This is a genomic window from Streptomyces sp. SGAir0957 (genome assembly GCF_043523415.1).
This window is the reverse complement of the sequence record NZ_CP027293.1, coordinates 7,677,542-7,902,492: the sequence shown is the minus strand read 5'-3', so window position 1 is coordinate 7,902,492 and position 224,951 is coordinate 7,677,542. Positions and strand designations below refer to the sequence as shown.

216 protein-coding genes, 2 pseudogenes and 1 riboswitch (2 of these 219 running past the window's edge) are annotated in these 224,951 nt (G+C 72.7%); of the genes and pseudogenes, 108 read left to right on the top strand and 110 right to left on the bottom strand.

The genetic code is table 11. The features are described from left to right. Together crtI and C1N81_RS41165 are read right to left on the bottom strand one after the other, a co-directional pair. Positions 1-1,251, bottom strand: the 5' portion of a protein-coding gene (gene crtI, locus C1N81_RS41170) for a phytoene desaturase family protein (RefSeq protein ID WP_394436545.1). Its footprint begins 288 nt before the window's first position; only the first 1,251 of its 1,539 coding nucleotides appear in the window; the start codon lies at positions 1,249-1,251; the stop codon falls past the left edge of the window. Continuing rightward, the gene (locus tag C1N81_RS41165) at positions 1,248-2,474 is read right to left on the bottom strand and encodes a polyprenyl synthetase family protein (protein WP_394436544.1); all 1,227 of its coding nucleotides are present in this window, start codon (positions 2,472-2,474) and stop codon (positions 1,248-1,250) included. The genes crtI and C1N81_RS41165 overlap by 4 nt, the downstream gene beginning before the upstream one ends. A gap of 221 nt (positions 2,475-2,695) precedes the next feature. On the opposite strand from C1N81_RS41165, the gene C1N81_RS41160 reads away from it, so the two are divergent. Genes C1N81_RS41160 through C1N81_RS41150 form a run of 3 tightly spaced genes read left to right on the top strand, consistent with a single transcriptional unit; the run spans position 2,696 to position 6,170 of the window. Continuing rightward, entirely contained in the window at positions 2,696-3,883 is a 1,188-nt protein-coding gene (locus tag C1N81_RS41160) for a lycopene cyclase family protein (RefSeq protein WP_394436543.1), read from the top strand. 29 nt (positions 3,884-3,912) lie between these two features. Beyond that, a complete protein-coding gene (locus C1N81_RS41155) occupies positions 3,913-4,635 on the top strand; it encodes a methyltransferase domain-containing protein (RefSeq protein ID WP_394436542.1) in 723 nt (240 codons plus the stop codon). After that, on the top strand, positions 4,632-6,170 hold the full coding sequence (locus C1N81_RS41150) for an FAD-dependent oxidoreductase (protein WP_394436541.1): 1,539 nt from the start codon (positions 4,632-4,634) through the stop codon (positions 6,168-6,170). Before C1N81_RS41155 ends, C1N81_RS41150 begins: the two co-directional genes overlap by 4 nt. 13 nt (positions 6,171-6,183) lie before the next feature. Here C1N81_RS41150 and C1N81_RS41145 read toward each other — a convergent pair whose 3' ends face one another. After that, positions 6,184-7,479 (bottom strand): MerR family transcriptional regulator, encoded by a 1,296-nt coding sequence (locus tag C1N81_RS41145; protein ID WP_394436540.1) that lies wholly within the window; start codon positions 7,477-7,479, stop codon positions 6,184-6,186. A 105-nt stretch (positions 7,480-7,584) separates the two neighbouring features. On the opposite strand from C1N81_RS41145, the gene C1N81_RS41140 reads away from it, so the two are divergent. Beyond that, on the top strand, positions 7,585-8,193 hold the full coding sequence (locus C1N81_RS41140; protein ID WP_394436539.1) for a sigma-70 family RNA polymerase sigma factor: 609 nt from the start codon (positions 7,585-7,587) through the stop codon (positions 8,191-8,193). On the opposite strand, the gene C1N81_RS41135 is transcribed toward C1N81_RS41140, so the two are convergent. Continuing rightward, positions 8,190-8,738 (bottom strand): DUF4383 domain-containing protein, encoded by a 549-nt coding sequence (locus tag C1N81_RS41135; RefSeq protein ID WP_394436538.1) that lies wholly within the window; start codon positions 8,736-8,738, stop codon positions 8,190-8,192. The two genes, C1N81_RS41140 and C1N81_RS41135, sit on opposite strands and share 4 nt — an antisense overlap. Positions 8,739-8,973: 235 nt before the next feature. Here C1N81_RS41135 and C1N81_RS41130 point away from each other — a divergent pair, with 235 nt between their 5' ends. Continuing rightward, positions 8,974-9,153, top strand: a complete 180-nt coding sequence (locus C1N81_RS41130) for a hypothetical protein (RefSeq protein WP_394436537.1) — start codon at positions 8,974-8,976, stop codon at positions 9,151-9,153. A 14-nt stretch (positions 9,154-9,167) separates the two neighbouring features. On the opposite strand, the gene C1N81_RS41125 is transcribed toward C1N81_RS41130, so the two are convergent. After that, entirely contained in the window at positions 9,168-9,527 is a 360-nt protein-coding gene (locus tag C1N81_RS41125) for an STAS domain-containing protein (RefSeq protein ID WP_394436536.1), read from the bottom strand. 183 nt (positions 9,528-9,710) lie between these two features. On the opposite strand from C1N81_RS41125, the gene C1N81_RS41120 reads away from it, so the two are divergent. The 3 genes from C1N81_RS41120 (at position 9,711) to C1N81_RS41110 (ending at position 14,707) form a co-directional block, all read left to right on the top strand. Further along, the gene (locus C1N81_RS41120) at positions 9,711-10,877 is read left to right on the top strand and encodes a winged helix DNA-binding domain-containing protein (RefSeq protein WP_394436535.1); all 1,167 of its coding nucleotides are present in this window, start codon (positions 9,711-9,713) and stop codon (positions 10,875-10,877) included. Between the two features lie 114 nt (positions 10,878-10,991). After that, positions 10,992-12,014, top strand: coding sequence for a DNA-directed RNA polymerase subunit alpha (locus tag C1N81_RS41115; protein WP_394436534.1), 1,023 nt, complete (start codon positions 10,992-10,994; stop codon positions 12,012-12,014). 221 nt (positions 12,015-12,235) lie between these two features. Next, a complete protein-coding gene (locus C1N81_RS41110) occupies positions 12,236-14,707 on the top strand; it encodes a GH92 family glycosyl hydrolase (protein ID WP_394436533.1) in 2,472 nt (823 codons plus the stop codon). A 24-nt stretch (positions 14,708-14,731) separates the two neighbouring features. Here the strand turns inward: C1N81_RS41110 and C1N81_RS41105 are convergent, their stop codons facing one another. Then, positions 14,732-15,046, bottom strand: a complete 315-nt coding sequence (locus C1N81_RS41105) for a hypothetical protein (protein ID WP_394436532.1) — start codon at positions 15,044-15,046, stop codon at positions 14,732-14,734. 98 nt (positions 15,047-15,144) lie between these two features. Between C1N81_RS41105 and C1N81_RS41100 the strand changes: the two genes are divergently transcribed. Continuing rightward, the gene (locus C1N81_RS41100) at positions 15,145-16,506 is read left to right on the top strand and encodes a phosphodiester glycosidase family protein (RefSeq protein WP_394436531.1); all 1,362 of its coding nucleotides are present in this window, start codon (positions 15,145-15,147) and stop codon (positions 16,504-16,506) included. 28 nt (positions 16,507-16,534) lie between these two features. Here the strand turns inward: C1N81_RS41100 and C1N81_RS41095 are convergent, their stop codons facing one another. Then, a complete protein-coding gene (locus C1N81_RS41095) occupies positions 16,535-17,392 on the bottom strand; it encodes an acyl-CoA thioesterase domain-containing protein (protein ID WP_394436530.1) in 858 nt (285 codons plus the stop codon). A 127-nt stretch (positions 17,393-17,519) separates the two neighbouring features. On the opposite strand from C1N81_RS41095, the gene C1N81_RS41090 reads away from it, so the two are divergent. Both C1N81_RS41090 and C1N81_RS41085 read left to right on the top strand, forming a co-directional pair. Further along, entirely contained in the window at positions 17,520-18,719 is a 1,200-nt protein-coding gene (locus C1N81_RS41090; protein WP_394436529.1) for an AAA family ATPase, read from the top strand. Between the two features lie 2 nt (positions 18,720-18,721). Beyond that, a complete protein-coding gene (locus tag C1N81_RS41085; protein ID WP_394436528.1) occupies positions 18,722-20,215 on the top strand; it encodes a VWA domain-containing protein in 1,494 nt (497 codons plus the stop codon). A gap of 64 nt (positions 20,216-20,279) precedes the next feature. Here the strand turns inward: C1N81_RS41085 and C1N81_RS41080 are convergent, their stop codons facing one another. The 5 genes from C1N81_RS41080 to C1N81_RS41060 form a co-directional block, all read right to left on the bottom strand. Beyond that, positions 20,280-20,702, bottom strand: coding sequence for a PPOX class F420-dependent oxidoreductase (locus tag C1N81_RS41080; RefSeq protein WP_394436527.1), 423 nt, complete (start codon positions 20,700-20,702; stop codon positions 20,280-20,282). A gap of 133 nt (positions 20,703-20,835) precedes the next feature. Further along, positions 20,836-21,021, bottom strand: a complete 186-nt coding sequence (locus tag C1N81_RS41075; protein ID WP_394436526.1) for a hypothetical protein — start codon at positions 21,019-21,021, stop codon at positions 20,836-20,838. Between the two features lie 190 nt (positions 21,022-21,211). Then, positions 21,212-22,282, bottom strand: coding sequence for a MerR family transcriptional regulator (locus tag C1N81_RS41070; RefSeq protein ID WP_394436525.1), 1,071 nt, complete (start codon positions 22,280-22,282; stop codon positions 21,212-21,214). A gap of 4 nt (positions 22,283-22,286) precedes the next feature. Then, positions 22,287-22,931: a HEAT repeat domain-containing protein gene (locus tag C1N81_RS41065; RefSeq protein WP_394438550.1), complete on the bottom strand. Its 645-nt coding sequence runs from the start codon at positions 22,929-22,931 to the stop codon at positions 22,287-22,289. 194 nt (positions 22,932-23,125) lie between these two features. Beyond that, a complete protein-coding gene (locus tag C1N81_RS41060) occupies positions 23,126-24,019 on the bottom strand; it encodes an NADP-dependent oxidoreductase (protein WP_394436524.1) in 894 nt (297 codons plus the stop codon). Positions 24,020-24,098: 79 nt separating this feature from the next. On the opposite strand from C1N81_RS41060, the gene C1N81_RS41055 reads away from it, so the two are divergent. Beyond that, complete coding sequence (locus tag C1N81_RS41055; RefSeq protein WP_394436523.1) at positions 24,099-24,677, top strand: TetR/AcrR family transcriptional regulator; 579 nt, start codon at positions 24,099-24,101, stop codon at positions 24,675-24,677. Between the two features lie 7 nt (positions 24,678-24,684). On the opposite strand, the gene C1N81_RS41050 is transcribed toward C1N81_RS41055, so the two are convergent. From C1N81_RS41050 to C1N81_RS41025, 6 genes are all read right to left on the bottom strand, one after another. Then, on the bottom strand, positions 24,685-25,788 hold the full coding sequence (locus C1N81_RS41050; protein ID WP_394436522.1) for a serine hydrolase domain-containing protein: 1,104 nt from the start codon (positions 25,786-25,788) through the stop codon (positions 24,685-24,687). Then, positions 25,788-26,717 carry a DUF6895 family protein gene (locus tag C1N81_RS41045; protein ID WP_394436521.1) on the bottom strand — a complete coding sequence of 310 codons (930 nt, stop codon included), beginning with the start codon at positions 26,715-26,717 and terminating at the stop codon, positions 25,788-25,790. Before C1N81_RS41045 ends, C1N81_RS41050 begins: the two co-directional genes overlap by 1 nt. Then, complete coding sequence (locus C1N81_RS41040) at positions 26,714-27,520, bottom strand: hypothetical protein (RefSeq protein WP_394436520.1); 807 nt, start codon at positions 27,518-27,520, stop codon at positions 26,714-26,716. The genes C1N81_RS41045 and C1N81_RS41040 overlap by 4 nt, the downstream gene beginning before the upstream one ends. Continuing rightward, positions 27,517-27,702, bottom strand: a complete 186-nt coding sequence (locus C1N81_RS41035) for a hypothetical protein (RefSeq protein ID WP_394436519.1) — start codon at positions 27,700-27,702, stop codon at positions 27,517-27,519. The genes C1N81_RS41040 and C1N81_RS41035 overlap by 4 nt, the downstream gene beginning before the upstream one ends. Before the next feature lie 241 nt (positions 27,703-27,943). After that, positions 27,944-28,315: an STAS domain-containing protein gene (locus C1N81_RS41030; protein ID WP_394436518.1), complete on the bottom strand. Its 372-nt coding sequence runs from the start codon at positions 28,313-28,315 to the stop codon at positions 27,944-27,946. A 138-nt stretch (positions 28,316-28,453) separates the two neighbouring features. Next, entirely contained in the window at positions 28,454-28,624 is a 171-nt protein-coding gene (locus C1N81_RS41025) for a hydrophobic protein (protein WP_223775182.1), read from the bottom strand. A gap of 208 nt (positions 28,625-28,832) precedes the next feature. Here C1N81_RS41025 and C1N81_RS41020 point away from each other — a divergent pair, with 208 nt between their 5' ends. Continuing rightward, entirely contained in the window at positions 28,833-29,006 is a 174-nt protein-coding gene (locus C1N81_RS41020; protein WP_394436517.1) for a CsbD family protein, read from the top strand. 265 nt (positions 29,007-29,271) lie between these two features. On the opposite strand, the gene C1N81_RS41015 is transcribed toward C1N81_RS41020, so the two are convergent. Beyond that, positions 29,272-29,781 carry a 2'-5' RNA ligase family protein gene (locus C1N81_RS41015; RefSeq protein WP_394436516.1) on the bottom strand — a complete coding sequence of 170 codons (510 nt, stop codon included), beginning with the start codon at positions 29,779-29,781 and terminating at the stop codon, positions 29,272-29,274. Positions 29,782-29,962: 181 nt separating this feature from the next. Between C1N81_RS41015 and C1N81_RS41010 the strand changes: the two genes are divergently transcribed. Genes C1N81_RS41010 through C1N81_RS41000 form a run of 3 tightly spaced genes read left to right on the top strand, consistent with a single transcriptional unit; the run spans position 29,963 to position 32,407 of the window. Beyond that, positions 29,963-30,280, top strand: coding sequence for a hypothetical protein (locus C1N81_RS41010; protein ID WP_394436515.1), 318 nt, complete (start codon positions 29,963-29,965; stop codon positions 30,278-30,280). An 11-nt stretch (positions 30,281-30,291) separates the two neighbouring features. After that, the gene (locus tag C1N81_RS41005) at positions 30,292-31,497 is read left to right on the top strand and encodes a cupin domain-containing protein (protein ID WP_394436514.1); all 1,206 of its coding nucleotides are present in this window, start codon (positions 30,292-30,294) and stop codon (positions 31,495-31,497) included. Between the two features lie 10 nt (positions 31,498-31,507). Next, a complete protein-coding gene (locus tag C1N81_RS41000) occupies positions 31,508-32,407 on the top strand; it encodes a sucrase ferredoxin (RefSeq protein WP_394436513.1) in 900 nt (299 codons plus the stop codon). Positions 32,408-32,449: 42 nt separating this feature from the next. On the opposite strand, the gene C1N81_RS40995 is transcribed toward C1N81_RS41000, so the two are convergent. Then, positions 32,450-32,914, bottom strand: coding sequence for a hypothetical protein (locus tag C1N81_RS40995; protein ID WP_394436512.1), 465 nt, complete (start codon positions 32,912-32,914; stop codon positions 32,450-32,452). A 303-nt stretch (positions 32,915-33,217) separates the two neighbouring features. On the opposite strand from C1N81_RS40995, the gene C1N81_RS40990 reads away from it, so the two are divergent. Next, entirely contained in the window at positions 33,218-33,646 is a 429-nt protein-coding gene (locus tag C1N81_RS40990; protein ID WP_394436511.1) for a VOC family protein, read from the top strand. On the opposite strand, the gene C1N81_RS40985 is transcribed toward C1N81_RS40990, so the two are convergent. Further along, the gene (locus C1N81_RS40985; RefSeq protein ID WP_394436510.1) at positions 33,618-34,523 is read right to left on the bottom strand and encodes a GNAT family N-acetyltransferase; all 906 of its coding nucleotides are present in this window, start codon (positions 34,521-34,523) and stop codon (positions 33,618-33,620) included. The two genes, C1N81_RS40990 and C1N81_RS40985, sit on opposite strands and share 29 nt — an antisense overlap. A 191-nt stretch (positions 34,524-34,714) precedes the next feature. Here C1N81_RS40985 and C1N81_RS40980 point away from each other — a divergent pair, with 191 nt between their 5' ends. After that, positions 34,715-35,572, top strand: coding sequence for a prephenate dehydratase (locus C1N81_RS40980; protein ID WP_394436509.1), 858 nt, complete (start codon positions 34,715-34,717; stop codon positions 35,570-35,572). Here the strand turns inward: C1N81_RS40980 and C1N81_RS40975 are convergent. After that, positions 35,569-36,597 carry a LacI family DNA-binding transcriptional regulator gene (locus tag C1N81_RS40975; protein ID WP_394436508.1) on the bottom strand — a complete coding sequence of 343 codons (1,029 nt, stop codon included), beginning with the start codon at positions 36,595-36,597 and terminating at the stop codon, positions 35,569-35,571. The two genes, C1N81_RS40980 and C1N81_RS40975, sit on opposite strands and share 4 nt — an antisense overlap. Before the next feature lie 176 nt (positions 36,598-36,773). Between C1N81_RS40975 and C1N81_RS40970 the strand changes: the two genes are divergently transcribed. From C1N81_RS40970 to C1N81_RS40955, 4 genes are all read left to right on the top strand, one after another. Next, the gene (locus C1N81_RS40970) at positions 36,774-38,102 is read left to right on the top strand and encodes an extracellular solute-binding protein (RefSeq protein ID WP_394436507.1); all 1,329 of its coding nucleotides are present in this window, start codon (positions 36,774-36,776) and stop codon (positions 38,100-38,102) included. After that, on the top strand, positions 38,099-39,088 hold the full coding sequence (locus C1N81_RS40965; protein WP_394436506.1) for a carbohydrate ABC transporter permease: 990 nt from the start codon (positions 38,099-38,101) through the stop codon (positions 39,086-39,088). Before C1N81_RS40970 ends, C1N81_RS40965 begins: the two co-directional genes overlap by 4 nt. Then, positions 39,085-39,933, top strand: a complete 849-nt coding sequence (locus C1N81_RS40960) for a carbohydrate ABC transporter permease (RefSeq protein ID WP_394436505.1) — start codon at positions 39,085-39,087, stop codon at positions 39,931-39,933. Before C1N81_RS40965 ends, C1N81_RS40960 begins: the two co-directional genes overlap by 4 nt. A gap of 125 nt (positions 39,934-40,058) precedes the next feature. Continuing rightward, the gene (locus C1N81_RS40955) at positions 40,059-41,735 is read left to right on the top strand and encodes a glycoside hydrolase family 13 protein (RefSeq protein ID WP_394436504.1); all 1,677 of its coding nucleotides are present in this window, start codon (positions 40,059-40,061) and stop codon (positions 41,733-41,735) included. 128 nt (positions 41,736-41,863) lie between these two features. On the opposite strand, the gene C1N81_RS40950 is transcribed toward C1N81_RS40955, so the two are convergent. Beyond that, positions 41,864-42,721: an ATP-dependent DNA ligase gene (locus C1N81_RS40950; protein WP_394436503.1), complete on the bottom strand. Its 858-nt coding sequence runs from the start codon at positions 42,719-42,721 to the stop codon at positions 41,864-41,866. 221 nt (positions 42,722-42,942) lie between these two features. On the opposite strand from C1N81_RS40950, the gene C1N81_RS40945 reads away from it, so the two are divergent. Beyond that, entirely contained in the window at positions 42,943-43,509 is a 567-nt protein-coding gene (locus C1N81_RS40945; RefSeq protein ID WP_394436502.1) for an EF-hand domain-containing protein, read from the top strand. A gap of 19 nt (positions 43,510-43,528) precedes the next feature. On the opposite strand, the gene C1N81_RS40940 is transcribed toward C1N81_RS40945, so the two are convergent. Beyond that, the gene (locus tag C1N81_RS40940; RefSeq protein ID WP_394436501.1) at positions 43,529-43,741 is read right to left on the bottom strand and encodes a hypothetical protein; all 213 of its coding nucleotides are present in this window, start codon (positions 43,739-43,741) and stop codon (positions 43,529-43,531) included. Between the two features lie 254 nt (positions 43,742-43,995). Between C1N81_RS40940 and C1N81_RS40935 the strand changes: the two genes are divergently transcribed. Continuing rightward, positions 43,996-44,538 (top strand): DoxX family protein, encoded by a 543-nt coding sequence (locus tag C1N81_RS40935; RefSeq protein WP_394436500.1) that lies wholly within the window; start codon positions 43,996-43,998, stop codon positions 44,536-44,538. Positions 44,539-44,550: 12 nt separating this feature from the next. On the opposite strand, the gene C1N81_RS40930 is transcribed toward C1N81_RS40935, so the two are convergent. Continuing rightward, on the bottom strand, positions 44,551-45,342 hold the full coding sequence (locus C1N81_RS40930; RefSeq protein ID WP_394436499.1) for a thioesterase family protein: 792 nt from the start codon (positions 45,340-45,342) through the stop codon (positions 44,551-44,553). A gap of 94 nt (positions 45,343-45,436) precedes the next feature. On the opposite strand from C1N81_RS40930, the gene C1N81_RS40925 reads away from it, so the two are divergent. Together C1N81_RS40925 and C1N81_RS40920 are read left to right on the top strand one after the other, a co-directional pair. Next, a complete protein-coding gene (locus C1N81_RS40925) occupies positions 45,437-46,462 on the top strand; it encodes a YdcF family protein (protein WP_394436498.1) in 1,026 nt (341 codons plus the stop codon). 58 nt (positions 46,463-46,520) lie between these two features. Continuing rightward, positions 46,521-47,051: a hypothetical protein gene (locus tag C1N81_RS40920; protein WP_394436497.1), complete on the top strand. Its 531-nt coding sequence runs from the start codon at positions 46,521-46,523 to the stop codon at positions 47,049-47,051. A 152-nt stretch (positions 47,052-47,203) separates the two neighbouring features. On the opposite strand, the gene C1N81_RS40915 is transcribed toward C1N81_RS40920, so the two are convergent. The 3 genes from C1N81_RS40915 to C1N81_RS40905 all read right to left on the bottom strand — a co-directional run bounded on the left by C1N81_RS40915 (position 47,204) and on the right by C1N81_RS40905 (position 50,880). Next, positions 47,204-47,959, bottom strand: coding sequence for an ANTAR domain-containing protein (locus C1N81_RS40915; RefSeq protein WP_394436496.1), 756 nt, complete (start codon positions 47,957-47,959; stop codon positions 47,204-47,206). Positions 47,960-48,072: 113 nt separating this feature from the next. Beyond that, on the bottom strand, positions 48,073-49,074 hold the full coding sequence (locus C1N81_RS40910) for an SDR family oxidoreductase (protein WP_394436495.1): 1,002 nt from the start codon (positions 49,072-49,074) through the stop codon (positions 48,073-48,075). A gap of 27 nt (positions 49,075-49,101) precedes the next feature. Further along, on the bottom strand, positions 49,102-50,880 hold the full coding sequence (locus C1N81_RS40905; protein WP_394436494.1) for a glycoside hydrolase family 15 protein: 1,779 nt from the start codon (positions 50,878-50,880) through the stop codon (positions 49,102-49,104). A 446-nt stretch (positions 50,881-51,326) separates the two neighbouring features. On the opposite strand from C1N81_RS40905, the gene C1N81_RS40900 reads away from it, so the two are divergent. Both C1N81_RS40900 and C1N81_RS40895 read left to right on the top strand, forming a co-directional pair. Then, positions 51,327-51,497 carry a hypothetical protein gene (locus tag C1N81_RS40900; RefSeq protein WP_394436493.1) on the top strand — a complete coding sequence of 57 codons (171 nt, stop codon included), beginning with the start codon at positions 51,327-51,329 and terminating at the stop codon, positions 51,495-51,497. A 144-nt stretch (positions 51,498-51,641) separates the two neighbouring features. Then, positions 51,642-52,595, top strand: coding sequence for a YihY/virulence factor BrkB family protein (locus C1N81_RS40895; RefSeq protein WP_394436492.1), 954 nt, complete (start codon positions 51,642-51,644; stop codon positions 52,593-52,595). Positions 52,596-52,617: 22 nt separating this feature from the next. Here C1N81_RS40895 and C1N81_RS40890 read toward each other — a convergent pair whose 3' ends face one another. Together C1N81_RS40890 and C1N81_RS40885 are read right to left on the bottom strand one after the other, a co-directional pair. Further along, complete coding sequence (locus tag C1N81_RS40890) at positions 52,618-54,045, bottom strand: sugar porter family MFS transporter (protein WP_394436491.1); 1,428 nt, start codon at positions 54,043-54,045, stop codon at positions 52,618-52,620. Next, positions 54,038-54,889, bottom strand: a complete 852-nt coding sequence (locus C1N81_RS40885) for a phytanoyl-CoA dioxygenase family protein (protein ID WP_394436490.1) — start codon at positions 54,887-54,889, stop codon at positions 54,038-54,040. Before C1N81_RS40885 ends, C1N81_RS40890 begins: the two co-directional genes overlap by 8 nt. A 125-nt stretch (positions 54,890-55,014) precedes the next feature. On the opposite strand from C1N81_RS40885, the gene C1N81_RS40880 reads away from it, so the two are divergent. Next, positions 55,015-56,019 carry a LacI family DNA-binding transcriptional regulator gene (locus tag C1N81_RS40880; RefSeq protein WP_394436489.1) on the top strand — a complete coding sequence of 335 codons (1,005 nt, stop codon included), beginning with the start codon at positions 55,015-55,017 and terminating at the stop codon, positions 56,017-56,019. A 30-nt stretch (positions 56,020-56,049) separates the two neighbouring features. On the opposite strand, the gene C1N81_RS40875 is transcribed toward C1N81_RS40880, so the two are convergent. Next, positions 56,050-56,925: a carbon-nitrogen hydrolase family protein gene (locus tag C1N81_RS40875; RefSeq protein ID WP_394436488.1), complete on the bottom strand. Its 876-nt coding sequence runs from the start codon at positions 56,923-56,925 to the stop codon at positions 56,050-56,052. Positions 56,926-57,058: 133 nt separating this feature from the next. Between C1N81_RS40875 and C1N81_RS40870 the strand changes: the two genes are divergently transcribed. The 3 genes from C1N81_RS40870 to C1N81_RS40860 all read left to right on the top strand — a co-directional run bounded on the left by C1N81_RS40870 (position 57,059) and on the right by C1N81_RS40860 (position 60,962). Further along, complete coding sequence (locus tag C1N81_RS40870) at positions 57,059-57,982, top strand: LysR family transcriptional regulator (protein WP_394436487.1); 924 nt, start codon at positions 57,059-57,061, stop codon at positions 57,980-57,982. A 66-nt stretch (positions 57,983-58,048) separates the two neighbouring features. Next, positions 58,049-59,410: a histidinol dehydrogenase gene (gene hisD / locus C1N81_RS40865; protein WP_394436486.1), complete on the top strand. Its 1,362-nt coding sequence runs from the start codon at positions 58,049-58,051 to the stop codon at positions 59,408-59,410. 127 nt (positions 59,411-59,537) lie between these two features. Continuing rightward, complete coding sequence (locus C1N81_RS40860) at positions 59,538-60,962, top strand: amino acid permease (RefSeq protein WP_394436485.1); 1,425 nt, start codon at positions 59,538-59,540, stop codon at positions 60,960-60,962. 13 nt (positions 60,963-60,975) lie between these two features. On the opposite strand, the gene C1N81_RS40855 is transcribed toward C1N81_RS40860, so the two are convergent. Then, positions 60,976-61,974 carry a LacI family DNA-binding transcriptional regulator gene (locus C1N81_RS40855; protein ID WP_394436484.1) on the bottom strand — a complete coding sequence of 333 codons (999 nt, stop codon included), beginning with the start codon at positions 61,972-61,974 and terminating at the stop codon, positions 60,976-60,978. Positions 61,975-62,157: 183 nt separating this feature from the next. Here C1N81_RS40855 and C1N81_RS40850 point away from each other — a divergent pair, with 183 nt between their 5' ends. The 10 genes from C1N81_RS40850 (at position 62,158) to C1N81_RS40805 (ending at position 71,060) form a co-directional block, all read left to right on the top strand. Beyond that, positions 62,158-63,297 (top strand): cupin domain-containing protein, encoded by a 1,140-nt coding sequence (locus tag C1N81_RS40850; RefSeq protein ID WP_394436483.1) that lies wholly within the window; start codon positions 62,158-62,160, stop codon positions 63,295-63,297. Further along, entirely contained in the window at positions 63,294-64,043 is a 750-nt protein-coding gene (locus tag C1N81_RS40845; RefSeq protein ID WP_394436482.1) for an alpha/beta fold hydrolase, read from the top strand. Before C1N81_RS40850 ends, C1N81_RS40845 begins: the two co-directional genes overlap by 4 nt. Positions 64,044-64,094: 51 nt before the next feature. Further along, positions 64,095-65,405 (top strand): histidinol dehydrogenase, encoded by a 1,311-nt coding sequence (gene hisD / locus C1N81_RS40840; protein ID WP_394436481.1) that lies wholly within the window; start codon positions 64,095-64,097, stop codon positions 65,403-65,405. Continuing rightward, the gene (locus C1N81_RS40835) at positions 65,402-66,172 is read left to right on the top strand and encodes an SDR family NAD(P)-dependent oxidoreductase (protein WP_394436480.1); all 771 of its coding nucleotides are present in this window, start codon (positions 65,402-65,404) and stop codon (positions 66,170-66,172) included. The genes hisD (C1N81_RS40840) and C1N81_RS40835 overlap by 4 nt, the downstream gene beginning before the upstream one ends. After that, a complete protein-coding gene (locus tag C1N81_RS40830; RefSeq protein ID WP_394436479.1) occupies positions 66,169-66,948 on the top strand; it encodes an HpcH/HpaI aldolase family protein in 780 nt (259 codons plus the stop codon). The genes C1N81_RS40835 and C1N81_RS40830 overlap by 4 nt, the downstream gene beginning before the upstream one ends. A gap of 115 nt (positions 66,949-67,063) precedes the next feature. Continuing rightward, positions 67,064-68,413, top strand: coding sequence for an MFS transporter (locus C1N81_RS40825; RefSeq protein WP_394436478.1), 1,350 nt, complete (start codon positions 67,064-67,066; stop codon positions 68,411-68,413). Between the two features lie 57 nt (positions 68,414-68,470). Further along, entirely contained in the window at positions 68,471-69,469 is a 999-nt protein-coding gene (locus C1N81_RS40820; RefSeq protein WP_394436477.1) for a nuclear transport factor 2 family protein, read from the top strand. 53 nt (positions 69,470-69,522) lie between these two features. Further along, positions 69,523-69,897 carry a hypothetical protein gene (locus C1N81_RS40815; protein ID WP_394436476.1) on the top strand — a complete coding sequence of 125 codons (375 nt, stop codon included), beginning with the start codon at positions 69,523-69,525 and terminating at the stop codon, positions 69,895-69,897. Positions 69,898-69,993: 96 nt separating this feature from the next. Continuing rightward, the gene (locus tag C1N81_RS40810) at positions 69,994-70,626 is read left to right on the top strand and encodes a hypothetical protein (RefSeq protein ID WP_394436475.1); all 633 of its coding nucleotides are present in this window, start codon (positions 69,994-69,996) and stop codon (positions 70,624-70,626) included. Positions 70,627-70,724: 98 nt separating this feature from the next. After that, positions 70,725-71,060: a hypothetical protein gene (locus C1N81_RS40805; protein ID WP_394436474.1), complete on the top strand. Its 336-nt coding sequence runs from the start codon at positions 70,725-70,727 to the stop codon at positions 71,058-71,060. 121 nt (positions 71,061-71,181) lie between these two features. Here C1N81_RS40805 and C1N81_RS40800 read toward each other — a convergent pair whose 3' ends face one another. After that, on the bottom strand, positions 71,182-71,448 hold the full coding sequence (locus C1N81_RS40800; protein WP_394436473.1) for a hypothetical protein: 267 nt from the start codon (positions 71,446-71,448) through the stop codon (positions 71,182-71,184). 377 nt (positions 71,449-71,825) lie between these two features. Here C1N81_RS40800 and C1N81_RS40795 point away from each other — a divergent pair, with 377 nt between their 5' ends. Further along, positions 71,826-72,248: a hypothetical protein gene (locus C1N81_RS40795; protein ID WP_394436472.1), complete on the top strand. Its 423-nt coding sequence runs from the start codon at positions 71,826-71,828 to the stop codon at positions 72,246-72,248. Between the two features lie 48 nt (positions 72,249-72,296). Here the strand turns inward: C1N81_RS40795 and C1N81_RS40790 are convergent, their stop codons facing one another. Continuing rightward, positions 72,297-74,090: an ATP-binding SpoIIE family protein phosphatase gene (locus tag C1N81_RS40790; protein WP_394436471.1), complete on the bottom strand. Its 1,794-nt coding sequence runs from the start codon at positions 74,088-74,090 to the stop codon at positions 72,297-72,299. A 254-nt stretch (positions 74,091-74,344) separates the two neighbouring features. Between C1N81_RS40790 and ctaD the strand changes: the two genes are divergently transcribed. Further along, positions 74,345-76,048 (top strand): aa3-type cytochrome oxidase subunit I, encoded by a 1,704-nt coding sequence (gene ctaD, locus C1N81_RS40785; RefSeq protein WP_394436470.1) that lies wholly within the window; start codon positions 74,345-74,347, stop codon positions 76,046-76,048. Continuing rightward, complete coding sequence (locus tag C1N81_RS40780) at positions 76,045-76,395, top strand: hypothetical protein (RefSeq protein ID WP_394436469.1); 351 nt, start codon at positions 76,045-76,047, stop codon at positions 76,393-76,395. The genes ctaD and C1N81_RS40780 overlap by 4 nt, the downstream gene beginning before the upstream one ends. 113 nt (positions 76,396-76,508) lie before the next feature. Here the strand turns inward: C1N81_RS40780 and C1N81_RS40775 are convergent, their stop codons facing one another. The 5 genes from C1N81_RS40775 to C1N81_RS40755 all read right to left on the bottom strand — a co-directional run bounded on the left by C1N81_RS40775 (position 76,509) and on the right by C1N81_RS40755 (position 81,159). Next, entirely contained in the window at positions 76,509-77,732 is a 1,224-nt protein-coding gene (locus C1N81_RS40775; RefSeq protein ID WP_394436468.1) for an MFS transporter, read from the bottom strand. A gap of 197 nt (positions 77,733-77,929) precedes the next feature. Continuing rightward, positions 77,930-78,610 (bottom strand): HhH-GDP family DNA glycosylase, encoded by a 681-nt coding sequence (locus C1N81_RS40770; protein WP_394436467.1) that lies wholly within the window; start codon positions 78,608-78,610, stop codon positions 77,930-77,932. Next, positions 78,607-79,617 carry a non-homologous end-joining DNA ligase gene (gene ligD / locus C1N81_RS40765; protein WP_394436466.1) on the bottom strand — a complete coding sequence of 337 codons (1,011 nt, stop codon included), beginning with the start codon at positions 79,615-79,617 and terminating at the stop codon, positions 78,607-78,609. Before ligD ends, C1N81_RS40770 begins: the two co-directional genes overlap by 4 nt. Further along, positions 79,614-80,342, bottom strand: a complete 729-nt coding sequence (locus C1N81_RS40760; RefSeq protein ID WP_394436465.1) for a DNA polymerase ligase N-terminal domain-containing protein — start codon at positions 80,340-80,342, stop codon at positions 79,614-79,616. The genes ligD and C1N81_RS40760 overlap by 4 nt, the downstream gene beginning before the upstream one ends. Before the next feature lie 22 nt (positions 80,343-80,364). Continuing rightward, positions 80,365-81,159 (bottom strand): SigB/SigF/SigG family RNA polymerase sigma factor, encoded by a 795-nt coding sequence (locus C1N81_RS40755; protein ID WP_394436464.1) that lies wholly within the window; start codon positions 81,157-81,159, stop codon positions 80,365-80,367. 272 nt (positions 81,160-81,431) lie between these two features. Here C1N81_RS40755 and C1N81_RS40750 point away from each other — a divergent pair, with 272 nt between their 5' ends. The 4 genes from C1N81_RS40750 to C1N81_RS40735 all read left to right on the top strand — a co-directional run bounded on the left by C1N81_RS40750 (position 81,432) and on the right by C1N81_RS40735 (position 87,830). Further along, on the top strand, positions 81,432-82,376 hold the full coding sequence (locus C1N81_RS40750; RefSeq protein WP_394436463.1) for a non-homologous end joining protein Ku: 945 nt from the start codon (positions 81,432-81,434) through the stop codon (positions 82,374-82,376). Between the two features lie 156 nt (positions 82,377-82,532). Then, positions 82,533-84,350 (top strand): thiamine pyrophosphate-requiring protein, encoded by a 1,818-nt coding sequence (locus C1N81_RS40745; RefSeq protein ID WP_394436462.1) that lies wholly within the window; start codon positions 82,533-82,535, stop codon positions 84,348-84,350. A gap of 119 nt (positions 84,351-84,469) precedes the next feature. After that, a complete protein-coding gene (locus C1N81_RS40740) occupies positions 84,470-85,789 on the top strand; it encodes an ATP-grasp domain-containing protein (protein WP_394436461.1) in 1,320 nt (439 codons plus the stop codon). Positions 85,790-85,796: 7 nt separating this feature from the next. Then, entirely contained in the window at positions 85,797-87,830 is a 2,034-nt protein-coding gene (locus tag C1N81_RS40735) for a CocE/NonD family hydrolase (RefSeq protein ID WP_394436460.1), read from the top strand. Positions 87,831-87,906: 76 nt separating this feature from the next. Here C1N81_RS40735 and C1N81_RS40730 read toward each other — a convergent pair whose 3' ends face one another. From C1N81_RS40730 to C1N81_RS40700, 7 genes and pseudogenes are all read right to left on the bottom strand, one after another. After that, positions 87,907-89,430, bottom strand: coding sequence for a catalase (locus C1N81_RS40730; RefSeq protein ID WP_394436459.1), 1,524 nt, complete (start codon positions 89,428-89,430; stop codon positions 87,907-87,909). Positions 89,431-89,515: 85 nt separating this feature from the next. Continuing rightward, the gene (locus C1N81_RS40725; protein WP_394436458.1) at positions 89,516-91,102 is read right to left on the bottom strand and encodes an FMN-binding glutamate synthase family protein; all 1,587 of its coding nucleotides are present in this window, start codon (positions 91,100-91,102) and stop codon (positions 89,516-89,518) included. A gap of 215 nt (positions 91,103-91,317) precedes the next feature. Next, a pseudogene (locus tag C1N81_RS40720) lies at positions 91,318-91,656 on the bottom strand (PRC-barrel domain-containing protein); the annotation flags it as partial. Between the two features lie 115 nt (positions 91,657-91,771). Continuing rightward, positions 91,772-93,007, bottom strand: a complete 1,236-nt coding sequence (locus C1N81_RS40715) for a Gfo/Idh/MocA family protein (RefSeq protein ID WP_394436457.1) — start codon at positions 93,005-93,007, stop codon at positions 91,772-91,774. A 254-nt stretch (positions 93,008-93,261) separates the two neighbouring features. Then, entirely contained in the window at positions 93,262-94,125 is an 864-nt protein-coding gene (locus tag C1N81_RS40710; RefSeq protein ID WP_394436456.1) for a carbohydrate ABC transporter permease, read from the bottom strand. Beyond that, positions 94,125-95,057, bottom strand: a complete 933-nt coding sequence (locus C1N81_RS40705; protein WP_394436455.1) for a carbohydrate ABC transporter permease — start codon at positions 95,055-95,057, stop codon at positions 94,125-94,127. The genes C1N81_RS40710 and C1N81_RS40705 overlap by 1 nt, the downstream gene beginning before the upstream one ends. Further along, complete coding sequence (locus C1N81_RS40700; RefSeq protein WP_394436454.1) at positions 95,054-96,307, bottom strand: ABC transporter substrate-binding protein; 1,254 nt, start codon at positions 96,305-96,307, stop codon at positions 95,054-95,056. The genes C1N81_RS40705 and C1N81_RS40700 overlap by 4 nt, the downstream gene beginning before the upstream one ends. 547 nt (positions 96,308-96,854) lie before the next feature. On the opposite strand from C1N81_RS40700, the gene C1N81_RS40695 reads away from it, so the two are divergent. Genes C1N81_RS40695 through C1N81_RS40685 form a run of 3 tightly spaced genes read left to right on the top strand, consistent with a single transcriptional unit; the run spans position 96,855 to position 100,499 of the window. After that, the gene (locus C1N81_RS40695; RefSeq protein ID WP_394436453.1) at positions 96,855-97,388 is read left to right on the top strand and encodes a 2Fe-2S iron-sulfur cluster-binding protein; all 534 of its coding nucleotides are present in this window, start codon (positions 96,855-96,857) and stop codon (positions 97,386-97,388) included. Next, complete coding sequence (locus tag C1N81_RS40690) at positions 97,385-98,374, top strand: FAD binding domain-containing protein (RefSeq protein ID WP_394436452.1); 990 nt, start codon at positions 97,385-97,387, stop codon at positions 98,372-98,374. The genes C1N81_RS40695 and C1N81_RS40690 overlap by 4 nt, the downstream gene beginning before the upstream one ends. 25 nt (positions 98,375-98,399) lie before the next feature. Then, positions 98,400-100,499 (top strand): xanthine dehydrogenase family protein molybdopterin-binding subunit, encoded by a 2,100-nt coding sequence (locus C1N81_RS40685; RefSeq protein ID WP_394436451.1) that lies wholly within the window; start codon positions 98,400-98,402, stop codon positions 100,497-100,499. Between the two features lie 8 nt (positions 100,500-100,507). Here the strand turns inward: C1N81_RS40685 and C1N81_RS40680 are convergent, their stop codons facing one another. Both C1N81_RS40680 and proP read right to left on the bottom strand, forming a co-directional pair. Further along, positions 100,508-100,918, bottom strand: a complete 411-nt coding sequence (locus tag C1N81_RS40680; RefSeq protein WP_394438547.1) for an ATP-binding protein — start codon at positions 100,916-100,918, stop codon at positions 100,508-100,510. Positions 100,919-101,014: 96 nt separating this feature from the next. Further along, positions 101,015-102,553 carry a glycine betaine/L-proline transporter ProP gene (gene proP / locus C1N81_RS40675; protein WP_394436450.1) on the bottom strand — a complete coding sequence of 513 codons (1,539 nt, stop codon included), beginning with the start codon at positions 102,551-102,553 and terminating at the stop codon, positions 101,015-101,017. A gap of 282 nt (positions 102,554-102,835) precedes the next feature. Here proP and C1N81_RS40670 point away from each other — a divergent pair, with 282 nt between their 5' ends. The 3 genes from C1N81_RS40670 (at position 102,836) to C1N81_RS40660 (ending at position 107,713) form a co-directional block, all read left to right on the top strand. Continuing rightward, entirely contained in the window at positions 102,836-103,102 is a 267-nt protein-coding gene (locus tag C1N81_RS40670; RefSeq protein ID WP_394436449.1) for a GlsB/YeaQ/YmgE family stress response membrane protein, read from the top strand. A gap of 186 nt (positions 103,103-103,288) precedes the next feature. Continuing rightward, positions 103,289-106,501 carry a discoidin domain-containing protein gene (locus C1N81_RS40665; RefSeq protein ID WP_394436448.1) on the top strand — a complete coding sequence of 1,071 codons (3,213 nt, stop codon included), beginning with the start codon at positions 103,289-103,291 and terminating at the stop codon, positions 106,499-106,501. Between the two features lie 48 nt (positions 106,502-106,549). Beyond that, positions 106,550-107,713 carry an epoxide hydrolase family protein gene (locus C1N81_RS40660; protein WP_394436447.1) on the top strand — a complete coding sequence of 388 codons (1,164 nt, stop codon included), beginning with the start codon at positions 106,550-106,552 and terminating at the stop codon, positions 107,711-107,713. Between the two features lie 17 nt (positions 107,714-107,730). Here C1N81_RS40660 and C1N81_RS40655 read toward each other — a convergent pair whose 3' ends face one another. The 5 genes from C1N81_RS40655 to C1N81_RS40635 form a co-directional block, all read right to left on the bottom strand. Beyond that, positions 107,731-108,336 carry a class F sortase gene (locus C1N81_RS40655; RefSeq protein ID WP_394436446.1) on the bottom strand — a complete coding sequence of 202 codons (606 nt, stop codon included), beginning with the start codon at positions 108,334-108,336 and terminating at the stop codon, positions 107,731-107,733. Positions 108,337-108,420: 84 nt separating this feature from the next. Next, positions 108,421-108,885, bottom strand: a complete 465-nt coding sequence (locus C1N81_RS40650; protein ID WP_394436445.1) for a hypothetical protein — start codon at positions 108,883-108,885, stop codon at positions 108,421-108,423. A gap of 138 nt (positions 108,886-109,023) precedes the next feature. Next, positions 109,024-110,988 (bottom strand): sensor histidine kinase, encoded by a 1,965-nt coding sequence (locus C1N81_RS40645; protein WP_394436444.1) that lies wholly within the window; start codon positions 110,986-110,988, stop codon positions 109,024-109,026. After that, complete coding sequence (locus tag C1N81_RS40640) at positions 110,975-111,697, bottom strand: response regulator transcription factor (RefSeq protein ID WP_394436443.1); 723 nt, start codon at positions 111,695-111,697, stop codon at positions 110,975-110,977. Before C1N81_RS40640 ends, C1N81_RS40645 begins: the two co-directional genes overlap by 14 nt. Positions 111,698-111,755: 58 nt before the next feature. Beyond that, entirely contained in the window at positions 111,756-113,144 is a 1,389-nt protein-coding gene (locus C1N81_RS40635; protein ID WP_394436442.1) for a purine-cytosine permease family protein, read from the bottom strand. Further along, positions 113,138-113,238, bottom strand: a riboswitch (TPP riboswitch). Its footprint overlaps the gene before it by 7 nt. A gap of 28 nt (positions 113,239-113,266) precedes the next feature. Between C1N81_RS40635 and C1N81_RS40630 the strand changes: the two genes are divergently transcribed. Next, positions 113,267-113,968, top strand: a complete 702-nt coding sequence (locus C1N81_RS40630; RefSeq protein ID WP_394436441.1) for an aspartate/glutamate racemase family protein — start codon at positions 113,267-113,269, stop codon at positions 113,966-113,968. 4 nt (positions 113,969-113,972) lie between these two features. Here the strand turns inward: C1N81_RS40630 and C1N81_RS40625 are convergent, their stop codons facing one another. Further along, a complete protein-coding gene (locus C1N81_RS40625) occupies positions 113,973-114,371 on the bottom strand; it encodes an STAS domain-containing protein (RefSeq protein WP_394436440.1) in 399 nt (132 codons plus the stop codon). Positions 114,372-114,537: 166 nt separating this feature from the next. Between C1N81_RS40625 and C1N81_RS40620 the strand changes: the two genes are divergently transcribed. Next, positions 114,538-115,299 carry a DUF4097 family beta strand repeat-containing protein gene (locus C1N81_RS40620; protein WP_394436439.1) on the top strand — a complete coding sequence of 254 codons (762 nt, stop codon included), beginning with the start codon at positions 114,538-114,540 and terminating at the stop codon, positions 115,297-115,299. Here the strand turns inward: C1N81_RS40620 and C1N81_RS40615 are convergent. The 4 genes from C1N81_RS40615 to C1N81_RS40600 form a co-directional block, all read right to left on the bottom strand. Then, positions 115,296-116,495, bottom strand: coding sequence for an alanine--tRNA ligase-related protein (locus C1N81_RS40615; protein ID WP_394436438.1), 1,200 nt, complete (start codon positions 116,493-116,495; stop codon positions 115,296-115,298). The genes C1N81_RS40620 and C1N81_RS40615 overlap by 4 nt on opposite strands. A gap of 262 nt (positions 116,496-116,757) precedes the next feature. Next, positions 116,758-117,333, bottom strand: coding sequence for a TerD family protein (locus C1N81_RS40610; RefSeq protein WP_394436437.1), 576 nt, complete (start codon positions 117,331-117,333; stop codon positions 116,758-116,760). A gap of 53 nt (positions 117,334-117,386) precedes the next feature. Then, on the bottom strand, positions 117,387-118,415 hold the full coding sequence (locus tag C1N81_RS40605; protein ID WP_394438544.1) for a hemolysin family protein: 1,029 nt from the start codon (positions 118,413-118,415) through the stop codon (positions 117,387-117,389). Positions 118,416-118,420: 5 nt separating this feature from the next. Further along, on the bottom strand, positions 118,421-119,782 hold the full coding sequence (locus C1N81_RS40600; protein ID WP_394436436.1) for a hemolysin family protein: 1,362 nt from the start codon (positions 119,780-119,782) through the stop codon (positions 118,421-118,423). Between the two features lie 182 nt (positions 119,783-119,964). On the opposite strand from C1N81_RS40600, the gene C1N81_RS40595 reads away from it, so the two are divergent. The 3 genes from C1N81_RS40595 (at position 119,965) to C1N81_RS40585 (ending at position 121,895) form a co-directional block, all read left to right on the top strand. Then, positions 119,965-120,942, top strand: a complete 978-nt coding sequence (locus tag C1N81_RS40595; protein ID WP_394436435.1) for a sporulation protein — start codon at positions 119,965-119,967, stop codon at positions 120,940-120,942. A gap of 123 nt (positions 120,943-121,065) precedes the next feature. Then, the gene (locus tag C1N81_RS40590; RefSeq protein ID WP_370443954.1) at positions 121,066-121,143 is read left to right on the top strand and encodes a 50S ribosomal protein bL37; all 78 of its coding nucleotides are present in this window, start codon (positions 121,066-121,068) and stop codon (positions 121,141-121,143) included. 242 nt (positions 121,144-121,385) lie between these two features. Beyond that, positions 121,386-121,895 (top strand): hypothetical protein, encoded by a 510-nt coding sequence (locus C1N81_RS40585; protein ID WP_394436434.1) that lies wholly within the window; start codon positions 121,386-121,388, stop codon positions 121,893-121,895. A gap of 13 nt (positions 121,896-121,908) precedes the next feature. Here the strand turns inward: C1N81_RS40585 and C1N81_RS40580 are convergent, their stop codons facing one another. Continuing rightward, positions 121,909-123,969, bottom strand: a complete 2,061-nt coding sequence (locus C1N81_RS40580) for a SpoIIE family protein phosphatase (RefSeq protein WP_394436433.1) — start codon at positions 123,967-123,969, stop codon at positions 121,909-121,911. 201 nt (positions 123,970-124,170) lie between these two features. On the opposite strand from C1N81_RS40580, the gene C1N81_RS40575 reads away from it, so the two are divergent. Beyond that, the gene (locus C1N81_RS40575; protein WP_394436432.1) at positions 124,171-124,926 is read left to right on the top strand and encodes a hypothetical protein; all 756 of its coding nucleotides are present in this window, start codon (positions 124,171-124,173) and stop codon (positions 124,924-124,926) included. A 29-nt stretch (positions 124,927-124,955) separates the two neighbouring features. Then, positions 124,956-125,393 carry an SRPBCC family protein gene (locus tag C1N81_RS40570; RefSeq protein ID WP_394436431.1) on the top strand — a complete coding sequence of 146 codons (438 nt, stop codon included), beginning with the start codon at positions 124,956-124,958 and terminating at the stop codon, positions 125,391-125,393. A gap of 66 nt (positions 125,394-125,459) precedes the next feature. On the opposite strand, the gene C1N81_RS40565 is transcribed toward C1N81_RS40570, so the two are convergent. From C1N81_RS40565 to C1N81_RS40555, 3 genes are all read right to left on the bottom strand, one after another. Further along, complete coding sequence (locus C1N81_RS40565) at positions 125,460-125,777, bottom strand: hypothetical protein (protein ID WP_394436430.1); 318 nt, start codon at positions 125,775-125,777, stop codon at positions 125,460-125,462. A gap of 37 nt (positions 125,778-125,814) precedes the next feature. Further along, on the bottom strand, positions 125,815-126,369 hold the full coding sequence (locus C1N81_RS40560; protein WP_394436429.1) for a DoxX family protein: 555 nt from the start codon (positions 126,367-126,369) through the stop codon (positions 125,815-125,817). Positions 126,370-126,435: 66 nt separating this feature from the next. Then, on the bottom strand, positions 126,436-126,633 hold the full coding sequence (locus C1N81_RS40555; protein WP_394436428.1) for a hypothetical protein: 198 nt from the start codon (positions 126,631-126,633) through the stop codon (positions 126,436-126,438). A 267-nt stretch (positions 126,634-126,900) separates the two neighbouring features. Between C1N81_RS40555 and C1N81_RS40550 the strand changes: the two genes are divergently transcribed. Next, positions 126,901-127,725: an aldo/keto reductase gene (locus tag C1N81_RS40550; RefSeq protein ID WP_394436427.1), complete on the top strand. Its 825-nt coding sequence runs from the start codon at positions 126,901-126,903 to the stop codon at positions 127,723-127,725. 41 nt (positions 127,726-127,766) lie between these two features. Next, positions 127,767-128,780: an aldo/keto reductase gene (locus tag C1N81_RS40545; protein ID WP_394436426.1), complete on the top strand. Its 1,014-nt coding sequence runs from the start codon at positions 127,767-127,769 to the stop codon at positions 128,778-128,780. A gap of 40 nt (positions 128,781-128,820) precedes the next feature. Here the strand turns inward: C1N81_RS40545 and C1N81_RS40540 are convergent, their stop codons facing one another. Beyond that, on the bottom strand, positions 128,821-129,576 hold the full coding sequence (locus C1N81_RS40540) for an SDR family NAD(P)-dependent oxidoreductase (RefSeq protein WP_394436425.1): 756 nt from the start codon (positions 129,574-129,576) through the stop codon (positions 128,821-128,823). A 16-nt stretch (positions 129,577-129,592) separates the two neighbouring features. Then, positions 129,593-130,249, bottom strand: a complete 657-nt coding sequence (locus C1N81_RS40535; RefSeq protein WP_394436424.1) for a maleylpyruvate isomerase N-terminal domain-containing protein — start codon at positions 130,247-130,249, stop codon at positions 129,593-129,595. Between the two features lie 194 nt (positions 130,250-130,443). On the opposite strand from C1N81_RS40535, the gene C1N81_RS40530 reads away from it, so the two are divergent. Then, positions 130,444-131,808 (top strand): FAD-dependent oxidoreductase, encoded by a 1,365-nt coding sequence (locus C1N81_RS40530; RefSeq protein ID WP_394436423.1) that lies wholly within the window; start codon positions 130,444-130,446, stop codon positions 131,806-131,808. Positions 131,809-131,909: 101 nt separating this feature from the next. Here the strand turns inward: C1N81_RS40530 and C1N81_RS40525 are convergent, their stop codons facing one another. The 11 genes from C1N81_RS40525 to C1N81_RS40475 form a co-directional block, all read right to left on the bottom strand. Continuing rightward, positions 131,910-132,320 (bottom strand): hypothetical protein, encoded by a 411-nt coding sequence (locus C1N81_RS40525; protein WP_394436422.1) that lies wholly within the window; start codon positions 132,318-132,320, stop codon positions 131,910-131,912. A gap of 64 nt (positions 132,321-132,384) precedes the next feature. Next, entirely contained in the window at positions 132,385-132,906 is a 522-nt protein-coding gene (gene msrA / locus C1N81_RS40520) for a peptide-methionine (S)-S-oxide reductase MsrA (RefSeq protein ID WP_394436421.1), read from the bottom strand. 77 nt (positions 132,907-132,983) lie between these two features. Then, complete coding sequence (locus C1N81_RS40515; protein ID WP_394436420.1) at positions 132,984-133,589, bottom strand: bifunctional 4-hydroxy-2-oxoglutarate aldolase/2-dehydro-3-deoxy-phosphogluconate aldolase; 606 nt, start codon at positions 133,587-133,589, stop codon at positions 132,984-132,986. Then, positions 133,586-133,849 (bottom strand): HPr family phosphocarrier protein, encoded by a 264-nt coding sequence (locus tag C1N81_RS40510; protein WP_394436419.1) that lies wholly within the window; start codon positions 133,847-133,849, stop codon positions 133,586-133,588. Before C1N81_RS40510 ends, C1N81_RS40515 begins: the two co-directional genes overlap by 4 nt. After that, positions 133,846-134,964 carry a DgaE family pyridoxal phosphate-dependent ammonia lyase gene (locus C1N81_RS40505; protein WP_394436418.1) on the bottom strand — a complete coding sequence of 373 codons (1,119 nt, stop codon included), beginning with the start codon at positions 134,962-134,964 and terminating at the stop codon, positions 133,846-133,848. Before C1N81_RS40505 ends, C1N81_RS40510 begins: the two co-directional genes overlap by 4 nt. Before the next feature lie 37 nt (positions 134,965-135,001). After that, positions 135,002-135,745 (bottom strand): DUF4310 family protein, encoded by a 744-nt coding sequence (locus C1N81_RS40500; protein ID WP_394436417.1) that lies wholly within the window; start codon positions 135,743-135,745, stop codon positions 135,002-135,004. Positions 135,746-135,758: 13 nt separating this feature from the next. Continuing rightward, complete coding sequence (locus C1N81_RS40495; RefSeq protein WP_394436416.1) at positions 135,759-136,547, bottom strand: DUF4311 domain-containing protein; 789 nt, start codon at positions 136,545-136,547, stop codon at positions 135,759-135,761. A gap of 4 nt (positions 136,548-136,551) precedes the next feature. Further along, on the bottom strand, positions 136,552-136,887 hold the full coding sequence (locus tag C1N81_RS40490) for a DUF4312 family protein (protein ID WP_394436414.1): 336 nt from the start codon (positions 136,885-136,887) through the stop codon (positions 136,552-136,554). Then, positions 136,884-137,252: an SFCGS family glycine-rich protein gene (locus tag C1N81_RS40485; protein WP_394436412.1), complete on the bottom strand. Its 369-nt coding sequence runs from the start codon at positions 137,250-137,252 to the stop codon at positions 136,884-136,886. Before C1N81_RS40485 ends, C1N81_RS40490 begins: the two co-directional genes overlap by 4 nt. Before the next feature lie 23 nt (positions 137,253-137,275). Beyond that, complete coding sequence (locus C1N81_RS40480) at positions 137,276-137,671, bottom strand: hypothetical protein (RefSeq protein WP_394436411.1); 396 nt, start codon at positions 137,669-137,671, stop codon at positions 137,276-137,278. Positions 137,672-137,718: 47 nt separating this feature from the next. Next, positions 137,719-138,849: an amidohydrolase/deacetylase family metallohydrolase gene (locus C1N81_RS40475; RefSeq protein ID WP_394436410.1), complete on the bottom strand. Its 1,131-nt coding sequence runs from the start codon at positions 138,847-138,849 to the stop codon at positions 137,719-137,721. 191 nt (positions 138,850-139,040) lie between these two features. Here C1N81_RS40475 and C1N81_RS40470 point away from each other — a divergent pair, with 191 nt between their 5' ends. Next, on the top strand, positions 139,041-139,787 hold the full coding sequence (locus C1N81_RS40470; protein WP_394436409.1) for an IclR family transcriptional regulator: 747 nt from the start codon (positions 139,041-139,043) through the stop codon (positions 139,785-139,787). A 107-nt stretch (positions 139,788-139,894) separates the two neighbouring features. Next, on the top strand, positions 139,895-140,122 hold the full coding sequence (locus tag C1N81_RS40465; protein ID WP_394436408.1) for a hypothetical protein: 228 nt from the start codon (positions 139,895-139,897) through the stop codon (positions 140,120-140,122). 35 nt (positions 140,123-140,157) lie between these two features. On the opposite strand, the gene C1N81_RS40460 is transcribed toward C1N81_RS40465, so the two are convergent. Then, positions 140,158-140,355 carry a hypothetical protein gene (locus C1N81_RS40460; protein WP_394436407.1) on the bottom strand — a complete coding sequence of 66 codons (198 nt, stop codon included), beginning with the start codon at positions 140,353-140,355 and terminating at the stop codon, positions 140,158-140,160. 71 nt (positions 140,356-140,426) lie between these two features. Here C1N81_RS40460 and C1N81_RS40455 point away from each other — a divergent pair, with 71 nt between their 5' ends. Further along, positions 140,427-140,903: a peroxiredoxin gene (locus C1N81_RS40455; RefSeq protein ID WP_394436406.1), complete on the top strand. Its 477-nt coding sequence runs from the start codon at positions 140,427-140,429 to the stop codon at positions 140,901-140,903. Between the two features lie 5 nt (positions 140,904-140,908). Here C1N81_RS40455 and C1N81_RS40450 read toward each other — a convergent pair whose 3' ends face one another. From C1N81_RS40450 to C1N81_RS40440, 3 genes are read right to left on the bottom strand one after another with little or no spacing between them, the layout of a single operon-like run. Continuing rightward, the gene (locus C1N81_RS40450; protein WP_394436405.1) at positions 140,909-142,975 is read right to left on the bottom strand and encodes an iron ABC transporter permease; all 2,067 of its coding nucleotides are present in this window, start codon (positions 142,973-142,975) and stop codon (positions 140,909-140,911) included. Between the two features lie 3 nt (positions 142,976-142,978). Then, positions 142,979-143,953, bottom strand: coding sequence for an ABC transporter substrate-binding protein (locus tag C1N81_RS40445; protein ID WP_394436404.1), 975 nt, complete (start codon positions 143,951-143,953; stop codon positions 142,979-142,981). Further along, complete coding sequence (locus tag C1N81_RS40440) at positions 143,950-144,822, bottom strand: ABC transporter ATP-binding protein (RefSeq protein ID WP_394436403.1); 873 nt, start codon at positions 144,820-144,822, stop codon at positions 143,950-143,952. The genes C1N81_RS40445 and C1N81_RS40440 overlap by 4 nt, the downstream gene beginning before the upstream one ends. 304 nt (positions 144,823-145,126) lie before the next feature. On the opposite strand from C1N81_RS40440, the gene abc-f reads away from it, so the two are divergent. The 5 genes from abc-f (at position 145,127) to C1N81_RS40415 (ending at position 151,135) form a co-directional block, all read left to right on the top strand. Continuing rightward, positions 145,127-146,773 (top strand): ribosomal protection-like ABC-F family protein, encoded by a 1,647-nt coding sequence (abc-f, locus tag C1N81_RS40435; RefSeq protein ID WP_394436402.1) that lies wholly within the window; start codon positions 145,127-145,129, stop codon positions 146,771-146,773. Beyond that, complete coding sequence (locus C1N81_RS40430) at positions 146,766-148,427, top strand: ABC-F family ATP-binding cassette domain-containing protein (RefSeq protein ID WP_394436401.1); 1,662 nt, start codon at positions 146,766-146,768, stop codon at positions 148,425-148,427. Before abc-f ends, C1N81_RS40430 begins: the two co-directional genes overlap by 8 nt. A 196-nt stretch (positions 148,428-148,623) precedes the next feature. Beyond that, a complete protein-coding gene (locus C1N81_RS40425) occupies positions 148,624-148,971 on the top strand; it encodes a hypothetical protein (RefSeq protein ID WP_394436400.1) in 348 nt (115 codons plus the stop codon). Positions 148,972-149,045: 74 nt separating this feature from the next. Further along, entirely contained in the window at positions 149,046-149,624 is a 579-nt protein-coding gene (locus C1N81_RS40420; RefSeq protein ID WP_394436399.1) for a carbonic anhydrase, read from the top strand. Next, positions 149,621-151,135: a SulP family inorganic anion transporter gene (locus C1N81_RS40415; protein ID WP_394436398.1), complete on the top strand. Its 1,515-nt coding sequence runs from the start codon at positions 149,621-149,623 to the stop codon at positions 151,133-151,135. Before C1N81_RS40420 ends, C1N81_RS40415 begins: the two co-directional genes overlap by 4 nt. 7 nt (positions 151,136-151,142) lie before the next feature. On the opposite strand, the gene C1N81_RS40410 is transcribed toward C1N81_RS40415, so the two are convergent. From C1N81_RS40410 to C1N81_RS40390, 5 genes are all read right to left on the bottom strand, one after another. Further along, positions 151,143-151,553 carry a RidA family protein gene (locus tag C1N81_RS40410; RefSeq protein WP_394436397.1) on the bottom strand — a complete coding sequence of 137 codons (411 nt, stop codon included), beginning with the start codon at positions 151,551-151,553 and terminating at the stop codon, positions 151,143-151,145. Positions 151,554-151,618: 65 nt separating this feature from the next. Continuing rightward, entirely contained in the window at positions 151,619-152,947 is a 1,329-nt protein-coding gene (locus C1N81_RS40405; protein WP_394436396.1) for a lipase family protein, read from the bottom strand. A gap of 205 nt (positions 152,948-153,152) precedes the next feature. Next, positions 153,153-153,956 carry an NPP1 family protein gene (locus tag C1N81_RS40400; RefSeq protein ID WP_394436395.1) on the bottom strand — a complete coding sequence of 268 codons (804 nt, stop codon included), beginning with the start codon at positions 153,954-153,956 and terminating at the stop codon, positions 153,153-153,155. A 37-nt stretch (positions 153,957-153,993) separates the two neighbouring features. Then, positions 153,994-155,148 carry an alpha-lytic protease prodomain-containing protein gene (locus C1N81_RS40395; RefSeq protein WP_394436394.1) on the bottom strand — a complete coding sequence of 385 codons (1,155 nt, stop codon included), beginning with the start codon at positions 155,146-155,148 and terminating at the stop codon, positions 153,994-153,996. 357 nt (positions 155,149-155,505) lie between these two features. Further along, a complete protein-coding gene (locus C1N81_RS40390) occupies positions 155,506-155,988 on the bottom strand; it encodes an HIT family protein (RefSeq protein ID WP_394436393.1) in 483 nt (160 codons plus the stop codon). A 40-nt stretch (positions 155,989-156,028) separates the two neighbouring features. Between C1N81_RS40390 and C1N81_RS40385 the strand changes: the two genes are divergently transcribed. Continuing rightward, complete coding sequence (locus tag C1N81_RS40385; RefSeq protein WP_394436392.1) at positions 156,029-156,550, top strand: hypothetical protein; 522 nt, start codon at positions 156,029-156,031, stop codon at positions 156,548-156,550. Between the two features lie 23 nt (positions 156,551-156,573). Here C1N81_RS40385 and C1N81_RS40380 read toward each other — a convergent pair whose 3' ends face one another. The 4 genes from C1N81_RS40380 to C1N81_RS40365 form a co-directional block, all read right to left on the bottom strand. Further along, the gene (locus tag C1N81_RS40380) at positions 156,574-157,398 is read right to left on the bottom strand and encodes a Cof-type HAD-IIB family hydrolase (RefSeq protein ID WP_394436391.1); all 825 of its coding nucleotides are present in this window, start codon (positions 157,396-157,398) and stop codon (positions 156,574-156,576) included. Between the two features lie 145 nt (positions 157,399-157,543). Then, positions 157,544-159,076: an MFS transporter gene (locus tag C1N81_RS40375; protein WP_394436390.1), complete on the bottom strand. Its 1,533-nt coding sequence runs from the start codon at positions 159,074-159,076 to the stop codon at positions 157,544-157,546. A 65-nt stretch (positions 159,077-159,141) separates the two neighbouring features. Continuing rightward, positions 159,142-159,666, bottom strand: a complete 525-nt coding sequence (locus tag C1N81_RS40370; RefSeq protein ID WP_394436389.1) for a GNAT family N-acetyltransferase — start codon at positions 159,664-159,666, stop codon at positions 159,142-159,144. A gap of 31 nt (positions 159,667-159,697) precedes the next feature. Next, on the bottom strand, positions 159,698-159,907 hold the full coding sequence (locus tag C1N81_RS40365) for a hypothetical protein (RefSeq protein ID WP_394436388.1): 210 nt from the start codon (positions 159,905-159,907) through the stop codon (positions 159,698-159,700). 315 nt (positions 159,908-160,222) lie between these two features. Between C1N81_RS40365 and C1N81_RS40360 the strand changes: the two genes are divergently transcribed. Both C1N81_RS40360 and C1N81_RS40355 read left to right on the top strand, forming a co-directional pair. Continuing rightward, the gene (locus C1N81_RS40360; protein WP_394436387.1) at positions 160,223-160,384 is read left to right on the top strand and encodes a hypothetical protein; all 162 of its coding nucleotides are present in this window, start codon (positions 160,223-160,225) and stop codon (positions 160,382-160,384) included. 166 nt (positions 160,385-160,550) lie between these two features. Continuing rightward, the gene (locus tag C1N81_RS40355; RefSeq protein ID WP_394436386.1) at positions 160,551-161,423 is read left to right on the top strand and encodes an SGNH/GDSL hydrolase family protein; all 873 of its coding nucleotides are present in this window, start codon (positions 160,551-160,553) and stop codon (positions 161,421-161,423) included. A 9-nt stretch (positions 161,424-161,432) separates the two neighbouring features. Here C1N81_RS40355 and C1N81_RS40350 read toward each other — a convergent pair whose 3' ends face one another. After that, the gene (locus C1N81_RS40350; RefSeq protein ID WP_394436385.1) at positions 161,433-162,680 is read right to left on the bottom strand and encodes an alpha/beta hydrolase family protein; all 1,248 of its coding nucleotides are present in this window, start codon (positions 162,678-162,680) and stop codon (positions 161,433-161,435) included. 183 nt (positions 162,681-162,863) lie between these two features. Between C1N81_RS40350 and C1N81_RS40345 the strand changes: the two genes are divergently transcribed. Beyond that, positions 162,864-164,486 carry a penicillin-binding transpeptidase domain-containing protein gene (locus C1N81_RS40345; protein ID WP_394436384.1) on the top strand — a complete coding sequence of 541 codons (1,623 nt, stop codon included), beginning with the start codon at positions 162,864-162,866 and terminating at the stop codon, positions 164,484-164,486. Between the two features lie 242 nt (positions 164,487-164,728). Continuing rightward, positions 164,729-166,912 (top strand): FUSC family protein, encoded by a 2,184-nt coding sequence (locus C1N81_RS40340; RefSeq protein WP_394438541.1) that lies wholly within the window; start codon positions 164,729-164,731, stop codon positions 166,910-166,912. A 6-nt stretch (positions 166,913-166,918) separates the two neighbouring features. Here C1N81_RS40340 and C1N81_RS40335 read toward each other — a convergent pair whose 3' ends face one another. Then, positions 166,919-168,262, bottom strand: coding sequence for a S28 family serine protease (locus C1N81_RS40335; RefSeq protein ID WP_394436383.1), 1,344 nt, complete (start codon positions 168,260-168,262; stop codon positions 166,919-166,921). Between the two features lie 164 nt (positions 168,263-168,426). After that, entirely contained in the window at positions 168,427-168,924 is a 498-nt protein-coding gene (locus tag C1N81_RS40330; protein ID WP_394436382.1) for a peptidylprolyl isomerase, read from the bottom strand. A gap of 219 nt (positions 168,925-169,143) precedes the next feature. Between C1N81_RS40330 and C1N81_RS40325 the strand changes: the two genes are divergently transcribed. From C1N81_RS40325 to C1N81_RS40300, 6 genes and pseudogenes are all read left to right on the top strand, one after another. Further along, positions 169,144-169,425 (top strand): zinc-ribbon domain-containing protein, encoded by a 282-nt coding sequence (locus tag C1N81_RS40325; RefSeq protein WP_394436381.1) that lies wholly within the window; start codon positions 169,144-169,146, stop codon positions 169,423-169,425. A gap of 600 nt (positions 169,426-170,025) precedes the next feature. Beyond that, entirely contained in the window at positions 170,026-171,711 is a 1,686-nt protein-coding gene (locus C1N81_RS40320) for a sensor histidine kinase (RefSeq protein WP_394436380.1), read from the top strand. Between the two features lie 101 nt (positions 171,712-171,812). After that, positions 171,813-172,232, top strand: a complete 420-nt coding sequence (locus C1N81_RS40315; RefSeq protein WP_394436379.1) for a roadblock/LC7 domain-containing protein — start codon at positions 171,813-171,815, stop codon at positions 172,230-172,232. Next, positions 172,229-172,588 (top strand): DUF742 domain-containing protein, encoded by a 360-nt coding sequence (locus C1N81_RS40310; RefSeq protein ID WP_394436378.1) that lies wholly within the window; start codon positions 172,229-172,231, stop codon positions 172,586-172,588. Before C1N81_RS40315 ends, C1N81_RS40310 begins: the two co-directional genes overlap by 4 nt. Continuing rightward, a pseudogene (locus C1N81_RS40305) lies at positions 172,569-173,184 on the top strand (ATP/GTP-binding protein). Before C1N81_RS40310 ends, C1N81_RS40305 begins: the two are co-directional and overlap by 20 nt. Continuing rightward, on the top strand, positions 173,181-174,455 hold the full coding sequence (locus C1N81_RS40300; protein ID WP_394436377.1) for a cytochrome P450: 1,275 nt from the start codon (positions 173,181-173,183) through the stop codon (positions 174,453-174,455). Before C1N81_RS40305 ends, C1N81_RS40300 begins: the two are co-directional and overlap by 4 nt. 21 nt (positions 174,456-174,476) lie before the next feature. Here C1N81_RS40300 and trpS read toward each other — a convergent pair whose 3' ends face one another. From trpS to C1N81_RS40285, 3 genes are all read right to left on the bottom strand, one after another. Continuing rightward, positions 174,477-175,499, bottom strand: coding sequence for a tryptophan--tRNA ligase (trpS, locus tag C1N81_RS40295; protein ID WP_394436376.1), 1,023 nt, complete (start codon positions 175,497-175,499; stop codon positions 174,477-174,479). A gap of 186 nt (positions 175,500-175,685) precedes the next feature. After that, a complete protein-coding gene (locus tag C1N81_RS40290) occupies positions 175,686-176,909 on the bottom strand; it encodes a cytochrome P450 (protein ID WP_394436375.1) in 1,224 nt (407 codons plus the stop codon). Between the two features lie 138 nt (positions 176,910-177,047). Continuing rightward, the gene (locus C1N81_RS40285) at positions 177,048-178,088 is read right to left on the bottom strand and encodes an NAD(P)-dependent alcohol dehydrogenase (RefSeq protein WP_394436374.1); all 1,041 of its coding nucleotides are present in this window, start codon (positions 178,086-178,088) and stop codon (positions 177,048-177,050) included. 726 nt (positions 178,089-178,814) lie between these two features. Between C1N81_RS40285 and C1N81_RS40280 the strand changes: the two genes are divergently transcribed. After that, the gene (locus C1N81_RS40280; protein ID WP_394436373.1) at positions 178,815-180,053 is read left to right on the top strand and encodes a cytochrome P450; all 1,239 of its coding nucleotides are present in this window, start codon (positions 178,815-178,817) and stop codon (positions 180,051-180,053) included. Between the two features lie 5 nt (positions 180,054-180,058). Continuing rightward, complete coding sequence (locus tag C1N81_RS40275) at positions 180,059-180,256, top strand: ferredoxin (protein WP_394436372.1); 198 nt, start codon at positions 180,059-180,061, stop codon at positions 180,254-180,256. Between the two features lie 6 nt (positions 180,257-180,262). Here the strand turns inward: C1N81_RS40275 and C1N81_RS40270 are convergent, their stop codons facing one another. The 3 genes from C1N81_RS40270 to C1N81_RS40260 all read right to left on the bottom strand — a co-directional run bounded on the left by C1N81_RS40270 (position 180,263) and on the right by C1N81_RS40260 (position 184,153). Next, complete coding sequence (locus tag C1N81_RS40270; protein ID WP_394436371.1) at positions 180,263-181,138, bottom strand: universal stress protein; 876 nt, start codon at positions 181,136-181,138, stop codon at positions 180,263-180,265. 65 nt (positions 181,139-181,203) lie between these two features. Continuing rightward, positions 181,204-182,514 carry a polysaccharide deacetylase family protein gene (locus C1N81_RS40265; protein WP_394436370.1) on the bottom strand — a complete coding sequence of 437 codons (1,311 nt, stop codon included), beginning with the start codon at positions 182,512-182,514 and terminating at the stop codon, positions 181,204-181,206. A gap of 208 nt (positions 182,515-182,722) precedes the next feature. Next, complete coding sequence (locus C1N81_RS40260; RefSeq protein WP_394436369.1) at positions 182,723-184,153, bottom strand: FAD-binding oxidoreductase; 1,431 nt, start codon at positions 184,151-184,153, stop codon at positions 182,723-182,725. Positions 184,154-184,250: 97 nt separating this feature from the next. On the opposite strand from C1N81_RS40260, the gene C1N81_RS40255 reads away from it, so the two are divergent. Beyond that, entirely contained in the window at positions 184,251-185,090 is an 840-nt protein-coding gene (locus tag C1N81_RS40255) for a SigB/SigF/SigG family RNA polymerase sigma factor (protein ID WP_394438538.1), read from the top strand. Positions 185,091-185,117: 27 nt separating this feature from the next. Here C1N81_RS40255 and C1N81_RS40250 read toward each other — a convergent pair whose 3' ends face one another. Then, entirely contained in the window at positions 185,118-185,567 is a 450-nt protein-coding gene (locus C1N81_RS40250; protein ID WP_394436368.1) for an ATP-binding protein, read from the bottom strand. Between the two features lie 506 nt (positions 185,568-186,073). Here C1N81_RS40250 and C1N81_RS40245 point away from each other — a divergent pair. Continuing rightward, positions 186,074-187,447, top strand: a complete 1,374-nt coding sequence (locus tag C1N81_RS40245) for a cryptochrome/photolyase family protein (RefSeq protein WP_394436367.1) — start codon at positions 186,074-186,076, stop codon at positions 187,445-187,447. On the opposite strand, the gene C1N81_RS40240 is transcribed toward C1N81_RS40245, so the two are convergent. Further along, a complete protein-coding gene (locus C1N81_RS40240; protein ID WP_394436366.1) occupies positions 187,422-188,441 on the bottom strand; it encodes a MerR family transcriptional regulator in 1,020 nt (339 codons plus the stop codon). The genes C1N81_RS40245 and C1N81_RS40240 overlap by 26 nt on opposite strands. A 266-nt stretch (positions 188,442-188,707) precedes the next feature. On the opposite strand from C1N81_RS40240, the gene C1N81_RS40235 reads away from it, so the two are divergent. Then, positions 188,708-189,940, top strand: coding sequence for a GNAT family N-acetyltransferase (locus tag C1N81_RS40235; RefSeq protein ID WP_394436365.1), 1,233 nt, complete (start codon positions 188,708-188,710; stop codon positions 189,938-189,940). A gap of 62 nt (positions 189,941-190,002) precedes the next feature. Here the strand turns inward: C1N81_RS40235 and C1N81_RS40230 are convergent, their stop codons facing one another. After that, on the bottom strand, positions 190,003-190,416 hold the full coding sequence (locus C1N81_RS40230; protein WP_394436364.1) for a hypothetical protein: 414 nt from the start codon (positions 190,414-190,416) through the stop codon (positions 190,003-190,005). A 256-nt stretch (positions 190,417-190,672) separates the two neighbouring features. Between C1N81_RS40230 and C1N81_RS40225 the strand changes: the two genes are divergently transcribed. The 4 genes from C1N81_RS40225 to C1N81_RS40210 all read left to right on the top strand — a co-directional run bounded on the left by C1N81_RS40225 (position 190,673) and on the right by C1N81_RS40210 (position 194,877). Beyond that, the gene (locus C1N81_RS40225) at positions 190,673-191,173 is read left to right on the top strand and encodes a mycothiol transferase (RefSeq protein ID WP_394436363.1); all 501 of its coding nucleotides are present in this window, start codon (positions 190,673-190,675) and stop codon (positions 191,171-191,173) included. Between the two features lie 199 nt (positions 191,174-191,372). Then, positions 191,373-193,082: a chitinase gene (locus C1N81_RS40220; RefSeq protein WP_394436362.1), complete on the top strand. Its 1,710-nt coding sequence runs from the start codon at positions 191,373-191,375 to the stop codon at positions 193,080-193,082. A gap of 164 nt (positions 193,083-193,246) precedes the next feature. Next, positions 193,247-193,894: an HD domain-containing protein gene (locus C1N81_RS40215; RefSeq protein WP_394436361.1), complete on the top strand. Its 648-nt coding sequence runs from the start codon at positions 193,247-193,249 to the stop codon at positions 193,892-193,894. Continuing rightward, a complete protein-coding gene (locus C1N81_RS40210; protein WP_394436360.1) occupies positions 193,891-194,877 on the top strand; it encodes a GlxA family transcriptional regulator in 987 nt (328 codons plus the stop codon). The genes C1N81_RS40215 and C1N81_RS40210 overlap by 4 nt, the downstream gene beginning before the upstream one ends. 40 nt (positions 194,878-194,917) lie before the next feature. Here the strand turns inward: C1N81_RS40210 and C1N81_RS40205 are convergent, their stop codons facing one another. Further along, the gene (locus tag C1N81_RS40205) at positions 194,918-195,358 is read right to left on the bottom strand and encodes an OsmC family protein (protein ID WP_394436359.1); all 441 of its coding nucleotides are present in this window, start codon (positions 195,356-195,358) and stop codon (positions 194,918-194,920) included. A 19-nt stretch (positions 195,359-195,377) separates the two neighbouring features. Next, positions 195,378-196,247, bottom strand: coding sequence for a GntR family transcriptional regulator (locus tag C1N81_RS40200; protein WP_394436358.1), 870 nt, complete (start codon positions 196,245-196,247; stop codon positions 195,378-195,380). Positions 196,248-196,442: 195 nt separating this feature from the next. On the opposite strand from C1N81_RS40200, the gene C1N81_RS40195 reads away from it, so the two are divergent. The 5 genes from C1N81_RS40195 to C1N81_RS40175 are packed head-to-tail and all read left to right on the top strand — an operon-like array spanning position 196,443 to position 202,593. Further along, positions 196,443-197,714 (top strand): extracellular solute-binding protein, encoded by a 1,272-nt coding sequence (locus C1N81_RS40195; protein WP_394436357.1) that lies wholly within the window; start codon positions 196,443-196,445, stop codon positions 197,712-197,714. A gap of 38 nt (positions 197,715-197,752) precedes the next feature. After that, entirely contained in the window at positions 197,753-198,721 is a 969-nt protein-coding gene (locus C1N81_RS40190) for a carbohydrate ABC transporter permease (RefSeq protein ID WP_394436356.1), read from the top strand. Next, positions 198,718-199,557 carry a carbohydrate ABC transporter permease gene (locus C1N81_RS40185; RefSeq protein WP_394436355.1) on the top strand — a complete coding sequence of 280 codons (840 nt, stop codon included), beginning with the start codon at positions 198,718-198,720 and terminating at the stop codon, positions 199,555-199,557. The genes C1N81_RS40190 and C1N81_RS40185 overlap by 4 nt, the downstream gene beginning before the upstream one ends. Before the next feature lie 40 nt (positions 199,558-199,597). Further along, positions 199,598-201,163: a beta-N-acetylhexosaminidase gene (locus tag C1N81_RS40180; RefSeq protein ID WP_394436354.1), complete on the top strand. Its 1,566-nt coding sequence runs from the start codon at positions 199,598-199,600 to the stop codon at positions 201,161-201,163. After that, a complete protein-coding gene (locus C1N81_RS40175; protein WP_394436353.1) occupies positions 201,160-202,593 on the top strand; it encodes a cellulose binding domain-containing protein in 1,434 nt (477 codons plus the stop codon). Before C1N81_RS40180 ends, C1N81_RS40175 begins: the two co-directional genes overlap by 4 nt. Positions 202,594-202,869: 276 nt before the next feature. On the opposite strand, the gene C1N81_RS40170 is transcribed toward C1N81_RS40175, so the two are convergent. Together C1N81_RS40170 and C1N81_RS40165 are read right to left on the bottom strand one after the other, a co-directional pair. After that, complete coding sequence (locus C1N81_RS40170) at positions 202,870-203,367, bottom strand: cupin domain-containing protein (protein WP_394436352.1); 498 nt, start codon at positions 203,365-203,367, stop codon at positions 202,870-202,872. Positions 203,368-203,412: 45 nt separating this feature from the next. After that, complete coding sequence (locus C1N81_RS40165) at positions 203,413-204,210, bottom strand: alpha/beta fold hydrolase (protein ID WP_394436351.1); 798 nt, start codon at positions 204,208-204,210, stop codon at positions 203,413-203,415. A gap of 120 nt (positions 204,211-204,330) precedes the next feature. Here C1N81_RS40165 and C1N81_RS40160 point away from each other — a divergent pair, with 120 nt between their 5' ends. From C1N81_RS40160 to pgm, 4 genes are all read left to right on the top strand, one after another. Beyond that, positions 204,331-208,638 carry a discoidin domain-containing protein gene (locus tag C1N81_RS40160; RefSeq protein WP_394436350.1) on the top strand — a complete coding sequence of 1,436 codons (4,308 nt, stop codon included), beginning with the start codon at positions 204,331-204,333 and terminating at the stop codon, positions 208,636-208,638. 123 nt (positions 208,639-208,761) lie between these two features. After that, a complete protein-coding gene (locus C1N81_RS40155; RefSeq protein WP_394436349.1) occupies positions 208,762-209,796 on the top strand; it encodes an aldo/keto reductase in 1,035 nt (344 codons plus the stop codon). 63 nt (positions 209,797-209,859) lie between these two features. After that, a complete protein-coding gene (locus C1N81_RS40150; protein WP_394436348.1) occupies positions 209,860-210,630 on the top strand; it encodes a Clp protease N-terminal domain-containing protein in 771 nt (256 codons plus the stop codon). A 119-nt stretch (positions 210,631-210,749) separates the two neighbouring features. Beyond that, on the top strand, positions 210,750-212,372 hold the full coding sequence (gene pgm, locus C1N81_RS40145; RefSeq protein ID WP_394436347.1) for a phosphoglucomutase (alpha-D-glucose-1,6-bisphosphate-dependent): 1,623 nt from the start codon (positions 210,750-210,752) through the stop codon (positions 212,370-212,372). 12 nt (positions 212,373-212,384) lie between these two features. Here pgm and C1N81_RS40140 read toward each other — a convergent pair whose 3' ends face one another. Together C1N81_RS40140 and C1N81_RS40135 are read right to left on the bottom strand one after the other, a co-directional pair. Continuing rightward, positions 212,385-213,068, bottom strand: a complete 684-nt coding sequence (locus tag C1N81_RS40140; protein ID WP_394436346.1) for a phosphonatase-like hydrolase — start codon at positions 213,066-213,068, stop codon at positions 212,385-212,387. After that, positions 213,065-213,862, bottom strand: a complete 798-nt coding sequence (locus C1N81_RS40135; RefSeq protein WP_394436345.1) for a GntR family transcriptional regulator — start codon at positions 213,860-213,862, stop codon at positions 213,065-213,067. Before C1N81_RS40135 ends, C1N81_RS40140 begins: the two co-directional genes overlap by 4 nt. Positions 213,863-213,989: 127 nt before the next feature. Here C1N81_RS40135 and C1N81_RS40130 point away from each other — a divergent pair, with 127 nt between their 5' ends. Next, a complete protein-coding gene (locus C1N81_RS40130) occupies positions 213,990-215,165 on the top strand; it encodes a TIGR03364 family FAD-dependent oxidoreductase (protein ID WP_394436344.1) in 1,176 nt (391 codons plus the stop codon). Positions 215,166-215,186: 21 nt separating this feature from the next. Here C1N81_RS40130 and C1N81_RS40125 read toward each other — a convergent pair whose 3' ends face one another. After that, on the bottom strand, positions 215,187-215,648 hold the full coding sequence (locus C1N81_RS40125) for a phosphotransferase family protein (protein WP_394436343.1): 462 nt from the start codon (positions 215,646-215,648) through the stop codon (positions 215,187-215,189). A 263-nt stretch (positions 215,649-215,911) separates the two neighbouring features. Here C1N81_RS40125 and asnB point away from each other — a divergent pair, with 263 nt between their 5' ends. Together asnB and C1N81_RS40115 are read left to right on the top strand one after the other, a co-directional pair. Then, on the top strand, positions 215,912-217,753 hold the full coding sequence (gene asnB / locus C1N81_RS40120) for an asparagine synthase (glutamine-hydrolyzing) (RefSeq protein WP_394436342.1): 1,842 nt from the start codon (positions 215,912-215,914) through the stop codon (positions 217,751-217,753). 128 nt (positions 217,754-217,881) lie between these two features. Next, positions 217,882-218,271, top strand: coding sequence for a VOC family protein (locus C1N81_RS40115; RefSeq protein WP_394436341.1), 390 nt, complete (start codon positions 217,882-217,884; stop codon positions 218,269-218,271). Positions 218,272-218,332: 61 nt separating this feature from the next. On the opposite strand, the gene C1N81_RS40110 is transcribed toward C1N81_RS40115, so the two are convergent. Both C1N81_RS40110 and C1N81_RS40105 read right to left on the bottom strand, forming a co-directional pair. Further along, the gene (locus C1N81_RS40110) at positions 218,333-218,569 is read right to left on the bottom strand and encodes a hypothetical protein (protein ID WP_394436340.1); all 237 of its coding nucleotides are present in this window, start codon (positions 218,567-218,569) and stop codon (positions 218,333-218,335) included. Positions 218,570-218,642: 73 nt separating this feature from the next. Then, the gene (locus C1N81_RS40105) at positions 218,643-221,798 is read right to left on the bottom strand and encodes a cytochrome P450 (RefSeq protein WP_394436339.1); all 3,156 of its coding nucleotides are present in this window, start codon (positions 221,796-221,798) and stop codon (positions 218,643-218,645) included. A 208-nt stretch (positions 221,799-222,006) separates the two neighbouring features. Here C1N81_RS40105 and C1N81_RS40100 point away from each other — a divergent pair, with 208 nt between their 5' ends. The 3 genes from C1N81_RS40100 (at position 222,007) to C1N81_RS40090 (ending at position 224,896) form a co-directional block, all read left to right on the top strand. Continuing rightward, on the top strand, positions 222,007-222,636 hold the full coding sequence (locus C1N81_RS40100; protein ID WP_394436338.1) for a PAS domain-containing protein: 630 nt from the start codon (positions 222,007-222,009) through the stop codon (positions 222,634-222,636). A 92-nt stretch (positions 222,637-222,728) separates the two neighbouring features. Next, positions 222,729-223,700 carry a glutathione S-transferase family protein gene (locus C1N81_RS40095; protein ID WP_394436337.1) on the top strand — a complete coding sequence of 324 codons (972 nt, stop codon included), beginning with the start codon at positions 222,729-222,731 and terminating at the stop codon, positions 223,698-223,700. A 38-nt stretch (positions 223,701-223,738) separates the two neighbouring features. After that, positions 223,739-224,896: a dihydrofolate reductase family protein gene (locus C1N81_RS40090; protein ID WP_394436336.1), complete on the top strand. Its 1,158-nt coding sequence runs from the start codon at positions 223,739-223,741 to the stop codon at positions 224,894-224,896. Here the strand turns inward: C1N81_RS40090 and C1N81_RS40085 are convergent. After that, positions 224,887-224,951, bottom strand: partial view of a DMT family transporter gene (locus C1N81_RS40085; protein WP_394436335.1) — the 3' portion only. 859 nt of this gene lie beyond the right edge of the window; only the last 65 of its 924 coding nucleotides appear in the window; the start codon falls outside the window, past its right edge — the gene reads right to left on this strand; the stop codon is at positions 224,887-224,889. The two genes, C1N81_RS40090 and C1N81_RS40085, sit on opposite strands and share 10 nt — an antisense overlap.

The following is a 224,951-nucleotide window of genomic DNA, read 5'->3' as shown; positions in this document are numbered from 1 at the left end:
GTCGATGGCGTCGCCGATGCCGTCCAGGCCGCGGCGCTCCAGCTCGGCGAGGAGCTCGCCGCGGTAACGGGGCGCCAGATCGCCCCAGTGCGCGGCGCTCGGCCCGATGTCGGTATTGGGACAGGGCGCCAGGATGTAGTGCAGGTGCTTGCCGGGCGGTGCGAGCCCGGGGTCGGTGGCGGTGGGCCGGGTGATGAGCAGCGAGGGGTCGCTCATGAGGCGGCCGTGCCGGGTCAGCTCGTCGAAGGTGCCGTGCCAGGCGGCCCCGAACGACAGCGTGTGGTGCGCCAGTTGGGGCCAGGTGCGGTCGGTCCCGGCGTGCAGGATGACGGCCGACGGGGCATGGCGCAGCAGCACGGTGCGGCGGGGGGTATGGCCGAGCAGGCGGTAGGTGACGGGCAGGTCGGGGGTGAGGACGACGGCGTCGCAGGGGATCCGCTCGCTGTCGGTGACGACGGCGGTGACGCGGTCGCCGCTGCGTTCCAGGCGCTCGACGCGGCGCCCGTAGCGCAGCTCGGCGCCTGCCGCCGCGGCGGCGTCCGCCATGGCCTGCGGCAGGGCGTGCATACCGCCGCGCGGGAAGTACACGCCCGCGACGGTGTCCATGTAGGCGATGACGGCGTAGGCGGCCAGGGCGCGGGCGGGCGGGACTCCGGCGTACAGCGCCTGGAAGGAGAAGACGCGGCGCAGCCGCTCGTCCTTGATGAACCGGCTGATCCGGGCGTCCATGCGGCCGAAGCCGCCGAGCGCGGCGAGCCGGGCCAGGTCGGGGGTGAGCAGTTGCAGCGGGGAGTCGAAGTTGGTGTCGATGAAGTGCCGCATCTGCGCCTGGTAGAGGCGGTGCAGCCATGCGCGCAGGCGCGCGTACCCGGCCGCCTCCCGGGGTCCCGCGAACTCCCGCACGGCCTCGTGCATGGCGGCGGCGTCGGTGTGCACGTCGAGGGTGCTGCCGTCGGCGAAGGAGGCCCGGTAGGCGGGGTGGAGGGGGACGAGTTCGACGCGGTCGCGCAGCCGCTCCCCCACGGCGGCGAAGGGTTCGTCGGCGAGGTCGGGCATGGTGAGCACGGTCGGTCCCGTGTCGATCCGGTACCCGCCGCGCGTCAGCCGCCCGGCCCGGCCGCCGGGCAGGTCCTCCCGCTCCACGACGGTGACCCGGCGCCCGGCGCCGAGCAGGTGGAGCGCGGCCGCGAGCCCGGACAGGCCCGCGCCCACGACGACGACATGGTCCGTCTTGCCGCGTACGGTCCTCATTCGACCGCTCCCTGGGCCACGGTGACCGCCGCGGTGCGGGCGCCGGCCGCCCGGTGCATCAGGGTCCGCAGCCGGGTACGGGCCGCCGGGTCGAGCGGGGCGGTGTCCAGGTGGCGGGTGCTGCGGGCGATCAGGCTGCTGATCTTGTCCTCGACGTTGTGGCGGGCGCCGGTGCGTTCGAGGACGTCGCGGATCTCGTCCAGGTCGCTCTCGGTCAGATCCGGGCGGCCCAGGCAGTGGTCGAGGACGCGCAAGGCGTGCCGGTCGCCGTCCGCCTCGGCACGCGCGTGGGCGAGGGCGACCAGGTAGGTGGGCTTCCCGGCGCGCAGGTCGCCGCCCGCGGGCTCGGAGCGCCCGGTGCTGTCGGCGAACACGTCGTCCAGGTCGTTGCGCAGCTGGAAGGCGAGACCGGCGCCGCGCCCCGCCGCGCCGAGCGCGTGCAGAGTCGTTTCGTCGGCGTCGGCCAGGAGCGCGCCGAGCTGGAGGGGCCGCTCCACCGTGTACAGGGCGGTCTTGAGGCAGGCGGCGCTCAGGGCGCGCCTGAGGGACCTGCTCCGGGTCAGTTCGCCCCGCAGGTCCAGATACTGTCCGGCGACCATCTCCGTCCGCATCCGGGACCAGGTGTCGCGGACGCGGGCCGCGCGCCGCTCGGGCAGGGGCACGGCGGCGGCCTCGTCGTCGGCCCAGGCGAGGGCGAGGTCCCCGGCGAGGATCGCGGCGGACTCGCCGAACCGGTCCCGGCCGGGGTGCGCGGACGGCTCGTGGTCCGCGGCCAGGTCGACGTGGAGCGCGGGGCCGTCGCGCCGCGTGGAGGCGCGGTCCATGACGTCGTCGTGGACCAGGGCGCAGGTCTGGATGAGTTCGAGCGCGGCGCCGAGCCGGACGGCGGCCTCGGTCTGCTCGTCGTCGGGCAGGCCGCACACGCGCAGGCCCCACCACAGGAACTGCGGGCGAAGGCGTCGTCCGCCGTCGAGCGTGAAGCGTGCGACGCGCCCGGCGACGTCGGTGCCGAAGGCCGCGTCGGCGGCCGTGGCCTGCGCGACGCGGGGCGCGAGCAACTGGCCCAGGCGGCGTTCGACCGTCCGCGCTACGTCGGCGTCGATCTGCCGCACGCGCGCGGGCACGGGCGGACGGCCGCCGTGCGGGGAAGGACCGTGGTCCGCCCGGCCCGCCGCGTCCGGCGCGACAGTCGTGGTGGCGCCTGTCGCCTCGTCGGGAGGCATGTCGGCTCCTTCGTGGTGGCTTCGCATGGGCAGGTGATCAAAGGTGTTGCAGGGCATTCCCTGCCACCCACGTGATCGGATGCGCCGTACTGCGGCAACCGGAGCAACTTCGGCCGCCGCCCGCATCCCGTTCCGCCGGATCCGCGCAATCGCGCATCCATGAGGGGGACAGCGGCGGAAAACATGTCCGGAGCGGGCGGTCGTCGGGGCAGGAGGTATGTGTGCGGTCGGACGTGGTCATCATCGGCGCGGGAGCCGCCGGGCTCTCCCTGGCGGAACGGTTGTGCACCGCCACGGGCCGCGCCGCCCTGACGGTGCGCCTGGTGGAGCCGCCCCCCGGCCCCTTGCGCCCACCGCCCCGCACCTGGTGCTTCTGGGAGAGCGGCGCCGGCCGCTACGACGAGGCCGTCACCGCCGCCTGGAGCCGGATGCGGGTGCGCGGCACCGACGGGCGCCTCGTGGACACCCGTACCGGTGGGCTGCGGTACAAGATGATCCGCTCCCCCGACTTCGAGGCGGCCGTCGGGCGGCGCCTCACGTCGCACCCCGCGCTGACCCGCACCGAGGGCGTCGTCGAGGGCATCGAGGGGACCGCGCGCGGCGCGCAAGTGCTGCTGCGAACGGCCCAAGGACGCCACGACACCCTGTCCGCCCGCTGGGTCTTCGACTCCCGGCCCCTCGGCAGCCTGCCCCCGGCGCGGACGACGCTGCTCCAGCACTTCCGCGGCTGGTTCGTACGCACCGCGCGGCCCGTCTTCGACCCGGACTCCGTCGAGCTGATGGACTTCCGCACCCCGCAGCCGGAGCGCGGCCTCGCCTTCAGCTACGTGCTGCCCACCAGCCCGCACACCGCGCTGGTGGAGTACACCCAGTTCTCGCCGTCGGTGCTGCCCTCCGAGGAGTACGACCACGCCCTGCGCGCCTACCTGGACACGGTCCTCGCGGTCGGCGCCTACGACGTCGAGGCGCGGGAGGAGGGCGTCATCCCCATGACGGACGCCCGGTTCGCGCGCCAGAGCGGCCCCTCCGTCTTCCGGATCGGCGCGGCGGGCGGCGCCACCCGCCCCTCGACGGGGTACACCTTCGCCGCCATCCAGCGCCAGACGGCGGCCATCGCCGCCGCCCTGCACGCGGGCCGGCGGCCGGTGCCGCCCGCGCCGCACTCGCTGCGCTCCCGCGCCATGGACGCGATCCTGCTGCACGCCCTGGCGAGCGGCCGCCTCGACGGGGCGGCCTTCTTCACCCGCCTGTTCTCCCGCGTCCCCACCCCGCGCCTGCTGCGCTTCCTCGACGGCGCCACCACCGTCTACGAGGACCTCGCCATCGGCCTGCACAGCCCGGTCCTGCCCCTGCTGCGCAGCGCCGCGACGCTCCCCGCCCAGCCCCTGCGCCCCTTCCCAGGCCCCTGACCCCCCGCCGGGTCCCGTCAAGGAGAACCATGCCGACGCTGCACGACGCCACCCTCGCCGGGGCGTTCGACCACGCCGCCCGCAGCTACGACGCGCTCGTGCGGGCCAACCCCGGGTACCACGCCCATCTGCGGCGCTCGGCGCGCCGCCTCGGTCTTCCCGCGCACGGACGGCCGCCGCGCGTCCTCGACCTGGGGTGCGGCACGGGCGCGTCGACCGCCGCCCTGCTCTCGGCGCTGCCGCACGCGGAGATCACCGCGGTGGACGCGTCGGCCGGAATGCTGGAGCGGGCCGCCGCCAAACGCTGGCCGAGCGGCGTCACCTTCGTGCACAGCCCGGCGGAGAACCTGTCCGGCGCCGGGATCGGTGGCGGGTTCGACGCGGTCTTCGCCGCCTACCTGTTCCGCAACACGGCCGAGCCCGGCCGGGTCCTGTCCGCCGTGCGCGACGTGCTGCGCCCCGGCGGCCGCCTCGCCGTGCACGACTACACGCTGAGCGGGGCGCGCAGGCACCGCGCCGTGTGGTCGGCGGTCTGCGCGGGGCTGCTGCCCGTCACCACGGCCCTGGGCGACGGGGCGCTGTACCGGCATCTGTGGCGCAGCGTCGTCGAGTTCGACACCGCCGACCAGTTCGCGGGGCGGCTCACGGGCGCGGGGTTCGCGCGGGTCCGGGTGCTGCCGCTGCCCGGCTGGCAGACCGGCATCACGCACACCGTCGTCGGCCAGGTGCCGCAGGGCGGGACGGCCGCATGAGGCGCGGGACCGACCTGCCGCCGGGGGCACGGGACCGGCTGGCCGGCCGCCTGCCGGCCGCTCCGGGCGCGCCGTCCGCGACCGGCACCCCTCCGTCGGCCGCCGTCGTGGGAGGCGGCATCGCCGGACTCGCCGCCGCCGTCGGCCTCGCCGAACGCGGCGTGCGCGTCACCCTCTTCGAACGCGAGGACACCCTCGGCGGACGCCTTGCCGGCTGGAGCACCCGCCTCACGGACGGCTCACGGGCCACCATGAGCCGCGGCTTCCACGCCTTCTTCCGGCAGTACTACAACCTGCGCGCCCTGCTGCGGCGCACGGACCCGCACCTGGAGCGCCTGACCCGGCTGCCGGACTACCCGCTGTGGCACGCGGACGGCGCGCGGGACAGCTTCGAGCACGTGCCGCGGACCCCTCCGTGGAGCGCCATGGGCTTCGCCCTGACCAGCCCCACGTTCACCTTGCGCGACCTGCCCCGGATGAACGCGCGGGCCGCCCTGCCACTCATGGACGTCCGCGTCCCGGAGGTCTACGAGCGTCTCGACGCGGTCAGCGCGCACGACTTCCTGGCCACCATCCGCTTCCCCGAGGCCGCCCACCACCTGGCCTTCGAGGTGTTCTCACGGAGCTTCTTCGCCGATCCGCGCGAACTGTCGGCGGCCGAGATGGCGCTGATGTTCCACATCTACTTCCTGGGCTCGGCCGAGGGGCTCCTGTTCGACGTGCCCAACGAGCCGTTCCCGGCGGCCCTGTGGGACCCGCTGAGCCGCTACCTGGAGACGCTGGGCGTCGACATCCGGGTCTCCACCCCCGTCGACCGCGTCGCCTCGGCCCCCGACGGCGGTTTCGCCCTGGAGGCGGGCGCGCGCGGCGAGGCGTACGACGCGTGCGTGCTCGCGCTCGACACCCGCGGCCTGCAGTCGCTGGCCGAGCGCAGCCCCGGCCTCGCCGACGACGGCTGGTACGCCCGGGTCGCCCGGCTGCGCACGGCGCCCGCCTTCCTCGTCTCCCGGCTGTGGCTCGACCGGCCGGTCGCCGCCGACCGCGCGGGCTTCCTCGGCACCAGCGGCTACGGCGGCCTCGACAATGTGAGCGTCCTCGAACGCTGGGAGCACGAGGCGCGGGACTGGTCGCGCCGGGCGGGCGGTTCGGTCGTCGAACTGCACGCCTACGCGGTCGGTGACGATGTCGACCGGAAAGCCGAACAGGACCATCTCGTCGACCAGTTGCACCGCGTCTACCCCGAGACGCGGGACGCGCGCCTCGTCGACGCCCGGCACGAGTGGCGGGACGACTGCCCGCTGTTCGAGGTCGGCGGCTACGCGGACCGCCCCACCGTACGCACGTCCCACCCGTCCCTCATGGTCGCCGGTGACCTGGTGCGTACGGACCTGCCGGTGGCGCTGATGGAACGGGCGGCGACCAGCGGCCTGCTCGCGGCCGACGCGCTGCTGCGGCGGTGGCGGCTGCGGGGGCACGAGGTGTGGACGGTGCCGACGCGCGGCCGCAACGCCGTCCTGCGCCGCCTGGCCCGCTGAAGCGCCTCGGCCGTCAGCCGCGGGCCGCGGGTTCCAGCAGGGCGATGGCTTCCCGCAGCCCCTGCGGGTGCAGGGCGCCCTCTATCGACGTGCCCCGCCAGCCGGGGCCCGCCAGGTACAGGGCGGGCTTCTGACGCGCGCCCTTGGGGCCCCAGGTCGTCCGCAGCAGGTGGGTCGCGAGCGGGGTGTCCGCCAGGGAGCGGGTCTGCGCCCAGAGCATGACACCGGCGGGCCCGGTGCGGCGTACAGCGGTGATCAGCGCCTCGGCCGGGACCGCCGCGCCCAGCATCCGCACGGGCCGCCCGACGCGCAGGAGCGCCGCGTTGGCGGCCTCCAGCGGCAGGGTGTGCTGCTCGCCGGGGACACAGGCCAGGAGCACCGAGGCGTCGTCCCTGGGGGCGGGCGGGGGCCCGAGCAGGAACCGGGCGTTGCGCAGGGCGGTGGAGACGTGCCAGGCCAGGAGGTGTTCGACCTCGATGTAGCGGTCGCCGGAGGACTCCCAGGTGCGCCCGATCGCGTGCAGCGCGGGCAGCATGAGCTCCTCCCACGCGGTGATCACTCCGTGGCGGCGGACGAAGGTGTCCAGTTGCTCCTGGAGGGCGGCCGCGTCGAGACGGAAGGCGGCCCGTGCGAGGCCGCGGCACTCGGCCCGGACCGCGCCGAGCGGCGGCAGGGGCGGCGCGGCGGCGGACCCGTTCCCGGCCCCTGCGGACCCGCTCCCCGCGCCTGCGGACCCGTTCCCGGCCCCTGCGGACCCGGCGCCGGACCTCTTCCCGGCGACAGCGGCGGACGCGCTTCCGGGGACGGCCGCGGGCACCTTTCCAGACCCCGCGGACCCGGTGGTGGTGAGGGACGTCTCCGCTGGCGCGGCGGTCGTGGCGGCGGCGCCGTTCCCCTCGCCGCCCGGCGCGCTCCGGTCGTCCTGCGCGCTCCCGTCGTCCTGCGCGCTCCCATTGCCCTGCCCGCTCCCGTCGCCCTGCCCGCTCCCGTCGCCCTGCGGGAAGGTTTCCTCCTGCCGCGCCGCGCCCGCGCGCTCCTTGGCCACGCGCGCCGCTTCGGCGGGCGGGATCCCGGCGGCCGTCAGCCGGCACATGTCCTCGAGCATGGCGACGTCGCGGGGCGACCAGCGGCGGTGGCGGCCGTGGCCGCGTCCGGCCGGGCCGAGGTCGTAGCGCTGGTCCCACGAGCGCAGCGTCGTGGGCGAGACGCCCAGGCGGCGCGCGAGCGAGCCCGAGGTGATTCCGGCGCCGTCGCCGGTCGAACGCTGCAGAACCGATGCGGCCTGCGAAGAGGGCGAAGAAGAAGACACTGCGGAGTCCTTCGGAAAGCGATGCACATTCGATGCGAGTCGAAATGAGCGGCCGCGCTGGCCATGGTGAAGATCACTGGTTCGGCGACGGGAGGGCACGGGCCCATGCGCGCTCAAGGCATCACGCGGACTCTTCGGGGCGGTCGCTGGACCCCGGCCGAGGAGTCACTGCCGGATGACGAGCTCGCCGCGGGCCTCAGACATGGCCAGGAGGCGTGCCTCGAAGCCGCCTACCGCCGCTGGGGGACGCTCGTCCACACCCTCGCCTATCGCTCCCTGGGCGATCCGCGCGAGGCCGAGGACGTGACCCAGCAGGTGTTCCTCGCGGTGTGGCGGGGCCGCACGGGATACAACCCGGAGCGGGGCGCGGTCGCGGCGTGGATCGTCGGCATCGCGCGCCGCAAGATCGCCGACGCGCTGAGCGCGCGGACCCGCCGCGCCGTCCTCGCGTCCGCCGCGGAGTCGATGCTGAGCGTCGCGTCGCCGGTCGTGGAGGACGCGGCGCACATCGCCCTCGACCGTGTCGTGGTCCGCCACGAACTGGCGCTGCTGCCCGCGCCGCAGCGGCGCGTTCTGGAGCTGGCCTTCTTCGGCGACCTCACGCACAGCCAGATCGTGCAGGTGACGGGCTGGCCCCTCGGCACGGTGAAGAGCCACTCCCGGCGCGGTCTGACCCGCCTCCGTCTCCGTCTCGTCGCCGGCGAACACGGTTAACGCCTGCCCGTCTGGGTGGGCGCCGCGATCGGCACCGGGGTGGGCTCCGGTGCCGTGCGGCGCTCCTCCGCCTCCCTGGCCGCCTCCGCGGGGTGGCGGCGCTGCCAGTACGGGTTGTCGTGCGACAGGCGGCTGGACACCCGCCCGTACATGCCGAACGTGACGATGATCAGGCCCATCACGAAGCTGAAGACGACGTTGGTCATACCGAAGTCCAGCACGTTCCCGGGTTTGTCCAGGAGGAAGATGTGGACGAAACCGCTCAGCAGGAAGAGGATCCCGACGGTCATGTTGACCGTGGAGGCGATGTTGCCGCCGATGGCGGCGCCGGCGATCAGGACGATCCCGACGACGACCGAGACCAGGCTCAGGACGCCGTTCGTACTCATCCCCGCCAGGTGGGCGCCCGCGGTGTCGAAGGGGCTGAGGCTGTCCGCGAAACCCAGACAGCCGAAGACCAGCAGGACGACGCCGCAGAACGCGGCGCCCCACCGGTAGACCCGTGCCAGCTTGTGATCAAGGGGAAGTTCGTCTCTGAGCTCCATGTTGCGGGCGCCTCTCTGGTCGTCTGCCGCGCCGTACCCCCTCTCATCCATTCCCGCCCACCTCCCTGAACGGTTGCAGCATCCGCCGATCCGCACCATTCGGGGTCCGCTCAGGGCCGCTTCGTTCGATGGACAGGCGTGGCCGGCGGGTGTTCGCTGCCGGTGTTGCGGTCCGTCGGGGGCCGGGCCGACGCTCGGAGCGACGGAACGAAGATCGCGGGAAGGTTCGGTGCGCGTGGTGGACCCGGCACGGATGGGGTACTTGCGGGAACGTGCCACGGTGGCACGGGCGGTCGCCGCCGAACTGCGCCGCCAGAGCCGGGAGTTGATCGAGGCGAGCCGCTCGCTGCGGCACGGCCGGACGGTGGACGATACCGGGACGGCACCGTCGGACGGGCCCGCGGGGAACGGCTGAACGTCGTCGGCGACTCAGCCGCCGTCGGTGACCGGGTTCGCGGCGAACGCCTCGTCCTGGCTGTCGTAGACGGCGAAGATCCCCTCGGAGGCGGTCAGGGCGAGCAGCCGGCTGACCGTGGGGTGCGGCGAGACGAGGACGAAGCGGCTGCCGGCCGCCAGGGCGCGGCGGTGCAGGCGCAGCAGCGCGTTGTACCCCGAGGAGTCGCAGAAGGTGACGTGCGACAGGTCGAGGAAGGCCGCGGGGTGGTCGTCGAGCAGTCCGCCGAGGAGGGCGTAGAGGTCGGTCGCCGTGTGCAGGTCAAGTTCGCCCTCGGCGCGCACCACGACGCGGGGGTTCTGCGACGCGTCGGTGGTCAGTGTCAGATCGCTCATGCGGCGGTGCTCCCGTGCTGCTGGCCGAGTGCGAAGTACCCGAATGGTGCCTCTTTGGCATCGTATATGCCGCTTTCATCACTTTGTCACGCGGGCCGGTCTCCGCCGACGGCCCGGAACCGCCGGGGGGCGTCGCGGGCATGGCGGACAGCCTCCGGCCTAGATGCGCCTTAACGTCGCGCCATGCCGACGACGACGCCTTTCGTGCCCTGGTCCGCCGCGAACGCCCGCCGCATGAGGCGCCAGGGTCTGCTCGCACCGGTCCCCCGCTCCCCGACGGCGGTACCCGGTCTCGCGGCGACCATGCTCGGCGTCCACGCCCAGGTACTGTCCGCGGCCGAGCTGTCCCTCGGGCTGCGTATCGAAGGGGCGACGCGCGCCGACGTGCGCGACGCCCTGTGGCGGGAGCGGTCGCTGGTCAAGACGTACGGGCCGCGCGGCACCGTCCATCTCCTGGCCGCCGCCGACGCGCCGATGTGGACCGGCGCGCTCTCCGCGATCCCCGGCGTCGGAGAGCCGGCCAGGGACGTCGGACTCACGGCGGCGCGGACGGACGCCGTCGTCGCGGCCGTCGGGGACGCCCTGACCGGCGCGGAGCTGACCGCCGACGAGCTGACGGAGGCGGTCGTGGCGCGGACGGGGCCCTGGGCCGGCGATCTCGTCATGCCCGCGTTCCAGGGCATGTGGCCGCGCTGGCGGCAGGCGATGCACACCGCTGCCCACCGGGGTGTGCTCGCCTTCGGTCCGAACCGGGGCCGTCAGGTCACGTACACGAACCCCTGCGTGACGCCGATGGAGCGGGACGCCGCGCTGGCCGCGCTCGTCCGCCGCTACCTCCACGCCTACGGCCCGGCCACCCCGCGCCATGTCGCCAGGTGGCTGGCGGCCCCCCAGGGCTGGGTGAGCGCGCTCCTCGCCGAGCTGGCCGGGGACGGGCGGATCGAGCCGGTGGAGTTCGAGGGCGTCGGCCCGGCGTGGGTGGCGGCCGGTGACAGCGCGTTCCCCGAGCCGGAAGCGGAAGGAGGGGAGGTGCGGCTTCTGCCCTACTTCGATGCGTTCGCAATCGCCTCGCACCCCCGCGAGCGGCTCTTCCCGGGCCGGGCCTTCGAGCGCGCGCTCGCCCGCGGTCAGGCGGGGAACTATCCGCTGCTCCTCGTGGGCGGGGTGGTGGCGGGCGTCTGGCACCAGCGCCGCTCGGGCCGGCGCGTCACCGTCACGGTCGAAACTTTGAGCCACCTCACAGCCGGACAGCTCGAAGAATTGACGCGCGAAGTCGACCGGATCGGTGAAGTCGCCGAAGCCACAGCCCAGTTGGTACGGGGACCGGTCACCGTGGGGCCGCACGCGTAGAGCGCGCAAGGGCCACTTTCGGGCGGGCCGGATCTTGCGGGGCCGTTTCGCCCGTTACCCTCGCAGTGTCTAGGGCGCCAGATAGCGGGCGCCGAACACTGGAGGCAACACTTCATGCTGATCGCTCAGCGTCCTTCGTTGACCGAAGAGGTCGTCGACGAATTCCGTTCCCGGTTCGTGATCGAGCCGCTGGAGCCGGGCTTCGGCTACACCCTCGGCAACTCACTTCGCCGGACCCTTCTCTCGTCCATCCCGGGCGCTGCTGTCACGAGCATCCGTATCGACGGGGTCCTGCACGAGTTCACCACCGTGCCGGGCGTCAAGGAAGACGTCACCGACCTCATCCTCAACATCAAGCAGCTGGTCGTCTCCTCGGAGCACGACGAGCCCGTCGTGATGTACCTGCGCAAGCAGGGCCCGGGTCTGGTCACCGGCGCCGACATCGCGCCCCCGGCCGGTGTCGAGGTGCACAACCCCGACCTCGTCCTCGCCACGCTCAACGGCAAGGGCAAGCTGGAGATGGAGCTGACCGTCGAGCGCGGTCGCGGCTACGTCTCCGCCGTGCAGAACAAGCAGGTCGGTCAGGAGATCGGGCGCATCCCGGTCGACTCGATCTACTCGCCGGTTCTCAAGGTCACCTACAAGGTCGAGGCCACGCGTGTCGAGCAGCGCACCGACTTCGACAAGCTGATCGTCGACGTCGAGACCAAGCAGGCCATGCGTCCCCGTGACGCCATGGCGTCCGCCGGCAAGACGCTGGTGGAGCTGTTCGGTCTGGCCCGCGAGCTCAACGTCGACGCCGAGGGCATCGACATGGGCCCGTCCCCGACGGACGCCGCGCTCGCCGCCGACCTGGTGCTGCCGATCGAGGACCTCGACCTCACGGTCCGGTCGTACAACTGCCTCAAGCGCGAGGGCATCCACTCCGTGGGTGAGCTCGTGGCCCGTTCCGAGGCGGACCTGCTCGACATCCGCAACTTCGGTGCGAAGTCGATCGATGAGATCAAGGCGAAGCTGGCCGGTATGGGCCTCGCGCTCCGCGACAGCCCGCCCGGATTCGACCCGACCACCGCGGCCGACACGTTCGCCGCGACCGATGACTCGGACGCCGGGTTCATCGAGACCGAGCAGTACTGAACCACGTAGTACCGCACGGCAGCAGCCGGGCCCCGGAGTGACCGCCGTCACTCCGGGGCCCGGCCTCGTTGTGTGGATCGGTCTCGTTCCGGTGGATCGATCCCGCCCTCTTGACACCTCCGATCTTGGTCGGAAACATCGCCCGCGTTCTTTGACATCGTTATCAAGCCCTCCCCCCATGGCCTGTGACACGTGTGCGACAGGCGTAAGAAGGCGACTGCATGACGACACATCCCCCCACCCGCGGAGCGCTGCTCGCCGGGGCGCTGGCCACCGTTCTGGCCGGCGGACTGCTCACCGCCGTGGCGGCGCCCGCGCAGGCGGCGCCCGTCTCCCGGGCCCCGGCCCTCGTGAGCGATCCGGTCCGCGAGGTCGACCCGCTCATCGGCACCAGCAACGCGGGCAACACCTATCCCGGCGCGGTCCGCCCGTACGGCATGCTCTCCTGGAGCCCGCAGACCTCCACCGGCACCCAGACGAAGAACCCCGCCCCGGGCGGCTACCGCTACGACGCGACGCGGATCCGCGGCTTCTCGCTCACCCACCTCAGCGGGGTCGGCTGCTCCGGCGCCGCGGGCGACATCCCGATCATGCCGCACGTCGGCGAGGTGACCGGCTCACCGACCGCGGACACCGGCGACACCACGTACGCCTCGACCTTCGGCCACGACCACGAGAAGGCCACCGCCGGGCGCTACCAGGTCGCCCTCGACAGCGGTGCGACCGCAGACCTGACCGCCACCACCCGCACGGGCACGGGCCGCTTCGGCTTCCCCGAGGGCAAGGCGGGCTCGCTGCTGTTCCGCACCTCGAACTCCGAGAGCGGCAGCACCGACGCGCACGTACGGGTCGACGCGGCCCACCGCACCGTCACCGGCTCCGTCGACGCGGGCAACTTCTGCGGACCGCAGAGCGAGAACAACCGGCACCAGCTCTACACCCTGCATTTCACTGCCCACTTCGACACCCCGTTCGCCGCCACCGGCACCTGGCACGACGGCGACCTGCGCCCCGGCACCACCGAGGCCTCCGGCGGCACCGGCTACGACGAGAACGGAAACCCGCGGGCGGGCAAGGGCTCCGGCGCGTACGTCACCTTCGCCAAGGACGTACGGCGGATACAGCTGAAGGTCGGCATCTCCTATGTGAGCGCCGAGGGCGCCGAGGCGAACCTGCGCCAGGAGAACCCGGCCTCGGCGTCCTTCGCCGACACCGCCGCGGGCGCCGCCGCGCAGTGGCGCACCGAACTGCGCAAGATCGGCGTCGGCGGCGGCACCGAGGCGCAGCGGCGCACCTTCTACACCGCGCTGTACCACTCGATGCTGGAGCCGACCGTCGCCAACGACGTGGACGGCCGCTACGCGGGCGCCGACGGCCGCGCCCACCGCCTCGCCAAGGGGCAGCGCGCCCAGTACGGCACCTTCTCGGGCTGGGACCAGTACCGGGCGCAGGTCCAGCTGATGGCGTGGCTGTCGCCGAAGGCGGCGAGCGACTACGCGCAGTCCCTCTACGCGTACGCCGGCCAGCGCGGCGGCGAATGGGACCGCTGGCTGCTCCAGCAGGGCAAGACCAGCGTCATGTCGGGCGACCCGTCGGCCGTGGCGCTCGCGGGCATGTACGCGTTCGGGGCCCGGGACTTCGACGTGCGCGGGGCGGTCGACTCCCTCGTCCACGCGGCGACCGTGCCCACGGCCAACGACTCCTCCGACGCGGGCTGCCAGGTCGAGTGCGTGGGCCAGCGCCCGTCGCTCGACTTCTACCTCGACCACGGTTACGTGCCCTCGGACGACTGCCACTGCTGGGGCGGCGCCGCCGAGACCCTGGAGGACGCCGCCGCGGACTACGGCCTCTCGGAGCTGACCGGCGCGCTCGGCGACCGCGGCCGCCAGGCCGACTTCCTGCGCCGCTCCGGCGCGTGGAGCAACGTGTTCGACCCGGACGCCACCCCGGAGGCCGGCTGGATGCGCGACCGCAACCGCGACGGCACCTGGGCCGGTGACACCTTCGACCCGGGTACGGGCGACGGCTTCGTCGAGGGCAGCAGCGCCCGGTACACGTGGATGGTCTACTCCGACGTGGCGGGGCTCGCGGAGGCGATGGGCGGCCGGGACAAGGCCGTCGAGCGCCTGGACTCCTTCTTCCGCGCGCCGGACGGCACGTTCGACTTCTCCGCGAAGGACGACACGCGCTACGACCCCACCAACGAGCCGGACATCAACGCGCCCTACCTGTACGACTACCTGGGGCAGCCGTCCCGTACACAGGAGACCGTCCGCGCCGAGCTGGACCAGCTGTGGACCGACACGCCCGGCGGCATCCCGGGCAACGACGACGCGGGCACCATGTCCGCCTGGTACGTCTTCTCGGCCCTCGGCGTCTACCCGCAGGTGCCCGCCCGCGCGGACCTGGTCCTGACCTCGCCGCTGTTCCCGCGCGCCGAGGTGCACGGCGGGTCCGGCCGGACCCTGCGCGTCGAGGCACCGGGCGCGGGCGCGTCGGCCCCGTACATCCAGGGCGTCCGCGTCGACGGCAAGGCGTCCGACCAGACCTGGGTCCCCGCCTCGACGGTGCTGCGCGGCGGCACCCTGAGGTTCGCGCTCGGGGCGACGCCGGACGAGGCATGGGGCACGGCCCCGCAGGACGCGCCGCCGTCGTTCCCGGCGGGCGGCCGTCAGCGCCAGGGCCTGTCGTAGGGGTGAGGGAGGCGCGGGTTCGGGTCACTCGTCCCTGAGCCGCTCGAGCCCCGTCTCCCACCTCTTCCTGCGCTCCTCCTGCGACTGCTCCCACCAGGCGGGGCCCCGTTCGCCGAGGGCGGTCTTCGCGACCTGGACCCGGGCGCGGGCCCGGCGCTCGGCCTCGGGGTCCTCCTGGCGGAGAGCGTCGCGGACCGCGCGGCGGGCCGCCATCAGGTGCTTGCGGAGCTCCGCCGCGGTCTCCTCCGGCAGTGCGGGGTCGGTGGCCCGCCACTTCCTTCCGTCGATGACGACGTGGTGGCCGTCGTCGGTCGGCTCGGCCCTGCGTTTCTTCTCCACACGGGAAGTGTGCCCCTCCGCCCCGGTACAGGCCGGTAACTCACACGTGTGGCCCTGCTCCGATGGCAGGGTGTCGGCACCGCTCATACGTTTCCGCCATGCCCGAAAAGCGTGTGTTCCGCCGCTGCCTGACCCGACGTCACCTCGTCCCCGCGGGTGGCGTCGCGGCCACCCTGACGTGTACCGGATTCACGGCCGCGCCCGTGAGCGCGCACGACTTCGACCGGCCCGCCGGGATCGCCCTCGTCGTCCTGGCCGGGCTGACGCTCCCCCTCGTCCTCCTGCGCGGGCGGCGCCGACACAAGCCCGACGGGGCCGCGCCCGGGCCGGCCCCGAAGAAGCCCGGGGTGCTGCGGCGGCACCCGTTGGCCGCCCGCGCCGTGCTCGCCACCGCCGTCCTCGCCGTCAGCACGCTCGGCTGGTCGGTGTCCGGCGCGCTCACCTACCCCGGCGACGACAGCACCGCGGCGCGCCTCGCCGGCTGGGCCCGCGAGCACCACATGGGCTCCGTCGTCGACCAGTTGGAGAACGCGAAGTACAAGATGGACCCGCCCAAGGTCGGCGGAGAGCTGCCGAAGTCCGCCGCGGACCGGATGAAGGACGTGCCCGCCGCCGCCGCACCCGCCGCCGGTGACGTGCAGCCGCGCCCGCCCATGAAGCCGCTCGTCTCCCCCGCCCTGAAGGGTGAGGGGGTGTGGCGGACCCTGGCGAGCGACCACGGCCGGCCGCTCGTCCAGGGCACCTACGTGCGCCCCGACAGCGAGCACACCTCGTACCAGGCCGCCGTCGCCTGGATCAGCTCGAAACACACCCGCTTCCGGCTCCACCCGGGCCTGCGCGAACCCGGAGACACGTTTCGCACACCTCCGACCATCCCCGCCGGGTCCCGCACCGGACTGCTCGCCACCTGGAACGGCGGCTTCAAGATCACCGACGGCGGTTCCCGCGGCGGTTTCCACCTCGACGGCAAGACCGTCGGCGAACTGCGCGACGGCACCGCGTCCGAGGTCTTCCACCGCGACGGCTCCATCGAGATCGGCGTGTGGGGCCGGGACGTACGGATGACGCCCGACGTGGTCGGCGTGCGCCAGTGCCTGGAGCTGATGGTCGACGACGGGAAGGTGGTGAGCGACATCGACGACGACAGCAAGTGGGGCGCCACCGACCAGTCCCGCATGTTCGTGGAGCGCTCGGGTGTCGGCGTCACCGCACAGGGCGACGTCATCATGGTCGTCGGCCAGGCGCTCTCCGCGCCCACGCTCGCCCACCTCATGCAGCGGGCGGGGGCGGTGCGGGCGATGCCGCTCGACATGAACCGCGCCTGGCCCTCCTTCATGAGCTACGACGGCCGCCGCACCCCGCACAACCCGGTCCCCACCAACATCCTCGACTTCGAGAACCCGCCCACCCGCTACTACCACCAGGCCACGCGCGACTTCGTCGCGGTCTACGCCCGCTGAGCCCCGTCCGGCGCGCCGGCACCGCTCGTCAGCGGGGGTCGTTGGCCACGGCGGTGGTGACGCAGTAGCCGATCGGGCCCGCCGCGTCGTACAGGGTGCAGTGGCCGACGGCGATGCCGTCCTCGGCCGTGTGGCCGGTCGCCTCCAGGCCGATCGCGTCGCTCAGCGGGAGCCGGCTGAGCGTCAGGGTGTAGTCGGCGTTGATGTAGCGCAGTCCCTCGTCGCTCGCGTGGGCCATCGGGCTGGCCGCGTCGGCGGCGAGCGTGACCCGTACGAGCGGGGAGACCGACTCCCCTGCGACGAGCGGCCGCGACTCGCGCAGCCATGCCCGGCGCCGCTGGTCGCCGTGCCATGCGCGGACCGGGCGGAGGTCCTCGTCGAACCGCCAGAACGTGCGCGCCGTGTCGGCGGCGGGCAGCGCGTCCGGCGGCGGCGCGTCCCACGGCCCGGTGGCGCGGACGTGCCCCGGCGGCGGTGCGCTCGTGCGCAGCAGGACCGCACTCACCCGCGCCAGCGGCACACCGTCACCCTGCTCGCCGACGCCGTGCACACCCTCGCCCTGCTCGCCGACCTTGTGCACACCCTCGCCCTGCTCACCGGCGCCGTACACGACCGCGTCGGCGACCCGTATCCGCCGCCCGTCCCGCACCCGCTTGGTCCGTACGCGGACGGGGGCCAGGGGCGCGCTGCGGAACAGGTCGACGGTGAGCCGGGCCACGTGCATCCCCTCGGCCCCGTGCTCCCGTTCGAGCACCCGCGCGGCGAGCCCGGCCAGCAACCGCCCGTGCACCGTCCCGGGCGCCCACCACCCCCGCGCCTGCTCCCCGGGCACGAACACGCCTCCGTCGAGACGGAAGTAGGCCGCCTCGCCCTCGGTCTGGGCCACGCGGGCTCCCCTCTCTCCTCGGCCTGCGGTGATCCGGTCCTCCGGATGTCTCCATGATGACCGGACGGCAAGACGCCGGTCGACGGACGCCGGTTTCCTGAGAACATCGCACGGGAGGTACAGACACATGACAGCGCAGGACGCGCAGGACACGGCCGTTCGACTCCGTGCCGTGTGCGGGGAGTTGGCGGAGCGGTTCTACGAGCGGGACGACGTGGTGCGGACGCTGGTGGTGGCGTTGCTCGCCGGGCAGCACTCCTTGGTGCTCGGCCCGCCCGGGACCGCAAAGTCCGAGATGGCCCGGGAGCTGACGAGCCGCGTCGAGGGCGCGTCGTACTGGGAGATCCTTCTCTCCAAGTTCACCGCGCCGACCCGGATGTTCGGCCCGGTCGACGTCGCCGCGCTGGCGCGGGGCGAGTACCGGCAGATCTACGACGGCCGCGCCACGACCGCGCACATCGCCTTCATCGACGAGATATTCAAATGCTCCACGGCGGCGCTGAACGAGACCCTCGGCTACCTCAACGAGCGCATCTACCACCCCGAGAGCGGCGGCGAACCCATCCGCTGCCCGCTGATCGGCGCCATCACGGCGAGCAACGAACTGCCCACCGGCGAGGACACCGCCGCGATCTACGACCGGCTCCTCGTCCGCATCGAGGTCGGCTACCTCACCGACCCGTCGAACTTCGCCGCGCTCGTCCGCTCCGCGGTCGGCCGCCCGGCGCCGCCCGCCCGGACCACCGTCGACCTGGCCGCGCTGCGGTGCGCGGTGGCCGAGGCGGTCCCCGCCGTACAGGTTCCGGACGCGATCGTGGACGCCCTGTGCACCCTGCGGGCCGCACTGCGCCGCAAAGAGCTGATCGCCTCCGACCGCCGCTGGCGGCAGGCGGTGAGCCTGTTGCAGGCGTCCGCGTACCTGGACGGCCGTCCGGAGGTCGCCGCGACGGATCTCTCCGTGCTGACCCACGTCCTGTGGGACTCGCCCGCGCAGCGCCCCACCGTCGAACGCGAGGTGCTCCACCTGGTCAACCCCGACGCCAAGGAGACGCTCGACCTCGCGGACGTCCTCGACGAGCTGGAGACCCAGCTCGACGCCATGGCCGGGCAGTCGCGCGAGGCGCTGAGCGACTGGGTCATCAAGAACGCCCACCACAAGCTGGCCACGGCGGGCAGGCGGCTGGAACAACTGCACGCGCAGGCCGCCGCGGCCGGACGCTCCACGGCCACCATCGACCGTGTGACGAACCGTCAGCGGGCCGTCCGGGCCCGCGTGCTCACCGAGGCGCTCGGCATGGACACGAGCATGGTGCGGGGGCAGCTCTGACGATGAGTGAGACACCCGGCACACCCGCCGCGACCGAGCACGCCTGTGTGATCCCCGACCGCTTCGACCGCTTCGACCGCTTCGCCTGGCGCGACACCTACGCCCAGTCGGAGGGGTTGCGGGACCTGGCCGGCGAGCTGACCGCGCTGCACCACGGCGCCGCCGACCTGCTGACGGACGTGTTCCTGGCCGCGTACAAGGCCGCGCCGCGCCTGCGTGAGCGTGCGCGCATGCATCCGTCCCGGCTGCTCAACCACCACGTCCTCACCTCGCTCATGGAGCCGCCGGACTTCACGGAACTGCGCCGCACGACGGCCGGGGACGCCTATGCCGCCGCGATGGCCGTCCTCGCCATGGCCCCGGCGCTGCGCCGGATGCTGAGGTCCGCCCCGGACGAGGGGGAGGCAGCAACCCCGTCCGACACACACGAGACACCCGAGACACCCGAGACACCGTCCGACACACCTTCCGGCACACGGCCCGACGCGGCGGCCGAGGGCGCGGCGGAGCAGGCCGCGCAGGCCCTCGCCGCCACCGGGTCCGCCCTGCGCGCCGCCGCGCACGCCGCGTCGGCGCGCGCGGCCAGGGCCGCACGGCAGGAGGCCGCGATGGTGCGCGCCTGGGGTGTCGCACCCGGTGAGACGGAGCGGATGCCGTTCGGCGAACGCCTGCGCCTGGCCGAGCGGTTGGGCGGCAGCAGGCTGGCACGGTGGGCCGACCTGATCGGCCGCTTCCGGCAGATGGCCGCCGCCGAGCGGGCCCACAAGGTGGAGAACACGGCCGGGGAACTCGTCGGCGTCACGCTCGGCGACGACCTTTCCCGCATCGTCCCCTCCGAGTTGGCCACCCTCGGACTGCCCCCGCTGCGCGCGGTGTTCGCCGCGCGGTACGCCGCCCGGGAGCTGATGGTCTACGACCAGCAGGGCGAGCGGAGCACCGGCCGGGGCGCCGTCGTCGCCTGCGTCGACACCTCGCACTCCATGTACGAGGAGGGGCCGGGCGGCATCACCCGGGAGGCGTGGGCGAAGGCGTGCGCGCTCGCCCTCCTCGACCAGGCCCGCGCCGCCGGACGCGATTTCGTCGGGGTCCTGTTCTCCGCGGCCGACAAGGTCCAGGTGTTCCGGTTCCCGGCGGCCGAGAACGCGGAGGTCACCCGGGTCCTGGAGTTCGCGGAGACGTTCCTCGGGGGCGGCACCAGCTATCAGCGGCCGCTCTCGGTGGCCGCGGGTGTGCTGGAGGAGGAGTTCGCCGACGCCGCCCGCGCCCGGGGCGACATCGTGATGATCACCGACGACGACTGCGGCGTCACCGAGGAGTGGATGCGCGGCTGGAAGGAGGCCAGGCACCGGCTGGGCTTCCGGGTCTTCGGCGTGGCCGTCGGCGCCCCGCGCGTCGCCGCGGCCGACTCGGTCCTGGACGCCCTGTGCGACAACCTGCGCGCCGTCGACGACTTCACGGACGTCCACGCGGCGGCGGACCTCTTCCGCGTCATCTGAGACCCTGTCCGCAAACCCCCGCCTGCGCCCCGGAGCGCGCACCCGCGCGTGCCCGGCCAGGAGGTCAGGTGCTCGCCTGGTCGCTGTCCCGGTGTGCGCCCCAGCCGTGCCAGCGGTCGATCTCGATGACGGCGCTGACGCGGCGCCGGACCTGGTCCGGGTAGGCGTTGCCGGTGTAGTGCGTGGAGATGCGGTCGATGTCGGCCAGGCCCTCGTCGTCGTGTGTCTCGACGACCCGCCCGATGAGGGTGACGTGGGTGTACCAGTCGTCACTGTCGAGGACGGTGAGGGAGACGCGCGGGTCCCGCTGGATGTGCTTCAGGCGGACCCGCCCCTCGTCGAGGCTGAGAAGTACGCGGCCGTCCTCCCACAGGTACCAGGTGGGGGTGGAGACGGGGGTGCCGTCGGAGCGCAGGGTGGCCATGACCGCGGGGTTGGGGCGGCGCAGCATCTCCACGGCCTCGGGCGGCAGGGGCGGCTTGGACATACGTGTTCCTGTTCCTCACTTCAGGTTTCTCCCGGTGTTTCGGGATCTCCCGACACTACAGACCCCCTGGCGCCGCGACAGCGCCCAGGGGCGGGGCGCGGCGCCAGGGGGTGCAGAGAGCCTGCTGTGCCGGTCAGTCGGAGACGAGGTCGCCGAACTGCACCACGGCCGGGGTGCTGTTGCTGACGCTGATGCCGTTCTCGTTGAACCCGTCGCCGTGCCCGAGGCCGAATCCGTCGTCGGCGGCGGCGAGGCCCGAGCCGCCGAGGACGGCGATGGCGGCCAGAACCGTGGCGGTGACAGCTGTACGCAAGCGCATGTGGCAGTCCTTTGCTTCGAGGGGGTGGAAAGATCAATCGAAGCTTTAACCGGTACGGCCACGGCTCACACGGGCACGCGCCGACTCCACTCGTCCGTGTGTTCCCTTCGGCCGATACGCGCAGCGCGCGCGTGCGAAGGGAGGCGGGGCGGGGAAGGGGCCGGAGCCATTCGGCGGCGGCCCGAACAGCTCAACCCCGCTCGCCGTCCTCCCCGTCAGCCTTGTCCTCCCCGTCCTCCCCGACCCCTCCGCCCTTGCCGTCCTCGCCGCGCAGTCGCAGCAGATACGTGGCCGTCACCGCGACGGCGCGGTCCTCGTCGCGCGCAAGGTCCACGAGCGCACGCGAGGTCGCCCGGCCCGGGACCCCGGCGAGTGCCTGCGTGAGGCGTCCGCGCGCGGGTGCGCTCGTGGCCGGGGCGGCGAGGCGGTCGACGAGCAGGGCCGCGATCCGGTCCGCCATCGCGGCGTCGCCCGCGAGCACGCTCAGCGCGTCGGCCGCGTCGGTGTCGTTCCGCCCGTCCACGATCATGTCGACGAGTGTCGGGACCGCCTCCGTCGCGCCGCGGGCGCCCAGCGCGAGCGCGGCGTGCCCGCGGACCACGTCGTCCGGGTGGCGGAGCGCCCGGCGCAGCTCCCCGGCCGCCGCGTCGCCCGACAGCTTGGCCAGGGACCGGGCGGCCCGTTCCCGTACGGCGGCCACGGGCGAGGCGAGCCCCTCCGCGAGGAGCGCCGGCCCCCCGTCTCCGGCGCGCGCGAGCGCCCACCGCAGGGCTCCGGCGACGACCGGGTCCGCCTCGCCGAGCGCCGCCTCGACCAGCGCTTCCACCGGCACCGGGACCTCGTCGCCCGAGGAGAGCGCGGCCCGCTGGCGCGCGTCGGGGTTCTTGGACCCGAGCGCCTGGAGCAGCGCGACGACCTGGAGGACGTCCTCCCAGCCCGCGGGGTCCGCCGCGTCGATACGGCGCAGCCGCGCCAGCAGCTCCGTCTCGGCGGCGATGCGTGCGCGGGTCTGTTCGATGAGGTCGCCGACGAGCGCCGACGGTGTGAAGCCGGGGTCGTCGAGGGCGCGGCCGATCTCCCGCAGGGACAGGCCGAGCGAGCGCAGGCTCTCGATGTGGAAGATCCGCCGGACATCGTCGCCGGAGTACTCCCGGTAGCCGGAGCCCGTCCGGCCCGACGGGCCCACCAGGCCGAGCGACTCGTAATGCCGCAGCATGCGGGCGCTCACCCCGGACCGTCGCGCCACCTCACCGATCAACACGCCCCTATCGTCCCGCTTGTGGTGCCGGGCTCCGCCCACCGAGGGCCACGACGCGCTTGGCCTCCTCGATCGCGAACCCGAATCCGGTCTCTGGGTCGTCGAGCAGCCGTTGTGTGGCGAGCGCGTGGGCGTGCACGCGCGCCTTCGTGCCCGTCGTCGCGGCGCGCAGCGGTGCCTCGGCGGCCTCGCCGAGGTCGACGAGCGCCCTGCTGAGACTCAGCTGTGTGTCCCTCTCCCCGCGCCCGAGCTGGGAGGCCAGCACCTCGGCGAGCGCGGATTCCTCCCCGTGCGGTACGAGCACGACCGCGGTCCGCCAGGCACTGCGGGCCACTTCGACCTCGGGGTCGGTCAGCAGCGCCTTCGTGAGCGCGGGCCAGGCCCGCCGGTCGCCGATCTTGGACAGGGTGTGCAGCGCCTGGCTGCGCGCCTGCGCCTGCTCCGAGCGGGTCTCGCGGACCAGTGCGGGGAGTGTCATGTCGACCGGGTGGCGGGTGAGCGCCCAGGTCAGCATGTCGCGGACGAAGAACTCCGGCTCGACGGCGCTCCGTTCGACGAGCGCGGCGACGAAGCGGGGGTGGGGCTCCGTGCCCACCGCCATGGCGGCCCGCAGCCGTACCGAGGAACGGTCGTCCTCCAGCCCCCGGAGCAACTGTTCCTGCGCGGGCTGCCCTTGCTCCCGCGCGGGCTCCGGCTCCCCCTCCGGCCGGCCCCCGGGCTCATTCCCCTGGGTCCGTCGTGTTCGGCTCTGTCCCGCACCTGTGATCGTCACTGAGACCACCTCCTCGGCCGCAGTGAAGACCTTGTCACCGTGTCAAGGTCAAACGACGGCCGGGGAAGGTGCCGTCACACGACGATGACACGGCGTCCGCGTGTGTGTCCGGCCTTGCTGTCGAGGTGTGCCGCCGCGGCCTCGCCGAGTGTGTACGTCCGCGCGACGGGGATGTGCAGCTTCCCGCGCGCGATGAGGGCCGCGGCCTCGGCGAGCGCGGCCGGCACGCTCCCGGCCACGCCGGAGAAGCGGACGCCGAACGCGGGCGCGCCGAGATCCGCGATGGTGACGACCTTGCGCGGGTCCCCGGCCAGCTCGACCAGTTCGGGGACGACGCCCGAGCCGGACACGTCCAGGGCGGCGTCGACGGGGCCGAGCCGCCGCACCCGCTCCGTCCAGCCGTCGCCGTACGTCGTGGCGAGGGCGCCGAGGTCGCGCAGGTAGTCCTGGTTCGCGGCGCTCGCCGTGCCGATCACCTTGATGCCGCGGTCGCGGGCGATCTGCAGCACCGCCGAGCCGACTCCCCCGGCCGCGCCGCTCACCAGCAGGGTCTGCCCCGGCTCCACGCCGACCTCGCGGATGATGCGCAGGGCCGTCTCCACCACGGACGGATACCCGGCCGCCTCCTCGAAGGTCAGGCCTTCGGGCATCCGGGCCCAGGCGCCGAGCACGGCGAACTCGGCATAGGTGTCCGCGCCTTCGCCGAACACATGGTCTCCGATCCGGACACCCTCGACACCCGCGCCCACCTCGTCCACGACCCCGGCGGCATCGATGCCCACCCCCGCGGGCAGCACGGTGGGGTGTGCTCCCAGGACCTGGCCTTCGCGGATGCGCCAGTCGACGGGGTTCACACCTGCCGCCCGTACGGCGATACGTATGCGGCCGGGGCCCGGGTGGGGCTCCTCGGCGTCGATGAGGCGGAGGACGTCCGGGCCGCCGAAGTCGGCGAAGCTCACTTTCTTCATGCGGCCGACCGTAACACTAACGGTTAGTGTTTTGGAGCTGTTAGGTTTTCGTACTCGATGGCGCTGATAGCGTGGGCGCATGACCGTGCCCACCGGCCGCCGCGAGCGCAAGAAGGCCGCGACCCGCCAGAAGATCGCCGACGCGGCCCTGCGGCTGTTCCTGGAGCGCGGATACGACGCGGTGGGCATCCGCGATGTCGCCGCCGAGGCCGACGTCGCCGTGACCACGCTCTTCTCCCACTTCGCCTCGAAGGAGGCGCTGGTCTTCGAGCAGGACGACGACTTCAGGGAGCGCCTCGTGCGGGCGGTCACGGACCGGGGACCGCGGGAACCGCTCATGCCCGCGCTGCGCCGTGAGGTCCATGCGATGGTCCGCCACTGTGCGGCGGAGGGGGCCGCCCCGATCTGGCGCATGATCGACGCGTCGCCCGCCCTGCGCACGTACGAGGAGTCCATGCGGCTGCGGCACGCGGACGCGCTGGCGACCGCCATCGCCGCCGAGTTCGCCCTGCCGGAGCCGACGACGGCGTGCCGCACGATCGCGCGGTTCGTGCTCGACGCGTACGCGCTGGGCCGTGAGGCGGCCGAGCCAAAAGCGGCGGTGGACGAGGTGTTCCGCATGGTCGAGGCGGCCTGGGAGGTCGCCCGGCCGCGCTGAGGCGGGGTCAGCCGCCGAGTCGCAGCAGCGTGTCGTAGGCCTGCTGGATGAGGTGGTTGCCGCCGCCCGGGGCGCAGTTGGCCAGGGCGACGACGGCGGCGCGCCGTCGGAGGTCGAAGCCCGCGAAGACGGTGCAGCCGCGGGTGCCGCCCGAGTGGTGGTGGACGCGGGATCCGTCGTGGCGCGGGCGGACGTTCCAGACGAGCGCGAGCTGCCGGGCGCCGTTCCGGACGGCGATCCGGGGCCGGACCGTGTCGCGCAGGGCCGCGCGCAGGGGGTCCGGCAGGACCGTCGCCCGTACGGGGCGGTCGGGGTCGAGCAGCGCTTCGGTGAACGTCAGCAGGTCGCGCGCGCTGGAGCGGACGGCGCCCGCCGCCGGCATCCCGGGGATGCGGAACGGTGGTCTGGGGCGCCGGTGCCAGTAGCCGGTGACGTCGCCGCCGCGCACCGCCTCGTCGTCCGGCGGTGCGGCCACGCAGTCGGTGTCGTGCAGGCCGAGCGGGCGCAGGACGCGGGCGGTCAGGAGGGACGCGTAGTCCGGTGCGCGCGCCGCGCCGCTCAGGGCGTGCCCGAGCAGGCCGGCGCCGAAGTTCGAGTAGTGCAGGCGGGTGCCGGGACGGGAGCGCAGGCGGGTGCGCGACAGGGCGTCCAGCGTGTCGGCCGCGGTGAACGCCTCGTAGGGGTTGGCGAACAGGTGCGGGAGCGCCGTGCGGAGCAGCCCCGGCGGCAGGCGGGGCAGGCCGGAGGTGTGGGTGGCGAGGTGGAGCAGGCGGATGCCGGCGCCGCCGGGCGGGGGGCGGGTGCCCGGCGGCAGGTGGCGCAGGACCGGGTCGTGGAGGCTCAGGGCGCCGCACGCGGCCTGTTCGGCGAGGAGCAGCGCCGTGAAGGTCTTCGTCACGGAGCCGATCTCGAACCGGGTCGCCCCGTCCGCCTGCGCTCCGTCGTGGTGCGCGGTCGTCCCGTGGGCGACGACGGTACGGCGCCCGTCGTGGTGCAGGCCGACCGCGACCGCGCTGGCCGCCGGGGCCGCGGCGAGCAGCGCGGGAAGGTGACGCGCGGCGGCGGGCCACGGCGCGGTGTCCGGGGTGCGGGAGGCGGGCCGGGGCTCCATCAGCCGGGGTGGGGGTTCTCCAGCGCGCGGGCGAGCGCCAGGTTGCCGGCGATCACGGCGACGATGGTGGGGTGCTGGTGGTCCTCGAACCGCTGGGCCGGGTCGTCGTCGACGGGCTGGTCGTCGCGGGGCACCATGCCGTCCTCGTGCTGGATCTCGGCGAGGCGCCGCCAGTCCTCGGGGTCGGCCTGGGGATCCGGTCGGCACATCTCGACGATCATCAGCTCCGCCATGAGGTCCCAGTGCCCGGTCTCGGCCCAGATGTCGGTCCACACCGGGAGCCAGTCGCCCAGGTAGCCGGAGAGGTCGTCGGGCAGTCCGGAGGGCAGCCATCCCCAGTCCGTCAGGTGGTAGACGGTGTGGGTGACGGCGTAGGCGGTGAGCCAGTCGATGTGCCAGGGCTCGGGTGTGCTGCCGAGCCAGGTGGCGCGGGTGAGCGTTTCCCAGTGAGGTGTGCCGGAGCCGTGGTCCAGGCCGGTGACGCGGATGGCGTTGGCGACACCGAGCCGCCGGTTCGGCACATGTTCCGCGGCGTGTGTGGAGGTGAGGCCGACGGTGTGCGCGAGGAGTTCGTCGAGTTCGGGCAGGCGGAAACCGCCGCGCGTGAAGTGGGCGTACGTCTCCAGCGGGTCGGTCCTCAGCGGGTTGCGCAACAGCCGTTCGTACAGCAGCGAACCGTTGGCCGTCTGCTCCCAGCAGTACGTCAACAGGTCACGGGCGACAGCGAGTTCGGTCGTTCCCGCGGCGCCGCCGCGCAGAACGAGGGAGGCCGCGAGGGCGGTCTCGCCGAGCGCCTTGTAGGCGCCGCTGTCGGCGTTCAGGTCGGCTTCGGGAAGGGCGGACAGGGCGCCGTACTCGCGGTTGGCGTGCAGCCAGTGCAGCGCCCGTGAGCTGACGGCGTGGGCGAGTTGGGTGGGTGGGTGGCTCATACGTGCCTCGCGTGCCTCGGGCCGAGCAGGTGGCGGGCGATGGCGATGTCCAGGGCGAGGCGGCCGCCCCCGCCGAGCAGGGCGATGTGCTCGGCCAGCGGAACCGGGTCGAGGGGCAGCGGAACGCCTTCGGCGTGCGTCCATGCCAGCCAGCGGGTGAGGCGCGCCGCCGTGGGGAAGTCGCGGCGCAGGAGGGCGCGGGTGGCACCGCGCGCCAGGCCCGCCGCCCCGGACCGTGCGGCCTCGTGCACCGGACCGTCGAGGCCGGGCAGGGCGAGGGAGGACAGCTGACTCATCCGTACCGACCAGGGCACCCAGCCCTCGTACGCCGGTCCGTCCCCGGTCGCGGTCGGCGGGCGCCGGCGCTCCGGGCCCGGATCGCACCGCGGCGGCGCCTGCGGTACGGGTGCGGCCGGGTTGTCCGGCGCGGGGTCGAGCAGTGTCAGCACGCTGACGGTGGACCAGTCGATCCATGCCCTGAGCCACGGCTGCTCGGGCCCCTCGGGCGGCGCCGCGGGGGCCGGCCGGGCCGGGGGCAGGGCGTCGAGCGCGAGGGTGACGGCGGCGCCCTCCTCGGGCGGCGGGGTGCGACCGGTCAGGACGTGGGGGGCGAGGATGTCGGCGCCCAGCATGCGCACCGCGGCCACCGCCACGCTCTGCTCGCTCGGCGGGAGCGACACGACGGACTCGAGGTGGGCGGCGGCAGGCGCCGTGGGCCCGACGTCCCGGAGGGCGTCGAGCACACGACGAGCAAGACGCTCAGCCGACCCGTTGTGGGCGGTGCGTGAGCGTTCGCTGATCACCGGCCCTTCGGCTCCTTCGGCTCCTTGGGGGAGAGCAGGAGGCCGAGCAGGAGGGCGCCGACTCCGCCGCCTTCCGGTGAGGGGATCGGAGCGTCACTCACCGGCGCTTCCGACGGGACCATCAACCCTTCGACGGCTTCTTTGTCGAGCACGAGGCTCGTGGACTGAAGAGTGAGCATCATCGCTGCTCCTCTGCCTAGATGACGGCACTGTCGCAGTGCCCCAACCACTTCACCAAAACACCCGAAATCGCCACGCGGCAACCCGAGTTGTCATGGCGGTACGGGGGTGAGGCGCGCCGCCGGTCGGCGGGGCACGGGATCGACCGCGGTCGGGCGGAGCGCCCCGATTAGGCCAAACGGGTGAACGCTCTCCGGCCGCCCGCCACAGCGCCCAGGACGGGTCGCCGCCCGGCCACGGCGCCTAGGTCGGGTCGGCCATGCGCAGGCGCAGCAGCGCGTCCCGCCGGTCGGTGGCGAGCGGGAGGACCGTGTCCGTGCCGGTGAGTTCGAGCAGGCGCCGGAGAGAGGCGTGCAGCGGTCCGCACACGGTCAGGGGGCGGCCCTTCACCCCGTGACCGGTGTAGGTGACCAGGAGCTGGTTGAGGAAGACGCTGTCGGCGAAGGTCACGCCGGACAGGTCGATCAGCGTCGCGTCCGTCGCGGCGTCGGAGAGTGCCTGTGCGAAACCGTCGACCACCTCGGTCAGGTCATGCAGGTCCATCTCTCCGCTCACGGTGACAACTGCCACCCGTTCTTGCTGGTCAAAGCGTACTTTTCCGCTGCCGGACGTCATGTGGAGCACCCTCGCACACACTCGGTCCCGCGAACAAAAGCGGGTGGGCCCGGCCGTCCCAGGCCGGGCCCACCCTTCGGCGCGCACTCACCACCGCCCGTGGCGTCGCGCCGGTCCACGGAACGTCTCAGTCGCTCATCACCATCGGTACCAGCGACCCTTGCGGCCGCCACTCGCCGCGGGCCGGATCACGAAGCCGAGCAGCCACACCACGAGGACGATGACGGCGATCCACCACAGTGCCTTCAGGGCGAAGCCCGCGCCGAAGAGGATCAGAGCCAGAAGAAGAACCAGAAGCAGGGGAACCATTGTTATTACCTCCTGGCCACCGTTTGCTCTTAACCCTCCCCTACAAACACACAAAACCTGCGTTTCTTTCACGTAGTGCAGGGCAGGTGAGCGCGTTTCGATCCACCCGTGCCCGGCATCGACGTGCAACGCACATGTTTGACGGCCGGTTTCCAGGCCAGGCGGATGTCGAGCACATGATGTCGATGCCAAGGGAGCGTGAGCGGACATGACCGCCAACGAGAAGGCCAAGGCGAAGACCGAGCAGGCCACGGGCGCCGCGAAGGCGGCCGCGGGGCGGGCCGTGGGCAACGAGCGCCTCACCGCGGAGGGCCGCGCCCAGCAGATGAAGGGCGACGCCCGCCAGGCCAAGGAGAAGACCAAGGACATCGGCAAGCACTGACGGCACCGTCCTGGTTGGGTGAGGGGCGGCTTCCCCGCGGGGAAGCCGCCCCTCACACGTGTGCGTGTACGCCGGGGACGTTTGTGTACGCGTGCCCAGGGCACTCGTCCGCTGCGCAGGCTCGCGCCACGCCCCCCGTTCGCGGGTCTGCCGGTGGCCAGGGCGGGCGGTGTCTGTTCGGTGGTCCAGCGGCCGCCCGCCCCGCCACTTTCCCCCCACGCGCCCCGCCCCACCCCACCCCATGCCCGGCAAGCAGGCAGGCAGGTCAGGGCGTCAGCGGCAGCTCCGCCCGCATCTGCCAGCCGTCGGGCGCGAGGGCGACCACGTACAACGCGGCGATCTCGCTGCGGAGAGGCAGGAGGGCACCGGCCCGGCGGGCGATCTCCTCGGCGGTGTCCGGCCGCGCGTCCAGGGCCACCGTGACGTGCACGGGCGGGTCCGCGCCGAACCGGCCCCCGTACGGGGCCTGCGCCGGGAACGCGGTACGCACGGCCGTCGCCGCGCCGCGCAGCCCGGGCACGGGGACGCCGACGAAACCGCCGCTCCGCTCGACCGTGGTCAGACGGGCCGTGACCGGTCCTGACGGGAGCGCGGCCCGCAGCCGGTCGAGTTCCTGCCCGCCGACGCGGTCGGCGGGCAGCCACGGGTAGAGCAGCGCGGCATGTGCGGGGACGCCAACCCGTACCGCTCGCGGATCGACCTCGGCGGCCAGCTCAAGCAGGGGATCGGCGGCCGGCACCAGAGCGAGGACCGCCGTCGTACCCGGGCTCGCCATGCGCCTCTCCCTCTCCTCCGCGTACGGCCGCCGGCCGGTCCGCGGCTCGTCCGGCAGCATGTCATGCCCGGTCGTCTCCGGTTGCCGGTGCGGACGGGGTGAGCGAGTTTGTAAAGCGTCGAGGGGGCGCGGAACAGGCGCCGCCCGCTCGCTCCCAGCCGTTCGCCTTCCAGGAGGAACCATGAGCAACCCCGAGCAGGACTCGAACCCGAACGAGGGCCCCGCGGACGGTGGCGCGGCCGGTACGCCGGGCGTCCACGACGGCGGCGCCGACGGCGGTGCCGAGGGCCCTGCGGACGGCGGCGCGGCGGGCACCCCCGGTGTCCACGACGGTGGCGCGGACGGCGGCGCCGAAGGCCCCGCCGACGGCGGTGCGGCCGGTACGCCGGGCGTGCACGACGGTGGCGCGGACGGTGGCGCCGAAGGCCCGGCCGACGGTGGTGCGTCGGGTACCCCGGGCGTGCACGACGGTGGCGCCGACGGCAGCGCCGACAAGTAGGGCGGCGGCATTTGAGCACGCCTCCCGTCGAACTCGGGGAGGCCGGCGCCGACACGGGCACCGGCCTCCTCGAAGCGCGGTTGACCGGTCTGCGCCGGGAGGAGTTCGCGCGTGACGTGTGGGGGCGCGCGCCCCTGCTGCACCGCTCCGCGAGCGACTTCTCCGACCTGTTCTCCGCGTCCGCCGTCGACGAGCTGATCTCGCGGCGCGGGCTGCGCACGCCTTTCCTGCGCGTCGCCAAGGACGGTGCCACGCTGCCGGAGGCCTCGTTCACCTCGTCCGGCGGTGTCGGCGCGACGGTCGGGGACCAGCTCGACGACACCGCGCTGTGGCGCCACTTCGCGGACGGGGCGACCCTCGTCCTCCAGGCGCTGCACCGCACCTGGGAACCGGTCGCGGACCTCAGCTCACGGCTCGGCACCGAACTGGGCCACCCCGTGCAGGCCAACGCCTATGTCACGCCGCCGCAGAACCGCGGATTCGACGCCCACTACGACGTCCACGACGTGTTCGTGCTCCAGATCGCCGGGTCCAAGCGGTGGACGATCCACCCGCCCGTCCACCCCGATCCGCTGCGCGACCAGCCCTGGACCGAGCACCGTACGGCGGTGGCCGAGGCGGCCGGGGGCGAGCCGTTCCTCGACACCGTCCTCGCACCGGGCGACGTCCTCTATCTGCCGCGGGGCTGGCTGCACGCCGCGCAGGCGCAGGGCGCCGTCTCGATCCATCTGACGCTCGGGGTGCACACTTGGACGCGGCACGCGCTGGCCGAACACCTCACGCGATCCGCGCTCGCGCTCCTGCGCGACGACCCGCGCATGCGCGCCTCCCTGCCGCTGGGCTCGGAGGAATCAGGCGCCGACCTGGAGTTCGTCCGCGAACACCTCGCCGCCGCGCTCGCGCGGGCCGATCCCGCGCCTCTCTTCCACCGCGCCCGGCGCGGCCGGGCCCGGCCCGCGCCGCTGGGTCCGCTGACCCAGCTCGCGGCCGTCGACGCCCTCGCGCCCGACTCGCCGGTGCGGCTCCGCGCGGCGCTGGAGGCGCGCCTCGACGGGCGGCGCCTGTCCACCCGCGTCGGCTGGCTCGACCTCGCCGAGGAGGACCTGCCGTCCGTCGCCCGCCTCCTCGACGGCGCCGTCCACAGCGCGGACAGCCTGGGGCTCACCCTCGTCGAAAGACTCCTGCGCGCGGGCGTCCTGGTGCCCGCCGAACAGTGACCGGGCCACGGTGACCGCTGCCCCGCGCTTCTTCTGCGCCGACGCCGCCCTGGAGCGCGGCGACGCGCTCGCGGGCACCGCGCCGTACGGCTCGGTGTGGGTCCTCGTCGAGTACCGGGGCGGCTGGCCGCCCAACGGCTTCGACGGTCTCGACCTGGCGCCGGAGATCAAGGGGATCGTGTTCGGCGCGGCCCGGAACGTACGCGCCCGCATTCTCCTCATCAGGCGGCACGGCCGTCTCCTGCCCGGCGACGGCCCCCGGCGCTGGGCCGTGCTGCGCCGCGGCGGCGACGGCACGGAGCGGCAGGTGTGGGGCACCTGGAGCCGCGACCAGGACCTCACCGGGATCGTCCATGCCCTCGACGCACCCGGCGAGCCGGGGCATCCGCCGGTCGTGCTCGTCTGCGCGCACGGACTGCACGACGTCTGCTGCGCCGTGCGCGGTCGTCCCGTCGGGCGCGTACTGAGCGAGCGGTGGCCGCACCTGGTCTGGGAGTGCACGCACGTGGGCGGGGACCGGTTCGCCGCCAACGTCGTCGTCCTGCCCGACGGCGTCTACTACGGCGGGCTCGGCCCGAGCTCCGCCGTCACCACCGTCGGGGAACACCTGGCGGACCGGGTCCACGCCACCCATCTGCGCGGATACACGGACCTCTTCCCGCCTCAGCAGGCCGCGCTCGCGGCCGTCCTGCGGCACGCGGGTCCGGCCGGCCGGCACGCGTACGCCGTCACGTCGACGGACCGCGACGACGACCTCTGGCGGATCCGCCTGACCGGCCGGCCGCCCCTCGCGTCGGTCTTCGACGTCGAGGTGCGCTCGCGCCGCACGCCGCCGTACCGGCTCACCTGCCACGGCAAGTCACCGAGCTCGGCGATGACGTACGAGGTCACGTCCGTGCGCGCGCTCTGACCATCCGGGTGTCCACGTCGCGGCGGCGCTGGTCCGGATGTCTCAGTGCGCGGTGCCGGGGTGCGTGGTGCCGGGGTGTGCCGTGTGGTCCGCATGTCCCTTCGTGCGGCGGGCCTCCTTCATCTCCGCCTCGTACAGGTGCGTACGCCCCGGGGTGAGGTCGTCGCGCAGCTCGCGCTCCATGTCCTTGTACGGGGCGTAGAAACCGGCGTCGTACTCCTCGACGACCTGGAAGGTCCACCGGCCCTCCAGCACATTGCGCCCGACCAGCTCCCGGTCGATCCGCTCGGCCCACTTCTCGTGCCCCGCGGCGCGCAACAGGCCGACGGCGCGGCCCAGTTCGAGGTCGGCGGTGCCGGTCAGCTGGTGGAAGGCGTACAGGTGGCCGCGGGCCTGCTCCACCGTCTCGAGGGCCTTCGACACCGACCCCAGAGCTTCCACGGTCGCGTCACTGACACCTTCGGGCCGCCGGTGCGCGCGGGCGGGCTCATCGTGTTTCTCGGTCATGGCCCTCGACTGCCCCTTGAGCACGTCGTCCTATCGCGGGGTGTGCCAGGTGACGCCGAAGGTGTGAGACGTTGCTCCGCCCCGTGCGGGGCCGTTAGGGTCGGCCGGGTGACTGCCGGGTCGGCCTTGGGCCACGCACGAGTGAGGGTCCCGGCCTCGGCGTGAGCGCGAGGCGGGCGAGGGGCCCGCCGCCGTCTCCGTGTCCTTCATCGCGTCCTTCATCGCGTCCTTCATCGCGTCCTTCTTCGGTGCCGACCCCGGCACCGCTCCCTGAAGCGCTCACAGACCCGGAGCCACACACGTATGTCACACATTCAGCAGAACGCACACTCCCCCGGCGGGGCGGCGCACGCCGTCGAGTTGAACCACACCGCCGTCTACGCGAGCGACCGCTCCTTGTCGGCGGAGTTCCTCGCCGCCGTCCTCGGCATCGAGGTCGGCGCGCCGTTCGGCCCGTTCCTGCCGGTCGACCTCGGCAACGGCGTGACGCTCGACTACTACGAGAAGCGCGACGAGCCGATCCAGTCGCAGCACTACGCGTTCCTCGTGCCCGAGGCGCGTTTCGACGGCATGATCGACCGCCTGGAGGCGCTCGGGACCACCTACTACGCCGACCCCGGCCACACCGAACCGGGCAGGGTGAACACCTTGTTCGGCGGTCGCGGCGCGTACTTCCCGGACCCGGACGGGCACAACATGGAGATCATGACCCGGCCGTACCTCCGTCCGTGACCGCGGCCGCGCTCCGGTACCGGTCCCTGGTCGGGGGGAGTTCCCGGAAGCCGGCGGACCGGTAGGTGGCGACGGCGGCGACGTTGGCGCTCGGGGTGGAGACCAGCGCGCTCGACGCGCCGAGTGCGCGCAGGGCGGCCGCCGCGGCGACGTTGACCGCCCTGCCGTGGCCGTGACCGCGGTGGTCCGGGTGGACGCCCATGGGTTCGAGGAGCCCGGGGCGGCCGTTCCCCGCCGACCACACGGTCACCGCCGCGACCGCGTCGCCCCGGCGGTCGTACGCGACGAGGCAGCGCGCGTCGGCGTACGCCGGCCCGGCCGCCATCGTGCGCCAGCGTTCGTCCGTGAACGTCGGCCTGCCGAACGCCGCCCGCTGCACCGCCGTGCGGACGTGGGCCCGTTCGGGTCCTGTCACCTCGATCCGCAGGTCCGGGCCCGGATCCGGCACCGGGTCCGTGAGGTCGCGCAGGAGCGGCGTCCACGGTTCGTCGAGGTCCCAGCCGGCGTCGGCGAGCAGGTCCCGGACGAGGGCTCCGCCGGGTGCGTCGACGGCGGCCCGCCCCTCGCCCAGGACCCCGCGCTCCGGCAGCGTCACGTCCGCCACCAGGCGCTCCGCAAGCTCCGGGTCGCGCCGGACGTCCGGCGCGACGGTCAGCCGCAGCAGGTCCGGCGCGTCGAGGAGCCCGACGGCGAGGATCCTGCCGTCCCTGTGCCATGTCCGCAGCGCCGCCGCCGTCGCCCGCGCGCCGAACCGCCAGAACCAGCCCACGTCCCCCGGATGGAGCTGCACCGGCGCCTCGTCGTCCTGCCACCCCCGCAGCGCCTCCACGATCTCGCCCAGTCGGTCGGTCCCCGGTACGCGCAGCACGGTCGGCATGAGGGTGATCCCACACCATCGCGCCACCGCTCCGCATCCGATTTCGGGTCCGGCCGGGGCCGCCGCGGTCTCTCGTGGTGGACAGCGTCACGGCCGCACCCCGGCCGGAGGCTACGGTGGCTCTTCCATCACCCGCGTGAAAAATGGGCTTCATCCGAACGGGCCGGTCTCCGGCTGAGAGGTGTCTGACAGTGACGACCGTCGCTTACCAGGGCGAATTCGGCTCCAACTCGGCGGCCGCCACCCAAGCGCTGTTCCCCGGCAGCGCCGAGCTGCCCTGCTCCAACTTCGAGCAGGCGCTCGACGCCGTGACCCTCGGCGCCGCCGACCTGGCCGTCATCCCGGTGGACAACTCCGCGGCGGGCCGCGTCGCCGACGTCCACCACCTGCTGCCGGAGTCGGGCCTGTTCGTCATCGGCGAGTACTTCCTCGCGATCCACTTCGACCTGGTGGGCGTCGCCGGGGCCGGTCTCGACCGGGTCGAGTGCGTCCGCAGCCATGTGCACGCGCTGGGCCAGTGCCGCAAGGTCCTGCGCGAGGGCGGCTGGCGCACGCTCGTCAGCGACGACACGGCCGGCGCCGCCCGCGAGGTGGCCGAACTGGGCGATCCGCGCCACGCGGCGCTCGCCCCGCCCGCCGCCGCCGCGCACTACGGGCTCGACGTGCTGCGCGCGGGGGTCGAGGACGACCCGGACAACACCACCCGGTTCGTGGTCCTCTCCCGGGACGCCGTCTTCGCGCCGCTCGACGCGGGGCCGACGATGACGAGCCTGTTCTTCGCCGTGCGGAACATCCCGAGCGCCCTCTACAAGGCGCTCGGCGGGTTCGCCAGCAACGCGGTGAACCTCACCAAGATCGAGAGCTACCAGATGGGCGCCGGGCTCAACCCGAGCTGCTTCTACGTCGAGGTCGAGGGCCACCCGGACGAGCCGCGCGTCGCCCTCGCCCTCCAGGAGCTGCGCTTCTTCTCCTCCGAGGTACGCGTCCTCGGCGTGTACCCGGCCCACCCGCACCGCCGTCGGGAACCCGCGGCCCAGGGCAGGCCCTAGGCGGTCCCCGGCGCGGGGCCCGTGCTGCCGCGCGGGATGAGTTCCACCGGCAGCACCACATGGCGCTCCCGGCTGTCGTCCGGGTCCTGGATGACCGCGTGGGCCAGCTCGGCGGCGGCGCGGCCCAGTCGGCGTACCGGCTGCGCCATGGTGGAGAGGTCCCAGGCGGCGGCCATCGCGTGGTCGTCGAAGCCGAGGACGGAGACGCGGGCGGGGACCGGGACGTTGGCGCCGCGCAAGACCGTGAGCAGCCGGAAGGCGATGTCGTCCGTCTCGGCGAAGATCGCGGTGGGCGGCTGCGGGAGGCTCAGGAGCCGCCCCACGGCGGCGTCGAGGACCGGCCCCTGCCAGCCGGCGACCTGCCGGACCAGTTCCTCGTCGTGCTCGACGCCCGCCTCCGCGAGCGCCGCGCGGTAGCCGTCGAGGCGGGCCCTGCTGCTCCAGGCGAAGCCGGAGGCGTCGGCGGGCTCCAGGTAGGCGATGCGGCGGTGGCCGAGGTGGAGCAGGTGCCGGGTGCCGCGCAGGGCGGCCTCGGCGTCGTCCACGTACACACTGGCCCGGTGCTCCTCGTGCTGGCTGACGAAGATCAGTGGCAGGCCGAGGTCGTCGAGGCGCTCCCGCTCCGCCGGGGAGAGGGCGAAGCTGACGACGAGCAGCGCGTCGGCGTTGCGGCGCGCGGGCAGCCGGTCGAAGAAGTGGGCGCGCTCCTCGGGCGTGGTGACGCTGTAGACCAGCATGTCCATGCCCGCCTCGGCGAGGGCGGGTGCCATGCCGGCGAGCGCGGCGCCCAGGAACCAGGACTCCAGGTTCGGTACGAGCACGGCGACGCGGCCGGTGCGCCCCGTGACCAGGCTGGACGCGCTGCGCGAGATCGAGAACGACAGCTCGCGCGCCGCCTGTTCGACCCGTGCCCGGGTCGCGGGCGACACCGTCGACAGGCCGCGCATCGTGCGCGAGACGGTCGAGGGGGACACTCCGGCCCGCTGCGCGACATCCGCGAGCGTGGCGCCATTCTCACCGGCCATGCCGGGGACGCTAACACAGCGCCGACCCTCGCCATGACAGCGCTGTCACCGAATGCTTCATCCGGTCAGCCCATCCGACCTGAACAATCAGCCACTCCCCCATTGACAGCGCGAAAACGAGGTTCGTACCGTGCTAGCGCTGTCATCGGGCGGCACTCAAAGGTGAGGAGCGTGCCATGGCCCTGAAACGCAGAGCCCTGCTGGCGGGCGGCGCGAGCGCCATCGCGGCGGGTCTGCTGTCCGGTTGCGGGGGCAAGAACCTCGACGACCTGCTCACGCAGGCGGCGGCCCGGCCGACGCCGGGGGCACGGCTGACCTGGTGGGTCTCCGAGATCCCCTCGCGCCGCGGCGCCGTCGTCGCCGATCTGATCATCCGGGCCTTCGAGCGCCGCCACCCCGGCATCCGCGTCACGAAGATCAACGCGCTGTCCACCAGCGACGGCAACCGCAGCGCCATCGCCACCCAATTGGCCGGCGGCTCCCCGCAGCCCGACGTGTACCTCGGCGACACGACCTGGCCCGCGCAGTTCGGCCACTCCTCGCTCGCGCTGCCCGTCGAGACACTGCTCCCGGACGGCTTCTGGGACGCCTATCCGGCGGCGCTGCGCCGCAGTTCCACGTATGAGGGCAAGGTCTACGCGGTGCCGTTCTTCACGGACAGCACCTACCTCTTCTACCGCAAGGACCTCCTGGCCAAGCACGGTCTGCGGGTACCGAGGAGCTGGGAGGAACTGCTCCACACCTCCCGTACAGTGCAGCGCGCCGGGGACGTCTCCGCCGGGTTCCTCTGGCAGGCCGCGGTGACCGAGGCGCTGACCGCCAACGTCGCCGAGTTCCTCGCGGACGCGGGCGCGCCGATCCTCGACAGCCGTGGCAGGGCGGCGCTCGGCGGCGAGGCGGCCGAGCGGGCGTTCTCGCTCATGGCCGAGTTCACGTCCAGCGGCGTCACGCCGCGCACCGTGACGACGTACGAGGAGTCGGACTCCCAGGACGCGTTCGTCGGCGGCCGGGGGCTCTTCCTGCGCAACTGGTCCTACGCGTGGGTCAACGCGAACACCCCGAAGGTCTCCGGCGTCGCCGGGAAGGTCGGCGTCACGCTGCGCCCCGGCTTCGAGGGCACCGGCCGCTCCGGCATCTCCTGCGCGGGTGGCTGGAGCAACTTCGTCAACCCCAGCTCCCAGGCGCTGGGCGCCGCGATGGAGTTCGCCACGTTCTGCGCCGGGGACGAGGTGCAGCGCCTCCTCGCCCGGGAGGCGGGCGTCGTGCCCGCGCTGACCTCGGCGCTGCGCAGCGAGGAGGCGCGCGAGGCGGACGATCCGACCGTGCTGCGCGCCGCCGACCTGCGCCTCGTCGACCGGCCCGTGCAGACCCCGTACTACCCGCAGGTCAGCAAGGCGCTCTACACACCCGTCAACGGCGTGGTCGGGGGCGACCTCTCCCCCGCCGCCGGAGTACGTGCCGCGCGCGAAGGGCTGCGCAAGGCGCTGGAAGGGAAGGCCCAGTGAACCTCGCACCGCGGGCGAAGACCCCGCCCGCTCCCGATCCGGCGCCGAGAGCCGACCCGGCACCGCGCGCGTCGGACACGGCCGCTCGGCGCACCGGGAAAACCGTCCGGCGCGGCCGCGCCGGCTGGCTGTTCGCCTCCCCCGCGCTCCTGGTCGTGGCCGCGGTGACGGTCTTCCCCGTCGTCTTCTCGCTGATCCTCTCCTTCTGCGAGGTCAAGCTCGACTACGGCGGCCTGCGCCTCGGCTCGCCGACGCTCGGGCACTACGAGGCGCTGCTGACGAGCCCCGAGTGGTATCAGGCGCTGGCCTTCACCCTGGGCTTCACCATCGTCTCCGTCTCCCTCGAACTGGTCCTCGGCACGGTCGTCGCGCTCGTCCTCGAACGGCTCGGCGCCGCCCGCGGCTGGATCCTCGCGCTGCTCCTGCTGCCCTGGGCGCTCATCAACGTCGTCGCCGCCCAGCTCTGGTCGTACCTCTTCAACAGCACGTACGGCGCGGTCAGCTGGCTCTGCGGCCAGCTCTTCGGCGGGCAGCCGGACATCCTCGGCGAGCCGGTGCCCGCGATGGCCGCGATGGTGGCCGTCGACGTGTGGAAGACGACGCCGTTCGTCGCGATCGTCGTCCTCGCGGGGCTCATGCTGATCCCCGGCGACGTCTACGAGGCCGCCGAGATCGACGGCGCGAGCACCTGGACGACGTTCTGGAAGGTGACGCTGCCGCAGTTGCGGCCCATCGTCGCCATCGCGGTCCTCTTCCGCATCCTCCAGGCGTTCGGCATCTTCGACCTGCCGTTCGTCCTCACCCAGGGCGGACCGGGGACCGCCACGCAATCGGTGGCGATCCTCGGCTACCGCATCCTCTTCCAGAACCTCGACTTCGGGGGCGGCGCCGCCGTCGCCGTCCTCACCGCCGCCATCGTCATGGGCTGCTGCCTGCTGTCGCTGCGCGTCTTTCGCACCCAGGTCGACGAAGGAGGCCGGGCATGAGCCGCCGCACCCCGCGCTCAGGTGTCCGCAGGTACGTCAATCTCGTCAACCTCGGCGGGCTGCTCATCGTCGTCTGCACGACGCTGCCGCTGCTCTGGATGGTCTCCGCGTCGCTGAAGGGACCGGGCGAGATCAGCGCGACGCCGCCCTCGCTCGTCCCCGACGACCCCACACTCGGCAACTACGACATCGCCTTCAACCGCAACGGCATCGGCCGCTACTTCCTGAACAGCGTCGTCGTCGCCTCCGCGTCGACCGTGCTGATCCTCTCCCTGGCCTTCCTCGCCGGGTACGCCCTCGCCCGGCTCCCCCTGCGCGGGCGCGGCGCCATCATGACGGCGCTGCTCATGCTGTCGGTGTTCCCGCCGATCGCCATGCTCGTCCCACTGTTCCTGATGGAACGTCAGGCGGGCCTGCTCAACAGCTACCCCGGCCTGATCATCCCGTACGTGGCCCTGAACCTGCCGTTCGCCATCTGGATCCTCCGCAACTACCTCAGCGGCATCCCGCGCGAACTGGAGGAGGCCGCGACCGTCGACGGCGCGGGCCCGCTGCGCACGGCGCTGACCGTCATCCTGCCGCTCGCGCGGCCCGGCCTGTTCACCGCCGGAGTCTTCTCCTTCACCGCCACCTGGTCGGAGTTCCTGCTCGCCCTGACCTTCAACGGCGCCGACGACCGGCGCACCGTCCCCGTCGGCATCGCTCTCTTCACCAGCCAGTACCAGGTCCCGTACGGGGTGATCTTCGCCGGCGCGATGGTCGCCACCGTGCCGATCGCGGTCCTGGTTCTGATCTTCCGCCGGTCGATCGTGTCCGGCATGACCACGGGAGCGGTGAAGGGCTGACGCCCGCCGCCTCCCCGCCCGGCGCTTCCCCGCCCGGCGCCTCCCCGCTCCGGCACTTCCGCGCTCCGCCGCCTCCCCGCTCCGCCGACTCCTCGCCCCGCCCCGCACCATCCGAAAGGCCCCGCATGACCCAGCACCACGCCCCCGCCGGACCGTCGAACGACGCGGACTGGTGGCGGCAGGCCGTCGTCTACCAGGTCTATCCGCGCAGCTTCGCCGACTCCGACGGCGACGGCGTCGGGGACATCGCCGGTGTCACCTCCCGCCTGACCCACCTCGCGGACCTCGGCGTCGACGCGGTCTGGCTGAGCCCGTTCTACCCCTCCGAGCTGGCGGACGGCGGCTACGACGTCGCCGACTACCGCGCCGTCGACCCCCGGCTCGGCACCCTCGACGACTTCGACGCGATGGTCGCCGAGGCCGACCGGCTCGGCCTGCGGATCATGGTCGACATCGTGCCCAACCACTCCTCCGACCAGCACCGCTGGTTCCAGGAGGCGCTCGCCGCCGGACCCGGCTCCGCCGCGCGCGAGCGCTACGTGTTCCGCGACGGCAAGGGCGCGCACGGCGAACTCCCGCCCACCGACTGGCCGTCCTCCTTCGGCGGCCCCGCCTGGACCCGCGTCCCCGACGGCCAGTGGTACCTGCACCTCTACGCGCCGCAGCAGCCCGACTTCAACTGGGACCACCCCGAGGTGCGCGAGGACTTCCACGACACGCTGCGCTTCTGGTCGGACCGGGGCGTCGCGGGCTTTCGCATCGACGTCGCCCACGGCCTCGCCAAGGACCTCGCCGAACCGCTGCGCGACCTCGGCGACGGAGCCGACTACCAGCCCGGCACCCTGCCCGACGACGGCAGCCACCCCCTGTGGGACCGCGACGCGGTGCACGAGATCTACCGGGGCTGGCGCAAGGTCTTCGACGCCTACGACCCGCCGCGCTTCGCCGTCGCCGAGGCCTGGGTCCGCGCCTCCCGGCGCGCCGCGTACGCCTCCCCCGACGGGCTCGGCCAGGCGTTCAACTTCGACTTCCTCTACGCGCAGCTGCGCGCCGCCGAACTGCGCGCCACCATCGACACCGCGCTCGCCGACGCCCGCGGCGCGGGGACGACCACCACCTGGGTGCTCTCCAACCACGACGTGGTCCGCCACCCGTCCCGCTACGCCCTGCCCGACGGCTCCGCCAAGGCGGACATCGAGGCATGGCTGCTCACCGACGGGCGGCGCCCCGCCCCCGACCGGGAGTCCGGGCTGCGCAAGGCCCGCGCCGCCGCCCTCCTGATGCTGGCACTGCCCGGCTCCGCCTACGTGTACCAGGGCGAGGAGCTGGGCCTTCCCGAGGTCGCCGACCTGGCCCGGGACGACCTGCGCGACCCGATGTGGGTGCGCAGCGGAGGGCGCGTCAAGGGGCGCGACGGGTGCCGGGTACCGCTGCCCTGGACCGCAGAGGGCCCGAGCTTCGGCTTCGGCACCGGCGGCTCCTGGCTGCCGCAGCCCGCGGACTGGGGCCGGTACGCGGCCGAGGTCCAGCGCGGCGACGAGGGGTCGGTCCTGGAGCTGTACCGCGCGGCCCTGCGCCTTCGCCGGGCGCTCGTACGGGGCGAGGAGCTGGCGTGGGTGAGTACGGACGAGGAGACCGGGCGCGGGCTGCTGCACTTCGCCCGCGCGGACGGCTGGCACATCGTCAGCAATCTCTCCGGCACACCCGTGCCGCTCCCGGCGGGCGAGGTCCTGCTGGCCTCGACCCCGCCGTCGGACGGTCAGCTGCCGCCGTGGACGACGGCGTGGCTGCGGACGTCCTGACGGCCTGACAGCCTGGCGATCCGAAGTCTGGCGGCCCGGGGTCTGGCGGCCCGGCGGTCCGGCGGTCCGGCGGCTCGGGCCTGCCCAGGTCACCCCGGGTGCGGCGCGTGACCTGAGCGCCCGGTCGGTCACCGCACCCGGGTCACCGTCGCGTGCCGGGTCGTCCCGGCCACGACCTCCACCATCAGGCCGCGCCCGGTCGTCGTGTACGTCTCCCCGTCGTCGGTCCGCGCCCGGCGGCCGGGGCCCGAGTCCGTGATGTGGCGGGCCATGTCCGCGGCGACCTGGGCGATCATCGTCTGCGACAGCAGGTGCCGCCCGTCCGGCAGCCGCACGACGACCCGCAGCGGCTGGACCGCGGGCCCGACGTAACCGACGACCTCCGCGTCGACGGTCTCGCTGTGCCGGGCCGTCCGCCAGACCCGGTCAGGACGGTAGGGCGAGCCCGCGCGCTTCGCGACGACCCCCTCGACGCCCTGCGCCTGGAGCTGCTCGAACCAGACGCGCGCCACCTCCGCGTCGTCCGTCGCGGGCACCGGCCGGATCGGCGGCTTCGCGTCGGCCAGGAGGTCGAGCAGGGCCGCGCGCCGCTCCCGGTAGGGGCGGTCGCGCAGGTCGACGCCGTCCAGGGCGAGGCAGTCCCACACGGCGTAGTAGGCGGGGTACTCCGCGGCGAGCGCGGACGCCCGGCGGGGCGTCGCGTTCCCGCGGGCCTCCGCGGCGGCGAGGTCGAGGCGGCCGTCGATCCACACGACGGCCTCGCCGTCGAGGACGGTCCCGGGGCGCAGCGCGCTCTGCGCGGCGGCCGCGAGGTCCATCCACGCGGTGGTGACGGTGCGCCCGGAACGCGCGTGGCACTTCACCCCCTCCTCGGTGCGGTGCAGGACGAGCCGCTGGCCGTCGAACTTGGGCTCGTACCACCAGTCGGCTCCGGTGGGCAGCGTGGGCACGGACTCGGCGAGCGCGACAGCGACAGGAAACTCCACAGGACAAGGCTTGCCGAGGTGCGCGGAAACCGCAGTCCCGGCTAGGCCGTTCGTTCGTCAGGCCCGGCTGACGCGCGTGTCGCCGCGGGGGCCCGCCGCGTCACCGGGTCGGGAGACCCGTACGGCGGGAGCGGCCCCGCGGGCGCCGGGACCTGAAGCATGGGGCACTCCGCCCGCGCGCCGCGCGGGCGTCCGGGGGAACGACGAGAGGACCGCCCGTCATGCTTTCCGACGACTTCCTGACCGCGAAGGTGCGGCACGCCTTCGACCTGCTCGACACCGACGGCGACGGCGTACTGACCGAGGCGGACCACGTCCTCATGGGCCGCCGCTCGGCGGAGGAGCTGCACAGGACACCGGACCCGTCGCAGGTGGAGGCGATGGTGGCCGCCTACCGCAACGCCTGGCAGCAGGCACATCAGCACCACGCGGACAGCGAGGGCAGGCTCCTGCGGGGCGTCTTCGTCGACTCGGTGCAGGCGCTCTTCGCCGACGCGGCGCTCGCCGACGAGGTCTGCGAGGGGATCCTCCGGTCGGTGCTGAGCGTCGCGGACCTCGAAGGCACCGGAGAGATCGCCCCGGACGCGTACCGGGCCTTCGTCCTGGGGCAGACGCCGCGCCTTCCGCGCGAGGAGATCGAGGAGAGCTTCCGCCGGATCGACCGGGACGGCAACGGCGTCATCTCGAAGGACGAGCTGAAGCAGGCCGTGGTGGAGTACTTCACGAGCGACGATCCCGAGGCGCCGGGGAACTGGCTCTTCGGACGTCCACCGGCGGCGGCCGTCTGACCTCGCGGGACGGGGCTCCTCAGGCCGCCTCGTAGTGGTGGGCGCGGCCACCGCGCCACTTCACCCAGGCCGGGTCGTCGAGGAGCCCTTCGGCGTCCGCGAGCCCGGCGCGCCGGAGGAACTCCACGACGTCGTCGTCCGAGTGCGCGAGGCCGAGAATCCGGCCGCGCGCCGTCACCCGCCGGCCGCCCGTGCGCGACGGCGGGTGCACGATGATCGGGGCACTCGTCATGGCTCCAGGGTCGCCGGTCACCGCCCCTTCCGCGACTTCATGAACCAGGCCACGGCCAGGACGACGAGGATGACGATGATCAGTAGCTTCATGTCGTCCCTGTGCCCGGGACCGGCCCGGTTCAGTCCGCCCTCCTCCGACGCGTCGTTGTTTAAGTTTCACGCATCGGTTAGGCTCGCCCATGATCTTGAAAGTTCAAGTTGTACAGCGAGACGTCGCCCACGCGACCGCCGACCCGCCGGAAGGACCCCCACATGACCTCCGTCCTGACCCGCCCCGCCGCCTCGGACACCGCCCCCGGCAGCACGTCCCCGCACGCCTACGACATCGGCCTGCTGGTCCTGCGTCTGGCGCTCGGGCTGACCATCGCCGCGCACGGCACGCAGAAGCTCTTCGGCTGGTTCGGGGGCGGTGGCATCGACGGCACCGGCCAGTTCTTCGCGCAGAGCGGCTACCCGTCGGGGAAGGCCATGGCGGTCGTCGCCGGGCTCAGCGAGACCCTCGGCGGGCTCGGGCTGATCCTCGGCGTCCTGACGCCGCTCGCCGGCGCGGCCGTGCTCGGCACCATGATCAACGCGCTGGCCGTCAAGTGGGGCGGCGGCTTCTTCGCGCCCGCCGGCGTCGAGTACGAGCTGCTCCTCGCCGCCGGCGCCGCCGGGCTCGCCCTCACCGGGCCGGGCCGGATCGCCGTGGACCGCTTCCTGCCCGGCCTGCGCGCGCACCGCCTGCGCTACGGCGTCGCCGCCGTGCTGCTCGCCCTGGTGCTCGCGGCCCTGGTGCTGCTCATCCGCAAGTAGCGCGGCCCCGCATCACGCCTGCTGCGGGCGGACGGTGAGGATCTGCTCCGCGTAGCCGACCGGGCCGTGCACGTCGTGCAGGACCGTGCTGGTCACGCCGTGCCCTGCCGGGCCGAACGTCACCGTGGTGTCCAGGCCCGTCCAGCGGCCCTCCGGCTGCCGGTGCAGATGGACCGTGAGGTCGACGTTCGGGAACATCCACTCGGCCGGCGACTGCCGCACGGCGATGCCGTTCGCGGTGTCGACCAGGGCGACGAAGGACGCGAGCGCGCTGCTCGGCTGCCCGGCCACGAGCTCAAGCGGCGTGGAGACCCAGGCGGTCGTGCGGCCGGGGCGCGGCGGCGCGGTCGGGCGGACGTCGACCGAGGCAATGTACCCGCCCGGCCACTCGGCGTGCAGCGGCCAGGACGCGAGCCCCTCCGGCGGCGTCAGCGGGTCCGGGCCGCCGCCCGCGATCCGCGCGGTGTCGCCCGGCGCGAGCAGCCAGGCGCGGGCGCGCACCACGGCCCGGCCCGCGATGACCACGACGGCTTCGAGCAGTTCGATGGTGCGGCCGGGCCGTACCGTCTCCACCTGTATCTCGCACTCCTCCAGGCCGAGCCGCCCGAGGATGTCGAAGCTGATCCGCGCGAGCACCAGACCGCCCGGCTCCGGGCGCGCCGCCAGGTGGCGGTCGATGGCGTGCACGACGAGGCCGCCGAGCGGGCTGAAGTGCTGCTCGTCCGGGTCCCAGGCGCCGCTCGCGTGCGAGGTCGGCTTGTAGCGGTGGGTGTCGATCGGCTCGTAGTAGCTGTCGGTGCTCAACGGGCGTGTTCCTTCCGGGCGGTGCGGGACGATCAACGTATCCGAGCGGCCGTCCCGCGCCGGACACGGCACCGCACGTCAGTAGCATGGCCGCATGTTGGCCTACGCTCCGGCGCTCGTGTGTTTCCTCGTGTTCTGCTTCATGGTGCTGCGTGAACGGCGCCGGGTCAGCAACGCCGTGTTCCTCGGTCTGGCGATCGTCTTCGCGGCGACCGCGCTGTTCCTGCGACTGGCGGCGCGGAGACCGCAGTTGGGCAGCGACGTGGCCGTCGCCCTGCTGGTGCTCGCGGCGCTCGGTGTCGTCGCCCTGGCCTGGTTCCTGCTCGCCAACGGCGTCACGATGGTGCGCAAAGAGGGCAGGAGCCCGGCCAACCTGCTGTCCCTGGGCGCGGGCCTCACCCTGGTCGCGCTGCTCGGCCTGCTCGTCACGGCGCTGGTCCTGCACACCCGCACCCTCCTCGTGGCGGCGGCGACCGCCGTCGTGCTCACCGGACTCGTCGTCTTCCTGTTCGCCTGCTTCCTCCTCTACGCGCAGCTCTACGAGCGGCTGCGCATCCGGCGCAGGGCCGACTACGTGGTGGTCCTCGGCTCGGGGCTGATCGGCGGCGACACCGTCCCGCCCCTGCTGGCGAGCCGCCTCGACCGGGCCCGCGAGGAGCACGCCAGGCTGTCGCGGAGGGGGCGGCGGCCCATTCTCCTGACCTCGGGAGGGCAGGGGCCCGACGAGAAACTGCCCGAGTCGCACGCGATGGCCGACTACCTGACGTCGCGCGGCTTCCCTGAGGACCTCATCGAGCGCGAGGACCGGTCGACGACCACCGAGGAGAACCTGCGGTTCAGCAAAGCCCTGATGCAGAAGGCCGATCCGGACTACCGGTGCGTGATCGTCACGAACAACTACCACGTGTTCCGCGCCGCGGTGACGGCCCGCCGCACCGGCGTCCGCGGCCATGTCATCGGCGCCCGCACCGCCTCGTACTTCTGGCCGAGCGCCATGATCCGGGAGTTCGTCGCGCTGCTGCTCACCTACCGCAGGACCAACGCCGCGATCTTCCTCCTCCTCGTCCTCGGCGGCCTGGCGATCTGGTGGCTGGGCTGGTCGCCCGCCGGAACCATCTGAATTCAGCCGGAGTTCCGGTCCGCCTGACGCGTCCGGTGATGCGGCGTACCGTCAACGCATGGACGGCGAGACGTGGTTGGCGTCATGCCACCCTGATCCTGTGGAGGCGCAGCGGCAATGGGACCGGCCCCCGCACGTGGCCCGGATCCCCACCGGGCGCCGCTTCGACGCGCTGCGGCTGACCCAGCCGCTCGGCCTGACCGTGCTGTGGGAGCTCGGCGGCCTCGCCGAGAAGGTGCCGGTCCTTGAGCAGCACAACGAGCCGCGCCCGGTCTTCTACATCCTCGCCCACCCAGCCGACGCCGACGACGACACCGGTGACGCCGACGGCTGGCCGCCGCAACCGCACTCCTCGACCGTCCTGACGACCGGCGAGAGCATCACCGTCCCCTCGCCGAACGCCGACGCCCTCACCGGAGTGCAGCGCCACGCCCTGCTGTGGCGCACCGCCCCGGACGGCAGCGGACACCTGGCCGACCCCGACGCGCTGCGCGCCGCCCTCGCGCGGGCCCGCGACACCGACCGGCAGAGCGCCCGCATCCGCGCGGCACGCTCCGCCTTCTACGGGGCCAAACACCGACGCGCCTAGCTACCGGGGACAGTGCGCCGCGCGCCCCCGGGTCCGTCGGAGCGCCCTGGTGGCGCGGGGGCGGACCGGGAACACTACGGAGGTCGCCCCCGGGCGGCCGCCGGCTCCGCCGCCCCGTATCCCCGTGTCGGCGGAGCCGGCCGATGTCCGGCTCAGTCCGCGTACGGTTCGCCGGGCACGACCGGCGGGGCGCCGTCCGCCGTCTCCGCCACGATCCGCGCGCACAGCTCCGGCAGCGCCATGTGCCGGGCCCGGGCGTCGGAGCGCAGGCGGAGGAGGGCGGCGTCCGGGCTGATGCCGAGGCGGGCCGCGAGCGCTCCCTTCGCCTGCTCGACGGCGATGCGATGGTGCAGCTCCGTCCGCAGCCGGTCGGCGCGGCCGGCCAGCTCCCGGCGGAAGCGGCGGTGCACGATCCCGATGGTGGTGGCGTCGGCGAGCGCCTGGGCCACGCGGAGTTCGGCCGGGCGCAGCCGGCCGGGCGCGGCGGCGAACACCTGGACGGCGCCGACGGCCTCCTCGCGCAGCCGCATCGGCAGGGCGGCGACGGCGCCGAATCCGGCCGCGCGGGCGGCCCCCGTGAAGCGCGGCCAGCGTGCGGCGGCGGCGCGCGTGCCGAGGTCCACCGGGCCGACGGCGCCGTGCGCGGCGCAGCAGTCGCGGCCCGGCCCCTCGTCGAACTCGGCCTCGGCGGCGCCCAGTCGGCGGACCGCGCCGGTGGTGGCGGTGACGGCGACAAGGCGGGCCCGGTCGTCGACCAGGACGACGCCGGACGCGGGCACGTCGAGCAGCTCCACCACGTACGCGGCCATGACGCTCAGGACGTCGACGAGGTGGACGTCGTCCGTGGCCGTGGCCGTCAGTTCCAGCACGGCGCGGGCCAGGCGCTCGTCCCGCTCCGGCTGCTCCATGTGTCGTCCCCCGCGAGACGCGGCCGAGCGCGGTTCCTGGGTGAACCGCGTGACCCTGCCACCATTCTGGCGCCCGCGGCGACGTCGGGGAACGGTTTCGGCACACGTCCTGTTCAGCGCCGGGCGCGCCGGCCGAGCCAGGCCGTGGCGGCGGCGACGGACGCCAGCGCCGACAGGCCCGCGAGGGGGTGTCGGGAGACGGCGGCCTGGAGGGAGCGGCCGTGGGACACGTCGTCGAAGACGCCGTGGGCGCCGTGCACGCCGTCCTGCGTGCGGTCGACGGGTTCGAGGAGGTTGCTCCTGCCGGTCGCTGGGAGCTGGTCGGTCTGCTGGGAGTCGATGCCGGTCCGGGCCAGATAGCGGTCGAGCAGCGCGGGGGCCAGCCGGTTGCCCCAGAGGGTCGCCACCGTGGCGGCGCCGATGTAGTACTGCTTGCGGCGCGGATGGTCCGCCGCGTGCAGGATGCCGCGGGCCGCGACCTCGGGCTGGTAGAGGGGCGCGACCGGCCGCGGATGCCGGGGCAGTCTGGAGGAGACCCACGAGAACTGCGGGGTGTTGAGGGCGGGCATCTGCACGACGGTGACGTGCACGTTGCTCTTCCTGTGCAGGAGTTCGGTGCGCAGGGCCGACGTGAAGCCGTTGACGGCGTGCTTGGCGCCGCAGTACGCCGTCTGCAGCGGAATGGACCGCTCCCCGAGCGCCGAGCCGACCTGCACGATGGTGCCGCGGTCGCGGGGCAGCATCCGCCCCAGCGCGGTGCGGGTGCCGTTGACGAAGCCCAGGTACGTGACCCGGGTCGCCCGGTCGAACTCCTCGGCGGTGATCTCGTCGAAGGGCCCGAAGACGGTGCTGAAGGCGCAGTTGACCCATACGTCGATGGGTCCGAACGCCTGCTCGGCGGCGTCGGCGGCGCTCTCCAGCTGCGCCGCGTCGGCGACGTCGGCGACCTGGACGAGGGGCCGCCCGCCGAGCGACGCCACGTCCTCGGCGGCCGATTCGAGTCCGGCCCGGCCACGGGCGATCAGGACGACGTCGGCTCCGCGCTTCGCGAACGCGCGGGCCGTGGCGCGGCCGATCCCGGCGCTGGCACCGGTGATGACGACGGTCTGGGGCATGGCTCGGGTCAGCTCCTCGCTCAGTGATCAGGGGTCCGTGGTCCGTGCCGTGGGCCCCGGGGCCTCGGCGAGACGGACGGTCGTCTCCAGCAGGAGGGCGTGGACGAAGGCCTGCGGCAGGTTGCCGCGCAGTTGGCGCTGGGCGAGGTCGAACTCCTCGGCGTACAAGCCTGAGGCGCCGCACGCGCCGCGGTTGCGTTCGAACCAGCGGTGCGCCTCGACCTCGTGGCCCTGCTGGTGCTCGGCGAGCGCCATGACGAACCCGCACAGCAGGAACGCGCCCTCGGCGTCGGCGAGGGGCCGGTCGTCGTGGCGGAAGCGGTACATGAAGTGGTCCTGCGCGAGCTGCTCGCGGCAGACGGCGAGCGTGGCGCGCGTCCGGGGGTCGTCGGCGGGCCGGGCGCCCCGCACGGCGGGCAGCAGCAGGGCGGCGTCGACGGCGGGGTCGTCAGGCGCGCGCTGCCAGTGCCCGTCCGGGTGTACGGAGGTGGCCGCCGTCGCGGCGAAGAGGGTGCCGGCGAGCGCGGTGCAGGCGGGGGCGAGCGGATGGCGGGGGGCGGCGTCGGCGAGGGCGCGCAGTCCGGCGACGCAGACGAGGCGGCTGTGCGTCCACACCCGGTCGTCCAGCTCCCAGATGCCCGCGTCGGGCTCGCGCCACCGCTCGCCGATCGCCCGGACCGCGGCGTCGGCGGCCTTCCATCCGTCGGAGCCGAGACGGTCGAGGCGCTGGGCGGCGGCGAACAGGAGCAGCGCCTCGCCGAAGCAGTCCAGCTGGAACTGTTCGCGGACGTGGTTGCCGACGTGGGCATGACCGCCGGGGTAGCCGGGCAGGTCGAGACGCTCCTGGCCGGGGACGGGGTCGCCGTGGACCGTGTAGGCCGGGGTGAGCCGCGCGCCGTCGGCGAGCAGCCGGTCCCCGGTGAAGCGGACCGCCGCGTCGAGCAGGTCGTGGGCGCCCGCGGCGGCCGCGGCCTGCCCCGCGTAGCTCTGGTCGCGGATCCACACGTAGCGGTAGTCGTAGTTGCGCCCGGCCTCCGCGCGTTCGGGCAGGCTGGTGGTGGCCGCGGCGACCATGCCGCCGCCGCGCGTGGTCAGGCCGCGCAGCAGGGTGTAGGCGCGTCGGGCGTCGGTGGCGGCGACGGTGCGGGTCAGGGCGGGTTGCGTGTCGTGCCAGGCGCGCTCGGTCCGCGCCCATTCCCGCTCGGCGCGGGGAAGTGCGGTGGGCAGCGGCAGGTCGGAGCATTCCAGTACGAGGTCGCGTCGTTCGCCGGGCCGGAGCACGAGGTCGGCGACGAGCCCGTCGGCCCCGGCGCGCGCGTCGGGGAGGCCCTGCCAGCGCAGCCGGTGCTCACCGGTCCGCAGCTGCCAGACGCCCCGGTCGTCGCGGTGGGTGTCGGCGAGCGGGGCGCGGCCGTGGTCGGCGCGCGGGTCCAGGACGACGCGCAGGTGGGCGGCGCCCTCGACGGCGTACACCTGCCGGAGCAGGACGAGGCGCCGCTCGTCGCCGGGGAAGGCGAGGGTGTCGCGGCACTCGACGACGCCGCCCGTGGTGATCCAGCGGTTGCGCCAGATCAGGGTGGACGCCTCGTAGTAGCCGCCGGGCACCCAGCGCCCGTGCGGGGTCACGGCGTAGACGCCTCCGCCGCCGATGAGCGAGGCGAACACGGCGTCGTCGTGCCAGGCGGGCGCGCACAGCCAGTTCAGCGCTCCGTCCGGTCCGACCAGCGCGCCCCGCTCACCGTCGGCGAGCAGCGCGTAGTCGTGCAGCGCGTGCGGCGGGAACGCGGTGGAGGGGGCGGTGCTCACGGGTTCGGCCTCCTGGAGCGGGGCTCATGGGCGCCGCGACTGCCCCGACGGGCGGGCCTCGCCGCCCTGCTGGACGCTCGGCGTGTCGGCCGCGGCCACGGGTCCGCCCGTGGACCGCGGGGCGGATACCCAGCTTCGCACCGCGCGGGGCGCCTCGCACCGGGCGGAGGCAGGATCGCGGGGCACGGGGCCGGGTCCGTCGGCGTCCGTTCCGCCGGTTCCGGCGGTGCCGGGCCGGGCCGAGGACGCCCGGGGCCACCACCGCGATCAGCGCCCACAGGGGCGTGCGGTGCTGCCCCGGCCCGGCCGACGACACGTGCGCCCAGTCGGGTGGTCGCCACCGCCCCGGCGTGCGCGCGACCGGCGACCGGCTCACCGTGGGTCGTGTTCCACCCGCACACACATTCCCTCCACACAGATCCACTCGCACCGACGAAGGAGCCGTCATGGCCGATCGCAGCAACCTCGAGGACCCGGCGTTCGACCCGTTCGACCCGCAGGACGATCGGGGCCGTCAGGAGCCGGGCCGGGACCGTCAGGACCGGGAGCGCCGGCGCCGCGAGGACGACACGCAGCCGCTGCTTCCCGAGGACGGCCGGGAGGACGGCTACCGCTGACCCACGGGCAGCGGCGATGTGACGGCGGCGCCCCCGGACCGAGTACCGCTCGGTCCGGGGGCGCCGCTCTCGATTGCGCGCCCTGATCGGGGGCAGAGAAGTGCGCGGAACACAGCGGGACGCGCGACTGGGCGAGGGGGAGCGATGGGTACGGCGACCAAGGTCCCCGAGACCCGCGACATGCGGGGCGACGAGCTGTCCGGCGACGAGGCGTACGAGGCGCTGCGCCGTTACGGCGGCCGCCAGTTGCTGCGGGACGCCTTCGTCCGGTTCCGGTACGCGGACGGGTTCAGCCACGCCCGCGCGCTGGCGCTGCAGACGGTGCTCTCGCTGATCCCCCTCGCGATCGTCTTCGTCGGTCTGTCGACGACGCTGCACACCGAGAGCGTCGGACGGTTCGCGGAGGAGACGATCCACCGCATAGCGGCCGGGCCGAGCGCGGAGGTCGTCGACGACGCGCTCGCCAGGAGCCGCCGGACGGCGGGCGAGGGCACTCAGGTGGCCCTCTGGTTCGCGCTCGCGTTCTCGCTGTCCAACATCACGACCGCGATGTGCCAGGTCGAGCGCGGCGCCAACCGCATCTACGGCAACGAACGGGACCGGCCCTTCCTGCGCAAGTACGCGCGCGGCCTCGTCATGGCCGTCAGCGCCGGGCTTCCGCTGGGCCTCGGCTTCGTCATGATGGTGGCGGGCGGCGACCTGGGCGCGGCGGCCGTCTCCGTCTACGACCTGGGCGATGGTGCCCGCGCCGCCTGGGACGCCCTGCGCTGGCCCCTCGGCCTGCTGCTCGCGCTGCTCTCGGCGAGCGCGATCTTCCGGCGCTCGCCGCGCCGCCGCCAACCGGGTTACACCTGGCTGGCGTTCGGCGCCGCCGTGTATCTGGTGCTGTGGTCGCTGCTGACGTGGGCGCTGAGTCTGTATCTCTCGCTCAGCGGCTCCTTCGACACCGTCTACGGGCCGCTCAGCGCGTTCATGTCGCTGCTCCTGTGGGCCTATCTGACCTCCGTCGCGCTCTTCCTCGGGCTGTCGTTCGCGGCCCAGCTCGAAGCGGCCCGCGCCCTGCGGCCGGGCCCCGCGGAGCCCGACCCGGGCGTGTGAGAGGACGGCCCCGCCGGGCGTCTCACTCCCTGTCGAGGGCCTTGCGGAAGGGCCCCGGGCCGCGCAGGGCGCGCTCGATGCTCTCCAGGCTGCGGCCCTTCGTCTCCGGCACCTTCGCGACGACGAAGACGATGCAGGCGACGTTCATCAGCGCGTAGAAGAGGAAGGTGCCCGAGCGGCCGACGGTGTTGATGGCCGTCAGGGCCGTTATGGCGATGAGGAGGTCGAAGCCCCACACCGACAAGGTGGCGAGGCTGGTGGCCGGGGAGCGCACGCTGAGCGGCAGGATCTCCGGGCCGATCAGCCAGACGACGGCCTGCATCCCGACGCCGTTGAACAGGATGTACGCGAACAGCGCGATGATCACCGTCCAGCGTTGCGCGGCCGAGCCCGAGGACGTGGTGAAGGCGAGCGCGAGCACCGCCATGGCCAGCGCCGAACCGGGCAGGAACCACAGCATCGTGCGGCGCCGCCCCGCCTTGTCGACCGCGATGGCGCCCACGACACCGGCGACGACCAGCATCGCGCCGATCCCGACGCCGGTGAGCAGGGCCACCGAGTCGCCGAAACCCGCGTCGTCGAGGATCGTCGGCGCGTAGTAGACGATCGCGTTGACGCCGGTGAGCTGCGAGAAGGCCGCGATGCCGACGGCGATGAGGAGCGCCGGGCGCAGCCACCGCTGCCGCAGCAGCCGCCAACCGCCGCCGCCGGACGGGGCGCCGGCGGTGACCGTGGTGATCTCGGCGACCTCGGCCGCCACGTCCGCCCCGGCGGGCCGCAGCCTGCGCAGCGTCGTCACGGCGTCGTCGTGGCGGTTCCGCTCGATGAGCCAGCGCGGACTCTCCGGCAGGAACAGCATGCCGACGGCGAGGGCCACGGCAGGGATGACGGCGAGGGCGAACATGACGCGCCAGCCGCCGCTGCCGGACAGCGCCCAGCCGCACAGGTAGGCGATGAGCTGGCCGATGGCGACCATGAGCTGGAAGAGCACCATGAGCCGGCCGCGTACGGCGGCGGGTGCCAGCTCCGCGATGTAGACGGGCACCATGTTGGAGGCGCCGCCGACCGCGAGGCCGAGCACGAAGCGCGCGGCGATCAGCGTGCCCACGTCGGGGGCGACGGCCGCGGCGACCGCGCCGGCACCGAAGATCACCGCGACCGCCGCCACCACCTTGCGCCGGCCGTGCCGCACGGCCGTGCGGCCCGAGACGAGGGCGCCGGCCATGGCGCCGAGCAGGATGACGCTGACGACGATCTCCTGTTCGCGCGAGGAGAGGCCGAGGTCGTCACGGAGGTGGAGCAGGGCGCCGGAGATGATGCCCGTGTCGTAGCCGAAGAGCAGGCCGCCGAGCGCCGAGACGGCAGCGACCGCGTACACGAGGAGCGGCGGACGGTCCGTACCCGGCGGCGGGGCCGGGGTGCGGGCGGCCGTCGTGGTCGCCTCAGGCATCGCCCATGACCAGGCCCTCGATGGTGTGCTTCTGCGTGATGGGCGTCAGCTCCTCGACGACCGGGCAGTCCAGGTGACGGCGGACCCGCTCGGGCAGCGCCTCCCAGAACGGCCGGGTGACGGCGGTGTCGTGGCGGTCGGCGTTGGTCGCCTCCGGGCCGTCGAGACCGAGGACGAGGACGGGCCGCGCCTTCGCCGACTCGTTCTTCGTGCCGCGGTGGATGGTCAGCGCGGTACGGGCCGAGATGTCGCCGCGCTGCGGGTACTTGCGCACGGCGCGCTCCTCGTAGCGGCCGTAGCGCTCGCGGGGCGGGAACATGCCGTGTTCGAAGTCGGGTGCGTCGTCCCACTGGGTGCCGGGCGCGATCTCGAAGGGGCCCATGTCCTCGGCGGTGTCGACCGCGGTGACGTTGAACGCCAGGGAGGTCAGACGGCGTTCGGCGCGCGTCTCGTCGGGGATCGGGAAGTCGCGGTGCCAGGGCTGGTTGACCGCGCCCTCCAGCGGGACGTCGAAGCCGAGTTCGACGATGCGGTAGTCGGGGCCGAGCACGGCGGTGGCGACGGAGCGGACCCACGGGTGGTCGACGAGGTCGACGAAGCCGCGCAGCTGCTCGGGGTGGATCTCCACGTAGTAGCGGTTCGGGCCGCGGCCCACCGCGCCGTCGGGCCGGGCGCGCGCCTCCTCGTAGGCGGTCTCGATGTCCTCGCGCAGCCGGTCGGCCCACTCCTTGGTGAAGGCGCCCTTGCGCGCGGTGATGCCGTCCTCGTACAGGTTCGCCACGTCGGCGGTCACGTCGACGTCCAGCGTGTCGGGACGGACTCCGGGAAATGCGGGCACAGTCATCCTTGCCTCCTTGCGAGCAGAGCGGTCGGGTGGGCTCGCGCCCTACATTGCATCGTTGAATGCAACGTTGCAATACCCCCTGGTGCACTGGTTTCGTGAAGGCGGGGGCATGAAAAGATGGAGCGGTGAGCAGTCGCCTGAAAGATGTCGCCGCACGGGCCGGGGTCTCCGTGCGCACCGTGTCCAACGTCGTCAGCGGTTCCGCCGCGGTGGCGCCCGAGACCCGGCAGCGCGTCCAGGAGGCGATCGACGCACTCGGCTATCAACCCAACCTGGCCGCCCGCAGCCTGCGCGCGGGGCGCACCGGGATCATCGGCCTGGCCATCCCCGAACTGCACTCCCCCTACTTCGGCGCACTGGCCGGGCTGCTCGTCGACGAGGCGCAGCGCCGCTCCTGGACCGTGATCATCGATCAGACGCGGGGCGACGCCGACGCCGAACGCCGCCTGCTCACCCAGGGTGGCGGCCGCGTCGTCGACGGCCTCATCATCAGCCCCTGGGCGCTCGACCCGGCCGAACTCGCCGCCACCGCACCGGCCGTGCCGCTCGTCCTGCTCGGCGAGCGCAGCCCGCACGGGGCCGCGGACCGCGTGGCCGTCGACAACGTCACCGCCGCCGACGAGGCGACCAGCCACCTCATCGGCCTCGGCCGGCGGCGGATCGCCGCGATCGGGCTCCAGCCCCACCTGCACAACGGGACCGCACTGCTGCGCGCCGAGGGCTACACCCGCGCGCTCGCACGCGCGGGACTGCCCCGACTCCCCGACGCGCAGCGCCCGGTGGCCGCGCTGCACCGCGCGGACGGCGCCCGCGCCATGACCGAACTCCTCGAAGGACCGGCCGCGCCCGACGCCGTCTTCGCCTTCAGCGACGAACTCGCCCTCGGCGCCCTGCACGTGGCCCACCATCGGGGCCTGCGCGTCCCCGGGGACATCGCCATCGTCGGCTTCGACGACATCGAGGACGGCCGCTACAGCCACCCCGCGCTGACCACCATCGCCCCGGACAAGCAGCAGATCGCCGAGCGGTCCCTGCAATGCCTGGCGGACCGCATATACAGCCCCGGCAACGACGTCCCGCCGCAGGAGCTGATCGTGCCGCACCGTCTGATCAGGCGCGGCACGGCCTGAGGAGCGCGGCGCGGCACTCCCCGCGGCGCGTCACTCCCCCAGGCCCGCACGCCACCGCGCGGGGTCCATCCGGCCCTCGTACAGCGGGAGTTCGAGGGGCGTCTGCCCCTGTGCGAAGGGGTCCCAGACGCGGGTGAGCCCGGCGGTGCCGTACGCGCGGACCCTGCGGGCCTCCGCCAGGTCGACGACGTCCGTCAGGACCAGCTCCGGCTCGGGTCCGGCCTCGGCGCGCACCCGGCCCTCCGGGTCGACGAGCACGCTGCGGCCGATGCCGTCCGGCGGTGCCGCGTTGACGCTGGCCATGAAGGTCTGGTTGACGATCGCGTTGGCGCGGGCGAGCACCAGCTCCTGCGCCCGGTCCACGGTCGGCGTCCGTACGAGGTTCAGGACGAGGTCCGCGCCCTGCCAGGCCAGGTGCCGGGTGACCTCGGGGAACCAGGCGTCGTAGCAGATGGACAGGCCGACGCGCCCGTACCCCTCCATGTCGAAGACGACGAACTCGGTGCCCGACGCCGTGGTCTCGTGCGGGCGCCACGGGAAGATCTTCCGGTACGCCGCGACCCGCCTGCCGTGCGGCGCGTACACGGCGGCCGTGTTGTAGATCCGTCCGTCCTCGCCCCGCTCGTAGACGCTGCCGGGGACGAGCCAGATGCCGAGGTCGCCCGCGAGAGCGGCCAGGGCCTTGTCGCGCGGCCCGTCGAGGGGCTCGGCCGCCGCGGCCATGACCTCCTCGGGGTCCTCGTCCGGTGTGTGCCCGCACAGGTGCAGCTCCGGGTACGCGAGGAGCCCGACACCGGGGTACGTCCTGGTGTACCGGCCCACCTCGGCCGCGAAGGAGTCCAGGTCGGGTGCGCTGTGGTGGCGGGCCGCGGCCTGGACCAGGCCGATCGACAGGGGCTGGGACATGGGCCTTCACTTTCCGATGGCGGGTGGCGCGGCCGCTTCCGACGGCGGGTGGCGCGGCCGAGCCAATCACCCGGCCCGGCGCAGGACAAGCCCGCCGAGCCCTGTGCGAGCCACAGGACGAACCTGTGCTTGCATGGCGGCCATGACCCTCAACCAGCTGAGGGCCTTCGTCGAGGCGGAGCGGCTCGGATCGTTCACCGCCGCCGCGCAGGCCCTCGACATGGCCCAGGCCTCCGCCTCCGAACTCGTCCGCCGTCTGGAGACCGAGCTGGACGCCGAGCTGTTCGTGCGCGGCAGCCGCACCCTCACCCTGACGTCGGCCGGGCAGGAGCTGCTGCCGTACGCCCAGCAATCGGTCGAGGCCGCCGACCACGGCACGCGGGCGGTGCGCTCCCTCGGCTCGCTCGGCGGCGGCACCGCCACCTTCGGGGTGCTGCGCAACGCCGACTACTACCTGCTGTCCAACCTCGTCCAGCTCTTCCACGCCCGCTATCCGTCGGTCCGGGTGCGGCTCGTCGGGCAGAACTCGGCGGAGACCGCGGCCGCCGTCGCCGCCGGGCGCATCGAGGCGGGCCTGGTCGTCCTGCCGATCGACGACGAGGGGCTGACCGTGACCCCGCTCCTGCGCGACGAGGTGTTCTACGTCAGCGCCGACGAGGAACGCACCCGTACGCCGGTGACGATCGAGGCGTTCTCGCGGGCGCCGCTCGTGCTCTACGACGCGCACTACGGCTGGCAGGACCCGACGCGGCGGCAGATCGCGGAGCGGGCCCAGCTCGCCGGGGTCGGCGTCGACCCGCTGATCGAGCTCGAACACGTCGAGGCGGCGCTGAAGCTCGTGGCGGCCGGGGTGGGGGACACGATCGCCAGCCGGGCGGTGGTGGCGGGCCCGACCTTCCCCGCGGGGCTGCACACCGCCTCCTTCGACGAGCCGCTGTACGACACCATCGCGCTCGTCCGGCGCCGCGGGCATCCCCTCTCGCGCGCGACCCGGGAGCTGGCCCGGATCGCCGAGGACACCCTGCGGGAGATCGGCACGGAACTGACCTACAGGTGAACCCTGTGGTTCGGACAGGAACCGCCCCTCTAGTCCTGTGTCAGCGGAGCGCCTAGCGTCCTCGCCATGCAGATCACGCACGACGAAGCCCAGGCCCTCCCCCCTCTGAACTGGCTCAAGAAGCCGTCCGTCGACGGTCCCCCCGCCCAGCGCGACCCGAAGGTCGTCGAGCGGGTGTCGCAGATGCTGTCGGAGATCGAGCGCAAGGGTATGGACGCGGTCCGCGCCTACGCCAAGGAGCTGGACGGCTGGTCCGGCGACCTGGAGATCGGCGCCGCCGAGCTCAAGAAGTCCGGGGACGCGCTGCCCCCGGACGTCCGTACCGCCCTGGAGATGGGCTACGAGCGCACCCACCGGTTCGCCGCCGCCCAGCGCGAGCACCTGACCGACTTCGAGATCGAGCTCGCCCCGGGCGTCGCGGGCGGCCAGCGCTACGTGCCGGTCTCCCGCGTCGGCGCCTACCTCCCGGCCGGCCGCTTCCCGCTCCTCGCCAGCGCCTTCATGACCGTCAACGTGGCCAAGACGGCGGGCGTGCCCACCGTCCTCGCCTGCACTCCCCCGTCGGGCGAGCACGGCGCGCACCCCGCCGTCCTCTACGGCGCCCACCTCTCCCGCGCCGACCGCGTCTTCGCCCTCGGCGGCGTCCAGGCGCTCGGCGCGATGGCGTTCGGCCTGCTGGGCGAGGCCCCGGTCGACATGCTCGTCGGCGCCGGGAACGCGTTCGTCACCGAGGCGAAGCGGCAGCTGTTCGGCCAGGTCGGCATCGACCTGCTGGCCGGCCCCTCCGAGGTCGCGGTCATCGCCGACGACAGCGCGAACCCGGTGTGGGTCGCGGCGGACCTGCTCGGCCAGGCCGAGCACGGCCCCAACTCCCCCGCCGCCCTGATCACCACGTCCGAGGAGACCGGGCGCGCCGTCATCGCGGAGATCGAGCGCCAGCTCTCGACGCTGTCCACCCGCGACATCGCGGGACCGGCCTGGCGCGACTTCGGCTCGGTCATCGTGGTGGGCGACAAGGCCGACGCGGTCGCCGTCGCCGACGTCCTCGGCCCGGAGCACCTGGAGATCCAGACCGAGGACGACGACTACTACCTGTCCAACCTGACCTGCTACGGCTCCCTGTTCATCGGGCCCTGGTCCACGGTCGCCTACTCCGACAAGGGCATCGCGGGCACCAACCACGTCCTGCCGACCGGCAAGACCGCCCGCTACAACGCCGGGCTCTCCGTCTCCCGCTTCCTGAAGCCGCTGACCTACCAGCGCGCCGTCAAGGAAGGCACGGCGGCGCTCGCCCCGGCGGTCGAGCGGATCTCCGCGTTCGAGGGGCTCGCCGCCCACGGCGCGACGGCCACCCTGCGCATCGACGAGATCGGCCGCAAGGACGAGATGTTCGACGCCGTGCCGACGGCGCTGCGCGAGCAGCTCTGACCCGTCCCCCGTCTCCCGGGTCCGCGCCGCCGTTCCCACCCGTGCGGCGGCGCGGACCCGGGGCACCACCCCGCCCCCTCCCCCGTCAGGTTTGCCCGCGCCCCCACGCCCATCCGAGGATCACCGCATGCCGCACCATCCGCCCGAGCCACCACCGGCCGCCCCCGGGGACGCCGCTCTCACCCAGGGCCTCAAGGGCCGCCAGATCACCATGATCTCCATCGGCGGGGTGATCGGCGCGGGTCTCTTCGTCGGCTCGTCCACCGCGGTGGCCGCCGCGGGACCGGCCGTCCTGATCTCGTTCCTGCTGGCCGCCGCTCTGGTGGTGCTCGTCATGCAGATGCTCGGCGAGATGGCCGTCGCCCAGCCCGACACCGGGTCCTTCTCCACGTACGCGGACCGTGCGCTCGGCCGCTGGGCGGGGTTCTCCATCGGGTGGCTGTACTGGTGGTTCTACATCCTCGTCATCCCCATCGAGGCGATCGCGGCGGGCGAGGTCATCGCCTCCCTCACCTCGCTGCCGAGCTGGCTCCCGGCGCTCGCGATGATCGCGCTCCTGGCGGGCAGCAACCTGCTCGCGGTGCGCAACTACGGGGAGTTCGAGTACTGGTTCGCCCTGTTGAAGGTCGTCGCGATCGTGGCGTTCCTCGTCCTCGGCGTGCTCGCCGTCCTCGGACTGCTGCCCGGCTCCGACACGCACGGCATCTCCCATCTGTGGAGCGACGGTGGCTTCGCCCCCAAGGGCGGTGTCGCGATCCTCGCGGGGCTGCTCACCGCGATGTTCAGCTTCCAGGGCAGCGAGATCGTCACCATCGCCGCCGCCGAGTCCGAGGAGCCGAAGAAGAACATCAAGAAGGCCGTCCGCGCGGTCGTCTGGCGCCTCGGCCTCTTCTACATCGGCTCGATCCTCGTCGTCGTCTGTCTCGTGCCGTGGAACTCCCCCGACCTGGCGGCGTCCGGTTCCTACCAGGCCGTCCTGGAGCTGATGAACATCCCGGGCGCGGGCCGCATCATGGACGTCGTCCTGGTCGTCGCCGTCAGCAGCTGCCTCAACTCCGCCGTCTACACGGCGTCCCGCATGGTCTTCTCGCTGGCCAAGCGCGGCGACGCGCCGGCCGCCTTCGCCCGCACCTCGCGCCAGGGGGTGCCGCGCAACGCGGTCGTGGCCTCCACCGTCATCGGCGTCGCCGCCGTGATCGCCAACTATCTGCTGCCGAGCGTCTTCACCTACCTGATCGCCTCCAGCGGCGCGATCGCGCTCATGATGTACCTGGTCATCGCGCTCACCCAGTACGCCTCGCGGCGCAAGGGCGACCGGCCCGCCGAGGTGCGCATGTGGGCGTTCCCCTACCTCACGCTCGCCACGATCGCGTTCATCGCCGGGGTCCTCGTCCTGATGGCGGTCCTGCCCGGACACCGGCTCGAACTCTGGCTCTCGCTCGGTCTCGCGGCGGTCCTCGTCGCCGTGGGGGTCGTGCGCCAGCGCCGGCTGCGGACCGGCGGCGGCCCCGACGCGGGCGACACCGCCGAGCCGGCCCCCGCCCGGCTGTGAAGCGCCGGTCCGGTCAGGACACGCGCGCGTGCGTCGCCCTCGGCACGAACTCGGTCGGCAGCACCAGGCGTTCACCGGCCGCGTCGACCTCGCCGCCGATGCGCCGGATGAGGAGCCGGGCCGCCTGCCGGGACAGTTCACCCAGGTCGTGGCGGACGGTGGTCAGCCGGAACACCTCCCAGGCCGCCATCGGGAGGTCGTCGAAGCCGATGACGGTGAGGTCGTCGGGCACGCGGACCCCCGCCGCGAGGGCGGCGTTCAGGACGCCGATGGCCACCACGTCGTTGCCGCAGAAGACGGCGGTCGGCGGCTCGGCGGCCGAGAGCAGCTCGGGCAGCGCCCCGTACCCGGTGTCGAACTCGAAGGCGCCGCGCACCACGCGGTCCTCGGCGAGCCCGATGCCCGCCTCGGCCAGGGCGAGCCGGAAGCCGAGTTCGCGGTCGCGTCCGGTGGTGGTGTTGGCCGAGCCGAAGACGCCCGCGATGCGCCGGTGGCCCAGGGCGACGAGTTCGCGGGCGACGAGGCGGCCACCGCCCTCGTTGTCGACGACCGACGCGTAGTCGTCCGGGCGGCCGGTGTCGCGGTTGAGGAAGACGTACGGCATACCGCGCCGCTCCAGCTGGGCCGGGAGGCGGGAGTCCGTGGTCGCCGTCGCGAGGACGACCCCGTCGAGCGACTGGTCGAGGAGCTTCTCCTCGGCGACCGCCTCGTCGGAGCGCTCGGTGATCAGCATCATCCGGTAGCCGAGGCCGCGCAGCTCGTCGTGGAGCGGGGCGATCACATGCGGGTAGAACGGGTTGGTCAGGTCGGTCACGATGACGCCGACGCGCCGGGTCGAGCGCGTGGACAGGGTGCGCCCCGCCTCGCTCGGCACGTAGTTCAGCGCCTGCGCGGCCCGCTTGACCTTCTCCCGGGTCGCCCGCGACACCCGGGGGTCGTCGCGCAGCGCCCGCGAGACCGTGGGCTGCGAGACACCGGCCAGCCTGGCCACGTCGTGACTGGTGATCCCCATCGCTCGCCCCTCGTCGGCCGCCACCGCGCCGCCACCCCGGCGGGCATCCGGATCAGTATACGTATGCCCGATCCGGCCCTACCCCTTGACACAGCCTCAGCTCAACGCCTGTCATGGAAATGCATACGTATTCCACCAGGACATCCGCAGGTCGGATGCCCGTGCAGCAAGGAGCGGTCCGTCATGCCCGACGTCGTCGTCACCCCGGACGAACTCGCGGAGCGCACCGTGCGCCGCAGCGACTTCGTCTCCTGCAACCAGGCCTTCATCGACTGCCGCACGCCCGGCTCGGACCGGAAGGAGAACTACGCGATGATCGGTCCGGGCGTCTCCCAGGCGGCCGGCCAGTTCGTCAACCTCCGCCTGCCGCACGGCTACAACATCGGCGCCGCCGCCATGCCGAACGGCATCACCAACAACCTGCACCTGCACTACACCGCCGAGGTGTTCATCTGCACCGAGGGCGAGTACCTGCTGCGCTGGGGCGCCGACGGCACCGAGGGCGAGCTGACGCTGCGCGCCGGTGACATCGCCTCCGTCCCCACCTGGATCTTCCGCGGCTTCACCAACACGGGCCCGGACGACGGCTGGATGTTCACCGTCCTCGGCATGGACCACACCGGCGGCATCATCTGGGGCCCCTCCGTGCTGCGCGAGGCGGAGGGCCACGGCCTCTACCTCAGCGCCGACAACCAGCTCGTCGACACCGTCGCCGGAGACGCCCTGCCGCCGGAGAGCGAGCGCGTCACGCCGATGGCCCAGGAGCAGATCGACCGGCTGCGCCACTACAGCGTCGACGAGATGAGGCGCCGCGTCGCCGCCTCCCGCGACCTGGTCTGGTCGGACCACCCCTTCCTCGACAGCTCGCTTCCCGGCGGCGGCGCCCGCCTCGCCTGCGTCATCGGCTACGGCATGACCGAGGACCCGCACCAGGAGCCGCGCATCTTCAACCCGCACGGGCACAACGCCGCCTGGCTGCGCGCCGAGCCGGGCCAGGGCGTCTCCTACCACCGCCAGCACGAGACGCAGACGCTGATCGTGCAGAGCGGCGAGTGGGAGGTCACGCTCAACCGCACCGACCCGGTGACCGTGCGCCTCACCGCGCGCGACATGCTCTCCGTCCCGCAGGACGCCTGGCGGACCCTGCGCAATGTCGGCGACACCGAGGGCGACCTCCTCGTGGTCAACTCCGGCGACGGCCGGGTCCGCCTCCAGTGGGACGAGGAGGTCTCCAAGGCCGCCGCCGACGCGGGCCTCGGCATCGACCACAACGGTTACGTCGCCCCGTACGCGCTGCTGCCGCGCTCCGCCCGGCGCTGGTGACCGCCGTGCGCCAGGGCGGCGGCCGGCTCCGCGCGCTGCCGGTCGTCATGGTCCCCGGGATGCTCTGCGACCCCGGCCTCTGGGCGGACGTGGAGCTGCCCGGCGACCGTGAGGTCCGGCACGTCGCGCTGACGAAGCCGGACATCGGGGCGCTCGCGGACGACGTGCTCGCCTCGGTGCCGGGCCCGTTCGTCCTGGTCGGCCTGAGCCTCGGCGCCATCGTCGGCTTCGAGGCGCTGCGCCGGGCCCCCGAGCGGATCGCGGGCCTGTGCCTGATGTCGACCAACGCGCGGGCGCCGCGCCCCGAGCAGTACGCGGCCTGGCGCGCGATGAGCGGGGCGGTCGACGCCGGGCGCTTCGCCGACGTCGTCGAACAGACCCTGCCCGACATGTTTCCCGGCCACGCGTTCACACCCGAACAGGCCCGGCACTACCGGGACATGGCGCACCGCGTCGGCCCGGACGCCGCCCGCGCCCAGCTCGCCGCGCAGGCCACCCGCACCGACGCGGCCGACGCCCTGCGCTCCGCGCGCTGCCCGGCCCTCGTCCTGAGCGGCGCGCGGGACACCCTGTGCCCGCCGGCGTTCCACCGCGCGATCGCCGACGCCGTGCCGGGCGCCCGGCTGCGGGAGCTGCCCGGCGCGGGGCATCTGCTGCCCTGGCAGCGGCCGGACGCCGTCGCCGACGCGGTGCGCGCGGTCGTGGAGGCCGCCGAGCGCGGCGCGCCGTCGGCCGCCCCGATCTGATCCACCCACGCCCCCCTCCCCGTCACACACCCCGCAAGGAAAGAGCCGTTCATGCCCCGTCACCTGAAATCCCCCGTGCCCGCCGCGCAGGTCACCGCCGGCCGCGCCGACGTCGCCGACCGCGTCCGCGCGATCCTCGCCGACATCCGCGAGCGCGGTGACGACGCCGTCCGTGAGTACTCCGAGAAGTTCGACGGCTGGAGCCCCGAGTCCTTCCGGCTCTCGCCCGACGACATCAAGCGCATCGTCTCCGGGGTCCCGGAGACCGTCCTCGACGACATCCGGTTCGTGCAGGAGCAGGTGCGGACGTTCGCGCAGGCGCAGCGCGACTCGATGCGCGACGTCGAGATCGAGACCCTGCCCGGCGTCCGCCTCGGCCACCACCATGTGCCGGTGTCCGGCGCCGGCGCGTACGTGCCGGGCGGGCGCTACCCGCTGACGGCCTCCGCGCACATGACCATCGTGACCGCCAAGGTCGCGGGCGTCCCCCGGGTCGCCGCCTGCACCCCGCCGATCCGGGGCGAGATCCCCGCCGCCACCGTCGCCGCGATGCACCTCGCGGGCGCCGACGAGATCTACCTCCTGGGCGGCGTCCAGGCCGTCGCAGCGCTCGCCCTCGGCACGGAGACGATCGGGCGCGTCCCGATGATCGCCGGTCCGGGCAACGCGTACGTCGCCGAGGCCAAACGGCAGCTGTTCGGCGAGGTCGGCATCGACCTGTTCGCCGGGCCGACGGAGATCCTGGTGATCGCCGACGAGCACGCGGACCCGTTCGTCGTCGCCGTCGACCTGCTCTCCCAGGCGGAGCACGGCCCGGACTCCCCCGCCGTCCTCGTCACCACCTCCGAGGAGCTGGGCCGCCAGGTCGCCGCGCACGTCGAGCGGCTGCTGCCCGGGATGCCGACCAAGGACTTCGCCGGGCCCGCATGGCGCGACCACGGCGAGATCGTCGTCGCCGACACCCTCGACGAGGCCTTCGAGGTCGCCGACTCCTACGCCAGTGAACACGTCGAGGTCCTCACCGAGAACCCGCGCCAGGCCCTGGAGAAGATGCACGACTACGGCGCCCTCTTCCTCGGCGAGGGCACCTGCGTGTCCTACGGGGACAAGGTCATCGGCACCAACCACGTCCTGCCCACCAGGGGCGCCGCCCGCTACACGGGTGGTCTGTGGGTCGGCAAGTACCTCAAGACGGTGACGTACCAGGAGGTCACCGACACCGCTTCGTCGGCGCTGCTCGGTGAGGTGTGCGGCCGCGCCGCGCGCGTCGAGCTGTTCGAGGGCCACGCCCGCTCCGGCGACGTCCGCGCGGCCAAGTACGGCAAGGGCACCCTGCCGTGGAACGACGAGGCCACGGCGTGAGCGCCGCCGAGCCGCTGGCCGGCCGGACCGCGCTCGTCACCGGAGGAGGCAGCGGGCTCGGCGCCGCCATCGCCCGCTCCCTCCTCGCCGACGGCGCCCGCGTGGTGATCACGGGGCGCAACGAGACCGCGCTGAAGGAGACGGTCGCCGCGCTCGGTCCGCGCGCCGGGCACCGCGTGTGCGACGTGTCGCAGCCGGACCAGGTCGCCGAACTCGCCGCGGGTCTCGCGGGCGAGGAGATCTCGGTCCTGGTCAACAACGCCGGTATCGCCGGACCCGTCGCCCCGCTGACCGAGATCGACCCGGCGGAGTGGGACGAGGTCTTCGACGTGAACGTGCGCGGCGTGTTCCTCATGTGCCGCGCTTTCCTGCCCGCCATGACCGGGCGCGGCGCCGGTGACGTCATCAACATCGCCTCGGTGTCCGGCAAACGGCCGCTCCTGCGGCGTACGCCGTACTGCGCCTCGAAGATGGCGGTCATCGGCCTGACGACGACCCTGGCGGGCGAGGTCGGGCCGCTCGGGGTGACGGTCAACTCGCTCTCCCCCGGCCCCGTCTCGGGACCGCGCATGGAGCGCAACTTCCGCCTGGAGGCCGAGCGCACGGGCAGCAGCTACGCCGAGGCGGAGGAGGCGTTCGTGTCGCGCTCCGCCCTCGGGCGCATGGTCACCGAGGAAGAGGTGGGTGACGCCGTCACCGCGATGCTGCGCATGCGCGGCCTGTGCGGCGCCGACATCGACCTGTCGGCCGGGATGGTGGCACGGTGACCGCGCGCCGGAGTCTCAAGGCACGGCTCGCGGCGGGTGAGCGCCTGCGGGGCGCGCTGCTGCGGCTGCCCTCGGAGACGCTCGTGGAAATGGCGGGCGTCGCGGGCCTGGACTACGTGGTCATCGACTGCGAGCACGGGCCCGCCGACACCGCGCTGCTCCAGCACCATCTCACCGCCGCCGCGGCCCAGGGCATCGACGTCCTGGTCCGCGTGGGCACGGCCGAGCCCCTGCTCGCCCTGCGCGCCCTCGACCTCGGCGCCGCCGGACTGATCCACCCGCATGTGGACAGCGCCGACGACGCCCGCCGGGCGGTGGCCGCGAGCCACTATCCGCCGCTGGGCGAGCGGGGGTTCGCGACCTACAGCAGAGCAGGCCGGTTCGGTACCGTCGGCGCCGCTGAGCATGTGGCCGCCGCCGAGAACACGCTGGTCGTGGCGATGATCGAGACGGAGCGGGCCTGCGCCGCCGCCGACGGGATCGCCGCCACGCCGGGCGTGGACGCCGTCCTGGTCGGCCCGGCCGACCTCGCGGCGGACCTCGGCTTCCCGGGCCAGGAGACCGTCGACGCCCTGATCGCCGGTGCGCACGGCGCCGCTCGCGCCCAAGGGCGCGCGGTCATGACCATCGTGCCCGGTCGGGAGCGTGCCAGGGCCGCCGAGGAGGCCGGTTCGCAGCTGATCCTCTTCAACATGGCGCACGTCCTGATGGACACGTTCCGCACCCTCGCAAAACCGACGGTCACGGGCACCACTTCTCCCCCCGCAACCTCTTGACGCCCTCTGACCGGCCCTTTAGCGTTCACTCCGAGTTCATACGTATGCATTACTTGCATCCCCGGTGCTCAGCGCACCTCCCGCACCCCTCTCCCCCTGCGCGATCGGAGAAGCCATGTCCGCCGCAGCGCCTCCCACCACACTCCCCGACGCGCCGCCGTCCGATCCGGTCCGGCGCCGTGCGATCCGCCGGGCCATCGGCGCGGGCAGCATCGGCAACTTCGTAGAGCAGTTCGACTACGGCCTCTACGGCTACATGGCCCCGATCATGGCCCCCGCCTTCTTCCCGGAGAGCGACCGGACCGTGGCGGTCCTCGGCACCTACGCGATCATCGCCGTGGCCTGTCTGTTCCGGCCGCTCGGCGGCACCCTGGTGGGCCGCTGGGGCGACCGGGCCGGGCGCAAGAAGACCCTGCTGTGGACCATCGTGTTCATGGGCGTGGCGACCGCGCTGATCGGCGCCCTGCCCACGTACCACCAGGTCGGCATCCTCGCGCCGGTCCTCCTGCTCGTGCTCCGCGTCGTCCAGGGCACGGTCTCCGGCGGCGAGTACGTCGGCGCGGTCGCCTTCATCGTCGAGTGGGCCGAGCCCAACCGGCGGGCGTACTACACCTCGTACGCCTCCAACAGCTGTTTCGTCGGCACCCTCGCGGGCGCCGGTACGGCCGCGCTGACCAGCTGGGTCTTCGACGGGGACGCGCTCGACTCGTACGGCTGGCGCATCCCGTTCCTGCTCGCGATCCCGCTCAGCCTGGTCGGGATCTGGCTGCGCCGGCACATCGAGGAGACCCCCGAGTTCGTCCGGGCCACCGCCGACGGGACGCAGGTCCTGAAGTCGCCGGTGCGCGAGGCGCTCCGCACCCAGCTGCGGCCCATCCTGGTCTACTGCGGCATCGCGATCATGTGCGCGATCCTCTCCTACACCTGGGTCACGTTCTATCCGCAGTACCTGACGGACACGCTCGGCCTCCCGCGCTGGATGGGTCTCGCCTCGAACGCCATCTCCATCGCGGTCCTCATCCCGATGCTGCCCCTGGCGGGCATGCTGTCGGACCGGATCGGGCGCCGGCCCATGCTGATGATGGGCGCCGCCGCCTGCATCGTCCTCGTACCGGTCGCCTTCTGGGTCGGTGAGGCCGGCACCTTCGGCGCCGCGATCGCCAGCCAACTCATCTATCTGGTACCGGAGTTCTTCCTCACCGGCATCATCACGGTCTGCGCCGCGGAGCTGTTCGCCACCCGCACCCGGTTCAGCGCGAGCGCCATCGCGTACAACAGCTCGTTCTCCATCTTCATGGGGATCACGCCGTTCGTCGCCACGCTGCTCGTCAGCACCTTCGACACGATCTACGCCGTCTGGGTCTACTTGGCCGTGGCCGCGCTCCTCGCCCTGGTCACCGTGAGCAGGTTCATGACGGAGACGTACCGGAGCCAGCTCGGCGCGGACAAGTTCGCGAAGTCCTGAGCCACAACTGCATACGCATACACACCCCCGCACCCGCCCTACGAACGGAGCCACCCCATGCCCCTCGACCCCGTCGCCTACCTTCCCTACAAGGACCCGGACGACTTCATCCGCGAGGTCACCGACCGCATCTGGGTCGACCGCGACATCGCCCACATCGTCGAGAACTACGAGCCCGACTCGATCGTCCACACCAGTCTGGGCACCGTCGTCGGCCGTGACGGCGTCATCGAGGGCACCACGATGCGCATCGGCAGCACGCCCGGCCACATCGGCCAGGCCGAGGACGTGGTGTGGGAGGCCCGCGGGGACGACGCGTTCCTCAGCTCGCACCTGGTCTTCTCCGCGGACGAGCACCTCGTCGACGGGCGCAACGTCCGGGTCCGCAAGCGCACCGTGGCCAACTGCCTCTACCGGCGCGGCCGCATGGTCGAGGAGTGGGTGGTCCGCGACGAGCTGGCGGACTGTCTGCAGCTCGGCATCGACCCCGCCGAGGCCGCCCGCGCGCTGCGGTTCCAGGGGTACACCGGCTCGATGACCGAGGAGCCGCCCGCCGACGTCCTCGCCCGCGGCGTCAGCGGGCCGCGCCCGGACGACTTCCGCCCCGAGTGCGAGATGGTCCTGGAGTTCATCGACCAGGTGTGGTCGAAGCGCCACCTGAACAAGATCAAGGACTACATGGTCCGCGACCTGTTCCTGCACACCGTCGGCGACCGCACCGTCATCCGCCCGGAGCGCTACCAGGCCGACCTCCTGTCGCTGGTCGGCGCCTTCCCCGACGCCACGTTCGCCGTCCGCGACGTGCAGACCCACCACGACCCGCGGTACGCGGGCCTGCGCGTCGCCGTCCTGTGGACCATGCACGGCAGCTACCGGGGCACGCCGGACTTCGGTCCGCTGACCGGGCAGCCCGTCACCATGCTGGGCGTCTCGCAGTTCCTGGTGCAGGACGGCCGGATCGTCAAGGAGTTCCGCGTCTACGACGAGATCTCGCTCCGCGCGCAGATCAACGCGGCCCGGGGCGACGGCTCCGAGGTCGAGGTCAACATCTACTGACGATGCGGGGGTGACCCGGTCACGGGGGGCCGGGTCACATAGAATCTGCGGCCATGTCGAAGCCTGACGAACTGCTCACCGTGCTCGCGGCCACCGTGGAGTCGGAACAGAGCACTCAGATGTCCCTGACAGTGGTCACCGGCGGCACTGTCATCACCGGCCGGCTCGCGCCGGAAGCGGTCTGGCGGCAGCGGGTGTCGGAGGTCCTGAAGGACTCGGACCAGCTCGGCCCGTTCGCGACCGCCTTCACCTCCCTGGAGGCGGACGCGACGCCGACGCCGACCGGGACCCCCACCCATCTGCACTTCCACGTCGCGCGCATCCTCCAGGGCACCATGGGCATCCCCGAGACCGGCGGGATGTACCGGGTGGCCCTCTCGGACGTCAACGCCTGGACGGTCGGAGACTTCAGCTACTCCGATCACTGAGGCTCGCCCGCGCTCCCGTTATCCCTCGACCCCCGAGTGGCATACACCCCGCAAGAAGATCGTTCGCCCTTCCTCTTGCTACGGGAGTGCTGTGTGATGCATATCCGCAGACAACTGCTGTTCGCCGCGGTCACGCCACTGCTCATCGGCGTGACCGCGGCGGCCGCCGGCGCCGACCCCCGGCCGCCCGCGGCCTCGCCCCACCGGATGGCCGACGCCCCGCGCACGGCCACGGTCGTCACCGAACTGAGCGCCCGGGAGACCGCCGCCGGCTCCGGCGCGACGCTGCGGGTCACAGGGCGGCTCGTCGAGGGCGACACCATGCTGTTCCCCCTGGCCCGGCTCGCGGTGTCCGTGGAGGTCAGCGGTGACGCCCGGACCACGCCGCAGAAGTGCAACACCACCACGACCCGCGAGGGCCGGTTCACCTGCACGTTCCATGTCACGCCCGGTCAGATGAGCGCGGCGACCGTCACGTTCGGCGGCAACGCCCTGTTCGCGCCGCAGAAGGCCACCACCACCGTTCCGTCGGCAGCGTCGGCGTCGGCGTCGTCGCGGCCGCCGGCGCCCCCGGCCCCGGCGGCCTCCGCCTCACCCACGCCGACCGCAGGTCACGCCACGCCGACCGCAGGTCACGTCGCGACGACCCCGCAGACCGCCTCGAAGGCACCGGCGAGCGCCACTACGCGCCCGCGCCCACTGCCCGCCGCCACGGCCTTCGGCCACTAGCCCGACCGCAGTCGGACAATGACACCAACGGGTGGCGGCGACCGGCTCGTGCCGGTGCGTCGCCGCCCCCGCCCGTACCGGGCGGGCACGGTCGGGTCATGTCGATCCTGCCTCCGGTACGCCGCCCCGCGCCGCGTCCGACCGTTCTGACCCTCGCCCTCGCCGCCGGGCTCTGCCTGGCCGCGCCGGGGGTCGCCGCCGCGGCGGAACCTCCCTCCCCGAACGACACCAGGATGCCCACGGCCGAGGCGCCGTTCAGCCCCGGCGGCCCCGCGTTCGACCAGGAGACGGTCGACTTCAGCGGCGGCCGCGTCGTCTACACCACCACCGCGTCCGGCTTCGACGACTCGGGCACCGCCTACTTCGAGAAGACGGTCATGACGGTCGGCGGCCCCGCCGGGCCGAGCTGGACGACGATCCGCACCCACTCCTGACGGCTGATCAGAGAGCCCAGGACCGCCGTGTGCCCCCACACAGCCGTGTGCCCCGAAGTCTGCAGACTTCGGGGCACACGGGCCGGCCCGGCTCAGCGGCCGGACCGCACCGGGGGTCGCGTCAGGAGTGCGAGCCCACCGTGTTGCCGGAAGCACCCGAGGGGCCGGCCACCTTGTTCGTGGTCACGAAGTAGGCCTTGCCGTCGGGGCCGAAGCCGCTGAACGTGGCGGAGGTGCGGCCACCGTTCACGCCCGCGGAGTTCGACGCCTTCCCGTAACCCGGACCGTCGTGGCCCGGACCGTCGTGGGCCGACGCCAGGCCGGCGCTGCCGATGACGAGGGGGGTGACGAGGGCGCCGACAGCGACGTACTTGGCAATCTTGCGCATCTGATGCGGTCCTTTCAGAGTTCGCCGGCCCAAGGCGAGCCCCCGGCATCATTGCCGGGGCCTGGCGGAACGGGCCACCTTCCGCCGCGTTCGACGTTGCCGCGTCCGCGCACGCCCCGCATCCGCAGTCCTCACTGTCCGTGAGAGCCGAGGACGCGCATCCTCACCCCGTGCAACCCGTCTGACCTGGCCGTATATCGGAATTCACGATGTTCGCGCGCCCGGCGGGATTCCCCCGTACGGCGGCGCCCACCCATGAACGGGGCCCGGCGGCATCCCTTTGCGCGGCCCCGGCTGCGCGCTCCCGGCGGGCGTCACAGACTCGAACCGGCCGGGCCGCACGGCCCGCTGACCCGTCCCCAGCTGCCGGAGGATCCATGTCCCGCACCCGCAGAGGCCTCGCGCAGACCGCGACCGTCCTCGCCCTGACCACGGCCGCCGCCGCGTTCACCGCCTCGTCCGCCACGGCCGCCGACCGGATCGACATCGTCTCGGCGACCGCGAAGAACGACCGCGTCGCGGTCACCGTCCGCTACCGGTGCGACCCCCTCATGGGCGCCGACACACTGCACGTCGCCCTCGCCGACACCACGAGGGGCGGCATCTACGCCGCCTCCACCACGCCCTCCTGCGACGGCAAGCAGCACCGGGCGACCGTCCACACGACCCGCGACGCCGGTCCCGCGACCGCGCCCCGCACCGAGGCCGTCATCACCGCCTCCCTCGGCATGAGCCCCGACCCGCAGTTGTTCCCGACCGCCTCGGACGAGGTCCGCATGGCTCTGCACGGGCGCGACTGAGACCGCGCGCAGCCCCGGTACGCGCCCTGACCCGGCGGGTACCGGGGCTCAGGGCTCTTCCGGGCCGTCCTCGTCGAGGATGAACCAGACGGTCTTGCCCTCCGGTTCGGGGCGCACGTTCCACTGGTGCGCGAGCAGGTCGAGCAGGACGAGGCCGCGCCCGGAGGAGGAGAGCTCGCCGGGGGCGCGCCGGTGCGGGACGTCGTCGCTGCGGTCGGTGACCTCCACGCGCAGCCGCCGCCGGCCCGGGGTGCCGCTGATGTCGGCGCTCAGGACCGCGGCGTGCTCGGTGTGGACCAGGACGTTGCCGAGCAGTTCGGAGGCGAGCAGCACGGCGGTGTCGATCTGTTCGGGGCGCGCCCAGTCGTGGAGCAGGCCCTGGAACTCGATCCGTGCCTCGCTGAGCGCCTCCGCCTGGTCCTGTTCGAGGGTGAGGCGCAGCCTTCGCACGGGCGGGCCCGAGTGCGGCGCGGAGGGGTCGCGGCGCAGCAGGAGCAGCGCGATGTCGTCCTCGGTGACGGAGGCGGGCTGTTCGGAGGAGCGCGGGTCGCCGGGCGCGACGACGGCGTTGAGCAGCCGGTCCGCCATGGCGTCGAGGTCGTCGGGGGTGCCGGGCGAGAGGGCGCTGCGCACCCGGAGCCAGCCGGAGTACATGTCGTGGCCGCCTGCCTCGATCAGGCCGTCGGTGCACAGCATGAGGACCTCGTTCTCGCGCAGGCTGAGAACGTTGACCGGGTAGTTGTCCTCGGTCAGGTCCAGGCCGAGGGGCAGTCCGCCGCTGACGTGCTTGAGCAGGCAGGTGCCGTCGGGGAGGCGCAGGACGGGGTGCGGGTGGCCGGCGCGGGCGATGCGCACGGTGCCGGTGGCGGGGTCGGCCTCCATGTAGATGCAGGTCGCGAAGCGGTCCTCGTCGAGCGCGGCGAGGAAGTGGGAGGCACGGGTCAGGACGGCGTCGGGGCCGTGGCCCTCGATGGCGTAGGCGTGGATGGCGGTGCGCAGCTGCGACATGAGCCCGGCGGCGTGCATGTCGTGGCCCTGGACGTCGCCGATGACGAGGCCGAGGCGGCCGCCGGGCAGGGAGAGGCAGTCGAACCAGTCGCCGCCGACCATGAGCCCGCCGCCGGTCGGCAGGTAGCGGGCGGCGGTGGTGAGTCCCTCGATGTCGGCGGCGGCCCCGGACATGCTGCTGCGCAGGCTCTGGGAGAGCGCGCGGTCGGCCTCGCCGCTGTAGGTGTGTTCGACGCTCTGGCTGAGCAGCCGGGCGAGGGCGACGAGGGCGGCGCGCACGCCGTCGGTCATCTGCACCGGGGCGTCGTACGCGGTCATCCAGACGCCGGTGACCTGCCCGTAGGTGGTCAGCGGCAGGAACGCCCACGCCTTGTGGCCCTCCCGGTCGGAGAGTTCGAAGGTGGCGGGCGAGCGGCGGCGGTACTCCTCGGGGGAGGCGAGGAAGACGGGGCGGCCGGTCTTCGCGACCTGCGCCCCGGGGTAGTCGCTGTCCAGCGGCACCCGGAAGACGGGGTCCTCGCAGCCGGGGAAGCCCAAGTGGCCGACGCAGTGCAGGACTTCGCGGTCCGCCCGGAAGACCGCCTGGCCGCACAGGGGCAGGACGGGGTCGTGCAGCCGGGAGATCACGGCGAGGGCGTCGCCGAGGGACTCCGTGCGCGCCAGCGCGTGCCCGGTGACGAGCAGGTCGGCGGCGCGGTGCTGGACGCGCTCGCCGGGATCGCCGGGCCCGTCGGAGGCCGGGCCCTCCATCCGGTTCAACGCCTCGACCTGGCGCACCTCGGCGGCGTACTCCGCGGAACGGCCGTGCTCGCGCCCACCACCCACCTGTGCCACTCCCGTCTGCTCTCACCGGCCCGTGCCTCGTGCGGCGCCTCCGGCCCGTTTCACCCCATGTTCCGCCGGTTCGCCGGGATGCGCCCGCTCGCCGCGGCGCGGGCGGGCCGGCAACCCCGGAAGTGGTGCATTCGGGGGAACCACGCGCGCGCGGGAGCGCGCGTCCCGGGCCCGGCGGCGAGCCTGGGCTAGTCGTGGTCGTATCCCCCGCTGCGCGTATCCCTCGCCGGCACCGACGAAGAGAGCCACACCTGATGACGTCCTTGGAGAGCGCGGAGGCCGCGCCCGACGCACCCAACTCGGAGAGTGCCCACGCGCGGCGCCCCGGCGCGGTCGTGGTGAAGTGGCTCACCACCACCGATCACAAGACGATCGGGACGATGTATCTGACGACGTCGTTCGCGTTCTTCCTGATCGGCGGCGTCATGGCGCTCTTCATGCGCGCGGAGCTGGCCAGGCCGGGGAACCAGATCCTGTCGAACGAGCAGTTCAACCAGGCGTTCACCATGCACGGCACCGTCATGCTGCTGATGTTCGCCACGCCGCTGTTCGTCGGTTTCGCCAACTGGATCATGCCGTTGCAGATCGGCGCGCCCGACGTGGCGTTCCCGCGCCTGAACATGTTCGCCTACTGGATGTACCTGTTCGGCTCGCTGATCGCGATGGGCAGCTTCCTCACGCCGCAGGGCGCGGCCGACTTCGGCTGGTTCGCCTACAGCCCGCTGTCGGACGCCGTGCACTCCCCCGGCATCGGCGGCGACATGTGGGTCATGGGCCTCGCCTTCCAGGGCTTCGGCACGATCCTCGGCTCGGTCAACTTCATCACCACCATCATCTGCATGCGCGCCCCGGGCATGACCGTGTTCCGTATGCCGATCTTCACCTGGAACGTGCTGCTCACCGGCGTCCTCGTGCTGCTGGCCTTCCCGGTGCTCGCCGCGGCGCTGCTCGCCCTGGAGGCGGACCGCAAGTTCGGGGCGCACGTCTTCGACGCGGCGAACGGCGGCCCGCTGCTGTGGCAGCACCTGTTCTGGTTCTTCGGCCATCCAGAGGTGTACATCATCGCGTTGCCGTTCTTCGGCATCGTCTCCGAGGTCATCCCGGTCTTCTCCCGCAAGCCGATCTTCGGCTACTCCGGTCTGGTCGGCGCGACCATCGCCATCGCCGGTCTGTCGGCGACCGTGTGGGCGCACCACATGTACGTCACCGGCGGCGTGATGCTCCCGTTCTTCTCCTTCATGACGTTCCTGATCGCGGTGCCGACCGGGGTGAAGTTCTTCAACTGGATCGGCACGATGTGGAAGGGCTCGCTGTCGTTCGAGACCCCGATGCTGTGGTCGGTGGGCTTCCTGGTGACCTTCCTCTTCGGCGGTCTGACCGGCGTCATCCTGGCGGCGCCGCCGCTGGACTTCCACGTGTCGGACTCGTACTTCGTGGTGGCTCACTTCCACTACGTCGTCTTCGGCACGGTCGTCTTCGCGATGTTCGCCGGGTTCCACTTCTGGTGGCCGAAGTTCACCGGCAAGATGCTCGACGAGCGGCTCGGGAAGATCACGTTCTGGACGCTGTTCGTCGGCTTCCACGGCACGTTCCTCGTCCAGCACTGGCTGGGTGTGGAGGGGATGCCGCGCCGCTACGCGGACTACCTGGCGGCCGACGGCTTCACCGCGCTCAACACCGTCTCGACCATCTCGTCGTTCCTGCTCGGCCTCTCGCTCCTGCCGTTCCTCTACAACGTCTGGAAGACCGCCAAGTACGGCAAGCCGGTCCTGGTGGACGACCCGTGGGGGTACGGCCGCTCCCTGGAGTGGGCGACGTCCTGCCCGCCGCCGCGCCACAACTTCTGCACCCTGCCGCGGGTCCGCTCCGAGTCCCCCGCCTTCGACCTGCACCACCCGGGCGTCGCGGCCCTGGACTCGACCCAGAACCGGCACCGCAACGAGACCCACTCCGAATGAGCGCCGACCGCGACGTCGAGTCGGGCCTGCAGCAGATGGAGGGGTTTCTGCTGTGGTCGTCGAAGGTGGCGGAGACCCGGGCGCAGGCCGAGGACTTCACCCGGCGGCTGCCCTGGCTCACCACCGCGCAGCGCGAGGAGGTGGAGCGGGTCTTCACCGAGGAGCGCCTCGCGTTCCACAAGGCGGCGCTCGCGCAGATCGCGGCCCGCGCGCATGAGCTGCGCGGCGAGTACGACGAGCGCTACGCCGGGCTGAAGGCGCGCTGTCTGGGATGGTGCCTGGGCGGTGTCGGCACGGCCGCCGGCCTGTGGGCGTACGTGTCGTTGTCCTACGTCGCCGAGAAGTGAACCGCTGAGAAGCGGACCGGGGCCGTACACCTGCCGGAAGTTGCGCGGCGGGTGTACGGCCCCGGTCCGTGGCATACGGCGGAGTACGGCGGTGTACGGCGGTGTACGGCGTCTCAGGGCGCGGGGGTGGCCTCGCCCGCGGACTCTTCGGCCGGGGTCTTCGCGAGGGACGAGCTGATCACCTCGGAGCGGCGGGTGCCCCGGTCCATGACGCCGCCGGTGAAGGCGAGGCCGAGGCCCGCCACGGCGAGCACCGCGCCGACGAGGTTGGGCGAGGCCCAGCCCCAGCCCGCCGAGATGGCGAGACCGCCGAGCCAGGCGCCGCCCGCGTTGGCGAGGTTGAAGGCGGAGTGGTTGGAGGCCGCCGCCATGGTCGGCGCCTTCTCCGCCTTGGCCATGAGCAGCATCTGCACGGGCGTGGTGATGAGGGAGCCCATCGCGCCGATGACGGTGATCGTGACGAGCGCGGGGATCGTGCTGTGGACGGTGAAGTAGAACGTCACGAGGGCCACCGCGAGCAGCGCGAGACCGCCGTAGAGCGTCGGGCGCAGGGCGCGGTCGGTGAGCGGGCCCGCGAGCAGGGTGCCGAGCGTCATGCCGACGCCGTAGAGCGCGAGGACCAGCGTCGTCGAGGTGTCGGAGATGCCGGTGACGTGCGTCAGCATCGGCACCAGATAGCTGTAGACGGCGAAGAACCCGCCGAATCCGACGACGGCGGTCGCGAGGCCGATCACGACCTGCTTGTTGCCCATGGCGCGCAGCTCGTGCCGGATGCCGGACTGCTGTCCGCGCGGCTGGTGCGGGACGAACAGCGCGAGGGCGATCAGGGCGAGGACGCCGATGACGGCGACGGCCCAGTAGGCGGCGCGCCAGCCCAGGTGCTGGCCGAGCGCCGTGCCCGCCGGCACACCGACGATGTTGGCGACGGTGAGCCCCAGGAACATCTTCGACACGGCGCGCGCGGCCCGCTCGGGCGCGACGAGCCGGGAGGCGACGACGGCGCCGACGCCGAACAGGGCGCCGTGCGGCAGACCGGCCAGGAAGCGGGCGGCGAACAGGGTTCCGAAGCTGGGGGCGAGCGCGGACGCGACATTGCCGACGACGAACAGGCCGGACAGGAGCAGCAGCAGCCGCTTGTGCGGGATGCGCGCGCCGATGCCGGTCAGGACGGGTGCGCCGACGACGACACCGAGGGCGTAGGCCGAGACGAGGTTGCCGGCGTGCGGCACGGAGACGTCCACCCCGTCGGCGATCTGGGGCAGCAGCCCCATGGTGGCGAACTCGGTCGTGCCGATGCCGAACGCGACAACAGCCAGGGCCAGCAGGGCCAGCGGCATGGTGCAGGAGACCTTTCGAAGTACAGCGGTCCACGGACAGGGGGTCCCGAGCCCCATTGCCCGGCGCGACCGCGCGGAGAGACGCCCCGCGCGGTCCAAGCCCACCAGCATGGCAGCAGTGTGGGGGGACGTGCACATTCCAAGATCGATGCATCGGCCTGCGTGAGCTACGTCACCTGGGGTGGCGCCGCTGCCTCTCAGGCGTCCCGCGCGCGCGTGCGGGCGTCCTCCACGACGCCCTTGTCGAGCGCGGCCCGGACGAGCGCGGCGGCGACCTCCGCGCGCGGGGTGCCGTCGCCCGCGAGGCGGAGCAGCGCGTCGGGATCCTTCGGCAGGCCGAGCCGTTCGGCGCCTTGCAGCGTCTTGGCGTCCAGGAAGGGCGCGTACTCCGGCCAGACGTCCTGGACCTCGCGCAGGAAGATGTCGGCGCCGGTCGGTCCGATGCCGGGGATCCCGCACAGCTCGGCGCGCAGGGCGTCGGCGTCGCCGTCGGCCCGCTCGCGCACCGTGCGCAGGTCACCGCCCCATGCGTCGAGGACGAGGCGGGCGCCGTCGCCGAGTTGCGTGGCGGTGCGCTCGTCGTAGCGGCGGTAGTGGCCCTTGCCCAGGGCGTCGACGCGCTGCTGCCAGGTGGCGTCGAGCATGCGGCGCGGGTCGCGCAGCCCGTCGTCGTAGAGGGCCCGCGCGGCGGCCACCGCCACGGAGGCCCGGATGCGGGCGCTGAGCAGGAGTGCGAGAACGAGCGTCCGGTACAGGGGCTGCGGGGTGTTCTTCAGGGTGATGCCCGCCTCGGCGGCGTAGGTCTGCCCGTGGCCGCGCAGCAGCTCCCGCATCAGCGCCTTCTGGCCGGCCTTGGACTCGGTCTTCTTCTCGCTCATGTCTTCGGGTGCTCCCTGACGACGTCGGCCGGGTCCTTGTCGTCCCGCAGACCCTGGTAGCGGGGGTGGCGCAGCAGGCCGTCGCGGGTCCACTCCGAGAAGTCGATCTGCGCGACGAGTTCGGGGCGGACCCAGTGCGCGCCGCGCTGCGCGATCCGGCCCGCGAACGGCGACGCGTCCTCCTCGATGGCGTCGAGGCGCCGTCGCAGGTCGAGCAGGGTCTTGCGGTCGAACCCGGTGCCGACCTTGCCCGCGTACCGCAGCGTGCCGCCGTCGTAGTGGCCGATGAGGAGGGCGCCGAGGCCCTCGCGGCTGCCCGCGGGGTCGGTGAAGCCGCCGATGACGAACTCCTGGCCGAAGCTGCACTTCAGCTTGAGCCAGTCGTCCGAGCGGCGGGTCTGGTAGGTGCTGTCGGCCCGCTTGGCGATGAGCCCCTCCCAGCCGCGCCCGCAGGCGTCGGCGAGGAGGTCGGGGCCGCCCTCGTTGCGGTGGGTGGTGTAGCGCAGCGGCGCCCGGAACGTCAGCGCGCGGCGCAGCAGGGACTTGCGGGTGCGCAGCGGAAGGCGCCGTACGTCGACGCCGTCGAGGCGCAGCAGGTCGAAGACGTAGTAGGTGACGGCGACGGTGCTCCGTTCGACGTCGGCGCGGCGGGTGAGGCCCATGCGCTGCTGGAGCCGGGAGAAGTCGGTGCGCCCGTGCGCGTACGCGACGATCTCGCCGTCGAGGGTGAAGTCGGCGCGGTCCTGCGCGGCGAGCGCCTCGACGATCTCGGGGTACGTGGCGTCGATCCTGCGCCCCGAGCGGGACCGGAGCGTCACCTCGCCCCGCTCCCGCACGGCGAGGACCCGGATGCCGTCCAGCTTCCGCTCGAAGACCCAGCCGGTGGGGAAGTCGCGGCGGTCGCTGAGCGTGGCGAGCATCGGGCTCGCGGCGAGTTCGACACCGGGCGCGGCCGGGCGCGTACGGCCGTGGAGGCCGGGCGGCAGCGTGTCGAGGAGGCCGGTCATGCCGTGTCCCCGTGGTGTGCCTTCGCGCGGTCGGACTCCCAGGTCGGCGCGTCGGGGGCGTCGGCGACCTGGCGGAGAGTGCGGCCCGAGCGGGCCGAGCGGGCGCGGCGCGGGTCGGGGGTGCCGGTGCCCGAGCCCTCCCCCGACGTGGAGCCCTTGCGCACGAGCAGCCAGGTCGGCTTCTTCGCCGAGCCGCCCTCCCGCTCCTCGCGGCCGTGGAAGCGGGTGAGCGCGTACTGTCCGCGCAGCTTCTCGCCGTGCAGCTCGAAGGTGGCGTGCCCGTTCTCCAGGGACCGGGCGAAGTCCACCGGGCGGTGGCGCTTGTCGTGGCTCATCGGACGGTACGTGCCCTGATCCCAGACGATCACCGTGCCGCCGCCGTACTCGCCCCGCGGGATCGTCCCCTCGAAGGTGCGGTACTCCATCGGGTGGTCCTCGGTGGGGATGGCGAGCCGCTTGTCGTGCGGGTCGGTCGACGGGCCCTTCGGGACCGACCAGGACTTGAGCACGCCGTCGACCTCCAGGCGGAAGTCGAAGTGCATCGTGCTGGCGTCGTGGATCTGCACCACGAAGACGGGCTCGTCGGAGCCGGGGCCGGAGCTCGGATCGGGGCCGGAGTCCGGGTCGGACGGCGCGGCTCGCCGGCCGTGCTCGCCGCTCGGCTCGCTCGTCCGGTCGAAGTGCCGCTTCCCGCGATAGGTCCGCAGTCCGTCCTTGTCGCTCACGACGGCTCCTCTCTCTGGTGGGTCAGGCGGCCTGCCCGTGCCGGGAGGGCCGGGCCGCGTGCTCGCGGACGGTGGCGCAGCTGCGGCTGATGAGGCGGGAGACGTGCATCTGGGAGATGCCGACCACCTCGGCGATCCGGGCCTGCGTCATGTCCTCGAAGAAGCGGAGGTACAAGATGGTGCGTTCGCGCTCGGGCAGGTCGCGCAGGCCCTCCTTGGCGGCCTCCCGGTCGGCGATCAGGTCATAGCCCGCGTCGGACTCGCCGAGGGTGTCGGCCAGGCTGAACCCGTCGTCCGCCGCGCCCGTCTCCGCGTCCAGGGACAGGGCGCTGTAGCTCTCCAGGGCTTCGAGCCCGTCCCGTACGTCGCCGCAGCTCAGGTCCGTGTGCCCGGCGATCTCCTCGACGCTCGGCTCGCCGTCGCGGCCGGGGGCCTCCAGGAGTTCACGGCGTGCGACACGGACCTTGTTGCGCAGGTCCTGCACGCGGCGGGGCACCCGTACGTCCCAAGTGTGGTCGCGGAAGTGGCGGCGCAGTTCGCCGGTGATCGTGGGGACGGCGTACGCCTCGAACGCGCCGCGTCCGGCGTCGTAGCGCTCGACGGCCTTGACCAGACCCATCGCGGCGACCTGTTGGAGGTCCTGTATGTTCTCGCCCTTGTTGCGGAACCGCCGGGCGAGACGGTTCGCCATCGGCAGCCAGGCCTCGACCAGTTCCTCGAACAGGACGTCGTGTTCACGGCCCGCCGGGCTGTCGGCCATCAGGGCGAAAGTGTGCTCGGTGTCGGGCGCATCGTCGTGCGAATGCTGAGTGGCCATGGAGAACTCGCTCCTCAACGCTGTGAAACGAAAGAACGCGAGAAGCAGAGACCAGACTGCATCCGGGTACGAAGCTCCCCGCGGACGCGCCTGTGGTCTCAAGCACTCACACCGCCTGCCCGTCGTCCCCTGGGACAAACAGCGGACACTGATCACGCTACGCGCGGCGGGTGCGGGTCGCACGCGGAGAGGTCCGGGCGTCCCTGCGGCCCGGCCGGATGCCCGGCCCCGGCCTAGACTGGCGTTCTCGGGGCCGACCAGGGAGGTTCGTCATGCCCCGCCCCGTGTGGACCGGCGCCATCTCGTTCGGGCTCGTCACCATCCCGATCCGGGTGATGACCGCCACCGAGGACCACAGCATCCGGTTCCACCAGTACCACCTGGAGGACATGGGGCGGGTCCGCAGCCGCAAGGTGTGCGAACTGGAGGACCGCGAGGTCACCCAGGACGAGATCGGCAAGGGGTACGAGATCGCTCCCGGGCAGGTCGTAGCCGTCTCGGACGAGGAGCTGCGCGAGATCCCGCTGCCCACCGCGAAGGCGATCGAGATCGTGGCCTTCGTGCCCTACGAGACGATCGACCCGATCCAGATCGGCGAGGGGTACTACCTGGAGGCCGGCGGGCAGGCCGCCACGAAGCCGTACGTGCTGCTGCGCAAGGCGCTCGAGCGCAACGCGAAAGCGGCGATCGCCAAGTTCGCGTGGCACGGGCGGGAGCGGCTCGGACTGCTCCGGGCCAAGGAGTCCGTCATCGCGCTGCACGCCCTCAAGTGGCCGGACGAGGTCCGCTCCCCCGGGGAACTGGCCCCGGCCCCGGTCGACATCACCGGCGACGAGGTCGACGAGGCGCTGCTCCTCATCGACTCCATGACCCGGGACGAGCCGCTGGAGGAGGCCGAGTGGGCCGCCGACCGCTACACGGCCGCCCTGGAGGAGGTCATCCACGCCAAGGCCGACGGCAGGCAGCCGCCCGCCGCGGCGCCCGAGGAACCCGCGTCCGGTCGCGTCCTCGACCTCATGGCGGCTCTGGAGCAGTCGGTGCAGCAGGCGCGGAGCTCGCGTGGCTCCGGCGACGACGCGCACGCGACGGTGCACGAGATGCCGAAGAAGAAGGCCGCCGCCAAGAAGACGACGAAGAAGACCGCGGCGGCGAAGAAGACGGCCAAGCAGCCGGCGAAGAAGACGACCCCGCCGAAGCGGACGCGCCGCTCGGCGTGACCGGAGCGCGTGGGCGGCCCCGGACGACGGCGGTGCCGACGCGCCACTCCACACACACCACCCCGCCCGATTCGACACGCACCTCTGTCGCACGCATGTGTGCCCGGATGCCGGACACCCGGAATCCGACATCTCGGAGCAGAGCGAGCGACCACCATGACCAGGAAGGGATCCACCGTGTCGAAGAAGGTCTCCGACCACATCCTCGAGCGCCTGCGCGACTGGGAGGTCGAGCATGTCTTCGCCTACGCGGGCGACGGCATCAACGGCCTTCTCGCGGCGTGGGGCCGTGCCGACAACAAGCCCGAGTTCATCCAGGCCCGCCACGAGGAGATGGCCGCGTTCGAGGCGGTCGGCTACGCGAAGTTCAGTGGCAAGGCGGGCGTCTGCGCCGCGACGTCCGGGCCCGGCGCGATCCACCTCCTCAACGGCCTGTACGACGCCAAACTGGACCACGTACCGGTCGTCGCCATCGTCGGGCAGACCAACCGCAGCGCCATGGGCGGCTCCTACCAGCAGGAGGTCGACCTGCTGAGCCTCTTCAAGGACGTGGCCTCCGACTTCTGCGAGATGGTGACCGTCCCCGAGCAGTTGCCCGCCGTCATCGACCGCGCCTTCCGGACCGCCTACGCGCGCCGCACCGTCACGGCGATCATCGTCCCGGCCGACGTGCAGGAGCTGGACTACTCGCCGCCGACGCACGCCTTCAAGATGGTGCCGTCCAGCCTCGGCATGTCGTCGTACGCGCCCGTCCCCGACGACGAGGACCTGCTGAAGGCGGCGGAGATCCTGAACGCGGGCGAGAAGGTCGCCGTCCTCGTCGGCCAGGGCGCGCGCGGCGCCCGCGCCGAGGTCGAGCAGGTCGCGGACCTCCTCGGCGCCGGTGTCGCGAAGGCGCTGCTCGGCAAGGACGCGCTGCCGGACACCCTGCCCTACGTCACCGGTTCCATCGGACTGCTCGGCACCCGGCCCTCGTACGAGCTGATGCAGGAGTGCGACACCCTGCTGGTGATCGGCTCCAGCTTCCCGTACAGCCAGTTCCTGCCGGAGTACGGGCAGGCGCGGGCGGTGCAGATCGACATCGATCCGCACATGATCGGGCTGCGCTACCCCTTCGAGCTGAACCTGGTCGGTGACGCGCAGAAGACGCTGTCCCGGCTCCTGCCCCATCTGCGCAAGAAGTCCCACGGCAAGTGGCGCAAGAAGATCGAGAAGGATGTCGCGCGCTGGTGGGAGGTGATGGAGCGGCGCGCCGCCGTGGAGGCCGACCCGATCAACCCCGAGCACGTCGTGCACACCCTGGACGACCTGCTGCCGGACGACGCGATCCTCGCCGCGGACTCCGGCTCCGCCGCCAACTGGTACGCGCGCCACCTGCGCTTTCGCGGGTCGATGCGGGGCTCCCTGTCGGGCACGCTCGCCACGATGGGGCCGGGTGTCCCGTACGTCATCGGCGCGAAGTTCGCGCATCCCGACCGGCCGGCGATCGCGCTCGTCGGTGACGGCGCGATGCAGATGAACGGCATGGCCGAGCTGATCACGGCCGCGAAGTACTGGAAGGAATGGTCGAACCCGCAGCTCGTCGTCGCCGTCCTGAACAACCTGGACCTCAACCAGGTCACCTGGGAGATGCGGGCGATGTCGGGCGCGCCGCAGTTCCTCGCGTCGCAGGCGCTGCCGGACGTCGCGTACGCGGACTTCGCCCGCTCCATCGGCCTGAACGGCGTACGGGTGGAGAAGCCGGGCGAGGTGGAGGGCGCGTGGCGGCAGGCGCTCGCCTCCGACCGGCCGTTCGTGCTCGACTTCCGCACCGATCCGGCCGTGCCGCCGATCCCGCCGCACGCCACGCTGGACCAGATCGAGGCGGCGGCGACGGCGATCCTCAAGGGTGACCCGGACACCGCCGGCGTGGTGAAGCAGGGGTTCAAGGCGAAGGTGCAGGAGATGTTGCCGGGCGGCAAGCACGACAAGTAGACACCCGGCTGCCGTCACCTTCTGCGCAGGTGGCGGCAGTCGACACGGGTGACGCACGATGTGTGTGCGGGTGCGGTCGTCGGGTACCCAGGGCGGGTCACCAACGTAAGGAGCCGCTCGTGACGCAGCGCCGCCAGAACGTGTTCGTACTCGGTCTCGACGACGCGAACCTGCCCACCCTGCAAGCCGTTCCGCGCGCCGACACCCTGGCCTTCCACCCGCTCCTGACCATCGAGGAGCTGCAGGGTGGCGAGGTCAGCGTCCCCGATCTCATCGACCGCGCGTGCGAGGTGCTCGACGCCTTCGACGGGCCGGTCGACGCGATCGTCGGCTACTGGGACTTCCCGGTCAGCACCTTGGTGCCGATCCTCGGCGAGCGGTACGGCACACGGGCCACGAGCCTGGAATCCATCGTCAAGTGCGAGCACAAGTACTGGAGCCGCCTCGTGCAGGCGGAGGTGGTCTCGGAGCACCCGAACTTCGGCCGCGTCGACCTGAGCGCCGACGACCCGCGGCCGCCGGAGGGTGTCTCCTTCCCGATGTGGATCAAGCCCGCCCTGTCGTACTCCTCCGAGCTCGCCTACGGCGTCAAGGACCTGGACGAGTTCCAGGAGGCCGTCGGGCACGTCCGGGACGGCATCGCCCGGGTCGGCCGCCCCTTCGAGTACATCCTCGACCAGCTGGAACTGCCGCCGGAGATGGCGGGCGTGGGCGGTCAGGTGTGCCTGGCCGAGGAGGCGCTCGAAGGGCTCCAGGTCGCGGTCGAGGGGTACGTCCACGACGGCGAGGTCACCGTCTACGGCGTGCTCGACTCGATCAACTACCCGCACTCCACCAGCTTCCTGCGGCACCAGTACCCCTCCGCGCTGCCCGCCCCCGTGCAGCAGCGGCTTCGGGAGGTCTCCGCGCGCGTCATGCGGCGGATCGGCATGGACGGGGCGACGTTCAGCATCGAGTTCTTCTACGACCCGCACACCGACACGGTGGCGATCCTGGAGATCAACCCGCGCCACTCGCAGTCGTACGCCGAACTCTTCGAGTACGTCGACGGCGTCCCCAACCACCACGCCATGCTGGCGCTCGCCCTCGGCGAGGACCCCGCGCTGCCGCACCGCGAGGGCCCGTACGCGCTGGCCGCCAAGTGGTACTACCGCTGGTTCACCGACGGTGTGGTCCGCAGGACGCCGTCCGACGACGAGATCAGGAGGATCGAGAAGAGCGTCCCCGGCGTCCGGATCGACGTCGTGCCCGAGGAGGCGCAGCACCTGTCCGAGATCGGGCAGCAGGACAGCTACAGCTACGAAGTGGCACACATCTTCACCGGAGGTGACAGTGAGGAGGAGCTGCGTGAGAAGTACGACCGGTGCGTGGCGGCGCTGCGCCTGACGTTCGACACCCCGTCGGACTCCACCCCGACCGACTCCACCCCGTCGTCCTGAGAGAGCCATGCGATACGTCGAGAACCTCCCGCACGCCACGAAGGAAGAGGAGAACGTCAGGATCCCGATGTCGGACGGCATCCACCTGTCGGCCCGGATCTGGCGTCCGGTCTCCTCCGACACGGCCCCGGTCCCCGCCGTCCTGGAGTACATCCCCTACCGCAAGCGGGACCTGAGCTCGGTCCGCGACTCGATCCACCACCCGTACATCGCCGGGCACGGCTACGCGTGCGTCCGCGTAGACCTGCGCGGCACCGGCGACTCCGAGGGCGTCCTCACCGACGAGTACCTGGAGCGCGAGCAGGCCGACGCCGAGGACATCCTCGCCTGGCTGGCCGAGCAGCCCTGGTGCGACGGCGGCACCGGGATGATGGGCATTTCGTGGGGCGCGTTCGCCGCGCTTCAGGTCGCCGCGCGCCGCCCGCCGAGCCTCAAGGCGATCGTCATCTCGTCGTTCACGGACGACCGGTACGCCGACGACATGCACTACATGGGCGGAGCACTGCTCTCCGACAACCTCGGCGAGGCGGGCACGATGTTCGCCTACTCCACCTGCCCGCCCGACCCCGCGACGGTCGGCGACGCCTGGCGGGACATGTGGCGCGAGCGCCTGGAGGCCGTCGAGCCGTGGGTGCTCAACTGGCTGCGCCACCAGCGCCGCGACGCCTACTGGCGGCACGCCTCGGTGTGCGAGGACTACACGGCGGTCCGCACCCCCGTGCTCGCCTCCAGCGGCTGGGCCGACGGCTACTCGAACGCGGTGACGCGCCTGCTGAGCCGCCTCGACGTGCCCCGCAAGGGCCTCGTCGGCCCCTGGTCGCACAAGTACCCGCACCTGGGCGAGCCGGGGCCCGCGATCGGCTACCTCCAGGAGGTCGTGCGCTGGTTCGACCACTGGCTCAAGGGCGCGGACAACGGGGCGACGGACGGCCCGATGCTGCGGGCCTGGATGCAGGAGAGCGTGCCGCCGTCCACGTCCTACGAGGAGCGGCCCGGACGCTGGGTCGGCGAGAACCTGCCCTCGGAGCGCATCGAGGAGACGGCGTACCAGCTGGGCTCGGGGCGGCTCGCGTCCCCGGCCGAGAAGGCGCCGGTCACGAAGCGGACCAGCATCCAATCACCGCTGTCCGTCGGCCAGTTCGCGGGGAAGTGGGCCTCGTACAACGCCCCGCCGGACCTCCCCTACGACCAGCGCGAGGAGGACGGCGGCTCCCTGGTCTACGAGACGGAGCCGCTCACCGAGCGCGTGGAGGTCCTCGGTTCGCCGCGCGTCGAGCTGGAGGTGAGCGCGGACCGGCCGGTCGCGATGGTAGCGGCGCGAATCTCCGACGTGGCGCCCGACGGCCGCGCGACGCGGGTCACCTACGGCATCCTCAACCTGACGCGGCGCGACGGCACGGACGAACCGGTGCCGGTCGAGCCCGGACAGCCGTACCGGGTCGCGTTCGAGCTCAACGGTGTGGCCCAGGCGTTCCCGCCCGGCCACCGGATCCGGCTCTCCCTGTCGACGTCGTACTGGCCGCTCGCCTGGCCGCCGCCGCGCCCGACGTCCCTGACGGTGGACGAGGAGCCGTGCCGTCTGGTCCTTCCGGTGCGGCCCGCGGGGAGCGACGACGATCCCGCGACGGCGCCGGCCCCGTTCGAGGCACCCGAGGGCACCCGGCCGCTCACCACCCGGGCCGTCACCCAGCCCGAGGAGCGCTGGGAGGTCACCCGTGACCTGGTGGACTACGGCTCGACCCTGCGGATCGTGAAGGACCGGGGCATCGTGCACTTCGACGCGATCGACCTGGACGTGGGGCTGCGGGCGGTGGAGAAGTACACCTCCACCGCCGACGACTTCACCTCACCGGCGGGCGAGACCACGTGGACGATGCGGTTCCGGCGGGGCGAGGACTGGGACGTCAAGGTGGTCACCAGCACGACGCTGCGCTGCGACGCGACCTCGTTCCAGGTCGACGCGACGCTGGACGCGTTCGAGTCCGACCGCCGCGTCTTCTCGCGGACCTGGAACGAGACACTCCCCCGGGACGCCCTGTAGGCACCTTTTCCCGCCCGCACACACATGTCTGCCGCTGCCCCTCGGAGGGGCAGCGGCAGACATGTGTGTGCAGGGCTCAGGCCTTGCGCTGCATGCTTTCGCGGGCCGGGTTGGCCTGCTCCGCGGCCTTCGGGTCCTTCTCGTCCGCCTTCGCCCGCACACCTTCCTTGATGCGCTCGCCGAGGGACTTGTCGATGTTGGACCAGTACTGGAAGGCGCGCTCGAGCACCGGCTCGGTCACCCCGTTGAGCAGGTGGCCGACGACGTTGTCGACGAGGCGGTCGCGCGCGGCGTCGTCGAGGACCTCGCGCACCATCGTGCCCGCCTGGCCCCAGTCGTCGTCCTCGGCGTGGTCGACGTAGGCGGCGCGGGTGATGTCGCCGTCCGCGTACCAGCTGGGCGGCGTGCCGTAGCGCTCCGTGTCGGCGGCCGGGCCGCCCTTGGAGTTCGGCGCGTACACCGGGTCCTGGCGCTTGTGGTACGCCATGGCGCCGTCCTTGGAGTACGTGTGCACGGGCACGACCGGCGCGTTGACCGGGAGCTGCTGGTAGTTGCCGCCGATGCGGTGGCGGTGCGCGTCGGCGTAGGAGAACAGCCGCGCGAGCAGCATCCGGTCGGGGCTCGGGCCGATGCCGGGGACGAGGTTGTTCGGCTGGAAGGCCGCCTGCTCGATCTCGGCGTGGTTGTCCGTGGGGTTGCGGTCCAGGGTCATCCGGCCGACCTCGTGCAGCGGGTAGTCCCCGTGCGGCCAGACCTTGGTGAGGTCGAAGGGGTTGAAGCGGTAGGTGGCCGCGTCCTCGTACGGCATGATCTGCACGTACAGCGTCCAGCTGGGGTACTCGCCGTCGCGGATGTGCTCGAAGAGGTCACGGGTGTGGTAGTCCGTGTCCGCCGCGGCCATCTGGTCGGCCTCGTGCTGGGTGAAGCACTCGATGCCCTGGTCGGTCTTGAAGTGGTACTTCACCCAGAACCGCTCGCCCTGGGCGTTGATCCACATGTAGGTGTGCGACGTGTAGCCGTTCATGTGGCGCCAGGTGCGCGGGATGCCGCGGTCACCCATCAGCCAGGTGACCTGGTGCGCGGACTCGGGCGAGAGCGTCCAGAAGTCCCACTGCATGTCGTGGTCGCGCAGGTTGTTGTCGGCACGGCGCTTCTGGGACCGGATGAAGTGCTGGAACTTCATCGGGTCCTTCACGAAGAAGACCGGGGTGTTGTTCCCCACCATGTCGTAGTTGCCCTCGGTGGTGTAGAACTTCACCGCGAAACCGCGCGGGTCGCGCCAGGTGTCCGGGCTCCCGCGCTCGCCGGCGACGGTGGAGAACCTGGCGACCAGCTCCGTACGGGTGCCGGGCTGGAAGAGCGCGGCCTTCGTGTAGGCGCTGACATCCGCGGTGACCTCGAAGTGGCCGAAGGCGCCGCTGCCCTTGGCGTGCGGCTGCCGCTCGGGGATGCGCTCCCGGTTGAACTGCGCCATCTGCTCGATCAGATAGGAGTCCTGGAGGAGGATCGGTCCACCGGGGCCCACCGTGAGCGAGTGTTCGTCGCTCTCGACCGGGGCCCCGGAGTCAGTGGTCGTCGCTTTGCCTGTGACGTCACTCATGGGTTGTGGGTGCCTTTCCATGTGTGCTGTTTCCTACGCGCCATGACTCGTATACCCCGATTCACGGCTTGTGCACCGATATGTATCACCGCATGGCGAAGGTGTCCGGGCTCGCCGCCTTCCAGTCCGCCGCCCAGCTCTCGGGCGGCGCCGCGAGCAGCTCGCCGGGGGCGAGCCACGCGTACAGCTCGGAGTAGGAGCGGAATCCGCCGTGGTCCTCCCTTCGGCGCAGCAGGTGCGGGCCGAGGTCCCTGAGGTCGCTGACGCCCATCGCGGCCATGATCTGCAGCGCGCTCTTCACCGTCGCCTCCTGGAAGCGGGCGACGCGCGCGGACTTGTCCGTGACGTCGAGGGCGCGGGCTCGGCGCGGGTCCTGGGTGGTCACACCGGTCGGGCAGCGGTTGGTGTGACAGCGCTGCGCCTGGATGCAGCCGACGGCGAACATCATGGCCCGCGCGGCATTGGTGTAGTCGGCGCCGAGGGCGAGCCGCTTGACGATGTCGGCGCCCGTCGCCACCTTGCCGCTGGCGCCGATCCGGACGCGGTCCCGCAGCCCCGCCCCGGTCAGGGCCGCGTGCACGGTGAAGAGCCCCTCGGTGAGCGGCATCCCGAGGTGGTCGGCGAACTCCAGGGGGGCCGCGCCCGTGCCGCCCTCGGCGCCGTCCACCACGATGAAGTCGGGGGTGACGCCCTCCGCCCGCATGGCCTTGCAGACCGCGAGGAACTGGGTGCGCGAGCCGGGGCACAGTTTGAACCCGACCGGCTTGCCGTGGGCCAGCTCACGCATCCGCGCGAGGAAGGCGACGAGTTCGCGCGGGGTGGAGAAGACCTGGTGGTACGGGGGTGAGATGACCGTCTCGCCCTGCGGAACCCCGCGCACGGACGCGATCTCGGCGTTGACCTTGCCGCCGGGGAGCACTCCCCCGATCCCCGGCTTGGCGCCCTGGGACAGCTTGAGCGACACACAGCGCACGGACGGGTGCGCGGCCTTCTCGGCGAACTGCTCCGCGTCGAATCCGCCGTCGCGGGTGCGGCAGCCGAAGTAGCCGGTGCCGATCTCCCAGACGAGGTCGCCGCCGGGCCCCAGGTGGTACTCGGAGAGGCCGCCCTCGCCGGTGTCGTGCGCGAACCCGCCGCGGGCCGCGCCCGTGTTCAGCGCCAGGACGGCGTTGGCGGAGAGCGAGCCGAAGCTCATCGCGGAGACGTTGAGCAGGGCCATGTCGTACGGTGCGGCGCAGTCGGGCCCACCGATCCGGACCCGGGGCGGCTCCTTCGCCACGTCGACCGGTGCCATGGACGGGACGAGGAACTCGTAGCCGCGCTCGTGCATGTCGCGCTCGCTGCCGAACGGCTCCTCGGCGTCGACGCCCTTGGCCCGTTCGTAGACGAGGGAGCGGGTGTCACGGTCATAGGGCCTGCCGTCGTAGTTGCGCTCGACGAAGTACTGCTGAAGCTCCGGGCGCAGGGCCTCCATCAGGAACCGCAGGTGGCCGAGGACCGGGTAGTTGCGCAGCACGGAGTGGCGGCGCTGAGCGAGGTCGTACACGCCGGTCAGCGCCACGGCCACGAGCGGTCCCGCCGCCGCCCACCACCACGGGGAGGCGAGCAGGGCGAGCAGCACCCCGCCGGCCGCGCACACCGTCAGCAGACCTACGGTCGCGAAACGCGTCATGTTCCTCGTCTCACCTGTATCTCCAGCGGGGCATACGTGTGAGCGGGCCGGGTCACGTACGGCGACCCGGCCCGCTGACCTGCTTCACACATGTGCGTACGTCAGATCACCGGCCGGCCGCCGGCCGACGTGCCCCCGCCCGGGGTGCGCGGTGTGCCCGGCGTGTCGGAGACACCCGGGGTGCCCGGGGTGCCGGGGGTGCGGGTGACGCCGGTGGTGCCGTAGTACGAGCCGAGCGACTCGTGGTACCCGGCGTCGCCGAGGTGCTTGTCCTTGTCGAACTCGGGCGCGTGCTTGATCTCGTCCTTGGTGCGCGCCACCTGGATCGTCTTCGCCTCGGCGTCGATGCCCGTGATGGTGCCGGCGGGCAGCAGGACCTCCTTGCCGAAGATCCACACGCCGGTGTCGACGACGATGTACTGCGAGCCGACGTCGCCCGAGTGCTTGTCCACCTTGCCGATGTGGCCGTCGGTGGCCTCGACCTTGTAGCCCGTCAGGTCGGCGTTCGGAGTGTGACCAGCACTGGCCGGGTAGTTCCAGATGTTCTCGGTCATAGTGCTTCCCTCCGTCCTTGTGTCGCTGCTGGAGAGGCGGTGCGGGGCCGCACCGTGCGTCCTGTCCGGCGACTCCACCCGACTATCCGGCTCCCCCGCTGCTAAACGGACCGCGTCATTGTTGGCCGTCGCCGAACCATCGCGCGAGCTCCGGGTCGACGCGGGTGACGGTGACCGGGCGGCCGTCGGCGCGCAGGGACTCCGTCGCGGCGACGCCCGCCGCGACGGCCTCGCGGGCCGCGACCGGGCTGGTGTCGGTGGCGCCGCCGCCGCGGACGAAGCGCAGGAACTCGGCGACGAGCATCGGGTCGGAGCCGCCGTGCCCGCCCTCGCCCGGCGAGGGCATGGGGACGACGAGGTCGGCGTCGGCCCGGTAGCCGCTGCGCCGCTTCCAGACCCGTACCTCGGCGGTGTCGCCGTGGTCGCCGAAGTTCTCCAGGCGGCCCTCGGTGCCGATGACGGTGTAGTTGCGCCAGTAGTCGGGCGTGTAGTGGCACTGCTGGTAGCTGGCGTGGACGCCGCCTTCGAGCCGCATGACCATCATCGACAGGTCCTCGACGTCGACGACCGGGTTGAGCCCGGTCAGGGAGAGCGGCGGCCAGTTGTTATCGGGGTCGTACCAGTCCGGCATGGTGGCGCCCGCCGCCTGTCCCGAGCGGTCGGCGATGTCCCCGTAGACGGTGAGGCCGCCGAGGGCGCTGACCCGCTCGGTGTAGGCGCCGGCCAGCCAGTGGATGACGTCGAGGTCGTGGGCGCCCTTCTGCAGGAGCAGGCTCGTGGTGTTGCGGCGGTCGGCGTGCCAGTCCTTGAAGTAGAAGTCGCCGCCGTGGCCGACGAAGTGGCGGCACCAGACCGCCTTGACCTCGCCGATCTCACCGCGCCTGATGAGGTCGCGCATGACGCGGACCACCGGCATGTGGCGCATGTTGTGGCCGACGTACAGCCGGGCCCCGCTCTCGCGCGCGGCTTCGAGTACGCGGTCGCAGCCCTCGGTGGTGATGGCGAGCGGCTTCTCCACGAAGACGGCGACGCCGGCCCGCAGCAGGTCGACGGCGAGCGCCTCGTGGGTGTGGTCGGGGGTGATGACGAAGACGGCGTCGAGGTCCTCGGCGGCGAGCATCTCCTGGTGGCCCGCGTAGGTGTGGACGTCCGCGCCGAACCAGGAGCGGGCCCGGTCGAACATCGCGGGCGCGGTGTCGGCGACGGCCACCACGGCGGAGCCCTCGCCGGGGTGGTGGGCCTCCTGCGCGAGGGTGGCGCGCAGGCCGAGGCCGATGACGCCGAGGCGCAGGTCCCGGGTGTGCGTACCGCCGCCGGACGGTGCGGTGGAGAGGGAGGAGGTGTCGGTCACGCGTGCTCAGCCCTTCATGCCGGAGAAAGCGATGCGGGTATGCGGTCAGTCGGGCGCCCCGGAGCGCGGCGGGCCCCGCCGCCCGCGTCGTGGCGGCGGCCGCGCGGAGGGGCGTCTGCGCACGCGGGGCCTTCCGGAGTCGGACGGGACCGGAACACCCCGACGCTATTTGCTTGAAGTTGACGCGTCAATGATGGTTCAACGCAACTTCGCGCACTCGATGTCGACCGGTGCGACCGGTGGCGGTGCGGTGATCAGTCGATGCCCGAGCGCTCCACCCCCGCCACGATCCACCGCTGGAACAGCAGGAACACCACGAGCAGCGGCACGATCGACACCGCCGCCGCGATGAACAGCTCGTGCAGGCGCACCACTTGGGACGTGCTGAACGAGGACAGCGCCACCTGCACCGTCCAGGCATTGCGGTCCTGCCCGATCACGAGCGGCCACAGGAACGCGTTCCACGCCCCGATGAAGACGATGGTGCCGACGGCCGCGAAGACCGGCCGGGCGTTCGGCACCACCACGAGCCAGTACGTGCGCCAGGGGCCGAGCCCGTCGACACGGGCCGCGTCCTCCAGCTCCTCGGGGAAGCCCAGGAAGTACTGGCGGAAGATGAAGCAGGCGAACGCGGAGAACAGCGTCGGCACGACGAGCCCGCGCAGCGTCGAGACCCAGCCGAGCGACGACACCAGGACGAACGTCGGCACGAACGTCACCGCCGCCGGGACCATGAGCGTGCCCAGGATGGCGTAGAACACCTTGTTCGCGTGGCGGTACGGGATGCGGGCGAGCCCGTATCCGGCGAGCGAGGCGAGCAGCAGCGTGCCCAGGGTCGTCGCGACGGCGATGAGCGCCGAGTTGAGCAGCGAGCGCGCGAAGGGGACCGAGGTGTCGTCGAACAGTTCGCGCAGGTTGCCCCACCGCACGTCCGAGGGAAAGAACGTCCAGTCGGGCGAGGTGATGTCCTGCTCGGTGGCGAGGCCATTGCGGACCAGCAGGTAAAAGGGGATGAGGAAGAGCACGGCGAGCGCGATGAGAAGGACGAGACGCAGGGCGCGCCCCGCGCGGACCAGGGCGTCCCCCTCCCGGATGTGGCCGTTCCGCGGGGACGTCATCAGTCCGCCTCCTTCCTGCCGAGCCCGAACCAGCGGGCCTGCCCGACCGTCACCACCGCGATGATCAGCGCCAGCAGCACGGCGCCCGCACTGCCGAGGCCGAGGTTCTGCCCCTGTCCGAGAGCCGTGTAATAGAGGTAGACGAGCGGCGGGCGCGCGTAGGGCGGATAACCGCGGGCGTCGGAGAGCAGGTTGTAGAACTCGTCGAACGCCTGGAAAGCGTTGATGACGAGCAACAGCACGACCGCCACCGACGTGGCGCGCAGCTGCGGGAACGTGATGTGCCGGAACACCTGCCAGCCGGGCCGGGCCCCGTCGACGGCGGCGGCCTCGTAGAGCGTCGGGCTGATCCGCTGGAGGCCCGCCAGGAAGAGGATCATGTAGAACCCGGCCTGCAGCCACAGCCGTACGGTGACGATGACCAGCCAGTACCAGGGCGGGTCCGTGGTGGACAGCCAGGCGACCGGATCCGAACCGGCGTACCCCAGCAGAGTGTTGGCGAGCCCGAAGCGCACGCCGTTGAAGAGCGACATCTTCCAGATCAGCGCGGCGACCACGTAGCTGCAGGCCGCCGGGAGGAAGAAGACCGAACGGAAGAACGCCTGGGCGCGCCTCAGCCGGTTCACCATGAGGGCGAGGGCGAGCGAGGCGGCGTAGGTCGTCGGCACGATGAAGAGGGTGAAGACGCAGAACGTCCACAGGCTGGAGCGGAACGCCTCGTCGCGCAGGAGCGCCGTGTAGTTGTCGAGGCCGACGAACCGGTCAGGGGTGACGGTGTTGTGGGCGTCGAAGAAGCTCAGCCACACGCTCCAGCCGAGCGGGACGTAGGTGAACAGGCCGAGGCCGATGACGAACGGGCCGACGAAGACCCAGAACCAGCCCGCCCGGTTGCGGGCGATCCGCTTCGCCGTCCCCGGCTGTGCGGCGCTCACTCGGCGTTCACGCGGGCCAGCTCCGCGGAGACCTTGCGCACGACCTGCTTCAGCTCGCTCTCCGGGTTCGCGCCGTCCTTGATGATCCGGTTGAGGGCGTCCTGGTACGCGGTCTGGGAGGCCGGGGTCCACAGCAGCGGCTGCGCGTAACCGTGGTCGGTGGTGAAACGGACGGCGTCCGCCGCGGCGCCGTCCCTGAGCTTGTCCGCCTTCTTGGCGAGGGAGATCCGGGCGGGGATGTGAAAGCCGTAGCCGAGCGCGAAGTCCTCCTGGTAGTCGGTCCGGTCGATCCACAACCACTTCAGGAAGTCCTTACCGGCCTGCTGGTGCCTGCTGCGGGTGGAGACGGCCGCCGCGTACGCGCCGACCGGCACGGACGGGGCGCCGCCCGTGCCGTCCTTCGGGAACGGCAGCACGCCGAAGTCGTCGCCGAGCGCCTTCTGCACGGCGGGCAGCGCCCAGAGCCCCGACCACTGCATGGCCGTGAGCCCCTGCGTGAACGCCGACGGGTCCGACCAGTCCGCGGGGGCGCCGAGCAGCAGGGACTTGTCGGCGTAGAGGCGGTGCAGTTTGCCGAGGGCGCGGGCGGCCGCCGGGTCGTCGAAACCGACCTTGCCGTCCTCGGTGACGAGGGAGAGGCCGGCGGCGTAGAGCGGGGTGCCGCCGAGGACGCCGGCGCCCGCGTCGTTGCCGAGGAAGAGTCCCTTGACCTTCTTGTCGGTCAACTCGGCCGCTGCGTCCACGAGTTCATCGAGCGTGCCGGGCGGCCGTACACCCGCGTCAGCCAGCATGCTCTTGCGGTAGAAGAGCATCTGCATGTCGATGACCTGCGGGATGCCCCAGATCTTGCCGTCGTACGTCTTCGGGGCGAGCACGGCCGGGTTGAAGTCGTCCTTCACGCCCTCGAAGAGATCGGTGAGGTCGGCCACCTGCTTGCCCTGGATCTGGTCCAGGGACGGCCCGTTGACCTCGAAGACGTCCGGGCCCGACGTGGTGAGCAGCGCGGCGGCGGTCTGCTGGTCGTAGTTGCCGGGCCGCCACTGGACGTCGACCCGCGCCTTCTTGTACGCGGCGGCGTACTTCTTCACGGCCTGTTCGGTGCCATGCTCGCCGTACTGGTGGTACCACTGCGACAGGCGCGGCCCGTTGCCGGACCCGTCCCCCTCGTCGCGGCCGGTGTTGGACCCGCAAGCGGTGAGCAGCCCGAAGGCGGCGCCGGTGGCGAGCAGTCCCCTGCGGCTGATGGTCATGACACGTGTCCCCAGTCTCGGTCGTCGGTGTGCGGTGCGCGGGTGCGCGGGTGCGCGGTGCGAACCTGGTGTGCTTTTCCAGGGCGCCCAACGATCAACCCTGCACGGGGTTTTCGACGAGGGGACGACGAGCGTGTGTCAGCCTCCGCGACCCGCTCCGCGCACTACTGGCGCCGGCCGATCACGAGTTCCGCCACGACAGTGACTCCGTCAGAGAACCGCAGGCCGATACCCACAGGGACGGGGCCATGGGGGCTCCGGGTGACGGGGGTGGCGGGCTGGAGGGGGCGAGGGGTGCCCCTCGCGGTCATCCCAACAGCCCCCTGGACCGTGCGCACGGCGCTCCGCCTTCGCCCTCGACGCTCCCGCCTCCCGCCTCCCGCCTCCCGCCTCCCGCGCACGCACCCGCCTCCCACGCACGCACCCGCTCGCCCGAACAGCGGACCCCCTCGACATGCCGCGCGGCCGCGCTTGGCACAGGCTGGGTGGGCGCCATGTGTGTCCAGGTAGGTTCCAGCCGACGCGTCACCCTGAGGAGCAGGCCACCATGCCCACCGACGCCTTCCGTTCGGACGTGTCCCTGACGGTCAACGGCAGCCCGCACTGCCTCTCGCTCGACCACCGCACGACCGTGCTCGACGCCCTGCGCGAGCACCTCGGGCTCGTCGGCGCCAAGAAGGGCTGCGACCACGGCCAGTGCGGGGCGTGCACGGTCCTGGTCGACGGGCGGCGCGCGAACAGCTGTCTGTTGCTGGCGGTCGCCCACGACGGCGCGGAGATCACGACCGTGGAGGGGCTGCGCGGCGCCGCCGAGAACGAGCGGCATCCGCTCCAGGACGCGTTCATGGAGCGGGACGCCTTCCAGTGCGGTTACTGCACGCCGGGCCAGCTGTGCTCCGCCGTCGGCGCCCTCGCGGAGGCCGCGGCCGGCCACCCCTCCCATGTCACCGCGCCCGGCGCCGCGACCGGCGCCCCCGTGGCGCTGACCAGGGAAGAGATTCGGGAGCGGCTCAGTGGCAACCTGTGCCGGTGCGGCGCCTACCCGCACATCGTCGAAGCCGTCGAGGACGTGATCCGGTGAAACCCTTCGCGTATGTACGCGCCCGCACGGTCGAGGAGGCCACCGCGGCCCACGCGGGCCGGTCCGACACCCGCTATCTGGGCGGCGGCACCAACCTCGTCGACCTGATGAAGCTCGGCGTCGAGCAGCCGCACCACCTCGTCTCCGTCGGCGACCTGCCGCTCGACTTCGTCGAGGAGCTGTCCGACGGTTCGCTGCGCGTCGGCGCGACCGTGCCCAACAGCGATCTGGCCGCGCATCCGCTGGTCCGCGACCGTTTCCCGCTGCTGTCGCAGGCCCTGCTCGCGGGCGCGTCGGGCCAGCTGCGCAACATGGCGACGACCGGCGGCAATCTGCTCCAGCGCACCCGCTGCCCGTACTTCCAGGACACGGCGAAGCCGTGCAACAAGCGGGAACCGGGGTCGGGGTGCGGGGCGCGCGACGGTGTCCACCGCGACCACGCCGTCCTCGGACACTCGGCGCAGTGCATCGCGACGCACCCCTCCGACATGGCGGTGGCGCTGGCCGCGCTCGACGCCCGGGTGGAGCTGCGCGGCGGCGCGGGGCCGCGCTCGGTGCCGATGACGGAGTTCCACCGGCTGCCCGGCGACCGGCCGGAGCGCGACACGGAGATCGAGCCGGGCGAGCTGATCACGGGTGTGCTGCTGCCCGCGGAGGCCGCCGGACTGCCCTCCCTGTACCGCAAGGCCCGCGACCGGGCCTCGTACGCCTTCGCCCTCGCCTCCGTGGCGGCGGCGCTCGACGTGCGGGACGCGGTGGTCCACGACGTGCGGCTCGCGTTCGGCGGCCTCGCGCACCGGCCCTGGCGCGCGCTGCGCGCGGAGGAGGCGCTGCGGGGCGGGCCCGCGACGGACGAGGCGTTCCGCCGCGCGGTCGGCCTCGAACTCGACGCCGCGCAGCCGCTGCGCGACAACGCCTTCAAGGTGCCGCTCGCCCGCAATCTCGCCTGCGACGTGCTGCGCCGCCTGGCCGGCAACGCCGCCTGAACAGGACTGGACGGAGTAAGAGATCATGCCGGACACGGTCAGCGCCCTCGGTTCACCCGCCGCGCGCAGGGAGGGCCCCGCCAAGGTGACGGGCACCGCCCGCTACGCCGCGGAACACACGCCCCCGGGCTGCGCCTACGCCTGGCCCGTCCCCGCCACGGTGGCGCGCGGCACGGTCACGGGGATCGACAGCGCGGCGGCGCTCGCGCTCCCCGGCGTCGTCGCCGTCCTCACCCACGAGAACGCGCCGCGCCTGACCGAGCCGGAGGACGCGACGCTCGGCGTGCTCCAGGACGCGCGGGTCCCGCACTGGGGATGGTTCGTGGCGCTGGTCGTCGCCGACACCCTGGAGGCGGCGCGGGAGGCGGCCGCCGCCGTCCGGGTCTCCTACGCCGAGGAGCCCCACGACGTGGAGCTGCGCGCCGACCACCCGGACGCGTACGTCCCGGAGGACACGGACGGCACGTCGGGCGAGCACTTGCGCGGCGAGGCGGACAACGCGTTCGCCGCCGCGCCGTTCCGCGTCGACGTGGCGTACCGGGTGCCGCCGCTGCACAACCACCCGATGGAGCCGCACGCCGCGACCGCCGTCTGGCAGGACGGGCGGCTGACCGTGCACGACTCCAGCCAGGGCTCCACCAAGGTGCGCGACACCCTCGGCGACCTGTTCGACCTGGACAAGGACCGGATCACGGTGATCTCCGACCATGTCGGGGGCGGCTTCGGCTCCAAGGGGACGCCCCGGCCGCAGGCGGTGCTCGCCGCCATGGCGGCGAAGGTGACCGGACGGCCCGTCAAGCTCGTGCTGCACAGGCGGCATCTGCCCACCGTGGTCGGCCACCGCTCCCCCACCCTGCACCAGGTGCGGCTCGCGGCGGAGGCCGACGGCACACTGACCTCCGTGGTGCACGAGGTGACCTCCCACACCTCCCGCATCAAGGAGTTCCCCGAGACGGCCACCGCCCCGACCCGGGTCATCTACCCCTCGCCGCACGCCAGGACCACCCAGCGTGTGGTGGCCCTGGACGTGCCGAGCCCGTCCTGGATGCGCGCCCCGGGCGAGGCGCCCGGCATGTACGCCCTCGAGTCCGCGATGGACGAACTCGCGTCGGCGCTCGGCATGGACCCGGTCGAGCTGCGGCTGCGCAACGACACGGACACCGAGCCGGACAGCGGGAAGCCCTTCAGCAGCCGCCACCTGGCCGAGTGCCTGCGCGAGGGCGCCCGCCGCTTCGACTGGGCGCGGCGCGATCCGCGGCCCCGCTCGCGGCGTGAAGGGAACCTGCTCATCGGTACGGGAATGGCCGCCGCGACGTATCCGGCGATGGCGTCCCCGAGCCGCGCGAGCGCGCACGCCCACCCGGACGGCGGCTACGACATCAAGGTCAACGCCACCGACATCGGCACCGGCGCCCGCACGGTGCTCGCGCAGGTGGCGGCCGACGCGCTGGGGGTCGGCCCGGAGCGGGTCCGTATCGCGATCGGCGACAGCGACCTGCCGGACGCGCCGCTCGCGGGCGGCTCCTCGGGCACGGCGTCCTGGGGCTGGGCCGTCCACGAGGCGGGCAGGCGACTGGCGGAGACGCTGGCCCGGCGCCAGGGCGAACCGCTGCCGCCGGAGGGCGTGGGCGTCACGGTCGACACCAAGGGCACGGCGGACGCGGACAGCGACTACGCCCGGCACTCCTTCGGCGCCCACTTCGCCGAGGTCTCCGTCGACACGGTCACCGGCGAGGTCCGGGCGCGCCGCCTGCTCGGCGTGTACGCGACCGGGCGCATCCTCAACCCGCTCACCGCACGCTCGCAGTTCATCGGCGCCATGGTGATGGGCCTGGGCATGGCGCTGACCGAGCACAGCACCATGGACCCGGCGTTCGGCGACTTCACCGAGTGCGACCTGGCCTCGTACCACGTGGCCGCGCACGCGGACGTCCCCGCGATCGAGGCGTACTGGGTGGACGAGGACGACCCGCACGTCAATCCGATGGGCAGCAAGGGGATCGGCGAGATCGGCATCGTGGGCACGGCGGCGGCCGTCGGCAACGCCGTCCACCACGCCACCGGGGTCCGCCACCGGGAACTGCCCCTGACCCCGGACCGCATCCTGACCGGCGAGGAGGCGTAGTACGGGCCTCAGGCCACGAAGTCGGGCCGGAAGCAGGCCGTGACGTCCTTGCCGCGCGGGCAGGGATGCGCCTCCCAGGTCTCCGCGAGCGCGTCGATCAGCAGCATGCCCCGGCCGCCGAGGGCGTCCTCGTCCGGGGTGCGCGGCTTGGGCGGGCTCGGCGAGGAGTCGTGGACGGTGACGTGCAGGCAGTCGCCGTCCCAGGTCAGGACCAGCAGCGCGGTGCTCTTGGCGTGCACGTGCGCGTTGGTGACCAGCTCCGAGACGGCGAGCAGGACCGCGTCGACCGTGTCCGGCGCGTCGTCCAGCCAGCCGAGCGCGCGCAGATGGTCACGGGTCCAGTCCCTGGCCGCCTTCACACCGCTGTTCAGCGGCAGGGAGCGGGCCCACCCCACCGCGCGCAGGGAGGAATCGTCCATCGTCATGGCTCCTAGGGTTTTCGAGGGTCCCCCTCGTGTGCCCCCGAAAAGCCGGATGAGACGGGCCGTTCCCGACAGCCGTACCGTGGCGGGCCCTCAGTCCTTGCGGTCGGACCTCTTGCCGCGGCCCCGGCCGCCGAGCGGATGCCGTACGCGCAGCCAGACGTCGCGGGCGTGCCGCCCGGCCTCGGTGCGGCTGCGGGCCACGAGCGCGCGGGCCTCGTCGGCCGTCTCGACCATCGGCCCGGAGCCGCGCAGCGGCCGGCCCGCCGTCTCGTGCAGGAAGAACGTGGAGACGAGCCCGATCGCTCCGGCCACCATCAGGTAGTACGCGGGGACCAGCGTGTTGCCGGTCGTGTCCACCAGGAACGAGGCGAACAGCGGGGTGGTGCCGCCGAACACGGAGACCGAGATGTTGAAGGCGATGGACAGGGCGCCGTAGCGCAACCGGGTCGGGAACAGTGCGGGGAGGGTGGACGCCGAGGTTCCGGCGAAGACGACCAGGAGCAGCCCGAGGAGCACGCAGCCGAAGGCGGGCGAGAGGATGCCGCCCTCCCGGATCAGGATGAACGCGGGAACGGCGAGGACGATCATGGCGATGGAGCCGCCCATGAACATGGGGCGCCTGCCCCACCGGTCGGAACTGCGGCCGACGACGGTGATGGTGAGCACCACGAGCAGCATGGTGCCGAGCACGAGGAGCTGCGCGGTGGTGTCGCTCTCGCCGAGCGTCACGGTCATGTAGGTCGGCAGATAGGACGTCACCATGTAGTTCGTGACGTTGTAGAGCAGCACGAGGCCCATGCAGATGAGCACGGCCTGCCAGTGCTGGGTGAAGATCTCCTTGAGCCGGCCCTTTCCGGACTGCCGGGCCTCCTCGACGGGGTCGTCGGCCCCGCCGTCGCCGTCCTCCTGGTCGCCCCCCGCGTTCGCCACCTCCTGCTTGAACGCGGGGGTCTCCTCCAGCTTCAGGCGCATGTAGAGGCCGATGAGACCGAGCGGCCCCGCGATGAAGAAGGGGATGCGCCAGCCCCAGCTCTCCAGGCCGTCGGAGCCCAGGGTCAGGGTCAGGACGGTGACCAGGCCCGAGCCGAGGGAGTAACCCACGAAGGTGCCGAAGTCGAGCCAGCTGCCGAGGAAGCCGCGGCGCTGGTCGGGCGCGTACTCGGCGATGTAGGTGGTGGCGCCCGCGTATTCGCCGCCGGTGGAGAAGCCCTGCACGAGACGGCAGACGAGGAGCAGCAGCGGGGCGGCGAAGCCGACCGAGGCGTAGGTCGGCAGACAGCCGACGGCGAAGGTGCTGATCGCCATCATGATCATGGTGGCGGCGAGGACACGCTGCCGTCCGATGCGGTCGCCGAGCGGTCCGAAGACGAGGCCGCCGAGCGGCCGGACGAGAAATGCCGCCGCGAACGTGGCGAACGTGGAGACCACCTGGGCGCCGGGCGAACTTGAGGGGAAGAAGACTTTGCCGATGGTGCCCGCCAAATAGGCGTAGACCCCGAAATCGAACCACTCCATGGTGTTGCCGAGCGCGGCCGCCGTCACCGCGCGCCGCACCGCGGGACGGTCCGAGACGGTCACGTCCTCGGCGCTCAGCGCTTTTTTACGGCGCCGCAGAACGGTGCGCACCATGCGGTCCGTCGCAGCGCTGGACCTGCGTGTTTCGTGCGGAGAGCCTTTCACCATCAGGCTTTGTCTCCCTGTGCCGGGTGCCGCTTTTGGCCGTCGGCCCTGAAAGTCGTCTCGGCGCAAAATTATGTCGCCCTTAATGGACCGGCAACCGGGCGGGACTTTCGTCCTGTGTGAGACGAGCTGAACGGGACATAAGAACGGATGCCGGAGCCGATCGGCCGGGAGGACAGCCCCCGGGCGGCTTTCGCATCGACGACTCGAACGACACGGAAGGACCAACTCGTGGGCATCATCGCCTGGATCCTCATCGGGCTCATCGCAGGAGCGATCGCCAAGGCCCTCATGCCGGGCAAGGACCCCGGCGGCTGCCTCGTCACCATCCTGATCGGCATCGTGGGCGGACTCCTCGGCGGCTGGCTGGGCAAGGTCATCTTCGGGGTGCACTCCATCAACGGCTTCTTCCATCTCTCGACATGGATCGCGGCGATCGTCGGATCGGTGATCGTGCTGCTGATCTACCGCCTGGTGACGGGTCGAACGGCTCGCTGACCTCGCCGCCCCACCTGGCCGACCGCGCGCCGGGCTGCTCATGACGAGCAGCCCGGCGCGGTCCGTTTCCGGGCGCGTCCGCCCATGTCACACCCGTTGACGCGGATCGCTCCCGCGACGAAGAATGTGCGGCGCTCCCCTTGTGACAACGTTGTCCGTGCTTGTTGAGGCAGAGAGGCCGTGCACGTGCCGCACATCCCCCGCCAGGTCGAACGCCGACGGTTCCTCCAGTTCATCGGCGCCGCCACCGGCACCGCGACCGCCCTGCCCGCGGTGCTCGGCACCCCGGCGGCCGCGGCGTCCACCACCTCGGCGTCCACGACCTCGGCGTCCGGCGCCGACGGCCGGGCCGAGACCCCGCCCGACGCCGTGGCGGCCACCTACCACCGCGTGCTGCTCACCCACACCCGCTGGTCCGAGACCCAGTGGGACGAGGCCAAGGGCTACTACACGGACAAGGACTTCGGCTTCGCCGTCGTGCTCGGCAACGCCGTCCTGCTCACCCACGGCACCTACGACAGCGACCGCGCCGGTATCGACCGCGACACGCTCAAGCGGCGTACCCTCGCGACCCTGCGCCACTTCGCCGCGTCGAACCGGCTCACCGGCGGCACCCAGTGGGGCCGCAGACTCTTCTTCGACACCACGTTCCAGTCGTACTTCGTCCTCGCCGCCCGTCTGCTGTGGGACGACCTCGACGCCGCGACCCGCGACGCCGTCGACACGATCACCCGCGAACAGGCCGCCTACACGGTGTCGCTCGGCACCGGCGACGACCCCGACTCCGGGGACTGGACGCCGAACGGTCTTTCGGGCGGCCATGTCGGCGACACCAAGCTCGAGGAGATGGGCCTGTACGCGCAGACGCTCGCGCCCGCCCTCGCCTGGGCCCCCGACGACCGGCGCCGCGCCGACTGGTCCGCCGCCTACGGCACCTGGTCGCGCAACGAGGCCGGACTGCCGCCCGCCGACCTCGCCAACCCCGCGCGCGTGGACGGCGTCCCCGTCTCCCGCAACACGGCCCGCAACCTGTACGACACGTTCATCGTCGAGAACCACGGCTCCTTCGGCCCGCACTACCAGGAGGAGCTGTGGCGCACGTCCGGCCGCAACGCGGCGCACTTCCTCGCGGCCGGGCAGCCGCTGCCCGAGGTCCTGAGCAGGCAGCCCAACGCCGCGCCGCTCTGGCAGACCCTCCTCGGCGTCATGAGTGACGCGGGCGAACCGCTGATGCCGATGGTCGACGACCGCGAGCACCTCTACGGCCGGGACGTCATCCCGCTGGCGTTCCTCGCCCGGGTGACCGGGGACCGGGCGGCGGCCCGAGCGGAGGAAGAGCTGGCCGCGCGCCTGGAGGCATACCAGAAGTACCCGCCGGAGTACCGCCTCGCGAAGTTCTCCGGCGAGCCCAAGTACGAGCCCGAGGCGCGCGCCGAACTCGCCATCAGCTACCTCCTGCACGTGTGGGCCGCCGCCGCGGGCCGCGAGGTACGGCCCCTCTCCCGCACCGAACTCTTCGAACGGGCCGCGGGCGTCACCGACTTCGGCACCGGGCCCGGCCTCGTCTCGCACCAGACCCGCGCGGCCTGGGCGGGCGCGGTCACCAAGCCCGGCTTCGTGAAGTTCGCCTGGCAGCCCGCCCACGACGACTGGCTGTTCCGGCTCAGCGGCGCCACCCCGATGTTCCTCCCGGCGACGAACGCGAAGGTCGCCTCCCGCTCGGTGCGCCTCTACGAGTCCCTCCGCGACGGCTTCGACGGCAGCGCGACCCTGCTGCGCCTCGCGACCGGTTTCGCCGGGTACACGACGCTGCCGACGGGCGCGGTCGTCTACGCGACGGACGGCACCGCCCCGGGCGAGGGCCACCTGGAGATCCACAACCTCACGATGCCGGGCGTCGCGGGTCTCGACGGCTCCCGCACCTACCGCTACGAGGAGGGGCAGGTCACCGTGGAGGCGCAGGACGCCAAGGCCGCCGCGCCCGCCGCCTCGTCCGGCCGCGTCGACGAACTGACCTTCCCCGCCACCGAGGTACGCCACGTCCGCATGCTCGGCGTGCGCCCCGACCCGGCGTACGGCTACTCGCTGTACGCCGTCGAGGTCCGCCACGGCTCGGACGGCGGCGACCTGGCACGCGGCCGCACGGCGAGCGCCTCCTCCGCCGACTCCGGCAAGGGCGCCGCGCTCGCGGTGGACGGCGACGCGGTGAGCCGCTGGGCCGTCGCCAAGGCCGACCGCTCCCGCGCCGACAGCTGGTGGGCCGTCGACCTCGGCGCCGCCCAGGAGATCGACCGCGCCACCCTGCGCTGGGAGGCCGCCGCCGGCCGCGCCTACCGCCTCCAGGGCTCGCTCGACGGCGAGCAGTGGGACGACCTCGTGTCCTGGCCGACCCCCACCGTGAGCAGCCGCGGCGGCTGGCTCGACGTCGACGGCCGGGCCGGTCTCGTCGTACGCGGCGGTGAACTCCCCCTCTCCGTCTACGACGACACGATCGTCCTGGCCGACGGTCCCGCGGCGCCGCTCCTGGTCGAGGGTTTCCCCGACGCCTCCCCCGGCAGGCTGCGCGCCCTGGCCCGTACGGCGGCGCCCACGACGGACACGGAGGCGGTGCGCGCCGCGCTCACCGACGACCACCTGAGCCTGTTCAACCTGTCGGACGAGCCCGTGACGACACGGGTCGCACTCGTGCGGGGCGGTGCGCGCGGGGCCGTCTTCGAGGGCGTGGCCGTCTTCGAGGGCGTGGTCGTCTTCGAGGGCGTACAGGAGACGACGCGCGACGGCCTCGCGTACGAGACCCGGCTCGACGCCGCGTCGGCGTGCCTGCTGCCGCCGCGCTTCACCCTGTCGCCGCTGACGGGGCGGGCGTTGCCCGCGGGGCTGCGGGTGGAGGTCGTCGACGGCGCGACCCTGCGGCTGTCCGGCGCCTCCTGCCGCGTGCGCGTGGAGGGCCAGGGCCGGCGCGCCGTGGCGACGGTGCGGCCGGGCCGGACGACGACGGTCACCCTGCGCGGCGCCGCCGCCCACCCGCACGACGATCTTGCCCTCGGCCGGACCACCTTCCCGACGAGCCCCCTTCCCCCGTCCATGACGGACCCGGCGGCGGCCGTCGACGGCGACCCGCACACCGCGTGGACCCCGGGCGCGGACGGCCGCCTCGTCGTCGACCTCGGGGCGGAGCGGGCGGTGCGGACGGTCGAGGCCGAGTGGACCACCGGCAACGCGCCGGCCGCGCAGGTCGAATGGAGCCGCGACGGCATCGCCTACCAGCGCGCGGGCACCCTCACCGGCCACGGCCGCACCCGCCACCTCTCCACGCCGGGCACGGCGCGCTACGTGGCACTCAAGGTGACGGGGGAGGTTCGGCACGGGGCACGGCTCGTGCGGCTGACGGTGCGCTGAGAAGTACGGCCGACCGGGGCTCCCGGGGCGCGCGTTAGCATGCCTCCCATGTCGTCGGAGTCCCCGTCCCGTCCGGAATTCTTCACGCCCGAGGCCGATCCCGGCGCCCTCGATGATCTTCGGGCGCGGCTGCGTGCCACGCGGTGGCCGGACGCGCCCGAAGAGGCTGGATGGTCGCTCGGCACCGACCTCGGTTACCTCCGTGAACTGGTCGCCTACTGGGCCGACGGCTTCGACTGGCGGGCCCAGGAACAAGCCCTCGCACGGCTGCCTCGTTATCGCGTACGCCTGGGCGGGCTCGGCATCCACTACGTGCACGCGCGGGCCGTCACCTCCGGCCGTCCCGCCCTCCCCCTGATCCTCAGCCACGGCTGGCCGGACTCCTTCTGGCGCTACGCGAAGGTCGTCCCGCTGCTCACCGACCCGGGGGCGCACGGCGCCGACCCCGCCGACGCGTTCGACGTGATCGTGCCCGACAACCCGGGCTTCGGTTACTCCGACCGCCCGTCAGGGGCCCCGCTCGACACGATCGCGGTCGCGGGGCTGTGGGCCGAGCTCATGTCCGTACTGGGCTACGAGCGTTTCGGCGCGGGCGGCGGCGACCTGGGCAGCCATGTCAGCCGCTACCTCGCGCTGGACCACCCCGACCGGGTCGTCGCCGTCCACCGCACGGACGGCGGGCTCCCCGTCCTCACCGGTGACCCGGCCGGGCTGACGCCCGAAGAGCGCGCCTGGTTCGACGAGGTCAAGGTGTGGGGCGCCCGCGAGGGCGCCTACGGCGCCATGCACAGCACCAAGCCGCAGACCGCCGCCTTCGGGCTCACCGACTCCCCCGCCGGGCTCGCCGCCTGGATCGTCGAGAAGATGCGGGCGTGGAGCGGGGGCGGCGGCGACATCGAACGCGCCTTCACCAGGGACGAGATCCTGACGAACGTCACGCTGTACTGGCTGACGGGCACGATCGGTTCGTCGATGCGGATGTACCACGCCAATGCCGCCATCGACACCGCGCAGCGCACCCGCAGGGTCGATGTGCCGTCCGGTTTCTCGATCTTCCGGGGCGACGTCGTCCGGCCGCCGCGCGCCTGGCTGGAGCGCACCACGAACCTCGTGCGCTTCACCGAACCGGAACGCGGCGGCCACTTCGCGGCGTTCGAGGAGCCCGAGCTGTACGCGGAGGAACTCCGGGCGTTCTTCCGGCCGTTCCGCTGATCGGCCGTTCTGGTGCCCTACGCCCCGGGCTCCAGCTCGGCGTACACGATCAGGTTGTCCACCGGATGCCCCTGCGCGTCGAAGGCCCCGTCGCAGGTGATCAGGCGCAGGGCGCGGCTGTTGGTGGCGCCGTAGACCTTCCGCGTCGGGAACGTCCTCTTGCTGACGGTCTCGGTGGCCGTGACGGTGAAGTGGGCCGTCTTGTCGGCGGAGTTGCGGACGGTGATGTCCGCGCCCTTGCGGAGCTTGCGCAGGTCGTGGAAGACGGCCTTGCCGAACCGCGTGTCGTTGTGCCCGATGATCACCGCGGGGCCGCGCTCGCCCGGCGCGGGTCCGCCCGTGTACCAGCCGGCGGTCATGCCCTGGTCGGCGGGCGGCACCTCGACCGTGCCGTCCCCGTTCAGGCCGAGCGGCAGCAGGGCGCTGTCGATGCCGAGGGAGGGGACGGTCACCCGGGTGGGGGTGGCGGGGGTCCCGGACGCGGGGGCCCGCCCGGAGGGCGTCGCGACGGTACGGGCGTCGCCGCTGATCCGCGTGCCGGTGCCGGATTCGCACGCCGTCAGCAGGGCGAGCAGGACGGTCAGCGGCAGGGCGACGGCCACGCGCCGCGTCGGCTGGTGCACAGGTGACTCCTGAGGGGCGGGGAGCGGGGAGCAAGGCGGCGCCGCCTCCGTACGGGCCGGCGGCGGCGCCACGTGGAGGGCTCGTCAGCGCTGGTGCGACGCGCGGCGGCGGAGCGCCACCGTGCCCGCGCCCGCGAGCAGCGCCGCGGCGGAGAGCGATGTGACGAGGCCGGTGGAGCCGGTGCCGCCGTCGGAGACGGGGCGTTCGCCCGCGGCGACTCCGCCGCGCGGCGCGGCGGCGGCGGCCGCGCGCTTGCGCGCCTCGTCGCTGCCCGGCGCCGCGGGGACGGGGCTCGCCTTGTCGGCGCGCTCCGCCTTCTCCGCGGCGGCCCGCTTGCGGGCGACCTCCTCCTCGCGCGTCGCCGGGGCGGGGGACGCCTTGTCGGCCTTCTCCGCGGCGGCGGCCTCGCTCGCCACCGGCTTCGGCGTCGTGTCGGAGGCGAGGGCGGCGCCGGCCGGGGCGAGCACCCCGGCGGTCACGGCCGCCGCGACGGCGGCGGTGCGCACGACGGAGCGGCGGGGCCGCCGGTGGGAACCTCGGTGGGACATGGTGTGCACTCCAATACCTGGACGCGGGCGGCCGGTCGGCCGCGCCGTGCCGACCGCCGGGCGGCGTCCGCCCTTGATCGACAGGCCCAGGCTCGCGTGGAGTTGTGAAGAAGCTGTCAGACCGCTGTGGTCATCGCATCAGGGCGTCCCGGCGGAGTGCGCCGCGGGCGCCGGGCCCGCGATTGGCAGCCGCAGCGTGAACACCGAACCCTCGCCCTCCGTACTGGCCGCCGTCGCCGAACCCCCGTGCGCCTGCGCCAGTTTGCGCACGATCGACAGGCCGAGCCCGCTGCCGCCGGTGCGCCGGTTGCGGGACTTGTCCGCACGCCAGAACCGGTCGAAGACGTAGGGCAGGTCCGCCGCGGAGATGCCGCTGCCGGTGTCGGCGACCTCGACGACGATCTCGTCCCCGGTGTCGGTCGCGCGGGCCCGCAGGGTGACCGTGCCGCCGGGGCCGGTGTGGCGGATCGCGTTGGACACCAGGTTGGCGACGGCCTGGCGCAGCCGTACGGGGTCGGCCCGCAACTCGGGCAGCGGCGCGGCCGGTTGGTCCACCGACACCGACAGGGTCACGGCGGCCGTCTCCGCCCGCACCTGGTGCGCCGTGGCGACCTGGCCGAGCAGTTCCTCCACCCGCACCGGGCGCGGGTGCAGCCGCAGCGCGTCCGCGTCGGCCGCCGCCAGGTCCTGTAGGTCGTCGATGAGGTGCTGGAGTTGCACGGCCTCTTCGAGGAGCGAGTCAATGAACGCCGGGTCGGGGTCGGCGACGCCGTCCTGTGCCGCTTCCAGCCAGCCCCGGATGGTGCTGAGCGGGGTGCGCAGTTCGTGGGCGACGTCGCTGACCATCGCCTTGCGCTGCTCCTCCAGGCGGGTGCGGTGGGCCGACATGTCGTTGAACGCGGCGGCGAGCCGGCCGATCTCGTTGTCCGTCGTCACGGGCACCGGCTGGGTCTCCTGGCCGTCCTTGAGCCGCTGGGCGGCGCCGGTCAGCGCGTACAGCGGGCGGACGAGGCGGGTGCCCGCGAGGACGGACGCGCCGACGGTCAGGGCGAGGACGAGCGCGGCGACGCCCGCGATCTTCGCCGTGTTCCGGGGCGAGAGGTCGAAGCCGGGGACGGTGGCGCCGCCCTGGTCGCCGATGAAGAGGAGCACGGGCGCGGCGACGTACGAGGTGAGCTGTTCGCGCCGGGCCGTGCCGACGCAGGTGGCGACGGTGCGGTCGTCCTGCGCGGTCTCGGCCGGGGCGGGCGCCGGGACCGGGACCGGGGCCGTCCGGGCCGCGGCCTCGGCGGCCCGCCTCTTGGCGGCCACCGCGCGTGGTCCTTGCTGCCAGGTGAGGTCGAGGGCGAGATCCACGCGGTCGTGCCCCTGCCGCTTGAGGCAGGAGTTGGTGAGCCGGGTCAACGCGCTGAGCGCCTTGCCCTCGGTTCTGGTCGGTTCGTCGAGCGCGCCCGTCCCGCACTTGTAGTAGCCCGGGTCCTCCGCGCCCGGACCGACCGGTTCGACCGTGGGCCGTCCGCTCGGGCCCACGACGACGTCGGCGGCGATGCCGAGCGAGCGCAGGCACGCCTTGTTCCGCTCGGCGAAGTCGCGCAGCGTCGTCCGCTCGGCGCCGGGCAGCTTGAACGGGCCGACCGCGCGCGCGTCGATGCGGTCCGTCGCCGCGTCCTGGCTCCCGGTGCGGGCGGAGGCGAGCGCCGTGTCGACGGAGAGCGGGTCGACGGTCGCGGACGCCTGCGCGGGCAGGGTCCCGGCCGGCTTGCGCCCGGCCGAGTCGGCGAGGGGCGCGCGTCCTTGCGTGGTGAGGGTGATGTGGCGGCCGGTGGAGTCGGCCAGTTCGCGGACGACCTGGTCGACGCCGTCCCAGCGGGGGTGCGTGGCGGCGTAGCCGAGGAGGGTGTCGTAGATCCTCGTGTCGTCGGCGAGGTTCTGGCCCTGTTCCTGCTTGATGGCGCCGGACGTGGTCTGCACGGCGAGCCAGGCCGTCGCCGCCACGGAGCAGGTGGCGACCAGGACGGAGACGCCGAGGAGCCGCCCGCGCAGGCTCTTGCGCAGCGGCGGCCGGTCCGTCCCGCCGCCTTCGGCGGTCCTACGCCGACGCATCGCGGGCGCCCTTCGCCGGGTCCGTCAGCTTGTAGCCGACGCCGAAGACGGTGAGCAGCCGGACGGGGCGGCGCGGCTGCGGCTCGATCTTCTTGCGGAGGTTCATGACGTGCACGTCGACCGTGCGGTTGCTGATGTACCGGTCGAAGCCGTGCAGTTCGGCGAGGAGCATCTCCCGGCTGAAGACCCGGCCCGGCTCGGCCGCCATCGCCGCGAGCAGCCGGAACTCCCCCGGCGTGCACTCGACGGGCGCCCCGTCCACGGCCACCTCGTGCCGGTCGGGGTCGACGACGAGCGAGCCGACGACCAGTCGCGCGGACGCCGGGCCCGTCGCGCCGCCCCTGCGCGTGCGGCGCAGCAGGGTCCGTACCCGCGCCATCAGCTCGCGCGGGCTGTACGGCTTGGTCATGTAGTCGTCGGCCCCGAGGTCGAGGCCGAGCAGCAGGTCGTCCTCGGTGCTGCGCGCGGTCAGCATCAGGACCGGGGCCTCCCGCGCCTCGGCGCGCAGCACCCGTACGACGTCGAGGCCGTCGGTCCGCGGCATCATCACGTCGAGGACGAGGAGGTCGGGCTCCCTGAGCCGGACCTCCTCGATGGCCTGCCGCCCGTCCCGTACGACGGTGACGGTGTGGCCCTCACGCTCCAGGTAGCGGCGGACCAGCTCGGCCTGTTTCTCGTCGTCTTCGGCGACCATGACGTTTGCGCACACCCCGCAGATCGTAGGCGAGGCGCGGGAACAGGTGTCCGGTCGGTGCACAGCCAGGATCTCAGCCCCGGCGCAGCCTGAACGGGGCGTACACGAGCAGCGCCGTCCCGAACGCGACGTAGTAGCCGAGGTCCGCGCCGTGCAGCGCCTCGGCCACCGGGCCTACGTACAGCGAGGTGTTCATGAACGGGACCGTGGCGGCGAACGCGGCGAGGAACGCGGCCAGGGCGGGCAGGAGCGGCTGCCGCTCCGCCTCCTCCGCCGCGAGGTCGACGGGGGCGCCGCCCCGCGCGCGGGCGCGGGCGCGCCAGTCGACGAGGACGACCGCGACGAAGCCGGGGATCCAGTAGCCCACGAACAGCAGGACGTTCTGGAAGCGGGCGGCGGTGTCGGCGGCGTGCATCCACAGCACCAGCGGAAAGCCGAGCAGCGCGGCGAGCGCGGCGGCGAGCGGCCGGGGCAGCCGGGCGCCGATGGTCTGGAGGGCGAGCGAGCCGCTGTAGTCGTTCATGGCGTTGCTGCACAGCGCGGCGAGCGCCACGGCCAGGAGTCCGACCGAGCCGAGGACACCGCCGCCGAGCAGGGTGTCGACGCCCTGCGCCGTCTGGTCGGTGAAGACGGAGGCGCCCCAGAGCCCGAGCGCCTGCACGGCCGTGAAGGAGACGACGACCCCGGCGAGCGTGCACCAGAACATGCGGGCCGGGGACGTGGTGCGCGGCAGGTAGCGGCTGAAGTCACTGGCGTACGGGGCCCACGAGAGGGCGAGGCTCAGCGCGATGGTGGTGGTCAGCGCGAACGCGCCCGCGCGGTCGGCGCCGCTCACGCCCCCGTGGCCGGACGGGGTGACCCCGGTGTGCGCCAGACGCAGCGCGAGGGCGCAGAAGGCGACCGCGAGAACCGCCGTCATCCACTGCTGGAGGCGGTGGATCGCCTCATAGCCCAGCGCGCCGAACGCGCCCTGGGCGGCCATCATCACGAGCGCCCCGAGCCAGAACGGCCAGCCGCAGAGCCGGGCGAGCGCGTCGCCGCCGAACAGGCCGATCAGCGCGTCCCAGGCGATGGAGGACAGCCACTGCAGCGCGCCAGGGACGACGACGCCCCGGCCGAACGCGAGCCGTGCGAGCGGGAGTTGACCGGCGCCGGTGGCGCTGCCCCAGGTGCCGAGGTAGGCGGTCGGCACGGCGCCGAGCACCGTGCCGAGGACCACGGCGGCGAGCGCGGTGGCGAAGTCCAGGCCGAGCGCGATGCCGACGGTGCCGGTGAAGACGCCGCTCATCGTCAGGTTGGGCGCGAACCACACGGTGAAGAGGCGTCCGGCGCCGCCGTACCGGTGGCTCGCGGGAACGGGTGCGATGCCCCGTGCCTCGGGCCGCCAGTCACCGGGCGCGGTGGGCATACGCCCGTCGAAGGCGGCCTCGCGGGGCCGTGGGGAAGCGTGCGGCATCGACATCTCGCTGACATCCCTCCGCCAGTGTTAACTGGTTCAGGTTCTACGGGTGTGATCTCAGCCCCGTCATCAGCGCGGGGCACCCCGTGTCGGGCAGTACCGCAGCGCACCCTACCCTGTCGTCCATGAGGACCATCGGCCTGATCGGCGGCATGAGCTGGGAGTCCACGGCCGAGTACTACCGGCTGCTCAACGAGCTGACGCGGGAGCGGCTCGGCGGGCTGCACTCGGCGCGGATCGTGCTGCACTCCGTGGACTTCGCGGAGATCGAGCGGTTGCAGGTCGCGGGCGACTGGGACGAGGCGGGGCGCGTCCTGGGCGCGGCGGCCAGGAGCCTGGAGGCGGCCGGCGCCGACCTGCTGCTGATCTGCACGAACACGATGCACAAGGTCGCGGACCAGGTGCAGGCGGCCACCTCGGTGCCGCTGCTGCATCTCGCCGACGCGACGGCGGACGCGGTCCGCGCGGCGGGCGCCCGGCGCGTCGGCCTGCTCGGCACCGCGTTCACGATGGAGCAGGACTTCTACCGCGGCCGCCTGGCGGGCCACGGCCTGGACGTGCTGGTCCCGGACGAGGCGGGCCGGGCGCTCGTGCACCGCGTGATCTACGAGGAGCTGTGCCTCGGCGTCGTCCGGGACTCCTCGCGCGCCGCGTACCAGGAGGTCATCGCCGACCTCGTGGACGCGGGCGCGGAGGGCGTCGTCCTCGGCTGTACGGAGATCGAGCTGCTGATCGGCGCGCAGGACAGCCCGGTCCCCGTCTTCCCGACGGCGCGGCTGCACGCCGAGGCGGCCGTGCGCGAGGCCCTGCGCGACGCCACGGTCTGAGACCTCAGGACGCCGGTTCCCCCAGCTCCTCGGGGGCCGCCGGGTGGAGGGCCTTGACGGCGTTCGTGACGGTGGCGTGGATGCCGCCCGTGAGCCGGTCCGCTCCGGCGGCGCGCAGCGCGGAGCGCGCGGCGGTGCCCGCGACGAGCGCGACGGAGCCGCCGTCCGGCTCCCCCTCCGTCTCCAGGCCCGTCTTGACGAACTGCCGCACCGCGCCGGAGGTGCAGCGCTCGACGCCCAGGAAGTTCACCGCGAAGAGCCGCTGCCCGGTGCGTGCCATCCGCTTGAGCAGGCCGCACAGTGCGGCCGCCACCGCGTCGTCGAACGTACCGCTGTCGTCGAACGCCCCGGCGACGTCGACGACCAGGACGTCACCGGCGGCCCAACGCGCCGGGAAGGTCACCCGCGCTCGCTCCATCTCGGTCCCTCGGTCCTCGGGCCGCGCATCGGCGGCGGCTCGTGTGCGGGGCGCCTACCCCGGCCCGCACGGCGCACGCCCCCCATCATGCGGCGCACCGGACGCTGCGGGACAGGCGCTTGCGGTGCCCGGCGCGGGGCAAGCGGCCGGAATGAAGGCAGCGACGAAGTTCTCCGCCCGGCGCCTGGCGGCCGCGGCGACCGGCCTGGCGATGGTCCCCGCCCTGGTGGGGTGCGGTGGTGGCGACGGGGACGGTCATGGCGCGGTGCACGGCGCCGAGTTGGCCGCGTCCGGCCTGCGGCTGACGATCACCACGGACAACGGGGTGCGGCTGCGGCCCACCGACGGTGACACGGTCGGCGTCGACGAGGCCGTCACCCACCGCTGGTCGCGCCACGACGACGCCCGTGTCCTCGATCTGTCCTGCCGCACCCCGGAGGGCTCCGGCCGGCCGTGTCCGCGTATGCCGGAGGTCGACGTCCCCGCAGGCACCGCCGTGACCGTCACCGCCCGCAATGCCGGGATCGACGCCGCGGGCCTGACCGGCCCCCTCGACCTGACCACCGTCAACGGGGATGTCACCGTGGCCGATTCCGGCGCGGGCGACGCGTCGCTGCGCCTCGTCACCCGGAACGGCTCCGTCCGCACCACCTCCGTACGCGCCTCGGCCCTGGGCGTGCGGACGGTCAACGGCGATGTCACCCTCGACTGCGCCACCGCCCCGCGCCGGGTGTCGGCGCGGACCGTGAACGGGTCGGTGGACGTCGCCGTGCCGCACGACGCCCCCGGCTACCGGGTGGACGCCACGACGGACAACGGGCACCCCGCGATCACCCTCCCGGCCGCCGACGGCTCCTCGCGCACCATGACGCTGGCGACCGTCAACGGCGACGTGCGGGCCGACCGCCTCTAGCTCTCGCGCGGCTCCCCCGGCCGCAGGCTCAGGACGAGGTCGCGCGGGAGGCCGTGCGTGTCGTGCAGATAGTGCAGGTCGTCCTCGTCGAGCGGGCCCTGGAAGCGGGGCCGGGCCAGCACCTGGCGTCCGCGGGACAGCAACTGCCCGAAGCGGCGCTCCTCGTCCAGGAGCACCCGCCGCACCTCGTCCGGGTCCACCGGCTGCCGGAAGTGGTCGAGGGTGTGGCACACCAACTGCCGCGGAAAGTCACCCAGTTCGCGTGTGGAGTCGTCGCGCCACAGCACGGTGAGGGCGCGGCGCAGCAGGCGGCGCAGCACGTAGCCGTGGCCGGTGTTGCCCGGTCGCACCCCGTCCCCGACGACCACGACGGCCGACCGCAGATGGTCGGTGACCAGGCGCCAGGAGGGCTCGTCAAGGCGCCACACGGGCGGCAGTTCGCGGCGCCAGGGGTCGAACACGTCGCACTCGTAGACGGAGTGCCTGCCCTGGAGGAGGGAGACGAGGCGTTCCAGGCCGAGGCCGGTGTCGACGTTGCGCTGCGGGAGTGGCACGAGGGAGCCGTCGGGCAGGCGGCGGTGGCGCATCATGACGTGGTTCCACACCTCGACCCAGCGTTCGTCCCGGGTGGGTGTCGAGCGCGGCGGGGTGTCGCCGGTCCAGAGGAAGATCTCCGAGTCGGGTCCGCACGGTCCTGTGGGTCCGTTGGACCACCAGTTGTCCTCGGCGGTGAACTCCACCGGAACCCCGCGCTCCTGCCAGACGCGCAGGGATCCCGTGTCCTGTTCCACCTGGTCGTCGCCGCCGAAGACGGTGGCGTGCAGCAGCCCCGGGTCGACGCCGAGCCCCTCGGTGAGCAGGTCGTATCCCCAGGTGAGGCTCTGCGGTCCCGCGTAGTCGCCGAGCGACCAGGTGCCGAGCATCTCGAAGACCGTCAGGTGGGTGGGGTCGCCGATCTCGTCCACGTCGGTGGTGCGCAGGCACCGCTGCACGTTGACCAGGCGCCGCCCCTGGGGGTGTGGTCGCCCTTCCAGGTACGGGGTGAGGGGGTGCATGCCCGAGGTGGTGAAGAGCACGGGGTCGCCGGGCGGCGGGAGCAGGGTGGAGCCGGTGATGCGCCGGTGGCCGCGGTCCTCGTAGAACTCGGTGAACGTCCGGATGACGTCTTCGGTGGTGAGGGTGGGCTGCGTGGTCATGGGGGTGACTCCTTCGCGGATGAGCGAAAGGCACCGGACACGAGTCCGCACGATCGGGCGGGTACCGGCATCGGAACCGGGAAACCATCGGCGGGCCGTCTCCGGTCGCCGATGGTCGGGAAAACGTCAGGCGGCGGCAACCGGCGAGCTGGTCGCTCGCGCGGTTGCCGCGGTGGTGCACAGGCCCATGACGTTCATGTGCGCCACGGTAACGCGGTGCCGCCCGGATCGCCCATGATTTACGCTCCGCCCGGGACGCGCCCTAGACGTTGACGCCGTAGTCGAGAGCGATGCCGCGCAGCCCGGACGCGTAGCCCTGGCCGACGGCGCGGAACTTCCACTCGGCGCCGTGCCGGTACAGCTCGCCGAAGACCATGGCGGTCTCGGTGGAGGCGTCCTCGGAGAGGTCGTAGCGGGCGATCTCCTGGTTGTCGGCCTGGTTCACGACGCGGATGAAGGCGTTGCGCACCTGGCCGAAGCTCTGGCCGCGGGTCTCCGCGTCGTGGATGGAGACCGGGAAGACGATCTTGTCGACGTGGGCGGGCACGGCCGCCAGGTTGACCTTGACCGACTCGTCGTCGCCCTCGCCCTCACCGGTGAGGTTGTCGCCGGTGTGCTCGACGGAGCCGTCGGGGCTCTTGAGGTTGTTGTAGAAGACGAAGTCGCTGTCGGACAGGACCCGGCCGTCCGCGCCGCACAGCAGCGCCGAGGCGTCGAGGTCGTAGTCGGCTCCGGTCGTGGTGCGCACGTCCCAGCCGAGGCCGACGAGGACGGCGGTCAGGCCGGGTGCCTGCTTACTGAGGGAAACATTGCCACCCTTGGCCAGGGAAAGACCCACGGAACTTCCTCCAATACGTCATTTACTTACTTGCGCAATAGCTGAAGCATACGTCACGACCCGACCGGTGCCGCGGGGCCCACCAGCTCCGTCAGGACGTCCTCCATCGTCACGAAGCCGATGACCGTCCCCTTGTCGCCCGTGACGGCCGCGAGGTGGCTGCCCTGGGCGCGCAGCGCGGTGAGCGTGTCGTCGAGCGGGGTGTCGATGCGGACCCGGGTCAGCGGGTGCAGGGCCGCGCGCGGGAAGGGCAGGTCGCGGTCGGCGCGGCCGAGGGTGTCCTTGATGTGCAGGTAGCCGAGGAGCGCCGTGCCGTCCTGGCCGGTGACGGGGAAGCGGGAGAAGCCGGCCCCCGCCGCGATCCGCTCCAGGCCCGCGGGGGTGATGTCGGCCGGCACGGTGCGCATGCGCTGCGCGGGCACGACGATCTCGCCGACCGGCCGCGTCCCCAGCTCCAGGGCGTCCCGCAGCCGCTCGCCGTCGGCCGCGGAGAGCAGCCCGGCCTCGCTGGAGTCGAGCACCATCCGCGCGAGCTGGTCGTCGGTGAAGACGGCGTCGACCTCGTCCTTCGGCTCCACCTTCAGCAGGCGAAGCAGGCTGTTGGCGAAGGAGTTGATGCCGAAGACGACCGGCTTCACGAGGCGGGTGACGGCGACCAGGGGCGGCGCCAGGAGCAGCGCGGTGCGCACGGGCGCGGCGAGCGCGATGTTCTTGGGGACCATCTCGCCGAACAGCATGTGCGCGTAGGTCGCCACGGTCAGGGCGATGACGAACGAGATCGGGTGCACGGCGGCGTGCGGCACGTGCACCGCCTCGAAGGCGGGTTCGAGCATATGGGCGATGGCGGGCTCGGCGACCGCACCGAGGACGAGGGACGAGACGGTGATGCCGAGCTGGGCCGTCGCCAGCATCGCGGAGATGTGCTCAAGGGCCCACAGCGTGGAGCGGGCCCGCTTCTCGCCCTCCTGGGCACGGGGTTCGATCTGGTCGCGCCGCACGGAGATCAGCGAGAACTCGGCGCCGACGAAGAACGCGTTGGTGAGCAGGGTGAGCGCGCCGATGGCGAGCTGCAGGACGGACATCGTGGTCATCGGGCCTCTCCCGTCAACTGCGCGCCGGTGTCGGCGGTGGCCGGGTCGGGTCCGGTGATCCGGACGCATTCGGCTCGGTGGTGGTCGATGGCGAGGACGGTCAGCTCCCAGGCGTCGACGGTGAGCGTGTCGCCCTCGACGGGGATGCGGGCCAGCCGGGTCGCGACGAGCCCGGCCACGGTCTCGTACGGTCCCTCGGGCGCGGCGAAGCCGATCGCGGCGAGTTCGTCGATGCGGACGCCGCCGTCGGCCTCCCAGACGGCGCGGCCGTCCGTGCGCGCCTCGGCGGGCCGCAGCCCTGGCGCCTCCGCCGGGTCGTGCTCGTCGCGCACCTCGCCGACGACCTCCTCGACGATGTCCTCGACCGTGGCGACCCCGGCCGTGCCCCCGTACTCGTCGATGACGACGGCCATGGTGCGGCTCTCCCGCAGCCGCTGGAGCAGCCGGTCCGCGGGCAGGCTGTCGGGCACGAGCAGCGGCGGTGTGGCCAGTTCGGTGACCGGGGTGAGCTGCCGCTTCTCCGGTTCCAGGGCGAGGGCGTCGCGGATGTGGACGGTGCCGATGACGTCGTCGAGGCTGTCGCGGTAGACCGGGAAGCGGGACAGGCCCGTGGCGTGGGCGAGGTTGGCGGCGTCGGCGGCCGTGGCGTGCGCCTCCAGGGCCTGGACGTCGACGCGCGGCGTCATCACGTTCTCCGCGCTCAGCTCGCCCAGGTGCAGGGTGCGGACGAACAGTTCGGCCGAGTCGGCCTCCAGGGCGCCCGCGGCGGCGGAGTGCCGGGCGAGGGCGACCAGTTCCTGCGGGGAGCGGGCGGAGGCCAGCTCCTCGGCGGGCTCCAGGCCGAAGCGGCGCACGAACCGGTTCGCCGTGTTGTTCAGGTGCCGGATGAACGGGCCGAAGGCCGCGGTGAAGCCGCGCTGCGGCCCCGCCACGACCTTGGCGACGGCGACCGGGCGGGCGATCGCCCAGTTCTTCGGCACCAGCTCGCCGATGACCATGAGGAGCACGGTGGACAGGGCGACGCCGAGCACGGAGGCGACCGAGGAGGCGGCGCCGCCCAGCCCCGCCGCCTCCAGCGGGCCGCGCAGCAGCGCGGCGAGGGAGGGCTCGGCGAGCATGCCGATCACCAAGGAGGTGACGGTGATGCCGAGTTGGGCGCCGGACAGCTGGAACGTCAGGCGGCGCACCGCTTTCAGGGCTCCGCTCGCACCCCGCTCCCCCGCCTGCGCCGCGCGCTCCAGATCGGCGCGTTCGACGGTCGTCAGGGAGAACTCGGCCGCCACGAAGAGGGCGCAGGCGAGTGTGAGGGCCAAGGCGAGCACCAGGAGCAGGACTTGGCCGAGGAGAGGCGCACCCATCGCGGGCTGTGACTCCTTGTCGTTCGGGGGATCTCGGACGGCTTTCGCGCGCGGTGCTGTCCGCGCACGGTAGTTTCTACGTGCCTGTAGAAATACTTGCAGGACTTGCAGAACGAAGGGAACGCCACCCGTGTTCCCGATCCCTCTCGCACAACCCCGCAGACAAGGAAGTGAACGCTTCGATGGTGTTCAAACGACTGCTCGGCTCGCTCGGCGTGGGCGGCCCCACCGTCGACACCGTCCTCGCCCCGGGGCCCACGGTCCCCGGCGGCAGCCTCTCAGGACACGTCCATCTCCAGGGCGGCAGCGGCGACTTCACCATCGAGCAGATCACGCTCGAGCTCGTCGCCCGCGTCGAGGCCGAGCACGAGGAGGGGGAGAGCGAGGGGGTCGTCGTCTTCGACCGGTTCGTGGTCGGCGGCGGGTTCCGGCTCGCCGAGGGCGCCGAGCACAGCGTCCCGTTCAGCGTGGCCCTGCCGTGGGAGACGCCGGTCACCGAGTTGTACGGGCAGCAGCTCGGCATCGTCCTCGGCGTGCGCACGGAGCTGTCCGTCGCCGGCGCGAAGGACCGGGGCGACCTCGACCAGCTCGCCGTGGGCCCGCTCGCCGTGCAGGAGGCCGTCCTGGAGGCGTTCGGACAGCTCGGCTTCGGCTTCCGCTCGGCGGACCTGGAGTACGGGCACATCGGCGGCACCGGCCAGAGCCTGCCGTTCTACCAGGAGATCGAGCTGACCCCGGCGCCCCGGTACGCGCATGAGGTGAACGAGATCGAGGTGACGTTCCTCGCCACGCCCGGCGGCATGGAGGTCGTCCTGGAGGCGGACAAGCGCGGCGGGCTGTTCTCGTCCGGCCATGACGCCGTCACCCGGTTCACCGTCGGCCACGACGACGTCCACCACCAGGACTGGAACACGCTCGTCGACGGCTGGGTACGGCAGGTGATCGAGCACCGGTCCGCCTACGGCACGCACGCCGCGTACGGGCAGGAGCACGGCGGCTTCCACGAGGAGCGGCACCGCTCCGGGCCCGGCATCGGGACGGCGGTCGCGGTCGGCGCGGCCGGGCTCGCCGTCGGTGTCGTCGGCGGCATGGTCGCTGCCGAGGTCGTCGACGAGGTCGGGGACTTCTTCGAGGGCGACGACGACGAGGGCGAGGAGTGACGGAAAGCACCGATGAGTGACGGGGGTCACATCATGAGGCGGGTGTGACGGGGTAGGCGGGCACGTGCTCGCCTGGACAGGTCCAGGGAGATCCACAAGAAGCACCGACCCTGGGAGGTAGCGATGTCCTCGAAGCGACGCCGCAAGAAGAAGGCCCGCCGCAAGAACGGCGCCAACCACGGCAGCCGCCCCCAGTCCTGAGGGCGCGACCGAGAAGAGAGGAGGGGCGGCACCGCGTGTGCCGCCCCTCCTTTTTTTGGCCGCCCGCCCCCGGACACCTTTGCCGAGTCTTTCCTTTTCGGCGTACAACCATTTCACCGCGCCGCCCGGCAGTTATTCCGGCGGAATTTCTCGGCAATTCCTGGAACTGTCGCCGGGGAATTCGCCATCTTCCCCTGTGACCGAGCACGAACCAGAGCACGTACACGGGGAAGGCACCACCGATGCGCAAGACCCTTCGCACCCGCTTCATCGCCGCGGGCGGCGTCGCCGCCGTTCTGACCCTTGCGGCCGTCACCCCCGCCCTGGCGGGCCCGTCCCCGGCCGCCGGCACGCGCACCGCGACCTCGGCCGCGGCCCCCGCCCCGCAGGGCGACCCGCGCACCGCCACGACGCGCGTGGCCAATTTCTACGGCGCCTACATCGACGCCATCTGGGACAACGAGGACCCGGGATCGGCCGCACAGGCGAAAGCGCTGCGCGCTTTCTATCTCTCCCCCGCCCTGCAGAAGAAGGTGGCCGCTTACGAGGAGCGGGAACACGCGGACGGAATTCTGTTCGCGCAGAACGTTCCGGTGAAGTGGACGGTGTCGTACACCGGTTCAGGGGCCGGCCATTCCACGGCGCTGGTGACGCTCACCTGGAACGACGGGGCGAACCCGGACGTCACGAAGATCAAGGTGCAGTCGGACCTGCGGACCCTGAAGATCACGGACCTGGCCCCGGCCGGCTGAGCCGCACCGGCCGTCAGCCCTCCGCGCGGAAGTCGCACCACACCGCCTTGCCCTCGCCGCGCGGCTCCACCCCCCAGGCCGACGCGACCGCCTCCACCAGGAGCAGGCCGCGCCCGCTGGTGGCCGTCTCACCGGGAGACCTGCGGCGCGGGCGGGAGCTGGAGCGGTCCTTGACCCAGAGGCGGACGCGGCGGGGCGGCCCCGTGAGCACCTCCAGGGTGAGGATGGCGCCGCCCTCCGTGTGGACCAGGGCGTTCACGAGGAGTTCGCCGGCCGCGAGTTCGACGTCGTCGGCGACCTCCCGCAGGCCCCAGGAGGCGAGGTGGTCGCGGAGCGCCGCCCGGGTGTCGGCGAGCCCCTCGGGGTCGGCCTGGTGGACGTAGCGGTGGATGCGCGGCTCCTGGGGCGTGCCGGGGTCGGGGAGGCGGCGCAGCACGAGAAGCGCCACGTCGTCGCTGCTGCCCCAGCGCTCCCACAGGGCGCGCGAGAGGTGGTCCGCGAGCTCCTCGGCCGATTCGGGGCCGCCGCGCAGCACCTCGGCGAGGTTGTTCAGGCCGGTGTCGAGGTCGAGCCGCGCGTCCTCCACGAGCCCGTCGGTGCACAGCACCAGCGTCTCGCCGGGCACGAGGTCGATCCGCACCTCCGGGTAGTCCTCCATGCCGAACTCGCTGGCGAGGCCGAGGGGCAGCCCGCCCCGTACGCGGGGGACGCCGACCTGGCCGTCGACGTGCCGGACCAGCGGCGGCAGATGTCCGGCCCGCACGGCGCGGACGATGCCGGTGGCGGGGTCGAACTGGGCGTAGGTGCAGGTCGCGAACCGGTCGGTGTCCAGCTCGGCCAGGAACCGTGAGGTGCGGGAGAGGACGGTCGCGGGCGAGTGGCCCTCCCCCGCGAACGCCCGCAGGGCGATGCGCAACTGGCCCATGATGGCGGCGGCGTGGGTGTCGTGCCCCTGGACGTCGCCGACGACGACACCGATGCGGCCCCGGGGCAGGGCGATCACGTCGTAGAAGTCGCCGCCGACGTCCCGGCCGCCCCAGGCGGCGTGGTAGCGCACGGCGACCTCGGTGTCGGCGACCTCGGGGACGCCGCGCGGCAGCATGGTGGCCTGGAGGCTCTTGGCGATGTCGCGTTCCTCGTCGAAGAGCATGGCGCGCTGCAGCGACTGGGCGACGATGCCGGAGAGGCCGATGCAGAGATTGCGGTCCGCGTCGGTGAACTCCTTGCGGCCCCGGTAGAACAGGGCGAGCCCGCCGATGGCGCGGTCCTGTGCGACGAGCGGCAGGAACGCGGCCGAGTCCAGTTGCATCTGCTCGATGTAGGGCCCGAGCCGGGTGTACACGCGCCCGGGGCCCGACAGGGAGTTCATGAAGCGGGGCCGGCGCGTCGTGACGGCCTGGGCGAGCGGCAGCGACTCGTCGACCTTGTGCAGTTTGAGCTCGTCGAGGGCCTGCATCGTCTGGCCGACGAGGGTGATCATCCTCAGGTGGTCTCCCTCGACGAGGCCGAGGACGAGGCCGTCGGCGGCGAACCGGTCGAGGCCGCTCGCGCCGGACAGCACGGCCACCACGTCGTCGACGGTGACGGCACGGGAGAGGGCGTCGGTGGTGCCCTGCACCATGAGGGCGATGCCCTGACGGCGCTCCTCCCTCGGGTCGACGGCGGCCAGCTCCACCCCGTCCCCGGAAGCGGGCCGGAGCACGCCGACGACACGGACGGGCCGGCCGTCCTTGCCGCGCAGGACGCGTCCGCGCGCGTGGACGAGGTGCACGGCTCCGTCGCGGCGGTGGGCGCGGTAGTAGACCCCGTAGCAGTCGGCGCCGGAGGTGATGGCCTCGGTGACCGCGAACGTGACCCGGACGATCTCCTCCGACGACAGGCGCTGGTGCAGGGAGGCCACCGTGCCGCCGAACTCGTCCGGGGTCAGGTCGAGCAGGTCCAGGGCGCTCACGTCGAGGCTCAGCTCGCCGTTCTCCAGATCCCATTCGAAGGTTCCCGTGCCGGTCAGGGACATGCGCTGTTCCAGACCGATGGGGGTCTTCCTCGGCTTCCCTGAATTCCTGGCTGAGGTCATCGCTGTCTCCGGTCTGCCGCTCGTTCACCGTAAGCGCGCGGTGGGCGATGCGCGCGGGCACGGTGCGCGGAAAGTGGAAAGCGGCGTTCCGGTGATCCTCCGGGCACTCGGGGTAAAGGGGGCGTTCCGCGGCCCCGACGGCCGCGGGGCGGACGGGGGCCGCGGGTGTCCTCGGGTGTCCTTGGGAAGGGAGCGCAACACATGAAGGTCGGCACGAGGATCGGCAGAGCGATGACGGCGGCGTTCGCGGGGGCCGCCCTGGCCGCACTGGCCGGGTGCGGGAGCGACAGCGGCGACGACAAGCCCTTCGCGGGCAAGAGCGCCGACGACATCGCGGCGGACGCGGTCGAGGCCACCAAGCAGGCCGACTCGCTGCACATGAAGGGCACCGTCCGGCAGTCCTCCGGGGCCACGGTCACCGTCGACCTGTCGGTGGACCAGGAGAAGAACTGCGAGGGCACGATCCGCTCCGGCGGCTCGAACGCGGACGTGCGCCACACGAACGCGACGCTGTTCCTGCGCGGCGACGAGAAGTACTGGCAGAACGCGCTCAAGAGCCAGCCGGGCGGCGACAAAGTCGTGCCGAAGGTTGCCGACAAGTGGGTGAAGGCGCCCGCCGACGACTCGATGACCCAGGGCCTGTGCGACAAGCAGGGGCTCGTCTCGTCCATGGACGAGAACAAGTCGGAGCGCCAGGGGATGGAGAAGGGCGGCACGACCACCGTCGACGGCGCCGAGGCGATCAAGCTGACGAAGAAGGCGTCGGGCGGCGAGACCCTCACCCTGTACGTGGCCACCGAGGGGAAGCCGTACATCCTGCGTACGACGACGAGCGGCGGCAAGGAGCCCAATACGGCCACGTTCAGCGACTACGGCAAGCCGGTGCGCCCGCAGGCGCCCGACGCCGGCGAGACCGTCGACCTGAAGGAACTGGCCGCGTCCGGGCAGAATGCCTGACCCCGGCGAACGAACAGAAAGAGGTAACCATGTCCGCGTCCCTGCTCGAGTCCGTCGACCTCGACGCCCCCGTCTCCGTCGCCTGGGAGCTGTGGAGCGACGTGTCCCGCTGGCCCGCCTTCCTCAGCCACGTACGCCTCGTCGAACCGCTCGACGGGCGGCGGTTCGCGTGGCAGCTGGAGCTGCCCGGGGCCGACAAGAACTTCGTCGCCGAACTCACCGAGGTGGTGGCGGAGGACCGGATCGCCTGGCGCACCGTCGAGGGGGTCGACCACGCCGGGGTGGTGACCTTCCACCGGCTGAGCGACACGACGAGCCGGGTGACGCTGCAGATCGAGTACGACCCGAAGGGGTTCGTGGAGCGCCTGGGCGCGCTCACCAACCTCGACTCGACGCTCGCCAATTACGACCTGGGCGAGTTCCAGAAGCTCGCCGAGACGGCCGCCCGCGAGCGCGGGCACGCCTGAGACCGGCCGCGCACGGCAAAGGCGCCCGCCCCTTCCGGGGGCGGGCGCCTCGCGCGTGCGGCGCCTTCAGGCGGGGTTGTCGATGCCGGTGACGGCGGGCGGGCCGAGCGGGGCGTCCTCCGCGGAGAAGCCCGCGGCGCGCAGCGCCTCGGCGGCGGTCCACTCGGCCTTGTGCTGGGCCTCCTCGCCGGCGCCCGCGGTCACCTCCAGGCGCATGCTGAAGGTGTTGTCGTCGTTGACGGTGAGCAGGTCGAGGTCCTCCTCGCGGCCCAGCTCCGTCTGGTTCGGGTCGACGGGCCGCAGGCGTTCGGCGATGTCGGCCCGGGCGCGGGCATCCGCGTCCCGCAGGAAGGTCCCCGGGATGGTGATGACAAATGTGGTCACGAGAGGGTTCTCCGTTTCTGGGCGCTTCGGCGCCGCCTCACAGATGGTCGGCGACGGCCTTCCGGGCGTGGGAGGGGAGTACGCGTACGGCGTCGGACGCTCCCCGCAGGGTTCCGGCGGCGTCCCGGCCCGCGCGCCGCGCGCTCTTGCGGCCGCTCGCGACGGCGCCCCGCGTGCGGTAGGCCACCGACGGCTTCCCGTGCGTGTCGGCGGCGGCGATGAGCAGTCCGCCGAGCAGGGAGAGGTTCTTCATGAACTGCGTCCGCTGCTGGGCGCGCCGCTCGGGATCCTTCTCCTTCCACCAGGCGTGCCCCGCGAGCGTCGTCGGGACCAGCGACCCGGCGAGCGCCAGCGAGGCGACGCGCGGCAGTTTGCCGGTCGCGAGCAGCAGTCCTGCGCCGACCTGCACCGCCGCGTTGATCCTGACGAGCTGCTCCGGATCCTCGGGCAGGCGTGGGACGCACTCGGCCACGGGCATCGCCACCGGTTCGGCGGCGGGCGCGACCCGGGACGGGTCGCGCAGCGTGCTCACTCCGCCGGTGACGAAGACCGAAGCGAGCATCGGACGTGCGGCTTTCCTCAGAACGGTCATGCCCGCACGTCTTCCCCGGCTCGCCGTGCTCAGTCCGCGACCGTACCCGTCAGGAGCAACGCGCGGTCAGGCCGCGCGGGCGTGCTGCTCGGGTGCGGGCGTTCGGTGACGGCTCGCGCGCCGTCCCCCGGGAACGAGGCGCAGGTGGCGGACGCGCCGGGCGGTCGCCGGGCGCGCCTCCTCGTTCAGCAGATCCTCGATCCGGTCCATGGCGATCATCAGGAGCCCCATGACCGGCAAGAGCAAAAGAGCGACAACCAGCATCGGCAGCGACCTCCTCACGGCGTCCTTTCCGCTTGCCCGTGGGTGACGTGCTCAGCGTCCCGGCGATGTGAAGACTCCGCAACGCCCAATTCACGGCATTTGCTCCGACCAGTCACCTCTCGGCCACTCGATCGGTCCGCACCCGGACGCCACTACCCGCGTTTGCAATTAACCCGCGCACGCAACTATTGTTGCCGCTCGTAAGGCGCTGGCGCATCATCCTCGCGCGGCGCGCACCGCACGGCACGTAAGGCAAGGGACGCGCACATGTCCACCATCCCCACCGTCACCCTCAACAACGGCGTCACCATGCCGCGGCTCGGCTTCGGCGTCTTCCAGGTGCCCGACGAGGAGACCACCGCCGCCGTAGCCAGCGCCCTGGCCGCCGGCTACCGCTCCATCGACACCGCCGCGATCTACGGCAACGAGCGCGGCGTCGGCCGGGCCCTCGCCGACTCCGGCATCGCCCGCGACGAGCTGTTCGTCACCACCAAGCTGTGGAACGCCGACCAGGGCCACGACGCCACCCTCGCCGCCTTCGACGCCTCCCTGGACAAGCTCGGCCTCGACCACGTCGACCTGTACCTGATCCACTGGCCGACCCCGGCCCGCGACCTGTACGCCGACACCTGGCGCGCCCTGGAGAAGCTGTACGCCGACGGCCGCGCCCGCGCCATCGGTGTCTCCAACTTCCAGCCCGCGCACCTGGAGCGCCTCCTCGCCGAGGGCTCGGTCGTCCCGGCCGTCAACCAGATCGAGCTGCACCCGGGCCTTCAGCAGCGCGAACTGCGCCACTTCCACGCCAAGCACGGCATCGTCACCGAGGCGTGGAGCCCGCTCGCCCAGGGCGCCGTCCTCAAGGACGAGGCGGTCACCACGATCGCCGCGCGCCACGGCAGGAGCCCGGCCCAGGTCGTCCTGCGCTGGCACCTCCAGATCGGCAACGTGGTCATCCCGAAGTCCGTCACCGAGACCCGCATCCGCGAGAACCTCGACGTCTTCGACTTCGAGCTGTCCGCCGACGAACTGGCCGCGCTCGCCGCCACCGACCGCGGCCTGCGCACGGGCCCGGACCCGGACACCCTGAACTGACAGCGCACCCACCCCCACGCAGTACTGATTGAGGCACCCCCATGAGCATCCGCACGCTCCTTCCGGGCCGCATCGGCTTCGGCACCGCACCGCTCGGCAACATGTTCCGCGCCATTCCCGACGAAGAGGCCGCCGCGACCGTGCAGGCGGCCTGGGACCAGGGCATCCGCTACTTCGACACCGCGCCCCTGTACGGCGCCGGCCTCGCCGAACTGCGCCTCGGCGAGGTCCTCGCCCAGCAGCCGCGCGAGGAGTACGTCCTGTCGACCAAGGTCGGCCGGGTCATCCTCGACGAGGTGGAGAACCCCACCGGCCGTGAACTCGGCGAGAAGGGCGCCCTGTTCGAGCACGGCCGCCCCAACAAGATCGTCAACGACTACAGCGCCGACGCGACGCTCCGCTCCGTCGAGGACAGCCTGAAGCGCCTCAGGACGGACCGCCTCGACATCGTCTGGGTGCACGACATCGCCCAGGACTTCTACGGGGACGACTGGGTCGCCATGTACGAGGCGGCCCGCACCGGCGCGTTCCGCGCGCTGACCCGGCTGCGCGACGAGGGCGTCATCAAGGCGTGGGGCATCGGCGTCAACAAGGTCGAGCCGCTGGAGATGACCCTCGACCTGGACGAGCCGCGCCCCGACGCGTTCCTGCTCGCCGGGCGCTACACCCTGCTCGACCACGAGCGCGCCCTGCAGCGCCTGCTGCCCGCCGCCGCCGAGCGGGACGTCGACATCGTGGTCGGCGGGCCCTACAGCTCCGGCATCCTCGCGGGCGGCAGCCACTTCGAGTACGGCGAGGCCCCGGCCCACATCGTCGAGAAGGTGGGCGTGATCAAGGCGCTCGCGCAGGAGCACGGCATCGGCATCAAGTCCGCCGCGCTCCAGTTCGTCCTGGCCCACCCGGCGGTCGCGGCCGTCATCCCCGGCGCGACCCGGCCCGCCCGCATCGCCGAGGACCTGGCCGCGCTCGCCGAGGAGGTCCCGTACGCCTTCTGGAAGGCGCTGCGCGAGCGCGGGATCGTCGCGCACCAGGCGCCGGTGCCGGTGCGCGGCTAGCCGCGCGCCTCCGACCGCCCGGCCGAGCGCGGGTGACCGCCTAGCCGAGGGCGTGGCCGCCGTTGACCCGGATGCGCTCGCCCGTGACGAAGGCCGCCTGCGGGGAAGCCAGGTAGGAGACGGCGGCGGCCACGTCGTCCGGGTCTCCCATGCGGCGCAGCGGGACGTCGGCGGCGTAGGCGGCCAGCGCGTCGGCCGGGGCGCCCGCGTGCCGCTCGACCGGGATCCAGCCCGGCGCGACGGTGTTGACGGTGACCCCGTCGGGGCCGAGCGCGCGGGCCCACAGCTCGGTGAGGCTGTGCTGGGCGGCCTTGGCGGCCGTGTACGCGGACATCTCGGGCAGCACGCGTTCGAGGACGTCGGAGCCGATCTGGACGATGCTGCCGCCGCCGCGCTCCCGCATCCCGGGCAGCACCGCCTGCATCAGGAGGGTGGGGCTCTTGACGAAGAAGGTGAGCTGGTCCAGGTGGTCCTGCCAGGTCACGGCCGTCGGGTCGACCTCGGGCTGCGGCCCGGTGGCGTTGACGACGAGGGTGGTGACGGGGCCGAGCCGGTCGGCGACGGCGGCCACGAGGTCCGTCACCGCGGCCTCGTCCGTCACGTCGGCGGCGAACGCCTCGGCGGTCCCGCCCTTCGCGCGGATGTCGGCGACGACCGTCTCCGCCGCCTGCGCGCCGGAGCGGTAGACGACGGCGACCGGGTATCCGTCGTCCGCGAGGCGGCGGGCGATCACGGCTCCGAGGCCGCGCGACGAGCCGGTGACCAGGGCTGTGCCAGGGCGTGTTGCGTGTGTCATGGCGTCAACGTACGGGTCAGCCGAGAACGAGGGGAAGCCGTCCGGCGAAGTCGCCGAGGGCGGCCGTCCCGGCGGCGCCCGGCGCCCGGCGCCCCGTCCCGACCAGCAGCGCGTCCGCGTCCGTGAACGAGGCCGGGAACGCGGTCCCGGCGATCGTCTCCAGGGCGGCGCGCGCCACCGCGAGCGTCCCGGCGGGCGGCCGCCGGGCCGAGGGCAGTGAGGCGACCAGGTCCAGATGGTGCAGGGTCCACTCAAGGACGTACGCCGACAGGTAGTCGCCGACGGTCAGCACCTTGTCCTGGGTGGCGACCAGGGCGGCCGGGTCCGCCAGCTCGGCGGCGCGCCCCGCGGCGGAGCCGACGTCGTCGAGGTGGAACGCGAGCAGGCGCGGGTCGCCGTACGCGGCGGCGAGGCGCGGGATCAGCGCGTCCAGCGGATCGTCACCGGACGGCGGCTCCGCGCGGACCTCCCAGTACCCGGCGGCGTCGACGGTCGCCTCCTTGTCGGCGGGGGTGACCAGGGTGATCAGCACGTCCTGGGCGTCGATGACGAGGTGGCACACCAGGTCGCGTACGAGCCACCCGGCGCAGCCGGACGGCTGCTCGTAGTCCTCGTCGGCGAGGTCGGCGACGGCGGCGCGCAGGGCCGACCACGACTGCGTGAAGGCGTTCACGGGGGGGCACGCTAGGCGCCGGGCGGTACCGCCACAAGCCCCGTTCCAGCGGGTCGCACGGATCCCAAAGCGGGTCTATGACCACCCATAAATCATGCTTATGAGCCCATAGACCGGACCCGCCTGCCAACTAAGGCTAGCCTTACTTTAAGATCAGAGGGAGTACTCCGCTTTCCTTCGAAGGGAACCTGAACATGCCTCGCCCCCTGCGGGTCGCCATTGTCGGAGCGGGCCCCGCCGGCATCTACGCCGCCGACGCTCTGCTGAAGTCCGCAGTGGCCACCGAACCCGGCGTGTCCATCGACCTGTTCGAGCGCATGCCCGCCCCCTTCGGCCTGATCCGCTACGGCGTGGCGCCCGACCACCCGCGCATCAAGGGCATCGTCACCGCCCTGCACCAGGTCCTCGACAAGCCGCAGATCCGCCTCTTCGGCAACGTCGACTACCCGCGCGACATCGACCTCGACGACCTGCGCAGCTTCTACGACGCGGTCGTCTTCTCGACCGGCGCCACCGCCGACCGCCACCTCGACATCCCGGGCACCGACCTCGACGGCTCCTACGGCGCGGCGGACTTCGTGTCCTGGTACGACGGCCACCCGGACGTGCCCCGCACCTGGCCGCTGGAGGCGGAGAAGGTCGCCGTCCTCGGCGTCGGCAACGTCGCCCTGGACGTCGCCCGCATCCTCGCCAAGACCGCCGAGGAACTCCTGCCGACCGAGATCCCGCCGAACGTGCACGAGGGCCTGAAGGCCAACAAGGCGCGCGAGATCCACGTGTTCGGCCGCCGCGGCCCCGCCCAGGCCAAGTTCAGCCCCATGGAACTGCGCGAGCTGGACCACTCGCCCACCATCGAGGTCATCGTCAACCCCGAGGACATCGACTACGACGAGGGCTCGATCGCCACGCGCCGCGCCAACAAACAGGCCGACATGGTCGCCAAGACCCTGGAGAACTGGGCGATCCGCGACGTCGGCGAGCGCCCGCACAAGCTGTTCCTGCACTTCTTCGAGTCGCCCACCGAGATCCTCGGCGAGGACGGCAAGGTCACCGCGCTGCGCACGGAGCGCACCGAGCTGGACGGCACCGGAGGCGTCAAGGGCACCGGCACCTTCACCGACTGGGACGTCACCGCCGTCTACCGCGCGGTCGGCTACCTCTCCGACGAACTGCCCAAGCTCCCCTGGGACGTCGCCACCGGCACCGTCCCCGACGAGGGCGGCCGCGTGATCGAGGAATCCGGCGAGCACCTCCGGTCCACGTACGTCACCGGGTGGATCCGGCGCGGCCCGATCGGCCTGATCGGCCACACCAAGGGCGACGCCAACGAGACCGTCGCGAACCTCCTCGACGACTTCGCGAACGGCCGGCTGCACACCCCCGCCTCCCCCGGCCCGGAGGCCGTCGAGGCGTACCTGGGCGAGCGCGGGGTCCGCTACACGACGTGGGACGGCTGGTACAAGCTCGACGCCGCCGAGAAGGCGCTCGGCGGACCGCAGTCCCGCGAGCGCGTGAAGATCGTCGAGCGCGACGCGATGCTCGACGCCAGCGGCGCCTGACCCCGCCCGCCGCACGAGCCGCACCACAAAGAGGCCCCTGCCGCGCATCGAGATGATGCGCGGCGGGGGCCTCTCAGGTTCTCGGGTGCCCGGTCGTCGGGTCAGGCCGTCTCGTCGAACGGTGTCACCCGGTGGTACGCGGCCCGCGCGTGCAGCACCCGGCCCGCGACGGTTCCGACGACCGCCGCCGCGAGCAGGCACGCCATCCAGCCCGGATCGCGGTGCCCGGCCCAGGACAGCTCGCCGGCCGGCTCCGTGCCGAGCACGTTGAGACACGTCCAGCAGAGCAGCGCCGTGCCGGGGGCCGCGATGAAGCGGCCCCGCAGACCGAGCAGCGCCGCGAGCAGCATCAGCACGAGCAGCGCGAGGCCCGTGCGGTCGAGGAAGCCGAGCACGTCGAGGAGGGCGACGAGCCCGAAGGCGCCCAGGTAGGCGGCGGTCCATATGAGCGGGGTCGCCCACGGTTCCGGAACCTGCCGGACGCCCCGTCCGATCGGTCTCCACTCCACCATCGCCGGCTCCCTCCCACACGCCCCGTCCACCGCAGCACGCTACCGCCCGCCGCGGCGCCCGACGTCAGCCGGTGGCCGACTCCGCGCGCTTCGGCAGCTTCCAGTTCGGGCGCGGGAAGTGGCAGGTGTAGCCGTTCGGATAGCGCACCAGGTAGTCCTGGTGCTCCGGCTCGGCCTCCCAGAAGTCGCCCAGCGGCGCCACCTCGGTGACCACCTTGCCGGGCCACAGGCCGCTCGCGTCGACGTCGGCGATGGTGTCCTCGGCGACGGCGCGCTGCGCCTCGTCGGCGTAGAAGATGGCCGAACGGTAGCTGCGCCCGATGTCGTTGCCCTGGCGGTCCCGGGTCGACGGGTCGTGGATCTGGAAGAAGAACTCCAGCACGTCCCGGTAGCTCGTGACCGACGGGTCGTAGACAATCTCGATCGACTCGGCGTGGTCGCCGTGGTTGCGGTAGGTGGCGTTGGGGGTGTCACCGCCGCTGTAGCCCACGCGCGTGGAGAGCACTCCGGGCTGCTTGCGGATCAAGTCCTCCATGCCCCAGAAGCAGCCTCCGGCCAGCACAGCCTTCTCGGTTCCCACGGTCATGCGAAACTCCTGCCCAGATCGGTGGTGACGGCCCATTCTCGCTGTTCGGACCGCATGGGCTGTAACGCACGACGAGGTCAGCCGATTCCCTTCAGGAGCCGCTCCACGTTGCCCGCCACGTCCCCCTTGGTCAGGTCGCCGCCGATGCTGACGAGGAAGGCCCCCGCCGCCAGCCACTCGGCCGCGTTGTCGACCGTGACGCCCCCGGTCGCCGCGATCCGGGCGCCCGGCAGGACCGAGAGCACCGACTTCAGGTAGGCGACCCCGCCGACATGCGCAGGGAACAGTTTCGCGACGCCCCGGGCGGCCGCCGTACGGAGTTCGCTCGGGGTGAGGCCGCCCTCGACCAGGAGCCGTCCGGCGGCGTCCGCGACAGGGCGCACCTCCGGCACCTGGAACGGGCTGACGAGGAACTGCGCCCCGGCCGCGAGCGCGCGTTCGGCGATCTCCGGCGAGGTGACGGTGCCGAGCCCCAGCGTGAGGTGCGGCGCCTTTCGCGACCAGCTCGCGACGAGTTCCTCCCAGCCGGGGGTGGTGGCGGTGAACTCGAACGCGGTGATGCCGCTGTCGACGAGCGTACGGGCGACCCGGTCGGCGGTCTCGGCGTCGGCCTCGCGCACGGTGGGCGTGACCCGGGCGACGCGCAGCCGCTCGATGACCTCGGTGGCGGCGGGGCCCGTCATGCCGGGTCCGCGATGGCGGCGAGGGCGTCCAGGACGGACTCGGCGTCGGCGCCGCTGGCGCGCAGCACGATGGCGTCGCCGCGGCGGATGTTGAGCGTCATCAGCGACAGGACGGAGCGGGCGGGAACCTCGCGGCCGTCCTCCCGGGCGACCGTGACCTCGGCCTCGCTGCGGGCGGCGGTCTGGGCGAACGCGGCGGCCGGGCGGGCGTGCAGTCCGGCCTCCTCGGTGACGACCAGACGGCGTTCTACGACGGTCAACGTCCTTCTCCTTCTGCAGAGCTGTTTCCTGTGAGCAGTGCGGTCAGCCGGTCCACGAGGCGCTCCTCCTCGTCCGGCCGCAAGGGGCGCGGATCGATGTACAGGCGGCCGGTGCTCGCCTGGTGGTCGCGCAGGTGGATGCCGTGGGCGGCGAGTTCGGCGGTGAGGCGGGCCGCGTCGCGTCCGGCGCCCGCGGGGTCCACGGTGAGTTCGGTGCGGTGGATGGCGCGGCCGGCCTCGTCGGTGGTGACCCGGGTGGTGAGGCCGGGCAGTGCGGCGAGGCGTGCGGCGAGCTTCTCCATCCGCGCGCGGTGGTTGGCCGGGGCGGCGTCCCCGTAGGCGCGGAGCGCCTGGACCAGGCCGAACAGGGTTTCCTTGCCGACCTTCATCGGGCGGGCGATGCCCTGGTACTGGGCCCGGCAGGCGGCCATGCGGGCGGCGCTGCCGCAGATCAGGCCGGAGGTGGGGCCGCCGACGGCCTTGCCGCCGCTGTAGACGACGAGGTCGGCGCCGGTGGCGGGCCAGCGCCGCAGATCCTCCTCGGCGGCGGCGTCGACGATGACGGGGACACCGTGGCGGCGGCCGACCTCGACGGTCTCCGCGAGCGTGACGGTGCCCTTCTGCACGGCGTGGTGCGACTGCACGTAGAGGAGTGCGGCCGTACGGGGGCCGATCGCGCCGGACAGGTGCGCGGCGGTGACCTTGTTGACGGAACCGACCTCGACGGGCCTGCCGCCGCCCAGGGCGATCATCTGCCGGACCGGCGCGCCGAAGTGGACGGCGTGCCCGCGCGCCAGGATCACCTCGCACGGTGCGTCACCGGCGTCCGGCAGTGCTTCGATACGGGACAGGTCGGTGCCCGCGACGACTGCGGCGACCGCGATGGCGACCCCGGCGGCGGCGCCCGTGGTCGGGCAGCCGTCCTCGGTGCCGGTGGCGCGGGCGATCTCGCGGCCGGCGGCGGCGATCAGGTCGTCCATGACGACGTGCCGGCGGGCCGCCTCGCCCATGGCGGCGATGACGTCCTCGCCGAGGACGCTGCCCCCGAGCGCCGTCATCCTGCCGCTGGCGTTGATCGCGGGCGGGACGCCGAGATCCTGGTGGAGTGTGCTCACGTGATGTCCTTGCGGTCGGAGCGGGTGGTGGGGGCGCTCACTTGCCGGGGATGGGGAAGAAGAACCCGGCGACCATCGCGCCGATGATCGCGCCGCCGGTCAGCGGCTTCTTCCAGGCGTAGAAGAGCGCGGCGCCGATGGTGGAGCCGAGGCCGACCGGGAGGGAGGCGGTCGCGGCGGAGATGATGACGAGCGGGCCGAGGTAGCGGCCCGCGGAGTTTCCGGCGCCCATCATCACGTCGGCGCCGAAGGTGGAGGTGCCGCCCGTGGAGTTCACGGTGGCGCGGCGGATGACGAGGATGGCGATGCCGATGAGCGCGCCGAGCAGGGCGCCGACGGGGATCGCGAGCCAGAAGTGCTGGAGCGGCGCGGTGAACCCGGCGGCGAGCAGCATGGCGGGGATGCCGATGCCGACGCCGGTCTGCAGGGAGCCGCCGATGTCGAGGATGCCGACCATGGGGCCCTCGATGATGCGGGCGAAGAGGAAGCCCGCGCCGAACGCGGCGGCGGCGCCGTAACTGCCGCCCTCCATCCCGGCCTTGAGCATGGAGGCGACGGCGACCTCGTTGAACACGCCGGTGTCGTAGACGTAGTAGAGGTGTGTGCCGGTGAAGATGCCCGCGGCGAGGCAGGCGACGAAGACGGGGAAGGCCCATTCGGAGAGCCAGAAGCTGCCTTCGCCGGGCACCTTGCCGAGGAAGCCGCCCTTGGCCGCCCCGGACCCCGGGCTCTGTTCGGGTATGCCGCCCGTGGCGGGCGCGGTGGTGGATGAGTCGGTCATGTCGCTGCCTGCCTCACTGGGGCTTGGTGCCGGTGGCGTCGTGGAACTGCAGGAGCCAGTGCGGGATGTCGACCTTCATCTGGGTGAGGAGGGTGAGGTCGGTGCCGCGCAGGAAGGCGCTGGCGGCGAACAGCACGATCACCGCGGTGGCCAGGGACTTGGTGACCTTGGTCCAGCCGAGGTCGTCGACGCCCTTGCCGATGACGATGCCGAGGACGATGCCGGGCACGGCGTTGCCCATGACGAGGTGGCCGAGGCCGCCGAGGACGGTGCCCCAGGCGCCGGTGCGGCGGCCCGCGTCGACGGCGGCCATCCAGAAGATGATCGGCATGACGGGGTTGATCAGCCACTCCGATGCCGGTCCGAGCACCTTGGCGGCGACATCCTGAAGGGAGTGCGGGATGGAGGCGGCGGTCGTGTTGAGCAGCGTGATCAGGAGCATGCCGACGACGGTGCCGGTGAGGGCCATGCGCCGGGGATTGTGCAGCGTCTCCGCGAGGTTGCGGTTCTTGATCATCGCGGCGGACGCGGTCCAGTGCGGCACGATGCGGTGGTCCACGTCGCCGGTGAGGGCGCCGGTGCCGACCGCCGTCGACCAGGCGTTGAAGAGGAAGCCGAGGCCGAAGGAGAAGTGGGCGACGGGATCGTTCTGGCAGGCGTTGAGTTCGCCGAGGGTGCGGAAGGCGCCCATGCCCTGGACCTTCGGGGCGTGGAACATCCGGGCCACGCCCGCGCTCGCGCCGAAGCCGATCAGGCCGCCGATCACCAGCGATTCGAGGAGGACGGTCAGCGTGTGGTTCATCGGGTCACCTCATGCGCAGCGCGTGCTGGAGCGGTGTGAGCCGCTCCTCGCGCACCGTGAAGTCGAGGGCGTCCAGGTCGAGTGAGGTCACCTGGACCTCGATGCGCAGCGTGATCTCGAAGCGCTGCCGGGTGCGGGGGAAGAAGAGCCCGAGGAACCGTTCGGTCCAGCGGTGCTCCACCGCGCTCACGACGTCGAGGTCCAGGGGCTCGACGCGGAAGGAGACGCCGTCGGTGCGCTTGCCGACGGCGGACTGCACCTGGCCGATGGCGGTGGCGAACGCCTTCTCGCGGGTGGGGCCGGAGCCGCTGAGACGCAGCGTGTGCCGCTCCCGCTTCACGACGCCTCCTTGCCGAGCTTCTTCAGGAGCGCCTCGGTGACCTTGAAGCCCAGCTCCTCGCTGTCGAGGAACCCGAACCCGAGGACGGTGCGGCCCTGCTCGACGGCGGTGACCCCGGCCTGCGCCGACCGCATCCCGAACTCGATCTCGTGCCCGTACTTGGCCTTGGCGGTGACGGCGCCCGCGCCGCCGCTGCCGCAGAACGAGATGCCGAGGTCGGCGCCCTCCGCGGCCATCACGTCGCCCACCTTCATGTCGGCGCCGGGCCCGGGGATGAGGACGGGCTCGCCGCCCGCGGCGCGGATGCCCTCGGCGACGGCGTGGCCCTTGCCGAGCCGGTGTCCGATCACGATCTTGACTGTCATGGCGGTGCTCCCTGAGGGGTCGGTCATGCCTGCGCGGTGGGCTGGTGCTGAAGCTGTGCGGCCGCCTCGAAGTGCAGGGCGAGCAGCAGGACTTCGGTGTCCCGCGCGGCGAAAGCGCGCGGGGTGCAGTAGGTGTCGATGAGCGTGCGGACGGCGGCCATGCGGCCCGGGGCGACCTCGGCGGCGAGCTGGTCGTCGAGCGCGTCGAGGTGTTCCGCGTCGCGGACCCGGCGGACGAAGGCGAGGGCGTGGACGGCGAGCGCGAGGCCCCGTGTCTCGTCGAAGGCGATGCCGCACGTCTCCGCGTAGACCTGGGCGAGCGGGAGGAACGCCGTCAGGTCGGCCCGGTCCTCGTCGGCGACGGGGCGCGCGGTGTCCTGCACGGTCGCGGCGAGCCGCTCGATCAGGGGGGTGGTCATGCACGGGCCTTTCGGTGGTTCGGTTCGGTGGGGCGAACGTCGTGCGGCTACGGGGCCGGGAGGGCCCGCGCGTCTCCGGCGCGCACCACGGCGACGGCCTGGAGCCGGCGCGTCCCGGTACGGGTGGCGCCGTCGGCGTCGGTCAGCGTCGTGGGCTCGTCGGTGAGCCGCAGCAGCGTGAGATCGGCGGCGGAGCCGGGCCGCAGGGAGCCGAACTCGTCGGCGAGGCCGATGACCTGTGCGGCGTGCAGGGTGGAGCAGCGGATCACCTGCTGCGGGGTCAGGCCGAGCGCGAGCAGTTTGGTGAGGGTGGTGACTAGGGAGTGCACGGGCCCGTCGACGTTGCGGTTGTGCAGGTCGGTGCTGATGGTGTGCGGGGGGAATCCGGCGGCGATGGCCCGCTCCGCGACGGCGAAGTCGAGGCTGGCGCTGCCGTGCCCGACGTCGAGCCGTACGCCCCGCGCGAGGGCGGCGCGGGCCTGCGGTGCGCTGCCGAAGAGACCGCCGGGCTTGCCATGGAAGGCGTGGGTGACGACATCGCCCCCGCCGAGCAGGTCGAGGACGTCGCCGAGGTACGGGGGCTCGTTGCCGACGTGGACCATGACGGGTACGCCCACGCGTGTGGCCACGCGCTTCGCCGCCTTCAGGGGCGCGAGTCCGCTGTCGCCGAGGACCGACGCACTCATCCGGATCTTGATGCCGCGGATCCGGTCGGGGTGTGCGCGCAGCAGCTTCTCGGTGGCGGCCTCGTCGATGTCGTCGGGGCCGCGCGAGAGTTCCTTGCGGCCGTGGGCGAGGCCGTGCCGGGAGATGTTGAGCCAGCTGAGGACGCGGGTGGCGGCGGGCCGGACAACGTTATCGGCGAAGTCGTCCCAGTGGTCGCTGCCGCAGCTGCCCGCGTCCACGACGGTGGTGACGCCCTGGTCGACGCCGATCACGTCGGCCGGAACGCCGAGGTCGGTGCCGGGGTCGTAGACGTGGGTGTGCAGGTCGATCAGGCCCGGCGCGACGAGCAGCCCGGTGGCGTCGAGGCGCTCGGCGCCGTCGAGGGTGCCCGGGGCGCCGACGGCCGCGATCCTCCCGTCCCGGACGGCGAGATCGCCCGGCTCGGGCTCCGGCCGCAGTGGATCGGCGAGGAGTCCGCCCGCCACGACGAGATCGAATCGTTGCGGGCGCACGGAAGAACTTCCGTGTACAGCCATGGACGGCCGCCTTTCCCGAGCGTGAGAGTGGTGCCCGCGCACCGGCCGGGGGGAGGGACGGCCGGGCTCGCACCTGGAGGAGAATCCCGAGTCTGTTCCGTACAGTAGAATGACGTTCCGTTGTACGGATCGATTGGCAACATAGCCCGCTTCTCCCCGGAGGGTCAATGGAACCGAGCAAGCCCGCGAATTCCGTCGTCAAGGCGCTACGGGTGCTCCACGCGGTGGCCCGCGCCGACGGGCCGCACCGGCTCGGCGACATCGCGGAGCGCTCCGGCGTCTCCAAGGCATCCACCCACCGGGTCCTGGCCACGCTCGTGGAAGAGGGCTACGCGGCGCCCGACGGCGAGGGCCGGTACGGCAGCGGGGTCCAACTGCGCGCGCTGGCGGCGCAGGTCCTCGCCGACGACGCGGTCGGCATCGACGCGGTGCTGCGCGCGCTGCAACAGCGGCTCGGGCAGGCGGTCCACCTCGCGGTGCTCAGCGGCGACCACGCGACGTACACGCACAAGGTCGACCCGGGTCACGCGTACCGGATCGCCACCGACGTCGGCACCCCGCTCCCCCTGCACGCGACAGCGGCGGGCAAGGCACTGCTCGCGCACCTGCCGCCACAGGAGGCGGCGGAGATCCTGGGCCGCACGGGCCTCCCGGCGCGCACCCCGCGCACCCACACGGACCGTGCCGCCCTGACGCAGGAGCTGGCGGCGATCCGCGAGGCCGGATACGCCACCGACTACGAGGAGGCGGACGCGTCGATCTGCTCCCTGGCCGCCCCGGTGCTCGACGCCGACGGCACCGCGGTCGGGGCCGTCTCGGTCTCGTCCCTCACGTTCCTGGTCACGGAGGAGCAGCTGGCGGCGTTCGCGCCCGCGGTGCGGCAGGCGGCGGAGGACGTGTCGCGCAGACTCTGACCCGCACTCCGGGTCCGTGGTGCAAATGTGGTGCGTTTCTGATTCGCCTATGGTTCACTCGGGGAGTCAGCAGCCCAACCGAGCCTTACCGATGAGGAGGCCCCTCCATGGCGGCGCACCCGGAACACCCGCCCAGCGAACGCTTCTCGGTCACGCTCGCGCCGCCCGCCGTCGTCGCGGTCAACGAACTGTCCGAGACCGGCGGCGTCAGCAAGGCGGACGTCATCAACCGCGCCGTGCTGCTGCTCGGCTTCGTCGAGCGGGAGCGGGCCGCGGGCCACGAGCTGATGATCCGCAGGACGGACGGCGAGCTGGAGCGCATCCACATCCTTTAGTACGGGGTCGCACGGGCCCCTGCTCGTACGGGCCCCTACTCGTCCGCGCCGGGCAGCCGGGTGTCCCCGTCCGACCAGTGGTTGATCCAGCCGCACGCACCGCAGGCGTAGCGGCCGTTGATGCCCGCGACCACGGTGCCGCAGCCTCCGCACTGCTTCTCCGTGACCTGCTGCCCGGCCAGGAACTCGGCGGCCGCGGCCGCCGTCTGCACGTTCTGATCATGCGAGTTCATGGCGCCCCCCTACCCAGCGGAGCGCCCCTCAACAAACCTCGTCCGCCATTCGCGCCCCTCAGGAGCCCCCCGTGCCCGCGTCCCCCCGTATCCACGTCGGATCCGTCGTCGACGACTTCACCCTGCCCGACGAGACGGGCACCCCCACGTCCCTGTCCTCGCTGCTGCGCGAGGGGCCGGTGGTGCTGTTCTTCTACCCGGCCGCGATGACCGCCGGCTGCACCGCCGAGGCCTGCCACTTCCGGGACCTCGCCGCCGAGTTCGCCGCGGTCGGCGCCCGCCCGGTCGGGGTCAGCTCGGACCCCGTGGAGCGGCAGCAGGAGTTCGCGGGGCGCAACACGCTCGGCTTCCCGCTGCTCTCGGACCCGGAGGGCGACGTGCGCGGGCGGTTCGGCGTGGCCCGCGGCTTCGGCCCGCTGCCGACCAAGCGGGCCACGTTCGTCATCGGCACCGACCGCCGCGTCCTGGAGATCGTCCGCAGCGAGTTCCGGATGAGCGCGCACGCGGACCGGGCGCTGGCCGCCCTGCGCGCGGCCGGCGCCCGGTAACCGCGCTAACGGCGGCTGCGGACCAGCAGGTACACGAAGTACGGCGTCCCGATGACCGCCGTCATCAGGCCCGCGCCGAGCTGCGCCGGCGCGATCACCGTGCGGCCGAGCAGATCGGAGGCGCACACCAGGATCGCGCCGAGCAGCATCGCGACGGGCACGACCCGTACGTGCCTGCGGCCCACGAGGGCGCGTGCCGCGTGCGGGGCGATGAGGCCGACGAAGCCGATCGTGCCCGCCGCGGCCACGGCCGTGGCGCTGAGCAGCACGCTCAGGACGAGGAAGCCGAAGCGGCCGCGCGCGAGGTCGAGGCCGAGCAGGCGCGGGGTGTCCTCGTCGAGGGAGACGAGGTCGAGTTCCCTGCGCCGGACGACCGTGACGGCGGTGGCGATCAGGAGCACCGCCGCCACCGGCAGGACGTCGGTCCCCGTGCGCCCGTACGTCGAACCCGACAGCCAGATCAGGGCCTTGGTGGCGCTGAACCGGTCGGTGAGCACGATCAGCAGGCTGATCAGCGCGGTCGCGCCGGTGGCGACGCCCATGCCGATCAGGACGAGCCTGCTCTGCTGGAACCCGCCCTTCGCGGCGAGCCCGAACACGAGCGAGGAGCTGAGCGCGGCGCCCGCGAGCGCCGCGCCCGCGATGGCCCACGCCCCGGCCCCCGGCGCGGTGGTGACGAGCAGGACGGCGCCGAGCCCCGCGCCGCCGGAGACGCCGAGGGTGCCGGGTTCGGCGAGCGGGTTGCGGCTGACGGACTGGACGAGGGTGCCGGAGAGGGCGAGCGCCGCGCCCGCGGTGAGGGCGGCCAGGACGCGCGGCACCCGGGTGTCGAGGACGAAGCTGACGGCCTGCCCGGCCCGCCCGGTCAGCCAGTTGGTGACGTCGCCGAGGAGCAGCGTGTTGTCGCCGACGAGGACCCCGGCGACGGTCGCGCCGATCAGGACGGCCACGAGGACGACCACGGTGAGCGTGAACGCGGCCCGGCTCGGGATGCGCAGGTGCTCCTGCGCGGCGGCGGCGTCGCCGTCCCGCATCCGTACGGCCATGACGACGAGGAAGACGGCGCCGACGACGCTGGTGACGACGCCGGTCGGCACGGTCACCGCGGTCTCGGCCGAGGTCACGGTGCGCAGCAGCACGTCGGCGCCGAGCACGAGCGCCGCGCCGACGAGCCCGGCGACGGGGATCCGCAGCCGGTGCCGTACGAGGGGACGGATCCGGCGCGCGAGCGGCCGCACGAGGGCCGGTGCGCACAGACCGACGAAGCCGATGGGCCCGGCGAGCGTCACCGACGCGGCCGACAGGAGCGCGGCGAGGACGACCGCGAGGACGCGGGTGGAGCGGACGGAGACGCCCAGGCCGCGCGCCGCTTCGTCGCCGAGGGCGAGGGCGTCGACGCGCCGGGCGAGGAAGCCGAGCGCGATCAGGGCGGCGAGCACGACCGGCGCCATGCGGACGATGCCGCCGAAGCCGTTCTGGCTGATGCTGCCCTGGGCCCACTGGTAGATGCCGTCGGTGGACTCGGGGAACAACAGGAGCAGCGCCTCGACGACGGCGTTGAGGCCGAGGGTCAGCGCGCTGCCCGCGAGAACGAGGCGCACCGATCCGGCCCCGCGTCCGGCGAGGCCGAGGACGACGGCGGCCGCCGCGAGGCCCCCGGCGAACGCCACCGAGGACGAGGCGAGCAGCGGCAGGCTGACCCCGGTCACGGTGAGCACGCTCAGGGCGAGGTACGAACCGGCGTTGACCGCGAGGGTGTCGGGCGCGGCGAGCACATTGCGGCTGACGGCCTGGAGGACGGCGCCGGCCGCGCCGAGCGCGACGCCGACGAGGATCCCGGCGACCATGCGGGGCAGCCGGGAGGCGACGACCACGGAGGCGTCGCCCTCGTCGGCGCGCCCGGTGAGCGCCTTCCACACCTGGCCCGCGCCGACGGACGCGGTGCCCTGGGTGATGTCGACGACGGCCAGGGCGAGAACGAGAAGGAGGAGCCCGACCGTCACCGCGACCGCGCCCGAGAGGGACCGGGTCGTGCGCTCGGGCATGGCGGCGGGGGTTGCGGTGACGGTCATGGCCTACTTCGTGAGAGTGCTGACGACCGCGTCGATGTACTTCTCCATCGACTTCGGTCCACCGAACATCCAGATGCCATCGTCGAGGCGGTGCACGTCACCGGCCTTGACGAAGGGCAGCGACTTCCAGACGGAGTTTCCGGCGAGGTCCTTGGTGAAGACGTCGGTCTCGGCCTTGTTGCCGATGTAGAGGAACCGGGTGTCCTTGCCGAGCCCGGTCAGCCCTTCCACGTCGGTGGTGGCGAGGCCGTAGTCCTTGTCGCCCTTGAGCTTCCAGGCGTTCTTCAGGCCGAGCGCCTCGTTGACGGTGCCGACCTGGGAGGCGCTGGTGTAGGCGCGCACGGAGACCTGGTTGGAGGCGGAGTAGCCGTCGGCGAAGGCGATCTCCTTCCCGGCGAGGCCCGCGTCCTTCAGCGCCTTGCGGCCCGCGGCGACCTTGGCCTCGTACTCCGTCTTGGCGGCCTTGGCCTCGGTCTCCTTGCCGGTCGCCTTGGCGATGGTGTCGAGCGTGGCGTTCATCTGCCCGATCTGGTCGGCGCCGTTGGCGGCCTTGACCTGGAGAACGGGGGCGATCTTCTTCATCTGCTTGATCGCGGACGCCGACAGGTCGGTGGTGGCGACGATGAGATCGGGGGCGAGGCCCGCGATGGTGTCCATGCTGGGCTCGCCGCGGGTGCCGATGTCCTTGGGCGAGCCGGTCAGCGGGGCGGCCTTGTCCCACGCCGTGTAGCCCTTGACGTCGGCGACGCCCACGGGGTCGACGCCGAGGGTGACGAGGGACTCGACGACGTTCCACTCGGTGCCGACGACCTTGGTGGCCGCGTGGTCGAGCGTCACCTTGGCACCGTTGGCGTCGGTGACGGTGATCTTCTCGCTCTTGCTGTCGGCCGAGGCCTTGGCGGGCTCGGACGAACCGCAGCCGGACAGGGCGAGGGCTGCCGCGGTGGCGGCGGCCGCGGTGATCAGGAGTCGTCTCATGGCGTGCTGTGGAGCCTTTCGCTTCTGCTGTGGTGCCGGCCCATCGCGCGGGTGCGCAGCCGGCCGGTGAGGGGGTCGGTGTCGACGTCGATGCGGATGCCGTACGTCTCGGAGAGCCGCTCGGGCCGGAGGACGTCCTCCGGTGTGCCGTCGGCGATGATGCGTCCCGCGCTGAGCAGGGCGATCCGGTCGGCGACGGCCGCGGCCTGGTCGAGGTCGTGCAGGACGACGCCGACGGCGATGCCGTCGTCGTCCGCGAGGTCCCGCATCAGATCGAGGAGTTCGACCTGGTAGCGCAGGTCGAGGTAGGTGGTGGGCTCGTCGAGCAGGAGCACGCCGGTCTGCTGCGCGAGGCAGCCCGCGAGCCACACCCGCTGCAACTGGCCGCCGGAGAGCTGGTCGACGCCGCGCTCGGCGAGTCCGGCGACCCCGGTCATGGCGAGCACGCGCTCGACCACCTCGGCGCCGTCGGGGTCGGTGCGCCCCCAGCGGCCCCGGTAGGGATAGCGGCCGAACTCGACCACATCGCGGACGGTGAGCCCGGCGGGCGTGGGGCGGCTCTGCGTCAACAGGGCGACCCTGCGCGCGAACTGACGGGTCGTGAGGCCGAATCCGTCCGTCGCGTCGGTGGTCCCGGGGTCGAGGGTCAGCGTGCCCGTGCGGGCGCCCTGGAGCCGGGCGATCGTGCGCAGCAAGGTCGACTTGCCGCTGCCGTTGGGGCCGACCAGGGCGGTCACTTCGCCGGGCCGCAGGACGAGGGCCGCGTCGTGCACGACGTCGACGCCGTCGTACGACACGGTCACCTGCGCGGCCGACAGCTCGTGACCGCGCGGACGTGGGGCGCTGCCTGCGCGTTCACCAGATCTCACGAATCGAAGGTTAGCCTAACCTTATCTGGCGCGAAACCACCCCTCACCTGTGCACACGCGAACCGGCTCCCCGCTGCGTGACAGCAGGGGCGGGTGGTAATGTTCTCGGACCTTTCGCATGAGTCGAGGAGCCGAACATGGTGGGTGACGACGACATCTCCGGATGAGATCCGGATCTGACAGGCCATCGGCCGGTGCCACGTACGCCGTGGAGCATCGCACGCCGTCATGGCCTCACAGTCGTCCCCTTTTCCATGTCCGGGTGGCCCTTTGCCGGCCCCCGCCCTCTCCGTGAGGTCTCCCCATGCCCGACATGTCCGTCATCTGCTCGAACCTGTCCTTCTCCTGGCCGGACGACACCCCCGTGCTCGACTCCCTGTCGTTCACCGTGCCCACCGGCCGCACCGGCCTCGTGGCGCCCAACGGCTCCGGCAAGAGCACGCTGCTGCGGCTCATCGCCGGTGAACTGACCCCGACCAGGGGCTCGGTCACCGTCCACGGCACCCTCGGCCACCTCCCGCAGACCCTCCCGCTCAGCGGCGGCCTCACCGTGGCCGAGGTCCTCGGCGTCGACGCCGTGATCCGCGCCCTCGACGCCGTCGAGTCCGGCGACGTGGACGAGGAGCACTTCACCGTCATCGGCGACGACTGGGACATCGAGGAGCGCACCCGCGCCCAGCTCGACGCGCTCGGCCTCGGCGGGATCGCCCTCGACCGCCCCCTCGCCACCCTCAGCGGCGGCCAGGCCGTCTCGCTCGGCCTCGCCGCACAGCTCCTGAAGCGCCCGGACGTCCTCCTCCTGGACGAGCCCACCAACAACCTCGACCTCGACGCCCGCCACCACCTCTACGACGTCCTGGAGCAGTGGCACGGCACGCTCCTCCTGGTCAGCCACGACCGCGCGCTCCTCGACCGCATGGACCGCATCGCCGAACTCCACGCCGGTGAACTCCGCCTCTTCGGCGGCAACTTCACCGCCTACGAGGAAGCCGTACGGGCCGAGCAGGAGGTCGCCGAGAAGAACGTCCGCAACGCCGAGCAAGAGGTGAAACGGGAGAAGCGCGAGCTCCAGCAGGCCCGCGAACGCGCCGACCGGCGCGCCTCCAACGCCGCCCGCAACCTGAAGAACGCCGGGCTCCCCCGCATCTTCGCCGGGAACATGAAGCGCGGCGCCCAGGAGGCGGCGGGCAGGGCCGGACAGACGCACGCCCACCGGGTCGGCGAGGCTCAGGCGCGGCTCGACGCGGCCGAGCGCGCCGTGCGCGACGAGCCCACCCTCGCCCTCGACCTGCCGGACACCCGCGTGCCCGCCGGACGCACCGTCTTCCACGGCGAGGGGCTGCGTCTCAAGCGCGGCGACCGGGAGCTGTTCGCGGGCGAGGGCGTCGACCTCACCGTGCGCGGGCCCGAGCGCATCGCGCTGACCGGTCCCAACGGCACGGGCAAGACCTCGTTGCTGCGGCTGATCAGCGGTGACCTCGCGCCCGACGAGGGCACGGTCAGGCGCGCCGACGGCCGCGTCGCCTACCTCTCCCAGCGCCTCGATCTGCTCGATCCGGACCGTACGGTCGCCGAGAACTTCGCCGGGTTCGCGCCGGAACGGCCCGAGGCCGAGCGCATGAACCTGCTTGCCCGCTTCCTCTTCCGCGGGCCGCGCGCCCAGCTGCCCGTCGGCGTGCTCTCCGGCGGCGAACTCCTGCGCGCGACCCTGGCCTGCGTCCTGTGCGCCGAACCCGCGCCGCAGCTCCTCCTCCTGGACGAGCCGACGAACAACCTGGACCTGGCCGGTGTCGCCCGCCTGGAGAGCGCGCTCACCGCCTACAAGGGCGCGTTCCTCGTGGTCAGCCATGACGAGCGGTTCCTCGCCACGATCGGCGTCGACCGTGCGCTGCGCCTCGCCGACGGCCGCCTCACCGAGACCGCCGTGCGGGAGGTGGGCGACGATGCCTGAACCGGCCCTGCTCGCCCACGACCTCGTCCGCACCCTGGGCACCCGGCGCGTCCTGGACGGCGTCTCCCTCACCGCCTCCCCCGGCCACCGCATCGGCCTCATCGGCGAGAACGGTGTCGGCAAATCGACACTGCTGCGGCTGCTCGCCGGAGCGGACACCCCCGACGCCGGAACCGTCGAACGCCCCCGCGACCTCGGCTTCCTTCACCAGGAGATGCCGTACGACGCCGGGACGACCCTCGCCGACGTCCTGGCCGACGCGCTGCGCGAGGCCCGCGACGACCTCGCCGAGCTGGAACGCCTCGGCGACCTCCTCGCCCGCACCCCCGAGGACGACGCCTCCTGCCCGGAGCTGCTCGACTCCTACGGGCGGCGGCTCGAAAGCGCCCAGGAGCGCGAGGTCTGGGACGCCGACCGGCGCGCCGCCCTCACCCTGACCGGGCTCGGCCTCGACGCGCTCCCGCACACCCGGACCCTCGGGTCTTTGTCGGGCGGACAGCGCGGCCGCCTCGCTCTCGCGGCGCTCCTCGTACGGCGGCCCTCCGCGCTGCTCCTGGACGAGCCGACGAACCACCTCGACGACGGCGCGGCCCGCTTCCTGGAGGAGCAACTGCGGGCGCTGCCCGGCGCGGTGGTCCTGGCCAGCCACGACCGCGCCTTCCTCGACGCCGTCTGCACGGATCTCATCGACCTCGATCCGGCCGTCGACGGACCCGTGCGCTACGGCGGGAACTACAGCGCCTACCTGGCGCAGAAGCGGGCCGAGCGCGAGCGGTGGGAGCGGCGGTACGCCGAGGAGCAGGAGGAGTTGGAGCGGCTGCGGACCTCGGCCGGGGTCACCGCGCACCGGGTCGCCCCCGACCGGGGCATGCGCGACAACGAGAAGATGGGGTACGGCGTCCGGGCGAACCGGGTGCAGAGCCAGATCGCCCGGCGCGTGCGCAACGCGGGCCGCCGCCTCGACGAGCTGGAGCGCCGCCAGGTCGGGGAGCCGCCGCGCCCGCTGCGGTTCCGGCCGGTATCGCTCGGCGGAGCCGACGGGGCCGACGGGGCCGACGGGGCCGACGGGGCCGACGGGGCCGACGAGCCCCTGGTGGCGCTGCGGCACGCGCGCGTGGCGGGCCGGCTGTACCTGGACCGGCTCGATGTGTCCCCCACCGAGCGGCTGTTGGTGACCGGGGTGAACGGCAGCGGCAAGTCGACCCTGCTCGCCGTGCTGGCGGGACGACTGCCCGTCGAGGGCGAGGTGCGCCGCAGGGAGGGCGCGAGCGTGGGGCTGCTCGCGCAGGACTCCGTGTTCGCCCGGCCCGAGCGGACGGCACGCGAGACCTACACGCGCGTGCTCGGCTTCGAGCGGGCCGACGCGGTGCCGCTGCGCTCCCTCGGGCTGCTGCCCGAGAGCGACCTCGACAAGCAGGTCGGGCAGCTCTCGGTCGGGCAGCGGCGGCGGCTCGCGCTCGCCCTGCTCATGGCGGCCCCGCCCGCACTCCTGCTCCTGGACGAGCCGACGAACCATCTGTCCCCGCGCCTGTGCGACGAGTTGGAGGACGCGCTGGGCGCGGGCCCCGGCGCGCTCGTGGTCGCCAGCCACGACCGGTGGCTGCGCGGCCGGTGGCAAGGGCGGGAGCTACGGCTCGACGCGCACGCGCAGTGATCACCGTGCTCATTTTTCGCCAATAGACCGCACTTTTCACGCTTCCTCATGCTCGCAACGTGCTGTTAACCCGGCGATCACCATTGCACAGCTAATCTTCCTCTTGACCATTGGTTGACCAACCATTGGTTTCTGCTTGAAGTTTGAAACCCGTGGGAGGAGGCACGCGTTGCGAGGTCGGAGGGGCCGAACCTGGGTGACACTGGCCGTCGCGGCCGTGCTCACCCTGTCGTCCTTCGCTTTCGCACGTGCGTTCACTCCCGCACATGAGCCGCGGCCGTGGACGGTGGCGGCCGCCGCCGAGCGGATTCCGGTTGCCGCACCCGGGCAGCCGCGCGCCCACGACCCGGTCGAGGCGCTCCGCGCCAGGGACCGGCACCGGGCCGCCGCCCGCGGCGCCCAGTCCCCCGGCCCCGCCCCGCTGCCCGCGGGGCGGCGGCACCCGGCGTTCGCCCCGTTTCTCCCGGTCACGGACGTGCGCGCCCGCCCGTGCCGCTCCGTGCCGGACCTCACCCCCGCCGCGCTGCAGGTCTTCCTCTGCTGACAGGGGGCTGCCACCCCCCACCGTCCTGTCAGTCCGACGCGCCCCCACGGCGCGCCAGGAGGAAACGTCACGTCATGCAGCCCCTCATCGACCACGCCCGTACGTTCGGACAGCGCCCCGAGGAGTTCGCCGGGCTCGCCGAAGGGCAGTCCCCCCAGGCCCTGTTCATCACCTGCTCCGACTCGCGGGTCGTGCCCGCGCTGATCACCGGCGCCCGCCCCGGGGAGCTCTTCGAGCTGCGCACCGCGGGCAACATCGTGCCCGACCCGGCCGGCGGCCCCTGCGGCGAGGCCGCGACCATCGAGTACGCCGTCGAGGTGCTCGGCGTCCAGGACATCGTCGTGTGCGGGCACTCGCACTGCGGCGCCGTCGGCGCGCTGGTGCGCGGCGACGACCTCACGGCCGTCCCCCAGGTCCGCGACTGGCTCGCGCACGCGGCGACAGGGCCCACCGGCAAGGACCCCTCGGACCCGACGGTCGAGGCGGCCGTGCAGCAGCACGTCGTGACCCAGCTGGAGCGGCTGCGCACGTACCCGTGCGTGCAGCGGCGGCTCGCGGACGGCCGCGTGCGCCTGCACGGCTGGTACTACGAGGTGCACACCGGCCGCGTCCGGACGCACCGCGCCGGGACCGACGCCTTCGAGGCGCTGTGAGCGCCCCCGAGCGCGCGGCCACGCGCAAGTACCCCCATCTGCGGGCCGACTTCACCGCCTCCCTCGTCGTCTTCCTCGTCGCGCTGCCGCTGTGCGTGGGCGTCGCGGTCGCCTCGGGCGTCCCGGCCGAACTCGGCCTGGTCACCGGCATCGTCGGCGGCATCGTCACCGGGCTCATGCGCGGCAGCAGCCTCCAGGTGTCGGGCCCGGCGGCCGGGCTCACCGTCCTCGTGTACGAGGCCGTGGACGAGTTCGGTCTGCCGGTGCTCGGCGTCATCGTCCTGGCGACCGGGCTGCTCCAGATCGGCATGGGCGCCCTGAGGATCGGCCGCTGGTTCCGGGCCATCTCGGTGTCGGTGGTCGAGGGGATGCTCGCCGGGATCGGGCTGGTCCTCATCGCGGGCCAGCTCTACACCGTCCTGGACGCGAAGGCGCCGGAGTCGGGGCTCGGCAAGATAGCCGGGCTGCCGGAGGCGCTCGTCGGCGTCGCGAGCAGTACCGCGGGGCTCGCCTCGCTCGCGCTCGGCGCGGGCACCGTCGCGGTCCTGGTGCTGTGGAAGCACCTGCCCGCGCGCGTGCGGGTGGTTCCCGGGCCGCTCGCCGCGGTCGGCCTCGCGACGGCGGCCTCGGTCGTCTTCTCCGCGCCCGTGACCACCGTCGAGGTCAACGGGCTTCTCGGGTCGATCCAGCCGCCGTCCATGGACGCCTTCGGCGAACTCGCGGGCATCGGGCTGATCGGCACCATCGTGGCGTTCACGCTCATCGCGTCCGCCGAGTCCCTGTTCAGCGCGGCGGCCGTGGACCGGATGCACGACGGGCCCCGGACCGCGTACGACAAGGAGCTGATGGCGCAGGGCGCGGGCAACGCGGTGTGCGGTGTGCTCGGCGCGCTGCCGATGACCGCGGTGATCGTGCGCAGCTCGGCCAACGTGCAGGCGGGCGCCCGCACCAAGGCGTCCCGCGTCCTGCACGGCGTCTGGCTGCTGCTGTTCGCGGCCCTGCTGCCGGGCGTCCTCGCCTACATCCCGCTCCCGGCGCTCGCGGGCGTCCTGGTGCACGCGGGGGCCAAACTGATCCCGGCCCGCTCGCTCGTGACGTTGTGGCGCGAGCACCGGGGCGAGGCGCTGATCCTGGTCGTCACCGCGGTGTCGATCGTCGCGGTCAGCATGTTCGAGGGCGTCCTCGTCGGCATCGCTCTGTCCGTCGCCAAGACGGCCTGGGACGCCTCGCACGTGAAGCTGGAGGTCTTCGACAAGGGGGCGGGCCCCGTCCAGGCGTACCTGACGGGCAACGCGACGTTCCTGCGGCTGCCGAAGATCCTCGACAGCCTGGAGGCGTTGCCGCAGAACCGGCCCGTCGAGCTGCATCTGTCCGGGGTGCACCACCTCGACCACGCGTGCAGGACGGCCCTGGAGAACTGGGCGGAGCGGCACAGTTCCGCCGAGACGGAACCGGTGAAGGTCACCACCGAGGCCACCACCAAGGTCACCACCAAGGTCACCACCACCTGACCCGCCGTCAGTCGTCGAGCACGGCGGCGACCGCCTCGATCTCCACGAGCTGGTCGTGGTAGCCGAGCACCGTGACCCCCATCAGGGTGCTCGGCACGTCGTGCTCGCCGAACGCGTCGCGGACCACTTCCCAGGCCGTCACCAGGTCCGGCTGCCGGGCCGACGCGACGAGTACACGGGTGCTGATGACGTCCTGGAGGTCCGCGCCCGCCGCGGCGAGCGCGGTCCGCAGGTTCTCGACGCAGCGGGCCGCCTGGCCCGCGTAGTCACCGACGGCGACGGTCGCGCCGTCCTCGTCCAGCGGGCAGGACCCGGCGAGGAAGATCAGCCGCGCGCCGGCCGGCGCGGTCGCCGCGTACGCGTACTCGGCGACGTCGGATAGCGCGGCCGAGCGGATGAGGGTGACGGCACGGACCATGGGGGGCATCCCTTCTGACAGTGGCGCCGCGCCCGGGTCCGGCCCGGTCGCGGCGCCCCATCAGATCACGGCTGCCAGCGCATGGTCGCGCAGTTGTTGCCCGCCGCCTTGCCGTCGAGACGGTCCGTCAGCCAGTCGATGGCGCTGCCCTGGTCGGTCAGGAGCGGCGCGAAGTGGTTGAGCAGGGCGCGCCCCACGTTCGGCAGGATCACCGGCTTGTACGTGACCTGGGCGCCGCGCCCGCACCAGTCGACGGCCATCTGCCGCGCCTGGCCGTGCGGCACGAGGTTGTCGCTGACACCGGTGGCCACCCGGACCGGACCGGCCGGCTTCATCGTGCCGATCCGCTGCTCGGCGAGGAACGCCTGGAGCTTCGGCTCGGACGCGATGATCTCCGCGAGGGACTTTCCGTCGCTGGTCCAGTCCGCGCTGCGGGCCGAGTTGTAGCGGAAGATGGTGTCGCCCACGCACATCGTCGACAGGTCGTCGAGCGCGGCCCGGCCCTTGTCGTTGAGGTGCGCCTCGGCGATCGGCCGCAGCTCCGGGTCGGACTGCAGGAACCCGTTGAGGGACCAGCCGAGGGCGCCCGCGAGATCGGTGCCGTCGATGCCCTTCGTCGTCTCCAGCAGATCGGCGGGCGGCGCCCCCGCGTACGTACCGGCGAGGGTGATCTCGGGCGCGTACGAGGGCTGGAGTTCGGCGGCGGCCGCGGTGGCGCCGCCGCCCTGGCTGTAGCCGAACAGGCCGACGCGGGAGGCGGCGGTGACCGTCGCGCCCTGGAGCGCGCGGGCGGCACGGACCGCGTCGAGCACGGCGTGGCCCCCGTCGAGCCGGTTGACGTAGGTGTGCAGCCGGTCGGTGGCGCCCAGGCCGACGTAGTCGGTGACGACGACCGCGACGCCCTGCGCGAGCAGCCGGTAGATCGACAGGTCCTCGTAACCGACCGACACCGTCTCGCCGTTGAGGCTCAGCGGGTGCTCCAGGCCGAGCGAGGCCGCGCACTGGTCGCCCTGGCCCATGGTGCCGGGCGCCACGGCGACGAGCGGGCGCGGCCCCGTGCCGCGCCACTTCGCGGTCGGCTCGATGTAGGCGCCGGTGACCGCGGCGGGGCCGCCGGTCGAGTCGGTCGTGCGGTACATGATGCGGGTCGCCTTGCCGGGCAGCGGGCCGTGCAGCGTCGGCAGGCTCAGGGCCAGCTTGAGAGGCTCGCTGCGGATGAGCGCGCCGTTGGCGTCGGGCAGTTCGGCGGGCGGGTTGTAGAACTCGGGGATGGTGACGCCGCGCGAGACCACGTTCTGCGCGCCGGTCGCCGCGGCGGCGGCGGGCAGGGCCTGCGCGCCGACACAGGCGGCGACGGTGACGGCGGCGGCCAGCAGGCGGGCGGGAGCGGGCATGGCAAACCTCCAGAGTGCAGGCGGAGTTGGGGCTCCGGACCTGGCGGAGTCGGCCGGGGCGGGGCAGGCCGACGGTGCGTGCGGCCCGGTCGTCCCACCGTCCCCACGCATTCGCGGGGACGGTATCCAGGACGGCGTTACCGCGGGTAGCACTCGGAGGGTTACGTTTCAGTAACTTACTTGCGCGTAGAAAAGCACGCGCCGCTTACGCGTTGACGTCGAACGGCACGCCCGAGGGCAGCGCACCCGCGAGATGACTGGCGAAACTGCTGTCCTTCAGGCCGAAGTTGGCGCTCCCGAAGTCGTACGCGCTCAGCTTGTCGCGCAGCCCGGCCGGATAGCCGTTCCAGCCGACGAGCGTCGGGAACTGCCAGGTGCCCTTGTGGTTCTCCGGCGGTTCGTCGTTCGCGGACGCCGGACGGAAGCAGTGCGTGCCGATGCCGTCCTTGTGATAGACGATCTTGGGATGGGTGCCGTCCCAGCGGATCTGGTCGCGGGGGTAGACGTGGAACCCGCCGTGGGCGGAGGTCGAGACGTAGGCGGCCTGCCCGTCGTGCACCCAGACGACCACGTGCTCCCAGTCGTTGCGGTGCCCGCCGAGCCCGCTGCCCGCGACCGCCTGGTCCTTCTCGAAGTAGAGCCCGTACAGGATGGCGCACCAGCCGTTGTTGCACTTGGTGCGGGAGTAGCCGTTGGTGTTGTCGAGGTCGGAGGCGTCGCGGCACTGCCCGTTGAGCGCGCCGCTCGGCTTGAGTCCGCCGTTGACCGTGCCGTCGGGCCCGATGGCGGGGGTGGGATAGCAGCCGTCGGTGTCGTAGTCGTAGGCGGGCTGGTAGGTCTGCTCGGTCGCGTCGGCGTTGCCGGGCAGCGCCATCGGCGGCGCGGCGAGGGCGCTGCCCGCGAAGCCGATGACGAGGGCGAGGGCGCCGCCGGTGGCGAGAGCGGCGCGGCGGATGGTGCGGGAGGGGTTCACGGCGTCTCCTGCGCGCGTCGGCGCGGGGCACGGCATGACGCTCGGATCATGCCGTGCCCCGCGTTCCCAGTGGTCAGGCTGTGTGCAGGGTCAGTCCGTAGCGGCCCAGGATCTCGTTGATGGGCTGGTACCAGGTCTCACCGCCGCTGCTGCAGTTGCCCCAGCCGCCGGAGGTGACGCCCTGGGCCTGGTCGCCGCTGATGAACGAGCCGCCGGAGTCGCCGCCTTCGGCGCACACGCTCGTCTTCGTCATCTGGTGGACGGCGCCCTGGCTGTAGTTGACGGTCTCGTTCTTGGCGAGGACCGTGCCGCAGTGCCAGTGCGTGGTGGAGCCGGAGCGGCAGATGGAGGCGCCGACCGGAGCCTCGTTCGAGCCGCGCACGAGCTGGTCGGAGACCGTGCCCCAGCCGAGGACGACCGGGACGGTCCACCAGCCGCTGCCGACGTTGACCCAGGCGTAGTCGTTGTCGGGGAACGACGAGCCCTGGAAGTTGCCGACGTACGAGCCGTCCCAGCCGCTCACGCTCTGCCCGGCGCCGCCGCAGTGGCCGGCCGTGACGAAGCCGCCGTGGACGGAGAAGCCGATGGAACAGCGGACGTTGCCCGTGTAGTACGGGTCGCCGCCGACCGTGCCCGCGGCGAAGGTGCTCGGGGCGTGCTCGGTGGCACGGACCGTCAGCGGGCCCGCCTTGCCCGCGCGGGCGAGGAACGCCTTGACATCGTTGTCGTCCCGCTTGGCGTCGAGCACCTCGACGACGACGCGGTTGGACTGCCAGTCGACGCGCCAGCTGCTCACGCCGGCCGGGGCGTCGAGCGCGTCGATGCGCTTCTTGGCGGCGTCGAGCTGGGCCGCGCTGTGGCCGACGAGCTTGACGGTGGCTCCCGTGGCCCGTACCGCGGCGGCCTTGGCGCGGTCGGTGACGGCGACGGTCAGCTCCTGGTCCGTGGGGGTCAACCAGGAACCGGCGTAGGCGGATCCGGCGGCGCTCCGGGCCTTCTTCTCGGTGGCGGTCGCCTGCTTCTCGGCCGCGAGTCGCGCCTTGGCCTGCGGCGCGGTGAGGCCGAAGTCGCGCTGCATTGCGGTGAGGAGGCCCTCGGAGGCGGCGGGGCGCTCGGCCCGGGGGGTGTCCGCGCCGGCCGCCTGGGCCGGGAGGAACCCGGCGGTGGCGCAGGCTCCGGAGACCAGGAGAGCGGTCAGGACGGCGCGTATGGGTCTGGTACGTCGCATGGGTCGGCCCTTCGTCGTTTCCCGTGTGGTGTGGGGTTGGCACAGGGGTGGAACGGCACGCGGGGTGCGCTCGTGCGGCAACGTCGTTGCGGTTCTGTGCAGTTCAGTGGAGTTCCGTGCGGTTCACTGGGGAGCGTAGCGAGTGATCATGAGCAGGTCCATGCCAATGGAGCGATGTGTTCCGGGCATTGTCCCGGCCGGGGCCGAGCGGGCCGGTGCGACGGTGAACTGCGGTTTCGCAGGCGGGGGTTGCGGGAAGCGCGCGGGGTGCGGGCCGGGCGCGGGTGTCTTGATCACGCCGTCGGACGGGCCGGGGGCGCGCGTTTCAGGCCAGGGCGTCGTCCAGGCGGGCGGGGGTCATTCGGCGGAGCGAGCCAGCCCGGCGCGCAGCCTCTCCGCCAGGGCGTCGGCCTCGGCCGGGGACATTTGCTCCTCCTCGGGGCGGCCGAGGTAGCCGAAGACGCGTGGCCCGCGCCGGTCCGCCGGGAGGTCCGCGCTGCGCGGGACCACGTGGAAGTGGACGTGCGCGAAGCCCTCCGCCTCCGCGAACTGGACGACGTACGTCTTCGCGCACCCGGTCACCTCGCGCAGGGCCCGGGAGAGACGGACCTGCCAGGTGCCGAGCGTGGCGGCCTCCGCGTCGCTCAGGTCGTGCACGGCGGTGACATGGCGCCGGGGCAGGAGCACCAGCCAGCCCGGGAGCGCGGTGCCGAAGGCGTGGGCGGCGCGCCAGTGCGGGTCGGAGGCGATGTGCTCGCGGGGCGGCAGCCGGTCGGCGTCCGCCTCGGCGGCGCAGGCGTGGCAGGTGGCGGCGGACGACGGTGCGACGAGCGGTGTCATGCGGTCACTCTGCCCCGGGGCGCGCGCCTAGGCTGCGGCCATGACGGAAAGCATGTCGCCGAGTGCGGTGGCGCAGGAGCACGCGGATCTGTTGCGGGAGCGGCTCAAGGAGCGGATCTACGCCTCGCTCACCCTGCTGGCCGTCCTGGTGGGGCAGGCGCAGAGCGGGCATCCGCGGCACGCGGGCGCGGCGGTGTCGGTCGCGGTGACGGCGCTCGGGCTGTGGCTGGCGACGATCGTCGCGGACCTCCAGGCGCACCCGGTGGCGCACGGGCGGATGCCCAGGCTGCCGGAGATCCGGCACACGGTGTTCACCAGCAGCCCGTTGCTGACCAGCGCGATCGGTCCGCTCCTGGTGATCGCGCTGTCGGCGGTGGGCGTCGTGGAGCTGACCACGGCGCTGTGGATCGCGGTGGGCAGCGAGGTCGCGGCGCTGGCCGCCTGGGGTGTCACCGGCGGCCGGCGGGTCGGCGCGGGCCGTATCGGCGCGCTGGTGACGGGCGCGCTCAACGCCGTGATCGGCATCGGGGTCGTCGCGGTGAAGCTGATCGCGGGGCATTGAGGCCCGCCCCGCGGCTCCCGTCGTCAGTCCAGGTCCAGGACCTGCCGGACCGTGCGGACCACCCCGTTCTCCGTGTGGGGCGGGGCCTGGTGGCGGGCGCGGCGGTGGACCTCCGGGTGGGCGTTGGCCATGGCGTAGGACCAGTCGGCGGCGTCGAGCATCTCCAGGTCGTTGAGGTAGTCGCCGAAGACCATGGTCTGGGCGGGGGTGACGCCGAGCGCCCGCTGGAGGCCGCGGACGGCCTCGCCCTTGTTGGCGCGGGGGTTCATGACGTCGACCCAGTGCTCGCTGGAGACGACGACCTGGTGGGAGTCGGCGAGCACGGCGAGGGCGGGGGCGGTGGTCTCCTCGGCGCGGCCGAAGTCGAACAGCGCGACCTTGATCACCTCGTCGTCGACGGCGGTGGCGTCCTCGACGATCTCGTGCCGGTGGTAGTACTTGCGGACCTCGGTCATGAACGCCTCGTCGGACCGCTCCACGTACGCGGACCGTTTGCCGCAGACGACGACGCCCGCGTCGACCCCCTGCTCGGTGAGCTGCCGTACCACCTTGACCAGCCAGGAGGCGGTCTCGGGGTCGAGCGGGTCGGAGCTGAGTTCGACGCCGCCGCGGACCACATAGGTCCCGTTCTCCGCGATGTAGACCATGGAGCCGTCGTCCACGGCGGCGAACTGGTCGGCGAGGGTCGCGTACTGGCGGCCGCTCGCGGGGCAGAAGACGATGCCGCGCCGGTCCAGTTCGGCGAGGAGCGGCCAGAGGTCGTCGGGTATGTGTCCGTCGGCGTCCAGGAGGGTGCCGTCCATGTCGGTGACGACGAGGCGGATGTCCGGGTGGCGGTGCGTGTTCACAAGTGTTCCTCAGTACGGGTACCCACCCAGTCTAAGGAAGCGTCCGGGCTGGTCGCGCCCTTGATCGGGGCGGGCGGCCCGGCCTGCCGCGCGGCCCGCCCCGGGGACCGGTCACCGGCGCCGGGACCGCGGGGCCGCGGCGGCGTCACGCCGGGTCCGCGACGACGGCGGCGGGCAGGGGCGCCGCGTCGCGCTCGGCCCGGCGCAGGAGCGTCGCCGCGACGAGACCGCCGGTCAACACGGCCGCGGCGCCCACGAGTTGACCCGTTTCGAGGGCCGAGCCGAACGCCCGCGTCACCGTGCGGCGTTCCTCGGCCGAGCCGGCCGCGGCCAGAGCCGCCGGGAGGGAGGCCGCCGCCACCGGGACGAGCGCGGCGAAGCGGGAGCTGAGAACCGCGCCGAGGACGGCGACGCCGAGGCCGCTGCCGAACTCGGTGACGGTGCCCTCGATGCCCGCGCCCGCGCCCGCCTTCTCGCGGGGCATGGAGCCGAGGACGGCGACCGCCATCGCCGGGTTGGCGAACGCGCAGCCGACGCCCATGAGGACGAGCCCGGTGAGCAGCCCGCCGTACCCGTCCACGACCCGCCCGGCGAGGGCGACGGCGGCGAGGCCGCAGGCGAGGAGCGTCATGCCGAGGGCGACGGAGCCCGGGATGCCGAGCCGGGTGCCGAAGCGGGCGGAGACGCCGGTGAAGTTGAGCAGGACGACGGTCAGGGCGAAGGGCGCGGTGCGCAGCCCCGCCTCGAGGGGGCCGTAGCCGAGCACGAACTGGAGCTGCTGCGTGAGCAGGAAGAGCGCGCCGCCGCTGCCGAAGGTGATGAGCAGCGCGCCGAACACGGCGCCGGTGAACGTGCGGTCGCGGAAGAAACTCATGTCCAGCATCGGGTGCGGGACGCGGCGCTCCCAGAGGACGAAGGCGGCCAGGGCCGAGGCGCCGACGGCCGCGCCCAGGAGGACGTGGGGCGAGGACCAGCCGTGCTCGGGGCCGCGGACGACGGCGTAGACGAGTGCGGTCATGGCGACGATCGAGAGCAGGGCGCCGGGCAGGTCGGGGCGGTGGCTCTGGTCGGCCTTGCTCTCGGGGACGAGGAAGGTGACGGCGGCGAGGCCGAGGACGACCACGGGCAGGTTGACGAGGAAGAGGGCGCCCCACCAGAAGTGGTCGAGGAGGACGCCGCCGACGAGCGGTCCGGCGGCGAAGCCGAGGGCGTTGACGGCGGCCCAGATGCCGATGGCGCGGACCCGCTCGTCCTCGTCGAAGGTCTGGACGGCGACGGCGAGGGTGGTGGTGAGGAGCAGGGCGCCGCCGATGCCCATGCCCGCGCGGGCGGCGATCAGCTGGCCGGTGCTGTGCGCGAGTCCGGCGGCGAGGGACCCGGCGCCGAAGACGACGAGCCCGGCGAGGAGGAGGCGCTTGCGTCCGTAGCGGTCGGCGGCGGCGCCCGCGGTGAGCAGCAGGCCGGCCTGGACGAGCACATACGCGTTGATGATCCACTGGATGCCCGCCGTACCCGCGCCGAGGTCGTCGGTGAGGGTGGGGACGGCGACGTTGAGGATCGTGTTGTCGAGGATGACGACGAGTTGCGCGAGGCAGATCACGCCGAGGACGAGCCAGCGGCGCGGGTCCCGGGCCCCGGGTGCGGGCTGCTGGATCTCGGCGGCGGTCGTCGCCGTCATGCGGGCTCCTTCGGGGCGGGCGCGGGGTCCTGCGGACGGCGCCCGTGGTCCGGGAAGCCGACTGGTTAGGTAACCCTAACCCGCGGGGCGTCTCCCGGGTAACCGCTCTGGAGGCGGCGGTGCATGACGTGCAGGCCGACGCGGCCGTGGCGCGGATGCTCGTACGCCTCGGGCACGGTGCCGAGGACGGTGAAGCCGAGCGAACGCCACAGGGCGACGGCCGGGTTGGTCTCGACGACGGCGTTGAAGACCATGGCGTGGAAGCCGTCCGCCGCGGCCTCGGCCAGGACGTGTTCGGCGAGGGCGCGGCCGTAGCCGTGGCCGGACCGTTCGGGGTCGACCATGAATCCGGCGTTGGCGACGCCCGCGGCGGGTCCGCCGTAGTTGGCCTTGAGGTAGGCGCTGGCGACGATCTCACCGTCGTCGTCGGTGACGACGAACACGCGGCGTCCGGGCCCCGTCCACAGGGCGCGGGCCTCGGGCTCGGTGGTCTCCGGGTCCCAGGTGTAGGTCTCCCCGGCGCGGACGATCCGCCGCCAGAACGGCCAGACGTGCTCCCAGTCGCCGTCCCGGGCGTCTCTGATCTTCATGCGCCCGAGTCTGGCACGCGGCGGTGCCGGGCTAGTTGCCGAGCGAGGTGAGCGCGTTCGAGAGCTCGCCCATCATCTCCGTGATCCCCTGCCCCAGCGCGGTCGGGGCGATGAGGACGCCGAGGACGAGAACGATCAGCATCACCAGGAACGTGTCGCCCCGCTTCCTCGGGGCGACCGGTCGGCGCAGCAGCAGGATGGCGACGATCGCCAGGATCACTGCGACATCGATGGTGACCACGTCTCGGCCCTCCCCGGTCCAGCGCGCTCCCCCACTTCTGTGTAGCCGCCCCCCGCTCCCGCCGTCCCGGACTTGCCCGCACTTGGCCCGAACCCGACCGGAATGCGCGGCCTGCCCCGACATCGACGCACTCGCCCGCCACTCCGCTGCCCCCGCGCCCCGGCTCTCCGGGCACCGCCGCGCCTTTCGGCCAGACCGTCCGGGGACCTGGACGCACCCCGCCCGACCGGTGCCGGAAGCGGACGCGTAGGGTCCCCTTTTGTTTTGAACCAGCAGGTGGCAGCCCTTGCCGCCGGAAGATCAGGAGCTTCGTCCGTGCCCGCACCGTCCAGCGCCCCGGCGCCCATCTACGACCGTCTCGTCGACGAGCAGGGCGACGTGCTCGCCGATGTCCGCGAAGCGGCGCAGCAGACCGAGCGCACCGCGGAGGATGTCCTCGACTTCGACATCCCCCAGGACGCCGCGCAGAACAACTGAGCGCGCGCCGGCGCCTTCCCGTGACCCCGTCCGCCCCGGGGCACGACTGCGTGCACGCCTATTGACGCAAATTCGAACTCGTCGGTAGCTTCAATCAACAGCGCTGAAATCCCCTGTCTCATCCGGAACTTGGCCTTGGGCCGAGCGGGTTTCGAAGGAGCAACAGATGGCGATTCGCGCGTTCGCGAAGCACTGCGCCACCCTGGCCGCCGCGGCGACCGTGGCGGGCCTCGGCCTCACCGTCCCGGCGCAGGCGGCACCGCAGCCCCTGCCGTACGTCGCGCTCGGCGACAGCTACAGCGCCGCGTCCGGCGTCCTCCCGCTCGACCCGTCGGCCAGCCCCCTCTGCGCCCGCTCCAGCGCCAACTACCCGCACGTCCTGGCCCAGCGCACCGGCGCCACGCTCAAGGACGTGACCTGCGGCGCGGCCCAGACGAAGGACTACACGGCCGCGCAGTACCCCGGCGTCCCCCCGCAGCTGGACGCCCTCGGCGCCGACACCCGCCTCGTCACCATGACGATCGGCGGCAACGACAACAACACGTTCATCAGCACGATCCTGGCCTGCGCCTCCGCGGGCATCGCCACGGCCGGGCAGGGGCATCCGTGCGCGACCCTGTACGGGGACACGTTCGCCGACGACATCGACACCAAGACGTACCCGGCGGTGAAGGCGGCCCTCCGGGCGACCGTGAACAAGGCGCCGCAGGCGCGCGTCGCGATCCTCGGCTATCCGTGGATCATGCCGCCCACGGCGAAGGCGGGCTGTTTCGTGAAGATGCCGATCGCCTCCGGCGACGTGCCGTACGTGCGCGACATCCAGACGCACCTGAACGACGCGGTGCGGCGCGCCGCCGCCGAGACCGGCGCGACCTACGTGGACCTGTCCGGGGCGTCGGAGGGCCACGACGCCTGCCAGGCGGCCGGCACGCGCTGGGTGGAGCCCGCCCTGTTCGGCACGAACTTCGTGCCCGTGCACCCGAACGCGCGGGGCGAGGCGGCGATGGCGGACCTCGTGATCGACGCCCTCGGCCTGTAGGAGCGACGGCTACACGAAGTCCACCTCGGGGAAGCGTGCCGACGGGCCGTCGAGGAGGCCGCGGTCCCTGCCCCGTAGATGACGGTCGAAGAAGGCGGTCACGTACGCGCGCTGGGCCGCGACCGCGCGGTGCGGCGGGAGCGTGCCGACCCAGCCGGTCAGCGTCTCCCGGTCGAGGCCGAGCGACGCGGCGATCCGCGGGAGCAGGGTCGCCGCGTCGGTGTACGTCGCGTGCCGGGAGCCCCGGAGGGTGAGGTCGCGGCGCCATCCGGTGCTGTGCCGCCACAGTTCGCGCCAGGAGGGCACGGTGGTGCGGTCGTTGCCGTCGCTGCCCATGAGGAGCAGCGGGCGGTCCGTGCCCTCGGCCGCCACGGTGGACCAGTGGCCATCCTCGTGGTCGTCGCCGACGTAGGCGAGGACGCCGTCCAGGTTGCCCGCGGCGGCGAGCCGCCGGTCGTCGTGGAGGGCCTGGAGAGCGGCGAAGCCGCCGGCGGACTGGCCGAACGCGCCGACGGGCGCCCGGCGCAGCCTCCCGTCGGCGAAGGCGCGCTCCACCGTGTCCACGACGAAGCGCAGGTCGGCGACGCGGACCGCGGTGGTCCTCTCCATGAGGGCGGTCACCGCGGCCGGGCCCGCTTCCTGCGCGGCGGCGAACTCCCGCGGAAGGACGCTCGTCGCCACGCGCCCGTCAGGGAACTCGACCGCCGACACGTCGTAGGGATGGTCGATCGCGACGACCACGTACCCGTGCGAGGCGAGTTCGTCGGTCAGGGTGGTGCCGAACGTGCGCGGGTCGAGGACGCCGGGCGAGTACAGCACCACCGGATGCGGCACCGTGCGGTCCAGCGGCGCGGCGCGGTGGGCGAAGGTGCGGGTCGCGGCCCAGTCGACGCGGCCCGCGGGCAGTCCTCCGAAGTTGTTGAGCCGGTCGAAGCCCGCCGCCTCCCGCGCCGTCATCTGCGCGGCGCGGGGGTGCCCCGCCACGGAGCGGGCCGGGTAGCGCACGTCCGCCATCAGCTCGCGCGCCGGGGCTCCGGTCCACGGGTCGCGCCGGGCCCTGTCCACGAGGTGCAGGCGTGTCGTGCCCACGGCGTACGGGCCCGTCGGCGCGGGCAGCCGCAGTCGCACACGCCGCGTCGCGGGGGCCCGGGTGACGGCGGCCGCCGGGGTGGCGCCGAGCGCCGGCAGTGCGGCGCAGGCGGTGAGTACGGAGCGGCGGGCGGGCCGGAAGGGTGCGGTGGTCGCGTGATCGTCCATGGCACCAGACTCGCCGCGCGGAGGCGGCCCGCACCATCCGGCTGCCCCGCCACGGCAACTGGGGGGCAGCCCCCAGGATCGCCGCGCGCACGCCCCTGAACGGCGCATTCCGACAGGGAGCGGCCCGGTCGCCCGCCCTACGGTGAGAGCTCCCGGACATTCCAGGCGGCAGGGCGGAGACCCGTGAGCGGCGAGCGCAGGAGACGGCACCTCTGGACCGCGGGCGCTGCGGCGCTCGGCCTGGCCGGGGCGGGGTACTGCGCCTGGGCCGTGCTCGGCGGGCAGGACACCGCCCCGCGGTCCGGGCCCCTGTCGGCGGCGGAGGTCCGCTCGGCGGCGCACGGCTTCCTCGACGCCTGGGCCGGCGGCGACACGGCCGCGGCGGCGGACCGCACGGACGACGCGCGGGCGGCCGGGGCGGCGCTCCGCGACTACCGCGACGGCGCCCACCTCGTGGCGCGCGACCTGCGCCCGGGTACGGCGGCGGGCGCGCGCGTCCCGTTCTCGGTGGAGTCCGAGTTCGCGTACGAGGGTGCCCGCGCGCCCCTCACGTACACCACGGCGCTGACCGTCGTGCGGCGTGCCGGGGACGGGAAGGCCGTCGTGCGCTGGGAGCCGCGGGTGCTGCATCCGGGGCTAGGGCAGGGCCGCCGCCTCGTGGCGCGGCAGGCCGGGGAGGCGCCGGTCCGCGCCCTCGACCGGGCCGGGCACCCCCTCGACACCCGGGCCATGCCCTCGCTCGGCCCGCTCGTGGACGGGCTGCGGCGGACGTACGGGAAGACGGCGGGCGGCACGCCGGGCGTCGAGCTGCGGCTCGCGGCGGCGGGCGCGGCCGGCGCGCACGCGAAGCGGCCGGGCGGCACGGCGCTGCTCTCCGTCCCGGAGGGCCGGCCCGGACGGGTGCGGACGACGCTCGACGCGCGCGTGCAGAAGGTGGCGGAGCGGGAGGTCGCCCGGCGCGCCGACGCCTCGATCGTGGTGCTCAAGCCGTCGACCGGGGAGATCCTCGCCGTCGCCGACTCGGGCGGGGACGCGCGGAACAGGGCCCTCGAAGGGCGGCTCGCGCCCGGCTCGACCATGAAGATGATCACCGGCTCGCTGCTCCTGGAGAAGGGGATCGCCGACCCGGACAAGCCGCATCCGTGCCCGAGGACCGCCTCGTACGGCGGCTGGCGGTTCCACAACGTCGACGACTTCGACATCAGCGGCGGCACCTTCCGCGACAGCTTCGCCGCGTCGTGCAACACCGCCTTCGTCTCGCAGGCGGGCAAGCTCGCGGACGACGACCTGTCCCGGCAGGCGCGGGACGTCTTCGGGATCGGCGCGGGCTGGTCGGTCGGCGTCGGCGCGTTCGACGGGGCGGTGCCGGTCGAGCACGCCGCGTCCAAGGCGGCCTCCCTCATCGGGCAGGCGCGGGTGCGGATGAACCCGCTGACCATGGCGTCGGTCGTCTCGACGGCCCGGACCGGGCGGTTCCGGCAGCCCTTCCTCGTCGCCCCGTCCGTCGATCACCGCAAGCTCGCCACGGCGCGCCGGGCCCTGGTGCCGCGCGCGCACGACCAGCTGCGGGACCTGCTGCACACGACGGCGACGTCCGGTTCGGCGGCGGGCGCCATGGCGGGCCTGCGCGGGGACATCGGCGCGAAGACCGGCTCCGCCGAGGTGACCGGGCAGGAGAAGCCCAACGGCTGGTTCGCGGCCTGGCGCGGTGACCTCGCCGCGGCGGCCGTGATGGTGCGCGGCGGCCGGGGCGGCGCGTCCTCGGGCCCGCTCGTGGCGGCCGTGCTGACGTCGGCCGGTGGCTGACGCGGCGCGGCGCGCCGGTTCAGCTCCGTGAACATCGCACAGCCCCACGGATGACAGCCGCGCCCGGCGCGAAAGCCCAGGCCATGCTCACGCCAACGCCGCGTTCGCTCCCTCGTATGCTCGGGGGCACGAACGTCGGATCGATCTTGGAGTGAGCACAGGTGACCCTGGTGGCACAACGGCCCCGCCGGGCCGGGACGTGGGACCGCTTCGTGGCGTCCGACCCCGGACTCCTGCGGTTGATGGCCGGGCTGCGGACGGTCGCCGCGATCGGCCTGGCCCTCGCGGTGCTCGGGCTGGCCGGGACCCAGGTCACGCACATGGTCGCGGGCGCGATGACGGCGATGGTCGGCACCTTCGCCATCCGCGAGAAGACGGTGCGCGGGCAGGCGGTGACGCTCGCGCTCGGCCTGCCGATGGCGCTCGTGGCGATGTCGCTCGGGGCGCTCCTGCACAGCCACGTCGTCGCCGGTGATCTGTTCTTCGTCGCGCTGATCTTCGCCGCGGTTTACAGTCGCAGATTCGGCGACCGGGGCACCGCGCTCGGCCTCATCGGCTTCCAGGTCTACTTCGTGTCCCTGTTCGTGAACGCGACGGTGAGCCAACTGCCCACCCTCTACGGCACGTTGGCGATCGCCTTCGCGTGCAGCGCGGTGGCCCGTTTCGTCCTCGTCCCCGAGACACCCCAGCGCGTCCTCGGACGGCTTCGCGAGGCGTTCCGGGCCCGGCTCGGCCAGCTCGTCACCGCACAGACCCGGCTCCTCGACGCGCCTCCCGGCGAACTCGACGACGTCCTCGACGATCTGCGCCGCCACACCGCCCGGCTGCACGAGGCCGCGCTGATGATCCAGGCCCGCCTGGAGGACGGCGCCCGCGACGACGCCACCGCCGCGCTGATCCAGCGCCGCGTCGCCGACGCCGAGGTCGCCGCCGAACGCCTCGGCATGCTGCTCCTGAACGCCCGCAGCGCCGAGCGCGCCGACACCCTGACCCTGCACCTGCCGGGCGCCCCGGTCCCGGCGGCGGGTTCGCTGCTGCCCCGTGAGGACGAGGCGACGGCCACGCTCCGCCGCGACCTGGCCGCGCTGTACCTCCTTGCGTCGCGCCCCGCCGACGCCAACCGGGGCACCGCCGTCGCCCACGTCCGCAACCGCCTGCTCGGCTACCGCGACGAGGAGGCCATCCCGCCGGGCGCCACGCTCGCCGCGCAGGACGTGTTCCGCGGTATCGGTGAGACGGCCCGCGCCGTCCTGGGTCTGCGCCTCGCGCTCGACGGGCCGCAGGACGAGTCCGACGACTCCCCCGCCACGACGCGTTCGCGCGAGGAGTTCGACGCGGAGGACGTGTCGATAACGGCGGAGAAGGAGGCGCCCGCCGCCGCCACGGAGGACGAGGAGCCGAAGGGGCTCCGGCGGCCGACCACCCGCGCCGCCTTCCAGGTCGCCGTCGGCTCGGCGCTCGCCATCGTCGGCGGCGAGTTCCTCTCCACCCAGCGCTGGTACTGGGCCGTCCTGACGTGCTGGGTCGTCTTCCTCAACACGGCGTCGACCGGCGAGATCGTCGTCAAGGGCTACCGCCGCCTGCTCGGCACGGTCCTCGGCGTCGTCGCCGGTGTCGTCCTCGCCGGGGCCGTCGGCAACCACACCTGGCTCGCGTTCGTCCTCGTCCTGCTCTGCGTCTTCGCGATGTTCTTCACCGCGCCGCTGTCGTACGCGCTGATGTCGTTCTTCGTGACGGCGATGCTCGGCCTGCTCTACACCCTGCTGAACACCTACAGCTTCGACGTGCTGATCCTGCGCATCGAGGAGACCGCCCTCGGCGCGGCGTGCGGCATCATCGCGGCCGTCCTCGTCCTCCCGGTGAAGACCGACAGCCGCACCGACGAGCTGCTCGCCACCGTCCTCGAACGCCTCGGCGACGTCGTGGCGGGCGCGGTGAGCCAGCTCAGCGGCGGCCCGGCGGCCGACCTCCTGGACAAGGCCAGGGATCTGGACACCGCCCTCGACGACCTGCGCGGCTCCACCCGGCCCCTGACCCACCCGATCACGCCGCTGCGGGAGCGCCGCCAGACCGTCCGCTATCTGGTGGCGCTCCTGGAGACCTCGGCGTACCACGCGCGTTCCCTCGCGGCCACCGCCGAACTGGTCCCGTACAGCAAGCGGGTCGGCGCCGACCCGCGCCTCGGCCGGGCCGCGCGCCGCATCGCCCACAACATCGACGTGCTCGTCGCGCACGTCGACGAGACGGACACGACGGGCAGCGTCGAGTCGGGGGCGAGCATCGCCGCGATGCTGGAGACCGACGGCCTCGGCGTCCCGGCGGCGAACACCGTCACCTTCCGCGTCCTGCGTCACCTGCAACGCCTCGACGAGGGCATCACGGGTCTGGCCAGGCCGCTCGGTGTGCCGGTGGGACCGCGCAAGTAGCGGCGGTTACTGCCCCGCCCACCGCTTGATGGTCGCGGTGGCCGCGTCCCGCTGGTCGGCGGGGAGCGCGGAGATCCGCGCGTTGTGGTTGGAGTTCGGCACGATGTACTTGTACGAGTCGCGCTTGCCGGGCGTGAACTGCTCGGCGCTCCACGGGTCGTTCTGGCCGTACACGAACAGCATCCGCTGCGACTGCGTCCGCACCCACTTGTCGACGCCCTTGATGACCGTGCCGTCGTAGCTGGTGCGCATGTCGGCGGGGAGCACCGAGTTCGGCTGGTAGATGTCCGGGTAGTGGCGCACGCCCTTGAGGTGCTTGAAGGCGAGGTCGGCCCAGCCGAGCTGGGCGGCGGCCTGGCGGTAGTAGGGGCCGGAGCTGTTGGCGCCGAGGGTGGAGTCCTCGTAGATGGACAGGCCGTGGTCGAGGGACCACTGGTAGAGGGCGTCGTCGGAGACGGTCCTCGCGTCGGGCACGGTCGGGCAGTCGGCGACGGTGCCGGACTGCCAGAAGTTCCACACCTGGTCCAGGACGGCGAACTCGTAGGCGCGGTCGGTGGTGCCGAGCGTGTTGCTGAAGGTGTACCCGGCGTCCTTCGCGGTCTTCTCGAACTTCGGCAGGAGCGCGTCGCGGCGGACGAGCATCTCGCGCTGCACGGCGTCGAGCGCGGTGCGGCACTCCTTCGTCCCGACCGTCCTGAAGAAGCGGTCGTACGTGGAGTCGTCTCTGTTGTTGGCGTCGTTCGGGGCGACGTAGGCGACGACGCCGTCGTAGTCGCGCGGGTAGAAGCGGTAGTGATAGGTGGCGGTCATGCCGCCCTTGCTGCCGCCGGTGGCGAGCCACTTCGAGGACTTCTCGTACAGCGGGCGGATCGCGCGGACGATGGCGTGCTCGTCGGCGGCCTCCTGCTGCACGGTCATCTTCTTCCACGGGGTGCCCCCGGCCGGGACGGACGGGCCGAAGAAGCGGTGCTCGACGCTGAGCTGGTTGGCGTCGAGGAGCGTCGTGGGCTCGCGGGTGGTCGAGGAGAGGCCGTAGCCGCCGGTGTAGAAGACGACGGGCTTCGCGGCCGACTTGTGCCAGAGCGTGAAGCGCTGCTGGAAGGTGCCCGCGCGGGGGTGGTCGTGGTCGATCGGCTGGGTTATCGACAGGGAGTAGAGCGGAAAGCCCTCCTTCTCCGTGACACCGGTGACGGTGACGCCGGGTATCGCGCGCAGCTGGTCCTCGAAGGACGCGCTCGCGCGGCTCTGGGCGGTGGCCGGTGCCGCGGTGGCCGGTGCCGCGGTGGCGGCGAGCGCGCCCGCGGTGAGAGCGGCGGAAAGGAGCAGCGTGGGCAGGGTGCGCAGACGCACGAAGACCTCCCGGGTCGGGGAACGTGGAGTGGATCTCTGGTGCGGTGACCGAGACCTTAACCCGAGCCGCGCGGCAGGCAGTTGGGGTCGCAGGGAAAAGCCCGGAGCCGGGGCCCGCCTCTGTGGCGGGGCCCCGGCTCCGGGCGTCGTTCAGCGGCGGCCGGTCAGAGCTGACCGGACGCGGCGATGGTGATCTTTGCCGAGGTGGCGCCGGAGCGGGAGCCGAGGGCCTCGATCTTCTTCACGAGCTCCATGGACGACTCGTCCGCGACCTCGCCGAAGACGACGTGCTTGCCGTCGAGCCAGTCGGTGACGATCGTCGTGATGAAGAACTGCGAGCCGTTGGTGTTCGGGCCGGCGTTGGCCATCGAGAGCAGGCCCGGCTTGGTGTGCTTGAGCTGGAAGTTCTCGTCGGCGAACTTCTCGCCGTAGATGCTCTTGCCGCCCGTGCCGTTGCCGGCGGTGAAGTCGCCGCCCTGGAGCATGAACTGCGGGATGACGCGGTGGAAGGAGGAGCCGGCGTAGCCGAAGCCCTTCTCACCCGTGGACAGGGCGCGGAAGTTCTCCGCGGTCTTCGGGACGATGTCCTCGAAGAGGTTGAACGTGATCCGCCCGGCGGGCTCGTCGTTGATCGTGATGTCGAAGTAGGTCTTGATTGCCATGCCGCAATCCTTGCATCACGACCCCCGGATTGCCGATTCGCCCCGGCATCCCGGCCCGGTTCGTACGCTGTGTGACGCAATACTCACGCGGCGCTAGCGCGGCGCTCGCGCGAAGGCCGGCCGCGGCGTCACGGCTTGTGGGAGCGGCGGGCCCGCTGCCTACGATGACGTCCTGGCCCCGGCCGCCCGGCGGTGGCCACGGAACGGGAGGGACCAGAAATGATCATCTTCGGGACGCGAGGCTACGTCTTCCAGCTCGCGATACTCACCTTCGTATGCGGCAGCTGCGGCAACCCCACGGCGCACACGCTGCGCAAGTACGTCACGAAGTTCACCCTGTTCTTCATCCCGCTGTTCCCGGTGTCGACGAAGTTCCGCACGCAGTGCACGTTCTGCGGCGTCGAGCACCAGATCGGCAAGGAGCAGGCGGAGGCGATGCTCGCGCAGCCCGCCGCGCCGCAGGGCTACGGGGCGCAGCAGCCCCATCACCACCAGGGCTGACACCGGTCCCCCCGCCGCGCATGAGAAGGCCCCGTCGCCTCACAGGGGGGAGAGGAGGAGACGGGGCCACAGACTCGAGCGCCCGGGGGGTAGGGGTGCTGGAGCCGCTCACCCTGCGGGTGCCCTCGTTGGGCCGGGACATGCGCGCCTGCCGCCGAATTTTTCGCGCGCACTCTTGGCGGGTGCGCGGCCACGCGCCCGCGGGGCCCCACCGAGCCCCGGCGGGAGGGCGCCGAGCGCGTCAACGATGGCTGAAAAGCTTCGGTCACGACTGGGTCACGGCACCCGTCGGCCGCATATGCCGCGTGCACCAAGCGGACGGCGCCGCCGCGCACGGCCCGGTTTTTCGGTGTTTCCGAGGCCGAATCGGGCGGACCCGGTGAGTAGCACGCCCCCGCCGTTCGACGGCGACTTCACGACGAAGTCACCGGTGAGGCGGACTATCCGGCTTGTCCGGTCTGTTCGGCCCGCTCCATGACTAGCATGAGCGCCGTACGGTCCGGAAGATCGGCGTCCCTTTCGACGCCCGCTGGCCGGATCCGCAGCCGACTCGACCGGTCGGCTCGTCGCTTCCCACTCAAGGACCGAGGGACCCGCGGAATGTCAGTGCCTGCACCCCCCAGCCCGCACGCGATGGCCAAGGCGGAACGCTCCCCGCTCGGCCCGGCGCTCGCCGTGCTCGTGGTGGCGGCGGCCGCCGCCGGCGCCGCCGCGGCCCTCGCCCCGTCGGCCGCCCGCACCTGGGCGCTGTGGACGGCCGCGGTCGCCTGGGTGTGCCTGGCCGTCGCCGTCGTCGTGGGCACCGTCCTGCTCGGCCGCGCCCGCCGTTCGGGCGCGCGGGCGCGGGCCGAACTGGCCCAGGCGCAGGGCCGGTTGACCCAGCAGGCGGCCGAGGCGGCACAGCTCGTGAACGTGACGCTGCCCGGTGTCCTGCGGCAGCTGCGCGAGACGGCGGCGGCGGGCCCGGTCACGGCCCCCTCCGACCCTCAACTGCGGCGCCTGCTCGACGAGTTCACGGCCGCCGTCGAGACCTCCGTACGGGAGGCCGTGCACGCGGCGGCGGAGCGTGACGCCGCCCGCGGTGAACTGGAGGGCGCGGCACGGGAGTTGGAGCGGCTCACCGGGGAAACGTTTCCCGCGGCCGTCGCCCGGCTGCGCGAGGGCTCCTCGGCCGAGACGGTGCTCGCGGAGCTCGACTGGCCCAGGAGCCCGCTCCTGCGCGTGCCCGCCGAGGCGTTCCTGCGCGAACTCGCCCTCAGCGAGCGCGGTTCGGCCGCCGCGCAGGCGGCCTCGGCCAAGGCGCTCAGCCGCGTCCAGGCGAAGTCCGTCAGTATGCTCGCCGACCTGCGCTCCATGCAGGAGCGCCACGGCGAGGAGGTCTTCGGCGACCTGCTGCGCCTGGACCACGCCACGTCCCAGCTCGGCCTGCTCACCGACCGGCTCGCCCTGCTCATGGGCGGCCGCTCCAGCCGCGCCTGGAACAAGCCGATCGTGATGGAGAGCGTGCTGCGCGGCGCCGTCGGCCGGATCGCCGCCTACCAGCGGGTGCGGCTGCACTGCGCCACGGACGCGGCGATCGCCGGGTTCGCCGCCGAGGGCGTCATGCACCTCCTCGCCGAGCTGATGGACAACGCGGCCAACTTCTCGCCGCCCATCGACGAGGTCCACGTCTACGTGGAGGAACGCTCCGCCGGGCTCGTCGTGACCATCGAGGACAGCGGCCTGAAGATGGCCGACGCGGCGATGCGCCGCGCCGAGCAGGCGGTGTCCGGGCAGCTCACCGACCTCGCCTCGCTGCAGGGCACCCGGCTCGGGCTCGCCGTCGTCGGCCGGCTCGCGGCGAAGTACCGCATCGACGTCAACTACCGGCCGTCCTCGCGCGGCGGCACCGGCGTCGTCGTCCTGCTGCCGCCCCAGCTCCTGGCCCAGCAGCGCGACCTCGTGCACTCCCCCGGCCTGCCCGCGCCGCGCCCGGCCCCCGCGGAGACGCACGAGCGCGCCGAGCAGCCCGCGTCCGCCGAGCCCGCCGGGGTGGGCGAACCCCGCCCCGCCGCCGAACCCGCCGGGACGGGCGAACCCCGCCCCGCCAAGCCCGCGTCGGCGACCCCGAACGGGCTGCCGGTCCGGCCGCCGGGCCGCACCATGGCCGCCGCCGAGCAGGAGCGCGGGCGGCAGTCCGCCCGGCCCGCCGCCGACCGGGCCACCCCGCCGGGCCGGGACGCGGGCGCCCGCTTCGGCGCCTTCCACCGCGGCCGCAAGGGCCAGGACACCGAACGCCCCGAGTAGGCCGCGCCCCCCGACATCTCGTAACCCCCCGCTCGACACCGTGAGATTGGAGGCACGGGCGGTGTCCGGCCCCGCCGGACGCAGCGCCGCCCGACCCCGCCATGCAGACCACTGACACCAGCCTGACCTGGCTCCTGGAGAGCCTGCTCCAGCGCACCCCCGGCACCCGGCACGCCCTCGTCCTGTCCCGTGACGGGCTCAAGCTCTGCTGGAGCGAGCACCTCACCCTCGACCAGGCCGACCAGCTCGCGGCGATCTGCTCCGGCATCCAGGCGCTCGCGCAGGGCGCCTCGGTGGAGTTCGGCGACGGGAGCGGCGGCGTGCGGCACTCGATGACCGAGTTCCACGGCGGCCTGCTGTTCATCGTGGACGCGGGCGAGGGCGCGCACCTGGCGGTCATCGCCGACGAGGACGCCGACCCGGGCGTGGTCGGGCACCAGATGACGGAGCTGGTCGAGCAGATCGGCGAGCACCTGCGGGCCGAGCCGCGTCAGTCGGCTCCCGGGGGCGGCGCCTCATGACGCGGCGGCCGGTGGACACCGGCGACCCGGACCGGCTCTACACGGTCACGGGGGGCCGCAGCCGCGTCGACGACGAGTCGTTCGACCTGGTGACGCTCGTGGTCAGCGAGTGCGAGCCGGTCGCGGGGATGCAGTCGGAGCACGTCCGCATCCTGGAGATGTGCCGGCGGCCGGCCGCCGTCGTGGAGATCGCGGCCGAGCTGAAGCTGCCGATCACGGTCGTCCGGATCCTGCTCGGCGACCTGCTCGCCGGCGGCAAGGTCACCGCCCGGCATCCGCGCGCGGCCGCCACCGTCGCCTCGCTCCCCGATTCCGACCTTCTCAAGGAGGTGCTCCATGGGCTCCGCAACCTCTGAACTGCCCGCACGCACGCCGCTCGGCGCCCTCGCGGACACCGGCCTGAAGATCGTCGTGGTCGGCGGGTTCGGCGTGGGCAAGACGACGCTGGTCCGCTCCGTCAGCGAGATCCGGCCGCTCAACACCGAAGAGGTGATGACGCAGGCCGGGGTCGGTGTCGACGAGACGACCGGCGTGGCGTCGAAGACCACGACCACCGTCGCCTTCGACTTCGGCCGCATCAGCCTCAACGACCGCATGGTCCTCTACTTGTTCGGCGCGCCCGGCCAGGAGCGGTTCTGGTTCCTGTGGGACCGGCTGTTCTCGGGGACGCTCGGCGCGGTCGTCCTCGTCGACACCCGCCGCATGGACGACTCCTGGTACGCGATCGACCGCCTGGAGCACCATGGCACGCCGTTCGTGGTCGCGGTCAACCGGTTCGACGACGAACCCGTGCGCCACTCCCTCGACGAGATAAGGCAGGCCCTCGCGCTGCCCGAGCACGTGCCGATGATCGACTGCGACGCCCCGCGTCCGCTCGTCGGGCAAGGACGTGCTCATCACCCTCGTCGACCACCTCTACGCACTGGCCATGGCCCAGGAGACGACACCGTGACCGAGCAGAGCCCGCTCCCCCCGCTCGACTCGCCCGGCGGACCGCCCCCGGGCTGCCCCGCGCACGCGGGCGCGGTCCCGCTCAGCGGCCTGGAGTACCAGCAGACGCCGTCCCAGCTGTACCGCGCGCTGCGGCGCGAGCACGGCCCGGTCGCGCCGGTGCTGCTCGACGGGGACGTGCCCGCGTGGCTGGTCCTCGGCTACTCCGAGGTGAGCTACGTGACCGCGCACGACGAGCTGTTCGCGCGGGACTCGCGGCGCTGGAACCAGTGGGACCGCATTCCCGCGGACTGGCCGCTGCTCCCGTTCGTCGGCTACCAGCCCTCGGTGCTCTTCACGGAGGGCGCGGAGCACCGGCGGCGCGCGGGGGTGATCACGCACGCGCTGGAACAGGTCGACCAGTTCGAGCTGGCCCGGGAGTGCGGGCTCATCGCCGACCGGCTGATCTCCGGGTTCGCGGGCAGCGGGCAGGCCGAGCTGATGGACGCGTTCGCGCACGCGCTCGCGATGCTCGCGGCGGTGCGGATGTGCGGGATGCCGCTCTCGGGCACCGATACCCAGGACCTCGTGGACGACCTGAAGATCTCCCTCGACGCGGCCGAGGGCGACGACCCCGTGGCCGCGTACGTCCGCGTCGGCGAGCGCATCCAGCGGCTGGTCAAGGAGAAGCGGGAGCGGCCGGGCGCCGACGTCACCTCGCGGATGATCCAGGACCCGGCGGGCCTGACCGACGAGGAGATCGTGCAGGACCTGATCTCGGTGATCGCGGCGGCCCAGAACCCGACGGCGAACTGGATCTGCAACACCCTGCGCCTGCTCCTCACGGACGAGCGGTTCGCCCTGAACGTGTCGGGCGGGCGGCTCAGCGTCGGCGAGGCGCTCAACGAGGTGCTGTGGCTGGACACGCCGACGCAGAACTTCATCGGGCGCTGGGCGGTGCGCGACACACAGCTCGGCGGGCGGCAGATCCGCGCGGGCGACTGCCTGGTCCTCGGCCTCGCGGCGGCCAACACCGACCCGCAGATCTGGCCGGAGTCCCATGTGGGCGCGGAGAACGCGGCGCACCTGTCGTTCAGCAACGGCGAGCACCGCTGCCCGTACCCGGCTCCCCTGCTCGCGGACGTGATCGCCCGTACGGCCGTGGAGACGCTCCTGGACCGGCTGCCGGACCTCGTCCTGGCGGTGGACCCGGCGGAGCTGCGGTGGCGGCCGTCGATCTGGATGCGGGGGCTCACCGAGCTGCCGGTCAGTTTCACGCCGGTCGTCCAGTGAGCCGGGGTGCGGGCCGCGGCGTCAGTAGTCGGCGCGCATAGCGGCACGCACCTCCTTCAGGGTCGCGTCGGCGATGGCGTTCGCCCGCTCGTTCCCGGCCCTGAGCACCTCCCTGACGTAGCGGCGGTCCTCGGCGTAGGCGGCGCGGCGGGCCCGGATCGGGGCGAGGCGGCCGTTGACGGCGTCGGTGACGCGGCGCTTCAGCGCGGCTCCTCCGCCGGCACCGATCTCCTCGGCGACCCGGTGCGGGTCGGCGTCCTCGCACAGCGCGGCGAGCAGGACGAGGGAGGAGACCTCGGGCCGCGCGTCGGGGTCGTAGGTGATGTGGCGTCCGGCGTCCGTCCTGGCCCCGCGGATGAGGCGGGCGGTCTCGTCGGCGTCGGCGGACAGGGCGACGGCGTTGCCGCGGCTCTTGCTCATCTTCGTGCCGTCGGTGCCGAGCAGCAGCGGCGCGGTGGACAGCAGCGCCTCGGGCAGCGGGAAGATCTGCTCACCGTGGCCGTAGCGCTCGTTGAAGCGGCGGGCGACGGTGCGGGTGATCTCCAGGTGGGGCAGCTGGTCCTGGCCGACGGGCACGACGTTCGCCTTGCAGAAGAGGATGTCGGCGGCCTGGTGCACGGGGTACGTGAACATGAGGCCGCTGACGGCCGCCTGCCGGGAGTGCGCGATCTCGTCCTTGACCGTGGGGTTGCGGCTCAGTTCGGCGACGGAGACGAGGCTGAGGAACGGCAGCAGGAGCTGGTTGAGCGCGGGCACGGCGCTGTGGGTGAAGATCGTGGAGCGGTCCGGGTCGATGCCGATGGCCAGATGGTCGAGGATCAGCTCCTCCACGTACTCGCTGAGGTTCTCGGCCACGTCGCGGTCGGTGAGGACCTGGTAGTCGGCGACGAGGACGAAGGTCTCGACGCCGAGGTCCTGGAGTCTGACGCGGTTGTGCAGGGTGCCGAAGTAGTGGCCGAGGTGGAGGCGTCCGGTGGGGCGGTCGCCGGTGAGGACGCGGTGGCGGCCGGGCTCCTCGCGGATCAGTTCTTCGGTGCCGGTCATGGTGGTCTCCCTCTGGTCGCGGGCGCCCTCGGGACGGCGGCATGACCTTCTGGGGAGAAGAAAAGGGCCGTCCGGGGACGGCCCTTGGGTTCGTGCGTGGCTGTGGCCGCCTCTAAGCGAGGCGCCACCAGCACAGACACGAGAAGTCGGACATACGACGAGCCTAACACCCGTCGGGCGGGGTTCTCAGGACGCCTGCGGCGTGAACCGCACCGGCAGCGACTGCGGGCCGCGGGTGAACACGCCCTGCTCGGCCGGGTCGAAGCCGTCGGCGAGGCGGACGTCGGGCATGGCGTCGAGGAGCTGGTTCACGCCGATCTCCACCTCCGCCTTGGCGAGCAGCGCGCCGACGCAGAAGTGCCGGCCGAGCGCGAAGGCGAGGTGGTCGGCGGCGGCCGAGAACGCGGTCGTGGCGGTCAGGTCGGTGCGGAAGAGGTCGAAGCGGTCCGGGTCCGCGTAGCGGTCCTCGTCGCGGTTGGCGGCGCCGATGAGGCAGGTGACGGTGGCCCCGGCGGGGATCGTGCCGCCCGACACCTCCACGTCGACCGCCGACTGACGCATGATCATGTGGACGGGCGGGGTGAACCGCAGCGTCTCGGCGAAGGCGCGCTCGATGAGGGAGCGGTCCTCGCGGACGGCGGCCAACTGCTCCGGGTTGACGAGGAGGTTGGCGAAGATGCTGGCGATGGCCTTGTCGGTGGTCTCGCCTCCGGCGGCGAGTAGCAGGCTGCAGAACGCCTTGATGTCCTCGTCGCTCATCCTGACACCGTCGACCTCGGCGGCGCACAGCGCGGAGAGCAGGTCGTCGCCGAGGTTCTCGCGGCGCGCCCGGATGATCGGGATCATGTACTCGGCGAACTCGACGCGGGTGCGCTCCCCCGCCGCCGTGACGTCGGCGTCGCCCGACAGGTTGCCGAGGAAGGCGATGACGGCGGTGTACCAGCCGTGGAAGCGGGCGTGATCGGCCTTGTCGAGGCCGAGCATGTCGGCGATGACGTTGACCGGGAACCGGGTGGCGTAGTCGTGGACGAGGTCGGCTGAGCCCGTGTGGCGGAACTGGTCTATCAGGGCGCGGGAGTTGGCCTCTATGACGGGGAGGAACTTCTCCTGGAGATCGCTGCCGCGGAAGGCGGGGGCGACGAGCGCGCGGCGCACGGCGTGCTCGCGCCCGCTGAGCTGGAGGATCGTCTTGCCGTGGACGGGTTCCAGCTGCCAGTCGTAGTTGTCGGTGGTGAACTGGCCCGCCTTGTCCTTGAAGACGCGTTCCACGTCGGCGTACCGCGAGACGATCCAGCTCTGCGTGGGCTCGTGCCAGAAGAGGGGCGCGTTCGCGCGCATCTCGCGGTACGCGGGGTAGGGGTTCTCTGCGAACTCCGGCGAGAGGATGTCGGGGACCTGCGCGGTGGACATGGAGCTCCCTGAGTGGGTGAACGGACGATCCGCCGCCAAGGCTAGGGATCGCCCGCCACCCGGAACAGCCCTCTCCGCGCCGTCAGTTGACGACTACACGAATTTCGTGGCCGAAAACGGACGCCGTGGCGGCCGATGTCAGCCGTTGGGCAGGATCACCGCGCGCCCGTTGATCTTGCCGTCGTGCAGCCGCTCGTAGGCGAGGGGCGCGTCGTCCAGCGAGTACGTCTCGGTGTGCACGGAGACGGCGCCGGCCCGCGCGAGGTCGAGCACCTCGATGAGTTCGCCGCGGCTGCCCCAGTACGGCGCGGTGACGCTGACCTCGAAGTTGGTCGCCCCGAAGCCGACGGGCAGGGTGCCGCCGCCGATGCCGACGATGGTGACGTCGCCCTCGATGGCGGCGACGGCGCCCGCCAGCTCGACGGTGGGCTGTACGCCGACGAAGTCGAAGACGGCCTCGGCGCCGATGCCGCCGGTCATCTCCTTGAGCTTTCCGGCCGCCTCGCCGTTCGACAGGATCGCCTCGTGCGCGCCGACCTTGCGGGCGAGTTCGAGCTTGTCCTCGGAGACGTCGAGGGCGATGACGCGCGTGGCGGACATGGCGCGGAGCAACTGGATGGCGACGTGGCCGAGGCCGCCGGTGCCGATGACCACGGCGGTCGAGCCGGGGACCAGCTTGGGCAGCGAGCGCTTGATCGCGTGGTACGGGGTGAGGCCCGCGTCGGTCAGCGGGACGGTGGCGACGGGGTCGAGGCCGTTGATCGGCACGAGGTGGCGCGCGTCGTCGACCAGCATGTACTCGGCCATGGAGCCGGGGGCGCCCAGGCCGGGCGGGCGGATGCCCAGCTCGTCGGCGCGCAGACAGTAGTTCTCCTTGCCCTGCGCGCATGGGGCGCAGGTGCCGCAGCCCCAGGGGCCGTAGACGGCGACGGAGTCACCCTCCTCCAGGCCGCCGACGCCCGCGCCGAGCGCGGCGACGGTGCCGACGCCCTCATGGCCGAGGGTGAGCGGCAGCTCGTACGGGAAGCCCTCCGCGGGCCAGCTCATGACCGCGATGTCGGAGTGGCAGACACCGGCGGCGGTGACCTTCAGGAGGACCTGCCCGGGGCCGGGCTCCGGGTCGGGAACGGTGACGACCTCGGGCGCTGCCCCTACGGTCCGGTACTGAAGTGCCTTCATGGCTCGACTCCTTCGTCGCTCTCGCGGACCCCCGCCCCTCCACCGTAACTCCTTCGCGTCCCAATGGGACACATGTCTCGGTGGGACTTCCGTCTCGACGGGACTTTTGCGTCGATGGGACTTTTGTGTCGACGGGGATGCGGTGCGGTTCGACGCGAGAGGGCCGGAGGAGCGCAGCGTACGAGGAGGGGCGCTCGGCGCCTCGGCGAACTGCGGCACGCCACGGAAGGAGTCCGGTCAATGGAGCAGCGGACTGGGCCGGCCGGGCAAAAAAAGGGACCCCGACCGTACGGGGGAGAACGGTCGGGGCCTCGCTCATAAGTTTAACAGCGAACCAACGAGGTCCGGTACACAGGAGCAGGGTGTGCCGCGTGAGGTCGGACACACAGGACCAACGACCGCATTTCGCTCACCGGGCGACCCGGTCCTGCCCCGCGGACGCACGGGCGGCCCGCACGGACGGCATGATTCCGGTCGGTATGCGGAGGGAATCGAGCCGCTCGCACGCCAGACGCCGACCCCTCCCGACGCCGGGCGCACCGCCCCGAGCTGAGGGAACGCCCCCGCCGATCGAACGCGTGCGAACGGCACCGGCCAGATCCCCCGTCCGGCGGAACTGGCCGGTCTTCCCGTCGACCAAGTAGATGCCTGAGGCATCCAATGGAGGTGGAACGCGGAACGACCAGCTCCGCGCGCACGGACGAGCACTGCGAGGCGATCCGATCCATGACGGAATCCACGACGGAACCGGCCCGCCAGGACCTGCACCCCCCGATCACCGCGGCCCAGGTGTCCTTCCCACAGGACCGGGGCTGCCCCTACCAGCCACCCGCCGCGTACGCGCCGCTGCGCGAGACGGCCCCCCTGGGCCGCATCACCCTCTTCGACGGCACCACGGCCCATGTCGTCACCGGGCACACCCTGGCCCGCCGGCTCCTGGCCGACCCCCGGCTCTCCAGCGACCGGACGCGGGACGACTTCCCGGCGACCACGGAACGGCTCGCGCGGACGAGGGCGCGCCGGGTGGCGCTGCTCGGCGTCGACGACCCCGAGCACAACGCCCAGCGCCGCCTGCTGATCCCCAGCTTCTCGGTGAAGCGGATCGCCGCCCTGCGCCCGCGCATCCAGGAGACCGTGGACCGGCTGCTCGACGCGATGGAGCGGCAGGGGCCGCCGGCCGAGCTGGTCGGGGCGTTCGCCCTGCCGGTGCCGTCGATGGTGATCTGCTCGCTGCTCGGCGTGCCCTACGCCGACCACGAGTTCTTCGAGGAGCGCTCCCGGCGCCTCCTGCGCGGACCGGCCGCGGACGACGTGGAGACGGCGCGGGTCGAGCTGGAGGGCTACCTCGGCGATCTGATCGACCGCAAACGGCGCGAGCCCGGCGACGGACTGCTCGACGAACTGATCCACCGGGACGGACCGGAAGGACCGCCCGACCGCGACCAGCTCATCGCCTACGCGGTGATCCTGCTCATCGCCGGGCACGAGACGACGGCGAACATGATCTCCCTCGGTACGTTCACGCTGCTGCGCCACCCCGAGCAGCTCGCCGCGCTCCGGTCCGGGGAGACCTCCACCGCCGTCGTCGTGGAGGAGCTGCTGCGCTACCTGTCGATCGCGGACGGGCTGCTGCGCGTCGCCCGCGAGGACATGGAGGTCGAGGGGCGGACGATCCGGGCCGGCGAGGGCGTCGTCTTCTCCACGTCCCTCATCAACCGGGACGAGGGGGCGTTCCCGGGGGCCGACAGCCTCGACTGGGACCGCTCGGCCCGCCACCACCTCGCGTTCGGCTTCGGCATCCACCAGTGCCTGGGCCAGAACCTCGCCCGCGCCGAGCTGGACATCGCCCTGCGCACCCTCTTCGAGAGGCTGCCCGGGCTCCGGCTCGCGGCGCCCGCCGAGGAGATCCCGTTCAAACCCGGCGACACGATCCAGGGCATGCTCGAACTGCCCGTGGCATGGTGAGCGCCATGCGGATCGAGGTCGACAAGGAGCGCTGCGTCGGCGCGGGCATGTGCGCGCTGACCGCGCCGGACGTGTTCACCCAGGACGACGACGGCGTCAGCGAAGTGCTCCCCGGCGGCGCCGAACGCGCCGGGGACCACCCGATGGTCAAGGAGGCGGCACGGGCCTGCCCGGTCGGGGCGGTGACCGTCACCGACACCTGAGCGTCTCTAGACGTGCGGCACCACGGCCACCGGGCACGGCGCGTGGTGCAGCACCGCGTGGGCGACCGAGCCGATCCGGGCGCCGACGGCGGTGCGGCGGGCGCGGCGCCCCACCACCAGGAGCTGCGCGCGGGGCGCCACCGAGAGCAGCACCTGCCCGGCGCTGCCGATCTCCACGTGCTCGACGACGGGCACGTCGGGGAAGCGCTCCCGCCACGGGGCGAGGGCCGCGCCGAGCGCCTTCTTCTCGTACGGCTCCATGCCGCCCGCCTCGTCGAGCAGTTCGAGCGAGGCGGCGCTGTAGGCGAAGACCGGCGGCAGGCTCCAGGCCCGCACGGCCCGGACGCTCGCGCCCCGGGCCGCCGCGGTGCGGAAGGCGAACTCCAGGGCCTCGGCGCTGTCCTGCGGTTCGCCCTCCTGCCCGACGACCACCTCGTGCCCGGCCGCCTCGGTGAAGGCGCGGTCGTCCGCGCGGACCAGGACCACGGGCCGCTCGGTGCGGGCGATGACCTGCTGGCCGACCGAGCCGAGCAGGAAGCCGACGAGGGGGCCGTGCCCGCGCGAGCCGAGCGCGAGCAGCTCCGCGTCCCGGGCCACGGCGAGCAACGCGTCGGCGGCCCCGTCCGCGTCGAGGACGTCGGTGGTGACGGCGAGGCCGCGGTGCCGCTCCGCGATCTGCTGCTCGGCCTCCTCCAGCAGGTCACGGGCCCAGCGCGCCTGCGCGTCCGCGTCGGCGGCGAGCGCGAGCGGCTCGGGTGCGGGCGTGCCGACGTGCACCAGGCGCAGCGGTGTCCCGCGCCGCACCGCCTCGCGCGCCGCCCAGGCCGCCGCGGCCTCGCTCTCGGGTGATCCGTCCACTCCCGCGGTGATCGGCCGGGTCATCGTGGGGCCTCCTGTCAGGTCCGTGGCCGCGCCGTGCGGCTGCCGCCGTCACCGCCGATCCTGCCCTACGTGGCCACGGGGGCGCCGGTGGCCCCGGCATTCTCCCCGGGCTTGCGGGCGTCGTCGGCCTTACGGGGTTTGTCGGGCCGCAGGAAGCCGTTCCAGCCTCCCGGCGGCCGCTCCCCCACGTCCAGGCCGCGCAGCTTGGCGAGGATCGCGGGGTCCTGCGCGTCCAGCCAGTCGACGAACTGCCGGAAGGAGACGAGCCGTACGTCCTTGTGGCCCGCGACCTGTTTGAGCGTCTCCGCGACGGCGTCCATGTAGATGCCGCCGTTCCACTCCTCGAAGTGGTTGCCGATGAAGAACGGGGCGCGGTTCGTCTCGTAGGCCCGCCGGAAGCCGGCGAGGTAGGCCTGCGTGGCCTGGGTGCGCCAGCCCGGGTAGTTGGCGGACGGGGCGCGGGTGGAGTTCTTCGACTGGTTGGCGAGGATGTTGTAGTCCATCGAGAGGACCTCGAAGCGGTGGCCCGGGAACGGGACGGCCTGCAGCGGCAGGTCCCACACCCCGTGCTTCTTGTCGGGCCAGCGCTGTTCGCCGCCGGGCGAGGAGGCGTCGTAGCGCCAGCCGAGTTCGCGGGCGACCGGCAGCAGGTTCTCCTGGCCGAGCAGGCAGGGGGTGCGGCCGCCGATCAGCTCCTGGTCGTAGTCGAAGGGCAGCGACGGGTGCTCGTGCCAGCCCGTGTTGCTGCGCCAGGTCTTGACGAACGCCTGGGCCTGCTCGATCTCGCTGCGCCAGTGCGCCGCGCTCCAGTTGCCGACGGATCCGGCGCCGCCGCAGAAGTGCCCGTTGAAGTGCGTGCCGATCTCGTGGCCCTCCTGCCACGCCTGATGGACGTACTTCAGGGTCTCCTTGACGTGATCGTTGGTCAGGTAGCCGATGTCGGAGGCGCCGACCGGGTTGTTCGGCGGCCGGTAGAGCCGCTTCTTCTCCTCGGGCAGGAGGTAGAGGCCCGAGAGGAAGAAGGTCATGTGCGCGTCGTGCTCGCGGGCCAGCTCCAGGAAGCGCGGGAAGAGGCCGTTGCCGACCTCGCCCGCGCCGTCCCAGGAGAAGACGACGAACTGCGGGGGCCGCTCGCCCGCCTCCAGGGGGACGGCCGCGGCGGGCTGGCGCGGCTGCTTGCCGGTGTACGAGGTCGAACCGTCGCCGATCAGCCGCGGCGCGACCTTCTTCGGCGCCCCCTCCTCCCGCTGTCCCGGGCCCGCCGGGGGCCGGTCCCCGGACGCGCCGTGGCCGCATCCGGCGAGGGCCGTGGCCGCGGCGCCGAGACCCATCCCGAGCCCCAGGCGTGCTACTCCTCTGCGGCTGATTCCACTCATGCACATCCCCATCCGCGCCGGGCGAGGGCGCGTTGTGTGTCCCCCATTGACATCGACCTTCGCACCGTAAATCCGATAAACGGACGAAACGGATTTTTGGTGCGACGCGCCGGGCGAACGGGTGACGGGATGTGCCAATGGGTGACGGGAAGTCCAATGGGTGACGGGAAGTCCAATGCGTGACGACGGACGCGGGGACGAGCCGGCGTCAGTCCTCGCCGACGACCTTGCCGGGGTTGAACAGGTCGAGCGGGTCGAGCGTGCGCTTCACGGCGCGCTGCATCGCGCAGACCCCGGGGCCCAGTTCGGCGCGCATCCCGCCGCGCTTGAGCAGACCCACGCCGTGCTCGCCGGTCACCGTGCCGCCGACGGCGATCGCCGCCTGGAGCAGCTCCTCGAACGCGGCCTGCGCGGCGACACGGGCCGCCTCGTCACCGGGCTCGGTGATCAGCAGGGGGTGCAGGTTGCCGTCCCCCGCGTGCGCGATGGTGGCGATGCGGACGCCGTGCCGACGGCCGATCTCCTCGATCGTGGCCAGCATGCCGGGCACGGCCGAGCGGGGCACGCAGAGGTCCTCGGTGAGGACGGGGCCGAGCCGTTCGAGCGCGGGATAGGCGAGGCGTCGTACGTCGAACAGGGCCTCGGCCTCGACGGCGTCGGTGGACTGCTCGGCCCACAGCGCCCCGGCCTCCTGGAAGGCGTCGGCCACCGCGGCGGCCTCGGCGGCGCCCGCGTCGCCCGCCGCGTCGATCCGGGCGAGCAGCATGGCCTCGGCGCCCGGCTCGATGCCCAGGTGCTTCCAGTCCTCGACGGCCTCCATGCAGGCGCGGTCGAGGAGTTCGAGGGCGGCGGGGGCGAGCCCGCGGCGGGTGACGAGGGCGACCGCGGCACCGGCCGCGACCAGGCTGTCGAAGGCGCCGACGACCGTGCGCGGCTCGGCGGCGGGCGCGGGCCGCAGGCGCAGGGTGATCTCGGTGATGACGCCGAAGGTGCCCTCGGAGCCGACGAACAGGCTCGTCAGGTCGTAGCCGCTGACGCCCTTGGTGGTGCGCCGGCCGAGTTGGACGCGGCTGCCGTACTCCCCCGCCGGGCCGCCCATGACGACTTCGAGGCCGAGGACGTAGTCGCGGGTGACGCCGTACTTGAGGCAGCACAGGCCGCCCGCGTTCGTCGAGACGTTGCCGCCGATCGTCGACCAGGGGGCGCTGGCCGGGTCCGGCGGGTACCACAGGCCGTGCTCGGCGACGGCGGCCTTCAGGTCGTTGTTGACGACGCCGGGCTGGACGACGGCGAGCAGGTTCTCGGTGTCGATCTCCAGGATGCGGTTCATCCTGGAGACGTCGAGGACGACGCAGCCGTCGACCGCGTTGGCGCCGCCCGACAGGCCGGTGCCCGCGCCGCGCGTGACGACGGGTATCCGCCGCTCGGCGCAGGCCCGCACCACCGCCCGCACCTCCTCGGTGGAGGTGGCGCGGACCGCCGCGAGCGGGCGGCCCACCGGTGCCCACTCGGCGTCGTCGCGGCCGAGCGTCGCGAGGACGTCCGCGTCGGTGACGAGGGTGGAGCCGGGCAGCGCGTCCACGAGTTCGCGCACCGTGCCTGCTGTTTCTGCCGTGTTGATGTCGTACCTCCAGAACATGTCCGCATGACCGGCGGATCGCCGGGTAACCCCCGGACACCATGATGGGACAGCGCTTCGCGCCGCCGAACGGCCGGGAGGGACGATGGGCTCCACCATGAGGGGGACGCACGCCACGCACGCCGGGACCGCGCTCCCCCACGTCCCGGACCCCACGCGCGTGACACCGCAGGACGCGCGGGAACTCTCGCGCCTCTTCTTCCGCCGTCTCGCGGAGCTGGAGGAGGGCACGCGCGCGTACCAGTACACGCGCAACACGCTGATCGAGATGAACATGTCGCTCGTCCGCTTCGCGGCGGGGCGCTACCGCCACCGGGGCGACGACATGGAGGACGTCGTCCAGGTCGGCATGATCGGGCTGATCAAGGCCATCGACCGGTTCGACCTCTCTCGTGAGGTCGAGTTCACCTCGTTCGTGCTGCCGTACATCAGCGGCGAGATCAAGCGCTTCTTCCGCGACACGACCTGGGCCGTGCACGTGCCCCGGCGTCTCCAGGAGCTGCGCCTCGAACTGTCGAAGGCCCGCGAGGAGCTGCGCACCCGCCTGGACCGCGAACCCACCACCGCCGAGCTGGCCACACTCATGAACCTGCCGGAGGCCGAGATCCGCGAGGCGCGGCTGGCCTCGAACGGCTACACGTCGGCCTCTCTCGACGCGGCGCTCGGCGGCGACGGCGACGAGGACAGCGAGTCGGTGCTCGCCGACTTCATCGGCGCGGAGGACACCGCGATGGAGCTGGTGGAGGACGTCCACACGCTCGCCCCGCTCCTGGCCCTGCTGTCCGAGCGCGACCGCAGGCTGCTCCATCTGCGGTTCGTGGAGGAGCTGACCCAGGCGGAGATCGGCGAGCGGCTGGGCTGTTCCCAGATGCACGTCTCACGCCTGATCACGCGGCTCATCGCCCGGCTGAGGTCCGGGATGCTCGCACAGGTCTGAGGCGCGGGCGCGAAGGCCCGACCGCCCTCACTCCGCAAGCGTCAGTACGGCCTTCACGCGCTTGCCGACCGGCACCCGCTCGACGGTGACGTCGGCGAGCATGCCCACGATCTCCAGACCGTGGCCGCCGATGCGCCCCGGGTCCCGTGGAAAGCGCCGCGGGACGGTGTCACTGCTGTCGTACACGGCGATGGTGATCTGCCGCGCGGTGCCCTCGAGCTCCAGCATGTACGGGCCGTGGGCGTGCCGGTCCGCGTTGGTGACCAGCTCGCTGACGACGAGGAGGACATCGCCCGCCATGCGGCGGTCGACGTCGACACACCATTCCTGGGTCAGCTGCGCCAGAAACGTCTCCGCGAAGCTCCGGGCTTGCGCTATGCAGCCCGGCTCCCCGGAGTAGTGGCTCATCCGCCGCAGCGGTTCGACAGGCGTGTCGAAGCCAATTGGGATCACTGCCCCGTCCAAATACTCGGTCATTCGCGTCTCTCTCACCCGGGCCTGAGGTGGTCAGGCCCCCGCAGCCATGCTGATACCCCGAGTGGGGCGGTGCAGTCCTGCGGGTTGCGATGTGACGGACAGCACTGAGCCCCGCCACCCGGGGCGGGGCCCAGCAAAGGCTCGCCGGCGCCTCGCGCTGCCCTGGCGCGGACCGGCGGCCGGGTCAGCCGGGAACCTCGCTCTCCCCGCTGACCACCAGGAACGCATCCGAATCCAGGTCCATCACCACCGTCACGGACCGTCCCTGAGCACGTAGCTGGGCGGCGTACTCCTCCGCCGGCCAGGAACCGCGGGGCGCCCCCGCGGGAAATCGCCGCAACACCGTCGTCCGCATAGCGCCGACACCTCCACGCCCGTCTCCACCGTACGGACGGTCCTCGTTCGGTGACCGTCCGTCCTCCCTGTAGTGCGCTTGCCCGCTTCCAGGGCGGACATGCAGTACCTGTTGGACCCAGCAATGTCACCGCCCAGCAGGGAGCCGCTCCGTGCGTGTTCATGTCGTCCTCTTCACCGCCGACCTGCGGGTCCACGACCATCCACCGCTGCGGGCCGCCCTCAAGGCAGCCGACGCGGTCGTGCCCCTGTTCGTCCGGGACACGGGGATCGCCGCCGCCGGTTTCCCGGCGCCGAACCGCGAGGCGTTCCTCGCCGACTGCCTGCGCGACCTCGACGCGAACCTGCGCGAGCGCGGCGGGCGGCTCGTCGTCCGCTCCGGCGCGGTGGCGGAGGAGGTCGCGAAGGTCGTCGCGGAGAGCGGCGCGAGCGCCGTCCACCTGGCGGGCGACGTGAGCGGTTACGCCCGGCGCCGCGAGGACCGGCTGCGCGCCGCGCTCGACGGCACCGGCTGCGAGACGGTCGTCCACGACGCGGTGGTGACCTGTGTGGCGCCGGGCGCGGTCACCCCGGCGGGCAAGGATCACTTCGCCGTCTTCACCCCCTACCACCGGCAGTGGGCGAAGCAGCACACGCGGGAGGTCGGCGGGGCGCCGCGCAAGGTCACCGTGCCGGACGAGGTGGGCTCGGAGCGGCTGCCCGGGCGCGGCACCGTCAAGGGCGTGTCACCCGACCTCGCCGAGGGCGGCGAACGGGCCGGACGGGCCCGCCTGGCCGCCTGGCTGCGCTCGGGCATCGGCCAGTACGAGGACCAGCACGACGACATGGCGGGCGACGCCACCTCACGGCTCTCCCCCGATCTGCACTTCGGCACGATCAGCCCGGCGGAGGCGGTGCGGCGGGCGACGAAGGCGAGCGGTCCCGGCGCCGAGGCGTTCGTACGGCAGCTCGCCTGGCGGGACTTCCACCGCCAGGTCCTCGCCGCACGGCCCGCCGCCGCGCACGACGACTACCGCACCAAGAACGACCGCTGGCGCTCGGAACGCTCCGCGCGCGAGGAGATCGAGGCGTGGCAGGAGGGGCGCACCGGCTATCCGGTGGTCGACGCGGGGATGCGGCAGCTGCGCCACGAGGGGTGGATGCACAACCGGGCCCGGCTGCTCACGGCGAGCTTCCTCGCCAAGACGCTGTACGTCGACTGGCGGATCGGCGCCCGTCACTTCCTCAGCCTGCTCGTGGACGGGGACATCGCCAACAACCAGATGAACTGGCAGTGGATGGCGGGCACGGGCACGGACAGCCGGCCCAACCGGGTGCTCAACCCGGTGACGCAGGGCAAGCGGTACGACCCGTCCGGCGCGTACGTGCGCCGGTGGGTGCCGGAGCTGGCCGGGATCACCGGGTCCGCCGTGCACGAGCCGTGGAAGCTGAAGGCCAAGGAACGGGCCGCGTACGACTATCCGGAGCCGCTGCTCGAACTGCCCGACGGGCTCGCCCGGTTCAAGCGCGCCCGGGGCGTGCGCTGAACCCGGGGACGCCGAACTCCGGGTAGAGCCGCTCGATGACGGACATCGCCTCGGGCAGTGTCGAGGGGCGCAGCGCGCCGCGCACCGTGCGCCCCGCCCAGCCGGGGCCGCCGAGCACGACGGCGGGTCCGCCGCGGGCGCCGCGCACGCCCCACCGGCTGTCGGCGAGCTGTCTGGCCAGCGGGAGGTTGGCGGTGGAGCGGGCCTGCGCCCACAGGACGACGGCGCGCGGACCCGTCCGGCGCACGGCGGCGGTGACCGCCTCGACGGGCACGGCCGCCCCGAACATCCGCTGCGGCAGGCCCATCTCGTCGAGGGCCGCGCTCAGCGCTTCGAGAGGCAGCGAGTGCTGTTCGGCGGGGACGCAGGCCAGGACGACGGGCGGCACGGCCAGGGTGGCGGACGCGACCGGGCCGCGGTGCAACATGCCGGAGACGTGCCAGGACAGGAAGTGCTCGACCTCCACGTAGCGGTCGCCCGCCTCCTCCCACTTGCGGCCGATCGCGTGCAGGACCGGCACCATGACGTCCTGCCAGGCGTGGACCAGGCCGTGCCGGTCCACCGCCTCGGTCAGCAGGGACCGCACGCCGGGCGCGTCGAGCCGGGTGGCCGCGCGGGACAGGCCGCGGTGTTGGCGTTCGAGGGTGGCCCGCGAGGGACGCTGCGGCGTGCGCCGCTGGAGCGGGACCGCGGCCGGCACGAGGCCGGTGCCGCGGCGCGAGACGGCCTGGTGGGCGGCGTCGGCGGGGGCGAGGCCCGTCGCGGTGAGGCGGCACATCTCCTCGACGACCGCGACGTCCTCCGCGGACCAGCGCCGGTGGTGGCCGTCGGCGCGTTGAGCGGGTCCGAGCCCGTAGCGCCGGTCCCAGGTGCGCAGGGTCGTCGGCGCGACCCCGAGGCGCCGGGCGAGGGCGCCGGTGGTGACCCCCGGTATCGTCGGCACGGTCAGTACCGCGCTGTTGCCGCCCCGCTGGTCGTGCCGTTCCTGGTCCATCGGCCCACGATACGACGCACAAACGATGCGAGTTGGGGTTCGACCGCGAGTATGCAGAAGATGACCGCTCCGCGGACGGGGACGGGGCCGATCCGCCCGGTTGCCTCTGGTTCGGCGCTGGTTCCGTCCGCTTCCGTTCGCCTCCGCGCGTCCTCGACGACGTCGGCGTCGCCGAGGGCCGTCGCCGTGGACGGTGCCTCGCCGGGCGCCGTCCACGGCGACACCCCGCGGGCGCGCGGCGTGCCCCGCGGTTAGGCTCTGTGATCATGAATGCCCGATCCGTCCAGATCCGTGAGCTGCCCGAGTCCGACATCGAGCGCGCCCTCGCCCTCGCCTACCTGGTCTTCCACGAGTCACCGGAGGACGACCGGCGGAGGCACCACCGCGAGACGCTGGCCGGCTTCCTGCGCATCGGTGCCTACGACGGCGCGGAGCTGGTCGGCTTCGCGGCCGCGCACCCGTTCTCCCTGTCCGTGCCCGGCGGCGGTGAACTGTCCTGCCCCGGCCTGACGTTCGTGTCGGTGGCGCCCACCCACCGGCGCCGCGGCGTGCTCTCCGGGATGATCGGCGAGCTGTTCGCCCGCTGCGCGCGCGAGGGCGCCCCGCTCGTCGCGCTGTGGGCGTCGGAGGCGTCCATCTACGGCCGGTTCGGCTTCGGCCCCGGCACGTACGGGGCGAGCGTCCAGATCGACTCGCGGCGCCCCCTCGCGCTGCGGATCGCGCCCGATTCCCGTCCGCTGCGCCTGGTCGACCCGGCGGAGGCGCCCGCGCTGCTCGGCCCGTACTACGAGCGGTCCCGTGCGCGTCGGGCGGGGCGCCCGGCCCGTACGGAGGCGTGGTGGCGCGAGGAGTGGCTCGTCGAGAAGGACGAGGACGACGACGACCTGTCGCCGCCGCGCGTCGTCGCGCTCGGCGATCCGCTCGCCGGGTACGCGGTCTACCGCACCAAGTCGGGGGACGAGGAGGCCCGTACGCCGGGTCTGGTACGGGTGGACGACCTGGAGGCGGACACCCCCGAGGCGGCCGCCGCGCTGTGGAGCTATCTGACCGCCATCGACCTGACCGGCACCGTACGGTCCTGGGGCCGGCCGGTCGACGATCCGCTGCCGCTGTTCGCGGCCGACCCCGACCAGGTGCGGGTGACGGAGACGTTCCCCGCGCTGTGGGTGCGCCTGGCCGACGTACGGGCCGCCCTCGCGGCACGGACCTGGGCCGCGCCCGTGGACGTGGTGCTCGACGTCCGCGACACACACGTGTCGGCGAACGCGGGCAGGTTCCGGCTGATCGCGTCGCCGGACGGGTTCTCCTACACGCCGACCGGGGACGATCCGGACCTCGTCGTCGAGGCGCGGGACCTGGCGACGGTCTACATGGGCGCCACGTCCGTACGGGCGCTGGTCCGGGCGGGCCTGGTCGGCGAGTACAAGCAGGACGCGGCGGCGATGCTCGACACGGCCCTCCAGACGGAGCTGCTGCCGCACACGGTCGACGGTTTCTAGGCCCCTTCTATTGCAGGGCCGTTCTTGGCAGCTCTATTGCAGGGCCGTTCTTGGCAGCGCCGTCACACCGAGGCGTGGGCGCGGGTCCATGCGGCCGTGCGGGCCATGCGCAGGGCGTCCACGGACTCGGCGAGGAGCTCGTACTCGGTGGTCTCGTCGCGGGTGGCCACGCGCACGAGCCGGCCGCCCGCCAGCTCCTCGGCGACCCGCTGCTGCTGGACCGTGTCGGCGCACCATGTGCGCAGCAGGGCGGGCACGTCCGTGGTGTCGTCGGCGAGCGGCATCAGGGCGCCCTCGGGCACGTGCGGCAGCTCGGGGTGCGGGTCGAGGCGGTCGGCGATCCAGGAGGCGCGGTCACGCAGCCACCAGAGGGCGAGGGGCAGCGTGGGTGCGCGATACGTGCCGAGCGGAACTCCGACGCGTCGTCCGCCGCAGATTCCGTATGCGGTGACGTGGCACAGGAATTCGTCGTGCACGATCTCCCCCATTGCCCGGCGCCGCGCGAAGGCACCGGTCGGAAATTGATCAGCGAGCGATCGACGGCATCGAGGGCACGGTCGGGACGATCAAGAAGATTGATCGTCCGTCCCTACCTTCGAACAAAATTCAACCGTCTCTCCTGTGAAGTATCGGCACTTCGAACGCAGTGTCACCACGCTTTTCACGCCAGTCTCACGCCGTATTCCGGCGCGCCGTTGGCCGAAATGCGCGGGGTCGACGAAACTGCACTTCATGCGCTCACATGACGTACTCATCGAAGGCTACGGCCGGATTAAGGAAGTGGTGCACGCCGTCGTCGAGGGCCTTTCCCCCGATGATCTCCACAAGCGGCCGGGCGGTGGCGCGAATTCCATCGCCTGGCTGATCTGGCATCTCACGCGTGTGCAGGACGACCATGTCGCCGACGCCTCGGGCGGCGAACAGATCTGGCCGACCGAGGGATGGGCCGACCGCTTCGCGCTGCCACTGCCCGTGACCGACACCGGTTACGGGCACACCCCGGAACAGGTCGGGCAGGTGCGGGTGGACTCGGGCGATCTGCTCCTCGGCTACTACGACGCGGTGCACGAGCGGACGCTCGGCTTCCTCGGCACCCTGAAGGACGACGACCTCGACCGGATCGTCGACGAGAACTGGGACCCGCCCGTCTCGCTCGGCGCCCGTCTCGTCAGCGTCCTGTCGGACGACCTCCAGCACGCGGGTCAGGCCGCCTACGTACGCGGGCTGCTCTGACGACACCCCCTCCACCGCACGCGACGGCGCTGAACTCCTGGTTCGGCGCCGTTCGCGCGTCCGGGAGCGGCCGGGGAGCGAGGGAACGGCTCCGCGCGCCAAAGGTCTTGACAACTCGATTGGTCTGGACCAGCTTTGGCGCCACAGCGGTGGCCACCGTTCACCCACCCTTCCCCACCTCTTCCCCCGGAGGCACCTCGTGGACCGTGCACGTCATGGCAGACCCGGCGTCCGTCGCCTGCTCGGCGGCGCGCTCGCCGTCACCTCGGCCGCGGCGCTCGGCGTCACCGCCCTCGCCGCTCCCGCGCAGGCCGCGGACGTCAACGTCGCCAAGAACGCCGGCTTCGAGGCGGACCTGGCCAACTGGACCTGCACCGCGGGCAGCGGCGCGGCCGTCTCCTCGCCCGTGCACGGCGGCGCCAAGGCGCTGAAGGCCACCCCGGCGGGCCAGGACAACGCCAAGTGTTCCCAGACCGTCGCGGTCAAGCCCAACTCGACGTACACGCTGAGCAGTTGGGTGCAGGGCGGCTACGCCTACCTCGGTGCCAGCGGTACCGGCACCACGGACGTCTCCACCTGGACGCCGGGCAGCTCCTCCTGGCAGCAGCTCACCACCAGTTTCAAGACCGGCGCGAACACGACGTCGGTGACGGTCTACACGCACGGCTGGTACGGGCAGAGCGCGTACTACGTCGACGACCTGAGCGTCTACGGGCCCGACGGGGGCGGCGGCAGCGACCCGGTCGAGATACCCGGCGTGCCCTCGGGTCTCGCCGTCGGCGCGACCACCTCCTCGTCCGTCGACCTGTCCTGGACCCCGGCCTCCACCGCGAGCGGCTACAACGTCTACCGGGACGGCACCAAGGTCGCCTCGGTCACCGGCTCGTCGGCGACCGTCACCGGCCTCGCGGCCAGCACCTCGTACAGCTTCCAGGTCAGCGCGGTGAACTCGGCCGGTGAGTCGGCCAAGTCGGCCGCCGTGACCGCGAAGACGGCCGCCACCGGGGGCAACCCGGGCGGCGGCACCGTGCCCAAGCACGCGCTGACCGGCTACTGGCAGAACTTCGACAACGGGGCGACGGTCCAGAAGCTGCGGGACGTCCAGTCGCAGTACGACATCATCGCGGTGTCGTTCGCCGACGCCACGACCACGCCGGGGCAGATCACCTTCAACCTCGACCCGGCCGTCGGCTACTCCTCCGCCGCCGACTTCAAGGCGGACATCGCGGCCAAGCACGCGGCCGGCAAGTCCGTCATCATCTCCGTCGGCGGTGAGAAGGGCAGCATCTCCGTCAACAGCGACGCCTCCGCGACCGCCTTCGCCAACAGCGCCTACGCGCTCATGCAGGAGTACGGCTTCGACGGCGTCGACATCGACCTGGAGAACGGCCTCAACTCGACGTACATGACGAAGGCGCTGCGCCAGCTCTCCGCGAAGGCGGGCTCCAAGCTGGTGCTCACCATGGCACCGCAGACCATCGACATGCAGTCCACGTCGGGCGAGTACTTCAAGACGGCGCTGAACGTGAAGGACATCCTCACCGTCGTCAACATGCAGTACTACAACAGCGGTTCCATGCTCGGCTGCGACGGCAAGGTCTACAGCCAGGGCTCGGTGGACTTCCTCACCGCGCTCGCCTGCATCCAGCTGGAGGGCGGCCTCGACCCGTCGCAGGTCGGCATCGGCGTCCCGGCGTCGACGCGGGGCGCGGGCAGCGGCTACGTCTCCCCCACCATCGTCAACAACGCGCTCGACTGCCTGGCGCGCGGCACCGGCTGCGGCTCCTTCAAGCCCGCGAAGACCTACCCGGGGCTGCGCGGCGCCATGACCTGGTCCACGAACTGGGACGCGACGGCCGGCAACGCCTGGTCGAACTCGGTCGGCCCGAAGGTGCACAGCCTGCCGTAAGCGCGGCCCGGCCCGCCGTGGGCCGATGTCCGTATCTGTGGGACACCTGGCCCCACAGCCATGGCGCCCGTCTCCGCGGAGGCGGAAGCTGAGAAGTGCCGCCGGACGATCCGGCGGCACTTCCTGGTGTGATGGCGACACGGTGAAAGGTTCAGGTGAGCACGGTGAGCGGTGACGTGACGACGGTCGCGGGCGTACGGGTGCCCGACACGAAGCTGGCGCGCGAGGCGGACGAGCTGGTGCGCGACACGACGAGCGAGCTGATCTACCACCACTCGCGGCGCGTCTTCTTCTTCGGGGCGCTCCAGGGCCGCGAGCGCGACCTCTCCCACGACCCCGAACTCCTCTACGTGGGCGCCCTCTTCCACGACCTCGGGCTGTCCGAGCGGTTCCACGCCAGCGGGCGCCGTTTCGAGGTGGACAGCGCCGACGAGGCGCGCCGCTTCCTCGCCGCGCGGGGTGTCCCCGAGGACAGCGTGCGCCGGGTGTGGACGGCGATCGCGCTGCACACGACGCCGGGCGTGCCGGAGTTCATGGAGCCCGAGGTGGCGCTGGTGACGGCGGGCGTCGAGTACGACGTGCTCGGTATCGGCTACGACGACCTGTCCGAGTCCGACCGGGCGGACGTCGTGGCGCTGCACCCGCGGCCCGACTTCAAGCGGCGCATCCTGCGGGCCTTCACGGACGGGGTGGCGCCGAAGCCGGAGACGACGTTCGGGAACGTGAAGGCGGACGTCCTCGCGCACTACGCACCCGGGTTCGAGCGCGGTGACTTCGTCCGCACGATCCTCGACTCGAAGTGGGAGCAGTGAGCGCGACCGCTCCCGCCTCTCCGGTGGTGGCGATCATCGCCTTCGACGCGGTGCAACTGCTCGACGTGACCGGCCCCGCCGAGGTCTTCACCACGGCCAATCTGTACGGCGCCGCCTACGACGTACGGATCGTGTCGCCGGACGGCACGGAGGTGCGGACCTCGTCGGGGGTGCGGGTGGGGGTGGACGGCGGCCTCGACGCGCTGCCGCGACGGCTCGGCACGGTACTGGTCCCGGGGCGGTCCGACTGGCGGCGGGCCGTGCACGACACGGACCTGATCGCGTTCACGTCCCGGCTCGCCGGGCGGGCCCGGCGGGTGGCATCGGTCTGCGCGGGAGCGTTCCTGCTGGCCGAGGCCGGGGTGCTCGACGGCCGGCGGGCGGCCACGCACTGGCGGCTCGCCCCGGAGCTGACGTCGGCATACCCGGCGGTCACGGTCGAGGACGACCCGGTGTTCGTCCGGGACGGCGCCGTCATCACGTCGGCCGGGGTGACGGCGGGCATCGACCTCGCGCTCGCGCTGGTCGAGGAGGATCACGGGGCCGACGTGGCCCGGGACGTGGCGCGCGAACTGGTCGTCTTCATGGCACGCCCCGGCGGCCAGTCCCAGTTCAGCGCGCGGCTCGGCCCGCTCTCCGCCCGGCACCCGGCGGTCCGCGCGGCGATGGACACGGTCGGCGCCGACCCGGCCGCCGCGTCCGACCTGGACGCCGTCGCCCGCAGGGCGGGCGTCAGCGTGCGCCACCTGACCCGCCTGTTCCGCGCGCAGACGGGGATGACCCCGGGCCAGTACGTCGAGTCGGTCCGCCTGGAAGCGGCCCGGGTGCTGCTCGAAGGGGGCACGTCCCCGGTCGAATCGGTGGCGAGGTCGGCGGGCTTCGGCTCCTCGGAGTCCATGCGCAGGGCGTTCCAGCAGACACTCGGGGTGTCCCCGACGGAGTACCGGGCACGCTTCCGCACGACGGCCGGGGAAACGGCCTGAGCGTCCCGCGCGAGAGGGGCGCGACCCGGCCCCGCGCCCCTCACCCGCCCATGAAGAGCACCGTGCCGTCCGGCCCCCACGCCTCCACTCGCGCCCCGTGTTCGACCGTGCGGCTGACCGTGCAGTACTTCTCGTGGGTGAGGCGGATGCCCTGTTCGAGGATCTCGGCGGTGCGGGTGTCGCCCTCGGGGAGGTCGATCTCGTAGCGGACGCGCACCGTGCCGACGCGGCCGTCGTCCTCGGGGCGGGAGACCGACTCGACGACGATGCGCAGGTCGTCGTGGTCGGCGGTGCGCGCGGTGCGGTCCACGACGAGGCCGCCGCAGCCGCCGAGCGCGGCGAGGAGGAGTTCGACGGGGGTGAAGGAAGGCTGCGCGCCTTCGGCGTCGGCGGGGGCGATGCGGACCTCGGCGCCGCGCGCGTTGCGGGCGGTCCAGTCGCGTTCGCCGTTGCGGACGGTTTCGATGCGGTAGTCGGCCATGCCGGAACCGTAACGACCTTCAGGGCGCTTGCTGGACATCGCCGCGCGTCGAGGACGCGACCGTGTCGCCGTGGGCGAAGTCGCCGGGCGGGATGCCCGGGTGGTGCCCGGCCGGCGGCTCGGCGGCGGCCGCCGTGGTCGCGGCGGGGCCGAGGGTGAGGCGGGAGACGATGCGGTAGCGGTCGCCGCGGTAGAGGGAGTGGACGTACTCGACGGGCCGGCCCGCCGTGTCGGAGGTCAGCCGCTCGAAGAGCAGCGCCGGGGACAGTTCGGGGACGTCGAGGAGGTCGGCCTCGGCGCGGGTGACGACGGTCGGCTCGATGGCCTGGACGGCTTCGCGGACGTGTACGTCGTGGTGTTCGCGCAAGTGGGCGTAGAGGTCGCCGCTCTCCAGTTCCTGGGCGCTGAGTCCAGGGACCAGGTCCGCGCGGATGTGCAGGTGCTCGATGGCCATCGGCGCCCCGTCGACCAGGCGCAGACGGGCCACGTACACGATCTTCGCCGCGGGTGAGAGCCGCAGCTTGCGGCCGACGCGGGCGCCCGCCTGGATCGTGGTGAACTCCAGGAGCCGGCTCGACCACGCCCCGGAGGCCTGCGGCACCGAGAGCGCCTGTTCGCGCGCCACCAGCTCCTGCGTGATCTTCTCGGGGGCGACGAACATCCCCCGGCCGTGTTCGCGGACGAGAAGACCGGAAGCGACGAGTTCGTCGACCGCGGCGCGCAGCGTGGGCCGGGAGACGCCGAAGCGGGCGCAGAGCGTCCGCTCGGAGGGGATCGCGTCGCCGGGGCACTGCGACTCGATGAGTTCCAGGATGTGGTCGCGCACCCGCTCCCGTTTGAGCACCGCCCCCGGGGCGTCCGGTTTCTCGATGGTCCCGTCGGCGTTCACTGCCGCCCCCTCCTCCCGTACGACCAGTTACCTGACCAGTTGACCACGGAGCGGCCTTGATCGACAACCGCTCTCCAACTGGCCCTGTTTTCCCAGGGGGTTGACGCGCTCAGTGGTCTATGCCAGCTTTCTCCACCACCAGAGGTCACCTGACCAGTTGGTCAACTGGTCAGGTCCGGCTCCCAGAGGTGAACCGTGAAGCTCCGTATGCTCGCCGGTCTGTCCGCGCTCGTCGCGGTCGCCGGGCTCAGCGCCTGCAGTTCGTCCGGCACCGACGACGGTGAAGCCGGGGACGGCGGGCGGACCGGCATCGACGTGTGGCTGATGCGTGACAGCGTCTCGGCCGATTTCCAGAAGGAGTTCGAGAAGGGCTTCGAGGCCGCGCACCCGGACATCGACGTACGCGTCCAGATCCAGGAGTGGGACGGCATCGGCGAGAAGGTGACCGCCGCGCTCGCCAGCAATGACGCGCCCGATGTGATCGAGACCGGCAACACGCAGGTCGCCCAGTTCGCCCAGAGCGGCGGTCTGCTCGACCTGTCGGACAAGGTCGGCGAACTCGGCGGCGAGAACTGGTTGAAGGGCCTGGCCGAGCCGGGCGCGTACGAGGGCAAGCAGTACGGCATCCCGTACTACGCGGCCAACCGCGTCGTCATCTACCGCACGGACCTGTTCGAGAAGGCCGGCGTCGACGCCACGAAGATCAAGACCCGTGAGCAGTGGATCGCCGCGACGAAGAAGCTCGACAAGGGCGGACAGCAAGGCATCTACCTGCCCGGCCAGAACTGGTACACGTACTCCGGCTTCGTCTGGGACGAGGGCGGCGACCTCGCCACCGAGTCCGGCGACCGGTGGAGGGGCGCCCTCGACACACCCGAGGCGCTGCGCGGCATGGCCTTCTACAAGGAGCTGCAAGCGCTCGGCAAGGGCCCCAAGGACTCCGACGAGGCACAGCCCCCGCAGGCGGAGGTGATGGCGAAGGGGCAGGTGGCGCAGGTCATCAGCTCGCCGGGCGGCGCCAACGTCGTCATCCAGAGCAACGCCGCCCTCAAGGGCAAGCTGGGTTTCTTCCCGATCCCCGGCAAGACGGCCGACAAGCCCGGCGCGGTCTTCACCGGCGGCTCCGACCTCGTCATCCCGACGGTGTCGCGGCACCACGACGCCGCGTACACCTTCGTCAAGGAGCTGACGGGCGACGCCTGGCAGAAGAAGCTCGCCGTCGCGATGAGCTACGTGCCGAACAAGACGACGCTCGCGAGCGCGGTCGCCACGGACCCGGGCGCCTCCGCGATGGCGGTCGGCGCGGCCGAGGGGCACGCGACACCGAACACCCCCAACTGGGCGGCCGTCGAGGCGAAGAACCCGATCAAGGACTACATGACGGCGGTCCTCGCGGGCGGTGATCCGGCGAAGGAGGCGAAGAAGGCGTCCGAGGCGATCACGTCGGCGATGAACTCCGGCTCCTGACCGGCCCCTCGGCAACGACAACGAAAGGAGTGTGCGCCGTGTCGGTCGTCCGCGAGCGGACCGCGCCCCGCCCCCTCACCCGGCCGCCCCGGCGCCCCCTGGGCCCGTCCCGCCGCGCCACCATGTCCGGCGTCTGGCCGTACCTGCTCGTGGCGCCCGCCGTCCTCGGCATGTTGTACCTGCTCGTCTATCCACTCGGCCGCGCGGTCCTGATCTCCTTCCAGGACTTCGGCCTGCGCCAGCTCATCCTCGGGGACGCGCACTTCACCGGGTTCGACAACTACACGACGCTCCTGACCGACCCCCGGTTCTGGACCGTCGTCCGCCGCACGTTCCTCTTCATGGCGATCAACGTCGTCCTGATCATGGCGCTCTCCACGCTCGTGGCGCTGATGGTCGAGCGGCTCGGCCGGGTGTGGCGCACCGCCGTGCTCAGCGCGCTGGTCCTGACGTGGGCGATGCCGGTGGTCGCGGCGACGACCGTGTTCCAGTGGCTGTTCCACTCGGAGTTCGGCATCGTCAACCACGCCCTGACCGGCCTCGGGTTCTCCTCCTTCGAGGGGTATCCGTGGCTGGCACACGGGCCGGCCGCCTTCGCCATCCTCGTCACGCTCGTGGTGTGGCAGTCGGTGCCCTTCGCCGCGATCACCTTGTACTCGGCGCTGACCACGGTCCCCTCCGAGCTGTACGAGGCCGCCCGCATCGACGGCGCGTCCGGCTTCCGGGTCTTTCGCTCGGTCACCCTGCCCATCGTGCGGCCGATCTTCACGCTGGTGCTCTCGCTCGAAGTGATCTGGACGTTCAAGGCGTTCGTGCAGATCTGGGTGATGACGCGCGGCGGCCCCGGCGACGCGACGACGATCCTGCCGGTGTACGCGGTGCAGACGGCCCTCTCCGGGCAGCACTACGACCTGGGTTCCGCGGCCTCGATGGTGACGGTGCTGCTGATGTCCGGCGTCCTGGTCGCCTACTTCCGGCAGATGTTCCGACAGGAGGGCGAGCTGTGACGACCCCGTCGCGCACCCTGCGCCGCCTCCCGCTCCACCTCGCCGCGACGGTCACGATCGTCGTCTGCCTCTTCCCCGTCTACTGGATGGTCACGACGGCGTTCAAGCCCAACCGTGACATCCAGTCCGACCACCCGCACCTCCTGCCGCAGAGCTGGACGCTCGACCACTTCCGGCGGGCGGTCGACGCCGACGGCTTCGGCCTGTTCTGGCGCAACAGTGTGCTCGTGACACTCAGCGCGGTGCTCCTGGCCCTGCTCGTCGCGCTCGGCGCGTCGTTCGCGGTGGCGCGGATGCGCTGGCGGGGGCGGCGGCAGTTCATGCTGATGGTGTTCGTCGCGCAGATGGCGCCCTGGGAGTCGCTGATCATCCCGATCTACATCATCTCCCGCGACACCGGGATGCTGGACCGGCTGCCGACCCTGACCCTCGTCTACTTCATGATCACGCTGCCGTTCACCATCGTGGTCCTGCGCGGTTTCATCGCGACGATCCCCGCCGAGCTGGAGGAGTCGGCGCAGGTCGACGGCTGCACCCGGGCGGGCGCCTTCCGGCACATCGGGTTCCCGCTGCTCGCCCCGGGCCTGATGGCGACCTCGCTGTTCGGCTACATCACCGCCTGGAACGAGTTCGCGTACGCCAACTTCCTCATCATCAAGCAGCAGGACCACCGGACGCTGCCGGTGTGGCTGTCCTCGTTCCACAACACGTTCGGCACCGACTGGGGCGCCACGATGGCCGCCTCCACCCTGTTCGCGCTGCCCGCGCTGGTGATCTTCCTGCTGCTTCAGCGGCACGTCACGTCCGGCTTCGCGGCCGGCGCCGTCAAGGGCTGACCCACCCTGCCCGTGCTCCCCCGTCGTCCGGAGGTCCGCCGTGCCCGCTCACCGCCCCTCTCTGCTCCCCCTGCCCACCCAGCTCTCCCACCGTCCCGGCCGTTTCACGATCGGGCCCGGCACGACGCTCCGGGTCTCCCCCGGCGCCGAGCCCGCCGCCGCCCTGCTCCGTACGCTCCTCGCCCCGGCCACCGGGCTTCCGCTCGCGGCCGCCGCCGACGGTTCCTTCGTGCTCGCGCTCGACCCGCAGCTCGGCGGCCTCGGCGAGGAGGGCTACGGCCTGACGGTCGCCCCGGACGCGGTGCTGTTACGGGCCGCACACCTCACCGGGCTCCTGCGCGGGATCCAGACCGTGCGCCAGCTCCTGCCCGCGAAGGCCCTGTGGGGCACGGCCCAGCCGGGCGTCGCCTGGCACCTGCCCTGCGTGGAGATCACCGACGTGCCGCTCCACCCCTGGCGCGGCTTCATGCTCGACGTGGCCCGGCACTTCCAGCCGGTCTCGTACCTGCGCCGCTGCGTCGACCTGCTCGCCCTGCACAAGCTGAACGTGCTGCACCTGCATCTCACCGACGACCAGGGCTGGCGGATGCCGGTCGCCGCGTATCCGCGCCTGACCGAGGTGGGCGGGCGGCGCGCCGAGTCGATGGTCGGGCCCGCCGGGAGCACCGTCTTCGACGGGACGCCGCACGAAGGGGCGTACACGCGCCGGGAGTTGACGGACCTCGTGGCGTACGCCGCCGCGCGGGGCGTGACCGTCGTGCCCGAGATGGAGATGCCGGGGCACACCCGCGCCGCGCTCGCCGCCTACCCCGAACTCGGCACCGTCCCCGGGCGGCGCCTCGACGTGTGGACGCGCTGGGGTGTGTGCGAGAACGTCCTCGGCGTGCACGACGAGGTACTGGACTTCTGCCGCACCGTCCTCGACGAGGTCTGCGACGTGTTCCCCTCGTCGCACGTGCACATCGGCGGCGACGAGTGCCCCACCACCGAATGGGCGGCGAGCCCGGCGGCGCGGGCGCGGGCCGCCGCCCAGGGACTCCCGGACACGGCGGCCCTGCGAGGCTGGTTCCTCGGCCGCGTCGGGGAGTTCCTGACCGAGCGAGGGCGGACGCCGACGGCATGGGCGGAGACCGGCGAGGGACTGCCCCCGCATTTCACCGTCATGACCTGGCGCGACCCCGAGCACACCCGCATCGCGCTCAAGCGCGGCCACACCGTGATCAGCGGCCAGCACCGCGCGAGCTATCTGGACTACGCCCAGTCCTACGCCCCCGACGAGCCGCAGGGGCAGCCCGGCGCCGTGGTCGACCTGCGCGCCGTCCACGACCACGCGATGCCGGACGACACGGATACGCCCGGCCGGCTCCTCGGCATGCAGGCGCACCTGTGGACCGAGTTCGCGCCGACCGCCGCGCAGGTGGACCGGCTCGTCTTCCCCCGACTGTGCGCGCACGCCGACCGCGCCTGGCACGGATCCCCCTCCTGGCCGGGATTTCGCGAACGGCTGTCCGCGCACGCCGCCCGGCTCGCCGCGCTCGGCGTCCGCCACGGGCCGCTCGACCCGCACCTCCCCGTCCCCCACCGTTCCGGAAAGGAACTGTCATGAGGAAGACCGCACGAAGGAAGACCGCGCTCGGCAGAACCGTCACGGCCGCCGTAGCGGCGACGCTCGGCTGCGTGGGCCTGGTCGCGCTCCCGTCGACGGCCTCCGCCGCCGCGGGTGATCTGACCGTGCAGTACCACACCGGCAGCACGGGCAGCGATCAGGCGGAACCGTGGCTGAAGGTCCGCAACTCCAGCGGGAAGAGCGTCGCTCTGAGCGGTGTGAAGGTCCGCTACTACTTCAAGGCGGACACGGCGAGCGCGAACTACCGCTTCGCGTGCTCGTGGGCGGTCAAGGGCTGCGGGAACGTCACCGGCACCTTCGGCACCCTGGCCAGCCCGACGTCGACCGCCGACCGCTATCTGGAGATCGGCTTCACCTCCGGCGCGGGCTCCCTCGCGGCGGGCGCGGACACCGGCGATCTCCAATTGCGGTTCTACCGCTCGGACTGGCAGTCGCTCAACCAGAACGACGACTACTCGTTCGGCGCGGCGCAGACCTCGTACGCGAACTGGTCGAAGGTCACGGCGCAGCTCGACGGCGCCCTCGTCTGGGGCACGGCCCCCGCGGGCAACGACCCCGGCGATCCGGGCGACCCCGGTGACCCGGGCGACCCGGGCACGCCCGGCGGCTCGCTGTTCGACGACTTCAACTACAGCGGCTACACCGACCCGAAAATCTCGGCGCACGGCTGGAACGTGCGCTCCAACTCCGGCGGCCCCGGAGTGCCGGGCGCGACCTGGGCACCCGACAAGGTCACCTTCCCCACCTCGGGCGGCAACGCCGTGATGAACCTGGAGACCTCGACCTCCGGGACCGGCGAGAGCACCAAGCAGACCGAAGTCCTCACCAAGGCGATGAAGTTCAAAAACGGGACGTACGCGGCGCGCGTGAAGTTCAGTGACGCGCCCAAGAGCGGCCCCGACGGCGACCACCTGGTGCAGACGTTCTTCACGATCAACGATCTGAAGGCGCCGATGGCCGACGACTACGCCGAGTACGACTTCGAGTACCTCCCGAACGGGGGCTGGGGCGAGCCGTCGAACATCCTCTACACGACGTCCTGGGAGACCTACAACCCGGACCCGTGGCAGGCGGTGAACCAGCACACCGAGAGCCGGCAGTCCTACGCGGGCTGGCACGACCTGGTCGTCACCATCGACAACAGCTCCATCCGGTACTACGTGGACGGGCAGTTGTTCGGCACGCACGACGCCGCGTATCTGCCGGAGCGGCCGATGTCGATCAACTTCAACCAGTGGCTGATCGACCTGGCGGGCCAGTCGAGCACCAGCCCGCGCGCCTACGACCAGCAGGTCGACTACGTCCTGCACGTCAAGGACCAGGTCCTGACGCCCTCGCAGGTGGCGGCGAAGGTGGCCGCCTACCGCTCGGCGGGCACCACGTTCGAGGACACGGTCCCGGGGTCCTGACCCGGACCGGCCGACGGGGCGGGGAGCCCGCGCGCCCCACACGCGCGGGCTCCCCCGGTGGTGCTTCCCCTCCCCAGGCGGGCGCCGCGGGAGTTCGGCGACCGCCTGCGCCGCAGTCTGCCGTGGGCGCGGCCGGAACTCATCCCGGACCCCCGCCTTTCGGTAACCTTGTGTGTTGAATCAGTGGCGAGAAGTGACGGAAGCGGAGCCCCGGGACCCCAGCACCACGGCGGGAACGGGGGTGTGGAACCCGCCGTCTGGCTGGATCCCTGGCGTTCAAGGACGGCCGGAAGTCTGTCCTGGCAAGCGCTCTCCACAGCGCGCGCAGAACCGCGCGTCCGCCTCTTCGGTGGCCCGCCCGCACGCGTCGCACACCCGCGGGAGCAGACAGGGCGCCTCGCCGCCCTCGGCCGCGCCCCTCGCCGGGGCGCGGCCGATCGTCATGCCGGGGCGCCTGCGGTGCACGGTGAGGTAGACGAGCCCGTCGCGGTCCGCGCTGACGGCGCGCCGCTCGCCGCGCGGCACGAAGACGAGCGCCCCGGGCACCAGTCGCTCCTCCCCGCCGGCCCGGCGCAGGGTGCCGTGCCCCGCGACGACGACGAGCAGCACGTCCAGGTCGTTCTCGGTGTACGCCTCGCCGCGCGTCCCGGGCCGCACGCGGACCACGTTGGAGTCGAGCTGGCGGGCCGCGCCCTCCAGGCGCCAGAGCGCGCCGCTCGCGGCCGGGTCGGCGGCCTTCAGGAGATCTTCGAGCAGGACATGGGCTGCGGGCATCGCGTGGCTTCCTCCGTCGGGAGCGGGGCGGGGCGGGGCGGTGGGTCAGCGCACCGGGTCGGTCCGTGCGTTCAGGAAATCGACGACCGGCGGCGTCGCCTGGTCCGCGCACTCCTCGAAGTAGGCGTGCCGCCCGCCGGGGATCAGCAGGAGCCGCGCGCCGGGGACGCGCTCGGCGATGAGGGGCGCGTTCGCCGTGGGGTTGAAATCGTCGTCGGCGCCGTGCACGACGAGGGTCGGGGCGGTGATCCGGGGCAGCGCGTCCCAGGCGTCGTGCCGGGCGCTGGCGCGCAGGTGGCGGCGGCGGGCGTACGCGGGCATCGCCGGATCGCCGAGCGTGTGGAAGGGCCCGGGGTGCGCGGCGACGTACGCGGGCGTGTACATCAGGTCGAGCAGCGCGGCGCGGGAGACGGCCGGGTCCGGATCGGCCAGCGCCTTGCGGACGGCGGGGCCACGCTCGATGCCGTGCGGCGCGCCCGGTGACGTGCAGCCGAGGACGAGGCGGTCGACGCGGCCCGGGTGGTCCGCGGCGAGCCACTGCGCGACCCGGCCGCCCATCGATGTTCCGTACACATGGGCACGGCCGATCCCCGCGTGGTCGAGGACGGCGACGGCGTCGCGGGCGAAGTTCCCGGTGCTGTAGGTGTCCGTGTCGGGCCGGTCGCTGTCACCGGTGCCGCGCCAGTCCATGACGACGGTGGTGAAGGCCGCGGCGAACCGGTCGAGGACCGGCTCCCACCAGCGATGACTGTTCGACTGGCCGGCCAGCAGGAGGAGCGGGGCGCCGCTGCCGCGGACCTGGTAGTGGAGTGCGGCGCCGTCGGCCGCCGATGCGTGGGACATGGTCGCCCATTGTCCCTCATCGCAACTATCTCTGTTCAAACGGTGGACTCATCAACATCGCTCTGCAATTCTCCAACAACTGAACGCAAGAATCGTATATAGACAGGGGATAGGGGCAGCATGATCGGCCACTTTTCGCTCAGATCCAGGTGGCGGGGCGGGAGGCGCGGCCTGTTGGTCGCCCTCCTCGCGCTCGCCCTGGCGTTCCTCGGCCTGCCGGCGATATCGGCGGCGGCGGCCTCGGGCGGTCCGAACCTCGCGGCGGGCGCCCCGGCGAAGGCGAGCAGCGCGAAGTCCGGGTACGAGGCGGCGAAGGTCAGCGACGGCAACGCCGCGACGTACTGGGAGAGTTCGGGCTCCGACCTGCCGCAGTGGGTGCAGGTCGACCTCGGCCAGACGGCCCGCGTCGACGAGGTCGTCCTGCGCCTGCCGAGCGGCTGGGAGAGCCGCGACCAGACCGTCGCCGTGCAGGGCAGCGCGGACGGCACCTCGTTCGACACGCTGAAGTCCGCGGCCTCGTACACCTTCGCGCCGGGCTCGGCGAACACGGTGACGGTGGGCTTCTCGGCGACGCAGACCCGCTACGTGCGGATCGTCGTCAGCGCCAACTCGGTCTGGCAGGCCGGGCAGCTGTCGGAGCTGGAGGTGCACGGCGCGGGCGAGTCCTCGACGAACCTGGCGCGCGGCAAGACCTTCACGGCCAGTTCGTACACGCAGACCTACGTGGCGGGCAACGCCGGGGACGGTGACGTCTCCAGCTACTGGGAGTCCGGCAACGGCGCGCTGCCGCAGTGGGTCCAGGTCGACCTGGGCGCCTCCGTGCGCGTGAACCGCGTCGTGCTGCGCCTGCCGACGAGCTGGGAGACGCGGACGCAGACGCTGACGGTGCGCGGCAGCACCGACGGCACGAACTTCAGCGACCTGGTCGCGTCCAAGGCGTACGAGTTCAGCGCGGCGGGCGGGCAGGCGCAGACCCTGTCGTTCAACACGGTGACCACGCGCTACGTGCGGGTCCTCGTCACCGCGAACACCCGGCAGCCCGCCGGCCAGCTCTCCGAGCTGGAGGTCTACGGACCGACCACCGGGGACACCGAGGCGCCGGGCGCGCCGAGCGGCCTCGCGTACACCGAGCCCGCGACCGGGCAGATCAAGCTGGTCTGGAAGGCGGCGACGGACAACGTCGGCGTGACCGGCTACGACGTCTACGCGAACGGGACGCTGCGCGCCTCCGTCGACGGGTCCGTGCTGACCTACACCGACACCCAGCCGGCGTCGGCGACGCTCACGTACACCGTGCGCGCCAAGGACGCGGCCGGGAACGTCTCGGCGGACTCCAACTCCGTGACGCGCAAGGGTGATTCGGGTGACACGCAGGCGCCGACCGCGCCCGGCAACCTGGCCTTCACCGAGGCGACCAAGGGCCAGATCAAGCTCACCTGGCAGGCGTCGACCGACAATGTGAAGGTCACCGGGTACGACCTCTACGCCAACGGCTCGCTGCTCACGTCGGTCGCCGGGGACGTCACCACGTACACCGACTCCCAGCCCGCGTCGGCGACGGTGACGTACACCGTGCGCGCCAAGGACGCGGCGGGCAACCAGTCGGCGAACAGCAACGCCGTGACGCGCAACGGCTCGACGACCAACGACGCCAACCTGGCCGTGCGCAAGCCGGTCACCGCGTCCTCCTCCACGCAGACCTTCGTCGCGGAGAACGCGGTCGACGACAGCACCAGCACCTACTGGGAGGGCGGCAGCGGCTACCCGAACACGCTGACCGTGAAGCTCGGCTCCAACGCGGACGTGTCCTCGGTCGTCCTGAAGCTGAACCCGGACGCCGCCTGGGCCACCCGCACCCAGAAGATCGAGGTGCAGGGCCGTGAGCAGAAGGCGTCGGACTTCACGACGCTGAGCGCCGCGAAGGAGTACACGTTCAACCCGGCGAGCGGGAACACGGTGACGATCCCCGTCACCGCGCGCGTCGCGGACGTCCGGCTCGTCATCACCGCCAACTCCGGTGCGCCCGGCGGGCAGATCGCGGAGTTCCAGGTCCTGGGCACCCCGGCGCCCAACCCCGACCTCCAGGTCACGGGGATCACCTCGTCCCCCTCCTCCCCCGTCGAGTCCGACAAGATCACCCTGTCGGCGACGGTCCGCAACGCGGGCAGCGTGGCGAGCGACGCCACGACCCTTGACTTCAAGCTCGGCTCCGACAAGGTGGGCTCCGCCACCGTGGGCGCGCTCGCGGCCGGGGCGACGGCGACCGTCAGCGCCGACATCGGGGCGCGCGACGCGGGCACCTACCAGGTCGGCGCGGTCGTCGACCCGGACAACAAGGTGATCGAGACCAACGAGGGCAACAACGCCTACACCAGCTCGACGGCTCTCGTCGTCAAGCCGGTGACCAGCGCCGACCTCGTGCCCTCGACCTCCTGGTCGCCGAGCGCGCCCGCCGAGGGCTCGACGGTCGCCTTCTCCGTCGCGATCAAGAACCAGGGCAACCAGGCCGGCGCGTCGGGCGGTCACGCCATCACGCTCACCGTCGCGGACTCCGGCGGCACGGTCGTCAAGACGCTCACCGGTTCCTACGACGGGGCCATCGCGGCCGGTGACACCACCGCGCCGGTCAAGCTCGGCACGTGGACGGCGGGCAAGGGCAAGTTCACGGTGAAGACGGTGATCGCCGCCGACACCAACGAGCTGCCGGTCAAGCGCGACAACAACACCACGTCGCAGCCGCTGTTCGTCGGGCGCGGCGCCAACATGCCGTACGACATGTACGAGGCGGAGGACGGCTCGGTCGGCGGCGGCGCGAAGGTGCTCGGCCCCAACCGCACCGTCGGCGACCTCGCGGGCGAGGCGTCGGGCCGCAAGGCCGTCACCCTCGACTCCACCGGCTCCTACGTCGAGTTCACCACCAAGGCGCCCACGAACACGCTGGTCACCCGCTTCTCCATCCCGGACGCGGCGGGCGGCGGCGGGCGCAACTCCACGCTCAACGTCTACGTCGACGGCAAGTACCTCAAGGCCATCGACCTGACCTCGAAGTACGCGTGGCTGTACGGCAACGAGACCGGGCCGGGCAACGCGCCGAGCGCGGGCGCGCCCCGGCACATCTACGACGAGGCGAACCTGCTGCTCGGCCAGACCGTCCCGGCGGGCAGCAAGATCCGGCTGCAGAAGGACGCCGCCAACGACACCACGTACGCGATCGACTTCGTGAACCTGGAGCAGGCGACCCAGCTGGCCAACCCGGACCCGGCCACGTACGCGGTGCCGAACGGCTTCTCGCACCAGGCCGTGCAGGACGCCCTCGACAAGGTCCGGATGGACACGACGGGCAAGCTCGTCGGCGTCTACCTCCCGGCCGGTGACTACGAGACGTCCAACAAGTTCCAGGTCTACGGGAAGGCGGTGAAGGTCGTCGGCGCCGGGCCGTGGTTCACCCGGTTCCACACGCCGACGTCGCAGGAGAACACGGACGCCGGGTTCCGCGCGGAGGCCAGCGCCAACGGGTCGACGTTCGCGCACTTCTCCTTCTTCGGGAACTACACGTCCCGGATCGACGGCCCCGGCAAGGTCTTCGACCTGTCCAACGTCGCCGACATCACCATCGACGACATCTGGAACGAGCACACGGTGTGCCTGTACTGGGGCGCCAACACCGACCGGGTGACCGTCAAGAACTCCCGGATCCGTGACACGTTCGCCGACGGCGTCAACATGACGAACGGCTCGACCGACAACCACGTCGTGAACAACGAGTCCCGGGCGACCGGCGACGACAGCTTCGCGCTGTTCTCGGCGATCGACGCGGGCGGCGCCGACGAGAAGAACAACGTGTTCGAGAACCTGACGTCGCTGCTCACGTGGCGCGCGGCGGGCATCGCCGTGTACGGCGGCTACGACAACACGTTCCGCAACATCCTCGTCGCGGACACCCTCGTCTACTCCGGTGTCACCATCAGCTCGCTCGACTTCGGCTATCCGATGAACGGGTTCGGCACCGGTCCGACGACGCTGGAGAACAGCTCGGTCATCCGCTCCGGCGGCCACTTCTGGGGCGGCCAGACGTTCCCGGGCATCTGGATGTTCTCGGCGTCGAAGGTGTTCCAGGGCATCCGGGTCAACAGCGTCGACATCGTCGATCCGACCTACAGCGGCATCATGTTCCAGACCAACTACGTGGGAGGCCAGCCGCAGTTCCCGATCAAGGACACGATCCTGACCGACGTCACCATCTCGGGTGCGCGCAAGAGCGGTGACGCCTACGACGCGAAGTCCGGCTTCGGTCTGTGGGCGAACGAGATGCCGGAGGCGGGCCAGGGCCCGGCCGTAGGCGAGGTCACGTTCAAGAACCTGAAGCTGAGCAACAACGCGGTGGACATCCGCAACACGACGTCCACGTTCAAGATCAACCTGCAGTAGTTCGCGGCCACGCACCACCCCTGCGGCGCCTAAAGGAACCACGGTTCCTTTAGGCGCCGTTCCCCTGCTACAGTCACCTCACGCCTTAACGGAACCACAGAACCGTTTACGAAGGAGACTGTCATGGAGTACCGCTCACTCGGAACCTCCGGCCTGAAGGTCCCCGCTCTCAGCTTCGGCGCCGGGACGTTCGGCGGGCGCGGCCCCCTGTTCTCCGCCTGGGGCAGCTCCGGCGTCGACGAGGCGCGGCGCATGGTCGACCTGAGCCTGGAGCACGGGGTCACCATGTTCGACACGGCCGACGTCTATTCGGACGGGGCCTCGGAGGAAGTGCTCGGCGCGGCGCTCAAGGGCCGCCGCGACCAAGCGCTCATCTCGACGAAGGCGGCTCTGCCGACGGGCGACGGGCCCCAGGACGCGGGAGTCTCGCGCTCGCGCCTGATCCGGTCGGTCGAGGCGGCGCTGCGCCGCCTGGACACCGACCACATCGACCTCTTCCAAGTGCACGCCTACGACGCGAGCACACCCGTCGAGGAGCTGCTGTCGACCCTGGAGGACCTGGTGCGGGCGGGCAAGATCCGCTACACCGGCGTCTCCAACTACTCCGGCTGGCAGCTGATGAAGGGGCTCGCCGAGGCGGAGAAGCACGGGCGGCCGAGGTTCGCCGCGCACCAGGTGTACTACTCGCTCGTCGGCCGCGACTACGAGTGGGAGCTGATGCCGCTCGGGCTCGACCAGGGTGTCGGCGCCGTGGTGTGGAGCCCGCTCGGCTGGGGTCGGCTCACGGGCAAAATCCGGCGCGGGCAGCCGCCGCCGGCGGACAGCCGTCTGCATCGCACCGCACAGTTCGGCCCGCCGGTCGAGGACGAGCACCTGTACCGGATCGTCGACGCGCTGGACGAGATCGCCGAGGAGACCGGCAAGGCGATTCCGCAGATCGCGATCAACTGGCTGCTGCGGCGGCCCACCGTCTCCTCGGTGCTCATCGGGGCGCGCGACGAGGAGCAGCTGAAGCAGAATCTGGGCGCCGTGGGCTGGGAGTTGACGCCGGATCAGGTCGCCAGGCTGGACGCGGCCAGCGAGGTGAAGGCGCCCTACCCCTACTACCCGTACCGGAGCCAGGACGGCTTCCGGCAGCTGAACCCGCCGGCGGTGTGAGGGGTAGAGAAGGAGCGTCAACCCAAGGTTGACACCCTCCGACTGTCAACCTACGGTTGTCACATGACGCAACCAGTCGCCGCCACCCATCCCGTGCGCCTCGACGACCTGATCGAGGCCATCAAGAAGGTCCACACCGACGCGCTCGACCAGCTCCAGGACGCGATGCTCGCCGCCGATCACCTCGGCGACGTGGCGGACCACCTGATCGGGCACTTCGTCGACCAGGCCCGCCGCTCCGGCGCCTCCTGGACCGACATCGGCAAGAGCATGGGCGTCACCCGGCAGGCCGCCCAGAAGCGCTTCGTCCCCAAGGGCGCCGACACCGACATCGATCCGAACCAGGGCTTCAACCGCTACACGACCCGCGCCCGCAACGTGGTGATGGGCGCGCAGAACGAGGCCCGCGCCGCGAAGAACTCCACCATCTCCACCGCCCACCTCGTCCTCGGCCTCCTGCACGAGCCGGACGGCCTCGCCGCCAAGGCGATCCGCGCGCAGGACGTGCTCCTGGACACGGTGCGCCAGGCCGCGACGGCGACGCTGCCCCCGGCCGTCGAGGACGGCCCGGACCTCGTGCCGTTCGACGCCGAGGCGAAGAAGGCCCTGGAGCTGACGTTCCGTGAGGCGCTGCGCCTCGGCCACCACTACGTCGGCACGGAGCACATCCTGCTCGCCCTCCTGGAGCAGGAGAACGGCTCGGGGGTCCTCAGCGGCCTGGGCATCGACAAGGGCGCCGCCGAGTCGCACGTCCAGGCGGCTCTCGCCGCGATCGTCGAGGCGCGGGAGACCGCGGTCGCCGAGGCGGACGAGGCGGCCCAGCGGGACGAATGACCAGCACGGCACACCATGACGAGTGACCACCACGGCGCCCCGCGTCGGGCGGCCGGTCCTGCCACCCGACGCGGGGATGCTTTCGGCCGTCCCATAGCCGCAGGTGGGACACTGTGCGTATGACTGACCGCTCAGGAACCCCCGCCCTGCCGGACGATCTCGTCGACGTAGATGAGCTGGTCGACGCCTATTACACGAGGGAGCCCGACGTCTCCCGCCCCGAGCAGCGCGTCGTCTTCGGCACGAGTGGCCATCGCGGCTCCAGCCTCGACGGCGCCTTCAACGAGAAGCACATCGCCGCGATCACGCAGGCCATCGTCGAGCACCGCGAGAGCGAGGGCATCACCGGGCCGCTGTTCATCGGCCCGGACACGCACGCGCTCTCCAGGCCGGCGCTCAAGACCGCGCTCGGCGTTCTCGCGGCGCACGGCGTCCGCACCATGGCCGACTCGCTCGACGGCTACGTGCCCACGCCCGCGCTCAGCCACGCGATCCTGCGCTGGAACCGCGGTGAGCCCGCCGACCGCGCCGACGGCATCGTGATCACCCCGAGCCACAACCCGCCGCGCGACGGCGGCTTCAAGTACAACCCGCCGCACGGCGGTCCCGCCGACTCGGCGACCACCTCCTGGATCGCCCAGCGCGCCAACGAGCTCCTTGAGGACCCGAGTTGGACGCCGCGCACGGCGGAGGACCCGGCGCCCGAGCCGTACGACTTCCGTGAGCGCTACGTCGAGGACCTGAAAGAGATCATCGACGTGGACGCGATCCGCGCGGCGGGCGTCCGCATCGGTGCCGACCCGCTGGGCGGTGCGAGCGTCGACTACTGGTCGCGGATCGCCGAGATGTACGGGCTCGACCTCACGGTGGTGAACCCCGAGGTGGACCCGGCGTGGCGGTTCATGACGCTCGACTGGGACGGCAAGATCCGCATGGACCCGTCCTCGGCGCCCGCGATGGCCTCCGTGCTCGCCCGCCGCCACGACTACGACCTGCTCACGGGCAACGACGCCGACGCGGACCGGCACGGCATCGTCACCCCCGACGCCGGCCTGATGAACCCCAACCACTACCTGGCCGTCGCCATCCACTACCTGTTCTCGCACCGGCCGCGGTGGTCGGAGTCGGCGGCGGTCGGCAAGACGCTCGTGTCGAGCGCCGTCATCGACCGCGTCGCCGCCTCGCTCGGCCGCGAACTCGTCGAAGTCCCCGTCGGCTTCAAGTGGTTCGTGCCGGGCCTTGTCGACGGCTCGGTCGCGTTCGGCGGCGAGGAGAGCGCCGGGGCGAGCTTCGTCCGCAAGGACGGCACCGTCTGGACCACCGACAAGGACGGCATCCTCCTCGCCCTGCTCGCCGCCGAGATCCTCGCGGTGACCGGGAAGACTCCGTCCGTGTACTACGCCGAACTCGCCGAGCGGTTCGGGGCGTCGGGTGCCGCGTACGCCCGGATCGACGCCAAGGCGACGAAGGAGCAGAAGGCCCGTCTGGCGAAGCTGTCCGGCGACGCCGTCACCGCCGACACCCTCGCCGGGGAGCCGATCACCGCCCGCCTCAGCGAGGCGCCGGGCAACGGGGCGGCGATCGGTGGCCTCAAGGTGACCACGGAGAACGCCTGGTTCGCGGCGCGGCCCAGCGGCACCGAGGACGTGTACAAGATCTACGCCGAGTCGTTCCGCGGGGCCGAGCACCTCGCGCAGGTGCAGTCCGAGGCGCAGGCGATCGTGGACGCGGCGCTCAGTTAAGGATCCCGGCGCTCAGCCGAGAACCTCCCGGAGGCCGGGGACGTCCGCGACGCTGTCCACCACGTAGGTGTGCGGCCCGGTTTCGAGCTGCTCACGGGTCAACTGGCCCGTGAGCACGCCCACGACGACACCCGCGCCCGCGTTCGCCCCGGCCTCCAGATCGACCGTCGTGTCCCCGGCGACCAGGACCTGGCGCACGTCGACGACCCCGGTCTTCTCCATCGCGCGGTGGATCATGTACGGGGCGGGCCGGCCGCGCTCCACCTCGTCGGAGGTGACCACGGCGTCTAGGTTGCCGCCCTCCCCCGTCGACCAGCCGAGCGAGGCGAGCAGCGGCATCGCCACGTCGTCGCTGAAACCGGTGGTCAGAGCGATCTTGATGCCGCGGGCGCGCAGCTCCGCGAGCGCCTTGTCCGCATCCGCGATCGGCCGCGGCGGCCGCTCCTCGTAGCGCCGGCGCAGATACGCGCGGAAGACGCCGTACTGCCGCTCGACCAGGTCGGCGTCGGGGCTGCCGCCGCCGATGCGGACGAGCGCGGCGATGGCCTCACGCTTGTCGGTGCCCATCCAGGTCTGCAGGTCGGCGGCGGCGACCGGGGCACCGGTCGACTCGACGGCGTGGCGCAACGCCTCGTAGACGGCACCGTGCTCCTCGATCGTGGTGCCTGCCATGTCGAAGACGGCGAGTTCTGTCACTGGGGTGTCCTTGTGTCGGGGCGGGGGCCGGTGGTGTCGTCGCCCGAGCGGTCGCGTCCCGCGACGGTGCGGCCCCCGACGGTGTTCTCGATGGTGAAGGTGGCCATGGACGGCAGGTAGCGGTCGTCCGCGTACTCGACGGGCCGGCCGTCGCCGGTGAACGCCAACCTCCGCACGCGGAGCAGGGGTTGGCCCTGCCCCGTCTGGAGCAGGTCCGCGTCGGTGCGGTCCGCCGCGACGGCGTCGATGGTGTGGCGGGCGTGGTGCAGGTCGACGCCGCGGGAGGTGAGGGCCTCGTAGACGGAGCCCGCGTCGGGGTCGGCCATGAACAGGTGCGCGCCGACGTCGAGGACGAAGGTGGAGCGCTCGACCATGGCGGGCACCCCGTCCAGGTGGCGCAGGCGTACGAGGTCGACGACCGGGGCGCCTTCGTCGAGGCCGAGGCGCGCCGCCGCGTCGGGCCCCGCGCGTCTGCGGGCGACCTCGACCGTGTGCTGGCCCGGGACGCGGCCGATGGAGCGCGCCCACTGCGTGAACGACATCAGCGAGGCGAACGGCTGCGACGGCGTCACCCGGCGCGCGACCGGCGGTCTGCCCCGGCCGCCGACGAGGTGGCCCTCCGCGCGGAGCTGTGCGAGCGCCTGGCGGACCGGGCCGCGCGAGGTGCCGAACTCCTCGCACAGCTGCGCCTCGCTCGGCACGGGCTGCCCCTCGGGCCACTCCCCCGTCTCGACTCGCCGCCGGAACTCGGCTCCGAGCCGCTGGTGCAGCGGCCCGCCCTCACTTGTCTTCACAAGTCGAGTCTCGCAGGCGGTGAAGGCTCTCGGCAAGACCGACCAAGGCGCCCATCTGGTAAACATCCGGGAAACTTGTATAGACAGCTCTTGCGGCGCTCGGCCCGTGCTCCGCAGGGTGGATCGCATGACGCTCGCCACCGCACCCCCCGCCCCCACCTCCCTCCCGCGCGACCGCAGCGACCTCGTCGTGGTCGGCGCGGGCATCGTCGGCCTCGCGCACGCCGTCGAGGCGGTGCGGCGCGGGCTGCGCGTGACGGTGATCGAGCGGGACCGGCGGCCCGTCGGCGCCTCCGTGCGGAACTTCGGGCACTGCTGCGTCACCGCCCAGCGCGGCGAACTCCTCGACCTCGCGACCCGCTCGCGCGCGGGCTGGCTGGACGCCGCCGCGCGCGCCGGGCTGTGGGCACCGGAGGCGGGCGCCCTCGTGGTCGCCCGCTCGGCGACCGAACTGGCCGTCCTTGAGGAGTTGCGCGAGGAGCGCGGCGCGGACGCGGTGCGGCTGCGGACCCGGGACGAGACCGGCGACGCGCTCGGCCGCTCCGCCGACGACCGGGCCGATCTCGCGGGCGGCGCCCTGCTCCCGGCCGACCTGCGGGTCAACCCGCGCGAGGCGGCGCCGCGCCTCGCGGCATGGCTCGCGGAACAGCCCGGCGTGAGCGTGGAGTGGGGCACGAACGTCACCGGCGTCGAGACCGGCACCGTGCACACCAGCCGAGGCCCGGTCCACGGCGACCAGATCCTGCTCTGCGTGGGGCACGACCTCGACCGCCTCTACCCGGACGAGGCGGCGGCGCACGGCATCGAGCGCTGCCGGCTCTCCATGGCCCGCGTGGAGGCGCCCGCCGCGTTCCGTACCGACGCGGCGATCCTGACCGCCACCTCGATGCTGCGCTACGACGCCTTCACGGCGACCCCGTCGGCCACCGCCCTGCGCTCCGAAGTCGCCGCCCACAGCGCCGAGTTGCTCGACATCGGGGCCAACGTGATGTTCACCCGGCTGCCCGACGGGACCGTCCTCGTCGGCGACTCGCACGCGTACGACGCCACGGAGATCCCCTTCCAGGACGAGGCGGTCACCGCGCTCCTCCTGCGCGAGGTCGCACGGGTCCTCGGCGTACCCGGGGTGCGGGTCACCGAGCGCTGGCAGGGCGTCTACGCGAGCAGCCCGCGCGGCCCGCTCCTCGTCAAGGACGTGGCGCCGGGCGTGCGGGCGCTGTCGGTGACGTCGGGGGTCGGGATGACGCTGTCGTTCGGCCTGGCGGCGGCGACGTTCGAGGGGGCGCTGCGGGCGACCGCGTAGCCGGACGCCCGGGCCAGGACGTCAGCCGAGGCGCCGCTCCGCCAGGCCGAGCCAGTGGTCCACCTCGTCCGGCGGGAAGTGCCGGATCGCCCAGTCCGTCATGCGCAGCCCCATATGGGCCCAGGCCGGGCGGAGCACGTCGGCGGGGACCGTGTCGAGCAGGGCGTCGAGGCGGCCGACGACGCCGGGGGCGGCGCGCTGCCCGGGGGCGTGGAGGCCGAAGCGCAGGGTGACCAGGTCGAAGCGGCGGTCGCCGCGCGCCGCGCCGTCCCAGTCGATGACGCCGGTGATCCGCCCGTCGGCGTGCAACAGGTTGCCGGGGTGGAAGTCGAGGTGCACGGCGTCGTCCCCGGGCAGTTCGTCGGGGTGCCCCGCACCGATCACCCGGACGCGCCGCTCCAGGTCCGCGGCGCGGCGGCTGAATCCATCCGCCGATGATGCCAGGAGCGTCGGCCGGTGGAATGTGCCGCCAGGATTGATCAAACCTTTGCCGTTGGCCGGATCGCGATGGTCGCCCGAGGCAACCGATCGCCGGACCCGCGCAGTATCGGGGATTTGCGAAGGGGATCATTCCGTTCGGCCCTGTCGCGGGCGGCCGAAACCCTCCGGGTCAGGCGGTTCGCACTGTTACGGCCACGTTGACCGGGTCCGCTGCCATGACACACGCTCGACATATAGATGCCGTGTACAACCGACTCGGGTGCGGCCGGTCGTCCACGGCGGTACGGGAAGCAGGAGGAACACATATGTGTGGCATCACCGGCTGGATCTCCTTCGACCGTGACCTGCGGGGCTCGGCCGACGCGTTGCACGCGATGACGCAGACCATGGAGTGCCGCGGTCCCGACGACCGCGGCACCTGGATCGAGGGTCCGGCGGCGCTCGGCCACCGCAGGCTCGCCATCATCGACCTGCCGGGCGGCCGGCAGCCGATGACGGCGTCGGTACCGGGCGGCACGGTCGCTCTCGTCTACTCGGGAGAGACCTACAACTACACCGAGCTGCGCGCCGAACTCGCCGCTCTGGGCCATGAGTTCAGGACCGACTCGGACACCGAGGTGGTGCTCCGCGGCTACCTGGAGTGGGGTGAGGCGCTGCCCGAGCGGCTCAACGGCATGTACGCGTTCGCGCTCTGGGACAGCCGCGTCGAGAAGCTGTTCATGATCCGCGACCGCATGGGCATCAAGCCGTTCTACTTCCACCGGACCGCGGACGGTGTGCTGTTCGGCTCCGAGCCCAAGGCGATCCTCGCGAACCCGCTCGCCAAGCCGCGGGTCACCCTGGACGGATTCCGCGAGTTGTTCACGTTCGTGAAGACTCCGGGCCACGCCGTGTGGGACGGCATGAACGAGGTCGAGCCCGGCACGGTCGTCACCGTCGACCGCTCCGGGCTTCGCAGCCGCGCGTACTGGACCCTGGAGACCCGGGCCCACACCGACGACCGGGACACGACCATCGCGACCGTCCGCGACCTGCTCGACGACATCGTGCGCCGACAACTGGTCTCCGACGTACCGCGCTGCACGCTGCTCTCCGGCGGTCTCGACTCCTCGGCGATGACGGCGATCGCGGCCCGCCAGCTCGGACAGCGGGGCGAGACCGTACGGAGCTTCGCGGTCGACTTCGTCGGCCAGGCGGAGAACTTCGTCGCCGACGAATTGCGCGGCACCCCCGACACCCCGTTCGTGCACGACGTGGCGCGGCTCGCGGGCACCGACCACCGCGACATCGTGCTCGACTCGCACGCGCTCGCCGACCCCGAGGTGCGGGCGAAGGTGATCCGGGCGCGCGACATCCCCGCCGGTTTCGGCGACATGGACGCCTCGCTCTACCTCCTCTTCCGCGCCATCCGCGAGCACTCCACCGTCGCCCTGTCCGGTGAGTCGGCGGACGAGGTGTTCGGTGGCTACCTCCAGTTCTTCGACGAGGACGCCCGCACCGCCGACACCTTCCCCTGGCTGGTGCGGATGGGGCAGCACATCGGCGACGACGCGGACGTGCTCCGCCCCGAACTCGGCAAGAAGCTCGACCTCTCCGCCTACGTCGCCGACAGCTACGCGGGCGCGGTGCGCTCCATCCGGCGCCTGGACGGCGAGAGCGACTTCGAGTACCGGATGCGGCGCATCTGCCACCTGCACCTGACCCGGTTCGTGCGGGTCCTGCTCGACCGCAAGGACCGGGCGAGCATGGCGGTCGGCCTGGAGGTGCGGGTGCCGTTCTGCGACCACCGGCTCGTGGAGTACGTCTACAACACGCCCTGGGCGCTGAAGTCGTTCGACGGCCGCGAGAAGAGCCTGCTGCGCGAGGCGACCGCGGACGTCCTGCCGAAGTCGGTGTACGACCGGGTCAAGAGCCCCTACCCGTCGACGCAGGACCCGAAGTACGCGATCGCCCTCCAGGACCACGCGAAGGACCTCCTGGCGCGGCCCTCGCACCGCGTCTTCGACCTCGTCGACCGCGAGCGCGTGTCCCGTGCCGCGCACCGCGAGGGGCCGCAGATCAACCACGCGGCGCGGCGCGGTCTCGAACGCACCCTGGACCTCGCGCTCTGGCTGGACATGTACAACCCGGAACTGGCCCTGGACTGACGGTCCGGCCGGGAACGGGGTGGCGGGCCGGCCCGCGGTATGTCTACGATCCACGGCAGCATCGCGTGCCGGTCACCGTCCGGGTGAGGCATGGAGGTGCCGGAGTTGCCTTCTGGAGGCAATCCATCATGGCTGTTCAGCTCAACCACACCATCGTGCACGCCCGCGACAAGCGGGAGTCCGCCGATTTCCTGGCCCACATCCTGGGCCTGGAGGCCGGCGCCGAGTGGGGCCCGTTCATCCCGCTCGACCTCAGCAACGGCGTGACACTGGACTTCGCGACCGTCCCCGCCGACTCCATCGTCACCCAGCACTACGCCTTCCTCGTCACCGAGGAGGAGTTCGACGGCGTCTTCCGGCGCATCAAGGATGCCGGTATCACGTACTACGCGGACCCGCACGGCAAGCAGCCCGGCGAGATCAACCACCACGACGGCGGGCGCGGCGTGTACTTCAGGGATCCGGTGGACCACGGCATGGAGGTCATTACCCGTCCCTACGGGAGCGGCGGGAACTGACCGGGGGTGGCGGGGCCGCGTCGGCGACGCGGCCCCGTCGCGCGCTCTCGGGGGCAGGATCTCAGCGGAATCGCGTGACGTGCAGGGCGAAGTACACCGTCCCCACGACGAACGCCGTCATCCCCAACGTGCCCAGGACCCAGGCGGTGCGCCGTGCCAGACAGCAGACCCCTTCGGCGTCCTCCTCGCGGACGGTCTCCCTGCACGGGAGCGTCGCGAGGCCGTACGTCACCAGCCCGGCCGTGTCGAGCGTCAGGCCGAGTCCGAGCCACGTCACACTCGCGGACAAAAGGGACATAGAACTGATTCTGCGTCCGGTTCGGTGATCCCGCTAGCCCAGCGGGACTCCGCCGAACGGGGTAACCGCCGTATCAGCCCCCGTACACGTCCTCCACGTACCGGCCGGTGGCGACGAGTTCGGCCAGCCACTCCCCGGCCGCGGTTGCGTCCGCGCCGGGTACGTGCTTGCGGTGGAGGTCGCGGAAGGCGGCCCGTACCCCGGGCGCCATCCGGGCACCGTCCCCGCACACGTACACCCGGGCGCCCGATCCGAGCAGTTCCCACAGTTCGTCGCCCTCGGCGGCGATGCGGTGCTGCACGAAGGCGTGCCCGTCGACCGGGGCCGCGCTGAAGACCGGGCGCAGCGAGAGCGCGCCCGCGGCTTCGGCGGCGCGCAACTCGTCGGCGTGCAGGAAGTCGCGGTCCGGGTGGTCGCAGCCGAAGTACAGGAGCGCCGGCGCGGACGGGGCGGCCCGGTGGAGCCGTTCGGCGATCGCGCCGCGGAACGGGGCGAGGCCCGTGCCCGCCGCGATCATCACGACCGGCTCCGGCGCGTCGTGCTCGATGCGGAAGACGTCGCGGCACGGCTGGATCCGGCCGAGCACGGTGTCACCCGGGCGGAGCGCCGCCAGGTGGGTGGAGCCCGAGCCCCGGTGGCGGCCGTGCCCGGAGGCGGCCGGGGCGTCGAGCACGGAGACCATCAGCTCGACGTGGCGGGGGCTGACGGCGGGCGCCGAGGAGACGGAGTAGTGGCGCGGCCGCAACGGCGGCAGCAGCTCCAGGAGTTGGCCCCAGGACAGCGCGCCCCGCAGCGCCGGATACGCCTCGACGAATTCGACGAACGTACGGGGGTCGTCGGCGGGCAGCGCGGCGAGCGCGGCGGCCTCCGGGGGGCACGGGTCGGCGGCGGCGAGCACGGCGACCTGCTCGGCCGTCGGCCGGTGCTGCAACTCGACGTGCCGGGTGAGGAGTTCGCGGACGGTCACGGGCCGGTCGACGGCGACGGCGTCGCGGCGGGGGCGGCCGGTGCGGATGTCGAGCACGGTGTCCGGGGCGACGCCGAGGGCGCGCAGGGCGCGGTCGACGAGGGCGGGTTCATGCGCGGGCAGCACGGTGAGGTGGTCGCCGGTCCGGTAGGTGACCCCGTCCGGCAGCGCGAGCCGCACGAACCGCTTGGCGCGCGGGTGGCCCGCCGCCGTCAGGTCGCATGCCTCCGTGACGGTCAGCGGCGCGAGCCCGTGGCGCTCGGCGGCGGCATCGAGCGGGCCGCCGGTGATCTCGCGGATCTCGTACGCGGCGGTGGGCGCGGGCCCGTCGGCCGTCGCGTCGGGGTCGCCGTACCGCTCCAGGAGTGCGGCGCGCAGGCCCGCGGTGAAGGTGCGCACGGTGCCGTTGAGGTCGCCGGAGGCGTCGGCGGCGGCGCGCTCGCAGAGCCGCTCGGCGCCGAGGGCGGCGAGCCGGTCGTCGATGCGGGTCGGCACGTGCTGGTAGGTGGCGGCCCAGTTGCGGTCGCCGACGCCGAGCACGGCGTGCACCGCCCCGTCGAGCGAACCGTCGGGGGCCTCGTCGAGCGCGGCGACGAACTTCTGCGCGTCGTCCGTGGGCCGGCCGTTGTACGAGGCGGCGACGACGATCACCGGGTGGTCGGTGGGCAGGGCGCCCGCGTAGGCGTCGAGCGGGGCGACGCCGGTCGCGCAGCCGAGGGCGGCGGCCTCGTCGGCGAGCTGGGCGGCGAGGTCGCGGCAGGTGCCGTAGTTGCTGCCGTGCAGGAACAGGGCGCGGGTCCCCGGCCGCACCCGTACCGGCAACTCCCGCTCCACAGAGCCTCGTTCACCGGCGGGGACGTGGCCCGGCAGCGGGGCGTGGTGGCGGTCGGCGGACGTGCGCCGGGCCAGGCCCAGGGTGAAACCGTCCGGCTTCAGCGTGAGCGTCTCCTTCACCGTGAGCCGGTAGTCGGCGTGGTCGCGCAACCGGTAGCGGTGCACCAGCATGGCGAGCAGCATGGTGGCCTCGTGCAGCGCGAACTGGCGCCCGATGCAGGCGCGTTCGCCGGTGCCGAAGGGCTTGAAGGCGTGCGGGGAGCGGGCCGCCTCGGCCTCGGGCGTGAACCGGTTCGGGTCGAAGCGCTCCGGGTTGTCGCCCCAGACGGGCTGCCGGTGCAGCATCGGGGCGAGCACGGTGACGCCCTGTCCTGCGCGGGCGGGGATGCGCCCGCCGAGCAGGGTGTCCTCGCGGGCCTCGCGGCTGAACGCGGCGGCGGTGGGCCACAGGCGCAGCGCCTCGTTAAGGACTTGGCGGGTGTAGGTGAGGCGGCCGACCTCGTCGAAGTCGGGCTCCGGGTCGGCGGTGTCGCCCCACAAGGCGTCCACCTCGCGGCGCACCAGGTCGAGGACGGCCGGGTTCTTCGCCAGGTAGTACAGGGCGAACGACATGGCGCCCGACGTCGTCTCGTGCCCGGCGATCAGGAAGGTGATGACCTGGTTGCGGATGTTGGCGGTGTCGAGGGTGCGCCCGTCCGCGGGATGAGCGGCGCTGAGCATCAGGCCGAGCAGGTCGTCCGTGTGCTGCTCGCCGCCCTCGACCCGGGCGGTGATGACGTCGTCGACGACCTGGGCGAGGTGGTCGGCGTCCGCGCGGAACGCGGCGTCGGCCGCCGTGTGGTCGCCGCCCGGGGTGCGGGCGAGGCGCTTCATGCTCCACTCCAGGCAGCGCACCATCGACTCGACGAACGGGTGCGGTTCGGCGCGGGCGAACGACCCGAAGTCGTAGCCGAACCCGGCGAGTCCGATGGTGTCGAGCGTCATCCGGGTCATGTCGCCGGGCACGTCGACCGGGCGGCCCGCGCGCGCGGCGTCGTCCCACGCGTCGAGGACGCGGCGGGCCACGCGGTACATCACCGGGTGGTAGGCGCGCATCGAGCCGAGGGCGAAGGCGGGCATGAGGATGTCGTGCGCGCGGGCCCAGTTCGGCTCGTCGTTGTAGGCGGTGAACAGGCCGTCGGCGGCGAACGCGCGGACGTTCTCCAGGGCGGGCCCGATGTGCTTGGCGAAGCGGCTCTCGTCGGCGAGTTCGGTGACGAGGTCGAGGTCGGCGACGAACAGGGCGTCGCGGCCGTGCATCCGGCGGACCAGGGCCGGGCCGTGCTCCCGCATCAGGCCCATGACCTGTTGCAGCGGGGCGGGTCCTGGACCGGTGGCGGAGATGTCGACGACCGGCGGGCCGGTGAGGGCGGGGGCGGAGGGCAGCATGGTGCGGCAACGGCCTTTCGCGGGTGGGGGGACCGGTGGTTCCACTCTGCGCCCGCTCCCCCGCCCGCGAAGGCCACCGCACTACATGATTGTGTAGTGACCATCTGCATGCCGGACTTGCGCGCGACGGGTGTGCGTGGCTGTCGCGAGCCCGGAAGAACCCGCAACAGGACGAGCCCGGAAGAACCCGGAACAGGAGGGCGGCCCGATGGACGCGGTGGTGTGGCGCAATCGGGCGATGGTCCTCTTCGACCGCATCCCGCTGCCGGTCGCGGTGTGCGATCCGTACGGGGTCGTACGCCTGGCGAACGCGGCGCTCGCCGCCGAATGGGGCACGACCCCGGGGCGGCTCAAGGACAGGGAGCTGCTCGACCTGTTCGAGCCGCGCGACGGGACACAGGTCGACCGGGTCGTCGAGGCGCTCAGGCTGCGCCGCCGCTCCCGCTACACCGTGGCGGTGACCTGGCGGAGCGCCGACGGCCGGCGCCGCCGCGGGGAGCTGATGGTGGACCCGGTGAGCGAGCGGCCGCACGCGCCGCCGGACCTGCTCGTGCTGGTACGGGTGACCGGCGAGGACGCCCCGGACCCGGCGCCCGCGCCCGCCTCCGCTCCTCTGCACCCGACCGAGGAGCGCATCCTCGCCCTGCTCGCGGCCGGGGCGACCACCGCGCGGGCCGCCCGCGAGACCGGCCTGACGAGCGACGGCGTCACGTACCACCTGCGGCGCCTCTCCCAGCGCTGGGGCGCCGCCAACCGGACCGAACTGGTGGCCCGCGCCTACGCGTCGGGGGTCCTCGAACCCGGTGTGTGGCCGCCCCGCCCGCGCTCCGCCGGATGACTCGACAGCGACGGCCTGGTGGTGTGCGGGCCGTTTCCCGGGCAGGCTCGGCAGCGAAGCCCGTACGGGTACCCGGCCCAGGAGGATGATCGGTGAACGGCAACGACTCGCTCGGCAAGAAGGCCTTCAAACGGTCCCGGAGCCACTTCGCGGACCGGATCACGGCCGACGGGCGGGACGGCTGGCCCGTGGAGGCGGGCCGCTACCGCCTCGTCGTCAGCTACGCCTGCCCGTGGGCGAGCCGCGCCCTGGTGGTGCGGCGGCTGCTCGGTCTGGAGGACGCCCTCTCCCTCGCGGTCACCGACCCGATCCAGGACGACAAGAGCTGGCGCTTCACCCTCGACCCCGGCGGCCGGGACCCGGTGCTCGGCATCCGCCACCTCGCCGAGGCCTACGACGCCCGCGAGAAGGACTATCCGGGCGGGGTCAGCGTGCCCGCGCTCGTCGACGTACCGTCCGGGCAGCTCGTCACCAACGACTACCAGCAGCTCACCCTCGACCTGAGCACCGAGTGGACGGCGCTGCACCGCGACGGCGCGCCCGACCTGTACCCCCGGCCGCTGCGCGACGAGATCGACGCGGTCATGGAGGACGTGTACCGGGACCTGAACAACGGCGTGTACCGGGCCGGTTTCGCGACGAGCCAGGAGGAGTACGAGCGCGCCTACCGGGACGTGTTCGGGCGCCTGGACGCGCTGTCCGAGCGGCTCGCCGGGCAGCGCTACCTCGTCGGCGACACGATCACGGAGGCGGACATCCGGCTGTTCACGACGCTGGTCCGGTTCGACGCCGTCTACCACGGCCACTTCAAGTGCAACCGCGACAAGCTGACCGAGGACCCGGTCCTGTGGGGTTACGCGCGGGACCTGTTCCAGACGCCCGGCTTCGGCGACACCGTCCACTTCGACCACATCAAGCGCCACTACTACCAGGTGCACACGGGCATCAACCCGACGGCGATCGTGCCGCTCGGCCCCGATCTCTCCGGCTGGCACACGGCGCACGGCCGGGAGCAGTTGGGCGGACGCCCGTTCGGCGACGGGACGCCGCCCGCGCCCCAGTAGGGTCGAGGAGTACGTTCCCCCTGGTCACGGAGTCCGCCATGCCCCGCCCTCATGTGCTGCTGTCCGCCGCCGTCTCGCTCGACGGCTGCCTCGACGACATCGGGCCCGAACGGCTGCTCCTTTCGGGGCCCGAGGACTTCGACCGGGTCGACGAGGAGCGTGCGGCGAGCGACGCGATCCTCGTCGGCGCGGGCACCCTGCGCGCGGACCGGCCCCGGCTGCTCGTCAACTCCGCCGAGCGGCGCGCCCGGCGGGCGGAGGCCGGGCGCCCCGCGTACCCGCTGAAGGTGGCGGTCAGCGGGTCCGGCGACCTGCACCCCGGCGACCCGTTCTGGACGACCGGCGGCGCACGGCTGCTCTACACGACGGACAAGGGCGCGCAGCTCGCCCGGGACCGGCTCGGCGCCGGCGCCGACGTGGTGGCGCTCGGCCCGGCCGTCGACTGGGCGGCGCTCCTCGACGACCTCGGGGCGCGCGGGGTGCGCCGCCTGCTGGTCGAGGGCGGGGCGCGCGTGCACACGCAGCTGCTCCAGCTCGGGTTCGCGGACGAACTGCGGCTCGCCGTCGCCCCGTTGGTGGTGGGTGAGGCGGACGCGCCCCGGCTCTTCGGGCCCGGCGCGTATCCGGGCGGCCCGCGCGGGCGGATGGCGGTGCTCTCCACCGAGCGGCTCGGCGACGTGATCGTGACCCGGTACGCGCCGACCGTGCCGGGCACGACGGACGCGGCCACGGCGGCGGACCGGCACTGGCTGCGGATCGCCTGCGAACTGGCCGCCGACTGCCCGCCGTCGAAGACCGCGTTCAGCGTCGGCGCGGTGATCGTCGGGGCGGACGGTGCGGAACTGGCCCGGGGCCACTCGCGGGAGGCGGGCGACCCGGTCGTGCACGCGGAGGAGGCCGCGCTCGGCAAGCTCGCCGCCGACGACCCGCGCCTCGCCGCCGCCACCGTGTACAGCAGCCTGGAGCCGTGCGCGCGGCGTGCGTCGCGGCCGAAGCCGTGCGCGCGGCTGATCGTCGACGCGGGCGTGCGGCGGGTGGTGACGGCGTGGCGGGAACCGGACACGTTCGTGCCGGGCGCGGACGGGATCGGGGTGCTCGCCCAGGCGGGCGTCGTCGTGGCGGAGGTGCCCGAGCTGGCGGAGGAGGCGATCCGGCCGAACCGGCATCTGGTGCCGCCGTCTTCCGGTCAGGTGTGAGCGGGCTCGCGCTCAGGGGCGGTGTCGTGCTTCACGCGCGCGTGGCGGTGCTTCT

Coding starts and splice junctions, on each gene's coding strand:
- C1N81_RS40815 (WP_394436476.1), top strand. CDS start 69,523: ATGTCGAAGCCTGACGAACTGCTCACCGTGCTCGCGGCCACCGTGGAG.
- hisD (WP_394436481.1), top strand. CDS start 64,095: ATGCCCCGTCACCTGAAATCCCCCGTGCCCGCCGCGCAGGTCACCGCC.
- C1N81_RS41055 (WP_394436523.1), top strand. CDS start 24,099: ATGACCGTGCCCACCGGCCGCCGCGAGCGCAAGAAGGCCGCGACCCGC.
- C1N81_RS40580 (WP_394436433.1), bottom strand. CDS start 123,969: ATGACCTCAGCCAGGAATTCAGGGAAGCCGAGGAAGACCCCCATCGGT.
- ligD (WP_394436466.1), bottom strand. CDS start 79,617: ATGACCGGCCTCCTCGACACGCTGCCGCCCGGCCTCCACGGCCGTACG.
- C1N81_RS40860 (WP_394436485.1), top strand. CDS start 59,538: ATGCCGCACCATCCGCCCGAGCCACCACCGGCCGCCCCCGGGGACGCC.
- C1N81_RS40155 (WP_394436349.1), top strand. CDS start 208,762: ATGGAGTACCGCTCACTCGGAACCTCCGGCCTGAAGGTCCCCGCTCTC.
- C1N81_RS40735 (WP_394436460.1), top strand. CDS start 85,797: ATGCGATACGTCGAGAACCTCCCGCACGCCACGAAGGAAGAGGAGAAC.
- C1N81_RS40630 (WP_394436441.1), top strand. CDS start 113,267: ATGAGGACCATCGGCCTGATCGGCGGCATGAGCTGGGAGTCCACGGCC.
- C1N81_RS40750 (WP_394436463.1), top strand. CDS start 81,432: ATGCCCCGCCCCGTGTGGACCGGCGCCATCTCGTTCGGGCTCGTCACC.
- C1N81_RS40920 (WP_394436497.1), top strand. CDS start 46,521: ATGGACGGCGAGACGTGGTTGGCGTCATGCCACCCTGATCCTGTGGAG.
- pgm (WP_394436347.1), top strand. CDS start 210,750: ATGACTGACCGCTCAGGAACCCCCGCCCTGCCGGACGATCTCGTCGAC.
- C1N81_RS40600 (WP_394436436.1), bottom strand. CDS start 119,782: ATGGGTGCGCCTCTCCTCGGCCAAGTCCTGCTCCTGGTGCTCGCCTTG.
- C1N81_RS41010 (WP_394436515.1), top strand. CDS start 29,963: ATGAGCAACCCCGAGCAGGACTCGAACCCGAACGAGGGCCCCGCGGAC.
- C1N81_RS40260 (WP_394436369.1), bottom strand. CDS start 184,153: ATGTTCTGGAGGTACGACATCAACACGGCAGAAACAGCAGGCACGGTG.
- C1N81_RS40540 (WP_394436425.1), bottom strand. CDS start 129,576: ATGACACACGCAACACGCCCTGGCACAGCCCTGGTCACCGGCTCGTCG.
- C1N81_RS40400 (WP_394436395.1), bottom strand. CDS start 153,956: ATGCCGTGCCCCGCGCCGACGCGCGCAGGAGACGCCGTGAACCCCTCC.
- C1N81_RS40350 (WP_394436385.1), bottom strand. CDS start 162,680: ATGGACGATCACGCGACCACCGCACCCTTCCGGCCCGCCCGCCGCTCC.
- C1N81_RS41015 (WP_394436516.1), bottom strand. CDS start 29,781: ATGGCGAGCCCGGGTACGACGGCGGTCCTCGCTCTGGTGCCGGCCGCC.
- C1N81_RS40160 (WP_394436350.1), top strand. CDS start 204,331: ATGATCGGCCACTTTTCGCTCAGATCCAGGTGGCGGGGCGGGAGGCGC.
- C1N81_RS40685 (WP_394436451.1), top strand. CDS start 98,400: ATGCCGGACACGGTCAGCGCCCTCGGTTCACCCGCCGCGCGCAGGGAG.
- C1N81_RS40430 (WP_394436401.1), top strand. CDS start 146,766: ATGCCTGAACCGGCCCTGCTCGCCCACGACCTCGTCCGCACCCTGGGC.
- C1N81_RS41135 (WP_394436538.1), bottom strand. CDS start 8,738: ATGGAGCTCAGAGACGAACTTCCCCTTGATCACAAGCTGGCACGGGTC.
- C1N81_RS40130 (WP_394436344.1), top strand. CDS start 213,990: ATGACGCTCGCCACCGCACCCCCCGCCCCCACCTCCCTCCCGCGCGAC.
- C1N81_RS41035 (WP_394436519.1), bottom strand. CDS start 27,702: ATGATGCTCACTCTTCAGTCCACGAGCCTCGTGCTCGACAAAGAAGCC.
- C1N81_RS40115 (WP_394436341.1), top strand. CDS start 217,882: ATGGCTGTTCAGCTCAACCACACCATCGTGCACGCCCGCGACAAGCGG.
- C1N81_RS40375 (WP_394436390.1), bottom strand. CDS start 159,076: ATGACGGCGACGACCGCCGCCGAGATCCAGCAGCCCGCACCCGGGGCC.
- C1N81_RS40525 (WP_394436422.1), bottom strand. CDS start 132,320: ATGGTGGAGTGGAGACCGATCGGACGGGGCGTCCGGCAGGTTCCGGAA.
- C1N81_RS40405 (WP_394436396.1), bottom strand. CDS start 152,947: ATGCCCGCTCCCGCCCGCCTGCTGGCCGCCGCCGTCACCGTCGCCGCC.
- C1N81_RS41050 (WP_394436522.1), bottom strand. CDS start 25,788: ATGGAGCCCCGGCCCGCCTCCCGCACCCCGGACACCGCGCCGTGGCCC.
- C1N81_RS40900 (WP_394436493.1), top strand. CDS start 51,327: ATGGCCGATCGCAGCAACCTCGAGGACCCGGCGTTCGACCCGTTCGAC.
- C1N81_RS40595 (WP_394436435.1), top strand. CDS start 119,965: ATGGTGTTCAAACGACTGCTCGGCTCGCTCGGCGTGGGCGGCCCCACC.
- C1N81_RS40410 (WP_394436397.1), bottom strand. CDS start 151,553: ATGGTCCGTGCCGTCACCCTCATCCGCTCGGCCGCGCTATCCGACGTC.
- C1N81_RS40175 (WP_394436353.1), top strand. CDS start 201,160: ATGAGGAAGACCGCACGAAGGAAGACCGCGCTCGGCAGAACCGTCACG.
- C1N81_RS40450 (WP_394436405.1), bottom strand. CDS start 142,975: ATGACCGTCACCGCAACCCCCGCCGCCATGCCCGAGCGCACGACCCGG.
- C1N81_RS40355 (WP_394436386.1), top strand. CDS start 160,551: ATGGCGATTCGCGCGTTCGCGAAGCACTGCGCCACCCTGGCCGCCGCG.
- C1N81_RS40105 (WP_394436339.1), bottom strand. CDS start 221,798: ATGCTGCCCTCCGCCCCCGCCCTCACCGGCCCGCCGGTCGTCGACATC.
- C1N81_RS40870 (WP_394436487.1), top strand. CDS start 57,059: ATGGCGGCCATGACCCTCAACCAGCTGAGGGCCTTCGTCGAGGCGGAG.
- C1N81_RS40255 (WP_394438538.1), top strand. CDS start 184,251: ATGAGGGGGACGCACGCCACGCACGCCGGGACCGCGCTCCCCCACGTC.
- C1N81_RS40820 (WP_394436477.1), top strand. CDS start 68,471: ATGCCCCTCGACCCCGTCGCCTACCTTCCCTACAAGGACCCGGACGAC.
- C1N81_RS41100 (WP_394436531.1), top strand. CDS start 15,145: ATGCCCGAAAAGCGTGTGTTCCGCCGCTGCCTGACCCGACGTCACCTC.
- C1N81_RS40285 (WP_394436374.1), bottom strand. CDS start 178,088: ATGAAGGCACTTCAGTACCGGACCGTAGGGGCAGCGCCCGAGGTCGTC.
- C1N81_RS41125 (WP_394436536.1), bottom strand. CDS start 9,527: ATGAGCGATCTGACACTGACCACCGACGCGTCGCAGAACCCCCGCGTC.
- C1N81_RS40480 (WP_394436411.1), bottom strand. CDS start 137,671: ATGACCACCCCCCTGATCGAGCGGCTCGCCGCGACCGTGCAGGACACC.
- C1N81_RS40885 (WP_394436490.1), bottom strand. CDS start 54,889: ATGACTGTGCCCGCATTTCCCGGAGTCCGTCCCGACACGCTGGACGTC.
- C1N81_RS40755 (WP_394436464.1), bottom strand. CDS start 81,159: ATGGCCACTCAGCATTCGCACGACGATGCGCCCGACACCGAGCACACT.
- C1N81_RS40960 (WP_394436505.1), top strand. CDS start 39,085: ATGAGCCGCCGCACCCCGCGCTCAGGTGTCCGCAGGTACGTCAATCTC.
- C1N81_RS40970 (WP_394436507.1), top strand. CDS start 36,774: ATGGCCCTGAAACGCAGAGCCCTGCTGGCGGGCGGCGCGAGCGCCATC.
- C1N81_RS40570 (WP_394436431.1), top strand. CDS start 124,956: ATGTCCGCGTCCCTGCTCGAGTCCGTCGACCTCGACGCCCCCGTCTCC.
- C1N81_RS40390 (WP_394436393.1), bottom strand. CDS start 155,988: ATGACACCGCTCGTCGCACCGTCGTCCGCCGCCACCTGCCACGCCTGC.
- C1N81_RS40150 (WP_394436348.1), top strand. CDS start 209,860: ATGACGCAACCAGTCGCCGCCACCCATCCCGTGCGCCTCGACGACCTG.
- C1N81_RS40855 (WP_394436484.1), bottom strand. CDS start 61,974: ATGGGGATCACCAGTCACGACGTGGCCAGGCTGGCCGGTGTCTCGCAG.
- C1N81_RS40165 (WP_394436351.1), bottom strand. CDS start 204,210: ATGTCCCACGCATCGGCGGCCGACGGCGCCGCACTCCACTACCAGGTC.
- C1N81_RS40780 (WP_394436469.1), top strand. CDS start 76,045: ATGAGCGCCGACCGCGACGTCGAGTCGGGCCTGCAGCAGATGGAGGGG.
- C1N81_RS40955 (WP_394436504.1), top strand. CDS start 40,059: ATGACCCAGCACCACGCCCCCGCCGGACCGTCGAACGACGCGGACTGG.
- C1N81_RS41140 (WP_394436539.1), top strand. CDS start 7,585: ATGCGCGCTCAAGGCATCACGCGGACTCTTCGGGGCGGTCGCTGGACC.
- C1N81_RS40485 (WP_394436412.1), bottom strand. CDS start 137,252: ATGACAGTCAAGATCGTGATCGGACACCGGCTCGGCAAGGGCCACGCC.
- C1N81_RS40560 (WP_394436429.1), bottom strand. CDS start 126,369: ATGACCGTTCTGAGGAAAGCCGCACGTCCGATGCTCGCTTCGGTCTTC.
- C1N81_RS40875 (WP_394436488.1), bottom strand. CDS start 56,925: ATGTCCCAGCCCCTGTCGATCGGCCTGGTCCAGGCCGCGGCCCGCCAC.
- C1N81_RS40825 (WP_394436478.1), top strand. CDS start 67,064: ATGTCCGCCGCAGCGCCTCCCACCACACTCCCCGACGCGCCGCCGTCC.
- trpS (WP_394436376.1), bottom strand. CDS start 175,499: ATGACCGGCACCGAAGAACTGATCCGCGAGGAGCCCGGCCGCCACCGC.
- C1N81_RS41150 (WP_394436541.1), top strand. CDS start 4,632: ATGAGGCGCGGGACCGACCTGCCGCCGGGGGCACGGGACCGGCTGGCC.
- abc-f (WP_394436402.1), top strand. CDS start 145,127: ATGCCCGACATGTCCGTCATCTGCTCGAACCTGTCCTTCTCCTGGCCG.
- C1N81_RS40495 (WP_394436416.1), bottom strand. CDS start 136,547: ATGAACCACACGCTGACCGTCCTCCTCGAATCGCTGGTGATCGGCGGC.
- C1N81_RS41085 (WP_394436528.1), top strand. CDS start 18,722: ATGAGTGAGACACCCGGCACACCCGCCGCGACCGAGCACGCCTGTGTG.
- C1N81_RS40385 (WP_394436392.1), top strand. CDS start 156,029: ATGACGGAAAGCATGTCGCCGAGTGCGGTGGCGCAGGAGCACGCGGAT.
- C1N81_RS41075 (WP_394436526.1), bottom strand. CDS start 21,021: ATGCGCTTGCGTACAGCTGTCACCGCCACGGTTCTGGCCGCCATCGCC.
- C1N81_RS40940 (WP_394436501.1), bottom strand. CDS start 43,741: ATGACGAGTGCCCCGATCATCGTGCACCCGCCGTCGCGCACGGGCGGC.
- C1N81_RS40100 (WP_394436338.1), top strand. CDS start 222,007: ATGGACGCGGTGGTGTGGCGCAATCGGGCGATGGTCCTCTTCGACCGC.
- hisD (WP_394436486.1), top strand. CDS start 58,049: ATGCAGATCACGCACGACGAAGCCCAGGCCCTCCCCCCTCTGAACTGG.
- C1N81_RS40850 (WP_394436483.1), top strand. CDS start 62,158: ATGCCCGACGTCGTCGTCACCCCGGACGAACTCGCGGAGCGCACCGTG.
- ctaD (WP_394436470.1), top strand. CDS start 74,345: ATGACGTCCTTGGAGAGCGCGGAGGCCGCGCCCGACGCACCCAACTCG.
- C1N81_RS40805 (WP_394436474.1), top strand. CDS start 70,725: ATGTCGATCCTGCCTCCGGTACGCCGCCCCGCGCCGCGTCCGACCGTT.
- C1N81_RS41155 (WP_394436542.1), top strand. CDS start 3,913: ATGCCGACGCTGCACGACGCCACCCTCGCCGGGGCGTTCGACCACGCC.
- proP (WP_394436450.1), bottom strand. CDS start 102,553: ATGGTGCGCACCGTTCTGCGGCGCCGTAAAAAAGCGCTGAGCGCCGAG.
- C1N81_RS40250 (WP_394436368.1), bottom strand. CDS start 185,567: ATGACCGAGTATTTGGACGGGGCAGTGATCCCAATTGGCTTCGACACG.
- C1N81_RS40515 (WP_394436420.1), bottom strand. CDS start 133,589: ATGACGGGCCCCGCCGCCACCGAGGTCATCGAGCGGCTGCGCGTCGCC.
- C1N81_RS40695 (WP_394436453.1), top strand. CDS start 96,855: ATGCCCACCGACGCCTTCCGTTCGGACGTGTCCCTGACGGTCAACGGC.
- C1N81_RS40240 (WP_394436366.1), bottom strand. CDS start 188,441: ATGGACCAGGAACGGCACGACCAGCGGGGCGGCAACAGCGCGGTACTG.
- C1N81_RS40235 (WP_394436365.1), top strand. CDS start 188,708: ATGAATGCCCGATCCGTCCAGATCCGTGAGCTGCCCGAGTCCGACATC.
- C1N81_RS41120 (WP_394436535.1), top strand. CDS start 9,711: ATGCCGACGACGACGCCTTTCGTGCCCTGGTCCGCCGCGAACGCCCGC.
- C1N81_RS40275 (WP_394436372.1), top strand. CDS start 180,059: ATGCGGATCGAGGTCGACAAGGAGCGCTGCGTCGGCGCGGGCATGTGC.
- C1N81_RS40310 (WP_394436378.1), top strand. CDS start 172,229: ATGACGCGGCGGCCGGTGGACACCGGCGACCCGGACCGGCTCTACACG.
- C1N81_RS40170 (WP_394436352.1), bottom strand. CDS start 203,367: ATGCCCGCAGCCCATGTCCTGCTCGAAGATCTCCTGAAGGCCGCCGAC.
- C1N81_RS40500 (WP_394436417.1), bottom strand. CDS start 135,745: ATGACCGACTCATCCACCACCGCGCCCGCCACGGGCGGCATACCCGAA.
- C1N81_RS40550 (WP_394436427.1), top strand. CDS start 126,901: ATGTCCACCATCCCCACCGTCACCCTCAACAACGGCGTCACCATGCCG.
- C1N81_RS40555 (WP_394436428.1), bottom strand. CDS start 126,633: ATGCTGGTTGTCGCTCTTTTGCTCTTGCCGGTCATGGGGCTCCTGATG.
- C1N81_RS40530 (WP_394436423.1), top strand. CDS start 130,444: ATGCCTCGCCCCCTGCGGGTCGCCATTGTCGGAGCGGGCCCCGCCGGC.
- C1N81_RS41020 (WP_394436517.1), top strand. CDS start 28,833: ATGACCGCCAACGAGAAGGCCAAGGCGAAGACCGAGCAGGCCACGGGC.
- C1N81_RS40770 (WP_394436467.1), bottom strand. CDS start 78,610: ATGAGCGAGAAGAAGACCGAGTCCAAGGCCGGCCAGAAGGCGCTGATG.
- C1N81_RS40975 (WP_394436508.1), bottom strand. CDS start 36,597: ATGGCCGGTGAGAATGGCGCCACGCTCGCGGATGTCGCGCAGCGGGCC.
- C1N81_RS40700 (WP_394436454.1), bottom strand. CDS start 96,307: ATGACCATCAGCCGCAGGGGACTGCTCGCCACCGGCGCCGCCTTCGGG.
- C1N81_RS40370 (WP_394436389.1), bottom strand. CDS start 159,666: ATGAAGATCAGAGACGCCCGGGACGGCGACTGGGAGCACGTCTGGCCG.
- C1N81_RS40465 (WP_394436408.1), top strand. CDS start 139,895: ATGGCGGCGCACCCGGAACACCCGCCCAGCGAACGCTTCTCGGTCACG.
- C1N81_RS41090 (WP_394436529.1), top strand. CDS start 17,520: ATGACAGCGCAGGACGCGCAGGACACGGCCGTTCGACTCCGTGCCGTG.
- C1N81_RS40995 (WP_394436512.1), bottom strand. CDS start 32,914: ATGACCGAGAAACACGATGAGCCCGCCCGCGCGCACCGGCGGCCCGAA.
- C1N81_RS40800 (WP_394436473.1), bottom strand. CDS start 71,448: ATGCGCAAGATTGCCAAGTACGTCGCTGTCGGCGCCCTCGTCACCCCC.
- C1N81_RS40460 (WP_394436407.1), bottom strand. CDS start 140,355: ATGAACTCGCATGATCAGAACGTGCAGACGGCGGCCGCGGCCGCCGAG.
- C1N81_RS40650 (WP_394436445.1), bottom strand. CDS start 108,885: ATGTCCCACCGAGGTTCCCACCGGCGGCCCCGCCGCTCCGTCGTGCGC.
- C1N81_RS40810 (WP_394436475.1), top strand. CDS start 69,994: ATGCATATCCGCAGACAACTGCTGTTCGCCGCGGTCACGCCACTGCTC.
- C1N81_RS40265 (WP_394436370.1), bottom strand. CDS start 182,514: ATGAGTGGAATCAGCCGCAGAGGAGTAGCACGCCTGGGGCTCGGGATG.
- C1N81_RS40445 (WP_394436404.1), bottom strand. CDS start 143,953: ATGAGACGACTCCTGATCACCGCGGCCGCCGCCACCGCGGCAGCCCTC.
- C1N81_RS41115 (WP_394436534.1), top strand. CDS start 10,992: ATGCTGATCGCTCAGCGTCCTTCGTTGACCGAAGAGGTCGTCGACGAA.
- C1N81_RS40710 (WP_394436456.1), bottom strand. CDS start 94,125: ATGACGTCCCCGCGGAACGGCCACATCCGGGAGGGGGACGCCCTGGTC.
- C1N81_RS40985 (WP_394436510.1), bottom strand. CDS start 34,523: ATGCCGACCGTGCTGCGCGTACCGGGGACCGACCGACTGGGCGAGATC.
- C1N81_RS40605 (WP_394438544.1), bottom strand. CDS start 118,415: ATGTCCGTCCTGCAGCTCGCCATCGGCGCGCTCACCCTGCTCACCAAC.
- C1N81_RS40915 (WP_394436496.1), bottom strand. CDS start 47,959: ATGGAGCAGCCGGAGCGGGACGAGCGCCTGGCCCGCGCCGTGCTGGAA.
- C1N81_RS40090 (WP_394436336.1), top strand. CDS start 223,739: ATGCCCCGCCCTCATGTGCTGCTGTCCGCCGCCGTCTCGCTCGACGGC.
- C1N81_RS41110 (WP_394436533.1), top strand. CDS start 12,236: ATGACGACACATCCCCCCACCCGCGGAGCGCTGCTCGCCGGGGCGCTG.
- C1N81_RS40730 (WP_394436459.1), bottom strand. CDS start 89,430: ATGAGTGACGTCACAGGCAAAGCGACGACCACTGACTCCGGGGCCCCG.
- C1N81_RS40935 (WP_394436500.1), top strand. CDS start 43,996: ATGACCTCCGTCCTGACCCGCCCCGCCGCCTCGGACACCGCCCCCGGC.
- C1N81_RS40775 (WP_394436468.1), bottom strand. CDS start 77,732: ATGCCGCTGGCCCTGCTGGCCCTGGCTGTTGTCGCGTTCGGCATCGGC.
- C1N81_RS40225 (WP_394436363.1), top strand. CDS start 190,673: ATGCGCTCACATGACGTACTCATCGAAGGCTACGGCCGGATTAAGGAA.
- C1N81_RS40290 (WP_394436375.1), bottom strand. CDS start 176,909: ATGTCCACCGCGCAGGTCCCCGACATCCTCTCGCCGGAGTTCGCAGAG.
- C1N81_RS40725 (WP_394436458.1), bottom strand. CDS start 91,102: ATGACGCGTTTCGCGACCGTAGGTCTGCTGACGGTGTGCGCGGCCGGC.
- C1N81_RS40990 (WP_394436511.1), top strand. CDS start 33,218: ATGTCACACATTCAGCAGAACGCACACTCCCCCGGCGGGGCGGCGCAC.
- C1N81_RS40280 (WP_394436373.1), top strand. CDS start 178,815: ATGACGGAATCCACGACGGAACCGGCCCGCCAGGACCTGCACCCCCCG.
- C1N81_RS40680 (WP_394438547.1), bottom strand. CDS start 100,918: ATGGACGATTCCTCCCTGCGCGCGGTGGGGTGGGCCCGCTCCCTGCCG.
- C1N81_RS40340 (WP_394438541.1), top strand. CDS start 164,729: ATGGCCGGGCTGCGGACGGTCGCCGCGATCGGCCTGGCCCTCGCGGTG.
- C1N81_RS40745 (WP_394436462.1), top strand. CDS start 82,533: ATGACCAGGAAGGGATCCACCGTGTCGAAGAAGGTCTCCGACCACATC.
- C1N81_RS40205 (WP_394436359.1), bottom strand. CDS start 195,358: ATGGCCGACTACCGCATCGAAACCGTCCGCAACGGCGAACGCGACTGG.
- C1N81_RS40395 (WP_394436394.1), bottom strand. CDS start 155,148: ATGCGACGTACCAGACCCATACGCGCCGTCCTGACCGCTCTCCTGGTC.
- C1N81_RS40330 (WP_394436382.1), bottom strand. CDS start 168,924: ATGGCAATCAAGACCTACTTCGACATCACGATCAACGACGAGCCCGCC.
- C1N81_RS40545 (WP_394436426.1), top strand. CDS start 127,767: ATGAGCATCCGCACGCTCCTTCCGGGCCGCATCGGCTTCGGCACCGCA.
- C1N81_RS40635 (WP_394436442.1), bottom strand. CDS start 113,144: ATGTCGATGCCGCACGCTTCCCCACGGCCCCGCGAGGCCGCCTTCGAC.
- C1N81_RS40315 (WP_394436379.1), top strand. CDS start 171,813: ATGCAGACCACTGACACCAGCCTGACCTGGCTCCTGGAGAGCCTGCTC.
- C1N81_RS40320 (WP_394436380.1), top strand. CDS start 170,026: ATGTCAGTGCCTGCACCCCCCAGCCCGCACGCGATGGCCAAGGCGGAA.
- C1N81_RS40325 (WP_394436381.1), top strand. CDS start 169,144: ATGATCATCTTCGGGACGCGAGGCTACGTCTTCCAGCTCGCGATACTC.
- C1N81_RS40795 (WP_394436472.1), top strand. CDS start 71,826: ATGTCCCGCACCCGCAGAGGCCTCGCGCAGACCGCGACCGTCCTCGCC.
- C1N81_RS40615 (WP_394436438.1), bottom strand. CDS start 116,495: ATGACCACGCAGCCCACCCTCACCACCGAAGACGTCATCCGGACGTTC.
- C1N81_RS40575 (WP_394436432.1), top strand. CDS start 124,171: ATGAAGGTCGGCACGAGGATCGGCAGAGCGATGACGGCGGCGTTCGCG.
- C1N81_RS41060 (WP_394436524.1), bottom strand. CDS start 24,019: ATGAAGAAAGTGAGCTTCGCCGACTTCGGCGGCCCGGACGTCCTCCGC.
- C1N81_RS40590 (WP_370443954.1), top strand. CDS start 121,066: ATGTCCTCGAAGCGACGCCGCAAGAAGAAGGCCCGCCGCAAGAACGGC.
- C1N81_RS41165 (WP_394436544.1), bottom strand. CDS start 2,474: ATGCCTCCCGACGAGGCGACAGGCGCCACCACGACTGTCGCGCCGGAC.
- C1N81_RS40620 (WP_394436439.1), top strand. CDS start 114,538: ATGAAGGCAGCGACGAAGTTCTCCGCCCGGCGCCTGGCGGCCGCGGCG.
- C1N81_RS40925 (WP_394436498.1), top strand. CDS start 45,437: ATGTTGGCCTACGCTCCGGCGCTCGTGTGTTTCCTCGTGTTCTGCTTC.
- C1N81_RS41025 (WP_223775182.1), bottom strand. CDS start 28,624: ATGGTTCCCCTGCTTCTGGTTCTTCTTCTGGCTCTGATCCTCTTCGGC.
- C1N81_RS40645 (WP_394436444.1), bottom strand. CDS start 110,988: ATGCGTCGGCGTAGGACCGCCGAAGGCGGCGGGACGGACCGGCCGCCG.
- C1N81_RS40890 (WP_394436491.1), bottom strand. CDS start 54,045: ATGCCTGAGGCGACCACGACGGCCGCCCGCACCCCGGCCCCGCCGCCG.
- C1N81_RS40910 (WP_394436495.1), bottom strand. CDS start 49,074: ATGCCCCAGACCGTCGTCATCACCGGTGCCAGCGCCGGGATCGGCCGC.
- C1N81_RS41080 (WP_394436527.1), bottom strand. CDS start 20,702: ATGTCCAAGCCGCCCCTGCCGCCCGAGGCCGTGGAGATGCTGCGCCGC.
- C1N81_RS40270 (WP_394436371.1), bottom strand. CDS start 181,138: ATGACCCGGCCGATCACCGCGGGAGTGGACGGATCACCCGAGAGCGAG.
- C1N81_RS40470 (WP_394436409.1), top strand. CDS start 139,041: ATGGAACCGAGCAAGCCCGCGAATTCCGTCGTCAAGGCGCTACGGGTG.
- C1N81_RS40110 (WP_394436340.1), bottom strand. CDS start 218,569: ATGTCCCTTTTGTCCGCGAGTGTGACGTGGCTCGGACTCGGCCTGACG.
- C1N81_RS40420 (WP_394436399.1), top strand. CDS start 149,046: ATGCAGCCCCTCATCGACCACGCCCGTACGTTCGGACAGCGCCCCGAG.
- C1N81_RS41045 (WP_394436521.1), bottom strand. CDS start 26,717: ATGAGCCACCCACCCACCCAACTCGCCCACGCCGTCAGCTCACGGGCG.
- C1N81_RS40895 (WP_394436492.1), top strand. CDS start 51,642: ATGGGTACGGCGACCAAGGTCCCCGAGACCCGCGACATGCGGGGCGAC.
- asnB (WP_394436342.1), top strand. CDS start 215,912: ATGTGTGGCATCACCGGCTGGATCTCCTTCGACCGTGACCTGCGGGGC.
- C1N81_RS40585 (WP_394436434.1), top strand. CDS start 121,386: ATGCGCAAGACCCTTCGCACCCGCTTCATCGCCGCGGGCGGCGTCGCC.
- C1N81_RS40660 (WP_394436447.1), top strand. CDS start 106,550: ATGTCGTCGGAGTCCCCGTCCCGTCCGGAATTCTTCACGCCCGAGGCC.
- C1N81_RS40945 (WP_394436502.1), top strand. CDS start 42,943: ATGCTTTCCGACGACTTCCTGACCGCGAAGGTGCGGCACGCCTTCGAC.
- msrA (WP_394436421.1), bottom strand. CDS start 132,906: ATGACCGTGGGAACCGAGAAGGCTGTGCTGGCCGGAGGCTGCTTCTGG.
- C1N81_RS41030 (WP_394436518.1), bottom strand. CDS start 28,315: ATGACGTCCGGCAGCGGAAAAGTACGCTTTGACCAGCAAGAACGGGTG.